We start from the raw sequence: 228,077 nt of genomic DNA, 5'->3' as shown, positions 1-228,077 counted from the left end.
TAGCGTTAATACTTAGCGCTTAGCCTCAAAAAAGGAACCTTCGGGTTCCTTTTTTATTTTCATTGCATTTTTTCTATCACCAAAAGGTTGTCATTTCCCATGAACTGCTTCAATAATATTTCTCCAGGTTAATCAATAACCATCATCAAAGATTTTCAATGTGTCGGTGCTTTTTTCAACCGCGCCCCATTGTTTTGTTGGCTGAGGAGTTGTCATGGGAAGTAAGTTGTACGTTGGTAATTTGCCTTATGGTGTGCGCGATCATGATTTGCAACAGGCATTTACGCAGTTTGGAACCGTAGTCAGCGCCAAAGTCATGATGGAGCGGGATACCGGGCGCTCCAAAGGCTTTGGCTTTGTGGAAATGGCGGCCGATAGCGAGGCCAGCGCAGCCATACAAGGCATGAATGGTCAGCCGCTGGGAGGAAGAAGCCTTGTGGTGAATGAAGCACGTCCTATGGAACCTCGCCCGCCACGCTCTGGCGGCTACGGTGGCAACTTCTCACAGCCCCACAACAATGGCTATGCAGGGCGTAACGAAGGCGGGTTTCGTAGCCCTTATGGAACCGGTCCGCGCAATCGCAACAATCCGGGCTTTGAGGCTGGTAATAACTCAGGCAACCGCTCTCGCAACGATTATTAATGGTGGAGCAAACAATAAAAAAGGCCCTCTCGGGCCTTTTTTATTAGTGATATCAGATTATTCCTACGTAAAACATGGAATTACTCCCACCTCATTTGTGCGCAGGATAAATAACTCCCTTAACACGCCCATTGAGTTGCACGATCTGTGACAGGTTGTCATATTTCATGCTATCCCCTTTAAACTGATTATTACCACGCGTTAAAACCACAGGCAGGTGGGATTCCATTCGCTCTTCATTGGTCCATGCATGCAAAAAATCACCGTTATAGCGCGATGTCTGCTGTGGTTTCCCTGGAAACTCGCGAACCACCTCTGCATTACCCACCAGTTGCACCTCCGAAGAATCAGAGTTGCTGATGCCCCTGTGCCCCGATGAAGTGGTAACCATGCCATTCGGTGCAATGCTACGTGTGCGCACTGCATCCACTTCCATGGTGTCTGTTTGGGGCATGTGACGTGCTTCTTCGCCGGTCATGACGCTTTGCAAGCGACCGGTGCGATCAAACTGATGCACCGCGAAGTTTTCCATCACATAGTCAGGCTCTTCGGATACCACTTTTTCCACATGGCTTTGCAGCGGTTTGGGTGCATTGCGTACCAGCCACCACGTCCCCATGGCCAACATTGCCATGAGTAACACCGGCAGATAGATGGACGCCTGCTCCCAGGCCCTCTGCAAAGATTTTTTCATTGTTGATAAGTCTCCAACATGCCCCGATAACGCCCGCTGGCCACCAAAAGCAAATCACATAACTGACGCACGGCGCCTTGTCCACCCGCCACCGTGGTCACGAAGTCTGCAATTGCGAGGTTTTCTGGATGGGCATTAATGGGGGCACACGCCAATGCACACCGCCGCATGACAGGAAGGTCCGGCCAGTCATCGCCCATCATGGCAGCCTGATTCCAATTCAGTCCCAGGCTGTTGAGAATCCGCTGCGCAGCAGGTACTTTGTCCTCCGTGCCATACACCACATGCTGAACGCCCAGTTGCGCCAAGCGCAGCCGAAGTGGTGCTGAATCACGCCCTGTCACTACAGCTGGCGCAATATCTGCTTTTTGCAACAGTTTGATGCCATGTCCATCCAGCGTGTTGAAGCGCTTGATGGTTTCGCCTTGCTCGGTGAAATGCAGGCCACCATCTGTCAGTACTCCGTCCACATCAAAAAAAACAACACGAATGCTTTGGGCCTTCAGCAGCAGCTCGGGTTCATAGTACATTGCAGGTGAGGTATACGGCTTGGGCATCAAATCACCTTGGCAACCATCAAGTCTCGGATGTGCACCATGCCGACCAAACGGGACTGCGCATCTACAACCAGTACAGAAGTGATTCCGTGCTGCTCCATCAACTGCGCAGCAGCCACTGCCAAAGCATCTTCAGATATGGTGCGCGGATTTTTGTGCATCAAGTCTGCCGCCTTTGCGTGGCGCAAATCCGTTCCGTCTTCAATACGGCGGCGCAAATCACCATCGGTAAAAATGCCAACCACATGGTTTTGCGCATCCACCACAGCACTGGCCCCCATGTTTTTGGCACTGATCTCTCGCATCAAGCGGTCAAAGCCGTCCTCAGCAAATACACGCGGCACATCATCTCCGGCGCGCATTACATCGCGCACGTGTGTTAGCAGCTTACGGCCTAGCGAACCACCGGGGTGCGACAAGGCAAAGTCCTCGGCTTTGAAGCCGCGCGCATCCAAGAGTGCGGTTGCCAATGCATCGCCCAATGCCAGTTGCACAGTGGTACTGGCCGTAGGTGCCAAGTTCAAAGGACAGGCTTCACGCTCGACACTGGTATCGAGTACCCAGTCCGAATGCTTGGCCAAACTGGACTTCAAACCGCCAGTCATACCTGCGATGCGCACGCCCTGACGCTTGAGTGCAGGCAGCAAGGAAGTCAGCTCATTGCTCTCGCCGCTGTTGGAGATTGCCAGTACCAAGTCATTGCTTGTCACCATTCCCAAATCACCATGACTGGCCTCTCCGGGGTGCACAAAAAAGGCAGGCGTTCCTGTCGATGCCAGCGTTGCTGCAATCTTGCGGCCAATGTGGCCACTTTTGCCCATGCCCATCACCACGATTCGACCAGGCGTGACCAGCATGGCTTGCGCCACTTGGACAAAGCGGTCGTCCAATCGCTGCGCCAAAGCTTGCAGGGATTGAATTTCAATAGCCAAGGTTTCGCGGGCCATGGCCAGCGCCTGCGAAGCATTCAAGACAGGTGCAGTGTGCGTGGGGATATTCATGTATCAATTTTATCGACGCATGCAAGACCTCTGCAGGCAGCGCGGACACCCACACAAAAATTGAAAGAAATGCGTGTTTGCAACGACAGGCCATGACGCAGCGCAGCCCGCCCCCTGAAAACAACAGGCACTGCTGCATTGCTCACCCATGCATGTGCGTAAAAACCCGGTACTCATTACACTTTTGCCCATTCACTTGCTCTGCGGCGCTTGTAACGCCGATACAGCGCTGGCACGCAGTGGCTTCTCCTACTGATTGCTCATGCTGCACCTGGCTGCACGCATACGCAGCGCCCCACCAACAATACCTCTCCATGTACACCACCAGCGTCAATGACTATCTTCGCCAGCACATCCGCACCGTTTCGGACTGGCCCGCACCAGGCGTGCAATTCCGTGACATCACACCTTTGCTGCAAGATCCCAAAGTCTTCCGCATTCTGATTGATGCTTTCGTGCATCGCTACATGGATCCCGACATGCGCCCCGATGTGGTTGCGGGCCTGGATGCTCGCGGCTTTATCCTGGGTGCAGTGATCGCCTATGAACTGAACGTGGGCTTTGTGCCTATCCGCAAAAAGGGTAAGCTGCCCTTCACCACCGTGGAAGAGACTTACGAACTGGAATACGGCAGTGCCACCGTGGAATTGCACACTGACGCCGTCAAACCTGGCGACAAGGTTCTTTTGATTGATGACCTGATCGCTACAGGCGGCACCATGATGGCCGGGAAAAAACTGCTGGAAAAACTGGGAGCCACCGTGATGGAAGGTGCCGCCATCGTAGATCTGCCCGAGCTGGGAGGATCCAAATTGCTGCAGGAAACCGGCAAGCTACCACTGTTTACCCTGGTGGACTTTGCTGGGCACTAAATCGGCAATTCCTCCACCCATGATGCTGCTAGTTGTCAGCATTTAACGCTTGCCAACATTGGACGGCACGCAACAGATACACACAGACACATCAGCAGGCACTCCGTCACGGCACACTGCATCTATTTACACTTTTTGCAGCACATCCCATGCCTGTCTTTGTCCGCAATCACCTCATGCCTGTCACTCCTGCGTGGCAGCCTTGGTTGAGAGGGCTGAACTGGGTGCTGGTGACATTGCTGGCGCTTGTGTGCGCAGCTTGGGGCGGCATGGCGCTCCGTGCTCAAGTGCCCCAGGAGCACAACATTGCTGATGCGCTGACCATGGTCTGGGGTTTTGCGTGGCTAATTGTTCTGGGCTATGCTGCGCTACAGCAACGCATGCTTGCAGTCTGGGTTGGAGGTCTGCTGCTGATGCTGCCGCTGCTGCTGTGGTGGAGTTCCATCAAGCCTCAAGCGGAACGCGATTGGGCAGACGATGTATCCCGCATGGTCGCCATTGAAACCGATCCTGACCACGCTGACGTGGTACATCTACACAACGTACGCAATTTCAACTGGCGCAGCGACACCGACTTCACACCCAACTGGGAAAATCGCAGCTACGACCTGTCGCAACTCGAAACCGTCGATGTTGCGCTGTCGTACTGGATGGGACCTGCAATTGCCCACACTTTGGTGTCCTTCGGTTTTCGCAACGGACAACATGTGGTGTTCTCCATCGAAATTCGCAAAGAAAGACACGAGCAATTCGATGCCCTGGCTGGCTTTTTCAAACAATATGAAATGGCTCTGGTAGCAGCGGATGAACGTGACATCCTGGCAGTGCGCACCAATGTCCGTGGTGAACAGGTACACATGTACCGCGTGCAGCTCCCCCAGGAAAGCATGCGTGCACTGTTCATGGCCTATGCGCACCAAGCCAGTCAGCTGGCTTTTGCGCCGCGTTTCTATCACACGCTCACCGCCAACTGCACAACGATTGTGTGGCAACTGGCGCGACACATAGGCAAAGAGCTCCCCATTGACTGGCGCTTGCTGGCCTCTGGCTACCTGCCAGAATATCTGCGTGACGCTGGCGGGCTGTACGACATGCAGCCGCTGGAGTTGCTGCGCACACGTGGCGATATCACCCGACGCGCGCAAGGCTGGCGCTCTCCGGAAGGCCTGGATGATGCTGAGGCCAGCGCAGATTTCTCGCGCCACATTCGCAGCGGGATGTAAAGGCTCACACGCTCGGGTTGCCATCCTACCTTTGCAATCAGCATACACACAGCCCAAGATACGCACAGGACGTGTGCACACTCGCTGGCGCCAACCTACACTCGCCGCCTATGACGCTGTTTTCGTTGCCCCGCTGGATTTTTTCTCTGTTGATTGCCGCCACGCTCACCGGGTGCGCAGGTGTGACTGTCCGCACCACCGATTCGGCCAGCTACCTTGCGGATCGCCGCAGCGATGTACTGACGTCTGGAGAACCCAGTGCCTTCACCCAAGAAGCATTGCGCGTACTGGATTTGGACCTCAAAGTCTGTCTGGCAGATGTACCAATGTGCCACTACACACTGGCCAATGCCACAGGGTTGTACAACGAACAACGCATGTCATCTTTGGCAGAGCTGTGGATTTTGCAAGCCCGCAGTATCCAAAAATCCCACTCTTTGCCTAGCACACGCACCGAAGCCGAAATTCAGGCCTGGATGGAAGCTGCACGCCACGCCTGGGCATACCTGTTCTTCACCGAGCGCAGCCCCGGTGAACGCGCTTTTGAGCAACGCCAGCTCCAAGTGCGTGACTATTACAACTTTGCCGTACAACAAGCCGTAACAGGTTTGTTCTCTTTGCGCAAAGATGCCCCTCTGGACAACCCACAGACCCTTGGGCAGTGGCAGCTGCACAATGATTTTTCACGCGTGTGGCTACCTGCGAACAAAGCTATTCCCTATGAACTCGTGCCTGCCAGTGCCTTGCGTTTTTCAGGCTTGCGCAACCAGTATCGACGCGATGGCTTCGGCGCAGAACTGGTCGCCGTGTTCCAAGGTGATGAAGACCAGGAAACAGCAGTGCCCCAGGTCGGCTCGTTAGAAGGGCCACCCGTTGCGCCTTACCAGGAATCACTCTTTCCCGCTGTAACCGTGGTGTTACGCTTCGGCGGCAACACCATGCAGGAAGTGCTGTCCACCAAAAATGTTGAACTGCAAGCACTGGATCCGTATCGCTTCCGCACCATCGAGCTGGGGCAGGCCAGCGTCCCCCTGGCAGGGAATTTTTCTTCCGGCTATGGCTTGTGGCTGGCACGCTCGGGTTTTTCTACGCAAGCACTGCGCACCCTTGTGGGTCTGAGCAACGGCATCATCAAACCCACCATCTACCTGATGCAGCCGTATGACCCTGATCGGCGCATCATCGTCATGTTGCACGGTCTTGCCAGCAGCCCCGAGGCATGGATCAACGTCGCCAACGAGGTGCTGGGTGATGAAAACCTGCGTCGCAATTATCAGGTCTGGCAGGTTTACTACCCCACCAACGCACCGCTGGGTCTGAACAACTTTGCGATTCGCCAAGCCTTGCAACGCACACTGCAGCATTTTGATCCTCAGGGCAGTGCACGCGCTTCCAAGGACATCACCTTGATTGGTCACAGCATGGGAGGTGTACTGGCACGTTTGATGGTCAGCAGCTCGGAAGGCAGGATGCTGGCCGCCATGGCAGAGGCCTACGACCTTCAAGGAGATGGGGACAGCAGCACCCTGAGCAGAAAGTTGGAGCGTCTACTCGAGTTTGAGCCCATTCCTCAGGTCAGCAGCGCCATTTTCATCGCAGCACCACATCGTGGCACCGACTTTGCCAACAATCGGATTGCACGCTGGGTCTCCAACCTGATCACCTTGCCGTTTTCCATGGTAGAGCAGTTTGGTGACCTCACCCGCACGCTAGCCCATGCTTCACCGCGTATTGGCAAATCCTCCTTGCTGCGCATTCCCAACAGCATCGACAACCTCAGCGATGACGATAACTATGTGCGTTTGGCTGCGCAGCTGCCCATCTCGCCGCAAGTTCGCTACCACTCCATCATCGGCAACAACACCCCCCGTGAACCGCTTCTGGATAGCAGCGATGGCATTGTCCCCTACCGCAGTGCACATCTGGAGGGCGCGGCCTCAGAATTGATCGTGCCTTTCAGCCATAGCGTGCAAGAACATCCGCGTGCCATCGTCGAAATCCGCCGCATTCTGCACAATCAGTTGCTGCCACAGAATCAAAAAAAATAAGCGCCTCGCGCTCTTTTTTAAGGGCTTATTTGCCGATACAGAAGCTTGAGAAGATCACACCCAGCAAATCATCCGACGTGAATTCTCCCGTGATGCTGTTGAGTGCCGTCTGCGCCAGACGCAATTCTTCGGCCAGGATGTCCAGCGCTGGCCCGGGCACATTCAGCTGATCATGCGCCTCATCCAGGTGCGCACCTACGGCCTGCAGCGCTTCCACGTGGCGTGCACGGGCAATGTACAAACCCTCTGCTGCAGACTGCCAGCCGGCCACTTGCAGCAAACGCTGGCGCACTGCATCCAACCCTTCGCCCGTGCGGGCGGACAGACTCAGACTCGCTTCGCCCCCCTTTCGACCCACCAAAGGTGCCAGCGGCTGCATATTGGCGTCCGCTGCCGCCAGGTCCGTCTTATTCCACAGGTCAATCACCGGAATGCTGGGTGCAATGCGCTCGGCCAGGGTTTGTGCAATTTCCAAATCTGCGGCCACATAGCCGGTCTCATTCATGCGCGAAAGATCGTGCAGAAACAACACGGCATCGGCGGCTGCAATTTCGTCCCAGGCACGCGCAATGCCAATGCGCTCCACCTCATCATCGCTGTCGCGCAACCCTGCCGTGTCGATCACGTGCAGTGGCACGCCATCAATCTGGATGGTTTGCTGCACCTTGTCGCGTGTGGTGCCGGCAATCGGTGTGACAATGGCCAGCTCCGCCCCCGCCAATGCATTGAGCAACGAGCTTTTACCTGCATTGGGCTGGCCCGCAATCACCACCTTGATGCCTTCGCGCAGCAGTGCACCTTGCTGGGTGCGCGCCAGCACTTGACCGAGTTGATCGCGCAAATTGTCGAGCTGGCCATAAGCATCGGCTTTTTGCAAAAAGTCGATCTCTTCCTCCGGGAAGTCCAGCGTCGCCTCCACCAGCATGCGCAGGTGCACCAGTGCTTCTCGCAATTCGCCGATTTCGCGCGAGAACTCCCCGGAGAGTGAGCGGCTGGCGCTGCGTGCCGCTGCTTCCGTGCTTGCATCAATCAGATCGGCAATCGCCTCGGCCTGGGCCAGGTCGATCTTGTCGTTCATGAAAGCACGCTGGGTAAACTCACCTGGCTCAGCCAGCCGCAAGCTAGGTAAAGCCGCACCTTCCTGCGCAGCTTCCAGACAACGGGCCAGCAGCAGTTGCAGCACTACGGGTCCTCCGTGGGCCTGAAGTTCCAGCACATCCTCACCGGTGTAGCTGTTCGGCCCAGGGAAATAAATAGCTAGCCCATGGTCAATCGGCGCACCTTTGCGGTCCTTGAAAGGCAGATACGTGGCTTCGCGCGGCTTGAGGTCCTTGCCCAGCAGGTCACGCACAAAGCCCGCAATGCTTTTGCCCGAGACACGGACAATGCCCACCGCTCCGCGTCCAGGGGCAGTGGCAATGGCAACGATGGGATCAGTTTGACGCGCGAGCATGGCTTCACATCCTTGGGTTGGTAGCTCGCCATGATAGCCATGAGCAAGCACACAAAAGCGTTTAAACAACAGGGCCAAGAAAACATCAAAGGCCGCTTGCGCGGCCTTTGATGGGTTCAAGCCAAGCTTTGGCTTACTTCTTCTTGTTGGCGTCTGCAGGCGCCGACTTGAAGTTAGGCAGATTGAACTGGGGTGGAACGCCCATGCGGGTGTTGATGACCCACTGCTGTGCAATCGACAAGATGTTGTTGGTCAGCCAGTACAACACCAGACCCGCAGGGAACATGAAGAACATGACGCTGAAGATCAAAGGCATGAACCACATCATCTTGGCTTGCATCGGATCTGGAGGCACAGGATTGAGCGCTGTCTGCAGCAGCGAAGACAGTGTCATCAACAGAGGCAAGATGAACAAGGGGTCCTTGGCCGACAAGTCGGTGATCCACAGAATCCATGGTGCGTGACGGATTTCCACCGACGACAGCAGCACCCAGTACAAGGCGATGAACACCGGAATCTGAATCATGATGGGGAAGCAACCGCCCATGGGGTTGACCTTCTCTTCACGATAGATACGCATCATCTCTTGCTGCATCTGCTGAGGGTTGTCCTTCAGGCGCGCGCGCATTTCCATGATTTTGGGGTTGATGGCCTTCATCTTGGCCATCGAGGCATAGGCCTTGGCATTCAACCAGTAAAACAGAATCTTCAGGAACAGCACCAGACCTACGATGGACCAGCCCCAGTTGCCCAAAATGCCGTGGATCTTGTCCAGCAACCAGTACAGCGGCTTGGCCAGAATGGTCAGCCAGCCATAGTCCTTTACCAGCTCCAGGCCCGGAGCCAGTGCCTCCAGTGTCTTTTCCAGTTGAGGGCCGGCGAACAGGCGTGATTCCAGTGCCTTGGTTTCGCCGGGTTGCAAGGTGCCCACAGGAGTGATCATGCCAGCTGCGTACAGGTTGTCGCCCACCTTGCGCGCAAAGTTGTCACGCTGCACGCCATCGCCCAGCAACCAGGCTGAAGCAAAGTAATGCTGCACCATGGCCACATAGCCAGAGGTGGCCGACTTTTCAAATTCAGCCTTGTCCTTGTCGATGTTCTTGAACTCGACCTTTTGATACTTGGCAGTGTCGGTGTAGATCGCTGGACCGGTGAATGTGGAGTAGAAAGCGTTGCCTCCATCCAATGCATTGCCATCACGCAGCAACTGCAGATACAGCTGAGGCGTCACGGCCGCTGCACCGGTATTCACCACTTCGTGCTTGACGCCGATGTCATAGGCACCACGCTTCAGGGTAAAGGTCTTGACCAGCTTCACGCCGTCTTGTTCAGGCGACTCAAAGCGCACTTGCAGTTCGTTGCTGCCATCTTTGAGTTCACGCTCGCCAGGCAAGATGTTCATTACCGTCTTGTGATTGGGGAAGTTGCCTCCAATCAAGCCGGTTTGTGCCATGTATACACGCTCAGCGCTTTCGTCAAACAGCACAAAAGGCTTGGACTTGTCAGCGTCTGAGCCATATTTCAGCAATTCGGCGTGCACCAAAGCACCACCCTGACCGTCAAAAGTCAGGCGCAGCACATCGGTGGTGACCACCACTTTTTCTCGGGCCACTGGCGCAGCTTCCGCCGCGCCAGGAACATCGCTGGCCGACGCTGTTGTCGCAGGCGTGGTCAGAGCGTCCGGCACATCGGCAGGCTTGTTTTCAGCAGGCGCTGTAGCCACCGTTTTCGGGGCCGATGGGAAGAACGTGGCTTGTTTGCCATTGTGGATTTGCCATTGGTCCCACAGCAAAACCATGGAAAAGCCAAATATCACCCACAAAATGGTGCGGCGAATGTCGTTCATGAAGACTTCTTTGGTGAGGAAGAGGAGGTCAAACCGGTAAACAGCTTGGGCGCTTTGTCAGGCACTGGATCATGCCCGCCATCACACCACGGGTGACAGCGTACCAGTCGCCGCAGTGTCAAATACGTGCCCGCCGCAGCACCGTGCTGTTCCAGGGCCTTCAAAGAGTAGGCCGAACACGTCGGTTCAAAACGGCAAGCCGAGCCCAACCAGGGGCTCAATGTCAGACGATAGCCACGCACCAGGGCCATGAGCAAGGCTTTCATCATGGGTTTATCCCGCGCCTTCTACAGCTGCCTCTGTAGGCGGCTGTGCCTGGGCAGCAGCCTCAGGCTTGGGACTCTTGCGCCGCGTAGCGTGGGCCAAGAGTTGTAACAGTTCTGCCCGCACAGCACGCTTGAGCGGCTCGGACGTGGCACTGATGAACTGTTTGCGGTCAAACCCAGCGCGCAAACGCACCACATATGCTGCAGGCGGCAAGGCTTGCAACTGGGCGTCAAACTCACTGGCCACGGCATAAATTTGCCGCTTGATGGTGTGGCGTGTCACCGAACGCTTGGCCCAGCGCTTGGGCACCAAAGGGCCCAGCCATACCTGAGGCACCTTACAACCAGGCACGACAAACAGGGCCTGCGGTGCTTGCTCTGCGAGCGTCGCACCGGGCCCTGTTGGCTCAGCGTCCTTGGCAACATCCGCAGCGCCCAGCACCAAACGATGCAGAGCAAAGTGCGGCGTCCGGGAAATGGTTCCCCCGGACATGGTCGCCTGAAATTGGGGGCGCGTTAGCAGCCGTTGCATCACAGCAAGCCCTGGCTAATGGCAGGGAATGGTGTCAGGCAGTCGGCCAAGCGAAGCCTTAGACGGCCAGACGCTTGCGACCCTTGGCGCGGCGAGCATTGATGACGGCGCGGCCGCCCTTGGTCTTCATGCGCACCAGGAAACCGTGGGTGCGAGCGCGCTTGGTCTTGGAGGGTTGGTATGTACGCTTCATGTTCGTTCCTTGAGAAGGTTCAGTTTTTACTGGCCCATGCACTCCTCATGAGTGCACGCTGCCCAAATTTCCCCGGCCAAGCATGCCTGCAAATGGCGCTTGCCTAAAGCAAGTAGCCGCAAATAAAAGCTTCGCGCGGGGCTTATCACCCTGAACACATTCAGGGAAACCCGAAATTATCTCAGTGTTAGCGCGCTCTTGCAATGACCCTCTAAACATGGTCCAAAATACACGTCCCACAAGACCGCGATGGAAAACAGTCACAGGTTTGTGGATAACTGTTTGAAAAGCTACAATCACAGCCCCGAAACCGTTCCTCCTATCCACAAAAAGCGCTCCCATTGAAATGACAGAGGAACCCACCAACGACGCAGGCCTGGGCCTATGGCTAGCTTGCGTTGAGCAGCTCAGTCAGGACCTGCCCGAACAACAGTTCAACACCTGGATCAAGCCTTTGACCGCCGTTGTGGCCGAGGACTTCTCCAAGGTGACGGTGTACGTGGCCAACCGCTTCAAGCTCGATTGGATACGTGCCCAGTACGCAGCCCGCATTTCGGGTCTGCTGGAAGATCTGTACGGTCAACCCGTCACACTGGAGTTAGCACTCGCTCAGCGCGAAAGCGTTGTGCGCACTTACGTTCGACCTTATCAGGCGGAACGTAGCACACCCGCTGAAGCACCTACCTTGCTGCCAGCGAGCGTAGCCTCGGAGGAGTCGTCTGCGCCCGCATTTCGCAATCGCTTGAACTCGGCGCTGACTTTCGAGACGCTGGTTGAAGGTACCGCCAACCGCATGGCGCGCTCTGCGGCCATGCACGTTGCAGGCTCGCCAGGGCACCTCTACAACCCGCTGTTTATCTATGGCGGCGTGGGTCTGGGTAAAACCCACCTGGTGCATGCCGTGGGCAACCAGTTGCTCAAAGACAAGCCAGACGCCAAAGTTCTCTACATCCATGCTGAACAGTTTGTTTCAGATGTGGTCAAAGCCTATCAGCGCCGAACTTTTGACGAGTTCAAGGAACGCTACCACTCACTCGATCTTTTGTTGATCGATGACGTTCAGTTCTTTGCCAACAAAGACCGCACACAGGAAGAGTTCTTTAACGCATTTGAAGCCTTGCTGGCCAAAAAGAGCCACATCGTGATGACATCGGACACCTACCCCAAGGGTCTGAGCAATATTCACGAGCGTCTGGTTTCGCGTTTTGACTCGGGCCTGACGGTGGCTATCGAACCTCCCGAGCTGGAGATGCGCGTGGCCATCTTGATCAACAAGGCCCGTGCCGAGAATGCTGAGATGCCTGAAGAAGTTGCCTTCTTTGTGGCCAAGAATGTGCGCTCCAACGTGCGTGAGCTGGAAGGTGCGCTGCGCAAGATTCTGGCGTACTCGCGCTTCAATCAAAAGGAAGTCTCCATCCAGCTGGCGCGAGAAGCGCTGCGTGATCTGCTGAGCATTCAAAACCGGCAGATCAGCGTGGAGAACATCCAGAAAACCGTGGCCGACTACTACAAGATCAAGGTTGCAGACATGTACAGCAAGAAACGCCCTGCGTCGATTGCCCGTCCGCGCCAGATCGCCATGTACCTGGCCAAGGAGCTGACTCAAAAGAGCTTGCCCGAGATTGGCGAACTTTTTGGTGGTCGCGATCACACCACGGTGTTGCACGCCGTGCGCAAAATTGCGGCGGAACGCCAACAACTGACCGAATTGAACCAGCAATTACATGTGCTGGAGCAAACGCTCAAAGGCTGATGGAATTTTCCCTCTTCCAGTCCGGGCCTACCGGGCAAAATGAGGGGGTTTGAGTGGTAAGAGGGGGCGCAATGGATGTGCCACCACTCAATCTGAAAGAGACCCGCATCCTGAAACTCAGAGGTTGACATGATCGTCCTGAAAGCCACACAAGACAAAGTTCTCGCGGTCCTGCAATCGGTGTCCGGCATCGTTGAGCGCCGCCACACCCTGCCCATTTTGGCGAACGTGCTGATCAAAAAGACCGGCAACGCCTTGCAATTCACCACCAGCGATCTGGAAATCCAGATCCGCACCACGGCCGAACTCGGCGGTGATACCGGTGATTTTTCCACCACCATCGGCGCACGCAAGCTGATTGACATCTTGAAGACCATGCCCGGCGACCAGACCGTGGCACTGGAGTCTCAGCAGTCCAAGATGATCCTCAAGGGTGGCAAAAGCCGCTTCACCATGCAAACCCTTCCAGCGGAAGACTTCCCTCTGGTGCAGGAGGCGGCCAATTTCGGCCCCGCATTCAGCGTGCCCCAGAAGGTGCTCAAGGATTTGATGGGTCAGGTCTCGTTTGCCATGGCCGTACAAGACATCCGCTACTACCTGAACGGTATCTTGTTCGTCGCTGAAGGCAACACACTGAGCCTGGTAGCCACTGACGGCCACCGTCTGGCATTTGCCAGCGCTGAACTGGACGTGGACGTGGGTGAAAAGCAAGAAGTGATTCTGCCGCGCAAGACCGTGCTGGAGCTGCAGCGCCTGCTCAGCGATGTGGGGGGTGAGAACTCGCCGCGCATCGAAATGCAGTTTGCCAACAACCAGGCCAGGTTCACCTTTGGTGGTATGGAGTTCGTGACCAAGCTGGTCGAGGGCAAGTTCCCTGACTACAACCGCGTCATTCCACGCAACCACCACAACTCCGTGACACTGGGTCGCGCACCGCTGCTGGCTTCGCTGCAGCGCACCGCCATCATGACCAGCGACAAGTTCAAGGGCGTGCGTCTGACGATCGAGCCCGGAACCCTGCGCGTGGCGTCGAACAACGCTGACCAGGAAGAAGCCGTGGACGAACTCGACATCGACTACGGTGGCGACAACATCGACATCGGCTTCAACGTGACCTATCTGCTGGATGTGCTGTCCAACATGTCGCAAGACATGGTCAAAGTGGACCTGGCCGACAGCAACAGCTCAGCACTGGTCACCATCCCCGGCAACGACAACTTCAAGTACGTTGTCATGCCCATGCGCATTTAAGTTAAAGCGTTCTGTGGAGCAGGCGTGTTAGCCTGTCCATTCATAAAAAGGGAGCAGCTGGCGCTTGCCAGCTATTCTTTTAAAAACGATTTATTGGTATTTCCTAGGCAATACAAGCGCAAAACGCTCCTGTAATTGCAGCAGTAAGGCAACTTCATGACCGACGAGAACAAGCCAGAAAACCAGACCGTAGCGCCAGCAGGCATTCCCGCAGACAGCGGCTATGGTGAAGGTGCCATCCAGATCCTGGAAGGCCTGGAGGCCGTGCGCAAGCGTCCCGGCATGTACATCGGCGACACGTCCGATGGCACCGGCTTGCACCACCTGGTGTTCGAAGTGGTGGACAACTCCATCGACGAGGCGCTGGCAGGCCACTGTGATGACATTCTGGTCACCATCCATTCCGATGGATCGCTGTCCGTCATCGACAACGGCCGCGGCATTCCCACCGGCGTGAAGATGGATGACAAGCACGAGCCCAAGCGCTCGGCTGCTGAAATTGCCCTGACAGAGCTGCACGCCGGCGGCAAGTTCAACCAGAACAGCTACAAGGTTTCGGGCGGTTTGCACGGCGTGGGTGTGTCCTGCGTGAATGCGCTGTCCATCTGGCTGAAGCTGACTGTGCGCCGCGATGGCAAGGTGCATGAGATCGACTTCTCGCGCGGCTTTGTGCAAAACCGCCTGATTGAAGTGGTGGATGGCGCTGAAACTTCGCCCATGCGCGTGATCGGAGATACCGACAAGCGCGGCACCAAGGTGCACTTTCTGCCGGACCAGGAAATCTTCAAGGAAAACTTCGAATTCCGCTACGAAATCCTGGCCAAGCGCCTGCGTGAGCTGTCCTTCCTGAACAATGGTGTGCGCATCCGCCTGAAAGACGAGCGCGACGGCAAGGAAGACGACTTCTCCGGTGCTGGCGGCGTAAAAGGCTTTGTGGGCTTTATCAACGCCAACAAAAAGGTGCTGCACCCAACTTCGTTCTACGCTACAGGCTCGCGTCCTGCGGACACTTATGGGGGTATTCCTGGCACTGAAATCGGTGTGGAAGTGGCCATGCAGTGGAACGATGGCTACAACGAGCAAGTGCTGTGCTTCACCAACAACATTCCGCAGCGTGACGGAGGCACCCACCTGACCGGCCTGCGCGCTGCCATGACACGCGTGATCGGCAAATACATCGCTGACCACGAACTGGCCAAAAAAGCCAAGGTGGAAGTCTCGGGCGACGACATGCGCGAAGGCCTGTGCGCCGTGCTGAGCGTGAAGGTGCCTGAGCCCAAGTTCTCCAGCCAGACCAAGGACAAACTGGTCAGCTCCGAAGTGCGTGCCCCGGTGGAAGACATCGTCGCCAAGACACTGACCGACTACCTGGAAGAAAACCCCAACGACGCCAAGATCCTGTGCGGAAAGATCATTGAAGCCGCACGCGCCCGCGAAGCTGCGCGCAAGGCCCGTGAAATGACACGCCGCAAGGGTGTGCTTGATGGCATGGGCCTGCCCGGAAAGCTGGCCGACTGCCAGGAAAAAGACCCTGCGCTGTGCGAAATCTACATTGTCGAGGGTGACTCCGCCGGAGGCTCTGCCAAGCAGGGCCGCGACCGCAAGTTCCAGGCCATTCTGCCGCTGCGCGGCAAGATCCTGAACGTGGAAAAAGCCCGCTACGAAAAGCTGCTGTCCAGCCAGGAAATCATCACCCTGATCACCGCACTGGGCACTGGCATCGGCAAGGTCAGTGCCGACTCCGGCAAGAGCAACTCGGACGACTACAACCCAGACAAGCTGCGCTACCACCGCATCATCATCATGACCGACGCGGACGTGGACGGTGCCCACATCCGTACGCTGCTGCTGACCTTCTTCTACCGCCAGATGCCTGAGCTGGTGGAACGCGGCCACATCTACATTGCCCAACCACCGCTTTACAAGGTGAAAAACGGCAAGGAAGAGCTGTATCTGAAGGACGGCCCTGCGCTGAACAAATATCTGCTCAAGATTGCCTTGAACAACGCGTCGGTCAACACTGGCGGCGCTGCAGCCCGCACCATCGACGGAGAGGAACTATCGAAGCTGGCGGACATGCATCTGGCCGCAGAAACCGTGATCGAGCGCCTGTCCAACTTCCTGGACCAGGAAGCCCTGCGCGCCATTGCCGATGGCGTGAAGATCAAGCTGGACACGCTGGAAGACGCTCAGGCCTGTGCCCCCGTTCTGGAAGCCAAGCTGCGCGAGCTGACCACCACCGGTGTGCCAGCAGCGGTGACCGCAGAAATCGACCCCCTCACCGAAAACCCCATCCTGCGCATCAGCCGCCACCACCACGGCAACATCAAGAGCTCCATCCTTACGCAAGACTTTGTGCGCAGCCAGGACTACGCAGCCCTGTCTGCTGAAGCAGACAGCTTTGCCGGCCTGCTGAACGAAGGAGCCAAGGTCACCCGTGGCGAAGGCGAAAAAGCCAAGACTGAAAAGGTTCAAGATTTCCGCCAGGCCATGCGCTGGCTGATCTCTGAAGCCGAGCGCACCACGGGCCGCCAGCGCTACAAGGGTCTGGGTGAAATGAACCCCGAGCAACTGTGGGAAACCACCATGGACCCCAATGTGCGCAGCCTGCTGCAAGTGCAAATTGGCGACGCCATCGAAGCCGACCGCGTGTTCACCATGCTGATGGGCGACGAAGTCGAACCCCGCCGCAACTTCATTGAAGACAACGCATTGCGTGCAGGCAACATCGACGTTTGATTGCTTGTAGGTGACCGAAATCCTGGGAACCATAAGTTCCAGCCCTTTCACCTAAAGCTTGCCTTCAGGGAATAAAAAAAGCCGCTTTAAGCGGCTTTTTTATTTGAGCCATGTGTTGGTCCACCTGGCGATACAACTTTACTTGCAGCCATCAGGCAACGCTCACCTTGCGCTCCACCAGCTCGTGGACCGGTTCCACCAGATCTTTCAAAGTCACAGAGGTGTCAGCCAGCTGAGATTGCGTGAGTCTTGCTCCGGCTTGGACCAGCGCCTTGCCTTGCACATAATCTTTCATCGCATTGACACAGTCGAGTGCAATGACTTTTCCGGCTTTGAGATAAACCACAGAGAAGCTGCGCTGGGCAGGGTCGCCTCGCAGTACGGCCTCATCGTGACCGGTAGACAGCCCCACTGTTTGCAGCTTGAGGTCGTACTGCTGCGACCAGAACCATGGAATTGCACGATAGGGCTCAGCGCTTCCGCTCAGCGTACGCGCGACGCTGGTAGCCATGTCGGAAGCGTTTTGCACTGACTCAATCCGAATTGGTGCGCCTTCGCACCACAAGCTGGCATGCAAAGCCACATCACCGATGGCATACACATCCGGCAAACTGCTGCGGCAATACGCATCCACGGCAATGCCATTACCCCCTTCCGCCCCAGCTTCCAGCAAAGGCTCCGCATTGGGCACGATGCCAATGCCTACGACCACAATGTCAGCGGGCAAAAGCTCACCCGATTGCAAACGCACGCCTTGAACACGCTGGTTCTCACCAACCTCAATGGCTGCAACTTGCGTATTCAACCGCACATCCACACCTTGGCGCTGATGCTCTGCTTCGTAAAACTTGGACAATGCTCCACCCGCCACGCGACCAAGCACACGTGGCCCTGCTTCAAGCAAGGTAACGTCTTTGCCAAGCTTACGCAGCACTGCTGCGGCTTCCAGACCGATATAGCCACCACCAATGACGACCGCAGCCGACACCTGCGGCAACGCCGCGATCAACCCATCCGCATCGGTGCGATGCCGAATGGTATAGACGCCTGGCGCCTGACCTCCTGGGCAATTGAGTGTTCTCGCACGCCCACCGGTGGCCCATATCAGATGCTGGTAACGGTAGCTACGCCCATCCGCTGCAAAGGCGGTGTGCGCCTTCGCATCGATATGGGTGATACGGCATCCCCTGATGATCTCGACATTACGCTCAACCCAAAAAGTGGCTTGGCGAATGAACAATCGGTCAAAGCTCTTATCGCCCAACAGGTAGTCTTTGGATAGCGGAGGACGCTCATAAGGCAGCACGCTTTCGTCGCCGACCAAGGCAATGCGGCCCTGGTATTGCGCCGCGCGCAGCGCAATAGCGGCTTGTGCACCCGCATGGCCAGAACCGACGATCAAAGTGTCTGTTTCTATGTCCATGGCTCAATCCTCGGGGGCGATGGTCAGCCGAAGGCCATCGAGCGTACCGGTAACGGGAATTTGACACGACAGGCGCGAGTTATCTTGCAAGTGTGTGCATGTGTCGAGCAGGTCTCGCTCATCGGCACTGAGAGCAGGTAATTGATCAACGAATGCAGAGTCGACATAGACGTGGCAGGTCGCGCACGAGCAGCAGCCACCGCATATGGCCTGAATTTCGTCAATGCCACTGTCACGCAGCGCTTCCATAACCGAGCGTCCCGGCTCGGCCTGCACAATAGTTTCGCGGCCTGCTCGCGTGATGACATGTATCTGAGGCATGGTGAGATTGCGTGGTCTAAGAGATTGCGATGAAGCCACTCTAGACACAGCGGCCGCATCTGGAAAATACATTTCAAAGATTCATGGCATTGTTTTTGCCTATGGGGTCATCACCATGACCTACCCACAATTGCGCTACACCTTGCGCCAACTGCGCTATTTCGTTGTCACCGCTGAAGTGCTTTCCTTCACTGCAGCTTCCAAGGTGCTGCATATCTCGCAGCCATCCATTTCCACCTCTTTGGCAGATCTCGAATCTTCTTTTGGCGTACAGCTTTTCGTGCGTCATCACGCCAGCGGTTTGTCGCTGACACAGGCCGGCCACGACTTGCTTGGCATGGCGCGTAATCTATTGAAAAACGCCGAAGATTTGCACACCACAGCGCGCGAATTGAATACTGGCCTGTGCGGCACAGTAGCCTTGGGATGCATGCTGTCCCTGGCGCCTGCGATGCTGCCCAAAATGATGGCGCAGTTCAATTTGGAGCTACCCAATGTTGATTTCAAAACACGTGAAGTTGGTCAGGAAGAACTGCTGCAAGGCCTGCGCGATGGCAGCTTGGATTTGGCACTGACCTATGACTTGGCGCTGATCGAAGACATTGAATTTACGCCGTTGTGCGAGCTGCAGCCCTACGCCATCTTGCCCAAGTTGCACAAGCTGGCGCGACAGCCTTCGGTATCGATGGAGAGCTTGCTCGACGAACCTTACATCCTGCTTGATCTGCCACACAGCCGTGAATATTTCGCTTCGCTGTTTGATGCTCTAGGCAAGCGCCCCACACCGACATTCCACTCCTCGCAACCCGAAGTAGTACGCGGCATGGTAGCCAATGGGCTGGGTTTCAGCATCTTGAACTTTCCATTGCGCTCCATGCAAACCGTGGATGGCGCAGAGTTTGCGATCCGTCCGTTCAGTGAACCAGCACGCCCCTTGCAGCTAGGCATCGCCCGCTTGGCCAGCGTGCAACCGCGCCAGGTTGTGCAGCGTTTTGCTGATTTTTGCGGCGCCGCCATTCCCAAGATGCTTTGACCATTGCCCATAGGCTAAAGCCATGCAATGCATCTTTAGAAAGTCTTTTGCAGATAAAGCCGCGCGTCCTAGAGTTCGAACCGACAGCACTACTAAGGAAGATTTTCAGCATGTCGATCGAAAAAACCGAAGTCGTTATCGTAGGCGCAGGGCAAGCTGGTATTGCCATGAGCGAGCACCTCCTCAAAGCCGGCATTGCCCACTTGGTGCTTGAAAAAGCCCGCATTGCCGAGCGCTGGCGCTCGTGCCGCTGGGACTCCTTGGTGGCCAATGGCCCCGCATGGCACGACCGTTTTCCTGGCCTGGAATTCGCTGGTGATGCCGATGCGTTTGTGCCCAAAGAGCAAGTTGCGGACTACTTTGCTGCTTACGTCGAGCAGTTGAATTCACCCGTGCGCTGCGACGTGGATGTACAGCGTGTCACACGCCTGGAAGGGCGGTCAGGCTTTTTGGTGGAAACTTCTGCTGGCAGCATAGAAGCGCAACATGTAGTGGCTGCCACCGGGGCTTTCCAAATTCCCGTGATCCCGAATATCGTTTCTGCCACTGCAGGCGTGATACAGCTGCATTCAGCGGATTACCGCAACCCTGATCAATTGCCTGAAGGTGGCGTATTGGTCGTTGGCGCAGGCTCTTCGGGCGTACAGATTGCCGATGAATTGGCGCGCGCTGGCCGCAAGGTGTACCTCTCCGTTGGCCCGCATGATCGTCCCCCACGCAGCTACCGGGGTCGTGATTTCGTGTGGTGGCTGGGCGTACTCAACAAGTGGGATGCAGAAGCAACGCCAGGCGTAGAGCACACCACGATTGCCGTCAGCGGTGCAGGTGGTGGGCACACCGTGGATTTCCGCCAGTTGGCTGCCAACGGCATTACTTTGGTGGGCCGCACCGAGTCTTGTACAGGTACTGAAATCCGCTTTTCTGATGACTTGCGCGCCAACATTGAACGCGGCGATGCCAACTACCTTTCGGTGCTGGATGAAGCCGATGCCTATGTGGAGCGCAGCGGCATCGATTTGCCGCTGGAGCCGCAAGCGCGCCAGTTCTTGCCCATGCCCGACTGCGTATTGCAGCCTGTGCAAACGCTCGACCTGCAACAAGCAGGTATCACCACCATTTTGTGGGCTACCGGCTACACCTCTGACTACCGCTGGTTACCAGGCAACGCTACTGATGACAAGGGCCGTCCACGCCACCAACGAGGCGTTTCCAGCGAACCAGGCATTTATTTCCTAGGCCTGCCTTGGCAAACGCGCCGTGGCTCCTCCTTCATCTGGGGGGTTTGGTATGACGCCAGATACATCGCCGATCACATCACCAAACAAAACGGCTACATGCGCTATGCACCCAGCGCTGCCCCTCTGGCCAAGGCCGCTTGAATCACGAATTTTTCCCTGGAGTAAGTCATGACCACCCATACCCGTATTCGCAAGTTCAACACACGCGACACCTACCCTGAACAGAAGCTGGACAACGACCTGTGCCAAGCCGTGGTGGCCAACAATATCGTGTTTTTGCGTGGCCAAATCGGCCAGGATTTGGACACACGAGAATCCGTTGGCATTGGTGACGTGGAAGCCCAAACCGAGAAAGCGATGGCCAACATCAAGATGCTGCTTGAAGAGTCCGGCAGCGAGTTGACTCACATCTGCAAGATCACCATTTATGTGGTCGATGTACGCTACCGCGAAACGGTCTACAACGTGGTCGGTCGCTGGCTCAAGGGCGTATTCCCCGTGTCCACCGGCATCGTAGTTTCGGCCTTGGCACGCCCTGAGTGGCTGGTCGAAATCGACGCCACTGCCGTGATTCCGGATCAACGCTAAGGCAGTTTCCATATGACCATTTCCCTTGCAGGCCGGTGCACACGCACCGGCGCGATGGGCGGCATCATCAGCAGCTCAAGTCCAGCAGTTGCCAGCCGCTGTTTATGGACCAGTGCGCAAGGCGTGGTGATGTCGCAAAACGTCACCGATCCAGTGCTCGGCATCTTAGGCTTGAAGCTGCTGGAGCAAGGATTTGGCGCTCGCGGCGTCATTACCCAGCTCACCAGCGCCCGTGCGCATATCGACTGGCGCCAGTTGGCTGTGCTGGACACCGCCGGCCATTCCGAAGTCTTCACCGGCAATCAAGGCTTAGGCATCACGGCCACAGCCCAAGGCAGCGACTGCGTGGCGGCTGGCAACATGCTGGCCAACGACCAGGTGCTGCAAGCTATGGTCCAAGGCTTTGAGCGCAATCCAGAGGCTTTCATTGCAGACCGGCTGTTGGCAGCACTGGAAGCGGGCTTGGCCGCTGGCGGCGAAGCGGGCCCGGTGCACTCGGCTGGTATGAAAGTGCATGCTCATGATCTGTGGCCCTGTGTCGATCTTCGCGTTGACTGGTCGGACGACAACGTCATGCAGGACATGTATGGCTTGTGGCACAAGTACCAGCCGCAGATGAAGGACTATGTGACGCGCGCCCACAATCCCAAGGAAGCGCCGTCTTACGGCGTACCCGGTGATCCCTGAACCCGAGGAGCTATTACCGATGGCCCACCCCATGCTTGGATCGACGCTCAACATTCTTGAGCGACTCATTGCCTTTGACACCCGCAGCAGCGAGTCGAACCTGGCCTTGATTGACTATGTACGTGATCTGCTCGACAGCCAAGGCATCGCCTGTACGCTGGTTCCTAACGTAGAGGGCACCAAAGCCAATCTCTACGCCACCATAGGCCCGCAGGACCGTCCTGGGCTGTGCCTTTCCGGCCATACCGATGTGGTGCCAGCCTCAGGCCAGCCGTGGACGACACCAGCCTTTCAAATGACACGTGCAGCCGACCGGGTCATCGGCCGCGGCACGGCTGACATGAAAGGCTTTATTGCCGCTGTGCTGGCGATGGTGCCGCGCTACAAAGCAACTGCACAGCACTGCCCGATTCACATTGCACTGAGCTATGACGAAGAAGTTGGCTGTCTGGGCGTGCGAGGCTTGTTGACGCACCTGAGCGCTTTGCCTGTGAAGCCCATGGCATGCATCATTGGTGAACCAACCAGCATGCAAGTAGCAGTGGCGCACAAAGGCAAACGTGCTTTTCGTTGCTGCGTCAAAGGCTTGGCAGGTCATTCTTCCCTGACCCATCTGGGCGTCAACGCCGTGGACTTTGCTGCGGAGCTCACCACTTACTTGCGGCGCACCAGCCATGATCTGCGTGAAAGAGGCACCCGTAACAGCACTTTCACTCCACCTTACACAACGATTCACACAGGACGTTTGAGCGGAGGAATTGCGTTGAATGTGATCCCGGATCAGGCAGAACTGGAGTTTGAAATTCGCAACCTGCCAGGTGATGACCCCGAAGCGGTATTCGACACGGTTCGTATCTATGCGGATCAGACTTTGGTGCCCGAAATGCGCCAAATACACGCAGGCAGCGGGATTCATTGGGAGCCTTTGATCGACTATCCAGCGCTGGCGGACGACTCTGCCGCAGCGTGGCTCAAAGAGCTGGCATGCGCCGCTGCTAACAACACCGCCACACGCACCGTGTCATTTGGCACGGAAGGGGGGTTATTCCAAGCGATGGGGGTGCCATCGGTCGTGTGCGGTCCCGGCAGCATTGAGCAGGCGCACAAAGCAGATGAGTACGTCACCTTTGGTCAGCTATCGCAGTGCTTGGATTTTATGGAGTCACTGGCAACACGCAACGCTGCTGGCAAGCTACTGCCTTAAGCAAGACCATAAAGGCATGTAAAGCCTGCATCTGGTACAGATGCAGGCTTTGTATTTGCGCTCTACGTCAATGCTTTGGCAATTTACAAGTGCAAAAAGACACCGGGTGCTAATGCGTCCGGTGTCTTTTAGATGCTCAATTTTTAGCGCAGATTCAATCGCAAACCTGCTTGGCCATATAAGCGTAAAAGTCGCGCAGCGTGCCTTCCAAGTTCTCTGCAGCCAAAGGGCCTGGCTCGTAGAACGAAGAGTGCATGCCGGTTTGCAATGTTTCCAGTTTGGCGCGGTCCTCGGCATTGAAAGCATCTGCAAAAGCCACGTATCTGGCAATACTCTCGGCATCTGGATTTTGCTCGTGGCCAGCAATCCCCCAACGAATCGCCACGCTGTCCACGGTTTTGGGACGCAGGCACAAATACACGGTTTGGTGGGGCATATAGGTCACCACCAAATTCGGGAACACGCTGAACAAAAAGCTAAAGCGTCGCTCTTCCTTGCTCAGATCTGGGTGATGCGGCGCACGCTGAGCAGACTCTGGCGTGTAATGCGCCCGGTAGGCGGAAAAGTGGCCATTGCCTTCGACGTATTCGCACAGCTCCGTCGGTGTCACCGGGCGCAATGTCCGCGGGTGGGTGGCGTTAAGGTGGTAGCCCTCCATGAAGTTCTCAGACAAGCACTTCCAGTTGGTCTGCCATATCTCTTCCGTGCTGTGATACAGCCCACGCTCTTCATGGTGGTAATTGCGAATATGCTGCTCCAGCGGTGCCAGTGTTTCATCCAGTGGCGACGCATTGCCATCCAGATTCACAAAGATGAAGTTCTGCCAAACCGTGGTGGCCATGTTGGGCAGAGCACAGCGTGCGGTATCCAGCAAAGGGCTGTTTTGCATCATGGGGGCACGCTTGAGCTTGCCATCCATCTCAAAGCTCCACGCGTGGTAGGCACAGACATGCAGCTTTGCATTGCCTTTGCCTGCTGCCACCAGGTTACCGCGGTGGCGACACACGTTGGACATCACGCGCACGTCGCCTTTGCCGTCTCTTTGCACAATCAAAGGCTCTCCGGCGACATCCGTGGTGTAGTAATCACCGACATTGGGAATTTCCCCGCTGTGCCCCACGCACACCCAGTTGCGTCGGAACACCTTGTTGCGCTCCAACTCTGCGAACTGCGTCGAGGTATAGAACGCACCAGGCATGGCATGGGTTGCGCGTGCGCCGGGTTGTGCCAGTTTCTGCAAAGTCGACAGCAGCTGTGGGTCTGCTGGAGGTAGCTCTTGGGAGTGAGAAGAAATCATGCTGGGGGTGTGCATAAATAGGACTGAGAAACCGGCTTAGCCATTTGTACGGCTGCGCAGCCAGTGAATGGCGCCAAACAGAGCAACGGCGAATACAGTCAGCAAGCTGGCAACGGCAAGGATCGATGGATCGATGGAGTCACGCATGCCGCTCCACATTTCACGTGGGATGGTGTTTTGCTCGGGACCACCAATGAACAAGATGACGATGACTTCATCGAACGAAGTGGCAAAAGCAAAGATCGCACCAGCAGCCACAGCAGGGGAAATCACTGGCAGCGTGACACGGCGAAACGCAGTCCATGGCGTAGCGCCCAAGCTGGTCGCTGCACGCACCAGGTTGCGGTCAAAAGACAGCAGCGATGCATTGACGGTAATCACCACAAAAGGCGTACCCAAAGCCGCATGCGACAGCACCACGCCCAAGTACGTGTCGTTCAATCCCAAGGGGGCAAACACAAGATAAAAGCCCACTGCCACAACCACTACCGGAATGATCATGGGCGAGATCAGCAGCGGCATGATCAGTGCACGGAATGGGAAGTTGGCACGTGATAGACCCAGCGCCGCCAACGTACCCAGCACCGTGGCAATGATGGTGGAGACAGTGCCGATGCCCAGGCTGTTGAGCAGTGCGCGCTGCCACTCTGGGCTGAGCAGCGCTTTCTCATACCACCGCAGAGAGAAACCGCTCATGGGGTAAGAAAAGTAGGCGCTGGAGTTAAAAGACAGCGGAATGATCACCAGCAACGGCGCGATCAGGAAAGCCAATACCAAAGCGGTTTGCCAGTTGGCCCAGCGAAGTGCGACCCTGGCAGACAGCGGACGGTTGTCAATGCGATGAAGAACGGACATTTGCTCCTCCCACTTAGCCCAGACGCAGACGGTCAATACCGACGAGTCGATTGAAGATCAGGTAGAACGCCAGCGTGAACACCATCAGATAGGCCGACAGAGCACCTCCGAGCCCCCAGTTGAGCAGTTCATTGGTTTGCTGCGCGATCAGCTGGCTGATCATTTCGTCACCCGCTCCGCCCAGCAGCGCTGGTGTGATGTAGTAGCCCATGGCGATGACAAACACCAAGAAGCAACCTGCGCCCACGCCCGGCAAGGTCTGCGGCATGTAAACCCGCACAAACGCCACCACAGGGTGTGCACCCAGTGACTGCGCAGCGCGCATATAGGTGGGTGGCACATTTTTCATGACCGAGTAGATGGCCAAAATCATGTAGGGCAGCAACACATGTGTCATGCCAATAAGTACACCCACGCGATTGAACATCAGTGGAATCGGCTCACTGACAATGCTCAGGCTCTGCATAAAGCTGTTCACTACGCCACTGGGCTGCAGCATCACGTACCACGCAGTGATGCGCACCAGCAGCGAAGTCCAAAACGGGATGATCACGAGCAGCATCAGCTTGCTGCTGCGTGCTGGCGGCAAAGTGGCCAAACGCCAAGCCACCGGGTAGGCCAGCAGCAGACACAGCAGCGTGACCACGGCGCTGATCCAAATCGTGCGGCCAAAAGAATCTAGGTACACCGCGTTGTCAGCATCACCAGCAACCACTGATCCTCTGGCATCAATCTTGGCGTCCACAGCCTCGAGCAAATAGTCTGCAGTCGGTGTCTGTGTGGCGCGTTGCAGCAAGCGCCAGGTTTCGTGTTCACCCCAGCGCTCGTCGATGTCGATCAACACAGCCTTCCAAGTTGCAGGAGCTTGCTCAGGTAGATTGCGTGCCGAGCGCATCAGCAAGCTGCGCATTTCAGGCTGGTAGAAGTTCATGCGCCGCGAGACAGTCCCCAAGCTGCCATCTTGGGCAGCGGCTGCCAGATCGGTCGCCAGCGCAGCAAATACTGCCTCCTCTGGCACACCCTCCCCATCCCAACGCTGCAGCACTTGTGTCAGCTGAGGCATCGACTCTGGCATCTCCGGGTTTTGCACGCTACGCGCCAGCAGCATCGCAATCGGCACGATGAACGTAGCCAACAAAAAGAGCAGCAGTGGTAAGGCAAGCAAGAAGGCCTCACGTGCTGCACGCTTTCTGGCACGTCGATAAAGCTCCGCAGGAGGGGTGGCGGACAGGGCTGATGCCTCAGGAGTGCTTGGGATGGAGAGTTCGGGAGTCATAGGCGATCGATCTGTCTTTGCTGTAACTCCGCTTAACGGGTCAGCCAGTTTTGGAACTGCTTGCCCAGCGAGTCACCCTTGTCGGCCCAAAAACCAGCGTCAATTTGCAAAGAATTTTTGAAGTTGGCAGGCGCTGTCGGAAGGTCGTTCAAGCGTTCGGCATCAATCAGATCAATGGCCTTTTTACGAGGTGGTGCATATGGGATGTAATTGGTCAGGTCGGCATAACGCTGCGGCTGCGAAGCAAAAGCAATGAACTCAGCAGCCACTTTGGCGTTCTTGGCCCCTTTGGGAACGCCCCACCATTCGAAGTCATACAACTGGGCATCCCAAACAACCTTAAATGGCTTGCCATCTTTTTTCACTGCATCCGAGATGCGACCGTTGTACGCTGCGACCATGGCCACTGCGCCATCAGCCAACAGCTGCGGCGCCTGAGCGCCCGAATCCCACCACACAATGCTGTTCTTGATGGTGTCGAGCTTCTTGAAAGCACGCTCCACACCAGCCTTGGTTGCCAGCGTTTTGTAAACGTCGTCCTGGGCCACACCGTCAGCCATCAACGCCCATTCCAACGTACCCTTGGCTAACTTGCGCATGCCACGCTTGCCTGGGAAGGTCTCGATGTCAAAGAAGTCTTGGATGCTGGTGGGCGAACCGCTGATCTTGGTGCTGTCGTAGGCATACACCGTAGACCACACCATGCTGGCCACAGCGCAGTCGCTGATGGTGCCGGGCAAGAAGTCCTGCGTGTCACCCAGCAGCTTTTTGTCAAAGCGCTCCAGCAAACCTTCTTCGCAAGCGCGCATGGCATCGCTGGCTTCCAGATCCACAATGTCCCAAGTCACGTTCCTGGCCTGCACCATGGCTTGCAACTTCGCCAGTCCGCCGCTGTAAGACTGGTAGGTGAATTCATGCTTGGTTTGCGCAGTAAAGGGCTCAAAGTACGCGGGTTTGACCGCGGCTTCATAAGCACCACCAAAGGTCACCACCGACAATGTGTCAGCGTGGACAGAAGCAGTCCATCCAGCACAGGCCGTAACCGCAAGAGCAAGGGCGCGCAGAGCAGGGGAGCGTAGTGACATAGCAAGTTTCCTCGGGTTATGGGTAAGGTTGGCAAAAGAACTCGGTACGAGCTGTGCAGTCAGTCAAACCGTGGGTTGGTGCAGGACCTTGCAGTCTTCTGGCCGCCAGTGGACAGTGACGGCATCACCAATGGTGGGATAGCTGGCATGCTGGTCGTTGGATAGCTTGGCAACGATCTGTTGCCCGCTGGGCAACGCCAGTTCCACGCGGTAGTGGTCGCCGCAGTAAATGAGCTTGCTGACTTTGGCGCCAAGAACATTGCTGTCAGTGCTGTGCAATGTGCCTAAATGCGTGCGCTCAGGGCGCAAGGCCAGTGTCGCCGCACCCGCAGCACGCAGGCCATCGCTGCGCCGCCCACGTACCCTGGTGCCATCGCTCAGTTGCATCACCGCCCAATCGTCAGACATCTCCACGAGGCGGCCCTGCAGACCATTGTTCTCACCGACAAAGTTGGCGACGAACGCGTTGCGCGGGTTTTCATACAGCTCGGACGGGGGAGCCAATTGCTGGATATAGCCTTCGGAGAAAACCGCGACCCTGTCTGACATGGTCAGCGCCTCACTCTGGTCGTGCGTGACGTAAACAATCGTCAAACCCAACTCGCGGTGCAGACGCATGATTTCGTACTGCATGGTCTCGCGCAGACGCTTGTCCAATGCGCCCAATGGTTCGTCCATCAATACGACTTTGGGCTCAAACACCAAGGCTCGCGCCAATGCAACGCGCTGCTGCTGACCACCAGACAGCTGAGTGGGACGTCGGTTGGCCAGGTGGCCCAGCTCCACCATGTCCAGCGCACGCTGCACCCTGGTTTTTTGTTCAGCCCTGGAGATTTTTCTCACCGACAGCGGAAACGCAATGTTGTCGGCAATGCTCAGGTGCGGGAACAGTGCATAGTTCTGAAACACCATCCCGATATCACGCTGGTGCGGCGGCTTGTCATCCAGGCGCTGACCATCGATCAGGATGTGACCCAAAGTCGGAGATTCAAAACCCGCCAACATCATCAATGTGGTCGTTTTGCCAGACCCGGAAGGACCCAGCAACGAAATGAATTCACCACGTGCTACCTCCAGGTTCAGTCCGCGCACCACGTACTGACTGCCGTCGTAGGTTTTGTCGATTTGCCGAAAGGCGATAAAGGGCGATGACATCTCAGACATGTGCCTCCCTTTCACGCAACCGTTGCCAAATGCCCGGCGAGGCGCTTGGCCAAATAACACGCAAAGTCGAAGTTTGGTCGCTCTAAACGATTGAGTTGTCCAGGTGCAGCAAGTGGTGCTTGCACTCCGCGGAACACCGACTCAACACCCAAGCGGTCCTCTGCATTGACTTCGTCCAGCAGCTTTTTCAGCTGACCGATGTACTCCTGTCCCTTCGGGTCAGATACGAACTCTGGGGCCAAACCGCCACCAAAGCGAATGTGCACTTTGTTCACGCCACGCGGCTGTAGCGACAGGTACCAGAAGTAGCCAGGCGTCAGTGTGATCAGGTGCGAAGGGTAGACCGCCAGCAGTGCCGTGGTCTTGCGCCAGTGCCCTTCCAATCGCTGGTTGTCAGGATGGGCATTTCCGATGGGCAGCGAGGCTTCTTTGGTAATCCAGTGGTAGTTAAAAGCTTCCAGACCGGGCGGGCACTCCATTTCTTCCAGCTTGGAATGCGGGCCAACCGTGGCGCGATGCAGCATCGGCAGGTGGTAACTCTCCATGAAGTTTTCCGCGAGGATCTTCCAGTTGGTGTCCCACACATGCTCTTCATAGAACGTCTCGACATAGTTCTCCATCTGGTATGGGGCAATCAGCTTTTCCAGCTCCGCCAAACGCTCAGCGACAGGTATGGCATCAGGGTCCAGGCTCACATAAATCCATCCTTGCCAGACTTCACAACGCACGGGCGGCAGCTTGTAAGACTCTTTGCAAAAGCCTGGCTGCTCGGCCATCATGGGTGCGCCGCGCAGATCGCCATCCAGCGTATAGGTCCACGCGTGGTAAGGGCAGACGATGGCACGTGTGTTGCCGCGGCCTTCCAGGAGAACCGCCATGCGGTGCATGCAAACATTGGACATGGCTCGCAAGCTGCCATCGCCATGGCGCACCACCGCCACCGGTTGTCCATTGATGTCTGCCGTCAGATAGTCACCTGTCTTAGCCAAGACGCTGGCACGTCCCACACATTGCCATTCCTGACCAAAGATGCTGTGCTGCTCCATCTCCAAAAAACCATTTGAGGTGTACACCTCGGGTGGCATGGCACGGGCTTGTTCAAACGGCATTTCACATGAAGCGCTCAGCTTTGCCAGTGCATGCAAACCGTCTTTTGGAATGTGTCCATCGGACTTAGGCATGAAACGAATTTCGTGGGTATCTTGCATGGCTTGTCGCTTGAGTACGTTGATTCGGGAGCAGTGCAAACAGTAAGAAAAAATGTGTTTGCATCAGGGCTGTTGACATCAATTTACGTAGCGCAAGCGCATCTGCAAAATACATTTAGAACATGCATGGCAGTGCTTTCAGCTATGCAGCCAATCGGGGCACAAAGTCCCGAAAGCGGGGCGCTTTAGAGCGAAAAATGTGCACTCATGGTGCAGAAAAAGCTGTTTTTTCCAGCCCAAGCACAGACAGCGCCTATGCAAGACCGTGACAGCAAATCAGGTTTAGATCTTGCATACCCCTGCCGCTCTTGCGTGGCACTTCAGCGAGCGCAAGCCAGACCATCGATGCGCGCTTTCAGATGGTCTTTTCTCCCCTCTCTCTTGTCTCCCAACATTTCGGAATCCGTTATGAAATCCCGTGCTGCCGTTGCCTTCAAGGCTGGTGAACCTCTGCAAATCGTTGAAATTGATGTAGCCCCACCTCAGAAAGGGGAAGTACTGATCAAGATCACTGATACCGGCGTGTGCCACACCGATGCGTTCACACTCTCTGGTGCTGATCCAGAAGGCCTGTTTCCTGTGGTGCTCGGTCATGAAGGCGCGGGGATCGTGGTTGAAGTCGGCGAAGGTGTGACCAGCGTGAAGCCTGGTGACCACGTCATCCCGCTATACACCGCCGAATGCGGTGAGTGCCTATTTTGCAAGAGCGGCAAGACCAATCTCTGCACAGCGGTACGCGCCACCCAAGGCAAAGGCGTGATGCCTGATGGCACCACGCGCTTTTCCTACAACGGCCAGTCCATCCACCACTACATGGGTTGCTCGACGTTTTCAGAGTACACCGTGGTGGCTGAAGTCTCTTTGGCCAAGGTACACCCCGACGCGAACCCGGAACAGGTCTGCTTGCTGGGTTGTGGCGTGACCACGGGCCTGGGCGCAGTGAAAAATACCGCCAAAGTGCAGGAAGGTGATACCGTGGCCGTGTTCGGTTTGGGTGGCATTGGTCTGGCCGTGATTCAAGGCGCCAAACTGGCCAAGGCTGGTCGCATCATTGCTGTTGATACCAACCCCTCCAAGTTCGACTTAGCCACCACATTTGGTGCCACCGATTGCGTCAATCCCAAAGACTATGACAAGCCAATCCAACAAGTCATTGTCGAGATGACTGGCTGGGGTGTGGACCACAGTTTTGAGTGCATTGGCAATGTCAGCGTCATGCGCGCAGCGTTGGAATGTGCGCACCGTGGATGGGGACAGAGTGTAGTCATTGGCGTAGCCGGTGCAGGCCAGGAAATCTCCACCCGCCCGTTCCAATTGGTCACTGGTCGCAAGTGGCTGGGCACAGCATTTGGAGGCGTCAAGGGGCGAAGCGAGTTGCCTGGCATGGTGGAAGATGCCATGAGCGGCAAGATCCAGCTCGAACCCTTTGTGACGCACACCATGCCCTTGGAAAAAATCAATGAAGCGTTCGATCTGATGCACGAAGGCAAGTCGATACGCTCAGTAATCAAGTTCGCACAGGCTTAAGGCTGCTGCATCCTTAAACAAGCGCACGCTTTGTATTACATGGCACTGACATGTCATGCATGCAGTGCCCTTGCTGGGGCTGCTGGATAGCAGCCCCACTTCACTTTTACACTGCACTTGCAACACGTCTGGCACACAAACTGCTTTAAACCAGCATCTTGTATACATCTAGGTATTCATCATGCTGATTGGCACATTCGACGACTGGAAGCGCGCGTACAACGAAGGGGGTTGCCCCGCTCAATTGCTGGAGGCTCAGCGCCAGGCTTTGCAGGCCGATGACGCTGCCTGGATCTGCATTGCGAGCGCACAACAGTTGCAGACCCAGATTACGGCCTTGCAAGCACTGGAAGTGGTCCATGGGCGAGCACAACTTCCCTTGTTTGGCATTCCTTTTGCCGTCAAGGACAACATTGATGTGCAGGGCTTTACCACCACAGCTGCCTGCCCTGCTTTTGCCTATGAGGCACAGGCCGATGCCACGGCCGTACAACGGCTGAAAAATGCAGGCGCCATCGTCTTGGGAAAGACCAATCTCGATCAGTTCGCAACCGGCCTGGTTGGTACACGCTCCCCTTATGGCGTGGTGCACAACACGATTGATGCCACATTGATTGCCGGAGGTTCCAGCTCTGGCTCTGCCTCTGTGGTGGCGCGTGGCCTGGTGCCATTTGCGCTGTCCACGGATACCGCTGGTTCTGGCCGCGTACCCGCAGCGTTCAACCAGATTGTGGGCCTCAAGCCCACACCCGGTGCAGTGCCAAGCACTGGTTTGGTGCCGGCCTGCCGCACACTGGATTGCATCGGCGTGCTGGCCTTGAATGTGGCAGACAGCGGCTTGGTGATGAGCCTCATGGAAGGACCAGACGACATCGACAGCTATGCACACGCTCGGCCTTTTGTGAGCAAGCCACAAGCGCTGTCCGCATTGCGTGTTGGAGTGCCACAGGGACGCCGCTTGTCTGCCGATTACGAAGCCGCATTCACTGACTTCGTGGCTTCTTTGCAGCCACAAACAGCTGCTGTGCAAACAATGGCCTTTGACACCTTGTTTGAAGTGGCCAACCTGCTGTATTACGGGCCCTGGGTGGCAGAGCGCGTGGTAGGTGCACGCAGTATTTACTCAACGCAGCCAGAAGCCTTGTTGCCCGTGATTCGCCAGGTGCTGGATGTGCACCAACGCTTTGATGCCGCCGACACGTTTGCCGCACAGTACCGCTTGCAGGATTTGAAGCTGCAGGCGGAGAAGATATGGAATGACGTCGACGTGCTGTGCGTACCCAGCGCACCGCGCCACCCTACGATTCTGGAAGTGCAGGCAGACCCGATTGCAGTCAATTCCGAGATGGGTACTTACACCAATTTTGTGAACCTTCTGGGCTGGTCTGCGATCGCCATTCCAGCCTCCCGGTTGCCCAATGGCTTGCCGTTTGGCGTCACCTTGATTGCCCCCGCTTGGCGTGAGCCGGATTTGCTGCACTGGGCACAGCAGCTAGAAGCCACAGCGGCCCTGTCCGCAGGCACTACCGGATTGCACAGTCATGCCAATGCCGCGCTGCCAAGATGGCAAGTTCCTACACAAGGTCCGACGCTGGAGGTGGCAGTCGTCGGAGCACATTTGCGCGGCATGCCACTGAATGACGAACTCCTCGCCTGTGGAGCACGATTCAAAGAGGCTACATACACCGCGGCCAATTACCGCCTGTATGCACTGCAAGGCACGGTGCCACCCAAACCAGGTTTGGCCAGGTCCAACGATGGTGCTGCGATTGTGGTGGAGGTGTGGGATATGCCTATTTCCAACTTTGGCCGCTTTGTGGCGGGCGTTCCAGGCCCACTGGGCATTGGCAGCGTGCAGCTGCAAGATGGGCGCGTGGTCAAGGGATTTATCTGTGAAGGACAGGCGCTGGAGCAAGCCACCGACATAACGAAGTTTGGTGGCTGGCGCGCGTATTGCGAAGCATGCTGATACGCCCCATGCTACGCACATAAACCGTGCACAGCATGTGATAACAAGCACCATAAGGAGACATTGGATGCCCCCCCTCAGTCTGGCCCACGTGGCCTACGAAAAGTTGCGCCAGGCATTGGACAATTTTCACTATGTGCCGGGAGACCGTTTCAGCGAAAACGAAGTAGGTGCCATGCTCGGCATGAGCCGAACACCCGTTCGCGAAGCCTTGGTTCGTCTGCAACGTGAGGGCTATATCTCCGTGATGCCGAAACTGGGCTGGGTGGTGAACCAGCTGGATTTCAACGTATTTGAACAGTTGTATGACGTACGTGCGGTGCTGGAATGCGCAGCCGTTGACCTGCTGGTGGAGGCAACAGACGTCGCTCAGCGCTTGTCGGCATTGACTACGTTGTGGTGTGTACCTGCTTTCGCGCGCCAGACTGACGCTGCACAAGTTTCACGCATGGACGAATGCTTCCACATGGACCTGGTAAGCGCCAGCGGCAACCAGGAGATGGCACGTATTCACAGAGATATCACCGATCGTATTCGTATCGTTCGGCGTCTGGAGTTCACACGCAACTATCGTATGGAAGCCACTTACGAGGAGCATGCCAATATCCTGCACATGCTGCTGCAGCGTGATGCGCTGCAAACCAAGCAACTGCTGCAAAAACACATTCGCATCAGCCGTGACGAGGTCAAAAACATCACCTTGCATACCCTGCAAAACGCACGCAAACACTCCTCCGATCTGCAGCACACATGAAGTGCGGAGCGAACAAAAAAGCACAGCCCATGCTGTGTTTTTTTGGCTTTTTTTGGAGACTACGCGTGCTGTCGCAATGCTTGCAGCAGCACTCCATCGGAGCGTGCCAAGGCATTCAAAATGCTGAAATGATCTGCACCTTCCACAGACAGCAACACATCGTTGATGCAGTGCATGCGGTGCTGTGCAAACGCCTGGCTCTGTGCCTGCAGCTGCATCAATTCCACACTACCAAATGCGGTGACAAAAGGCTTGTCACACACAGGCTGACGCAAGGGGCTGAGCGATGCAATGTCTGCGTCTGACAAATGCAGCGCCGCGTTCAAATACGTGTGGGCAATAGGTCCCAGATCGTAGATGCCGCTGATCCCCAGACCTGCCACCACACCGGGTGCCTGTAGACCCATGGCCGTCAGATGCCCTCCCGCTGACCAACCGCTCAACAGTACACGATCCGCAGCACCCTGCTTGTGTGCATGCGCGCGCACTGCAGCAATGCCTTGGTGCACCTCCTGCACGATCTCCGATAGCGTCGCATGCGGCGCGAGGGTATAGCCGATCAGCGCCACATTCAGGCCATGTTGCAAAGCGCCTTCTGCAACAAAACGGAACGTGTTCTTATGCCGCATCTGCCAATAGCCACCATGAATAAACAGCAATGTGGCAGCGCCTTTGGAGCCATGGAAAAAATCCAGTTTTTGTCGCTCCTTGTCTCCATATGGCACATCCAGATCGGCACTGCAGCGCTTTACCAGCGCTGCGCTGCGGGCTTCAAATTCGGCCAGCTGGAGAGCACTGTCAGATACCGCTCGCGTATTGTCGTACGCCGCATCCCGAGCGGCTTGCGACAGATGCAACAATGTGTCCAGCATCACGCGGCTCTTGCATGGTGGACCACATGGCTGCTGAGCATCTCTGTCAACTCCTGGCGTACCAGATTGAACTCCGGCGCAGTGATGCAGCGCGGGCGCTCCAGCGGTATTCGGTAGTCACGCTCGACACGGCCTGGGCCTGCCGTCATGACCACCACGCGATCAGCCAACAGCACCGCTTCCTCCACCGCATGCGTGACAAAAATCACAGTGAGTTTGGTCTTGGCCCAGATTTCCAGCAGCTCCTGCTGCAGCACTTCGCGCGTCAGCGCATCCAGCGCACCAAAGGGCTCATCCATCAGCAGCACTTCACACTCGTTGGCCAGCGCACGTGCTATCGAAACCCGCTGCTTCATACCGCCAGAGAGCTGATTCGGGAAATGGTCGGCGAACTTCGTCAAACCCACCATGTTCAGATAGTAGTCCGACACCTCCTTGAGCTTGGCGTCCGAGAAACCGCGCTGCTTGGGGCCAAAGGCGATGTTCTGACGCACCGTCAACCAGGGAAACAGTCCATAGTCCTGGAACACCATGCCACGTTCAGGCGCTGGTTCTGCAATCGGCGTGTAGTACATCTTGGCCACACCACTAGAGACTTTTTCAAAACCTCCCATGATGCGCAGCAAGGTGGATTTGCCACAGCCCGAGGCGCCTATCAGACAGATGAATTCGCCTTTATGAATTTGCAGATTCACGTCTTTGAGCGCATGAATCGGTCGCCCATTCAAGCTGAATACCTTGCTGACATTGGCGATGTCGAGAATGGGTGCGGGAGTGCGGTGTGCGAGGATCTCAGACATTGTGTTGCGGGCTCCACTTGAGCAGAAGGTTGTTGAGGACGACCAGGATGCGGTCGGTGACAAAGCCAGTAAAACCAATCACCACCATGCCGGAGATGACCACATCGGTACGCGAGAGCATGCGGCCATCCATGATGGCTGCGCCCAAGCCTTCAGGCACGCCGGTCATTTCGCCCACGACAATCAGAAACCATGCGATGCCATGGCCCAGGCGCAGGCCGTTGAAGATGGAGGGCATGGCCGCTGGCAGCACCACCTGACGGAACATGGAAGTTCCCTTGCAGCCCAGCATGGCTGCCGCTTCAAACAAGCGTGGCTCGACTGACTTCACCCCAAATGTGGTGTTGATGACGATGGGAAAAAACGCCCCCAGAAATACCAGGAAGATGGCGGCATTCGGGCCCACACCAAAAAAGATCATGGACAGTGGCAACCAGGCTGTAACCGGTACCGGGCGCAGCATTTGCAGCGTAGGGTCCACAAAACGGCGTATGGCAGCGTTTTTTCCGATGACCAGACCCAGAGGGATACCAACCAGTGCTGCCAGCGCAAAAGCCCCGTAAACACGCGACATGGACTGGATCCAGTGCACCCCCAGGGTTTCGCTGAAAGCATCGTCATAAATGCCGCCAAATGCAAAATCCCAGAGCATGACCCCCACTTCCCTGGGCGGTGGCACCAGCATGGTGCCGGAGACACGCACCGCCAGGTCCCACGCCAACAATAGCAGCAGAGGCAGTACGGCAGGCACCAGCCATGTCGTCATCCACACTCGGGCTGCACTGGGTTGCGGAGGCAGCACCAGCGTCGTCAGCGGCGGAGCAGCAGTCGCAGCACTGACAGCACTGCCTACGGGTGTTTCAAGGACAGGGGATGACATGACAAGGATTCCTAGTACTGGCAAGGGAAGATGCGGGCACGACGCTGCATGCCCTGTGTGGCGGCATTACGACTTGGGGTTCAGATCGGTCACGATGAACTTGCTGTAGTCGGGCAGCTTGCGGATCTGCTTGCGCTCCAGCATCAGAGAGCCGTAATACTTGCTGCGTGACACCCAGTCTTCGTCAATCTTCCAGGTCAGCTGCACGTTGTCGGCAGCCAGATTGGCCACATCTGCCGGAAAGCCCAGCTTGGCCCCCGCCAGCTCCACCAGTTCCTTGCGGTGTGCCATGGCGTATTCAGACGCCTTGCGATGGATGTCCAGGAACACCTTGGTCAGCTCGGCATTGTTTTTGACGGTGTCCGCATGTGCGGTCATCACCATGTTCACCGAGCCTGTGGGCGTGGAGTATGGGTACTCCAGTACCTTGCCTACATTGCGCAGCACCGTAATGGAAGGACCTGGCTCGGCGCCCACAAATGCGTCGATATCACCACGTTCCAGCGCACCAGCCATTTCACTGAAAGACACGCGCACCGACTTCACATCCTTGATGGTCATGCCTTCTGCCTTCAGCCGGTCGTTGAAAACCGCTTCCTGCGTTGACCCGGGCAGGATCCCCACGCGCTTGCCCTTGAGGTCCTTGAAGCTCGCAATACCACTGGTCTTGGCCACCACAATCGCCATCCCTCCGTTGCAAGTGGGTGCAACGATCACCACTGGCTCACCCGCAGCTGCTCCCAGCGTGGCTGCAGCTAGACCATAGGTACCGAAATCCACAGACTTCGTGACCACGGCGTTTTTGCCATCGGTCGGGGTCTCGAAAGGCACAACTTCGATCTTGTAGCCGGGAGGCGTGAACTTTTCATAGAAGTAGGGTGTGATGCCGTGGATCAGCTTGAGTGTGCCTACTTTGATCACCTTGTCCTGTGCATGCGCCAATGTCGGTGCAGCCATGGACAGTGCCAGCGCAGAAGAGATCATAGAAGCGAGCAATAGACGGCGAGACAGCATGGCGATTCCTTTGAGATGCAGGTCTTGGACAAATCGTGAGGCACTTGAATACAAGCCAGTACACAAGCACTTGAAACCTTTAATGCAAGTGCCATGCCAGCTTGGCTGCTGCCCGTACGGTGCTTCTTGCCCGACTTCTTTTCTGTGTGTCCCCATGGCTGCATGCACCATTTGCGCGCGTTATCCTGCCCTTTTGCACCAGCCTTGCGAGCCCTGTGCGCACCAGTTGCAACCATCACTCACAACACCATCGGATCGAACGCAGTAAGCTACGCCATATAGATAGCTGCCAACACACGTCAAGAAAGGATGTCATGCACCACACCATATCCACCGCTCTGATCGCCCTTGCAGCCTCCAGCTTGAGCCTGGGCGTCCAAGCCAAAAGCCCTGCTCAGTGGCAAGCCCTCACGAGCAATTTGCAAGTGAGCCTGGAACAGGCCATTGGCCATGCCACCCAGGCAGTGCCCGGCAAAGTGCTGGAAATCGAACTGGACGATGGTGATGGCGCTGGAGTGCGCTATGAAGCCCAGGTGCTCACCCCTGCAGGCGACAGCGTGGAAGTCTGGGTCGATGGCAGCAATGGTCAGGCGCGCCAGCATGAACACGACGGCAAGGCCAAGCGCAAAGACGTGCAACGTGCGCAGGAAGCCAAGATAGACATCACCCAGGCCATCAAGGCTGCGACTTCACACACTCCTGGCAAAGCCATCAAAGCCGAGCTGGACAACCACTGGGGCACGGTCAGCTATCAGGTGGATGTGCTGCAAGCGGATCACACCGTCATGGAAGTCAAGCTCAATGCAGCAGATGGCTCCGTCATCCGTGCCAAACGCGACTAAAACTTACCAGAAACTACATACACCATGCGCAAAGCCAAAGTTGCCGTCATTGCTCTTATCACCGCCCTGCTAGGCTTCGGTGGAGGTTATTTTTTCTATGCCAATACCGTGGCACGCTATGACGCCATGAGCAGTGTCTGCGTGGCTATGCAGGAGGCCGTCAGCAACCAACTGCTCAGCACCGAGCAGGTCCGTACCTTGGGGGTTCTCACTGGCAGCACCCTCAAGCGCCAATACAGCTCGGTCGCAGACAAGCTCAGCATCCCCAAGGAAGGCGCTGCCAAAGCTGCAGAAGGTTCTGTTTGCAGCCAGTTCCTGGCCGGTGTGCACCAATCCCCTTAAGTTCATCCCTTCGACTGCAAGCTCTGCAAGCACCTTAACGGCACAAGCCTGCGCATATTGCGCAGGCTTTTTTGTGCGCGCCGCACAGCCTACCAACGCTCGCTATAGTGCGCAAGCGCCGGGCTGCAATGCATGTTTTTTTGACATCCGCCTGACTTATCCGGCCGGCTGCGGCGTACCAGACAACTTCAACCAGCAACGCTCTGCTTCGTTGCTGCTCTCATTGCTTTTGACCATGAAACCCGCCATCCGCATCGTGGACGTTGACCGTCTCGAGACCTGGAGCAAATACAAACCCGGAATGTGTGACACATGTGGAGCCAACTGCTGCACCATGCCGCTGGAAGTTCAGCTTTCTGACCTGGTTCGGCTCGAAGTGGTGGACCAGTTTGAGGTGGACAACGTCGATCACAAGTTGATCGCCAAACGGCTGCTCAAGGCCAAGCTCATCGACCATTACAACACTAAACACAACATCTTCACCATGGCACGCCGAGCCAGTGGAGATTGCAACTTCCTGGATGCGCAGACGCGCCGCTGCACCGTGTATGAAAAGCGCCCGGAAACCTGTCGCTTACACCCCAAAAAGGGACCAAAACCTGGATGGTGCGCCTATGGTGACCAGCGCATACGCTAAGAACGTGTCCACGTTCTAACTTTTTGATTGAATTTGGAATGCCATGAACACCTTGCACATTGCCACTGCCTGCTTGCTCAATCCCCAGCACGAAATCTTGCTGGTTCGCAAAAAGGGCAGCCGTTTCTGGATGCTGCCAGGGGGCAAACTGGATGCAGGTGAAACCGCTTCGCAGGCCTTGCAGCGTGAACTCTCGGAAGAGCTCCAGTGGCAAGCGCCAGCAGCCATGTTCCACCATCTCGGTGACTTTGAAAACCAGGCAGCCAATGAAGCCAACACCCTTGTAAAGGCACAAGTTTTCATCGCCGCCCTTGCGACCCCCCCTTCGCTACACATTGCAGCGGAAATCGAAGCCATGCAGTGGTGGGATGTGCGTCGTGAGGGGGAACAGGAAAACTTGGCACCTTTGCTGCGTGAGCAAGTCATTCCTGCAGTCATCGCACACTTGCAACACTGCGCACAGCCTGCTTGAGCAGGCTGGCAGGTTGCCAGATACGCATAAAAAAAGCAGCCCTTGGGCTGCTTTTTTCAGAGTCGCGTATCACTCCTCGTCTGGCACTTCCACCATCGGTTCTTCCAGTTTGCGCGCCTGGATCTTGTCGATGATCTTTCCATCCATGTCCACGACCTCGAACTCCCAGGATTCCCAGACCACCTTATCGGTCTCGGTGGGCAACTTACCAGTCAGCAGCATCAGCATGCCGCTCAGGGTTTGATAACGCCCTTTTTCCTCTTCAGGAACCGTCTTCAGGCCCAGGCAGTCTTTGAGTTCCACGATCGGGATGTGACCATCCAGCAGCCAGCTGCCATCGTCACGCTGAACCGCCCAGGAATCACTGGGATCTTCAGTCATGAATTCACCCGTGATGGCTTCGGTCAGATCGCGTACCGTGACGATACCTTGTACTTCGCCATACTCGTCAATCACAAACGCCATGGGTGCACCCGACGCCTTGAAGTTCTCCAGCAATTCCATGCCGGTGATGGTTTCAGGAATGTAGATGGGCTTGTGAATCAACTCTTTGGAGTCCTGCAGATCGCGTTTTCCCTTCAAGGCATTGGCCAGCCACTGGCGCGAATTGATCACGCCCAGCAGATTTTCAAAGTTGCCATCAATCACTGGATAACGCGCGTGATTGTGAGACTCGACAATAGCCATGTTTTCTTCAAATGGCAGGCTCACGTCCAGACACACCACATCCGAGCGCGGCACCATCAACGAAGAGATTTGGCGATCGTCCAACCGGAAGAGATTGCGAATCATGGTGTGCTCGTTTTTCTCGATGGCACCCGATGTGGTGCCCTCTGCCAGCACGGCATGAATTTCATCTTCGGTCACGGAAGATTCTGTGGACTCTTTGACCCCCAGAAGCTTGAGAAGGGCCTGGGTCGAGGATGTAAGCAACAGCACAAAGGGCTTGGTCAACTTGGCAAGCAGGTTGATGGGCCGCGCCACCAGTCGTGCAATGGTTTCCGGGTTGGTCTGACCCAAGCGTTTGGGCACCAACTCACCAACGACGATCGAGAAGTAGGTAATGACAACCACCACGATGGCCGTCGCCAAAGGATCAGCAACGCTGGTGGACAACCCCATTTTCTCCAGCCAGTCCGAAAACGGACCTGCCAGTGCTGCTTCACCAAAGATACCGTTCAGCACACCAATGGAGGTGATGCCGATCTGGATGGTGGAGAGAAAACGTGTGGGGTCTTCGCCAAGCTTGAGCGCAGCTGCGGCGGCGGTATCGCCCTCATCGATCAACTTTTGTAACCGTGCCTTGCGCGCTGTGACCAGCGCAATTTCAGACATGGCAAACACGCCATTGAGGATGATGAGGGCGATAAGTATAGGAATTTCCATGATGGTTTTGAGCGTCCTTTCAAAATCGCTCTAGCTAACAATAACAGACTGGAGATTAATGGATAAATCCAAAATGCAGGCCAAACAGGATTGCAACCCCCAAAGCGACCCGGTAGATCACAAAGAAACCGAAGCCCCTGCTGGAGATAAGGCGCATGAACCAGACGATCACTGCATATCCCACCAGAAATGCCACAACGGTCGCAAGCAGGGTCATCCCCCACTGTTCGCCTGACATGGGCTCGCGCTTGAACAGCAACATGTAAAAGCCTGACAGCAATACTGCTGGAATGGCCAGCAGGAAAGAAAAGCGGGCTGCAGCTTCACGGGTCATCCCCAGCAGCAGGCCTGCAGTAATCGTGCCACCCGAGCGGGAGACGCCTGGGATCAGTGCCATGGCCTGCGCAAAGCCCAGCAAGATGCCGTCTTTCCACCCCAGATGACCGATTTGACGACTCTGAGTTCCCCGCTTTTCCGCCCAACCCAGCAGCAAGCCGAACACGATCAGCATGACGGCGGTGATCATCAGCGTGCGGAAGGTGGTCTCAATCCAGTCGCGCATGAGCAGTCCCAGCACACAGATCGGAATGGTCCCCAGGACAACCAACCAAGCCAGCTTGGCATCATGTGACAACGCCTCTCCAGACTTGCGAGTACCAATCACTGGCAAGCTGCTGAACCACGCCAGCAACATGCGCATCACATCCTTTCGGAAATAAATCAGCACCGCCAACTCTGTGCCCAGTTGGGTAATAGCAGTGAATGCGGCACCAGGATCTGCGCCACCAGGCAACAAGGGGCCAAGAATGCGCAAGTGTGCGCTCGAAGAAATGGGCAAGAACTCGGTCAATCCCTGGACCAAACCAAGAATGACCGCGTCTAGCCAACCAAAGGCTGCATGCATAGCGTGTGTGCGGTAACCGTCCAAAAAAGCAGTCGACCAGTGTAGCGCCCACCAAAAGCCTCTACCGCACAGCCTTGCGCAGGGCAGAAGCTTCCGTCAGTGAACCAGGCAACGAGGCGTGCAGAAGATATCGCATGCTCTTTCGTCTCTGTTTGCCTGTTTTTTCATCAATACGAGTCAAGACCTCATACCTAATCGTATTTTTTATTACACACATGAGATTTTAATGATTTTTTCCGTACTAAAAATAACTAACGGAGGAAGGTCTTTCACACATCCACCAGGAAAAAATGATGCGATCCAGAAACACCCATGCTTTGAATAATTTCTTTTATTACAAGATTCCACACTCTCTCTGAAACAAAAAGTTCTCTGAAAAAGCTTTTACGGTATGACCAAAAAGTTTCAGGCTGTAGAACAGTTGAGCACAGGCTGTGGATAAATTCACCAGTCATTCTGTGGACATCTAAGACACTGAATTTTTGCGATATCAAGAATTTATCCACAGAATTCACTATTCACTGCTGTGTGCATGAGTGCGATTTGATTGAAAAGATATTTTCATGGTTCTCACCGTACTTATTTCTAAATTTTCCACAGCCATTTCCTTGCCAACACATGCTCTAGGTCCCAGGTTTGCCACGATCACATACATACATTCATCCACAATCTATAATGAGTTCTCCACAAGGATGTACATTGCATGGGTGTCTGACAAGCACTTGGCATAGCCCTCTTTTTTGTTCATTTTTTAATCAGTTTCTCCAGCAGCAAGCATCAAAAAGATAAATTTACAGATGCTCTGTATGGGACAAGACTGTATTGAAAACAATTTTTCATCATCCACAGCTGCTTGCTGCAGGTCAACTTCACCACAATGAGTCAAAAAAAATGGGCCACGGAGGCTCTGGAATCCTTTGATGCGGTTGTTGCCTCCATTCCCGGATTCCGGATACGTGAGGGGCAGCGAAAAATGGCAGCCCAGATTGCCCAAACACTTGCCTGCGCACAGCTCGGCAAGGTTGATGAAGATGCGCCAGAACCAAAAAAGGCCATTGCAGTCATCCAGGCAGGAACTGGAGTGGGCAAATCGCTGGCCTACTCTGCCCCTGCCATTGCCATGGCATTGGCACGCGGCACACGTGTATTGATTTCCACAGCAACCGTGGCGCTGCAAGAGCAATTGGTGAACAAAGATTTGCCCGCCTTGGCCCAGCAATTGCCCACCCCGTTCAAATTCGCGCTGGCTAAAGGCCGTGGCCGATTTGTGTGCAAGCTCAAGCTGGAGCGGCTGGCCAGCTCGGGGGAGAACAGCGATGAAGCAGATGATTTATTCGCTGAAGAAGCGGCAGAACAACGTAAGAAGCGCCCTCAGGCAGAAACTGAAGCACGCATTCAGTTCTATGCATCCATGGCCGATGCCTTGGCCACGCATGAATGGAATGGCGACCGTGACAGCCTGCCCAATCCCCCGGAAGCTGAGGCCTGGGGGCCTGTAGCGGCAGAAGGCAGCTCGTGCACGGGCCGACACTGCCCAGTCTTCAATGACTGTACGTATTACGAGCGCCGCAAAGAGATGGTGGCTGCGCAAGTTATTGTTGCCAATCATGATTTGCTGCTTTCCAGTCTGGGGGCACGCTTGCTGCCGGACTTGAATGAAAGCCTGCTCGTACTCGATGAAGCCCACCATTTGCCTCAAACTGCGTTGTCGCAATTTGCATGCGAAATGGACATGAGCCGGCTGCAATGGATCGACAAACTGGCCAGCAGAGCCCTGCGTGTGGGGCAGCTCATGGAGGTTGATGAGATCGCCGACCTTGCTGGCTACAGCAGTGGCCTGCGCGAGCATTTGACAGAGCTTGCACGCCTTGTAATGGAGGTTTATGGAGATCAGCTCAAAGGTCAGAAAGACAGTTGGGGACCTGCGCGTGTTCGTATCCCCCGCGGAGATTTACCACTCCCCCTGCTTGAACCGCTGGCACAGGTGATGCACCATGCCAGTGGCTTTCTGGACGTGTTGCGCGCCATTGCCAAAGCACTCAAATCCGAAATCAAGGACAAGCCCGAAGAAGCACAGCGTCTGTCCCAGCTGTATGCACAAGTTGGCACGTTGGCTCCACGCCTTGAAGCTGTGCACGACACGGCCCAGCTGCTCAGCCAGCAGCCACAAACACGTGAAGACGGCTCCGAGAGCGTGCCCAATGCCAAATGGTTCACGCTCGAGGTCGATGGGGACTACATCGTGGTCAAGGGCCATGCAAGTCCTATCCTTCCTGGCGCCACGCTGCGCCACCATCTGTGGAGCCAGGTACGCGGTGGCGTGCTTACCAGCGCCACGCTCACCAGTTGTGGCAGCTTTGAATTCTTCTTGCGCGAGGCAGGCCTGCACGGTGATGCAGCAGTACAGACACTGGAAGTGGCCAGCCCCTTTGACTATGCAGCACAGGGCACATTGATTGCGCACCAGACACGCACAGATCCACGCGAAGCCGCTGCGTTCACACAAGAGATGGTGACCCAGCTGATGCACGACATCAGCCGTGTTCAGGCCGGCGCCTTGGTACTGTTTACTTCGCGCGATCAAATGCGACAGGCTGTTGATGCCCTCCCCACTGCCATGCGCAGCCAGGTATTGGTGCAAACCGCCATGCCGCGAGCCATGTTGTTGACCGAGCACCGTAACCGGGTGGAGCAAGGACTGCCGAGCATCATCTTTGGCATGCAATCCTTCGGTGAAGGACTGGACTTGCCCGGCGCCTTGTGTGAATCGCTGTTCATCACCAAGCTGCCCTTTGCACCACCCGACGACCCTGTGGGCGAATCTCGTGCCGAATGGCTTCGCACCAGCGGCCGCAACCCCTTTAATGAACTGGTGGTTCCCGCCACGGCCATACGCCTGGCGCAATGGGTTGGGCGTGCTATCCGTACCGAAGAAGATCAGGCCCATGTGTACTGCTATGACCGCCGGCTGGTCGCCACCAGCTACGGCGCGCAACTGCTCAAAGGCTTGCCGCCATTCACGCTGGAAAAGCGTTCTGCCTGAAGTGTTTCCATGGCAGTGTTCTGCATGCTATGAAATTTGTATTTCATAGCATCAGCTGCCGATTGGAATGAGAGAGTCAACACTTTTCATCCATCCAATCCTTAATGAACACCCTTTTGTCATGAGGGTGTTCAGGTGCCTTGAATATCGAGTTGCTCTCATCCTGGGAGCCTAAGTCGATGTTTCAATGCATGGTTTATTCCTTCCAGAAAACACCGAATTTTGTGTAATTTTCGTCAATGTAGTTAGCGCTAACACTTTCCTGCAGGCTGTTTTCAATCCTCCTATCATCACCTTCCCGACGACCTACCGCTGCTTTGGCTGACTGCTGTTTTTTGAACTTGCACCAGACTTAGTCAGCGGTAGGTCGTTTTTTCTTTTCCATGAAAAAACCATATTTCAACCATGGCAGATCTGATTGCTTGTCTGAAGGAGGTGGCGTGATGCGCATCCTTTCACTAATCCTTTTGGCTGTTTTGGGTATCCCGCTGACCTTGGGCGGCGGATATCTTTTGGCCCTGGGCGGAAGCCCTTTCTATGTCTTCAGCGGTGTCGTTGTACTGGCAGTTGCACTGGGCATCCTCAAGCGCCGGAGCTGGGCGACACCTCTGTATGCCCTATGGACGATGATTCTGCTGGTCTGGTCCTTGTGGGAGTCTGGATTGCACTGGTGGCCACTGGCAACCCGCCTGGGTCTGCCTGCCATCATCGGTTTTGTCCTGGCCATTCCTGCAGTCCGCCGTGGTGCCGCAGGTCAATTGCCTTTCACTTCTGGCAAGCCTGTGCTGGCTACGTCGATTCTGTCTGCAGTGGTAGCCTTCATCGGTATTCCTTTCCATTTGCATGAAACATCGGGCAGGCTTTCCATGGATGTGGTCAACGCCGACGCCAAAACCGGCGACAGCGCACAGGCTGATGGTGATTGGGAAGCCTATGCAGGCTCTCACCACGGCCAGCGTTTCTCCAAACTGGATCAGATCACCCCCGCCAATGTGAACCAGCTTGAAGTCGCCTGGCAAATTCAAACCGGCGACAAAAAAGGCCCTGGCGATGTGGGTGAAACCACCTCGCAAGCCACGCCCATCAAGATTGGCGACAGCCTGTACCTGTGTACACCGCACAGCATGGCGATTGCTCTCGATGCAGACACAGGTGCTGAAAAATGGCGCTTTGACCCTAAGGTTGGATTGGAGCCCAACCGCCAGCATCAGACTTGCCGTGGTGTGGCCTTCTTCCGCGGCGCAGCCCCCTCCCCCGTGTCTGCAGCGGCTCTGCAAGCCCCTGTTGCACCATTGGCAGAAGTTGGAGTAGCAGCAGCCAGGAATGCTGGCATGTGCCAGAACCGCATCTTCCTGCCTTCCTCCAACGCCAGGCTGTATGCGCTGGATGCAGCAACCGGTGCTCTGTGTGAAGACTTTGGTGACAAAGGTGCGATTGATCTGACGCACAACATGCCCAACAAGCAGCCTGGTTACCTGAACCCCACATCGCCTCCTGTCATCGTTGGCGAAACCTTGGTGATCGGCGCTTCGGTGAACGACAACTACGCAGTGGAATCGCCCTCGGGCGTGATCCGTGCATACAACGTGCACACCGGCAAGCTGCTCTGGAACTGGGACTCTGGCAATCCTGATGCAACAGAACCTTTTGATCCAGCCAACCCTGCGCAGGTTTACAAGGCTTCGTCGCCCAACAGCTGGACTGTGTTCTCTGCTGACGCAGAACTGGGTCTGGTCTATGTGCCGCTGGGTAATCGCGTACCTGACCAACTTGGGCAGTATCGCAATGAACATGAGGAAAAATACACCGCCGCTGTCGTGGCGCTGGATCTGAAAACAGGCAAGCTCAAGTGGCACCATCAGACTGTGCACCATGACCTGTGGGACATGGACCTGGCATCCCAGCCTGTGCTGCTGGATCTGGACCTGGAAAAAGGCCGCACACCAGCGCTTGTGCTGCCTACCAAGCAAGGTGACGTGTATGTGCTTGATCGCCGCGACGGCATGCCCATCCACGCAGTGACCGAGCGTGCGGCCCCCCAAGGCACCGACGTTCCGGGCGAGCACACCGTCCCCACACAGCCTGTGTCTGCACTGAGCTTCGAGCCACCCAAGCTGACTGAAGCGGACATGTGGGGTGCCAGCCTGATCGACCAGATGATGTGTCGCATCCAGTTCAAGCAATTGCGCTACGAAGGCCGCTACACCGCACCATCGCTGCAAGGCACCTTGGTCTACCCAGGCAACTTCGGTACCTTCAACTGGGGTTCTGTGGCCGTGGATCCGCAACGCCAAGTGATGTTTGGCATGCCCACTTACCTGGCATTCGTGTCCACATTGATTCCTCGTAGCGAACTCAAGGGTGACACCGTGATGAACCTGGGCGAGCAAGGAATCAACGCCAATGAAGGCGCAGGCTATGCCGTCAAGATGCACCCCTTCCTGTCGCCCCTGGGCGTGCCCTGCCAGACGCCACCATGGGGAACAGTGGCTGCTGCCGACCTGCGAACCGGCAAGATCGCGTACCAGTATCGCAATGGCACCATTCGCGACCTGTCGCCCATTCCGCTGCCCGTCAAGATCGGCGTCCCCGGCATTGGTGGTCCTTTGATGACGGCGTCTGGTGTTGCCTTCCTGGGCGCGGCAGTCGACGACAACTTCCGGGCCTATGACGTTGCCACTGGCGATGTGCTTTGGGACGTGCGTCTGCCCGCCGGTGGTCAGGCCACCCCCATGACGTATCTGAACAGCCAAGGTGAACAGACGGTGGTTTTGGTGGCAGGCGGTCACGGCTCCATCGGCACCAAGGCTGGCGACTACGTTATTGCCTACAAGCTCAGGAAGTAAGCCACATGCCAGCGCAGTAGCTTAAAACTGCTGCTCTTGGTGGGTAACCGGGCCTTTTCAACCTCTTTGCCGAGTGTTTGGAAAGGCCCTTTTTTTGACTGAATCTTGTCTGAAGTTTCCAGCCCTCAAGCGCTGTGATGTCCTGTGACCAGACAGGACAGATGTGTATAAAAAAATTGCGCTCCAGATTCCGTGATCGAAGTAATGGATTTCAGATAGCTGTATATTTATACAGTGGAACTGCAAAACAAACTTGCCATCTTGGCGGATGCCGCCAAATACGACGCCTCCTGTGCCTCCAGCGGCAGCGCCAAGCGCAATGCGGCAGCAGGAGGCATGGGCTCGACCACAGGCAACGGCATCTGTCACAGCTGGACACCGGATGGTCGCTGTGTGTCCTTGCTCAAAATCCTCCTGACCAACTTCTGCATCTACGACTGCAAATACTGTGTCAACCGCGTGAGCTCCAACATTCCACGCGCACGTTTTAGCGTGCAGGAGGTGGTGAATCTGACGCTGGACTTTTACAGGCGCAATTGCATTGAGGGGCTGTTCCTGTCCAGCGGCATCATTCGCAGCCCGGACTACACCATGGAGCAACTGGTTGGCGTCGCCCGCAGCCTGAGGCTGGAGCATGGATTCAAAGGCTATATCCACCTCAAAACCATACCGGATGCAGACCCGCTCATCCTGGCGGAAGCGGGGTTGTATGCCGATCGCCTGAGCATCAACATTGAACTGCCTACCGTACAAGGCCTGAGCCAGCTGGCTCCCGAAAAAGACAGCGCCACCATCCACCATGCGATGGGGCAGTTGCACGATCACATCAGCACCTCCAGGGCGGAACGTCAGGCTGCCGCCAAGACGCGCATCATTTCCATGCCGCGCACACGCAGCACGCAGGCCGCCAAGCCCAAAGCCTATGCACCCGGTGGTCAGAGTACACAGATGATTGTGGGAGCTGATGCAGCCGATGATGGTGACATCATCCTCACCAGCTCCAAGCTCTACACCGGTTATGGTCTGCGTCGTGTGTATTACTCGGCCTTCAGCCCTATTCCGGATGCCAGTGCGGCATTGCCACTGATCGCCCCACCACTGGTGCGTGAGCATCGCCTCTACCAGGCTGATTGGCTGATGCGTTTTTATGGCTTTGAGGCGCAGGAAATCGTGCCCGAAGGTCCGCAGGGCAAGCGCATGCTGTCCATGGAACACGACCCGAAACTTGCGTGGGCACTGGCACACCGTGATCGTTTTCCCGTCAATCTCAACACTGCCCCACGTGAAATGCTGCTACGCATTCCAGGCCTTGGCGTGCGCTCGGTCGACAAGTTGCTGGCTGCCCGTCGCTGGCGTTTGCTGCACCGGCATGACCTCAACCAGCTCAAAGTTCCGCTAAACAAAATCCTGCCGTTTGTTGAATGTGTGGGCTGGCAGCCAGGCCACAGCCTGGATGACCCCATGCTGGCCAGCAAACTGGTGCAACCCATGGCACCGCAAGCGGTGCAGGCCAGCCTGTTCTAGCGCCGCATGACCCGTCTGTCCCTGATCTTGCCCGGCGATGGCAGCGATTTTGAGCACTGGCGCAGTTTGGCCAAAGCCCTGTGGGCACAACAGCGCCCTCCCCATCTCGTGGAGTGGCTGACCGAAGACGCACAGCGCCGCAACCCCGATCTCTTTGCGCCCGAACCGCTGGTCACGCAGCCCCGCAACTTGCAGCCCACGCAAACAGACGTTCCCACATTGACGGTGCCTCGCTGGTTCATGGCTGCCGCCGAGCAATGCTTGCTCAACAATGCCCCCGAACGTTTTGCGCTGCTGTATCGCTTGCTATGGCGCATGCAGCATGAACCTGGTCTACGTCACGATGTGCTGGATCCTGACCGCGTGCAAGTGCAACAGTGGGTCAAGGCTGTGCGCCGTGAAGTGCACAAAATGCACGCCTTTGTGCGCTTTCGTCCCGTTGCCATGGACGATGCTCCAAGCGATGGAACCGGACCTTTGCATGTGGCCTGGTTTGAGCCTGAACACCATATTGTTCAAGCCGCAGCCCCGTTCTTTGTGCAACGCTTTGCCAATATGCGCTGGGCCATTCTGACGCCTCAATGCTGTCTGCGCTGGTGGCCCCTGGCAAGGGATGTGGATGTTCTGACAATACATGGTGTGCAAGCTGACCATGCCTTAAAGCCTCTCAGAGGCCGCACAGGCGTTTTAAGCTGGGGACCTGGTGCCCAGGTCAGTGAAGCACCTGCTGCGGACGCTGGAGAGGCTCTATGGCTGACCTACTACGCACATATCTTCAATCCAGCCCGTCTCAAAGTGGCGGCCATGTGCAAGGAAATGCCTCGGCGTTACTGGCACAACCTGCCCGAGGCGCAGCTCATTTCTCCGCTGATCCAGGCAGCACATGCACGCAGTGCAGCCATGTTGGCAGAAGCGCCCAGCACGCCTCGTCGCAGGCTACCAGGCCATCATTCATCGAATTGATAGCGTTAAGTGCTTATCTATCCGGGCTTTGTAAGAAAAAAGCTTGATTATTTCTTTCTCCTTTTTGAAATACAGCGTTTGCCTTTAAAAGCAGGTACTTAAAAGATCATTGAATTTTTTTGAACGAGTTTTCATTCGACGAATTCATGGGCAGGGCACTTATCCACAGTCGTTAATAACTTTCTGTGGATAGTCCTCAGGACACGGATAACTGTGTTCCATCATGCAAGGTGCATGAAAAGATGTTTTCAGAGTCACCTCTTCCAGTATCCCTTTTAGAAAGACATCCTCATCCAGATTGAGCGACGTATTTCAATATTTGACAAGCACTTGCTTGAACAGTCTTTGGGTTTGGAATTCTTGTCATCTTCTTCTTTGACTTCTTCTTTTTTATTTTGAATAAGGATAGTAGGTAGTAGTAAGTGATGCCTTGATCTGTGGATAACTTCATTTAGCTACCTGATTTCAAGTACTTGATGAATGATCAAGCATGTGGGTCATACCCTGTTTCTGATGTCACGCGTTCAGGGATAACTTCCAATTTTTTAAATCTCTGTGGATATCTCTATGTTTCAAAGAGATCTATCCACATCTCCATCACCACAGTGATGTAACTTTGTTTTATTGCTCTACTCATTGATAAGAAAAGATTTATTGCTATAAAAATTGATGTGAATAAGTTTTAAAGAGCAATTTACCAACACGATGAGCACCTATGTGAACATTTCGAAGAAGCAGCGGAACATAAAAATGCTTAAAAAACAGGCAGGAATGATTTTTATGGCGACATGGTGACGCGAATTTTTTCGCGTGGTTGTTATTCCTTATGTATTCCATTTTTAATTAGTAGTAATAGTAAGCCTCGGACTGTCTTGTGGATAAGGCGAAAAATGTTTTTCAATTCAATGAATTAGCGAGACGCAAAGTCTGTGCTCCAAGACAGGTATGGCTTGTCTCGCATTTGGGTACAAGCTGCAGAGATGGCCAGCTTCTGTGGATAAGTGTCTGGTTATCCTTTTTTTGGGAACAAGGTTATGCACATTGCTCAAGACAGGAGAATGAGCAGATTCTGAAGTGGCAGTCCATCAGTAACTGCGTTACAAAAATGAGAGAAAAAATCTTTTGTAACTGAGTTTCAGGAACAGTCTTGGGTTACATTGATCTGAGTCAATCCAATGCAAGTTTTTGATTTGTATTGGTTTTCTGCTTGTAACTCGCACAAGGCTATGCAGGCAGTGAAGCACACCGCTGGCGGGAGCTGCCATGGTCTGATTGATCTGGCCGGCATTCAGACAGACATGGCCTGTACCGATGAAGGATCAGATACACACAGTCAAGCAACGCGTGACAGGGGTTGTGCACAAAGAAAAGATCTTTTCATATGCCAATGCACAGACATAAAAAAAGCAGGCCGAAGCCTGCTTGTTGAAGCGGTGGTGCTGCGTTTTATGCGGCAGGTGAGGAGGGGGGCGCCATACGGAAACCTGCTGGTCCATAACCATTGCGATTACCACGCTTGTTATCAAAACGCTGTCCGTTGCCGGCTTTGTGCATACCGCGTCGCTCTGCATTCAGGGCATCAAATGCTTTTTGTTGGCTTGAACTGAGGCTATTGTAAAAACTGAGTGTTGCTTGCTCACGCTGCACGACTTTCGCCATACGCTCAGTGCGTAGCTTTTGTTTGAGATCCAGGCGTTCAGGTGTGGTCATGTTGCGCAGGTCTGGGCGCTCAGCATTGGCCAGGTTACGGGGTTCGGGCGTAATGGCCTTGACGTATTTGTCCCAGGCAGCTTCCTGGTTGGGTTGAATCTGCAAAATTGTTTTCAGCTGCTCGGTACGTGCTGCATGCAACTTGGCAAAGTCTGCAGGCGGCTGGCCACGAAAGCGAGGTTGCGCTTGCGCTGTTGCTGCCGTAGCAGCTGTGGCTTGAGGCTGTGCTGGTTGGGCATGGGCTTGGATGGCAAAAGTGCCAGCCAGTGCAGCAGCGGCGACAGCAGCGGTCAAAGTACGTTGGAAGATTGCCATAACAAGCTCCTTTCAAGCAGTGTTGTTGTTGGACCAGCGATTGCTGTGTCCATGGATGCAAGTTTGAAGGCACTATGTAAGGCGTTCGTGAGGCTTTGCTGCTGCTGTGTAAAGTAATACAAAGCTGAGCGTACGCACAGGCACCAATACTGCGCGCTTTTGCGTTAAAACGCTCTTGGAGCGTGAATTAGTCGCTCACTCACTTTTAGGGCTGATGCACGGTATGTGGTGTGTCAGCCTTGGTTTTTATTGGATGCATTGAGAAAAGGTGACTGCGTGTTTAAGAACATGATCGTGTACCGCATGGCGGAGCAATGGGAAGGCTCCCTGGAGCAAGTCGAAGAAGCACTGCAAAAAACGCCTTTCACGGCCTGTGGTGCCACGCAGGAACAATCGGCAGGCTGGGTGCCCCCACGCGGAGAAGAACATGGCCTGCTGGCTGAAAGCGTAGGAGGACAATGGGTTCTGCGCTATATGAGCGAATCCAAGATGCTTCCGGCCAGCGTGCTCAATCGCAAGGTGCAGGAAAAGGCCGATGCCATTGAGAAAGAGTTCGGGCGCAAACCTGGGAAAAAGGAAAAACGCGACCTCAAGGATGAAGCCAAGTTGGACTTGCTGCCCATGGCATTCACCAAGCAAAGCAGCATGTGGGTGTGGATAGATCCTCAGGCGAAATTCCTGGTACTGGATACGGGCGCTCAAGGCAAAGCCGATGAGGTGGTGACCTTGCTTGTGGAAAGTCTCAAAGGCTTTGGTGTGGCTCTGCTTGACACCCAGACCAGCGCACAGGCTGCCATGGCCCACTGGCTGCTCACACAGGAAGCTCCTGCGGGATTCAGCATTGACCGCGAGTGCGAGCTGAAGGCGGCCGATGAGTCCAAAGCTGTGGTGCGCTATGCCCGTCATCCATTGGATATTGACGAGGTCAAGCAGCATGTGGAGCACGGCAAGCTGCCCACCAAACTGGCCATGACCTGGGATGATCGTGTCAGCTTTGTGCTGACAGATAGTCTGCAGATCAAAAAGATTAGTTTCACCGATACGGTGCTTGATCAAGCCGGGGACGAAGGGGGGTTTGATACTGACGTGGCGATTGCCACAGGCGAGCTGTCCAGGTTGATTCCTGACTTGATTGAAGCCTTGGGCGGGGAAGGACGCACCGAAATTGGTCAGCCCGCATCATCTGAAACGCTGGCGGTGCGCGTGGCAGGCAAAGGGGCGGTAACTGGTCCCCAGAGCGCACCAGAAGACAGCAATCCGGAAGAAGCACCGTTTTAAGACGCTGCAACAGCAGAGGAAGCCATGACAGCCTGATCGCTTCATCTGCTGATTGCGCCTGGCGTTCCTAAGTACTGTGCTGGGCAATGCGGCTTGCTAATTCAGGCTTATGCTGCGGTGCTGCGTATGGACACTGCGCCCTCAACACGCCGATGTGCCTTATCGGCATACATGGCGTTATCTGCGAGTTGCAAGGCTTCATCCACGCTGGAGTTACCTGTAGCAAGGGCCACGCCTACGCTGGCGCCAGGGTAGTGCAGCACATTGCCATCGTCTAGCACCACATCGCAAGCAGAGGCTTCACGCAGACGAAGCTCCACTGCTTGCAAAGCCTGGGATACGTTTTCGTCAGGAGCAGGACCTGGTGTGACCACAACGAATTCATCGCCACCCATGCGTGCCACCATATCTCCGCTGCGCAGCGTTTGCTGAAGGCGTTGTGCCAATTGATAGAGCAGGCGGTCCCCAGCGGCATGTCCATAAATGTCATTGACTGACTTGAAACCATCCAGATCCACAAAAGCCACCAACACGCTGCCGTTGCTGCGTTGCGCACGAGCGAGCAGCCGCTGCAGCTCTTCCATCAAGGCTGCGCGGTTGGGCAGCTGCGTGAGCGAGTCAGTCAGTGCAAGTTGGGTGAGCTGTGCATTGCGTTCCTGAAGGGCTTGCATAAGCTGCTCGCGTTCCACGTGCTGAGCAATCAGTTTGGCGAACAGCTGCAGCACAACTTCTGTAGTGCTGGGTAGCTGGGCTTCATAAGCGCTGGCCGCGCACAGCGTACCGTAAATGCTTCCATCGGACATTCGTACGGGCGCACTGACATAGGTTCGGATTCCCAGCGCCCTGGCTGCTTGTGAATCGGCCCAGACTTCCTGCACATTGCTGGTACATGGTCGTCCTTGCTCCAGAGCGCGTTGGCATAGAGTGTCGTTCCAGGGGACCGTCAAGCCTTCAGGAATCTGCATCTGCCTTGTATTGCGGGCATACAGAACGTGCTGGAGATCTTGCTGAAAATCGATAGTAGTCAGATAGGTGGACTCCAGCTGTGTGACTTGCTCGAGCATTTCCAAAAGGGGCCTGACCAGCTCCTCTTGGCTTTTGGCTTGTGACAGGGATTGAGACAAGCGCTTCAGCAGTTTATCCATGGCGAATGGTCGTGGCATATGCATGCTGAATGCCTAGATTCAGACCTCGTGTTGAAAATGCAAGCATAGGTGTCCTGAAGCATCTGAAAACCAAGCTTGCACGGACAAGATCGAAATATTTTCAATCATTCAGTTGCTTTCTGAATGTTCGGTTTATGGCGTGCAAGTGGTGCTGAAAAGAGTTCTACAGACCATGTGGAATAGTGGAAGTGCCCTAGAATTGGTGAGTGCTTGCTATTTGTTTTGAGTTTTGACCACGAATTCTTTGTTACCTCTCTTGCCGGAGGTGACGGCTTCTGTTGAAGCAGCTTCTCCATGGGGAACTCCCTCCCAGCGTGTGGCCCAGCGCCGCAACAAACGGGACGCTCTATTGGCAACTGCTGCCAGCTTTTTCAAACAACAAGGTTTTGTTTCTGCTTCACTCGATCAGATGGCAGTGCAACTGGGCATCACCAAGCCTACGCTGTATTACTACGTGCCAAGCAAAGCAGATCTTGTGCATGCCTGCGCCATGCTTGGTTTTAGCCATGCGCAAAGTGCTTTGCAGCGCGTTGTAGCCGAGCATGCTGCAGGTGATTTGTCCAAAGCGCTGAATGCCTATGCCTGCGTGGTCGCAACCGACTTTGGCTGGTGCATGGTGCGTGTGGATGAATATGCTTTGCCAGCAGGCTTGAAAAAGGGCGTACAGGTGCAACGCAAGGCATTGGAACAAGTGCTGCAACCTTTGATGTCCGCTGACACGGCTGCAGCCATGATGATGCGTGCAGTAGAGGGTGTGGTACTGAGTTTGCCGAAAGCTCAGTGGCACAGATTGATTGCCTTGCTGACAGCATCTGGTGTAGCGCAGCCAAATCCCTTGGCAATACAACAACAGCGGTCTTCCGGGGCAGAGGTACCTTCACAAGCCAGGCACGTGCAAAATGACTTGCTTTCGCAGCAGATTCTGCCGGATATTGAGCAACCGCAACCGCAACCGCAACCGCAACCGCAACCGCAACCGCAACCGCAACCGCAACCGCAACCCAAGACGCTCAAGGAAGAGCCTCATATCCAACCGTCACTTACCGTGGATGCACCTGCGAGCCAACCGCTGCAAAAAACGGCCCAGGAAGGGCGCAAATTGCGTACCAAGGTGTTGAGAGCCGTAGAGCAAATCAGCTTGTTCTAGGTAGTCTGTGCAATGCGCAAACGTATGCCACGATACAGTCAGATTGCTTGCGCTGGCACATGCCAAGCTGGAAGATGAGAGAGTAGGGGGGGAGGGCAGCTCAACCAGATTGCCTCATGCTGTCTTGCCTTGATATTTTTGCTTGTCTGGAGGCTGTGCTGCAGGTACAGAAAAACCATGAATGCATAAAGAGCTGACAGCGATAAAGCTGTCAGCTTTTTTGGCAATTTACAGGGTGGTTTTAAACGCGTTCAAAGATCGCCGCAATACCTTGCCCACCCCCGATGCACATGGTCACCAGTGCATACCGCCCACCGGTACGGTGCAACTCATAAACTGCCTTGGTAGTGATGATGGCTCCTGTTGCTCCGACAGGATGACCTAAAGAGATGCCAGAGCCATTCGGGTTGACCTTGGCAGGATCCAGACCGAGTTCCTGGATAACAGCGCAGGCTTGGGCCGCAAAAGCTTCATTGGCCTCAATGACGTCCATGTCCTGAATTTTCAGGCCTGTACGTTCCAGTACCTTTTGCGTGGCGGGAACAGGCCCGATGCCCATATAGGCTGGATCCACACCAGCATGGGCATAACCTACCAGGCGCGCCAGTGGCTTTGCGCCAAGGGCTTGGACGCGATCGCCTGCCACCAGCGTCACAGCGGCAGCTCCATCGTTGATGCCGGATGCATTGCCAGCGGTGACACTGCCGCCGTCCTTCTTGAAAGCGGGCTTCATGCCCGCCAAAGCTTCAACCGTGGTGGTTCCACGCACATGCTCGTCAGTATCAAACACGATGGTGCCCTTGCGTGAGGCAATTTCTACGGGCACGATTTGATCTTTGAAGTAGCCTGCTGCAATGGCTGCTGCAGCGCGCTGCTGGCTGGTGACAGCCAGGGCATCCTGCATGTCGCGGCTGATCTTGTAGCGCTCGGCCACGTTCTCGGCAGTGATGCCCATGTGCATTTTTTGCCAGGGATCGTGCAGTATGCCGAGCATGTAGTCGATGCTCCTGGCATCACCCATGCGGGCACCCCAGCGCGAAGCAGTGTCGAAGTAGGGGCCTCGGCTCATGGATTCCGAACCGCCGCCAATAGCCACGTCACAGTCACCCAGGGCAATGGCCTGCGCTGCTGAGACAATGGCCTGCAGGCCAGAACCACACAGGCGGTTCACATTGAAGGCAGGGGTCTCAATGGGGCAGCCTGCATCAATAGCCGCGACGCGGGAGAGGTAGGCGTCCTTGGTATCGGTGGGAATGACATTACCCATGACCACATGACCTACTGCATCAGGCGCGATGCCAGATCGCTCAATAGCCGCCTTGACGGCTGTGGTGGCCAACTGGGTGTTCGGTACATCTTTGAGGCTGCCGCCAAAGGTACCAATGGCAGTGCGTGCCGCACTGACAACAAAAACTTCACGGGTGCTCATGCGTTGTCTCCTGTCATGTTGATGCAAAGCTATCAATAATTGTGCGGTCGCAGCAATCAACTGCCAAGCGTACTTGTGACAGTGGAGAAAACGCTAGGTTATGAGCAGGCCTCGCCAATCAGCGCTGCGCACCAAGGCGGGTGGCAGCGCATGGGCTTTAACTGACGGTATAGCCTTCTTCCTGAATGGCGTTGGCCAATGATTCACGGGGGCTCTGGCTTTGCACCACCACTTTTCCCGTAGTCCGATCAATCGTGGTTTGGGCCTGTGCATCAACTTCCGTAATGGCTTGTTGCACGGCACGTTCGCAATGGCCGCAGGTCATACCGCTTACTTGAAATACGTGTTCCATGGGGACTCCTCAAATCATTCGGTGGAATTGCAACTGTACCGCTTCATGAGAAATATGTTTCACGTGGAACGTTTTGGCCTGTATCAGCGATACAGCACTGCTTTTAAGCCTTTGAAAACAGCCATATGTGGGTGTTTTATTGGAAGTTATTGCTCGTGCATGTTTGGCAAACTTATCAAACGGTTAGCAGGTTGCACAGCGCACACTTGCTTGGTTCACACACTGCCTTGGCATTCCGCTGAGGATTCTCATATCGGTAAAGCGACAGAGAGGAATCCAGATCATGGATCTGTTTGGGTTGATGCGTATGTTCACCATCAAAGTACGCATGTTGGGAGCCATTGCGGTGGTGCTGATCTTGCTTGGCATTCTGGGTGGAGCAGGCATGTTTGGCATGTTCAGGGTGTATGAACTGAACCAAAACTTTCTGAAAGGGCCTTTCCAGCAGGCTGGCCTGATGGCTCAGGTGCAAAACAACATGGCGCTGGTACGTACGCTTGAAAAGGATATGGTCATTCAGTATGAACAACCTGATCAACTGGAGAAGACCTACGGCGAATGGCTGGCAAGTTTGCAGGCTGTACGCACAGCTGGCGAAGCCTTTGCACAAGCTGCGCCCGCGGAAGATGCACAGGTGTTGCAGCAACTGCTGCAGCATCTGGACCAGTACGAGCAATTGTTCACGCCAGTGGCACGGCAGTTGAAAGCAGGCGGGTACGACACTGCAACCGTGGCGCAGCGGGTAGGGCGAAGGGCCAGCGCGGAGTTTGACGCGGCCAAACAGCAATTGAAAGCTCTGGAGCAACTGCTCCAAGCCCAAGCGCAGGCCGCAGAAGATCGTGGTAGCCAGGTTGCTTCACAAACGCAGTGGATGTTCGTGTTGGCGCTCGTGATCACCACGCTTGTAGTGGCTCCCCTGACCTGGCTGAATATGCTGTCCATTTGTCGTCCGCTGACGGATGCTAAGCGTGTGGCAGACGCCATTGCCCAGGGGAATCTGAGTGAGCAGCAGTCCATCGTGGGCAAAGACGAAGTCTCTGCTTTGCAAAACGCGCTGAAGACCATGCAGAGCAACCTGAACGGCATGGTCGGTGATGTGCGTGATGCCAGCAGCAGCATTGCGCTGGCAAGCCAGGAAATTGCGATTGGTAACGGTGATCTGTCGGCTCGTACCGAGCAAACCGCGAGCAATTTGCAGCAGACGGTGGCTTCGCTGATGCAATTGACAGCCACCGTGCAGCAGACAGCTTCGTCCGCGCAGATGGCCAATCAGTTGGCTGCCTCTGCTTCGAACACGGCCTCACAAGGAGGGGCTGTGGTGGAACAAGCAGTGCAGAGCATGCATGAGATTTCCGCATCCAGTCGCAAGATTGGGGACATCATCGGTCTGATTGACTCCATTGCTTTTCAGACCAATATTCTGGCGTTGAATGCAGCGGTTGAAGCGGCCCGCGCCGGAGAACAGGGCCGAGGTTTTGCTGTCGTTGCTGGTGAAGTACGCTTGCTGGCGCGCCGCAGCGCCGAAGCCGCCAGTGACATCAAACGCTTGATTCAAAGCAGCGTGACTGCAGTGGACGGTGGTGTCAAACACGTAGAGACAGCCGGAAAAACCATGCAGGACGTGCTGGGTAGCATTCAGCGTGTGGGCGATATCATCGGAGAGATCACGGCGGCTGCGAATGAACAGTCTGGTGGTATCTCGCAGGTCAACCAGGCGGTCGGCGACATCGACCGTATGACCCAGCAAAATGCAGCTTTGGTGGAACAGTCTGCAGCAGCAGCAGAGTCACTGAAAGACCAGGCGACTCGTCTGGCGGAAGTGGTGCAGCAGTTCAAACTCGATCAGGCAAACCTGGCGAAAGGCGCAGTGCCTTTTGGTACTTCGAATGCCAGAGGTATTGCTGCCGAGGGAAATCCTGCTTTACGTGCTTCCTCACAGAATTTGTTGAGCGCTTGAAATCCAGCATCAATGAAATTTGAAGTTATCAATATTTGAAGTTATCAATATATGTGCATAAAAAAGGCTTCCATGAGGAAGCCTTTTTTGCATGAAGAGATGCGTGTCTTAATCTTTGATCAAACCTTCTGCACGCATGGCCCGTTGTACCGCAGGTCGGCTGGAAACTCGGGAGAGGTAGGCTTGCAGGCGGGGAAGATCCGATAGGTCCAGGCCCACATGCTTGCTCCAGCCGCTCACGGTGAACAAGTAGGCATCTGCAACGGTGAATTGCTCGCCCATCAGATAGGTGGTGTTGGTCAGCTGTTGTTCAACCCACTCGAAACGCCCGCGAAGTGCCTGCCGGACTCCGGGTTTGTATTCTTCGGGTGTGCCTGGCTTGAACAATGGACCGAAGCTCTTGTGTAGCTCGGTACCGATGAAGTTCAGCCACTCCTGCACCCGATAGCGCTCCATGCTGCCAGCGGCTGGAATCAGTTTTTTCTCAGGTACTTGATCGGCCATGTACTGCACGATGACCGGACCTTCACGCAGTGTCTGTCCATCATCCAGGACCAGGAAGGGGACATAACCGAGCGGGTTGATGCTGTAAAAGTCCGTGCCGTCTTGCAGCTTGTGGCTCTTGGTGCTTGCAAGAATGAACTCGCAGGTCAGTCCTGCTTCTTCGGCCACGATGTGGGGTGACAGCGAGCAAGCGCCTGGGCTGAAATAAAGCTTCATATCTCTCAACCTTTCCTTGGGGGATGTGAACATACAAGAGCACCATGCTACGCCGAAGTCTGGCTGCTGTTGCGGGTATACGGTTCAAGAGTCCGTACCTCAGACGCGGTGGCTGTAGCTGTCAAGACAAGTTGCGCAAAGGATGGGAAAATTCCAGGTTCGCCTGCGCTTGAAAACTGAGCCGCGCAGGCTGTGCAACAACTGCGCAGCGGGCGCGGTTGTACAGGGCGGATGAGCATACGCCGCCTGCGACGGAGTAAGAACAATGCTGTACCCCCAAGAATTTGATGTGATCGTCGTCGGCGGCGGTCACGCTGGCACCGAAGCGGCGCTGGCTGCAGCCCGCATGGGCTGCAAGACTTTGTTGTTGTCTCATAACATTGAGACGTTGGGCCAAATGTCGTGCAATCCATCGATTGGCGGCATTGGTAAAGGCCATCTCGTGAAAGAGGTGGATGCCATGGGCGGAGCCATGGCATTGGCCACTGATCTAGGTGGTATTCAGTTCCGTATTCTGAACAGCTCCAAAGGCCCTGCTGTGCGCGCCACACGTGCGCAGGCAGATCGGATCCTGTACAAGGCAGCCATTCGTGAGATGTTGGAAAACCAGCCCAATCTGTGGCTGTTTCAGCAGGCAGTGGACGATCTGATGGTGGAGGGCGACCGTGTCGTGGGAGCTGTCACCCAGGTGGGCATCAGGTTCAAATCCAAAACCGTGGTGCTGACGGCTGGGACGTTCCTGGACGGGAAGATTCATGTGGGGTTGGACAACTACGCTGCGGGTCGTGCTGGCGATCCTCCAGCCGTGACGCTATCTGCGCGACTGAAGGAACTGAAACTTCCTCAGGGGCGTTTGAAAACTGGTACACCACCGCGCATCGATGGGCGCTCCATCGACTTCAGTCAATGTACAGAGCAGCCCGGTGACGGTATGCCTGGTGGTGTTAATGAGGGCAATGTTCCGGTATTCAGCTTCCGTGGGAATGCAGACATGCACCCTCAGCAGATGCCATGCTGGATCACGCACACCAATGAACGCACGCACGAAATCATTCGTAGCGGCTTTGACCGTAGCCCCATGTTCACCGGCAAGATTGAAGGCGTAGGGCCGCGTTACTGTCCGAGTGTGGAAGACAAGATCAATCGTTTTGCTGACAAGGACAGCCACCAGATTTTCCTGGAGCCCGAAGGTCTGACTACCAACGAGTACTATCCCAACGGTATCTCTACTTCGTTGCCATTTGATATCCAGTACGAACTTGTTCGTTCCATGAAGGGACTGGAGAACGCGCATATTCTGCGTCCTGGCTATGCCATCGAGTATGACTACTTCGACCCACGGGCACTGAAGTCCTCCTTTGAAACCCGCCAGATTCAAGGACTGTTCTTTGCTGGACAGATCAATGGCACCACTGGCTACGAAGAGGCCGCTGCGCAAGGCATGTTTGCCGGCATCAACGCTGGCCTGCAGGTGCGTGACATGGAAGCGTGGACACCAAGACGTGACGAAGCCTACCTGGGTGTGTTGGTGGATGATCTGATCACCAAAGGTGTGACAGAACCCTATCGCATGTTTACCAGTCGAGCCGAGTTCCGTCTCCAGTTGCGTGAAGACAATGCCGACATGCGTCTCACCGAAATTGGACGCAAGCTGGGTGTGGTGGGTGATGAGCAGTGGGACATGTTCAATCGCAAACGCGATGCTGTTTCACGTGAAACAGAACGCTTGAAAGCAACATGGGTCAATCCTCGCAGCTTGCCTGCACATGAGGCCGAACGCGTTCTTGGTAAAAATATTGAACGTGAATACAACCTGTTTGACCTGCTGCGTCGCCCAGGAGTCGGGTATACCCAACTGATAGAAATGAACGGGGCCAAGTACCGTTCGGAGATCGTTTCACGTGAAACATTGGCTGAGCTGCACGATGATGTTGTGGAACAGGTTGAGATTGCTGCCAAGTATTCGGGTTATATCGACCGCCAAAAAGATGAGGTTGAGCGAGCTGCCCATTACGAAACATTGAAGATGCCTGCAGATATGGATTACATGCAGGTGACGGCCTTGTCCATTGAAGTGCGTCAGAAGCTGCAAAAGCACCGTCCTGAAACACTGGGTCAGGCTTCACGCATTTCGGGTGTGACACCTGCCGCAGTATCTCTGCTCATGATTCATTTGAAGAAGGGTGGATTCAAGGGCTTCGCTGCTACAGCCAAGGAGTCGGTGGAATGAGTGATTTGCGCCACCAACTCGAACAGGGCGCTGCCAAGCTGGGTTTGCAGCTGAATGCAGATCAGTTTGACAAGCTGATGGGCTTCTTGGAACTACTGCAAAAGTGGAACAAGGTCTACAACCTGACTTCCGTGCGCGATCCACAGGAAATGATGTCTTTGCACATGCTGGACAGCTTGGCGGCCGTGCCTGCGCTGAGACGCCACGTGGCATCACTGGGTAAAACAGCGGGCCAGAAAGTTTCTCAATTGGATGTGGGCTCTGGCGGTGGATTGCCTGGGGTGGTATTTGCTGTGTGCTGCCCGGAGGTGGATGTTCATTGCGTGGACACTGTAGGGAAGAAGGCCGCGTTCTTGCAGCAGGTGGCTGTTGCATTGAAGCTACCCAACCTCAAGGGCATTCATGCCAGAGTAGAGACACTCAAAGGTCCTTACGAAATTGTGAGTTGCCGTGCCTTTGCCTCTTTACTTGATTTCACAACCTGGTCACGTTCGGCGATTGCTGAAAATGGTGTCTGGTTTGCCATGAAGGGCAAACACCCTCAGGACGAGATAGATGCATTGGGAGGCAATGTGAAAGTGTTTCACGTGGAACCTTTGTCTGTGCCAGGATTGAGTGCTGAACGCTGCATCGTGTGGGCGAAACCCATCGCTGAAACAGTTTGAACAAACATCTTGTGCGCTCCTCGCATAAACTTAGGTTTTCGATGTGAGGGTGGATAAGCAAAATATCTGGCAGGTCCACTTGCCACATTGAAAGGCCAAAGCCAGTGTGCTTGGCCTTTTTCCTTTGTGTGACAGTAGCTTGTTGCGCAAAGCATGTTCCTATTCTGCGCAGTTTGCGCCTTTCACCAGCAATCTCTCATGGCCAAAATTTTCTGTATTGCCAACCAAAAGGGTGGCGTCGGTAAAACAACAACAGCAGTGAACTTGGCGGCAGGATTGGCCAAAGTGGGTCAGCGTGTGTTGTTGGTGGATCTGGATCCGCAAGGCAATGCCACGATGGGTTCTGGCGTTGATAAACGTGCACTGGAACTCAGTGTCTATGACGTTCTGCTGGAGTCTGCCTCCATCAAAGAAGCTGCGGTACTGTCTGAAAAGTGCGGCTACCACGTGCTGGGAGCAAACCGGGAGCTCAGCGGGGCCGAGATTGAGCTTGTTTCACTGGATCGCCGGAATGAGCGACTGAAAGCAGCTTTGGCCGCTGCAGATGGTGACTTCGATTTTGTGTTGATCGATTGTCCGCCCAGCTTGTCGATGTTGACACTCAATGGGTTGTGCTCGGCACATGGCGTGATTGTGCCCATGCAGTGCGAGTACTTTGCCCTGGAGGGCCTGACAGACTTGGTCAACACCATCAAGCAGGTGCATGCCAATATGAACAAAGAGCTGCAAATCATTGGTTTGCTGCGTGTGATGTTCGACCCTCGCACCACGCTGCAGCAACAAGTCAGTGAACAGCTCAAGGCGCACTTTGGCGACAAGGTGTTTGACACCGTGATCCCCCGCAATGTGCGCTTGGCTGAAGCTCCCAGCTATGGTGTGCCAGGGGTGGTATTCGACCCCTCTGCCAAGGGCAGCAAGGCGTTTGTTGATTTTGCCAAAGAGATGGTCAAGCGCATTCGCAAAATGTGAATGGCATTGATCTTTGACTTGTTGAACCCACGGGTTGCCAATGTGTGTCGCAACCTCAACCCAGAGTGACAGATGCTGTGAATACTCCGCGTGTACTGCTTTTGCCAGGCTGGCAAAACTCGGATGCTGAGCACTGGCAGAGCCAGTGGGAGCAGCGCTATGGCTATACGCGGGTGCAGCAGCATGACTGGCAGCGCCCATTGCGCGGGGACTGGTCCATACAGTTGCAGGAAGCGGTGCTGGACAGCGAACGCGAGGTGGTTCTGGTAGCTCACAGTCTGGGCTGCATCTTGACGGCGTGGTGGGCCGCACACTCGCCTTTGGCGAAGCGCAAGGTGAGGGCTGCATTGCTGGTTGCTCCTGCTGATGTGGAGCAGCCTGACTTGCGAGAAATATTGCCAGGCTGGTCTCCCATCATGCTCAAGTGCCTGCCGTTCCCCTGCATCTTGGTTGGCAGTCAAAATGATCCGTATTGCAGCCCAAAGCGTGCGCAGCACATGGCCCAGGCATGGGGTGCAGAGTTTGTGGATCTGGGCTCAGCAGGACATATCAATAGCGACAGTGGTCTGGGGCAGTGGGATGCAGGCCATGTCATGCTGCAAAAACTGATGAAAGAGGAAAGCCATGGTGACAAAGAAACCTAAGGGCCTGGGACGTGGCCTGGAGGCCTTGTTGGGCCCTAAAGTGGATGAGGCTCCAGCTGCTGCGGTTGCCGATGTTCCCAGCACATTGTCGGTTGACCAAATGGTGGCGGGGCAGTACCAGCCGCGCACGCGCATGGATGAAGGTGCTTTGTATGAGCTGGCAGAAAGCATCAAGGCCCAGGGCATCATGCAACCCATCCTGGTGCGCAAGCTGACCAAGGGCGAGCACAAGGGCAAGTACGAAATCATTGCTGGTGAGCGCCGCTATCGCGCTTCCAAACTGGCGGGTCTGGACACGGTGCCTGTGCTGGTACGTGATGTGCCTGACGAAGCTGCTGCCGCCATGGCGCTGATCGAAAACATTCAGCGTGAGGACCTCAACCCACTGGAAGAAGCCCAAGGTCTGGCGCGTCTGGTCAAGGAGTTCAACTACACCCATGAGCAGGCGGCGCAATCGGTGGGGCGTTCGCGCTCTGCTGCTTCCAATTTGCTGCGCTTGCTGAACCTCACGGAGCCTGTGCAAACCATGCTTATGGCCGGCGATGTGGACATGGGACACGCACGGGCTTTGCTGGCGCTGGACAAGGCCGAGCAGATCTCGGCCGCCAATCAGATCGCGGCCAAGAAACTGTCGGTACGTGAAGCCGAAAACCTGGTCAAAAAAATTGCGGAAAGCAGTGATGGCACGATTGCGGCCAAGACCAAGAAGGTCAGCAAATCACGCGATGTGCAGCGCGTGGAGGAGGAGTTGTCAGACGTGCTGATGGCGCAGGTGGAAGTGCGCGTTAAAAAACGTGTGAAACGTCATGGCAAGTTGCAGGATATGGGGGAGCTGGCGATTCAGTTTGGCTCGCTGGAAGAGCTCAACGGGTTGATTGAAAAGCTGCGTGGCTGAGGGCCATAGAAGGACCATAGGACAATAAAAAGGGCTTCCTTGGAAGCCCTTTTCCTTTTGTGGGGTGCCGAAGCGGCTTACTTGCCTACCTTCAGACGGCCTCCCTTGCCCAGGCCGCCCTTGACTTCTTGGGCCTTGTAGTTGCGCAAAGACACCACCATCTTGTTGTACGCATCCATGAAGGCTGCCACTGTGGCCTTGCCTTCCGGTGTGCGGGAGAAACCGCCAAGACCGGCTGCAGCACTGCCGCCCAGGCCCCCCAGAGCCGCACCGTAGTTGGTGGCTGTGGCATTGCCTTCCGAGATGGATAGCTGGACTCCCGAGCGGATGTCAAACATGGTCATGGTGACCACCGACTGCTTGCTTTGCAAGTTGCCAGCCAGAGCACCTGCTACACCGCCAAACAAGCCGCCCAGGCCGGCAGCCAGGCCGCCAACAGCTTCGTTGTTGATGATGATGGCAGGCTCCAGGTAGTAGTCCGCAGCAACACGTTGGCCTTTCTGCTGACGAGAACCTGCGCGGAACTCACCCGAATTGCGTTGCTTGTCAGTGATGGCGCTGATGCGGCTGTCGGTACGGTTGTTACCAATGGATGTGATCACAAAGCAGTTGGACTGCTGTACGGCCAAGCGAATCAGAGGCTCAATATTGGTCACTTGTGTTGCTTGACCAAAGCTGGCAAACCATTCTTTACCACGACCATCATCCACGGCAATCGTGCCCAGAGGGGCGTCGCAGCGCTCCAGTGAGTCGTTGGCATCAACACTGGTTGCTCCGCCTGCTGCCCCCGTGGCTGCTGTGCCCGAGTTGCCTGTGGAGACCAAGCCGCCGCCAGGTGTTACGCATGCGGTCAGCATCAGAGCAGACGCGGCGGAGATCAGAGTCAAAGTCTTCATGGACATGGATGAGGTTCACTTTCGTTGAAATATAAAACGGGAGCAGCAAATGCTGCCGTGATCAGTGCAAATACCAGCTGGAGCCTCTCCAGTGCCAGTAATAGGGAGCAGAGGTATACCAATATCCCCACGATTTACGGTCCGCTTCACGAACTTGGTACGCGGCATGTTCATCTTTTTTGGCCGCTTGTGCCTGAGGGAGCAGGCGTGCTGCTTCCTTGTGACCTTTGGCGGCTGCACGAGTCAGCCAGGCCTCGGCTTCTGCCGGGTCGGAGCCCATTTCTTCAAATCCCATCAGATATAGGCGGCCCAGGGCAAACTGGGCGTCGACCAAACCCTGGTCACCAGCTTTGCGCATCCACTCGATGCCTTGGTGGCTGTCGCGGTCAACACCATCGCCGCGCAGAAAGCGCAGGGCGAGGTCGTATGCAGCCTTGGGATTTTTCTCTCCCAGTTGCTCCAGCGCTTGCAGGCGGCGCTCTGCCTCAGGATCTGAAGCTGCCTCCTTGAAGGTGACAGTGTCACGGTGCTGGTCTACGCAGCTGTTGCCGGTACAAACACGCACAGTTTCTGAGCGTGATAGCTGATCAGCAGGAGTCTGTGCACAGCCTGCGATAACCAGTGCTGCAAATGAAATCCATCCCAAGTTCTTGAAATGCATAAATTTCTCCGCCCATTCTTTTGGATGGTGAGATTCTTGTTGTTTTTTTGGGTTTGCGCACACTTAGTTTCGTTTTGATACTTTTTGGAGAATTTTGCCTGTTCTTTGCAAAAAGACATAGCCAATCTACCCAGAGGCATGTTCGCTGTTCAGGCAACTTGGTGAGCGTTGCTTTGGTGCAATATGGCGACATGCGTGTTTTGAACTATTGGATGTGGCCGATTCCAGCCTTGTTGGTTTGGGGGGCTGCATGGGCTTGCTTCCTGATGGGCCAGATCTGGCTGCCCGGCTGGGGGGCGTTGGCATTGGCTTCACTGCTCAGCCTGATTGCGAGTTTGTGGGGGCAGACTTGGTGGCGGCGTGCCATGCTGGCGCTGGGTTTTCCGCTGTCGTGGATGGTGCTGGCTGCGGGCACATTCTCTGCCTGGTGGTGGCTGCTTCCTCTGTGCGTCTTGCTGCTGCTATATCCACTTAATGCATGGCGTGACGCTCCAGTTTTTCCTACTCCCGCAGGTGCCTTGGATGGCTTGTCAGACCACATACATTTACCGGAAGGCGCTTGCGTGCTGGATGCCGGTTGTGGTGCGGGTGATGGGTTGAAAGCCTTGCATGGTGCGTGGCCGCATGCCAAGGTATATGGCGTGGAATGGAGCTGGCCGTTGCGTTGGCTCAGTGCTGTACGTTGTCCATGGGCTACTGTGCGTCGCAGTGATTTGTGGCAGAGCGATTGGGATAGCTTTGATTTGGTATATCTTTTTCAGCGCCCAGAAAGCATGTCGCGCGCGGCGGTCAAATCGCTCGGAGAAATGCGTCCGGGCACATGGTTGGTGAGCTTGAGTTTCCCCGTTCCGGATGCAAGCCCAACCTATGTCGTACAGCTTGAGGATGGCCGCGAGGTGTATGCCTATCAAGCCCCTTTGGCTGCCGTGGACCATGACAGCGTGCACGCTGATGAAGTGGCGGGCATGCTGCCGCTGCGACCCCAGGGCATCGTGGTGCACGGGCAAAGCCTGTATCCCGCCAAGCCACGCCCTGGCGGGCGGCGCACCGGGCGTTAAGTGGTGGTGGACGCATTGTGTTGCTGCCCCAGAAATGTGGCCGCTGTCATTCCTACGGTGCGACGCACCAAGGCACTAAATGCACTGGGCGTATAGCCCAGTTCTGCGGCGATATACGCAATCGGTAGACGGCGTGCAGCCATGGTGACGGCTTTGGCCAGCACGACTTGTTGGCGCCATTGAGTGAAGGTGCAGCCCAGCTCCTGGCGGAACAGGCGCGCAACAGTACGCAGGCTGGCACCTGTGTCGAGTGCCCACTGCTCCAGTGTTTCGTGGCGTGTCGGGTCTTGCAGGACAGCCTCGCACAGATGCTTGAGGCGCTTGTCCTGCGGCAGCCTCACGCCCAGTTGAATGACTGGCGCATGTCGGATCTCATGGCTGACCAGGGCGCTCAGGTGGACTTCACGCTCTAGCTGTTCGGTGGACAGGGGAGGAGCATGATCGCTGCTCGCATCCATCTCCACCACCAAGGCACGCAGCAGCGCCGAGGCCTCCATCACGCGGCATTCCTGCCACGCGGCATCATCCATCCAGCGAGCTTGTGGCCCACCTCCATGGGCTTCGGGTAAAAAGTACACGGTGTACAGGCGGGCGGTTTCCACCATGGTGGTCGCGTGTGGAATGCCTGGAGGGACCCAGACCGCACGATGAGGCGGAATGATGTAGGTCGCGTCTGCCAAAGACAGTTTGACCACTCCACCTGTAGAGAGCACCAACTGTGCCCACACATGGGTGTGGGGCATGATCAATGTGTCCTTGTCCAGCTCGCGCATTTTGGAGCGCACCGGGCGCTGCGCATGGGGGCGGTACAGGTGTGGGTCGAGCAGAGGGATTTGTGCCAAGGTACGTGCATTGCGGTGCGGATTGGTGCCTGCAGCAGCAACAGGCAAGGCGTCAATCTTGTTCATGGCAGTGTTTGGCAGGTATGCGATAGTTTTTGACCGACTATCGCATACCTGCCGGTACGCTGCTGCCTAAGATGCGACACATGAATGCTTCCGTGATTGCTCCTGAGCGCCGCGATGCGCGCACCATTGGCTTGGTGGGTCTGGCCCACGGCTCTTCGCACTTTTTCCACCTGCTGCTGCCACCGCTGTTTCCGTGGCTGATTGCCGACTTCGGCTATAGCTATGCACAGCTGGGTGTGATGGTGTCGCTGTTCTTCATCGTCTCAGGTGTGGGGCAGATGTTGTCGGGCTTTATCGTGGACAAGGTTGGTGCGCAGCGGGTGATGTGGGCAGCCCTGGCCAGCTTTGTGGTGGCGGGATTGATTGCCAGCGCTGCCCAAAACTACAGCATGTTGCTGGCCGCATCCTTCTTTGCCGGATTGGGTAATGCGCCGTTTCACCCGGTGGATTTCACCATTTTGAACAAGCGTGTCACACCCAAAAATATTGGTCATGCGTTTTCTGTGCACGGCATCTCCGGCAACATCGGCTGGGCTTCTGCGCCCGTGTTCATGGCGGGTATCACCACGTGGAGCGGCTCATGGCGGCTGGCATGTTTATGCGGTGCCATATTTGCGGCCGTGGTGCTGCTGATCATGGTGCTCAATCGGCGCTGGCTGGATGATCGTGCGTTTGATGCGCAAGAGCAGGTGCAGGCAAAAAGCACCAGCTCCACGACGGCCAGCGGAGCGGGCACGTTTGACTATCTCAAGCTGCCTGCGGTGTGGCTGTGCTTTTCATTCTTTTTCTGGAGCACGGTCGGCTTGAGTGCAATCCAGAACTTCTCCAGTTCTGCCCTGCACCAGATTTATGAGTTGCCCCTGAGTACCACGGCGCTGGTGGTCACAGGCTTTATGTTGTGCGGTGCCGTGGGCATGATTGGCGGTGGTTTTCTTGCCGCCCGTGTGCAGCGTTTGGAGAAAACCATTGCCATCTTTTTGCTGTTGGCCGCAGCTTGTCTGGCATTGGTGGCGACAGGGTGGCTGCCGGGAATGGTGGCGCTGGTGGTGGCATCGATTGCGGGCTTTGGCCATGGTCTGGCAGGCCCTTCGCGTGACATGCTGATCAAGCGCGCAACACCTGCTGGAAACACAGGACGCGTGTACGGAACCGTGTATTCAGGTCTGGACACAGGTTTTGCTGTGGCTGCGCCGATGTTTGGCTGGATGATGGATCATCAAATGCCTAACGCAGTGTTTTTTGGTGCGGCGATTGCGCTGGCCATCAGCGTCCTGTCTGCAGGTGCTGTAGGGGTGAGCGTGCACAAAAAACGGGTTGCATCGCAAGTGACTGCATGAGCCTGACATCAAGAAAAAAGGGCGCGAAGGATGGCATGCTCAGAGCGTAAAAATCTTGCCCGGGTTGAGAATGTTCAGCGGGTCCAGTGCCTGCTTGATGGCACGCATCATGACAATCGCACCCTCTCCGCATTCCTCGCGCAAAAAATCCTGTTTGTGAATGCCGATGCCGTGCTCGCCAGTACAGGTGCCTTCCATGGAAATGGCCCGTCGCACCAACGCATGGTTCAAGGCTTCGGCACGGGCGCGTTCGTCGGCATTGTCCGGATCGATCAGATAGCCAAAGTGGAAGTTGCCGTCACCCACGTGGCCTACCAGAAAGTAAGGAATGCCGCTGGCGTTCACCTCATTGATCGATTCGAGCAGGCAGTCTGCCAGACGGCTGATGGGCACGCAGGTATCGGTGGTGATGGAGCGGCAGCCTGGGCGGCTTTGAATGCCTGCAAAGTAGGCGTTATGGCGTGCGGTAAACAGCCGGGTGCGTTCTTCGGGAGTGTCGGCCCACTCAAAGTCCTTGCCACCGAATTCGCCTGCAATGTCCTGCACAGTTTCGGCTTGCTCTTTGACTCCGTTGGGGCTGCCGTGGAACTCCATCAGCAGCATGGGTTCTTCGCGCAAAGTGAGATTGCTGTGCTTGTTGACCATGGCAACGGTGGCGGCATCCACCAGTTCCACACGGGCAATCGGCACTCCCATCTGGATGGTCTGAATCACGGTATGCACAGCATCGGCAATGCTGGGGAAAGAGCAGATGGCGGCACTCACGGCTTCAGGCAAGGGGTACAGGCGCAGTGTGATTTCGGTGAAGATGCCCAGTGTGCCTTCGCTGCCCACCATCAAACGTGTCAGGTCATAGCCCGCCGCGCTTTTTTTCGCACGGTTGCCGGTGCGAATGATCTCACCGCTGGCGGTGACCACTTCCAGCGCCAGCACGTTTTCGCGCATGGTGCCATAGCGCACGGCATTGGTACCGCTGGCTCGGGTGGCGGTCATGCCACCAATCGAGGCGTCCGCTCCGGGGTCGATGGGGAAGAACAACCCCTGGTCTTTGATGGCGTCGTTGAGTTGCTTGCGCAAAATGCCAGGCTGCACGGTGACGGTCATGTCTTCGGCATTGACGCGCAGCACCTGGTTCATTCGGCTCACATCCAGGCTGATGCCGCCTTGCACGGCCAGCAAATGGCCTTCCAGTGATGAGCCTGCTCCGTAGGGAATGACGGGTACCTGGAACTGTGCTGCCAGCTTGACGCAGTCGGCCACATCTTGGGTGCTCTGTGCGTAAACCACGGCAGCAGGTGGGTCTGCCTGGATGGAGCCCTCATCACGGCCATGCTGCTCACGCACAGCTTGTGCGGTGGAGCATTGGGCACCAAAACGAGTGTTGAGGGCTTGCAGAAATTCGGGGGCAATTGCGCGAACTTGCAACTGCGTGGAAGCGGTGGGGGCGTTCATGATCTACTCCAAGGGAGGTCAAAAGAATACCACCGAGCCGCAAGGCACAGCACCCGCAAAAGAGGGCTGCTGCGCTCGTCAAGTGGCTGCGCCGGATGCAGGCCATGGCGTCATCTATTTCGGTGCTTTGGCCCCTAGCAAGAACTCTTCCAGTGACAGCAGACCATTGCCGTCACGATCCCACTCGGAAAACTGCTCTGCCACTGCGGGCAGGTTTTGCGCTTCCTCTGGCGAGAGCTGACCATCCCGATTCAGATCGCTGCGCATAAAGGCTTCAGAAGGCGTGATGGGGGTGCTGACCGGTGCAGCGGGGACTGCTGGAGTCACGGTTCCAGTGCTGGTTTGTGGATTGTTATTTTGCGCCAAAACTGCCGTTGTGCCGCCCAGTGTCAGGCAGGTGAACAGCACCACGCTGCGCAAGTCAAAGGCATGGATGTTGTGGCGTTGATTTGGCATCTTTGTGCTCCTTGTGTGTTCGACAGAGTTGCATTGCAACGAAAGTGCGCGCTGATGTCCATGCTTTTTGCCTGCTGTTTCCTGTGCCAACATTCGCCAGCAACTTGTAACGCACAATGCCGTTTTGCACGCGTGTCTGCGTGCGCAACCAGGAGTTTTTATGGGCAATCGCCTCACACAAATCGCCACCCGTACCGGAGACGACGGAACCACGGGTCTGGGCGATAACACGCGCGTCTCCAAGAACAGTGCACGTCCACACGCCATGGGTGATGTGGATGAGCTGAACTCGCACATCGGCTTGCTGTTGTGCGAGGACTTGCCTTCCGATGTGCGTGAGGTGCTGGTGGATGTGCAGCATCAGTTGTTCAACCTGGGTGGTGAAATTTCGGTGCCTGGCTATGAAATGCTCAAAGACGATGCGCTGCTGCGTCTGGATGAAGCCCTGGCCCACTACAACGCGCAACTGCCGCGCCTGCTGGAGTTCATCTTGCCCGCTGGCACACGCGCGGCCTCGCAGGCACATATCTGCCGTACCGTGGCACGCCGTGCGGAACGCAATGTGGTGGCCCTGCAAGAGGTGGAATCCATGCGTGCTGCACCGCGTCAGTATCTGAACCGCCTGTCTGATCTGATGTTTGTGCTGGCCCGCGTGCTTAATCGCGTGGATGGCGGTGATGACGTCTATTGGAAGAGTGACCGCCTGGCCAAGCTGCAGGCCGAAGAATAAACAGCTTGTTGGCGCGTATGCATTGCGGCAATCTTCAGGCATGGCGCTGGCATTCGCAGCCCCTCGCGCAAGGTCTGCGTGAAAGGGTGGACATGTGGCTGCACACGATAAGGTTGGGGAATGCGTTTACGGCACATTGAAGTGTTTCATGCGGTGATGCAGACGGGCAGCGTCAGCGCCGCTGCGCGGCTGACCAATGTGACGCAGCCTGCGGTCAGTCGCACTTTGCAACATGCGGAGCTACAGCTGGGTTTTGCGCTGTTTGAGCGCGTGCGCGGGCGGCTGGTGCCGACCAACGAGGCAATGGCGCTGATGCCCCTGGTGGAGCGCTTGTACGAGCAGCTGGACGAAGTGCAGCGTCTGGCCAGCAACTTGCGCCAGGGGCAAGCCAGTGACCGGCTGCGCGTGTTGACGGTGTTCGCGCTCAGTCGCGAAGTACTGCCCCATGCGGTTGCGAGCTTTCGGCAAAGTTATCCGCAGATTCAGGTCCAGGTGCAAGCCTTGCACACTCCCCAGCTGGTATCTGCGCTGCTATTACAGGAGGCGGATATCGGCTTCGCCATCAGTGCAGTGGGTCAGCCAGGGATGGAGCATGAGAAGCTGGCCGATGTAGCCATGTATTGCGTGTTGCCCAAAGGCCTGCTGGCGCCTTCGCGCATCAATCCGCAGGGCATGACCCTGGAGGATCTGGCGGGTCTGCCCTTGGTGGGCCTGGATACCAAAGATCCTTTGGGAATGCGCATCAGCCAGGCGTGTCGCGAGTATGGTGTGGGCCTGTCTCCGGTCGTGACAGTGCAGACCTACCATGCAGCGCTGTCCATGGCCGAGCATGGACTCGGCGCAGCGATTGTGGATGGCTACACGGCGTCAGCGGCGGATTTGCGCAAGGTGCATGTGTTGCCATTGTTGCCGCGCATTGCAGTGGGAGTCTATGCCTTGCATCTGGCCCAGCGCCCGAGTTCAGTGCTGGCGCGGGCCATGACCCAGGAGATGCGCAAAGCACTGCGCACCATCTTGCGCACTTGAAGAATGCGGGCCTCAACCCTTGCCCATTTGCTGGAGCAAACGCTGCGCCGAGCCAAAGGCCAGAGTCAGTCCCAATGCACCATGGCCGGTTTGCAGCCACAGGTTGTCGGGGCCACCGCGCTGGCGGCCAGTGATTGGCAGTCCTGTGGGCGTGGCCGGGCGCATGCCCGTCCAGGGCTGTATGTCGGAGTTGGCTTGCAACTGCGGAAAGACCTCGCGCGTGGACTGTTGCAGGCTGGCAATGCGATCCATGTGCAGAGTGGTGTCGTTCCCTACGATTTCCACCATGCCGGCGACACGCAGCCGATTTCCAATGCGTGCAAACACGACCTTGCGTGTGGTGTCAGTGACGCTGACGCGGGGCGTCGCAGCTGTCTGCCCTGTGGCATCCAGCGTGATGCTGTAGCCCTTGAGGGGGTACACGGGTATGTGCACGCCAATGTGGCGTGCTTGGGCCGCACTTTCCCAACCGCTGGCCAGCACAAAGTGCTCGGCATGCACGCGGCCTTGGGAGGTCTTCAGCGACTGTATGCGTCCACCTTGCACATCAAAGGATTGCACACTGGTGGCAAAGCGCATCTCGGCGCCCCGAGCCTGCAAAAGTTCAGCCAGCTGCAGGCACAGGCTGCGGCAGTCGGCCACGCTTTCGCTGGCGGTGTAAACCGCTCCTGCCATGTGTGGGGCATAGCTGGCCAAGGCGGGTTCAATGCGCACCATTTCTGCAGCATCAACAATGCGTTGGGGGGCGCCACCCAGACGGGCCTGTAGCTCCATCTGCTGCACCGCGGCATCCAGCGCGGCCGGTGTTGGGTACAGCACCAGCTTGCCGGGCGTATCGTGGTCACATGCCAGTTTTTCCTTGGCTTGCATCTGCTCAAAAGCCACACGGCTTTCTGCTGCCAAAGTCAGCAGTGCACGGGTGCTGGACTGCGAGGTGCTGGCGTTGCAGGCTTGTAGAAATCGCATCCCCCACAGCCATTGGGCGGGATCTGCCCTCAACCGAAAGCGCAAAGGCGAGTCTTGGGCCAGGAGCAAAGACGGCAATGTTTTCCAGATGCCTGGATCTGCCAGCGGCTGTACATAGGCAAAACTCAGTTGCGCACCATTGCCGCCACTGGCCCCCAAAGCGGGCTCAGGGTGCCGCTCCACGATGGTGACTTGATGTCCTGCTTGCTGCAGCACATAGGCTGTTGCCAAACCGGTGATGCCGGCCCCCACTACACACACATGCATTTGCTGTTCTTCCTTGCGGGAACTGTACGGCGGGGCTCAGCAGTCAACGCATGGCATTTGCAGTGCAGGGTATGTGCAGATGTTATGGATGGCGGTTGGCAGTGATGAAAAAGACGTTGAAAAGCAACCTCCAGATCGGTGGAAACCCTTTGGAATCCATAAAGCAAAGACATGGGTGGTAGGCCAAACAGCATCGTTGCGAAGCTCCAATCGTTTCTACACTGGCTCTCACATAAACACTCCAATGTGAGGAGACAACCATGAAATACCGTCGTAGCTTGATTTGTGTTGGCATGGCGATGGCTTGCATGTCCAGTGCCTATGCAGATACCCTGGCCAAGGTGGCAGAGCGCAATCAGATCACCCTGGCTTATCGCGAGTCCTCCATCCCCTTCAGCTACCTGGACGGCGGCAAACCTACGGGCATGGCGGTGGAAATCAGCAATGCCATTGCAGAGGCTGTCAAAAGAGCTACGGGTAAACCGGATCTGAAAGTGCACTTGCAGGCGGTGACTTCACAGAATCGGATTCCTCTGCTGGTCAACGGAACGATCGATCTGGAGTGCGGTTCCACGACGAACAACACCACAAGAGCCAAGGATGTGGACTTCGCTATCAACCACTTCTATACAGGCACCCGACTGCTGGTGAAGAAGTCATCGGGCATTAAAAATTACAGCGACCTCAAGGGCAAGACGGTTGCGGTGACCAGTGGGACCACCAATTTGCAAGTGCTGCGCAAAGCCAACGCGGACAACCAATGGGGCTTTGATGTGGTGATGCCGAAGGACCATGCGGATGCTTTCCTCTTGGTCGAAAACGACCGTGCAGCGGCATTTGGCATGGATGACATCCTGCTTTATGGGTTGATCGCCAATGCCAAGAGCCCGGATGCCTATGAAGTGGTGGCGGATTCACTGCAGGTGGAGCCCTATGCGTGCATGCTGCGCAAGGATGATCCCCAATTCAAAGCCCTGGTCAATGGTGTGATTGGCGATTTGATGAAGTCCGGCAAGTTCGCCGAGCTGTATGACAAGTGGTTCATGAAACCCATTCCTCCTGCCAACACTGCATTGGGCCTTCCAATGAGCACTGCGCTCAAGCAGAACCTGACAGACTTGAGCGACAAGCCTGCATTCTGAGCAGTTTTGAGCGATGGGACCTGGGATGCACAGCGTTGGAATTCTGGGAGGCATGGGCCCCGCTGCTGGAGCAGATTTTGTGCGGCTGTTTGTACAGGCTTGCACCAGCTATCTGAGCAGTCATGGGCGGCAGGTACATGACCAGGCATTCCCAGAGCACTGGCTGGTACAAATGCCCATTCCAGACCGTACCCAAGCCCTGCTCAACGACCCGCAAGGGCCCACAGGCCCTATTGCGTACATGCAGCAGGGCTTGGGCCGCCTGGCGGCACTGGGGGTGCAAAGCGTGGCGCTGGCCTGCAATACGGCCCATGTCTGGCATGCGCAGCTGCAGCAGCAATTTCCACAGTTGCAACTGCTGCACATTGCTGATGAAACAGCACGTCATTTACAGCAAAAAGGAGCACAGCAAGCGATTGTGCTGGCCACGGAGGGAACGTATCGCTCCGGCCTATATGAGCAGGCCCTGCGTAACTGCGGCATAGAGCCGCTGGTGCCGGATGCCCAAGATGTCAAGCGGCTGATGCAGGGGATTTACCAGGGCGTGAAGTGCGCGGATATGGCCCTGGCGACACAGTGTTTCAACGAGGTGCTGCTTCACTTGCGTGCCCGCCATGGCGATGTGCCCGTCATCATGGGTTGTACTGAAATTCCTTTGGCGCTGCCCCAGGCCAGCAGTGCGCAAGGGGTCATGTTGATAGATCCCGCCTGGATCCTCGCACAAGCGCTTGCGCTCCAAGCATATGAAGGCAGGGGGCACACGCTTTGATAACTTGGGGCAAATAGACAAAAGCGCAGTGCGCAATCAGTCTTTGGGCGCAAGAATGGCCATGGTGATGCGTGAGACGCAAGTCAGCTTGCCGTTGTCGTCGACCATGTCGATCTGCCAGACCTGTGTGGTTTTTCCAATGTGCACCGGGCGAGCCGTGCCAGTCACCCAGCCGCTGCGTGCAGAGCGCAGGTGGTTGGCATTGATGTCCAGCCCCACAGCCAGATGTCCTTCGGGTGCGGCATGGTAGGCCCCGATAGAGCCCAGCGTTTCCGCCAGCACCACGCTGACTCCGCCATGCAAAAGGCCAAAAGGTTGCTTGGTGCGATGGTCCACGGGTACGCGCCCCACCAGATAATCAACGCCCACCTCTGTGATTTCGATGCCCAGATGCACCACGGCAGTGTTCACATTGCGTGCGTTGATGCCATCCAAAGTTGCGGGTTTCAGCCAGATCGACATGTACGTGTTCTCCAAAACAACAGGTGTGCATCATGCCGCGCCGAGGGCATGCCCGCTGTTGATTGCGTGACAGCGGAATAAGCCTCCGCCTGGCGATGGCGATTCATGAACGGACGGGGGCAACGCGACATACAGAGCGACAAAGCAGAGCGACTTGCTAGGGGCTTGTTGCTGGATACGCCATGGGGCGCTTGCGCAGCGCACAATATGCGGTTTGTCTGCGCCTGCCTGAGGAAGCTACCTTGTCCCCCGCCCAAACCATTTTGCAAGATGTCTTTGGCTACGAAGCCTTTCGTGGGCCGCAGCAAGCCATCGTGGAACATGTGGTGGCAGGAGGTGATGCCCTGGTACTCATGCCCACCGGTGGAGGCAAAAGCCTGTGCTACCAGATTCCGGCCATTGTGCGGCAGCAGCAAGGCCATGGTGTGGCGCTGGTGGTCTCACCGCTGATCGCCCTGATGCACGATCAGGTAGGGGCTTTGCATGAGGCCGGTGTCAAGGCCGCTTTCCTGAACTCTTCACTGGACTGGCAGCAGGCCCAGGATGTGGAATGGCAGATGCAATGCGGGCAGCTGACGCTGCTGTATGTGGCGCCGGAGCGGCTGGTCACTCCGCGCTTTCTCGGGCTGCTTGATGACTTGTATGCGCAGGGGCAGATTGGCCTTTTTGCGATTGATGAAGCGCACTGCGTGAGCCAGTGGGGGCATGACTTTCGTCCTGAATACCACGCGCTCAGCGTGCTGCATGAGCGTTATGCCGGCGTGCCACGCATTGCGCTCACGGCCACAGCCGATGGTCTGACACGTGCAGACATTGTGGAGCGCCTGCATCTCGAGCAGGCGCAGCAGTTTGTCAGCAGCTTTGACCGTCCCAACATCCGCTACACCATCGTCGAGAAAAAAGACGTCACCAGCCAGCTGGTACGGCTGATAAAGAACGACCATGACGGCGAGGCGGGTGTGGTGTACTGCCAGTCTCGTCGGCGTGTGGAAGAGTTGGCGCAAACGCTGCAAGACAATGGCATCCATGCTTTGCCTTATCACGCAGGTCTGCCCGGCGATTTGCGCCAGCAACACCAGAACCGATTTCTGCGAGAAGATGGCATTGTGATGGTGGCGACCATCGCATTTGGCATGGGAATCGACAAGCCAGATGTGCGTTTTGTCGCGCACGTGGACATGCCTAAAAACATTGAAGGCTACTACCAGGAAACCGGTCGCGCAGGGCGCGATGGCCTGCCTGCTCACGCATGGATGGCCTATGGCATCTCCGACGTGGTGAACCAGCGTCGCATGATTGACGAAGGCAATGCCGAAGAGGAATTCAAGGCGGTGTTGCGTGGCAAGCTTGATGCGCTGCTGACGCTGGCCGAAGCTACGGATTGCCGTCGTGTGCGGCTGCTGCAGTACTTCGGGGAGCACTCACAGCCTTGCGGCAACTGTGACAACTGCCTGCATCCTCCGGCCATCTGGGATGGCACTGATGCAGCGCGCAAGCTGCTGTCCACTATTTTTCGTGTGCACGAGATGAGCCAGCTCACCTTTGGGGCGGGCCACATCATGGATGTGCTACGCGGAAAAGTGACCGACAAGGTCAAGCAGTATTTGCACGACAAGATCTCCACTTTTGGCATTGGCAAAGAGTATTCCGAGCAACAGTTGCGTGGTGTGATGCGTCAGTTGCTGGCAACCGGGGCTTTGGGCCTGCACAAGGTAACCAGTGAGAACAGCGGTCATGTCTTTGACACGCTCACGCTGACCGCGCAATCACGTGCTGTGCTGCGCGGAGATGTGCCGGTGCTGCTGCGCGAATCGGTAGCTGCCAACCGGGCCCGGGCAAGCAAGCGCACCGGTCCCACGAGTGCGGCGGCCATCAACTTGGGTCCCGATGCGCAAGTGCGTTTTATCAATCTCAAGGCATGGCGTACGGAGGTGGCCAAGGCACATGATTTGCCCGCGTATGTCATCTTCAACGATGCCACCTTGGTGGGCATCGCCGAGCGCAACCCGAAAACACTGACGGATTTGCAGGGCATCAGCGGGATTGGTACGAAAAAACTGGAAGCGTATGGCGCAGAAGTGCTACGCGTGGTGGCACTGAGCAGCTAGGGCTGATCCGCTTGGTTTAGTTGCGTATTCGTCCTAGACTGGAGTCTCTGCAGGGAGGTGGCGCCATGCATATCTGGGATACGCACGAAATCCATAACCAGGTCGATGAGTTGCAGGACTATGCGCTTCTGGGGGATGACCCCGCCCTGCATGCAGCCTTGCTGCGCAACGGTGCCCAAACATGGTTGCCGCAGTTGCAGGCATATGGTCGGCAGCTGGGCCAAGGCATCACCTGGAAGCTAGCAGACCAAGCCAATGCACATGGCCCCGTACTCCAGCGTTTTGATGCGCGAGGGCGCTTGTGTGAGGATCTGATCTTTCATCCCGCCTGGCATGCATTGATGGCCCTATACCGCCAGCAAGGCTTGGTCAGCATGCCTTTTGACAGCGCACTGCCTGGCCGCTGGAGCGCCTGGGCAGCAGGTTTTTATCTGCACAGCCAAGTTGAGCAGGGAACGATGTGCCCGGCCACCATGACCACAGCCGCCATTCCGCTGTTGCGCAAAGAACCCGCTTTGTGGGCACAGCTGGAGGCAGGTTTGTTCAGTCGTCGTTACGACGAAAGAGACCTGCCAGCTGACCGTAAAGTCTCTTTGTGGATAGGCATGGGTATGACGGAAAAGCAGGGGGGCTCTGATGTGCGGGCCAACACCACCCGTGCGCGTCCAGCAGGCGACGGTGGACGCGGTGGTGAATACCTGTTGCGTGGTCACAAGTGGTTTTATTCAGCCCCGACCAGCGATGCACATCTGGTGGTGGCGCAGGTTGATCCTGATGGGGGGCCCGCATGCTTTTGGGTACCTCGCTGGCGGCCCGACGGCACACGCAACGCCATTCGTATCCAGCGTCTCAAAGACAAGCTGGGCAACCGTAGCAATGCCAGCAGCGAGGTGGAATTCCAGGATGCCTATGGCGTGCTGATGGGGGATGCGGGGCGAGGCATTCCAACCATCATCGAAATGGCCACCATGACACGCCTCAATTGCGTGCTGGGCAGCAGTGCGATCTTGCGCACAGCTACCGTGCAGGCACTGGCGTATGCGCGCAAGCGTAAGGCCTTTGGCAAAGTGCTGGTGGCGCACCCGCTGATGCGCAGTGTGTTGGTGGATCTGGCGCTGGAAAGCGAGGCTGCTTTGACACTTTCCATGCGGCTGGCGCAGGCTTTTGAGCTGGAGGAGCAGCCGTTGCACAGGGCCTGGAAACGCATACTCACGCCTGCTGCCAAGTTCTGGGTGTGCAAACGCACGGTTGCATTGACTGCCGAGGCCATGGAAGTCATGGGTGGCAATGGCTATGTGGAAACCAGCGTGATGGCGCGGCTGCTGCGCGAGGCTCCGGTGAACTCCATCTGGGAGGGATCAGGCAACATCATGTGTCTGGATGTGTTGCGGGCTATGGCGCGCGATCCCGAAACCGCATCGTTGCTGCTGCAAGACTTGGCGCAACAGGCGGGAGAAGATGCCGCGCTGAAAAGAACTTTGCAGCATCTTGTGCAGGCTTTGCAATTACCTGCCGCACAACAAGAGGCACAAGCCCGCCAATGGGTGCAGCAGCTGGTGTTGTTGGCACAGGCCTGTTTGCTGCGCAGCCATGCGCCACAGGCTGTGGCAGAGGCCTTTGTCCAGTCGCGATTAGGTCTTGGGGCTGCGGGATGGGTTGCGGGCGCCATTGATATCCACAACATGGATGTGGATGCGATCTTGCAAAGAGCGTTGCCTGTTTGAAATACATTTTTCGTCACAAGCGTTGTTGCTACATAGAAGCAGGCGTGAAGCATGGCTGCAGCCATGGTCTGACAACGCCTTTGCGGGCCGGTTTGAAAAGATTTTTGCAAAATTCTTGTCTGCAAAACCAGCGCATTCAGCGCAGAATGCGCAGACCATGCTGAGTTACTCCGATATCCAAGCCGCCTCCGTACGCCTGAATGACCAGGTGTTGCGTACCCCTTGTGTGGCATCCCAAACGCTCTCGCACATTGTGGGTGCGCAGGTATTTTTGAAGTTCGAAAACCTGCAGTTCACGGCATCGTTCAAAGAGCGCGGTGCTTGCAATCGTCTGCAACTGCTGTCTGCGCAAGAAAAAGCCCGTGGCGTTGTGGCCATGAGTGCGGGCAACCATGCCCAAGGCGTGGCCTACCACGCGCAGCGCATGGGCATCCGTGCGGTAATTGTCATGCCTCGCTTCACTCCGGGTGTGAAGGTGGAGCGCACGCGGGGGTTTGGTGCCGAAGTCGTGCTGCACGGCGATACGCTGGAAGCCGCTCGCCTTCATGCTTACCAGCTGGCTGAAGAGCAGCACCTGACTTTTGTACACCCTTTTGATGACGAAGGCGTGGCAGCAGGCCAGGGTACGCTGGCTATGGAAATGCTGGAGGATCAGCCAGATCTGGAGACCCTGGTGGTTGCAGTCGGAGGTGGAGGCCTGATTGCAGGCATCGCCACGGCAGCCAAGGCGATCAAGCCAGAGATTCAGGTCGTCGGCGTGCAGACAAAGCGCTTCCCGTCCATGCTCAATGCCGTACAAGGTACGGATTTGCCCATTGGCGCATCCACGATTGCTGAAGGCATTGCCGTAGCGACCGCGGGCGCCATCACGCGTGAAGTGGTGCGTGCCCATGTGGACGAACTGCTGCTGGTCGATGAGGGCGACATCGAGCAAGCGGTACTCATGCTGCTGGAGATTGAGAAAACCCTGGTCGAGGGTGCTGGCGCAGCAGGTCTGGCAGCGCTGATTCGGCACAAAGATAAATTCCAGGGCAAAAAGGTGGGGCTGGTGCTGTCCGGCGGCAATATTGATCCGCTGCTGCTGGCTGCCATCATTGAGCGCGGCATGGCGCGCTCTGGCCGTCTTGCGCGCATTCGCGTGAGCGCACGCGATGTACCGGGCGTGCTGGCCAAGATCACGGCCACAGTGGCCGAGGCCGGGGCCAATATTGAAGAGGTGCACCACCAGCGCGCCTTCACCATGCTGGCTGCGCAGAATGTGGAAATCGATCTGGTGCTGCAAACACGCAATACACAGCATATTGAGGATGTGCTGCAGGCTTTGCGAGCAGCGGGCATGGAGGCGGTGCGCGTCTGAAAACGTCTCTCAGAACGTGAGTACGTTCTCAGGGTTAGCCTGTGGTTGCGTTGGTGATAGGCTGCCTAGAATGACAGTTACCCGGCTGCAGTGTTGTATGCCGCAGCTTTCTTGGAACGTTTTGCTGTGAGGAGGTCCTGTTGATGAATCAATCCCACGATCCTGCTGTCCCGCAGCCACCTCAGGATGCTGTCGAAGCAGTGGTGCCCGTGATCCCAGTGGTTTTGCCTCTGGTTGGGGCGGCCATGATGTTTTTGCTGGCCTTTATTGCAGTCACCATGGCCTAAAGCGAGTGCAGATGAAATAATTTTTTTGTCTGCATGAAAAGTCAGAAACCAAAAAGCCAACTGCAACGCAGTTGGCTTTTTTTCGGCGCTGGTCAGCGCGCTTGGCGTTCAACCCAGGATTACAGGCGCATGTCACCAGTTTCGACGAAACGCTGGTGCCAGCTCAAGGCTTCGGTCAGGATATGCGGTGTGTGTTGCGCACCCTGGCTGCGGGCACGGTCAAAGTAATCGTGCAGCATGGGACGATAGTCAGGGTGGGCGCACTTGTCGATGATGACCTTGGCACGCTGCTTGGGCGAAAGGCCTCGCAAGTCAGCCAAGCCTTGTTCGGTAACGATGATTTGCGTGTCGTGCTCGGTGTGGTCCACGTGCGAACACATGGGGACGATACAGCTGATCTTGCCGTCCTTGGCCACAGAAGGTGTTACAAAGAACGACAGGTAGCCGTTGCGCGCAAAGTCACCGGAGCCACCGATACCGTTCATCATTCCGGTACCCATGACGTGGGTGGAGTTGATGTTGCCATAGATGTCGGCTTCGATCATCGAATTCATGGCGATGATGCCCAGGCGGCGTACCAGCTCGGGGTGATTGGAGATTTCCTGCGGGCGCAAAATGATGCGTTCACGGTAGAAATCGATGTTGTCCTCAAAGTCTTTGTAAGCAGCGCTGGACAGCGAAATCGAAGTGGCCGAAGCCTTGCTCATCTTGCCTGCACGCAGCAGGTCAAGCATGCCATCTTGCAGTACCTCGGTGAAGCCCAGCAGGTTTTCAAATGGACCATGCAGCAGGCCTGCCAGTACGGCATTGGCCACATTGCCCACACCTGACTGGATGGGCAGCATCTCCTTGGGCAAACGGCCCATCTTCATCTCATGCGCGAGGAAATCGATGATGGATGTGGCAATCGTGTTGGAGTTGGCGTCTGGCGCAGAGAACACGTTGTCCCGGTCACCCTTGTGCGTCTCCACAATCGCAATCACCTTGCCGGGATCAACCTTCAGGTATTGCTCGCCAATACGTTGATCGGCCGTGGTCATGTGGATGGGCATGCGGCGCGGCGGGATGGCGGTGCCGTAATAGATGTCATGCATACCTTCCATCTTGGCTGGAGGCTTGGTGTTGACTTCCAGAATCACCTTGTCGGCAATCTCCAGCCAGGTCTTATTGTTGCCCACGGCGGTGGAGGGAATCAGCAAGCCGTCGGGGGTGATGCCCAGGACTTCCACCACGGCAATGTGCATATGACCCAGAAAGCCAAACCATGCATGCTGTGCCACGTGGGACAGGTGCATGTCGATGAAGTCAATCTCTCCCGCGTTGATGGCTTTACGGGCTGTCGGGTCGGTATTGAAAGGCAGACGCTGACCCAGTGCCTGGGCTTCGGCCATGACGCCATCGCACTCGGCGGCAGTTGAGGCACCGGTCCACACATTGATTTTGTAAGGTTTGCCGGCAGCATGCTCGGCCTTGGCACGAGCGGCAATGGCCTGGGGCAGGGCCTTGGGGTAGCCAGCGCCGGTAAAGCCGCTCATGCCGACGTTGACGCCGTGCGGAATCAGGGCAGCAGCGGCGTCTGCCGACATGATGAGGTTGTTGAATTGTGGGTAGCGTACGCGCTCTGTCAGGCTCATCGAGGTTTCTCCAACTTAAAAACAAGCCGCCTGCATGGGCGGCTTTTATAGGGCTGAAGAGATGCGCAGGGGGGATGTTCTCGCCCCGGATATATATGGCGCGCTGGTGCGAGCCTGTTGTGGTTGCAGCAGCATCTCTGTGGGTCCCAATCTCCAGTGTCGATGGTATCAGTGTTAACCCTTGGCTACAGAATATCGCTTGCTGTAACCCGAGTCTCTAATCCATTGTCATTACTGATCTTTAAGCGGAGCATGTACTTACAGACGATGACCTAGGGTAAACACCTATATTTGCTGCGGCGCAGCAATCAGCAACAGGGCAGGCATAAGTGCAAGCATAAAAAAACCGACCCGCAATGGCGGGTCGGTTGCTCAAGCAGTACTGCGCTTGAATCAGTTGGGCTTGGCCCGGCTGAGCAGCGAGTACAGAATGATGGCGCCAAATGTGGCGCAGCCAATCCCGCCCAAAGCAAAATCACCAAACTTCAGGGTGAACTCACCGGTACCCAGAATGAGGGTGATGGCGGCCACGACCAGGTTCTTGGTGTCGGAGAAGTCCACCTTGTTGTCGACCCAGATCTTGGCTCCGGCAATCGCAATCAGGCCAAAAACCACGATGGACACACCGCCCATGACAGGCAATGGGATGGCCTGAATCAGGGCGCCAAATTTGGGAGAAAAGCCCAGCAACACTGCCAAAACAGCAGCAACCAGGAAGACTGCCGTGGAGTAGATGCGGGTGGCGGCCATCACGCCGATGTTCTCGGCATAAGTCGTGACGCCCGTGCCGCCAGCTGCGCCGGAAACCATCGTGGCCACGCCGTCGCCGATGAAGGCTCGTCCCATGTACTGGTCCAGGTTCTTGCCGGTCATGGCGGTCACGGCCTTGATGTGCCCCAGGTTCTCTGCAACCAGAATGATGACCACGGGCACGATCAGGAGCATGGCGTTGGCGTCAAACACCGGAGCGTGCAGCGAAGGCATGCCAAACCAGGCCGCATTGGCGACACCGCTCAGATCGACAGCCTTGCCCAGGCCCAGACCATTGGTCAGGAAGGCGTAGATGATGCTGGCCACAATCAAGCCGATCAAGATGAGCAGGCGCTGCAGCATGCCCTTGGTAAAAACGGCAACCAAGGCAACAGAGACAAATGTCACCGCCTGCATCCAGGCTTCAAAGTTGTTGGCAGCCATGTCCTTGACAGGGATGGCGGCCAGGTTCAAACCGATCACCGCCACCACGGCACCGGTGACGACCGGGGGCATGAATCGCTCAATCCAGCCGGTACCAATCGCCTGAACCAGGAAACCCACCAATGTGTAAACCAGGCCGCAGGCAATGATGCCGCCCAGTGCCAGGCCGATATTGGCGTTGGCGCCTTGACTGGCCACATAGCCAGTAGCCACGTTCACCACACCGATGAATGCAAAGGACGAGCCCAGATAGCTGGGCACTTTGCCGCCGGTGATCAGGAAGAAAATCAGCGTACCGATGCCGCTCATCAGCACCGCGAGGTTGGGGTCAAAGCCCATGAGGATGGGGGCCAGCACGGTAGAGCCAAACATGGCGATCACATGCTGAATGCCCATCAGGCCGGTCTGGCCCCAGGGCAGACGCTCGTCTGGCCCAATCACGCCGCCGTTTTGCAGCGCGGCGGAGGACTTTTCAGTCCAGGAAAACATTCCCATTTTTTATTGCTCCGTAAAAATTGCTGGCGCGATGTTAGAGGCTTTCACCGTATAGCGACACGGTGAAGTGACGGACACGCGCTGCCATGTCAGCTAAGTGGAAGCAGACAGCGTGCCAGCTCAGTTTTTGCTTGGCTTGATTTTTAGGAGCGGCAGGGCTTTTCACTGCCTGTTTCATCGGTCTTTTTAGTCCTTGAAACAAGCAGAATTTTTTGGGAGCGAATTACAGATTGCTCAGCGACTGTTGCGTGAAAAAAACGGCAGTCGTGGCAACTGGTTGCTCAAGAGGCTCCAGGCACTGCGGCCTGTGAGCTGGGCCACGATGGCGGCTTTGACCGGAGGCGCGCGGCGAGACACTTCAATAATGCCCTGTCGCACCAGACGTGGAATAGGGCGCGCATCAGTGAACAGTTTGACCACCGTGTTGGTGCCCTGAAAGATGGGCCAGGCATGGCGGTGGTGGCCTTGCGCATAAGGCGCCAGCACGCTGGCCTTGCCCCAGTCGTCCCCGGCTGCCCGGGCGGCGACGATGCACGCTGTCAGGCGTTCGACCCCAGACAGCCCCAGATTGAAACCGTGCGCCGTGACCGGGTGCATGCCCACGGCCGCATCGCCCAGCAACGCAAAGCGCTCTCCGCTGAAACGGTGTGCGTAAGTGGCCACCAAAGGGTAGATGTGGCGGTCGCCCACCAGTTGCATATCGCCCAGGCGGCTCTGGAAATGGTTTTGTACGTGGGCTGCAAAGTCCTGCGGCGACAGCTGCATCAGTTGCTGCGCATCGGCGGAGTCGGTCGTGACCACAGCGGAGCACAACAGCTCACCGGTTTCAGGGTCGGGCTGTACGGGCAGTATGGCGAGTGTTCGGTCATAGCCAAAGCACTCGTGGGCCTTGTCTTCGTGCGAGATGGTGTGGCTCAGGCGGCAGACGATCACGCTGCGGCCAAAGTCGGTCATCTGTGTGCCCACACCCAGCATGCGGCGCACGCTGGAGAAGCGGCTGTCGGCGGCAACCACCAAGGGCGCTGTCAGCGGAGGTGCATCAACGCGCACACCGTTGTCGTCCAGCGTGTAGTGGACTTCGGCTTGGCTGGCATTGGTGGTTGCCTGGGTCACACGTGCACCGGTGATGATGGTCACGCCCTCTGTGCTATGGGCCACTTCCCAGGCTGTGCGGCGCAGGGCGTGGTTGGGAACGATGCGGCCCAGGTAATCGCTGCCGCTGCCCTCGGCCACAATATCGAGCGTGGAGCGCTGTCCGACTGGGCCGTCATGCACGATGGCATCGCGGATGGAGCAAATCTCATGGTCATGCAGCCGGGCCCAGGTACCCAGGCGCTGCAAGGTCTGCACGCTGGGGTGGGTCAAGGCGATTTCTCTGCCATCTGGGGCGGGGGCGGCCAGTTGGGCCTCATCTTGCAGTTCCAGAACCGTGGCTTGCAAACCCGCGTGGGCCAAAGAGATGGCGAGCGACAGACCGGCAGGACCTGCGCCCACGATGAGGACATCGGTGTTCATGGACATGTGTGCAATCACTGTGAAAGTAGGCCTATTGTGGCCTGGACTATAGGGTGTCTTTGTCAGTGCTGAAGGCGCATTGTGCGTCGGTTTGGCTGATAAAGGGCTTGAACTGCATCAATGGCACGGTGCGGGTGCGACTTCTTTGCCCCCTGATGCCGCAGAGAAAGATCTTGTAGTTTGTCAATTCGGGACGCTGGCATGGCGTTGGGCGCAGGCCACCGCTAGGCTGTTTTTCATGACCCAAGTCACACAGCCCCATATTCGTCGCACACCCATTATTCGTCGTTACCAGCAATGGCTGGCTCAAGAACGCGGGCTTTCGTTTGATCGCTACGACGATTTGTGGCGCTGGTCGGTGACCGATTTGAATGCTTTTTGGCAAAGCATTTGGGACTATTTCGAAATGCAGTCACCTACGCCGCACAGTGCAGCACTGGGGCGTAATGTGATGCCCGGGGCCCAGTGGTTTCCAGGCGCCCAGGTGAATTACGCCCAGCAGGTGTTGCGGCATGTGGATGCGGCTCATGCTGCTGGCATGCCCGCCGTGATTGTGGAAAACGAACTGGGCGAGATGACGCAGCTCAGTTGGCCCGAACTGCGCCGCCAGGTTGCGGCCCTGGCCTTGCATTTGCAGCAGCAAGGCCTGCAACCCGGCGATCGCGTAGCGGCATATATGCCCAATATTGCGCAAACCATCGTGGCATTCCTGGCGGTGGCCAGCGTCGGCGGTGTGTGGAGCGTTTGTTCGCCCGACATGGGCACTGCTGCGGTGCTGGACCGCTTCAAGCAGATTGAGCCCAAGATTCTGATTGCCGCCGATGGTGTGCACTACGCCGGCAAACCCATGGACAAGGGGGCGGTTGCCAGTGCACTGCGTGCGCAGCTTCCCACGGTGCAGCACATGCTGGTGCTGCGCACGCCGTTTGCGCAGAAAGCGGTGGCAGACAGCGCAAGCTGGGATGATGTGGTGGCGCGCGACGATGCCGCAGTGGCTGCATTCAAGCCGATGTGGCTCCCCTTTGATCACCCTTTGTGGATTGTGTATTCCAGTGGCACTACAGGCCTGCCCAAACCCATCGTGCACGGTCATGGCGGCATTGTCATCGTGGCGCTGGCCATGAAGGCGCTGCACAACGATGTGGGCTGCAGCTATGACCCGCACAGCTGGGGCGAGCGATTCCACTGGTATAGCTCCACGGGTTGGGTGATGTGGAACTCTCAGGTTGCTGGCTTGCTGGGGGGCACCACCTGTGTGGTCTTTGATGGCAGCCCCGGTGGCAGCAAAGAACAGCCCGACTGGGGTGTGCTGTGGCGCTTTGCAGCGCGTCACCAGGTCAGCAGCTTTGGTGCGGGCGCTGCGTTTTATGCCAATTGCATGAAAGCGGGCGTGGATTTGGCACAGTGCGGTGATTTGACGCGCATTACCGGGCTGGGGAGCACCGGCTCGCCGCTTTCTCCCGATGTGCAAGCCTGGGGCACACAGCAGTTTGCCAAGCTGGGCACGCCAGATATCTGGTGGAACAATCTGTCGGGCGGTACGGACTTTTGCGGCGCTTTCATTGGCGGAAACCGTGAGTTGCCGCAGCAAGCAGGGGAAATGCAGTGTCGGATGCTGGGTGCTGCCGTGGAGGCTTGGAACGAGCAAGGTCAGCCTGTGATTGACGCGGTGGGGGAGCTGGTGTGCACCCAGCCTATTCCTTCCATGCCTTTGTATTTCTGGGGTGATGCCGGCAACCAGCGTTATCTGAGCAGCTATTTCGACATGTACCCCGCAGGCCATGGCCGCCGCCCCGGCGGTGGCGACGGCCCCGCCGAGATGGGGGGTGTGTGGAGGCATGGTGACTGGCTCAGAGTCAGTGCGCAAGGGCGTTGCACCATTTATGGTCGCAGCGACGCCACCATCAATCGTCACGGTTTGCGCATGGGTACCAGCGAGATTTACAGCGCCGTGGAGGCGCTGCCCGAGGTGCTGGACAGCATGGTGGTGGATTTGGAGTATCTGGGGCGCGAGAGCTTTATGCCGATGTTTGTAGTGCTGCGCGAAGGTGTGGCGCTGGATGCGGCCCTGGAGGCCAAGCTGGGCGCAGCCATCCGGCAAGCCTTGTCTCCTCGGTTCGTGCCCGATGAGATCGTGCAAGTGCCTGAAATTCCTCGCACCCTGACCGGAAAAAAGCAGGAGTTGCCCATTAAGAAGCTGTTGCTGGGGCAGCCATTGGAAAAGGTCGTCAACAAAGACACCATGGCAAATCCCTCCAGTCTGGACTGGTTTGTAGCTTATGCCCAGCGAAAGCAAGCCCTGAAGGCGCGGGTGGCCTGAACTTTGCATGGATACATGGTGTTGCGCACTGGAGTCTGTCCTGCATTGGTTGTGTGAGCTTGCAGAGTACACTTAGCGCGTTTTGAGTTCGCGTCCCTTTTTTCTATCGCACTCCACACCATGGCCGTTGACTCGCAGGGCACAGCCCGCTCCAGCTTTGATCTAAAAAGCGCTCAGCTTCCCGTAATGGCCGTTGCGTTGCGGGATACCAAGGTGTCCGTACTGGCCGATGATCTGGCACAGCGATTGGCGGATGACCCAGACTTCTTTGACAACGACCCCGTTCTGATTGATTTGCAGCACGTGCGCGAGAGCACGCAAGCGATTGATTTTCCCAAGCTCATCAAAGTGCTGAAAAAGCACCGCACAGTGCCTGTGGCAGTGTGCAATGGTTCTGCTGAACAAATGGGCGCTGCGCATGATGCGGGCTTGATGCCTGCGCCGGATGCCCACCCTGTTCGTACCAAGGAAGTTGTGCGAGAGGTGGAAGTGATTCGGGAAGTGCCGGTGGAAGTTGTGCGCGAGATTCCCGCTGCGGCACCCAACGCCATGATCATTGATAAGCCACTGCGCTCGGGCCAGCAGGTGTATGCCAAAGGCTGTGATCTGGTGGTGATGGCGGTTGTGAGCTATGGCGCTGAAGTGATTGCCGACGGCAATGTACATGTGTATGCACCATTGCGTGGCCGGGCAGTGGCTGGAGCGCGCGGGAATACGGAGGCGCGGATTTTCAGCACCTGCATGGAGCCTCAGCTGTTGTCGATTGCGGGCAACTACCGGGCTCTGGAAACGGACTTGCCCCAAGACATCGCAGGCAAGCCTGCCCAAGCGCGTTTAGAGGGTGAAAAATTGGTAATTGAGCCTTTGCGTTTAGCATGAGCACCAACGACATCCCTCTCATTGAACCTATTCTGTACAAGATTCTCTTCTAAGGAACTCTGCAAACATGGCCAAAATTGTCGTAGTGACCTCTGGTAAAGGTGGCGTTGGCAAGACCACCACAAGCGCAAGTTTTGCTTCTGGTTTGGCTCTGCGTGGCCACAAGACAGCAGTGATCGACTTTGACGTCGGTCTGCGTAACCTGGACCTGATCATGGGCTGCGAGCGCCGCGTGGTGTATGACCTCATCAACGTGATTCATGGCGAGGCCAATCTTAATCAGGCTCTGATCAAAGACAAGCAGTGCGACAACCTGTTCGTGCTGGCAGCTTCGCAAACGCGTGACAAGGAAGCGTTGACGCAAGAAGGCGTCAAAAAGGTCCTGGACGACCTGGCAGCGATGGATTTCGAGTACATCATCTGCGATTCGCCAGCCGGTATTGAAAGTGGCGCGCTGCTGGCCATGCACTACGCTGATGAAGCGCTTGTGACGACCAACCCTGAGGTTTCGTCGGTGCGTGACTCTGACCGCATCCTGGGCATGCTCGGCTCCAAGACGGACAAGGCCATGAATGGCAAGTCGGTCAAAGAGCACCTGCTGATCACACGTTACAACCCCAATCGGGTGGAAGATGGACAGATGTTGTCCCTTCAGGACATTGAAGACATTCTGCGCATTCCACTGATTGGCGTGATTCCAGAATCGGAAACGGTATTGCAAGCTTCCAACCAGGGTGTGCCTGCCATCCATATGGAGAACTCGGATGTTTCCGAGGCCTACAAGGATGTGATTGCCCGCTTTTTGGGTGAAGAAAAACCCATGCGCTTTATCGAAGCGACCAAGCCAGGTTTCTTCAAACGCATGTTTGGCGGGAGGTAAGACGTTATGTCCATCATTTCTATGCTGCTGGGCGAGAAGAAAAAGTCTGCTTCTGTCGCCAAAGAACGTTTGCAAATCATCCTCGCGCGTGAGCGCATCGGCGGCTCAGGCGGGCAGCCTGACTATCTGCCTGCCTTGCAGCGCGAGTTGATGGCGGTGATCTCCAAATACGTCTCGATCAACCCAGAAGACATCAAAGTACAGCTGGAGCGCCAGGAAAACCTGGAAGTCCTGGAAGTGAAGATCGAGCTGCCTGAAGCCACACGCTGAGTCACCCTTGCCCTTAAAGAAACCGCAGTGCCTTGTGAAAGGCCTGCGGTTTTTTTCTTGTCAGATTCTTGCTCGCTGATCTTGCGCGTTGCTGAGTCCGATGCACAGCCAGAAAATTATCCGCTGCCTGAAGACTGCGTATGTCCATCGTACTCATCGTATGTTCTGCAACTGGCAGCAAGCAGCTGCGCTGTCATCATGACTTGGATTGCAGACAACTCTTTCACATGGGCTTGTGCTTCAGCGTTTGTGATGGCGACACGAGCGGGGACAAGATAAGTTTTTTCCAGTTGACCCAGCTCGGCCTGCAGCGCAGGCCGGTCTTTTGCATCTTTGCTCATTAGAACCATGCCGCGGCAATATGTTTTGAAGGCTTTGCGATGCGCTTTCATCCACAGCAGGATTTTCTTGGAGACATCTGCGTGGTGCAGTTCATCTGACTCCGGTTGACGCTCGTAGATCAGCACGAAGGGCTGTTTCGCCAGCATTAGCGCAGTCATCTCTGCCAGCCATTGGTCGATTTGTGCGATGGAAGCCGCCCATTCCCTTGCCTGCGTTTCAGAGGACGCAGAGGAGTTTCGGGAACTGTCCGGTTTAACCGAACGCACAGCATCTTGCATCATGGTCAGCGCACCAACGATCAGCGTTTGTATGCCTTGGTCAAGTTCAGCTTCCATCTCGGCTTCTTCAGCTGCGCGGATTTTTTCGTCCTCGGGCTCTTGTCCTGCAACGGAATACACGGTGTCAGAGGCAGCCAGGGTGTGAAAGGCAACGGTAGCCAGCAACTCGCGCGCCTGCTCCTTTGAGATTCCGTAGGTTTGGGCGATATGGCGCTGATGCCCATCAATTTTGGCAAGCATGGACGGTGTCGCTGCCAGCCTGCGCAGCACATAGGGCGTCACCCCTGGGTAGCTCTTGACGAACTCCCGCACGGATAAGGAGAACACGCTCAGGTAAGTCCTCAACTCTTCTCCGTTGTTGCCCCCAGGCACAGGAATCTGCCAGCGGCTGAAGATTTCTTCGGCCACCAGACGCTTGAGTTCTTCGAGATTGGGTACGTGCTTGTAGAGCGCCATGTGGCTGACGCCCAGCGCAGCGGCAATGCCGGTGAAGGTGATGTTTGGCAGGCCAGCCTCAATGCCTGCGTCTGCAATTCGTTCACGGGTGATGGTTCGGGGGCGTCCTCGAGTGACGGACTGCTCAGGGCCTTTCATGGCTTCTTCTCCTTGGTAATGGCGGTGGGCTACGTCATGACTTTAACTTGCATCCCTATTTAGTTGCATGGTTGAAACTAATTAATTATTTAGTTTATAGTAATGAAACTAATTCTCAATTGCATCTTGTGGATTTGAGGAATAGACAGTCATCGCGTCACTTCAACCACGGATGTTTTTCAATGAACACTTCTGGATCAGCAATCGGCAAAGCAAACAAGCGCAGCCCTGTGAGCAAGGTGCTGGCCCCGATACGTAGCCAACTCACCATCGCTGCCGTGCTAGCTGCTGTGGGCTCCATGCTCACGCTGGTTCCGCTGGCTGGCATTGCTCATATCGCGAGGATTGCTCTGAGTGACATGGGCAGCGTGGCAATTGCACAAACGCAAGCTGATATCTGGTGGACGGTCGGTGGCAGCATGGCGGCGATGTTCGCTGGAATGGTGCTGGTATCGGCTGGCGAGTTGATCGCGCATCTGGCCGACAACCGCGTCACCTACCACCTGCGCATGCGTGTTGCGCAGCGTCTGGCCTGTGTTCCACTGGGCTGGTTCAGCAGCCGGGCGTCTGGAGAGCTTAAGCAGGCCATACAAGACGATGTCTCAACGCTGCACAGCCTGACGGCCCATTTCTATACAGCGGTGGGGCGTGCCGCGGGTGTCATTCTGATCTCGGTCGTCTATATGTTGGCGCTGGATTGGCGTATGGCGGTTGCCGCACTGCTGCCATTTCCTGGGTTTTTCCTGTTCATGCGCTACGCAATGAAGACGAGCGGGGAGAACATGCAGGAGTTTGTTGGCAGGCTCGGACGCATCAACAGCGCAACGGTGGAGTTCGTCAATGGAATGCCGGTGGTCAAAGCGTTTGGCAGCGCAGGCAAGGCGCATGGCGGCTACAGGGAAGCGGTAGATGCCTTTGCGGAGGCTTTCATCAGCTTCACACGGCCGTTGGTGAAAGCGATGGCGCATGCCCACGCCATGATTGCGCCGGTAACGGTGCTGGGTGTTGTACTGGTCTTTGGCGCTGTTTTCATAAGCCTGGGCTGGATCACGCCCTTGGAAGTGCTGCCTTTTGCGTTGGTGGCTCCTAGTATCTGCGCACCGCTTTTGTTGTTGCACACCTTGCTGCACGATCTTGGTGCTGCCACGGGTGCTGCGCAGCGTGTGCTCGCGCTATTGGATACGCCTGTGCTGCAGTCGCTGCCAGCTGCTCAGCAGCAAACGCCTGCAGGCCATGAGGTCCGCTTTGAGAATGTGAGCTACGTCTACGGCAAGGATCACAAGGCGCTTTCTGGTGTGAGCTTCACGCTGGAGCCGGGAACGATCACAGCCGTTGTTGGTCCTTCAGGGGCGGGAAAATCGACGCTGGCGCGACTGCTGCTACGGTTTTTCGATCCCTCGGAAGGTCGCATCACGCTCGGAGGCGTGGACCTGCGGCACATCGAGGCTTCAAAGCTCTATCAGCACATCGGCTTTGTGCTGCAGGACGTGCGCCTGATCCATGCCAGCGTGCGCGACAACATTGCGCTGGGCTGCCCTTCGGCCAGCCAGCAAGCAATAGAAGACGCGGCATGGATTGCCAACATCCATGAGCGCATCATGGCCCTGCCGCGTGGATATGACTCCATCGTTGGTGAGGATGCACAGCTTTCTGGTGGTGAGCGCCAGCGCGTGAGCATTGCCCGAGCGGTACTGCTCGACCCTCCAGTGCTGGTGCTCGACGAGGCCACGGCGGCAGCAGATGCCAGTAACGAAGTGGCGATTCAGAGCGCGCTGTCGCGCTTCGCGCAAGGGCGCACCCTGATGGTTATCGCACATCGGCTCGATACCGTGATGCATGCTGACCGAATCCTGGTGCTCGAAGACGGAGCCATCATCGAGCAAGGCACGCATGAGCAGTTGCTGGCGCAGAAGGGGCGCTATGCCAGGCTGTGGGCCAAAGGGCGTTACCAAACCTCCAGCGCTTCGGAGGAGCAACCATGCTGAAGACCTTGGTTCATTTGCTGGGGGACGATGCAGCCCTCTTGCGGCGCTACGCCTGGATGACGGTGATCTATGGCGCGCTTTGTGGGTTGACCGTTGCGGCGCTGGTGCCTGTTCTTACCCATTTGCTGGCAGGCGATGTACGGCAGGCAGCGTCATGGTTGAGCGCAGTTTTGGCGGGGCTTGTCATTTGCTGGGTTTTGCGGCGCTATGTGGAGCAGGCAGGTGTGCGTGTGGGCGTTGCCATCTTGCAAAAGGGGCGCCACCGCCTTGGCGATCATGTGGCGCAGCTGTCTGTGGGCTGGTTCACTGCGCACAACACTGCCAGACTTGCTCACGTTGTCACGCAGGGCATGATGTCTGTGGCCCAACTGCCGGCGCATGTGTTCACGCCGGTTATTGCTGGCGCGGTGACTTCCTTGGTTCTGGTTGCAGTCCTGTTCGCCCTGCATTGGTTGTTGGGGCTGATCGCTTTGCTGGCCTTGCCACTGCTGACAGGTGCTCTTGTATTGATGGCCCAGCTTTCACGGCGTACTGACGATGCATACCAGCAGCACTTCGCGCAAGCCAGCCAGCGCGTGGTGGAGTTCGCCCAGGCGCAGTCGGTGTTGCGCGCGTTCAATGGTGAGGGTGGAGGCATGCGCATGCTGGCGCATGCCGTTGAGCAGCAACGTCAATCGGGTTTGCGGTTGATCTGGCTGTCGGCAGGCTCGGCTGTGCTCAGCGCATGGGCCGTGCAGGCGGTGTTTGCAGCCTTGCTGGCTGCGGCAGCGTTGCTGTTGAACCGTCACTTGGGCGGTGGTCTGGAGGCAAGGGAAGTCACTGCACTCATCATTGCGCTCTTGCTGGTCAGCCGCTTTATCGACGCGCTGCTTGAAGTGGTTGGCTATGGCGAGGTTTTGCGCGGTGCAAGCGGTCAGCTTGGTGCGATCCGTGAAGTGTTGGCGGCAGAGCCGTTGTCGCAGACCAAAACACCGAAAGCGCCGAGTGATGGGGCGGTTGAGCTGTGCAATGTCCACTTTCGTTATGGCAGGGATGAGCCCGAGGTGTTGCGCGGTGTGAGCCTGCGTATCGAGCCAGGGAGCATGACTGCTTTGATCGGTGAGTCCGGTTCCGGCAAGACCACTTTGGCGCAGCTGATTGCGCGTTTTTTGGACGTGAACCACGGCAGTGTGCTGGTGGGGGGCGTGGATGTCAGGGAGATCAATGCTGCGCAACTGGCAGGGCAGATCAGTCAGATCTTCCAGGACAACTATCTGTTCACCGGCAGTATTGCTGAGAACATCCGCGTTGGCAGACCGGATGCCAGCGATGCTGATCTTATGGAGGTGGTGCGGCTGACGGGTGTCGCTGATATCGTCGAGCGTCTGCCGCAAGGGATGAATACGCCTGTCGGCGAGGGTGGCGCACGTTTGTCAGGTGGCGAGCGTCAGCGCATCGCGATTGCACGTGCGCTGATCAAGGGTGCCCCCATCTTGCTGGTGGACGAAGCAACGGCAGCCTTGGACCCGGAAAACCAGGCGGTCATCACCGAAACACTGGCGCGACTGCGGGGCAAATGCACGCTGGTGGTGATTGCGCATCAGCTTTCCACGGTGGCAATGGCCGATCACATCGTGGTGCTAGAGAACGGACAAATTGTCGAGCAGGGTACACCCGCGCAGCTGCGTGAGCGTCAGGGGCGCTATGCGCAATTCCTGACCCTGCATCAGGCTTCCAAAGGTTGGCGCATTGCGCACGCCGCATCCGGTGGAGCAGGTGTCTGATGCGTGTCGGGTTGCTGGGGCTGTTTCTCTTGCTGTGCTGCGCGTCGCTGCTGCTGGGGGCGCAGCACATGGCATGGTCAACAGTGTGGACGTTATCGGGAGATGCCTGGCTGACGCTGACCGCCAGCCGCTTGCCACGCCTGGCCGCACTGGTGCTGACAGGTGTGGGGCTGGCAGTTTGTGGCGTGATTCTTCAGCACATCGTTCGCAACAAGTTTGTTGAACCAGCCACCTCTGGTGGCCTGGATGCAGCCAAGCTTGGCATCCTCGTCGCGCTGACTGTGGCTCCGGCCTCCGGAGTGAGGGGGCGAATGCTCTTCGCCTTGGTTTTTTGCTTTGCCACCAGCCTGATTTTTGTGGCGATAGTGCGCCACATCAGGGCTAAGAACATGGTCCTCATCCCCGTGATCGGTTTGATGTACAGCGGTGTGCTCAGTGCGATTGCGGAGTTCTACGCTTATCGCAACAACAACCTGCAAAGCATGCAGGGCTGGTTGCTGGGAGACTTCTCCAAGATCGTTCAGGGCAATTACGAAATTGTCTATCTGATTTTGCCGATTGTTGCGCTGACTTACCTGTATGCGCATCGCTTCACCGTACTGGGTATGGGCGAGGGCATGGCGACAAGCCTGGGGTTGAACTACCCGGGCACGGTGGCATTGGGTCTGATGCTGGTGGCCGTTACGGTGTCTGCCACGGTGATCACTGTTGGAGCGATTCCCTTTGTTGGGCTAGTTGTTCCTAATCTGGTTGCGCTGCACTACGGCGACAACCTGGGGCGCACTTTGCCCGTGGTGGCGCTGGGCGGTGCGTCATTGTTGCTGGCCTGCGATATTTTTGGGCGTTTGATCATCTATCCGTTCGAGGTGCCGATCGGCTTGACCGCTGGCGGTATCGGTGGCGTGCTGTTCCTCGTGCTCATCTTTTGGAGGAGCAGATGAAGCATTGGGTATCCCGATACGCCTTATGGATGGCGGTCATCGCGTTGGCGCTGGCTTTCCTGTTCATCGGCTCAGGTTTCGATTTCAACTACGTCATTCCCAAGCGACTCGCACGGCTGGCGGCAATGCTCATTGGTGGAGTCTGTGTTGCATGGTCTTCGATCACCTTCCAGACGATTACCGGCAACCGAATACTGACGCCTGCGATCATGGGATACGAGGCGGTCTATCTTCTGCTGCAATCCCTGCTGATACTCGTCATGGGCACGCAGAGCCTGACAGCCTTGGGCGCGAATGGCAACTTCTTCGTGTCTATTGTGCTGATGCTCGGCTACTCCTGGGCGATCCATCGTTGCTTATTCCCGCAAGGTCACAACAACGTGTATCAGCTGCTGCTGGTGGGGCTGGTGCTGACGATGGTGATTGCTACCTTCACGCAGTTTGTCCAGCTCAAGGTCAGCCCTGGAGAGTTCTCCATACTGCTGGGCTTCAGTCAGGCTTCTTTCGGGAAAGCGCAACCGCATCAGCTGCTGGTCTCAGCCATTCTCGTTGCCGCTGTATGTGCCGCCAGCCTGAAGACCTTGACGAAGCTGGATGTGCTTTCTTTGGGCCGCGATCAGGCGGTTTCTTTGGGCGTGGATTATCAACGCGCCGTGCGCCTGTATCTAGCGCAGATATCGGTACTGGTTGCCGTCTCAACCAGCCTGCTCGGGCCGACGGCATTCATGGGCATCTTCGTCGCCAACACCAGCTATGCGCTCAGCCAAAGCTTTCGGCATCGGATCACCTTGCCCACGGGCTGCGCCATTGCCATCGGCATTTTCATTCTTGCCCAGCTTGCGGTTGAGCACGTCTTCAACTATCGAACCACCGTCGGAATCCTGGTCAACCTGGTGTGTGGTGCCTGGTTCCTGGCGCTGATGGTGCGTGCCCGGGGGGCTGCATGACCGCCGCCCACAAGCGTTCAAAAGCGAATGGCTGCAGAGCCGTTCTGTGCGAAGTGTCAGTGCGCTTTCTGGGGGCGCGATGGACTTTGCTGTTAGCCCCCAACGGCGCAGGCATGTGGGAACTTTAGGGGCGGTATTTCCTGATCACGCACAGCAAGCACAACAGCCTGTGCAACGACTTCAATCCAGAAAGAGGACAGAAATGACACTCAAGCACCAACATCGTTATGGGGCGTTGACCTTGCTGATTGCCGCGACGCTTGCCTTACAGGGCTGCGGCGAGAAATCGGCTGATACGCCACAGGCATTGACGCAGCCTGCTGCTGTCAGCAGCAGCGCGTTGCAAGCCTACGAATCCGTCACGGTGAAGCACAAATTGGGAACAACCGTGATCGAGAGACTGCCGCACCGTGTGGTGGCGCTTGACATGAACGAGGTCGATTTTCTTGACCAACTGGGTGTTCCGGTTGTGGGCATGCCCAAGGACTTCATTCCGCACTTCCTGAGCAAATACAAGGATTCGGCAGACGTGCAGGACACCGGCGCCATCGTTCAGCCCAATGTGGAGCGGGTGCATGCGGCCAAGCCGGATCTGATTTTGATGACTTCACTGCAGGCGCAGCATTACAAGGAACTTAGCGAGATCGCCCCGACCATTCACTTCGATGTGGACTACCGCGACAGTCAGAGCAAGCACATCGAGGTCATCAAGGAGCACCTGCTGACCTTGGGCCAGATATTCGGAAAGCTGGACCTCGCCCGCCAGAAAGCCGCAGAGCTGGACGCCAAGGTCAATGAGGCCAGAAGCATTACCCAGGATCGCCCCGACAAGGCACTGATCGTGTTGCACAACAACGGCGCTTTCAGCTCTTTCGGTGTGCAGTCACGCTACGGATTCGTTTTCAACGCGCTGGGTGTAAAGCCGGCCAGCCCGGCAGCAGAAACCGGTCTGCATGGTCAGCCGATTTCCAGCGAGTTCATCCAGCAAACCAATCCCGACGCGATTTATATCGTTGACCGCACTGCCGTGATGGAGCGTCGTCACGCGCTGGATGCTCAAACGCTGAGCAACCCCTTGCTGCGTCAGACCAATGCCTGGAAGAACGGGCGTGTGGTCTTTGCCGACGCTGAAGCCTGGTATGTCACGGCAGCAAGCCCGAGCTCCGTGAAGCTCGTGATCGACGACGTCATCCAAGGCTATCGAAACTGATTTTCTGCGTGGCAGGCAGTCAGTTCAATGCCGTCAATGCATTCGACTTATCCCTCTTGCTTTTCGCTTCCCCCCTTTTTTCACCTGTGACCTGTGGCGAGAGCCACCCAAATTTCAACTGAAAGGAGCATCGCATGGCCAAACCCCATTCGACTCAACCCACCGTGCGATTCTCACGGCAGCCAATGCCCTCAAACTTTGGCTTCATTCCTAACCGAATCACATTGGCAGTGCGCAGCGCCGTGCTGTCCGGGCTGGCATTTGCTGCTTTGACTGCTGCGGTGCAACCGGCACTGGCGCAGACGCATGACACAACAAATGCTGCTGGCGGGAAACCAGCATCTCCGTTGCCCGCAGGTGAGGAGGCGACACTTCCGTCGGTGGTGGTCAAGGAAGCAACGACCGCGCCCACATACTCCGGTGGACAAGTGAGCTCTGGCGCTCGCATGGGGCTTCTTGGTGAAAAAGACTTCATGGAAACGCCTTTTTCCACCATCACTTACACCGAAAAATACATGGAAGATCTGCAGGCTGGTGACATCCAGGAAGTGATCTCCAAGACTGATCCAACGGTATTCATGGGCGGCGTTCCCGGCGAGAGCCTGGAGACGTATTCAATCCGTGGGCTTGCATCCGCCGTAGCCGATGTGACTGTCAACGGTCTGGCTGGCATGGGGGGGTATCACCGAAATCTCCCAGAGATGTATGAGCGTGTTGACGTGCTCAAAGGCCCTTCAGCCTTGCTCAATGGAATGCCGCCAAAGGGGTCGGCTGGTGGTGCGGTGAACCTGGTTTCCAAGCGCGCGGGAAATGAACCTTTGACACGGCTCACCGCCAGCTACATGTCTGATTCGCATTTTGGTGGTCATTTAGACCTGGGTCGTCGCTTTGGTGAGAACAAGCAGTTTGGTATCCGCTTCAACGGCGCTTATCGGGATGGCGACACGGCCATCAACAAGCAGGACAAGAAAGTTACGCTGGCTTCCCTTGGCATGGATTGGCGGGGTGATGGCGTGCGGGTGTCCGCAGATTTGTTCCAGACCAAGGATCGCGTGTATGGAATGACGCGAGGCCTGACACTCGTGCCCGGTCTTGCTGTTCCCAAGCCGCCAAAGCCAGATGCTTCTTCGTGGAATCCCCCTTGGGCCTACTACGACAGCATGGACAAAGGTGCCATGGTGCGCGGCGAAGTCGATCTGACTGATCAGCTGATGGCCTATGTCGCCGCGGGCACCAGCAAGTCAGAAATCGACACCATCATGGGTGTGGGCCAAGTGTTCAATGAAGCGGGAGACTTCCGGACCAACTTCAGCGGCGTGTCAGACAGGATGGAGCGCAAATCAGCGGAAGTCGGCCTGCAGGGCAAGGCACGCACGGGAGCGGTTGGTCATCAGTACGCCATCAACGCCACGTACTACGATGAGGAATATGTTCTCCGAGGGTTCAGAAACGTTCTGCCCAAGCCCTGGGTGTCCAATATCTACAACCCGGTCTGGGGCCCTGCAGCGCCACGTCCTGGCAATATTCCTGCACTCACCCGTACCGATACACGCTTGAGCAGTATTGGCGTCGCGGACACGCTGTCTTTTGCCAAGGACCGGATTCAGCTGACCCTGGGTGTGCGTCACCAGGAAGTGATCAACGACAGCTTTAACAGCATGACAGGCGCACGCATGGGCCATCGCTACAAGCAAAGCGCCACGACCCCAGCCGTCGCGCTTGTGCTCAAGGCGACGGACCAGATATCCATATACGGCAACTACATCGAGGGCTTGAGCCAGGGGGCCATGGCCCCCAATACGGTGGCCAATGCCGGTGAGGTTTTTGCGCCTTACAAGACCCGGCAAAAGGAAGTGGGCGTCAAGTTCGACCTTGGTGATTTCGCCCATACCCTCAGCGTGTATGAAATCAAGCGTCCAAGCAGCTACACCAACCCAATCACCAACGTATTCTCGTTTGGTGGAGAGCAGCGCAACAGGGGGGTGGAATGGGGATTCTTTGGCTCGCCTGTGCAGGGCGTGCGACTGATGGGCGGAATTGCCTACTCAGATGCCGAGGTGGTGAAAGCCGCTGCAGCTGCCGATGAAGGTAAGCAGGCGACGGGCTTGCCAAAATGGCAGGCCAAGCTGGGTGCTGAATGGGATGTACCCGCAGCACAAGGTTTGACCCTGACGGCCAATGCAAGCTCGGCATCCAAGCAATACCTCAGCTCTGACAATTCCTTGTCGATACCAGGGCGTACCGTGTTCGATGTTGGTGCGCGCTATGTCACCAAGCTCACAGGCTATCCGCTGACGTTGCGAGCCTCCGTCACCAACGTAGGTAACAAGGCATATTGGGCCAAGCCCCACTTCACAAGCCTGGGGCTGGGGGCGCCCCGTACCTTCTTGCTCTCCGCAGCGATGGATTTCTGACGGGGTTCATGACATTCCAGTGAAGCTGCAAGTCTGAGACCCGTTCGTGCTTGCAGCGGAAGACTCACGTAGCGAAGAAGTTGCATATCTGGCAGCCCCTGCTGTCGTATGCAACGGAGGAGTTGGACCAAGCGCTGGGCGTGATGCGCGTGCCCGCGGTCCTCCTTATGGCTTTCATGACCACCGTTGCCGATAAAAAACCGCAGTGCCTTGTGTAAGGGCTGCGGTTTCTTTATAGGTGCGCGAAATTTGCTTTAGCGCATCTGCCCTCCATGATAGAGCAGCGGGCCTGCATGCGCGGCGTGGCGGCAAGCCAGCACTTCTCCCACCATGATGAGGTGATCGCCCTCGGCATACTGGCTGCGCGCACGGCATTCAAAGGTCGCCAAAGTGTCTTCCAGTAGCGGCACGCCGTGTGTGTTGGCCTGCCAATGAACATTGGCAAAGCGGTCGATGCCGCGCTGTGCGAATTGGTAAGCCAAATCTCGGTGGTGGCTGGCCAGCACATGGATCGCGTAGTAAGGCGCCTGCTCGAAAGCAGGATAGCAGCCGGAAGTGCGCGCAATGCTCCACAGCACCAGAGCAGGCTCCAGGGAAACAGAGTTGAAGGAACTCACGGTCATGCCCACGGGGCGGCCTTGTACATCTACGGTGGTGACCACCGTCACCCCCGTAGCAAACTGCCCCAGGGCATTGCGGAAGTCTCGTTCGGTAAAAGCTGGCGGGCACACCGGTGCCGCAAGGGTGGAGGTATTCACAACAGGCAAGTCTAAGTGGAACTGAAATTATGCAAAGCGGTGTGCAGCAATGTGTGGGTGGGGCTAATACTGCAGCGAATGCTAGCTGCTACAGGCGCTTGGGACGGGGGCGCAACTGCTCGTATTCAACCGGGCCTGTCGCCTCGGATACAGAAGGCGAGCATGGTTTGTATAGTTTGAGAGCAGCACGCTTGGGTTTGTTCGCTGTTCTCAAAGCAAGGGCTTCTGAATTCCGAGCGCTCAGGCCGGAAAAGTGAACACACAAAAAGCTTGCGGTCTGAACGCGTGCTGTGTATTTTGATAGTTGTCAAAGGATCATGGTGAAATAGACCACTTTGAAATGCGTAATTGGAAAAAGACACCAATTTAATAGTTTTTATTTGAGAATAGACGTTGATTGCAGTGCTGTGAAACCACAGCCTTTCCTCCAACCATTCCAAAGGATGTTGATCGTGAAGAAGAGTTTGATGACGCTGGCCTTGTTGACCACTGGTGCTTTCTCCATTCCGGCTCTGGCAGCGGATTGTGCTATCACCATTGAGGGCAATGACCAGATGCAGTACAACATCAAGAGTGTTGAAGTGCCCAAGGCATGCAGCAAGTTCACCATGAACTTGAAGCACGTTGGCAAGATGCCCAAATCCGCGATGGGCCACAACATTGTGCTGACGACAACTGCTGATTCGAACGCCACGGCTGCTGATGGCATGAAGGCTGGCGCGGCCGCCGACTACGTGAAGCCAGGCGACACACGTGTGATTGCACACTCCAAGATGGTGGGTGGTGGCGAGAGCACTTCGGTGGATATCGATGTCTCTAAGCTCAAGGCAGGAACGGACTACACCTATTTCTGCTCTTTCCCCGGCCACTCCTTCATCATGCGAGGTGCACTCAAGCTAGGCAGCTAACTGCTTGCTTGCAGCATTGATGCCAAGCCTTGTGTGCCTTTGACACACAAGGCTTTTTTTATTGTGGTCAGCTTCCGCCACAATATTTGGATTTCTTACATCAACGATCGCCCCCATGCTCCAATATCAGACCGTTCCCGTGACAGCCTTTCAGCAAAATTGTTCTTTGGTGTGGTGCGACCAAACCATGGATGCGGCGGTCATTGATCCTGGCGGAGACCTTGAAACCATTGAATGGGAGGTGGAGCGTCTGGGTCTGAACCTCAAAGCCATCTGGCTTACGCATGCCCACATTGATCACGCAGGGGGGGTGGCGGAGCTGGCAAGCAAGCTGCCGCTGGAAATCATCGGTCCCAATGAAGGCGATCGCTTCTGGATTGAAGGCTTGCCGCAGCAAGGTGCCATGTTCGGTTTTCCCGAGGCGCAGTCTTTTGAGCCCACGCGCTGGTTGCAAGATGGTGACACGGTGCGCATCGGGCAGGAAGTATTGAATGTGCGCCATACACCTGGGCATACACCGGGTCATGTGGTGTTTCATGCACCGCAAATTGAGCGCTGTTTTGTGGGTGATGTGCTGTTTGCGGGAAGCATTGGCCGCACTGATTTTCCCCAAGGCAATCACCAGCAGCTGATCGACTCCATCGTGCAACGCCTGTGGCCCATGGGCGATGACACCGTGTTCATTCCTGGTCACGGCCCTGAAAGCAGCTTTGGGCGCGAGCGCAAGGCGAACCCCTATGTGGGCAACACCTGAGGTTTGAAAAAGGCTTTTCAGCCCCATGCAAGCCGCTATTGATTTTGCCAAAGCTGGGCAGAAAAGGGTGGTTTGGTTGAAAAGTGTTCTGCTGGCTTACCGTGAACGCCGTGCCGCTTCGTAGAGGCCTTGCACCAAAGGCACATTGCGCTGTAGTTCCCGGATGCGATCAGGCCCGCTGGGGTGGGTGGACAAAAAGGACAAGCCATTCGCATTGCTGCCAGTGGCGTTCCCCATTTTTTCCCACAGCATCACGGCAGCCTGAGGCTTGTAGCCCGCTCGTGCAGCAATTTCCAGGCCGACCAAGTCCGCATCGCTTTCATCGTTGCGGCTAAAGCGCAGGCTGAGCAACTGGCCACCCAGGCGCGCAGCATAGTTGCCAACATCACCTAGTCCCAGGAGTTGCGCACCGAGCGATATGCCAATACTGGTAGCGGAGTTCTTGGCCAGCTGCTCACGCGAGTGCTCACGCAGCGCATGGGCCATTTCGTGCCCCATGACCATGGCGATCTCATCATCACTGAGCTTCAATTTCTGGATGATGCCGGTGAAAAAGGCAATCTTGCCTCCGGGCATGCAAAAAGCATTCACATCGTCGCTGCGAATCAAGGCCACCGCCCATTTCCAGTCACTGGCGCGTTCGTTCCATGCTGGTGTGTAAGGGATCAGGGATTTGGCGATGCGGTGCAAGCGCTGCGTCTGGGCGTCGTTGTTGGCCACCAAAGCCCCTTGTGAGTGCGCTTGCTGGATCAGCTCGGTGTATTGCTGGGATGCTGCTTGCTCCAGCTCTTCAGCGGGAATCAGATGGCGCAGGCGTGAAGCCTCGCCTACCTGAACCTGGGCCCATGCAGGCAAGGCCGTTGCGGTCGCTGCCAGGCCGCCTAGCTGCAAGAAAGCGCGGCGTGCTTGCCACAGGCTGTGGGCGGCACCGGCGGTGTGGGAGCTACCGCACCAGCAGGCGATGTTGAGCGAATCGTCGGTGTGTGCGGTCTGGGGTTGATTGGGGCGCATGGTGGTCTGACTCCATCTTCAATGCGTCCGAGTGTAGAAGCTGCTCGTGACCTAGTGTTGTCGGTTTTGTCGCATTTCGCTGTGCACCACCAGCCATAGACCCAGAAGCACCAAGCCCAAACCTGCGAAGGCCAGCCACCCAGGGCGTTCACCCACGATCAGTATCGACAGCACAAAAGCTGTAATCGGTTCAAATTTGCTCAGCGCCACACTGGTGGCGGCGGAAATGCTGCGCAGGCCCGCAGAAAACAACAGATAGGCCACTCCGGTGGCGACCACGCCAAGGTAGATCACCACGGCCCAGCCTTGCGGGCTGGTATGGGGTGTTCCACCCAGCAGGGCGGCAATGGGCAAGGCCATCAGAGCGGCGCTGAAAAAAACCCAGGCATTCACGCGTGTGACTCCCGATTGCAGAACCAGAGGCTGGCTGATGACCGCGTAGGCACCGTAAGCAAAACCCGCCAGCAGACACAGCAGCAGTCCGGTCATGGATCCATCCATGTCAGACCCTTTCCCCACTGTCATGATGAAGCCGCCAGCCACACCTATGGAGGTCCCCAGCCACCACAAGGCACTGGGCCATCGGCGTTGAAGCACAGCTTGCAGCAAGCCTGCCCAGACGGGGCTGGAACCAATGGCCACAGCTGTTCCAAGTCCCACGCCGGTGTGTTGCAAACCAGCGAAAAAAGCCATGTTGTAGGTCACCATGCTCAGTGCGCAAAGGAGCACGCGCGACCAGTTCAGTGGTGCTGTATGTTTGGGTGTGCTTTGGCGCAGCAAGCGACCAAGCAGCACGAAAAATGTGCCAGCCATGACCAGTCGCAGCGCACCAACCCAGAATGCGGACATGCCTTCGGGGGCAAAACTGTGGGCGGTTCCTGTGGTGCCCCACAGGACTGCGGCCAAAAGTACAAGCACAACGCCGTGCGTGGAAGATGAGGAGTGCGGCATGTCAGAAATGCTGACAGCTTTGGCCGCAGCAAATGTCGAGAAACACGCATTGTGTGGGGCAGAAGGCCAAGGCCTAGCCTTTAACGTGACTGGCGCAATTGGCGTGCACCCGTGTCGCGGTCGCGCCGCAAGGCATAGGCCAGCGCGCTGGCGGTGGCATAGCCACAGGCGGTTGCGCAGGCGCTGAGGCTGCGTCCCCGGGCCAGTTGGCGCTCTGCTTCGTCCAGGCGCAGCTGGCGCAGCCACTGTTGCGGGGTATGGCCAGTCAGTTCCAGCCAGCGCGCGTGGAAGCGCTGTGGGCTCAGGTGCGACAGCGCGGCCATGCGTGCTGTAGGCCAGTCCGTATGCAGCGTGCTGCGGACCTGTTGTTCAATGACTTGCACATTCACGCTGCGGCGTGCCAGCCATGTCGGCGATTGAAGCAGCAGGTGCAAGCGTGCTTCAGGAGCAAGCAGATGCGGGGCGCAGCGTGCGCTTGCAGGGACTTGAAAGCGACGCAGCTTTTCCAAATCACGCTGATGGGGGCCAAGCACATCCAGCACCAGCATTTGAGCCCCCGGTGGGGCGAGATAGCCATGGCGGCTACCTGCAGGAATCAGCAGTCCGCACGCCGTATCGACGAAGCTGCTGTGCCCGTCCACTTCCAGTTCCATGCGCCCTGACAATGCATACAGCACCTGGGCGTGTCCATCATGTACATGCGCAGCGTGCTCGCCGCTGTAATGGCGAACACTGCAATCAACAGTAACAGAAGGGCGGGGGCTTTGCATGATGGACTGTGATGGTAGCTGCGCTGGTGATAATGGGGCAACGCTTTTTGCACAGCACCATGTCTGAAGAATCCTCCGCCACAACCTCTGCCGTTTCCGTGCCCCGCCGATCTTGGGGCGCCACTTTGAAGGTCTATCTGGAGCCCGCCAGCCTGCGTATGCTGGCCCTGGGGTTTTCCGCTGGGCTGCCACCGCTGCTGCTGCTGGGCACTTTGGGATTTTGGTTACGCGAAGCGGGTATTGAGCGCAGCACCATTGGCTACCTCAGCTGGGTGGGGCTGGCCTATGCGTTCAAATGGATGTGGGCCCCTTTGGTGGATCGTATGCCCTTGCCTTGGCTGACGCGTGCACTGGGGCGTCGGCGCAGCTGGTTGCTGCTGGCGCAGCTGTCCATCATTGCGGGTCTGCTGGGCATGGCATGGAACGACCCGGCTGTTGCAATACATCCCGTGGTCTGGTGTGCGGTGGCGGTGGCATTCGGCTCGGCTACTCAGGACATTGCACTGGACGCCTATCGCATCGAGTCGGCTGACCAGGACCGGCAAGCGGCATTGGCAGCCACCTATCAGACTGGATACCGCCTGGCCATGATCTGGGCCGGGGCAGGCGTTTTGTGGATTGCTGCCCGTGCACAAGGTTCCGCCGTGGGTTATGTGCATGGTGCCTGGCAAGTGGCGTACTGTGTGATGGCGGCGAGCATGCTGGTGGGGGTGGTGACAGTACTGTGCTCGCGCGAGCCACAGCAAACACCGTTGCCAGCCGTCAAAGGTGTCGTGCATTGGCTGTACAGTGTCTTGGTGGCTCCTTTTGCCGAATTTTTAACCCGGTATCGCTGGCAGGCTGTGCTGGTGTTGGCCTTGATTGCGGTCTACCGCATCAGCGATGTGGTGATGGGTATCATGGCCAATCCGTTTTATGTCGACATGGGGTTCAGCAAGGACGAAGTGGCTGCCGTCAGCAAGGCTTTCGGCATCGTGATGACTTTGCTCGGAGCGTTCATTGGAGGCGTGATGTCCATGCGCTGGGGTGTGATGCGCGTGCTGATGCTGGGAGCCATCTTGTCTGCGGCCAGCAATCTGTTGTTTGCATGGCTGTCCACACGTGGCCATGATCTGGTGGGCTTGACCATGGTGGTCAGCGCCGACAATCTGGCCGGAGGGATTGCTTCGGCTGCGTTCATTGCCTACCTGTCCAGCCTGACGAATGTGAAGTACTCAGCCACGCAGTACGCCTTGTTCAGCTCGATGATGGTGCTGGCCCCCAAGTGGCTGGCAGGTTTTTCGGGCCAGTTTGTCGATGCCTATGGCTATGTTCCTTTTTTTGTGGGTACTGCATGCCTGGGCGTGCCGGTATTGATTTTGGTGGCAGTGGCTTCGAGGGTCAAAATGGTTGCCAAAGGGGAATGACTCAGCCGCCGCTGCGATTGATTGCGCTATTTCAAATTCGACGCTGGTTTACACCGGCTTTACGTTGCAGACAAACAGCCTCTCTACACTGACACCATGAGCACACATACCTTGTTGATGATTGAAGACGATGTGCGCCTGGCCGGCATGGTCAGCGACTATCTGGGGCAAAACAGCCTGTCTGTGGTGCACTGCGCCGATGCCAGCAGCGGGCTGGCACATCTGCAAGACAGCGGCAATCTGCCGGACTTGCTGATTCTGGACCTGATGCTGCCGGACATGGACGGGCTGGAGGTGTGCCGCCGCCTGCGCGCCATGCAAGGGCCTGCAGGCAAGGTGCCAGTGCTCATGCTGACGGCCAAGGGAGACCCCATGGATCGCGTCATTGGACTGGAGATTGGTGCGGACGACTATCTGCCCAAACCGTTTGAGCCACGCGAATTGCTGGCGCGTATTCGCGCCATCTTGCGCCGCCGTGGTGATGACGGGGCAGCGATTGCTGTGCCTGCCGCAGCCAATGTGATGCGTTTTGGAAGCCTGGAGATTGACCGCGATGCCCGCACCGTCAGCGTGGCGGGCCAGGTTGCGGAGCTGACGAGTTACCAGTTTGACTTGCTGGTGGCGCTGGCTGAACGTGCTGGCCGCGTGTTGACGCGTGACCAGATCATGGAAGCGGTTCGCGGGCGTGAGCTGGAAGCATTTGACCGCTCCATTGATGTGCACATGGGCCGTATACGTGCAGCGATTGAGGTGGACGCCAAGTCGCCCAAGCGCATTCTTACGGTGCGTGGTGTGGGCTATGTGTTTGCCAAGCAGCAGGACTGATTGCGCATGTTCAAAGCTTTCTCTCAGCGTCTGTATCTGCGTATCTGGTTGGCGGTAGTGGGGGGCGTGGCCGTGCTGACGCTGGTGGTAGGCTGGGCCTGGCAGCAGGCCGAAGAGCACAATGCACGCAACAATGCATCTCCCACCTCCATGGCGCGTGAAATGACCGTGACAGATGCCAATGGTCAAGTCTTGGTGCAAGGGCCGTTTGAGCGTATCCGACGTGGCGAAAACGACGTTCCACGTTTTGAAATCAAGAGCGAGGATGGCAGTGCTTACTATCTTGAAATGAGTTCTCGCATGGGCGGCGGCTCTGGTGGGCGGCATGCGTCAGCCCCTCCTGGACATGGCTGGGCATTTTGGATTCGCTCGCCGTTCAGCTTTTTGTGGCTGTTGGGCCTGGTGGGGGTGGCGGTGGCAATCGGTGTGTTCCCCATCATCCGTCGCTTGCTCAAGCGCCTGGAAAACCTGCAACGAGGCGTCCAGCGCTTTGGTGAAGGGGATTTGACGGTGCGTGTGCCTACCGAAGGCAAGGATGAGGTGGCGGATCTGGCCCGTCAGTTCAACGCGGCAGCAAGCCGCATTGAAGATCTGGTGCAATCGCACAAATCGTTGCTGGCCAATGCCTCGCACGAACTGCGTTCACCGCTGGCGCGCATTCGCATGGGCCTGGAGCTGATGGGTGGTGATGCTTCCGTGTCCAAAGCCAAAACCGAGATTCAGCGCAACATCAATGAGTTGGACCAACTGGTGGACGAAATTTTGTTGGCCAGTCGTCTGGAGTCCCCCGATGTGGATGTAGGTTGCAATGAAGTGGTCGATCTGATCGGTTTGGCGGCAGAAGAGTGTGCTCGTGTTGACGCGGAGTTGATACTGGATGACGTTGGGGCCATGGATGTGAATGCCGTGCCCAAACTCTTGCGTCGCGCTGTGCGCAATCTGCTGGAGAATGCCCGGCGCTACAGCCAGGGTGAGGTTACGTTGACCCTTAGCCGCGAGGACACAACGGCGGTGGTGCGCGTGGAGGACCACGGCCCTGGGGTTCCACTGGAGCAACGCGAGCGAATCTTCGAAAAGTTTTACCGCCTGCCCGGTGCCAGTGAGCGCTCCGGGGGCGTGGGGCTGGGACTGGCATTGGTGCGCAGCATTGCCCAGCATCACTGGGGCAGCGTGGTCTGTAAAGACCGCGTGGATGGGCAGCCCGGTGCGTGTTTTGAGTTGCGTTTGCCGCAGGTGCTGCACGGCTGGGGGTAAGACGCAGGATGGGGCACGTGTATGTCAGATGCGTGCACTAGGCCAAAGGCAGACAAAAAAAGCCGCAAGGAACTCCTTGCGGCTTTTTTTATAAGGGTGCGGAGATTAGCGAATCAGCAGCACGGGAACAGAGCAATTGGCCAGCACTTGGGTGGAGACCGAACCCATCACCAGCTTGCCCAGTGAGCCGTGACCGTGGGTACCCATGATGATCAGGTCGTACTTGCCTTCTTCGGCAATCTTGGCGATGGTTTCGCCCGCTGGACCAACCTCAGAGCGTGCATTGACCGTGATACCACTTTGCGCCATGAACTTGCTGACAGGGTCAAGGACCTTGGCAGATTCATCTGCGTAGTACTCGTTCACGATATCTTTGCTCAGCGCAGCACGTGCGCGGGGAGGCAGAGCTGGCTGAACTGTGAGAGCTGTGTATTCGTGGCGACCAGCGGTGATCAATTCATCATGCGCGGACAAATACGCCAGCATTTTTTTTGTGAAGGGGCTACCGTCGACAGCGAGCAGGATTTTCATGGGACATATCTCCAATTGGATAACGTTAAGCGTAATCACTGGAGCGCATGTTGTCTTGACTTAAGTCATGTTTTTGAGGGCTTGATCCAGTGGGTGCATGGAAATCATACGGTGATGCATGCCGCAGGCTGAAAGTAAAGCTGTTCATTTTTACGGGCATAGCCTAGCGGATTGGCGACCACCCGGCAGCGCCAATTGCCGCCATCTGCATGCTTGCCTTGCACCTGATAATCGCTGGGAGCATGCAAGTGCCCATGTAGCCACAGATCTGCGTGTGCCAGCAAGTCATCAAGCGCATTGCAAAAGCCTGCCGTTCCGGGAGCGAGTCCATAGCGGGGATCACTGCTTTGGAGGCTTGGAGCGAAGTGAGTGATTACCACTGTTTTTCCCGCGAAAGGTTGCTGCAGTGCATCGCGCAGCCAGGCTTGGCAAGTCAGGGCCTGTTCACGCATGGGCTCAGCCAGGAAAGGACGGCCATGGCGTGTGCCACCAGTTTTTTGCAAATAGAAGTTCGCTGCGCGAAAAGATTTTTCGCGCAGTTTGAGCAAGCGACCCATATCACCCGCCTGCACTTGCTCATCCAGCAAGGCGATGGCATCAAAATCAGTCCACAAAGTGGTTCCGGCAAAGCGCACCTGATCGATCACCACGCTTTCGCGCTCCAGCCAGATGATGCCCAGCGTGTCACATACGCGGCGTAGCCGCACATGGGCCTCGTCCCAGTCCTGCATGTCATATTCATGGTTGCCCGGTACAAAAAGGACCGGGCAGGGCCAGCCTGCAAACTGGGGCAAGGGCGAGAAACGCTCCAACCCAAACAACTCACCCTCAAGCAGACTGCCTGCCTGATAAGAGCCTATGTCTCCGGCCAGAACCAGTACATCGGCGTCAGTGGCAGGGGTGGCCTGATAGTGAGGGTGGACTTCCAGGTGAAGGTCGGAGAGCAGTTGGAGTTTCATGGTGCGGGTGGGTGAGCACAAAACGAATTCTCTTGCATGCACGTGTTTGGTGCGTGATTTTTAGAATCGCTCCCCTTTAAGATTTTGCTTGCTTATCGAATGCAAGTCTTTCGATGATAAGAACCCTTGGGAATACGAGAGTCAGTAGCAGATTATTGTTGCTTGGTTTGTGCGTGAGCTATGCCCTGGCGGTCAGGTTGCCGCTGACATGGGGTTGGGAAAACGGGCCTTTGGAGATTTTCCAGACACTCACATTGCTGGCTGGCCTGCTGGTGGCTTTGCTGGCTGCGCAGGCACATCGCCCGAAAACGGCCTCGTTTTGGTGGATCGCGGCCTTGTTCTGGCTGGTCATGTTGGGACGTGAGCTGGCCTGGGGCGCGGTGTTTCTGGAGCCGCTGGGGATGGATGCTGAGCGTGGCCCGCGCTATAGCTCCAGCGTTTTAATGTGGAAACCTGCGGTTGCATGGATGTGCTGTGCCATGTTGTTGCTCTGCGTGTTTTGGGTGATGCGTTATCGCCTGTTCCACCAGGTGTTGCTGCGCTGCCAGCGTGAAAACGCCCTGCCTTGGGGAGGCTTGTTGGTGTTTGTTCTGGCTATGGTGCTATCGGCTGCTGCTGAGGGCCATGTTGGCAAGATGTGGTGGTCGCAACTGCAGGGTGTGCGTTTGACCATGGAGGAGGTGGCTGAATGCTGGGCATATCTGGCAGTGTGGTGGGCGCAGTGGCTGCTGGTGCAACATATGCGCCAGTGGCGCAGCGGCAACTATTTGCAAACACTGCACTTTGCCCGTAACTCACTGCATGAACGCCTTGAGCGTCGCTCTGTTTAAAGCGTGGAGCAACCATTCGTAAGCGGCCCTGTTGGGGCCACGCTTGTGCCAGAGTGCATCCACATGCACGGCTTGCACGTCCAGCGGGAGCGGGTGTACCTGCAATTGCTGCTGTATGCCTGTGATGGGTACGAAATGCTTGGGTAACACGGTGACCAGATCCGACTGGCTCACCACCCGTGCTGCGGTGGTGTATTGGTTGACGGTCAGCACAATGTGGCGCTCTCGCCCCAGTGCAGCCAAAGCCTCATCGATAAAGCCATAGGCGCGCCCCGAAAAGCTCACCAGCAGGTGGCGCGCTGCGCAGTAGTGCTCCAGCGTCAGTGGCATCAGCGCCAGCGGGTGGTTTTTGCGCATCACGGCCACGTACTCTCCGTCGTACAGGCGGCGGTGCTCATGCGGAACCAAGGTGCCAGACTGGGCGCGTGCGGTCAGGTCGGCCAGCACGGCGGGAAAATGGCCAACGGCCATGTCTGCAGCTTCGGCATCCAAAAGCCCACGTGGATCGCGTGTGGTCAGTGGCACGATGCGGATAGAAAGTTTGGGTGCTTCACGTTCCAGAATTGGCACCAGATTGGGCACCAGAGTGCCTGCGGTTGCATCAGCCATCGCCAGTACCAAGGTGAGGTTGGCGGTAGCGGGGTCAAACACTTCCGGAGCCAGACTTTGTTGCAAATTGCCCAGTGCTTCACGTACCACGGGCCATAAGGTCAATGCCCGTGGAGTGGGCTGCACGCCGTAGCCTTGGCGTACCAGCAGTTCATCACCCAGAGCATCGCGCAAGCGTCGCATGGCATTGCTGACAGCAGGTTGTGTGAGTGCCAACTTATCTGCAGCGCGCGTCAAACTGCCTTCTGCCATGACAGTGTCAAACACGCGCAGCAAATTGAGGTCCAGCAGGCGAAAGTCCAGAGGCGTCATGGACTGGCATTTGAACATCACTGCCGTGAATGATCCAGATTCAAAATATAAATTTGAAAGGTTTTAGGGATAACCCTAGTATTACAGCCAAGACCAGCTATCTGCCACAAGCGCCCGGCTGGTTTTTTGCAAAGGCCTTATCCATGACCACTACGACTGCTGTTTATCCCGTTCGCACTGCTCCCAAAGCTTTGCTGCCTTGGCTTTTCTCCATCGCTGCCCAGCAGTGGAAGGCCTGGAAGGTGGCACGCCGTGCGGTACGTGCAGACGAGCTGACCTGGGATATGGCTTTGCAGGATGCTCGCCTGATGGCCGACCTCTCGCGTGCCATGTCGGAGACGGCAGCCAAGCGCTAAGGCCAGGGCATTTGGGCACGGTCATGCCTACCTGTGAGCTTCTTTGATCATCAAGCCGCTGTCCATACAGCGGCTTTTTGTTTGCAGATGTTCAATAAAAAAGGGGCTTGCACAGCAAGCCCCTTTTGCATGATGCGGGGGTGGGCGTGGTTAACCATGCGGCCCGCTTGCCAGTCAGGCGGCCAGACGCTCTTGCAGCTTGTCCTTGGTGTCCAGCAATTCTTGGGGCATGCCCAGAGCCAACTGCTCGAAGTGGGCGGTGTGCAGTTTCATTTCTTGCGCCCAGGCTGCCTTGTCTATGCCGGTGACCGTGGCAAATTGCTCAGCAGTGAAGTTCAACCCTGTCCAGTTGATTTCACCGTACTGAGGCGCCACACCGAATGCGGTGTTCTGGCCTTGCACCTGGCCTTCGATGCGGTCAATCATCCACTTGAGCACACGCATGTTTTCACCGTAACCGGGCCAGACAAACTTGCCGTCAGCATCCTTGCGGAACCAGTTGGTGGTGAAAATCTTGGGCAGCTTGGCACCCGAAGCTTCCACCTTGGCACCCAGATCCAGCCAGTGCTGGAAGTAGTCGCTCATGTTGTAGCCGGCAAAAGGCAGCATGGCGAACGGGTCGCGGCGCACCACGCCCTGCGCACCAAAAGCGGCGGCAGTGGTTTCAGAGCCCATGGTGGCGGCCATGTACACACCTTCGGTCCAGTCGCGAGCCTCGGTCACCAAAGGTACGGTGGTAGAGCGGCGGCCACCAAAGATGAAGGCGTCAATCTTCACGCCAGCCGGGTCGTCCCAGGCTTCGTCCAGTGCGGGGTTGTTGGTAGCAGCAACGGTGAAGCGGGCATTGGGGTGTGCGGCCTTGGCGCCGGTTTCCTTGGCGATGGCGGGAGTCCAGTCCTTGCCTTGCCAGTCGATGAGGTGCTCGGGCACAAAACCTGTGTCCTTTTCCATGCCTTCCCACCACACGTCGCCATCGTCGGTCAGTGCCACGTTGGTGAAGATGACGTCCTTGTTCAGGCTCTTCATGCAGTTGGGGTTGGTGAGCATATTGGTGCCGGGTGCAACGCCAAAGTAGCCTGCTTCGGGGTTGATGGCGCGCAGGCTGCCATCGGCCTGGGGCTTGATCCAGGCAATGTCGTCACCAATCGTTGTGACCTTCCAGCCCTCAAAGCCTGCAGGTGGCACCAGCATGGAGAAGTTGGTCTTGCCGCAAGCGGAAGGGAAGGCGGCGGCCACGTGGTATTTCTTGCCCTCGGGGTTGGTCACGCCCAGGATCAGCATGTGTTCGGCCAGCCAGCCCTGGCTGCGGCCCATGGTGGAGGCAATGCGCAGCGCAAAGCACTTCTTGCCCAGCAATGCGTTGCCGCCGTAGCCCGAACCGTACGACCAGATTTCGCGCGTTTCGGGGTAGTGCACGATGTACTTGGTGGTGGGATTGCACGGCCAGCTGGTGCTGTCTTTTTCGCCTTCTTTCAAGGGCGCTCCCACGGTGTGCACGCAGGGCACGAACTCGCCATCGGTGCCGATGACGTCGTACACGGCCTTGCCCATGCGGGTCATGATCTTCATGTTCACGGCCACATACGCGCTGTCGGACAGCTCGATGCCGATGTGCGCAATGGGAGAGCCCAGCGGGCCCATCGAGAAAGGCACCACATACATGGTGCGACCAGCCATGCAACCATCAAACAAAGGCTGCAGCTTGGCGCGCATCTCTGCAGGCGCTTTCCAGTTGTTCGTGGGGCCCGCGTCTTCTTGCTTTTCGCAGCAGATGAAGGTGCGATCTTCCACGCGTGCCACGTCCGAAGGGTCGGAGCAGGCCAGGTAGCTGTTGGCGCGCTTGGCCGGGTTGAGCCTTTTGAACGTGCCGGCGTCCACCAACTGTTGGCACAGTGCGTCGTACTCTTCTTGCGAGCCATCACACCAATGCACTGTGGCGGGCTTGCACAAGGCCACCATTTCGCTGACCCAGGCGATGAGCTTGGGGTTTTTTACATAGTCAGGGGCTTGCACTTGCAGAGTTTTAGGTGCGGCTGCATTCATCGATGTCTCCGGGATGGTTAAAAGCGGTGACGTCAGCTCTGCAAGCAAAGCTGGCATAACCGTTTTTGGTGCTTATGACCTTTTTGCTGCCTGTTTTTTTTTTGCAGCAGGCGGTCATTCTATGGAGCTGTCATAAAAAAGCCATCAGTTTGAATTCTAAAACTATGTGTTTGAAGCATTGATATATGCAAAAAGTATTGGCTAATTGCTCAAAACAGGTATGTGGCAACTCACATCATCCTGGGTGCACACAAGCCGCACAATTGCGTGCAGAGAAAGGTTTGCTGATGTCTCAACAAGAATTCTTAGATGCGTTGCTATGCACACTAGGCGCGGATACTGTGCTGGTGGGGGAGTCCGTCCAAGCGCGCTACCACACTGACTGGAGCGGGACACCTCCTGTGGCCCCGCTGGCGCTGGTGCGCCCTCGTAGTACTGAACAAGTCAGCGCTGCGCTGCAGCTTTGTCATGCGCACCGCGTGGCCGTAGTGCCGCAAGGCGGTTTGACTGGTCTGGCTGGAGGAGCGGTCCCTGTGGCTGGCTGCGTGGCGATTTCCATGGAGCGTATGCATGCCGTGGAGGAGGTCAACACACGTTCGGGCGTGATGACGGTGCAAGCCGGGGCTACGCTGCAGGCTGTGCAGGAGGCCGCTGCTGATGCCGGTTGGGTGTTTGGCGTTGATCTTGGGGCACGCGGCAGTTGTCAGATTGGCGGCAATGTAGCTACCAATGCCGGAGGTAACGGCGTGCTGCAGCACGGCATGATGCGCGAGCAGGTGCTGGGTCTGGAGGTGGTCCTGGCAGATGGAACCGTGTTGCCCATGCTGCGGCCCATGATCAAGAACAACACAGGCTACGACCTGAAGCAATTCTTTATCGGAGCAGAAGGAACGCTGGGCATTATCACCCGCGTCATGCTGCGCTTGCGCCCACAGCCGCAGGCCAAGGCCACAGCCTTGGTGGCCATGCCCAGCTTTGACCAGTCGCTGGCCGTGCTGCAGCACATGCAGCAGCGCTTTGGCAATAGTGTGGCCGCGTTCGAGCTCATGTGGGACAGCTTTGTGCAAACCTCGGTGCGCTGGCAGAAACTGCAAGCGCCCTTTGCGCAAAGCCATCCTTTCCTGGCGCTGATAGATGTGGATGGCAAAGACGAAGCCAGCTTGCGCGAAGCTGTAGAGGAGGCCCTTGGCGAAGCCATGGAAGCTGGCAATGTGCTGGATGCCGTCATTGCCCAATCTCAGACACAGGCCAAAACCTTGTGGAAGCTGCGCGAAGCACCCGCGGAGATGAACACGAATATGCATCCGCCGATCAACTTCGACGTGAGTCTGCCGCAGTCAGAGATTGGCCGTTTCGCACAGGCCATTCAGGCCGCCTTTGACGTGCGCTGGCCCGGGCACCATTCCATCTTCTTTGGCCATGTGGGCGATGGAAACCTGCATGTCTCCACGGATGGAAAAACGGTTGGTGGTGCATGTGACGCAGTGGAAGCTGAGTTGTACCGCGTGGTGGGCCAGTTCCAGGGTTCCGTGTCTGCGGAGCATGGCATTGGGCTGCACAAAAAACCTTTTTTGGCATTGAGCCGCACGCCACAGGAGCTGGCAGCCATGCGAGCGATCAAAGCGGCGCTCGATCCCCTGGGACTGATGAATCCTGGCAAGGTTTTCTGACGCAGTAAAAAGGAGGGCGCACGCTTGGTGAGTGAAGCCTGCACCTCACTGCGGCGCTATGGCGTGCATTTTGCTTTAGGCGTTGACGTTTTTCAGGTGTTGATAATCCATGAACCAAGCCGTGTCTCCTTTTGTTTTCCATCCAGGCAATGTGCCATTGCTTGTTTCCATGCCGCATGCAGGCACTCATGTGCCCGAAGAGATTGCCGCTGAGCTGACGGAGGAAGCACGGCAAGTGCCTGATACCGACTGGCATATGCCCTTGCTGTATGACTTTGCCCAGGCCATGGGGGCATCGGTTTTGGTTGCGACGCATTCGCGCTACGTGGTGGACTTGAACCGTCCACCCAACGGAGAGAGCCTGTACCCGGGCCAGAGCGTGACGGGTTTGTGCCCTGTGGATACCTTTGATGACACGCCGCTCTACGCTGATGCCCGCCCGGCAGTGGAGCCCGAAGAAATAGCGCGCCGCCGCGAAGCCTATTGGCAGCCCTACCATGTGCAGTTGCATGCCGAGCTGGAGCGCTTGCTGGCGTTGCACGGCAAGGTGGTGTTGTGGGATGCGCACTCGATTCGCTCTGTCCTGCCCCGCTTCTTTGCGGGCAAGCTCACGGATCTGAACCTGGGCTCCGCCGACGGCAAGAGTTGCGACCACCGGTTGGCGCAACAACTGCTCGATATTGCGCAGGAAGCGCCTGGTCACACCGCAGTACTCAATGGGCGCTTCAAAGGCGGCTATATCACGCGCCATTACGGCGATCCGGCTCGCAACATCCATGCCGTGCAACTGGAAATGACGCAGTGCAGCTATATGCAGGAGGTGCTGCCCTTTGATTTCCTGCCTGAGCGTGCATCGCGCATTCAACCCACGCTGCAGCGCATGCTGCAGGCAGCACTTGCATTTGCTCAGCAACGAAACCCAACGTAGCCCAAAATCTTACGATAGAAGCATGTGCGGGAGGCGTCATGACTTTTTCGCTGTTTCCAGCCGAACCACAGCCAGCCGAAAGCATCGCTGATGGGGCGGTGCTGCTGCGTAGCTGGGCGGCAGTCAACGATGGCGAATGGGTGGCGGCTGTACAGGAGGTGCTGGCACAGCAGCCGTTTCAGGCCGCGTACACTGCCAGCGGCCTGCCCATGTCGGTACGCACCAGCAATTGCGGGGAATGGGGCTGGGCTGCCAGCCGCAGCGGCTATGGCTACACACGCAGCGATCCGGCAACGGGCAAGCCGTGGCCGGCCATGCCCGCTTTTTTGCGGCATCAAGCCCGGCTGCTGGCCTTGCAGGCCGGTTATGCAGATTTCGAACCGGATGTCTGCCTGATCAACTGCTACGAAGTGGGCGCCAAGATGGGCCTGCACCATGATGCAGACGAAAAGGACAAGTCAGCGCCCATTGTCTCGGTGTCCTTGGGACTGCCCTGCACTTTTGTTTGGGGCGGACTGAAGCGCGCCGACCCCGTGCGCAGCTTCCGGCTTGAACATGGCGATGTGCTGGTCTGGGGAGGGGCATCGCACATGGTGTTCCATGGTGTACGTCCGTTGCAGGACGGGCGCCACCCGGTGCTGGGAGCGCAGCGCTGGAATCTCACCTTTCGCATGGCGCAAAGTCGTTACAGCGCTTAAACCGCCGACGACGCGGTGCATATCGACTTGCTGCTGCCCGGGGCTTGTACAGCTTCCTACAATTGAGGGCTATGAGCCTGCCACACTACACCCGCGCCCAAGCGCTGCCCGCCCTGCTGCAACAACGCATTGCCATCCTGGATGGCGCCATGGGCACCATGATCCAACGCTTCAAGCTGGGCGAGGCCCAGTACCGCGGCGAAGGCTATGCCGGCACGGATGCTGCGGGCGATCGCTTTGCTGATTTTCCGCACGATGTGAAGGGCAACAATGAGTTGCTGTCCATCACTCGCCCCGATGTGATTCGAGACATCCACGAAAAATATCTGGCTGCTGGTGCCGACCTGATCGAAACCAACACCTTTGGTGCGACCACCGTGGCGCAAGAGGACTACCACATGGCCGATCTGGCGCGGGAGATGAACCTCAAGAGCGCACAGCTGGCCCGTGCCGCGTGCGACAAATACAGTGTCAATGGCCGCAAGTGTTATGTGGCCGGAGCCTTGGGCCCAACGCCCAAGACTGCATCCATCAGCCCCGATGTGAATGATCCAGGCGCACGCAATGTGGACTTCGAAACCCTGCGCCAAGCCTATTTTGAGCAGACGGTGGCGCTGATTGAAGGTGGCGCGGACGTAATCCTGGTGGAAACCATTTTCGACACGCTCAACGCCAAGGCGGCATTGTTTGCTGTGGAAGAGGCGTTTGATGCGACTGGCGAGGTGTTGCCCATCATGATCAGCGGCACAGTGACCGATGCCTCTGGCCGAATCTTGTCGGGGCAGACCGTGACTGCCTTTTGGCACAGCGTGCGCCACAGCAACCCATTGTCGGTGGGGCTGAACTGTGCTCTGGGGGCCACCCTGATGCGCCCCTACATTCAGGAGCTGGCCAAGGCCGCGCCCGACACTTTCATCAGCTGTTACCCGAACGCAGGGCTGCCCAACCCCATGAGCGATACCGGTTTTGATGAAACGCCTGATGTGACCAGCCGTCTGGTGCATGAGTTTGCGGCGGAAGGCCTGGTAAATATTGTGGGGGGCTGCTGCGGAACCACACCCGACCATATTGGTGCCATCGCCAAGGCGGTTTCCGGCGATAAGGGGCGCAAGCTGTTCTACCCCGCAGAGGCATGATGCACCGCTGAACTCAGAAGCTGTGCTCTGCCGCGCTACGACGCAGGCAAGACAAGTAACTTGCAGCGCCTGACAAGTCAATTGTCAGGCGCTTTGTTTATGGCAGGAACACCAAAAAAAGCCCTGCAAAGCAGGGCTAAAGGTGCCTTCTGCAAGGAGTTCTCATCCCTGTTGCCTCTTGTTCGCAAACACCACCGCTGATACGTCGTTGCTTGGCCTCGTCTCAGCCGCAAACCTTCGGCTCGCGGGTGGTGTTTGCGATGCTCAATACAGGTTCATGCGGCATCCTTTCGCGCAGAGCAGGCGATGCCTTTGACCACCTGCCAGGCCATGGCCAGAGCGCCGACGATGAAGACCACATCACCAAAGGTGCGTATCCAGCGCAGGTTTTCCAGCAAGGGTTGCTGCATGAAAGCTTCGCTGCGTGCCCACCACAGGCCTTCGCTGGCGCTGGCGTGAAATTGCAAGATACCGATGGGCAGCAAGCTGGTCACAATCATCAGCACCAGGCCGATGTTGAGGCACCAGAAAGCGGTTTTCATCAAGCTCTCGCTGAACATCATCTCCGGGCGCACATAGCGCAGCACCATCAGGCTGAAGCCCAGGGCCAGGAAGCCATACACTCCGAACAAGGCAGCGTGAGCGTGCAGCGGTGTGGTGTTCAGGCCTTGCACGTAGTACAGCGAGATGGGCGGGTTGATCATGAAACCAAACACCCCGGCACCCAGCATGTTCCAGAAGGCCACGGCCACAAAGCACATCAGCGGCCATTTCACGCGCTGCATCCAGGGGGCGCGATTTTGCAGACGCCAGTTCTCCCAGGCCTCATGACCGAGCACGATCAGCGGCACAACTTCCAGCGCGCTGAACGCGGCACCCACGGCCATGACCGGAGTGGTGGTCCCAGCAAAATACAGGTGGTGGAAAGTGCCGGGAATGCCGCCAAGCAGGAACAGCGATGCCGATGCCAGACTGGCGGTGGTGGCCATGCGGCGCGAGACCAGTCCCATGCTGGAGAAGACAAAGGCCAGGCCGGTTGTGGCAAACACTTCAAAGAAGCCTTCCACCCACAGGTGCACCACCCACCAGCGCCAGTACTCCATCACGGTCAGGCTGGTGCGCTCGCCATAGAAAAGGCCTGCACCGTAGAACAGACCAATAGCGCCGCATGAGCAGGTCAGCAGGGCCAGCAGGTTTTTGTCTTTGCCGTTGCGCGCCAGCAAGGCCGGCAGCACGCCGCGCAGCATAAGCACCAGCCACAGCAGCATGCCCACCCATTTGAGGATCTGCCACAGGCGGCCCAGGTCGATAAATTCGTAGCCTTGGTGCCCGAGCCAGAAGTTCCACTCCGGCGGCATGAGCTGTGCGATAGCCAGGTAGTTGCCGACAAAAGAGCCCACGCACACAAAGACCAACGCCCAGAACAGCACGTCCACACCGAGTCTCTGGAATTTCGGGTCTTTACCGCCGTTGATGATGGGGGCCAGGAACAGGCCTAGGGCCAGGAACCCTGTCGCAATCCAGAACAGTGCGCTTTGGATGTGCCAGGTGCGGGTCAGTGAATAGGGGAACCATTGCGAGACATCGATGCCGTAGAACTCCTGGCCTTCAACGGTGTAGTGGGCGGTAAAACCGCCCAGCATCACCTGGAAAACGAACAGGCCCACCACCAGCAACAAGTATTTGCCCAGAGCACGCTGCGAAGGAGTGAGCGCAAAGCGCGTGAGCGGGTCTTGAGCAGGCGTTGGCGCGCTGTCGTCTTCTTGCTGACGCAGGAAAGACCAGCCCCACACCAGAAAGCCCACGCCAGCCAGCAAAATCACGACACTGGCAATGGACCAGATCACGTTTTCAGCACTGGGAACATTGCTGATCAAAGGCTCATGCGGCCAGTTGTTGGTATAGGTGACCTTGCTGTCTGGGCGCTCGGTGGCGGCCGCCCAGGCGGTCCAGAAAAAGAACTTGCTCATCTGCGCGCGCCGCTCGGCGCTGGGCAGTGTGTTCTCCTTCATGGCAAAGCTCTCGCGGCTGCCGCGTAAAGCGGGCGCATCGGAAAAGAGCTGGTCGTAGTAGTTTGCGGTCTGCTCGATGGCTTGGGCACGGCGCGCGCTGATGGTCAAGGTGTTGCTGTCATCGACCCGGTTGTGGCGGTACTCCGCTTCCAATTGGGCGCGCAATGCGGCCTGGGCTGCAACGTCGAGGTTGGCATACGGTTTTTGATGCTGCGCCTGTGCTGCCAGGTCGAGCCACGCTGTCAATTCACGGTGCAACCAGTCGGCGGTCCAGTCAGGCGCCTGATAAGCCCCATGGCCCCAGATGGAACCCAGCTGCATGCCGCCGACGGACTGCCAGGCGGTTTGCCCATCCAGTATGTCTGTTTCGGCAAAGAGTTGCTGGCCTTGCTCGGTGACCACGCGCTCAGGGATGGGAGGCGCGGCGCGGTAGATGTCAGCGCCCAGATAGCCGAGCAGCGAGAACATCACAATGCACAGGCCAATCAGCGTGAACCAGTGTTTTTTATATGGACCCATGGTGAGGACTCCCTCGCGATAGTCACAGCACCTGCGCGGGCGCAAAGCGCTCGAACAGAATGTTGTTTTCAGTGTGGATGTGGTGCATCAGGTCGTCGCGGAAACTGCGCAAACCGGTGTAGAGCGCCCGCCAGGTGGTGCATGCGTCACGCGGTGGCGTGATGTCGTTGGTCAGCTCGGCCAAACGGCGCAACGCGTCGCCGTGGTCATCGTGCTCGGAACGCATGGCCGAGATCGGCATGTCCGCCATTGCGCCATCTCCGCGCGTGATCATGGGAAACAGCACGATCTCTTCTTTGCGCATATGGCTTTCCAGCTCTTGCGCCATGGCATCCAGGTGATCGGCCAGCCCATGGGGGCAGTCCTCACGATCTCCGTGCACCTGCTCCACGCGACGTGCCAAGCGTATGAGCTCGGGCAATTGCTCGCGGTGGACTGCGTGGTAACGCTCTAGCAGGTGCGCCACCAGTTGCTCATCGCTGGCATCACTCCAGTCTTTCTCGGGCTCGGCAGCCGCACGCTCTTCCAGTGCTTGCAGTCCGGAGACCAAGGCTTGGAGATTGATGTTCGTGCCTTCGGTGGCAGTGCGCAGGCTGCGGTTGCCAGCACAGCAAAAATCAAGCTGATAGGCACTGAACAAGGCGGTTGCTCCAGGAATACGACGGGCGAGCTGACCCAACGATTGCTCCATGTAAGACATGGTGAATCTCCTTATGTGTGTGGTGATGAAGGCAGCCTCCGTGCCGAGGCTGCATGTGTTGCGTGGCAGGCTTGTCAGCAACGGCTGGCAAGCGTTGGCAATGAGGGCTTAGAGCGCGCCGGTCTTGTAGATGCCAGGGATGGGCTCGCCGGTGACTTCCAGAACGCCCACAGCCCCTTTGCCGGTGCGCGAGAGTGCGTGGTCCACCAGCAGGTAGCTGCCAGGGTGATCGACCTTGAGCTCGACAATGGCGGCGCCGCCCGGAGCGACCAGGGTGGTTTGCACGCTGTGCTTGATGGTGTTGAGCGCTGCCTCGCTATAGACTTTGTCGAACACTTCTCCAATGACGTGGAAGGAGGAGACCTTGTTGGGGCCTCCAACGCCGAAGTAGATGCGCACGGTTTCTCCCACTTTGGCCTGCATCTTGTGGGTCTTGCTCAGCGCGCCGACGGCACCGTTGAAAACGTAATAGCTGGGCAACTCATCGGACATTTTCTGCAAGTCCACCTCTTGGTGTACCTTGGCGCCAATGGGGCGCTGCGTGTACATATCGCCTTGCATCACGTAGAACTCGCGGTCTACCTTGGGCAGCCCTTCTTCAGGCTCCACCAAAATCATGCCGTACATGCCAGCGGCAATGTGCTGTGGCACCAGTGGCGTGGCGCAGTGGTACACAAACAAGCCGGCATGCATGGCTTTGAAGGTGATGGTTTTTTCTTGTCCCGGCGCTACCTGGGTGTGTTGGCCGCCACCATGACCACCAGTCACTGCGTGCAGGTCGATTGAGTGAATGGCCTTGCTGTCTTTGGCGTTGGCCAGGGTGAGCTCCACCGTGTCGCCCACGCGGGCGCGTAGCATGGGTCCAGGCACCTGGCGGTTGAAAGTCCAGTAGGTGAAGCTGGTGTCGTCATCGAGCTTGCCCGAGAGCTCGACCGTTTCAAGTCTGATCTTTTGCACCTGAGGGCTTGCATGTGCCACGGCTGCAGGAACCTTGTTCGGGTCGGCGGCAATGCTCAGCGCAGATGCATCTGCGCTTTTGAGTGGCACGTTCATGGGCGTGTACAAGGCCAGCGCAGCGTCGCTGGAGGTGGTGTGCTCTGCATCTGCGGTCTGCCCGGAGCCCGAGACCTTGAACGTGCCAAACATGCCAACCTGCCGGTGCCCGGGAATGGAGCAGTAATACTCAAAGTCTCCCGCCTTGCTGGCTTTGAAGCGGACCGTTTTCTTGGCTTCACCGCTGAATTTTCCGGAGGAAACATTGAATGCATCAATGATGAAGTCGTGTTCTGCGCCTTCACCGCTTTGCAGCTCAATCTCCACCATATCTCCCACGGTGACATTCAATGTGGGGTTGGCCACACCTTTGTCGTCCACGTAGACCATCTTGCCGTCGACGACATTGGTGTGCAGTACGAAATGTTTGATTGCCTGGTGTGCTTGGGCCACGGTGCTGGTTTGGGCGGGCGCTGCATGCACCGCTGGAACAAAGGCTGTAAAGGCCAGTGCGCAAAGAGCCAGAGAGAGGACGTTCCGTGGAGGCTGTTTCATGGTCAAGGTCTTCCTTGGTTGATGAGTGATGGTTTGTCACAACCGTACATACGCACAGATCAGGCCAGAAAAAAACAAAATAGAGACAAGCATTTACTTAAATCAAGGTCATAAATACCCGACCTGGATAGGGTAGAAAACACCTTGTTAGGGTTGTTTTCACCATGAATCCTTTGCATGCTTTGCTGCTGACCGACCTGACCATGGAACTGCCAATGGCAGTGCGTTTGCAGCGCCTGGTCGAACTTTTGCGTTTGCACTTCGCATGTGGTGCGGTGGCGCTGCTGTGTCTTGATTCGGAGACGCGAAGCCTGCGCCCGGTCGCGGTGGATGGGCTCTCCAGCGACGCGCTGGGGCGTCGTTTCCCCGTGGCCGACCATCCGCGCCTGGCAACCTTGCTGCAACGAACGGGGGAAGTGGTGCGCTTTGCCCATGACAGCGACTTGCCCGATCCTTATGACGGACTGCTCATTGAACAGGCTGGCATGCCGCTGGATGTGCATGACTGCATGGGTGTCATGCTGGAGGTGGAGGGGCAGTGCTGGGGAGTGTTGACCTTGGATGCGTTGAAGGTGGGCACTTTTGAAGGCAAGGCCGTGCGGGAGCTAGAGCAACTGGTTTTGCTGATTGAGGCGTCTATTCGTGTTTCGCGGCTGGAGTCTGCATTGCGCAGCGCGCGCCAGTCATCAGTTGCCATGGTGGAAGAGGTAGTGGCGCGCCCCAAAGGTGAAATCATCGGCGAGAGCAAGCCTTTGCGCAGCTTGCTCAAAGAGCTGCAGGTGGTTGCTGATACAGAGCTACCTGTTTTGCTACTGGGTGAAACCGGTGTCGGCAAGGAGCTGTTCGCACGGCGCTTGCACCAGATGTCGCGCCGCAGCATGAAGCCACTGGTGCATGTGAACTGCGCGGCATTGCCAGAGGCCCTGGCAGAGAGCGAATTGTTCGGCCATGTCCGTGGCGCATTTTCTGGCGCGATCACGGAGCGTCCCGGCCGTTTTGAAGCGGCGGACGGAGGTACGTTGTTTCTGGATGAAGTGGGCGAGCTGCCGCTTTCTATTCAGGCCAAACTGTTGCGGGCCTTGCAAAACGGAGAAATCCAGCGACTGGGGGCAGACAGACCACGCAAAGTGGATGTGCGCATCATTGCGGCAACCAATCGCAATCTGAAGCAACGCGTGCAGGACGGGAGTTTTCGCGCTGACCTGTACCACCGCCTGTCGGTGTACCCCGTGCAGATCCCGCCGCTGCGTGAGCGTGGCAACGATGTGCTGTTGCTGGCGGGCTTTTTCCTGGAATTGAACCGTGCGCGGCTGGGCTTGCGCAGTCTGCGCCTGTCTCCAGCGGCTGAAGACGCGTTGCGCAGATATTCATGGCCCGGGAACGTGCGGGAGTTGGAGCATGTACTCAGCCGCGCAGCATTGAAGGCGCTGAGCAATGGCGTGCAACGCAGTGAGATCGTGTCTTTGGAGGCTGCCTGGCTGGGACTGGATGTAAGTCTTGTACCGCAGGATGACGCTGTGAGCCTGATGCCTGCCGCCGCACTCAATCAGCCCTTGCGTGCCGTGGTGGATGCCGCTCAGTGCGCGGCGATTCGTCAGGCACTCAAGACCCATCGCGGGCAGTGGGCAAAGGCTGCTCGCACATTGCAGGTAGATCCCAGCAATCTGCATAAGCTGGCAAAGCGCCTGGGTCTGAAACAGGGCGCGTGAGCATAAATAAAAAAGCCCTGCGGCATCAGCAGCAGGGCTTTGAGGTCAGGTCGCCGTCAGTGCTTGAGGCGCTCAGAACTGCCAGCGCAACTGTCCCAGCCCGTGAAAGCGCACCGTCACCAAGTCGCCAGCATTGACCGTGGGGCAGCCTGTCCAGGTGCCTGTGGTCACCACGGTGCCTGCGGTTACCGTGCCGTAATGCGTGGTTACGTGCTGCAGCCATGCTGTCAACAACCAGGTAGGGTCTTGCAGGCTGTGTGTGCCGGTAAAGCTTTGCGCGGTGTGGTCATTGATTTGCAGCGTGCAGACTTGCTGACTCCAGTCGTGGTGGCGCAGCGGTGCAAAGTCTTGCCAGGGGGCCAGAGCCAGGCCGCCGTGGCATTGACCGTCAGCCAGCAGTGTCAGTGCGGGGGCCTGGGTGCCTTCACGCCAGCGGCTGTCCACAAACTCGATGGCAACGGTAAAGGCATCCACCAGCGCCAGTGCGGAGGCGGGTGTCAACGCTGCCGCCTGCTGCGCAGTGACGTCATGCCCAATGCGCAGCACGATTTCTCCTTCCACGCCACGCAAATTGAATACCTGCGCAGGAGGGGGCGCGACATCCACATCGGTCAACACACCAGGCTCGGGAAGTGGGGCATGAATCAGTGTTGCATCGCGCCTCGGGCCGCCAGACTTCCAGTAGCGCGGCACCGTGCCGGCAGGCCACCATTTGCGGGCAATTGCCAGGGCGTTTTGCACGGCGCGGGCATCAGCCTCGCTGGTCAGCATATAGGCTACATCCGCGCCGCGTGCCGAGGGTTCTCCCAACTTGTGGCACCACCACAGCGCATCTGCGATGGAGTAGGCGTCCTGCGGCAGATCGGGAGCAATCTGCGGCCAGTCGGGCAGGATGTCTTCGGGATCATCCTTGGCGAGCAGACTCAGGCCCAGCGGAGGCTGGTTGGCAAAAGGCGAGGGCCCGCTCTGCGGGGAGCACTGGCCAGAGGGGCAATCTTGTTCGGGTTTGGTCGACATGGACGCAATCATGGCAAAACCACATGACTTTGCGCAAAGCAGGGAATTGCTGAGCCCATCGGTGGGCCCTGCATCAGGGGCCGCGCAGTGTTATTGGAAAAGACAGCGTGGTTACGGGTTGAAAATATTCTGTTTTTCTGATGGATATTTTGGTGACTTTGATGTTAGATGAGTGCGAAATAGGGTTGGTTTGTTGTTAGTTGTGTTTATATGCGTAAAATGCATAGATTCTCAAGCAAGCGGCCTTGGACAGTTGAACATTGGCTGCGTACGCTGCTGCCCAGTAGCTCAAACACCGCCTGTGCTGTGATTGGGCTGCGTCACATTTTTGAGGTTTTTATGCCTGCACATGATTCTTCGGCGCATCTGATGACACACGCTTTACCTTCCTATCTCAATCCGGACGACGTGGGCCCCTGGGGTACTTACCTGCAACAGGTGGATCGCGTTACACCTTACCTGGGCTCATTGGCGCGCTGGGTAGAGACGCTCAAGCGTCCCAAGCGCATCCTGGTGGTGGACGTTCCTATTGAGATGGACGATGGCTCCATTGCCCACTTCGAGGGCTACCGCGTGCAGCACAACCTGAGCCGCGGCCCGGGCAAGGGCGGTGTGCGTTTCCACCAGGATGTGACGCTGTCGGAAGTCATGGCCCTGTCGGCATGGATGTCGATCAAGAACGCGGCAGTCAACGTGCCGTATGGCGGCGCCAAAGGCGGGATTCGTGTGGATCCCCGCAAGCTCTCCAAAGGTGAACTGGAGCGTTTGACGCGCCGCTACACCAGTGAGATTGGCTTGCTCATCGGCCCGACCAAAGACATTCCAGCGCCTGATGTGAACACCAATGGTCAGATCATGTCATGGATGATGGATACCTATTCCATGAATACCGGCTCTACCGCCACCGGCGTGGTTACCGGCAAACCCATTGATCTGGGCGGCTCCTTGGGCCGCGTGGAGGCCACGGGGCGGGGCGTGTTCACTGTCGGCATCGAGGCCGCCAAACTGATCGGCCTGCCCGTGGAAGGTGCGCGCGTTGCCGTGCAGGGTTTCGGTAACGTGGGGGGCACGGCAGGTAAATTGTTTGCTGACGCTGGCGCCAAGGTGGTGGCGGTGCAGGACCATACCGGCAGCATCCAGAACGCCAACGGGCTTGATGTGCCAGCCTTGCAAGAGCATGTGCGCACGCAAGGGGGCGTGGCCGGTTTTGCGGGCGCTGAGAGCATTGAAAACGATGCATTCTGGGCCGTGGATTGCGATATCCTGATTCCCGCGGCGCTGGAAGGGCAGATCAACAAGGACAATGCCCAGCGCATCAAGGCCAAGATGGTGATTGAAGGCGCCAACGGGCCCACGACACCGGAGGCTGACGACATCCTGCATGACAAGGGTGTGCTGGTGCTGCCCGATGTGATCGCCAATGCAGGCGGTGTCACCGTAAGCTATTTTGAGTGGGTGCAGGACTTCTCCAGCTTCTTCTGGAGCGAGGACGAAATCAACGCCCGTCTGGTGCGCATCATGCAGGACGCGTTTGCGGGCGTCTGGCAGGTGGCACAAGAGAACAAGGTGAGTCTGCGCACGGCGACGTTCATCGTGGCCTGCAAGCGCATCCTGCATGCCCGTGAAATGCGAGGCCTGTACCCTTAAGCCAAGGCGTGTTTTCAAAAAGCGGCCTTTGGCCGCTTTTTTTATCCGCGCTGCTGTGCCCAGGCGTGGCGCTGTAGCGTGCGTTGTGCCATCTTGAGGATCGGGGCATCCACCATTTTGCCTGCTACCACGCAGACGCCTCCCTGAGCTTGTTCCATCGCCTGAACAACGGCGCGCGCGTGTTCTACAACTGATTCACTGGGCGTAAAAACAGCGTTGACCCCAGCGATTTGTGCTGGGTGTATACATAGTTTGCCGCCAAATCCCATGTGCAGTGCGCGGCTGGTATCTCTGTGAATGCGTGCGGCATCTTTGGTGTCAACAGTGACGCCATCGATGGGTTGGGCCAGACCTGCGCGGCGTGATGCCATGACGAAAGCCATGCGCGTTGGCAGCAATTCATGTTCGTCCTCGCTGCATTGCATGCCCGCGTCCACTTGAAAGTCCAGGTGACCAAATGCCAGGCGCTGCACTTGTGGCGCTGTGGCCAGCGCATCGAGTGCATCGAGGCCAGCTACAGTCTCCACAAGGGCTACCAAGGCACAACCCTTGCCTGCGTCATGTGCTACCTGCGCCAGGGTGGAAGATGCCTCGGATTTGGGGGCGACGGCTCCGGCGATGCCGTGCCCCACCAGCCGACCCAAAGCCTGCACATCGGCTGCAAACCATTGCGTGTCTGCGGCGTTGATGCGAACCAGCAAACGGGCACGCTGTGCATGATCCAGGGTGGTGACAGCCGCCTCCAGCGCGTTCCGGGCGGCATCCTTGTCGGCCGGGGCCACGGCATCCTCCCAGTCGGCAATCACCATATCGGCGTGGCTGGCGAGGGCTTTGTACAAGCGTTCTGGCTGTGAAGCTGGAACAAACAAAAACGAACTGGCGTTGCGAAGCAGATCAGACATGGCGAAAGCGTTTCATGGGCAAGCGCTGGCTTGTGGTTGGTGCTCGGGAGACGCGAGCTGATGCTCGCCGGAAACAGGGCTGTGCAGACTTGCCTGCTCAGCCCCGGGGGCCACATTTATTCCGCGCTCACGCCTGTCTCCTTGATCACCTTGGCCCAGCGAGCCACTTCGGCCTCAAGGTGCTTGCGCAGACCTTCGGGGGTGGCCTTTTCAGGGGACACGAGGTCAGAGCTCAGATCGGCAATACGCGCTTTGACATTGGCATCTTTCAACGCCACATTCAGCGCCTTGTTGATGGTGTTGATCACTTCCTTGGGCGTACCCTTGGGTGCGTACATTCCGTGCCAAACCTTCACGTCGAAGCCTTTGAGGCCTTGTTCGTTGAGGGTGGGAATATCGGGCAGCGATGCCAGACGTTCTGGCGTGGTCACACCAAACACCTTGGCGCGCTTGCCGTCCTTGATGACCGGAACGGTTTGCGTGGTCTGATCACACAGCAAATCCACCTGTCCGCCCATCAGGTCGTTCATGGCAGGGCCGGCACCCTTGTACGGAACCGTGGTGAGGTTGACGCCCAACTGGTGCATGAGCAGCATGCCGCACAGCTGAGAAACAGCACCAATTCCGGCATTTGCCAAAGAAACCTTTTCCTGGTTTTTCTTGACATAGTCCTGCAGTTCCTGGAAGTTGTTGGCAGGGAAATCCTTGCGCGACAGCAGTGTCATCGGCACATCCAGCACCTGTCCGATGGGTTCGAAGTCCTTGATCGGGTCATAGGGCAGTTTTTTGTACAGCGCCGGGGCTGTAGCCATGCCCATGTGGTGGATCAGAATGGTGTAGCCATCGTTCTTGGCTTTGGCCACACGTGCAGGGGCGATCGTGCCGCCAGCACCTACGGTGTTCTCGACCAGCACGGATTGACCCAGCTCCTGCCCCATGGGGACGGCCAGCAAACGCGCCACCACGTCGGTTGGGCCACCGGCCGAGTAAGGCACCACCAGAGTGATTGGTTTGTCAGGCCAGGTGCTGGCCATGGCGTTGCTCACTCCCAATGTCATCAAGGTGCAAGCTGCGACCAAAGTACGACGTGAAAATTGCAGGGAAGATGTCATCTCTAAGTCTCCTTAACGGTTGAAATTGGGGCGCTCAAGCACCCTCTGTGAGAATTGCTCCCATACCAACCGATAGCCCTCCGGCTATGCAGTTGGCGTTCTTCTCAGGCCAATAAATGGCCTACACGCTCCCACTGTGCGATTTGCCACAGTTGTTCTATCGAAGCTTGTGCCTGATTTGCAGTGACGGCTCCCCCGTAAGCTGCCAGTCGCAAGGCCTTGTCCGTAATTTCTGCACGCGACAAGGTGTTGCCCGGGTCTCCCTTGGGCTCGTCCACGCGCCCTTGCAGCGTGCGTCCGTCCACGGTCTGCACGGTGACCTTGCCAATCCAGCGCTGGGGATAGGCAGCATCCACTTCAGCGTCCAGCACCATCTGCACTTTCTCGCGCACAGCCACAGTCTCCGGCGCTTGAAAGTGCGCGTCAAACTCGGTCAAACCCGCAAAGCCAAAGCGTGCGGCCAGTGCCAGCACCGTTCCCATGGAAAACTTGCTCTGGTGCACCGTGCTGGGGCTCACAACGGGGCCCAGCACATCGATGGCACCCTGGTGCACATGGCAGGCGATATGCGCAATGTCTGCCACTTGCAGCTTGTTTTGCTGCATGACCTGCAGCAGTGCGTCTGCCGCAGGATGCGTGTGGCGGCAGGACGCGTGCCACTTGAAGCTGGTCTCTGTCGTGGCCCAGCGTGTGCCCAGACCATCGGTGAGTTTGGTCGGATTGGCATCCTGGCTCATGCCTGCAGCCAGGCCTTGCGGGCCGGTGAAGATGTCTTGCGCGCCGGTAAAGCCTTCCTGGGCTAGGTACGCAGCCATCAGGCCTGCGCTGGCGGCATGCGCGGTGTGCAGTTGCTTGCTGTCGGCAGCGGTGCGCAAAAATTCCCACAGACCTGCCGATTGCGTGCCCGCAGAACCCAGCGCATGCTGCATTTGCAAGGGCGTCAGACCCAGCAAATTGCCCACAGCAGTGGCGGCAGCCAGCGTGCCCGCCGTGCCGGTGGTGTGGAAGATCTTGTAGTGGCTGCGGCCGAGGAACTCGCCCACGCGAATGCCCACCTCATAGCCTGCCACGCAGGCAGCCATGAGTTGCGCACCACTGGCACCGATGCTTTGCGCCACCGCGACCGCAGGTGGGAACACTACAGCGGCCGGGTGAAATACCGAGCCGTTGTGCACATCGTCCTGCTCGGCCACGTGTGAGGCAGCCGCATTGGTCATGGCTGCCATCATGGGCGAGGTGGTGGCGCCTTGGGCAATCACTTCGCTGGCACCAGAGGACGGTCCTTGCGACAGCGCAAAGCGGCAGATGCTTTGCACCGGGCGTGCACTTTGGCCTGCCAGCACGGAGCCAAACCAGTCGACCCACAGGTCTTCGGTTTTGCGTTGTACCGCTTCGGGCACATCGGCCCAGCGCAACTGGGCTGCAAAGGTGGCCAGTGGGTGGATGTGTACTTCTTTTTCTGCTTTCATTGCTGTCTCTGATGCAGACGGCATCTACACCGTCTGCTGCGTGGTTCATGTGCTGGTAGCAGGCGATTGCAGTGCCTGGATTTGTGCTTCGCTCCAGCCGAGGCTGGCCAGAATGCTGGCGTTGTGCTGCCCTACCGAAGGCACTGCCTCCATGCGGTAGTCAAAGGCACTGTTGACACCTGGCGGCAGCAATGCCGGTACTTCGCCTTTGGGCGTTTCTACCGTGCGCCAACGTTGACGCGCTTGCAATTGCGGGTGTGCCCACAGGTCTGCCATCTCGTTGACACGTGCGTTGGCAATGCCTGCCTCTTCCAGGCGCTGCACCACTTGTGAGGCCGTCAGTGCAGCGAAAGTTTGCGTAATCAGTGCCTGCAATGCCTCACGGTTGGCATTGCGCCGGGCGTTGCTGTCAAAACGCGCATCGGTAGCCACATCGGGTTGTTGCAGCACGGCGTCGCAAAAGATCTTCCATTCGCGCTCGTTTTGCAGCCCCAGCATCACCGTCTTGCCATCCCCAGCCCGGAAGGGACCATAAGGGTAGATGCTGGCGTGTGAAGCCCCGGTGCGCGGTGGTGGAGGTGCGCCGTCAAAGGCATAGTAGAGGGGATATCCCATCCACTCGCTCATGGCTTCCAGCATGGATACATCAATGTGGCTGCCTTGGCCGGTTTTGGCACGCAGCAGCAGTGCCGACATGATGTTGGTGTAGGCGTACATGCCCGCAGCAATATCGGCCACGGAGATGCCTGATTTGCTGGGCGTGTCAGGTGTTCCCGTTACCGACAAAAAACCAGCTTCGCTCTGGATCAGCAAGTCGTAGGCTTTTTTGTCGCGATAAGGGCCATCCGCACCATAACCGCTGATGTCGCAAACAATCAGCTTGGGGTTGCTGTCCTTGAGTGCCTCATACGACAAGCCCATGCGGGCTGCGGCACCCGGAGCAAGGTTTTGCACCAGCACGTCAGCGGTTTTAAGCAGCTCCAGCAATGCGGCTTTGGCCTGAGGCTGCTTGACGTCCAGCGCAAGGCTTTCCTTGCTGCGGTTGATCCAGGTGAAGTGCGAGGATTGGCCGTTCACCCGCTGGTCATAGCCGCGCGCAAAGTCGCCGCTTCCGGGACGCTCCACCTTGATCACGCGTGCACCCAGATCGGCCAGCTGGCGTGTGCAAAACGGAGCGGCCACAGCATGTTCCAGCGAGACAACGGTAATGCCGTCCAGTGGACGGGGGCGTTCAGATACTGCCATGTCGGATTCCCCCGGTTTTAGAACGAACGAGGCAGACCCAGCAGGTGCTCGGCCACGTAGGAGAAGATCAGGTTGGTGGAGATGGGCGCCACCTGGTACAGACGCGTTTCGCGGAATTTGCGCTCCACGTCGTACTCGCAGGCAAAGCCGAAACCACCGTGAAACTGCAGGCAGGCATTGGCCGCTTCCCAGCTGGCCTTGGCCGCCAGGTACTTGGCCATATTGGCTTGCGCGCCCATGTGCTCGTGCTTGTCATACAGCTCACAGGCCTTCCAGCGCATCAGATTGGCGGCTTCCAGCTCGATAAAGGTCTCGGCAATCGGGAACTGCACGCCCTGGTTCTGCCCGATGGGGCGGCCAAACACGTTGCGATCCTTCACATACTTGGTCACGCGGTCCATGAACCAGTAGCCATCACCAATGCATTCGGCGGCAATCAGTGTGCGCTCTGCGTTCAGACCATCAAGGATGTACTTGAAGCCCTTGCCTTCCTGGCCGATCAGGTTCTCGGCAGGAATCTCCAGGTCTTCAAAGAACAGCTCGTTGGTCTCGTGGTTGACCATGTTCGGGATGGGGCGCACGGTCATGCCCTTTTTCTCGGCCTCGCGCAGGTCCACCATGAAGATCGACATGCCTTCGCTCTTCTTGGTCACTTCGGCCAGTGGCGTGGTGCGCGCCAGCAAGATCATGAAGTCCGAGTGCTGGATGCGGCTGATCCACACTTTCTGGCCGTTGATGACGTATTTGTCACCTTTCTTGACGGCGCTGGTCTTGATCTTGGTGGTGTCTGTGCCCGTGGTGGGCTCGGTCACGCCCATGGATTGCAGACGCCACTCGCCCGATGCAATCTTGGGCAGGTATTTTTGCTTTTGCTCGGCAGAGCCATGGCGCAGCAGCGTGCCCATGTTGTACATCTGGCCGTGACAAGCTCCGGAGTTGCCACCGCAGCGATTGATCTCTTCCATGATGACCGAGGCTTCGGTCAGTCCCAGGCCTGAGCCTCCGTACTCTTGCGGAATCAGCGCAGCCATCCAGCCCGCTTCGGTCAATGCGTTGACGAATTGCTCGGGATAGGCGCGCGCTTCATCCACTTTGCGGAAGTACTCATCCGGGAAAGCGGCGCACAGGTCGCGAATGGCATCGCGGATTTCGTGGTGGTTGTTGGATTGGGTCAGCTCAATCATGGGTGTCTCGGAATTTTTTTGGAAGGCGGCGGACGTTGCAGGACCTTGGGCTTAGGCCAATGTGGCCGTGGCCTGCATGGTCAGCCAGCCTTCATGGTCCTGCGCCCAAAGCTCAATGGTCTTGCCATCGGCTGAAGGTTTGCCGTGCACGCTGAAGCTGTGCAGATCAAAGGTGGGGCGTACCGCTTTGAAAAAGAAGCTTTGCAATTGCGCGTTAGGTAGGCTGCGACGCAGCAAGTCCACCAGCAGCGTGGCAATCAAGGGGCCATGCACGATCAGTCCGGGGTAGCCTTCCACCTCCGTGACGTATTTGCGGTCGTAATGAATGCGATGGCCGTTGAAGGTCAGTGCTGAGTAGCGAAACAGCAATACGTCATCAGGAGTGATCACGCGTGACCATTGCTGCTGGCCTGCCAGCGCAGGTGTTTGTGGCGCAGGTGCAGCTTCCCCGGGTTGGGCTGCCGCACGGTAAACGATGTCGTGCTCTTCGGTCAGACAGAGGCCGTCGGCATTGCCAAATCGGTGCTCCACCTGCACAAACAGCAACTCTCCAGAGCGCCCCGCTTTGTGCTTGACAGACTGGATGGTGGAGACCCGTTCCACATCCTGGCCGACTTGCAACGGGTTGTTCGCTTCCCAGCGCAAGCGTCCGCCGGCCCACATGCGACGTGGCAAAGGAACGGGTGGAAGAAAGCCTCCGCGCTGAGGATGACCATCTTCACCAATTTCACTTTGCCGAGCATGTGGCAGGAAATACAGCCAGTGCCACAGCGGTGGCACCGTGCTGCCAGAAACGGGGGGAACATCGTCGCGGTCCAGCGTGGCCGACAAGGCACGCAGCGGCGCCGCAGTGATCAGATCGGCCGTGGTCTCGCTGCGGCCTTGCCAGGTTTGCAGGTGTGCCAGCTGGGTGGCGTCGATTTGTGGGGAGAGTTTGTCGCTCATGGCCAAAGTCTTGCTTTGCTAAGAAAAGTCAGTCATTGCTGACGTGCATTTGCAATGCATCTTGGTGCTGCGAAAGACTTTCTACAATCACAGCTTTTGCAAGCGAGCCTTCGGTTTTTCAAAAGGCTATTCGAAATCCGTATAAACCCGAGCTGTCTATGAAACTCGAACTGAAGGACTTTTTGCTCTTTGTCCAAGTGGAGAAATCAGGAAGCCTGACAAAGGCCGCTGAGCAGTGTTTTCTATCTTTGGCAGCCACGAGCGCACGCATCAAGGCCATGGAAGAAGAGGCAGGTATGCCTTTGCTGATTCGAGAGGCTCGGGGCGTGCGGCTGACGCCCCCGGGCGAGGCCTTTCTTTTCCATGCGCGAGCCATGCTGCAGCAGGCGCAGCAGTTGGAAGCCGATTTGCAAGAATACGGAGCGGGCTTGCGCGGGCACGTGCGTGTGTTTGCGAACACCACGGCAGTGACAGATTTTTTGCCAGATATTTTGGCAGCCTATTTGATGGGGCACCCCCATATCAATGTGGACTTGCAAGAGCGTCCGAATGCGGAGATCGCCGCGGATATTCGCGAAGGGCGTGCCGACCTTGGCATCATTGCTGGTGAGGTGGACACACATGGACTGACCAGTGTGCACTTCAGCACAGACAGGCTGGTGCTGGTGACTCCTGATTTGCCACGCTGGCACGGCGTGCGATCGCTGGGCTTTGCCGATGTCTTGCACGAGCACTTCGTTGGCATGCATCGCAGCAGTACCTTGCAAACCTTTTTAGGCAATATCAGCCAGCAATTGGGGCACAAACTCAAGCTGCGCATTCAGTTGGCAAGCTTCGAGGCCATGTGCAGGATGGTTGCCGCAGGGGTTGGGGTCGCTGTGGTGCCTGAAAGCGCTGCGCGGCGCAGCAGCACCCAGGGACAGCTAAGGCAGATTATGTTGGCCGACAGTTGGGCCATCCGACCCCGTTACATGCTGGTGCGTGAGGGTAGCAATGTGGCCAGTCATGTTCAGGAGCTGATGCAGTCGGTGATGCGCTATCACCAGCTGTGAATGCTGTTGCCTTAGATGCGTGAAGAGCGCTGGGCGCGATCTACGGACCACAGGTAATTCATCTCTGCGCAAAACGGTTGTGCACAGATAGCCCGTCCCTGGTACTGGCAGCCTGCACGGTTGCAGAAACTGCTTTGCTCGTTGGCGTTTTTCGGATGTTTCTTGCTTGCTTCATCCGCTTGTGCCTGCGCCATGAGCAGCCATGGATCGGTGCCCCTGTTTTGCAGCACAGTCTGCAGGTCAGTGGGCAGCAAATGTGCGGGCATGTAGACGGAGGCTGCCTGAGCAGTTTGTAGGGCCTGTACAAGTGGCTGAAATTCCAGTTGCAAGATGGCGCTGGTGCGCATGGCCTGCATGGCCGCCGCAGTGACAGGCGAGCCGGGCAACACTTGGGGCTGCATCACCAGACCCATGCTGCCACTGGCTAATTGCCGCACGCTCCCTGCAAACGTCAGTGGCACCAACTCAGTCGTAGTGAGTGTGCCGCTGGACAGGACAGGGCCCAAGGTCGGAGCAGGTGGTGCGCCGGCTCCTGGTGTGGACCCAGCATGGGAGCTAGATGGCAATGCAGCCCTCAGCGCTGCCTGCGCTTGCGCCCAGGCAACTGGCACACGCAATGTCAAAGTAAAAGCCCGTTCTCCATCACTGCCTTGCACGACACCGTGTTGTACCAGCCAGGTTTGCAGTGCTGGCAGCGGTGGCGAGCTGCGTGAAGCATTTGCTGCAGTGTTCGTATGGGGAGGCATCGAAGACTGGGCCTGAGCAGCGTGTTCGCTTGCCTGCTGCAGCACAGCCTGGGTCAGCACGGTCGGCCAGGCTTGCGCGCTGACTAATTGTTGCGGCAAGGCCTGGCTTGCTGTGGCCTGCTGCAGCAGTTGGCTAAGCAAAGCTTGCAACTGCGGGGCCATGCCTTGTGTGGGCCAGTTGCTGGGTAAGGTGGTGCTGCCAGATTGAATCTGGTTGACCATGCTGGCGATCAATTGATTGAATGCTTCCAGCTTCACGGCCTGCTGTGCTTGCGGTGAAAGGTTGACGGTACTGGCAAGGGCGGTGGCCACAATGCGGGCAATCTCCGCGCTACTGCCTGCTTGTTGGATAGGCGCTGGTGCAGCCACTGGCGTGCTGGAGATCGCACCTTGTGCGGCAGCCACATTGGAAAAGCTGGATGCTGAGCTGGAGCCCGCATTCAAGCTGACGGGAGCTGGGGGCGTGGTGCCATTGGAAGGAGAGGGTGGAATAGCTTGCGTCACAGACCCACTGTAGAGCAAAAAACGCATCAACTCCACATACATGCCGCCATGCTGAGTGTGAGCACGACGGTATCTGGCTGTGCAATCAGGTGCGCGATTGCAGCTGCTGCACAAAGCGCGAGGCAGCCAGCCCAAGGGGGCGCTCCTTGGACCAGACCCAGTCCACAAAAAGTTTCGAACCATTGCTGATATTGCTGAATGGAATGCGCAGCAACTCACCGCTTTGAATGTGCGGTTCAACCAGACTCTGGGGCAACCAGCCCCAGCACAGCCCCGCTGCAATCAAGGCGCGTGCAGCTCCGTGGCTATCAGCGCGCCAAATATGGTGGGAGAAGACAAAACGGGTGTCGGTAATCGTCAGATTGCGGCTGGCGACCAGAACCTGGCGTGATGCAGCCAGCTGGTTCATATCGATGGTTGGCGTGGAGCCTGCTGGCCACTGGAGACACAGTGGGTGACGGGGCGACATCACGGCCACCAATGTTTCATAGCCTTGTTCACGGAAATCTTCCCGCGCATCAATGTTGGGCCGCTCGAACACCAGCGCAAGTTGTGCCCGCCCTGCGTGAAGCAGCTCCAGTGCGTCGTCCTGCGGTGCCGCGAGCACCTCGACCACCAGCGACGGATATTGTTCCACCACAGGGCGCAAATCCTCAGCCCAGTCACTGGTCAGCAACTCTGGAGCAATAGCCAGCGTGAGCCGTTTCTCCAGCCCTGCGTGTAAAGCCTGCGCCTGCTGGTTGAGCTGCTGCAATTGTTGAGACAGCAAGCGTGCCTGGGGCTCCAGCGCTTTGGCAGCCGATGTGGGAGTGGGTTCCCGCCCGGTACGATCAAAAAGGCGCAGGCCCAGTTCGGCTTCAAGGTTGCCTATTGCCATGCTGACGGCCGAAGGTGCTCGACCAAGGCGGCGCGCAGCCGCCGAGAAGGAGCCGGTATCGAGCACAGCCAGAAAGAGGGGAACTTGTTCCAGTGGGAATGGCATGGCGTGAACCTATCAGAAAATCTGAAAGAACTTAGATTTTGTGTTCAATTTTTATTGCATATCATGCCTACTATGTTTGCAACCCTGTACGCGATGGCATACGTGCACTTCTGCGCCTTCTTTATGCAGCAGCCCAGCCTTTGTGCACATAACAGTCTGGCGTGTGTTGGCCGAAACCGGGCACACCAGTCGTGCGCTGCTGTGAAGCCGGGCCTGCCACCGGCGTGCATCAATACATGCAGATCTGCCGCTTGGGCCTGATCTGTTGAGCAGGGCATAACAGCTTGTGCGGCACTGTCTGAGGGCGGTGAAAGCGTTGCCCGATTTCTGTCATTGTTCACACCTACACTTTTCTCATGTCTGAAACCATTTCTGCCACATCGGTCGCGGCCACAGTGCAGCCTACGGGCTTGCAAGGGCCCTGGCGCCGTGTGGTGTTTGTCGGCCTTTATGAATTCATTGCCATCCTTGTGTCCAGCGTGCTGTTTATGGCGACGGGCCAGGGGGCGGGCTCTTCCGGCGTCATGGCTGTGGCTGCCTCCACCATCGCCATTTGCTGGAATCTGACCTTCAACTGGATGTTTGAGAGGTGGGAGCTGCGCCAAACCAAAAAGGGCCGCTCCGTGTGGCGCCGCATTGCGCATGCGATCGGCTTTGAGGGCGGCATTGCCGCCATGCTGATTCCGCTCATGGCCTGGTGGTTCAACATATCGTTGTGGCAGGCAACGGTGATGGAAGCCGGATTGCTGGTCTTTTTCATGATCTACACCTTTGTATTTAACTGGTGCTTTGACCGCATTTTTGGCTTGCCGGCTTCGGCACAGCTGCTTGTGAAGCAGTAGGAGGCTTCAACAGAACTCAGCAAGCAGCTTTTACGAGCTGGAGTCTGAGTAGGTTTCTGAACCACGATGGGCTTGATGCTCGTCGTGGTTTTTTTGCATCTGCCGTTGGATTCTCCTGTTGTTCGCGGGAAATGATTGTTAACGGAGTTTTTTGGGGATCAATGCGTTTTACATGTGCAACTTACATGTGATGCCTGCTACGGTGGGCGACATGGAAAACAAAACATCAGCCCACTACCAGCGCTTGCACAGGCAAAGACTGCGTGAACAAGGGCTGGTGAAGAAGGAAGTCTGGATTCTTCCCGAGCACGGCCCGCTGCTGCAGCGGCTGGAAAAGCAGATGCGCCTCCATCAGGCGCTCCCGGTTTCATTGCTGATCGACCATAAGGAGGGCTCTATGGAGAACGAAACTCATGCGTACTCGAGTATTCACAGCTTGGCCGCAGATCTGCAGCAAAGCTTGCTCGCACGCGAGGGCAAGCTGAATGTGGAGGTGCTTGAAGGCGCAGATGCCAGCGTGCTTGTGACTTTGCCGGAGTTCGGTGATTTGCCCGTGCACCTGGCGCTATCTGGCGAGCAGCTCGTGATCGAGGTTTTCTTGTGGCCTGCCGACCAGGTCAAGGATCGTGCGGGGATGAATGAGCAGATTTTGCGGCTGCAAAAACTATTCCCCTTCACAAACATGGCGCTCGAACCTCTGGCGCAAGGGGGCGAAGGCTATGTGATGTTCTCGGCCCTGAGGACATCCAGCAACTGTGATGACATCGTCTGCGGAATTCTGACGCTGTCCGATAGCGTAATCCAGGCTACCGAAGCGCTGGAAAGCTACCTGTCGCTGGCGCAGGCGTGAGCTGCACCCCGACCATTGCCCTACAACCCTCAGCTCCAGGAGAACATCATGGCACTATGGAACAAGCTGGTAACAGCATTGCGCGGAGCGGCCCACGAAGCCGGGGAAGCTGTCACTGACAGCCAGGCGTTGCGCATCCTTGATCAGGAAATTCGCGACGCGGACAGTGACTTGAGCAGGTCCCGGGAAGCATTGGCCGAAATCATGGCCAAGCAAAAGCTCGCTGCTGACAAGCTGCAGACCACCCAGTCCAGGCTCATCGAATACGAGGACTATGCGGTCAAGGCGCTCGATACAGGCGATGAGGCACTGGCTTTGGAAGTCGCAGGCAAGGTGGCATTGCTGGAAGCGCAGCGCGATGAAGAGCAAACGCAACTCGAGGCCTTTACCCAGAGCGTGGAGCAGTTGCGGGCCGCGATCCAGACAGCACAGTCGAACATTCGCAGGCTCAAGCAGCAGGCAGACACCGTCAAAGCGACTGAAAGCGTGCAGCGTGCGCAGGCAACGGTGGCGGGGCGGTACACAGGCACGCAGTCAAGGGTGCAGACGGCATTGGATTCACTGGAGCGCATCAAGCAGAAGCAGGCAGAGCATGGAGCGCGACTGCAAAGTGCTGCTGAACTGGCAAAAGAGGGGGCAGAAGATGCGCTGGACGCCAAACTTCGAGCTGCAGGAATTGCCTCGCAGGCCAGCGATGCAAAGACCGTGCTGGAGCGTTTGAAGGCGCAGCGCGCAGGTTCTGGCAAGGCTGCCTGATCTGGACCTGCATGCTGCTACCACATGACATGCACCGTTAAAGCAACAAGAGCAAGAGGACGCGGCGCCTGCCGCTGAAGGCAGGCCTGGCGACACAGCAACGTACGGGAGGAAAACCACATGGGCGCTTTCTTGGAGTACGCATTCGGCTTCCCGACATTCTTGTTCGGGGCGCTGCTGCTTTTCATGCTGCTGTATTGGATGGTGGCCATGCTGGGATTGCTGGACATTGATGCGCTGGACCACTGGGTGCTTTTTGATGGCAGCGACAGTGCTAACGGCGTTGAAAGTTCGGCCAGTGCGTTGGCCGGGCTGCTGCTGAAGGTTGGATTGGGCGGTATTCCTTTGACCGTCATCATCACAGTGTTGTTGCTGCTTTCGTGGTTGGCCTCTTATGTGATGTCTCATCTGGTGCCCATGCAGCAAGGGGGTGGTTGGCTCAGTTTCATGACCGGCTCCTTGGTGGCCTGTGCAGCTGTTGTTCTCGGATTTCTGGGCACCGTTGCTGTGTTGCGACCTTTGCGCAGCGTGCTGACCAAGTTGGCACCGGGTGAAGTACAGAAGGTTCTGCTGGGGCGGACAGGGCTGGTGCGTAGCGCGGTGGTGAATGCACAGCAGGGCTATGGCAGCGTGGATGACGGAGGCGGCGGCCTGAATCTGCAGATGCGCTCGCCAGAGCGCGAGCTGGTGCGCGGCACGGAGATTGTGTTGATAGAGCACCTTCAGGAACAGAACGCTTGGCGCGTGGTCAGCAAGGCCGAATTCGATGGCAGTGAGCGCGCGGGGCAGGACAGGAACGGTTTTTAGTTTTCAGATATCCAGCAGACAGGGAGCAATGCATGACAGGCAATATGGAGTGGTACATCGTGGCGGCCGTGGTCCTTGGCACCGTCTTCATTCTCATACTCGGGCTGTTTGCGCTGATAAAGGCTTTCTACATCAAGGTGCCCCAGGGTACGGCCTTGATCATCAATGACACTACTTCTCAGCCCAAGGTGAAATTCACAGGGGGACTGGTGCTGCCGGTGATTCACAAGAAGGAGTTCATGCGTATCTCTCTGATCACACTGGAGATTGATCGCCGTGGCAAGGAGGGACTGATCTGCCGGGACAATATGCGCGCCGATATCACCGTGGCGTTTTACCTGCGTGTCAATGAGACAGTGGGAGATGTGCTCAAGGTGGCTAAGTCAATTGGCGTGGACCGTGCTTCTGACAAGGTGGCCGTGAACGAGTTGTTTAACGCCAAGTTTTCCGAGGCGCTCAAGACCGTCGGCAAGCAGATTGATTTCGTGAAGCTGTTCGAGAACCGCCAGGAGTTCCGAGATCAGATCATTCATGTGATTGGCAACGACCTGAATGGTTACGTACTTGAAGATGTGGCCATCGATTACCTGGAACAGACGCCCAAATCATCGTTGGATCCGAACAATATCCTGGACTCCGAGGGCATCCGGAAAATCACCGAACTGACGGCCAAGCAGAACATTGTGACCAACGAACTGGAGCGCAATGCCGAACTGGCGGTGACCAAGAAAAACGTTGAAACCAAGGAAGCCATGCTGGCGTTGGCGCGCCAGCAGGCTGATGCGGAAGCCCGCCAGAAACGCGAGATCGCGACCATCCAGGCGCGCGAGCAGGCCGAGACGCAGAAGGTGCAGGAAGAGGAACGCCTGAAAGCCGAGCAGGCCCGTATACAGACGCAGGAGCAGCTCGACATCCGTGAAGAGAACAAGGCCCGCGAAGTGGCGGTGGCGCAGCAGAATCGCGAGCGCGCAGTGGTGATTGAAGTGGAAAAAGTCACGCGTGCCAAGGAGCTGGAGATTGTTGCGCGGCAACGCGAGGTGGAGCTGCAGCGCATCGAGAAGGAGAAGGCGATTGAAGTCGAGAAGGCCAACATCGCCAACGTGATCCGCGAGCGCGTGGCGGTGGAGAAGACGGTGGCGCAGGAAGAAGAGCGCATCAAGGAAGTGCGCGTGGTGTCCGAGGCCGAGCGCATGAAACAGGTCACCGTGCTGACCGCTGAGGCCGCTGCCCAAGAGGATCTGGTGCGTCAGGTGAAGAAGGCGGAGGCCGACGAGACAGCCTCGCGCCACAAGGCCGTGGAAGTGACCACGCTGGCACAGGCTGAACTGGAAGCTGCTGGCAAGACTGCCGAGGCCAAGAAGAAGCTGGCCGAAGCCATTGAAGTGGAGCGTGCAGCGCCCGGTCTGGCCGATGCCAAGGTGCGCGAGGTGACGGCGGCTGCCATCGAGAAGGAAGGCCTGGCACAGGCAAAGGTGGTGGCCGAGCGCCTGATCGCCGAGGCCAAGGGGCAGCAGGAAAAGGGCATGGCCGAGGCGCGCGTGATCGAGGCGACGGCGGATGCCAACGAGAAACAGGGTCTGGCCGAGGCGAGGGTGCTTGAAGAGCGCCTGATGGCACAGGCACGCGGCGAGGCGCAGGTAGGCAACACCAAGGCGCTGGTGACACGCGAGGTGGGTCAGTCCGAGGCCGACGTGCTGCGCGACAAACTGTTCGCTGAAGCCAAGGGCCTGACGGAGAAATTCGCTGCACTGGGCGGCCTGTCCGATCAGGCACGTTCGCACGAAGAGTTCCGCATGCAGCTCGAGAAGAACTTCGAGCAGGCGCTGGCGGCCATCGACGCGAACAAGAGTGTTGCGAAGGAGCAGGCTGAGGTGCTGTCGTCTGCGCTCAGCAAGGCCAATATCGACATCGTGGGTGGCGAGGGCGCATTCTTCGACAACTTCGCCAAGGCGCTGTCGGTGGGGAAGGCGATTGAAGGCGTGTCGGGCAAGAGCCCGATCGTGCAGGAGCTGCTCAATAAATTTCTGAATAGCAAGGGTGGTGTGCCCTCGCTGCTGGGCGGCGGTGCGGGCGACGATCAGAAGAGTTTGCCGCCATCGGCTTGAGGCCATGCGTCTTGCCCCTTCTCTTGCTTGCGGGAGAGGGGCTGAGTCTTCCTATTCACGTTGAAGTCTGTGAGCGCTATGTCTCAAGCTGAACAGCCCACCTCCGTTGTAGACCAGGCCGTTGCGAGCGGTGGATCGTATGAAGTGCTGGCCAAGCGTCTGGCAACGCAAGGCCAGACGCTGGAAACCCTGGTGCGTCAGCTCAACGAGGAACGCCTCGAAGAGTTTGGCCGAAGCCAGATGGAAGTCATCGGCCGCATGCGCGTGCGCACCGAAAACAACTGCGTGGGGCGCGACATCACCCAGGTGGGAGACCTGCTGCTCTTCGGCTACAACGTCTTCATGGGACTCAAGCAGGCCACGCGCGTGGAAGATGTGTTCGCGCTGTATCGCCTGGAGGAGAACGAGCACGGCTACGAGGTCGTGCCGGTCGAATTGAAGGACAGTTTCCTTGGCATCCAGAGCTTTGTGCAGGATTTTCAGGAGCTGTACGCCTACTACAAGAACACGCGGCTGATGCAGCTGGTGGTGCGCGACAGCAAGCTGCTGGCGAGCTTTCAGATCGGGGAGCGCATTACCGACGTGCGCGTGTTTCGCTGGTCGATCTCGCCGGATGGCAAGAAAGTCAAGTACATCGACAACCGCGGTGAACGCGACATCGACCCCCCGGCGCCGTTTGACTTTGAGTGGCAGCGCTGCGGGCGCGATCAGATCGTGCAGGGCCGCTTTCCGCACATGAACATCCTCGACAAGGTGTTCGTGGAGACGCTTGGCGGCACGCTCACCCTCAAGGTCGAGAACAATACCAACGACGGGCTTGGTATCTACAGCGAGCCTGTGCAGGAAGCCAATCAATCGCTGGATGATGCGGTGTTCGAGTACGCGCAGCTCGGCAGCATGATTTTGCTGAAGATTCTGCCGTATCGCGAAGAGCAGTGGCGCTATCTCATCTACAACACACTGTCGCGTCAGGTGTTGCGCATGGATGCGATTGCGGGCGCATGCATCCAGCTGCCTGATGACCATGGCATCATTTTTCCCGGTGGCTATGTGCTGCAGAGCGGCGAGCACCGCTCGTTCGAGCAGAACATGCAGGGCATGCGTTATCGCCGCAGCATCCGCTCGCCCAACGGCGAGGATGTGCTCTACATCTTCTATGAGCCGGGCAGCGGGCGCATGGCGCTGTTCAAGTACAACCTGATCGAGCGCGCACTGCAGCCGCCTATTGTCTGCCACGGTTATGCGCGGCTGGAAGACGGGCGCATCGTGATTTTTGCCGCCGATGGCGACGAGGCCACGCGCGTGCATCCCATGCAGATCTGGCGCACGCCATTTGCGTCGGAAGACTTTGCCGCGCGCCAGCCGCAGAAGGACAGCTTTCTGGGCCACATCGGCAATGCGGAACTGGTCAGCGGCATCTCCGATGTGTACAGCGTGCGCAAGGAAATCGCTGCGCCCGAGGTGTCGTTGGCGCGTTATGAACGGCTGATCGACACCACGCGCTTGCTGTTCGAGCGCCACCAGTGGATCAACACGCCGCAGCTTGCCGCGATGAACGAGGTGCTGCATGGCATAGTCGCCACGGGCGATGCGGTGATCGACGAGTACGAGAAGGTCGAGAGCATCCGCCAGGCTTCGTCGCGCGCGATGAATGATGTGTCCTCGCAGCATGGCAATCTGCTCAAGCGCTTGCGCACCAGCGACTGGACGACGGTGGACGAGCACGTGAGTGCGCTGGAAGAACTGGCGAAGTTGCGCGGGCACTTGATGTCCACGCGCGAGTTGCGCTATGTGGATACAGAGGCCATCGACACGATGGCTGCAGCGGTGGGCGAGGTGCAGGGTGAGGTGTCGCAGCGCACGGCCGCCTTCATTGCCACCGATGCGGCGCTGCAGCCCTATGTGGATGAGTTGCACAAGCTCGATCAGCAGGCACAGGCGGCGGCCACCGTGGTGCAACTGCGTGAGCCGCTGGCGGAGATGACGCGCATCTCGGCGGCGCTGGACATGCTGTCCGAGCTGATGACCGGCCTCAAGATCGACGACGCCACACAGCGCACGCAGGTGGTGGACCGCATCTCGGCCATCTACTCGCGCCTGAACCAGGTGCGAGCACGCGCCGAGCAGCGCCGCAGCAGCCTGGGCAGCTCGGAGCAGGTGGCGCAGTTTGCGTCACAACTGGCGCTGTTCTCGCAAAGCATTGTCAATGCGCTGGGTCTGGCGCAGACGACCGAGAAGTGCGATGAACAGCTTGCGCGATTGCTGGTGCAGCTCGAAGAAATCGAGGGCCAGTTTGGCGAACACGAGCAGTTTCTGAACGACATCGTTGCCAAGCGCGAGGAGCTGCTGGAGACGTTTGAATCGCGGCGACAGTCGCTGCAGGACGAGCGCCAGCGCCGCGCGCAGGGGGTGCATGATGCGGCGCTGCGCATCATCCAGGGCCTGCCCAAGCGCACCGACAAGCTGGCGTCCAGCGAGGCGCTGCATGCATTCTTTGCGGGCGATACGCTGATCGCCAAACTCAAGGAGCTGGGCGCGCGGCTGCGCAACGAGCTGTTCGATGCGGTGAAGGCCGACGATATCGACACACGTGTGAAGTCGCTGCGCGATCAGGCGTTCCGTTCGCTGCAGGATCGCTCCGATCTCTATGAAGGTGGCGGCAACGTCATCAAGCTGGGGCGGCACCGCTTCAGCGTGGGCAACCAGGATCTGGAGCTGACGCTGCTGCCACGCAATGGCGAGCTGTTTCTGCATCTGGTGGGCACGGAGTATTTCGAAGCGGTCGACAACGCAGAGCTGGCGAATCTGCAGGCTTATTGGGACGTGTCTACGTTGGCCGAATCCGCCGAGCTGTATCGCGGCGAGTATCTGGCGCTGAACGTGGTGCTGGCGGCGCGCAATCGCACCGATGGCTGGAATGAGCAACGCCTGGCGCAATTGCTTCTCGATGGCACGGCATTGACCCTGGCGGTGCGCGAGTTTGCAGCGCCGCGTTATCGCGAAGGCTACGAGCGCGGCATTCACGACCATGATGCTGCCCTGATTCTGCAGGCTCTGCTGCCACTGCGTGATGCGGCAGGCGTGCTGCGTTTCGGACCCGACGCGCGGGCCTTGGCGGTGCTGTTCTGGCGCGAGCATGAGCACATTCAGCAGCCGCAGCTGGCCGCTGATATTGCCCAGTGGCCGCGCCGCGCGCAGCATGCGCAATGCATGCAGCAGTTGTTTGCGAGTGAGGCGGAAATGCATGCGCTTCAGGCGGACATCGGCGGCGTGTTGCGTGTGTTTGTCAAAGACCGTGGCCTGCTTGATGATTTCACGGCCTTGTCGGCGCATGGCGACATTGACGGATTGATCCGCTCAGCGGCGAATTATCTGCAGGCGGAGCTGGCCGTAAAGGCGGTACGTTTTCACTTCTCAAGCTACAGCCAGAGTGCGGTGGCGGCACTGCAAACGGCGTTGAACAGCGATCTGCAGAACCCGCAGCGCTGGGATGAAATGCTGGACTACTGGCGGGGCGAAGACCGTGAACATCGCAACCAGATCGCGCCGCTGGCCGAGCGCTGGCGCAGTGCGTTGCATTGGGTGCAGACGGCGTGTCGGGCGCTGAAGTCTGCCGATGGTGATGCATGGTGGGCCTATGCAGGCGAGGCTGCCTCGTGGTTGACCTGTGCGAGCCACCTGCCGAGTGTGGTGAGCAATGTGGATCTGCGCAGCGAGGTGCAGGGTTTGCTGGGTCAGCATGCGCGCATCGGCAACGGGCGCATGGTGCTGCAGATCGATGACCTGGGCATGCGCGCGGTTCATCACTTTCGCCACTTCGTACCGCAGTTTGAACGCTATCAGCAACTGCGTCAGCAGGTGCTCAAGGACTACCGCGAGCGCATCCGCGTGGAGGAATTCAAGGCGCGCCCGCTCACCTCGTTTGTGCGCAACAAGCTCATCAACAAGAGTTATCTGCCGGTGATCGGCGACAACCTGGCCAAGCAGATCGGTGCTGTGGGAGAGACCAAGCGTACCGACCAGATGGGCTTGCTCATGATGATCTCGCCACCGGGCTACGGCAAGACCACGCTGATGGAATATGTGGCGAGCCGACTGGGCCTGATCTTCATGAAGATCAACGGACCGGCGCTGGGGCATTCTGTGCGCTCGCTCGATCCGGCGCAGGCACCCGATGCAACAGCAGCCAAGGAACTGGAAAAGCTCAATCTGGCGTTGGAGATGGCCAACAACGTGATGCTGTACATCGACGACATACAGCACACGCATCCCGAGTTTCTGCAGAAGTTCATCTCGCTGTCGGACGGCACGCGCCGTATCGAGGGCGTGTGGCGCGGCAAGACCAAGACGCACGATCTGCGCGGCAAGCGGTTTTGCATCGTCATGTCGGGCAACCCGTACACCGAGTCGGGTGAGGTCTTCAAGATCCCCGACATGCTGGCCAACCGTGCGGACATCTACAACCTGGGCGACGTGCTGGGTGGCATGGAAGAAGTGTTCAAGCTCAGCTATATCGAGAACAGCATGACCTCCAACGCGGTGCTGGCGCCCATGGCTACGCGCAGTCTGGACGATCTCTATCTGTTGATCGAAAAGGCGCAGGGAAAGGAAATTTCCAGCAATGCACTGAGCTATGAGTATTCGTCGGCAGAGCTGCGCGAGATTGATGCGACGCTCAAGCGCATGCTCAAGGTACGTGAGACTGTGTTTCGCGTGAATCAGCAGTACATTCACAGCGCTGCGCAGGACGACCAATATCGCGAAGAACCGCCGTTCAAGTTGCAGGGCAGCTATCGCAACATGAGCAAGCTCGCGGAGAAGATCACACCGGTGATGAACGACGCCGAGATGCAGCAGATGCTGGACGACCACTACCAGGGCGAGGCGCAGATGCTGACCACGGGCGCAGAGGAAAACCTGCTCAAGCTGCGCGAATTACGCGGCACCTTGAATGCGGAAGATGCTGCGCGCTGGAACGACATCAAGGCCGAGTTTCTGCGCCAGAAGTCCATGGGCGGGGCCAACGCTGATGCAGGTACGCGCGTGGCGTCGCAACTGGTGGACTTGGTTGCTGTCACGCGCGAGGTGGCGCATGGCATGTCAGACGCCCGACAGCAGCAATCGCAGCAGCGCGATGCGGAGTTGACACAGCGTGAGGGCTGGCAGGCTTTGCTGGAACAACTGCAGCAGGCGCACAGCGCGACGCAGCAGTCTCTGCAGGGCGTTTGGCAGGTGCTTGCACAGAATCAGCACGCTGATACTGATGAGGGCGCAGAGAATACCCAGGTCCACCGCATGGCAGCATTGCTGGAGCAGCTGGCGTCCCGATCGCTGCAGCCGGTGGTCGAGCACCTGGAGCACAGCCGCAGACAACAGTTGGGCCTGCACCGGGTGCTCATGCAGGTGGCCACCCGCATGCAGGAGCAGATCGACAGTCAGCGTGCACAACTACAGCGTGACAGCTTGCAGCCGACGCTGCGCTCCGAAGAGATACACAGGGCCTTTGACCGCATGCAGGACAGTGCGTCTTGAACGCTGGATTGATTGGAATATTGTGTGGAGCGGCCAGCCTGTTTCGACGCAATTGCGAATGAAAATTCAAGCACGATGACTGGTAGCAGCATCTCTTGGCTTGAGGATTTTTTCTATGGGGATGTCCGGCTAAGTGCAAAATCTCGAAATGCACTCTGTCTGGAAAAAGCGTTGTAAATACCTGTTAGCTTTGCTAGCTCTGTTGATTGGCTTGTGGCTGGTCTTTTTCTATCTTCCAGCACTTGTTTACTATGTGCTGCAGCAGCAAAAAGCACCGGTTTCAGATGCTTTGGGTTTGAGGGATTACAAAGTCACTGTGGAAGCCAAAGCAGTGCAGGGAATTCGTCAGAACTTGTCGGGCTTGACGTTTCACCCGGAATCCAAAACGCTCTTTGGCATTGCCAATGCTCCGTCGAGGGTGGTCGAGATGACTACCGATGGCGAGGTGCTGCGCATCATCCGGGTGCGTGGAGGCAAAGATACGGAAGGTATCACTCATCTTCATCACGATCAATTCATGATCGTGGATGAGAAGACCAATGCGCTTTGGCAGGTTGAAATTGCGAAAGACACCAAAGTCATTCATCTTGACGAAGCCCCCCATGCCCAGTTGTCCTTGAATCCCCTTTACAAGAACCTGGGGGTGGAGGCTCTAGCCTGGAATGCGCGAGACAAGACTTTGTGGGTCGGGCAGGAAAAATGGCCGATGCGTGTGATGGAAATTGCCAGCGAGCTGCCGATGGAAAGCGGACAGCCCGGGAACGGAAAAATCAAGCTTCATGCGCAGCGAGAGTGGATTGCCCAAGGTGCCATGGGGTGGCTGCTCAGCGATCTGGCATCCATCACCACTCTGGATAACAGCTCCAACCTGCTGTTTTTGGGCCAGGAGTCTGGCGTGGTCGTGGAGTACACGCGTGATGGTGATGCGGTGGGCATTCTGCCTTTGTGGGGCGGACTGCATGGCCTGCAAGATGGCATCGAGCAAGCGGAAGGTATAGCCGTGGACCCGCAGGGCAATATTTATTTGGTTGCAGAGCCCAATTTGTTTTACCGCTTCGAGAAGCGTCGCCCAGCGCCTTGATTGGCGTAGATTGCTACGCCCCATATAGCTCTCCTCGTACGTGATAACGCCTGCGCGGTGCATCACAGGGAGATTGCGCCTTAGAATCACGCGTTTGTCTCCCCAAGGAGCGCTGCAGCAGCGCGTGTGTCGCTACCGTGTTGTCAGGCTTGGGGCCTCGGCGTGTCAGCACGCTGATCCGTTTGCAACGGCGCTCACCTGTTTTCCGTTTTGGTTTTGATTTTTACACAGGTGAGTGCGATGACTGCTGCTGCCCCCTCCTTGATTCCTCCCATGCGTCTGTCGGGTCTGGAGCCCGTTTTTATTGGCGAAGACACTTTGTTCGTCAATGTGGGGGAGCGCACCAATGTCACGGGTTCCAAGGCGTTTGCGCGCCTGATTTTGAACGAGCAGTACGAAGAAGCACTGGCCGTGGCGCGCCAGCAGGTGGAAAACGGTGCGCAGATCATCGACGTGAACATGGACGAAGCCATGCTGGACAGCAAGGCCGCCATGGTGCGCTTTCTGAACCTGATCGCTTCCGAGCCCGACATCGCCAAAGTGCCGGTGATGGTGGATTCTTCCAAGTGGGAAGTGATTGAAGCGGGTCTGCGTTGCCTGCAAGGCAAAGGCATCGTGAACTCGATCTCCATGAAGGAAGGTGTCGAAGAGTTCAAGAAGCACGCCAAGCTGGTCAAGCGCTATGGCGCGGCGGCGGTGGTGATGGCCTTTGACGAAAAAGGTCAGGCCGATACTTTTGAGCGCAAGATCGAGATTTGCGAGCGTGCCTATCGCATCCTGGTGGACGAAGTCGGTTTTGCGCCGGAAGACATCATTTTCGACCCGAACATCTTTGCGGTGGCTACTGGCATTGAGGAGCACAACAACTACGGCGTGGACTTCATCGAAGCCACGCGCTGGATCAAGCAGAACCTGCCCGGTGCCAAGGTGTCGGGGGGCGTGTCCAATGTCTCATTCTCCTTCCGTGGCAACGACCCCGTGCGGGAGGCGATTCACACCGTGTTCCTCTATCACGCGATTGCAGCGGGTATGGACATGGGCATCGTCAACGCCGGCATGATTGGCGTGTACGACGAGCTGGATCCCGAGCTGCGCGAGCGCGTGGAAGACGTGGTGCTCAACCGTCGCCCCGACGCTGCCGAGCGCCTGCTGGAAATTGCCGATCAGGCCAAGGGCGCTGCCAAGGATGACAGCAAGAAGCTGGAATGGCGCGGCACACCCGAGAATCCCAAAACCGTGGGTGAGCGCCTGACCCACGCCTTGGTGCACGGTATTACCGACTTCATCACCGAGGACACGGAGGAGGCCTATCAGGAGATTCTGGCCAAGGGTGGCCGCCCGCTGCATGTGATTGAAGGCCCGCTCATGGATGGCATGAACGTTGTGGGCGATCTGTTCGGTGCTGGCAAGATGTTCCTGCCCCAAGTGGTCAAGTCTGCCCGTGTGATGAAGCAGGCGGTGGCGCATCTGGTGCCTTACATTGAAGAAGAGAAGCGCCAGCAAGAGGCCGCAGGGCTGGATGTTTCGAGCAAGGGAAAGATTGTTATCGCCACCGTGAAGGGTGATGTGCACGACATTGGCAAGAACATTGTCACCGTGGTCTTGCAGTGCAACAACTTTGAAGTCATCAACATGGGGGTGATGGTGCCCTGCCACGAAATCCTGGCGCGCGCCAAGGCAGAAGGGGCGGACATCATCGGCTTGTCGGGGTTGATTACACCCAGCCTGGAAGAGATGCAGTACGTTGCAGGTGAAATGCACAAGGACGACTACTTCCGCATCAAAAAGATTCCTTTGCTGATTGGCGGCGCCACCTGCTCGCGCGTGCATACGGCGGTGAAGATTGCGCCCAAGTACGAAGGGCCTGTGGTGTATGTGCCTGATGCATCCCGCTCTGTGAGCGTGGCGCAAAGCCTGCTTGGAGACAACAAGGATAATTATCTGGCGGAGGTGACCGCCGACTACGACAAGGTGCGTACCCAGCATGCCAACAAGAAAAAGACGCCACTCTGGACCCTGGAGCAAGCGCGTGCGAATGCTGCGGTGGTGAATCATGCGCCAGTGACTCCGCGTGTGCTCGGACGTCGTGTGTTCAAGAACTTTGATCTGGCGGAGCTGGCCGAATACATCGACTGGGGCCCGTTTTTCCAGACCTGGGATCTGGCTGGTCCTTACCCCGCCATTCTGGACGATGAAATCGTCGGTGAGCAGGCGCGCAAGGTGCTGGCCGATGCCAAGCTCATGCTCAAGAAGATCATTGATGGGCGCTGGCTGCAAGCCAATGGAGTGATGGGCCTGTTCCCGGCCAATCGCGTCGGTGATGACATCGTGTTCTACACCGACGAATCGCGTACCGAAGTGCTGACCACCTGGTATGGAATGCGCCAGCAGACGGAAAAGCAGGCCGTGGATGGTGTGATGCGCCCCAGCCGTTGTCTGAGCGACTTTGTGGCCAGCAAGGACAGCGGAGTTGCCGACTACGCTGGACTCTTTGCTGTGACGGCTGGTATTGGTGCTGCCAAGAAAGACAAGGAGTTTGAAGCTGCGCTGGACGACTACAGCGGTATCATGTTCAAGGCCCTGGCCGACCGCTTGGCCGAAGCCTTTGCCGAATGTCTGCACCAGCGTGTGCGCAAGGATTTGTGGGGCTATGCCGCCGATGAGAACTTCAGCAATGAAGAGCTCATCAAGGAAGCCTACAAGGGCATCCGTCCTGCACCAGGCTATCCAGCCTGCCCGGATCACACGGCCAAGATTGAGCTGTTCAAGGTGCTGAACGCTGAAGAAATCGGCATGACGTTGACCGAGAGCCTGGCTATGAATCCTGCATCCAGCGTGAGCGGTTTCTACATTGGCAACCCGGAGGCGATGTACTTCAATGTGGGCCAGATTGGCGAAGATCAACTGGTGGATATGGCCGAGCGCCGTGGTATGGATGTGGAGGCGCTGCGTCGTTTCCTGGCGCCGAATCTAGGTTGATGACACCATCGAAAAAGGCCGCTTCAGCGGCCTTTTTTTATGCGTCAAGATTCAGTTGGCGAGTTCATGGGGGCGGATGTCGATATTGCCGTATGCGTCGTGTCTGCCGGTGGTGCTGACCACGTGTGCGCCTTTTTGATCTTCCACGATGTAGTACACGGGGTTTTGGGGGTCTTTGCGTACTTTGAGGTGCACTTCATGCATCTGTGTGCCGCTGATGATGACGCCGCTGGCTTCGGGTTGCTCGGGAGGGAAGATCAGACAGGTGTGTCCAGAGAGCTGACCTTGTGAGCACTGCGAGGTGCCATAGAGTTTCGCGGGTTTTCCTTGGTACTCGATGTCCAGGCCTGGCGGGAACATCAAGGTTTCGTTCAGCGGAGACTTTTCAAAACAACCGGTCAAAGCAAAGGTGGCAGCCAGCGCCACCATCTGTAGGAATTGCATGGGCTTCTTTTCTGGGCAAACGCGGCGAGCCGCCGCAAGGGGATGGCAGCTCGGTCGCACAAGCGTGCAAGTCACGCCAACCCAGAAAGTGTAGCAATTGTTAACAATTGAAATCGCTTGCCAGCCGTTGATTTCGCACTGTCAGCGCTGCAGTTATTGCGCCGGAAGGCTGGTTTTGCGCAAGCGGTACATATTGTGGGGGCTGAGGCTGGCTCCCGTGCTGCTCTCGCGCATTTCGATCCAGTCCTCGGCCACAAAGAATCTGTAGGCAATCGGTGCGTGTGCCGTGCGACGCAAGGAGATCATGCTGCCGCCCGCAGGGTCAAAGCTGAAGGGGCCGGTATAGCTAGGCTCTACAGCCTTGTCCAGATTTCCCCCCACGCGCCGTTCACGGACAACTGCTGTCCTGTCCGCGCGCAGCTGCACGCTGATGGCAATGCCAGCGCAGTCGTGGCACGGTAGCAAGGCCTGGTAGGTACCGGGCCAGTCGAGCGCGGTTTCAGCGCTGTCACCCACAGGCTTGGGCGAAGTGAGGTCGGCGATCTGCGGTGGTGGCACGTTTTCGGTCACAGCCTGGCTGGCGCAGCCTGCCAGCCAAAGGCTTGCAGTGAAGAGCAGAGTCTTCCAGCCCGGATAACGAGGGGAGAGGATATGTGGCTGCATAAATTTAGAGCGCATGAGTGTGTATCCATCCATGAAAATGGATGCTAAAGACTGTGTGTAGTGTGCCAATCGCTCGGTGCACTGAAAACATGTAGTCCATCTCGCACACTCGATGGATAGGAGATCTTGACTATGTTCCAAGCCACGCGCGGCTACGCTGCATCATCTGCCACCAGCCCGCTGGGACTGTTTCACTTTGTGCGCCGTGCACCGCGTGCCAACGATGTGGTGATTGACATTCTCTACAGCGGTGTCTGCCACTCTGATTTGCACACCGCGCGCAATGACTGGGGAGGGACAATTTATCCGACCGTCCCCGGACACGAGATTGTGGGTCGCGTGGTGGCATTGGGCAGCGCAGTGACTCGATTCAAAGTGGGTGATGCGGTTGGGGTGGGCTGCATGGTGGACAGCTGCCTGGATTGCGGCGCTTGTGCCAAAGGCTGGGAGCAATATTGCGAGCGCGGCATGACGGGCACCTACAACAGCACTGACCGCGTGGACGGTTCGGTCACCCAAGGGGGGTATTCGGAGCGCATTGTGGTGCGCGAGGAATTTGTCCTCAAGCTGCCTGATGCCATGGACTTGAAAGGTGTGGCGCCACTGTTATGTGCGGGTATCACAACCTGGTCTCCGTTGCGCTACTGGAGGGTGGGCAAAGGCAGCAAGGTGGCCGTGGTGGGGCTGGGAGGACTGGGGCATATGGCTCTCAAACTGGCCAAAGCCATGGGTGCAGAGGTGACCTTGTTCAGCCGTTCATCTGGCAAGGAAAGCGATGCGAAACGCCTGGGGGCAGATCGAGTGATCATCAGCATCGACAAGGCGCAGATGAAGTCGGTGCGTGGCCAGTTTGATCTGATTGTGGACACCGTGCCCTACGAACATGATGTGAACCCCTATACCGCCACGCTGGCTACGGGCGGTACTTTGGTGCTGGTGGGCTTTTTGGGCATGCAGACATCACCTGTGAATACAACGGCGCTGGTGCTGGGGCGCAAGTCGATTGCCGGCTCGGTGATCGGGGGGATTGCTGAAACCCAGGAAATGCTGGATTTTTGTGGCCAGCATGGCATCACCGCCGATGTTGAAGTGATTGCCATGCAAGACATCAATCAAGCGTATGAACGCATGCTCAAAAGCGATGTGAAATATCGCTTTGTGATTGATATGCAAAGCCTCAAGCAAGCCGATTGAAAAGTCTTTTGCAGCTGCTGCTGCCTATCTGACCTCCTTGGAAAGGCAGCCAGATAGGCTTGAGAGTGGTTTGAGGGAGGGCTGAAAAGGTTTTTTCAAGGGTTCAGTGACTGGATGGCGTGACTTGTTGCGCAATCACTTCCAGCACAGGCAGCGGCCAGTCCATGGCCCAGCCCGCGGCAGCCACCGCCAGCCATTCAGGCAAAGCCCACTCTCCCATTTGCGCGGGCAGGGGGAGGTGAGTCTCTTGCGTGCCGTGAGCGCACACCACGCGCCCATCACGCACAAAGACGACCCGGCCATTGACGCGGCGGTGCGACTGCAACAGGGGATGCTGTTCATCGGTATCAAGCCAGACGATTTGGCCCAGGCAGGTCAGGGCCAGGCTTTCCAGCTGTGCGCAACCAGTGCCCAGAACTGCCACGCCGCCGGGTCGAACGGTGCGCAATTGGGCCGCAAGTACGCGTTGCTGTGCGCCGTTGTCGAGCGTGGAGCCTTCCGGGCAAATGATGGCAAGGTCGCAATAGGCATAGGCCCAGCCGTCTCTCTCGGAAGTGGCCATGTCCTGTGCGATGACCGCAGCACTGACGGCACGGTGCATCAGCACCCGCTGGCCTGCACTGGGGGACTGACTTACTGGTTGTAACATGCGTGTGCCCTGCAAGTACATGTCATCCCCACAAGCGACGCCCGTGTAGTGGCCTTGCGACTGCTGCCAGGCTGCCAGTGTTTGCGCAATGCGCAGCCCTGACGTGTTGCTGGCAAGCACGCCCGCCAAAGGAATGCGACCGTCATCAGGGTGGGGAAACAAATGGGTGCAGATGGCTTCACCAACGGCACGGGGCTTGCCATGTACCGGGTACAGGTGCATGAGCAGACTGGGTCCAGCGTTGACTTCAACAATCGCACCACCCTGCTCAAGCAATGGGCGGCGAATGTCTTGCAGCACCATGTCGATGCCAGCGATGTCCAGGCCGATGGTGCGTGCGGCCATGGTGGCATGGCGAGCAATATCGGGATGAACCTCATCGGTGCAATCGACAGTGAGATTCCCTGTACGCAGCAGGGTGACTTGCTGGCCATCGGCAGGAATGGCGTGTGCGTCCAGCTGTTGGCGCTGCAGCTCGCCCTGCACCTTCGCATTGGTCGAGAGGTCGATGCGCTCCAGCGTGTTGTCGATCAGGCAACGGTCATGCTGGTTGATCTGAGCCTCGATCAACTGTGTCACGGTGGAGCAGCCATCGCCTATCACGTCAAGGGATTCACCACGGGTGGCTGCGACCACAGTGTCGCCCACGACCAGTACCCGGTGTTCGTAGCCACGAATGCAGCGCTCCACCAGTACTTGGGTACCTTCACGTTTGGCCAGCAGCCAGGCAGTTTCGACCGATGCCTGATCCATCAAATCCAGTGTCACGCCGCGCGCGCGGTTTCCATCCAGGGGCTTGACCACCACAGGCAATCCCAGACTTTGGGCCAGATGCCATGCCTGGGCAGGAGAGCTTGCGCAATCGCCCTGTGGTGTTGGAATGCCGGCGTTGGCGAGCAAGCGTTTGGTCAATGCCTTGTTGGAGGCAATGTCTTGTGCAATGGCTCCTGTCATGTCGCTCTCAGCGGTCCAGATGCGCTGTTGTGCCGCTCCCATGCCCAGCTGCACCAGATTGCCCTTGGGAAACAGACGATAGGCGGGCAGGTGACGCTGAATGGCTGCTTGTGCAATACATGCAGTGCTGGGACCCAGGCACTCCTCATCTATCACATGGCGAATGCGCCCCAAGGCTCCGGTCCACTGCTGCGCGCGTGCAATCGGAGGCAGTGCAAGCAGTTCTAGGGCCTGTTGAAGTACGCTACGGCCCAAAGCTGCTTCGCTGGCTTCCAGTACAACTGTGCCGCGTCCGTTGATACCGGGCAAGCATTCGCAAAAACGGTCTGGCAAGGCAACCGCTTTAAGCAGGGCATGTAGCAGCTCTTGGAGCTGCGGCCAGTGGTGTTCGTCCATGTCGAGCAGCTGTGCTTCCAGCACGGGGCGTTGGCTCCACAGGTTGTTGCCGGCCCAGTGGCGGGTGCGCAAGACATGGGCTTGCTGGCAGTTCAGTGCCTTTTCGGCGTAAACAGATTCCGATGTGCTGAGGGCGCGCATACGCGAGCCTCCTTGGGTTCAAAGCTAGTGGGTACACCAAAGTGACCTGCAGCAGGGCGCAAGCGGCCACAACGTAATGCATCACCAAGTGGCGATGAATCAGGGGGTGTAGTTGAAAGAGTGTTTTTTTGGGGTGCGTTCGCGAGAAAAATCGCTGACCCGCAGGTTTAGGTGCGCAGCCGAAGCAGCGGCCCATCCACGCAGTGCAGCATGTGAATGTGTGTCATGTGTGACTTTCCAAACCGAGCCCACGTGCGCGGACTGCTGGTTTGTTGTGTTGGGCCTGTAAAAAATCGAAGCGATGCTGCCTGGAGGTGTCTTTCAATAAGGAAAAGCACCTCCACCAAGCTGGCTGTCATCGCTCCATGGACAACCAGCGGTCGCCAGAATAGCAGGCTGTATACAACTGCGAAAGAGGGGGGCTGCAGAAAACTGAGAGATCAACCCGGGATTTCAGACAAGCGTCAGTCACGACTTGGCAGCAGTGTTTGCATGCATATGTCTGTGAGCCGTGAATAACACAATTGCCGCCACCGTACACTCGGGCAAGCCTTGGCAATCTGCTTCCAAGCGCATGAATGAGTGCACTGCATGATGACTACACCTGATACCCGCAGCTGGCTGAAAACGCTGGTCGCTTTTGATACCACCAGCCGCAACTCCAACCTGAACCTGATTGAGCATGTGCGTGATGCGCTGCGCGCTCAGAATGTGCAGGTACAGCTGTTCAAGTCTCCGGATGGCAGCAAGTCCAATTTGTTCGCCACGCTGCCCGCCCGGGACGGAAGTACCCAGGGTGGAATTGTCTTGTCAGGCCATACCGATGTGGTGCCCGTCGATGGGCAGAAATGGGATACCGAGCCGTTTGCGCTGACAGAGATCGACGGCAGCCTGTATGGCCGGGGCACCTGTGACATGAAGGGCTTCATTGCCGCTGGTCTGGCGCTGGTGCCCGAATTTTTGGCCATGCCGCGTGCCAAGCCGCTGCATTTTGCGCTGTCATATGATGAAGAGGTAGGCTGCGTGGGGGCACCCATCATGCTGGAACAGTTGAAGCTGCAAGGGCAGCGCTTTGATGGCTGCATCGTCGGAGAGCCCACCAGCATGCAGCCTGTGGTGGCGCACAAGGGCATCAATGTGTGGCGCTGCAAGGTGCATGGCAAGGCCGTGCATTCTTCGCTCACGCCACGCGGCAGCAATGCCATTGAATACGCTGCGCGTCTGATTTGCCGTATCCGCGATGTGGCTGACAGCTTCAAGGCCCAGGGACCGTATGACACGCTTTTTGATGTGCCTTACACCACCGTGACCACCAACCAGATCAGCGGTGGTATTGCGGTCAACACGCTGCCTGAGCTGTGCGAGTTTGCGTATGAGTTTCGTAACCTTCCCGGGATGGCCCCCGATGGCATTCAGGCGCAGGTAGAAGCGTATGTGCACAACGAGCTGCTGCCCCGCATGCGCCAGGAGTTTGCAGATGCACGCATTGAGTTTGAATCGATCGCAAATGCACCTGCGTTTGACAGTGCGGAGACCGAAGCCATCAGTCAGTTGGTCCAGGCTTTGACCGGTGATCACGAAAAACGCAAGGTGGCGTACGCCACAGAGGCGGGTCTGTTTCAGCAAGCGGGCATCCCGACCGTGGTCTGTGGGCCGGGTGCGATTGCCAATGCGCACAAGGCGAATGAATACGTGGAAGTTGCCCAGCTGCAGCGTTGTGAAACTTTCCTGCGCAAGCTGGCGCAGTCGTTGTAAAAATGCTGTGGTTTGCAATCGTTGTGCAGATCTTGCTGGTCTGCGTGATGGTGTGGATGTTCTGGCCGCTGATGCTGTCAGCCAGTGTTGGCGTAACGTGTGCGGCACTGTTGTGGAAGGCATTGCAGCGTAAGCTGGTTGATGGTTCGGCAGGCCGCATGGTCGCTCGCATGTCAGTCATGCTGCTGGGCTGGAGTGTTGCTGTGGGCGTGCTGCTCTGGATCCCGACCTCGGCCTATGACCCGACGCTGCTTGGCATGGTGGGGGCGGCAACCGCAGGCGTGCTGGCTTTTGTCGGCGTGTGGTTACTGGGGCAAATATTCACCAGTGCACGGCAATGGTTGCGGAAACAATCAGCAAATGACCGCCTGCCTGCCGAAGGCTGGTGGATTGCTGGTGGTGTTGGCAGCATTGCCGCTTTCTTTGCGGTGCTGCTGCTGTCACCGAATATGGCGGGCTGGATGGCTTGGCGCGAACAATTGCTGGGTTACCCCACTGTGCAACTGCGTATCCCTTTGGCCGCTGCGCACTCTCCTGCGCAGAGCTTGCAGCAGCGCAAGGTGCTGGAGGAATGGATACAGCCTTTAATGGTACAAGGCAACCGCTCCATTGACCGCTACTCGCGGGGCAAACATGGCACCAACCACTATCACGCGGTGGTGCCATCGCGTTATCGCTGGCAGGGCGATGTCCTTGAGGTTGTCTTGGGCGGTCATATGCGCAGGGACAAGCTGGATATGTATGTGCAGCGCTGGCAGGGGCAGCAGCAAGGTCAGGATCACGAAAAGGAGCTGATGGCAATGCTCGGTTGGTGGCCCATGGCGCAGGCCGAGTGCAAGCAGCAGTTGCAAAGCGATAGCCTTCATGCGGTGCTGGGCCTGACCCGTGCGCAGCTCAATACCATGCGCAGCTGCACGCAAGAACGTATGGCGGTATGGGCCGAAAGTGCCGTATTGCTGGCAGGCAAAGTGGGCACCATCGACATGCAGGTCCTGCCTCGTTTCAGTCCCTGGCGTTGGGGGGAGGCATGGAAGACGGTGGACCTGCTGGAGAAGGCAGGAAAAGCTGATGCTCCGTAGTGTCAGGCGTCCGTTTCAAGCTGTGGTGCCTGCGGAGCGGGACAGCGGCCTGGGATAGACCTCGCGCACGCAATCCAGCCAGGCTTGCGCCGCGCGTGAGAGATGGCCTGGACGCCACATGAGCATCACGTCCCATCCCATCTCGGGGCCTATCAGGGGGCGGCTGGCCACGCGTTGGGGATCGTACTTGGCAATCACGTGTTCAAACATCACTGCCACGCCAATGTCTGCTGCAACCAGGTCGCCGATGAAATCCCAATAGCGACTTTGCAACCTGACCTGCGGCGTAAAGCCCACCTCTGCGCATCGTTCCAGTACGGCTTCATGCAAAGCGAAGTCATTGGTGTAAAGCAAGAAGGGTAGCGCGGCCAAGTCGCGCCACTGCACGGGTGCATGCTCGTTGGTGACACGGCTTTTGGCCATGACAACACGGGTTTTTTGGTGGGTGATGGTGTAGGTTTGCAACTGCGCATCAGGGGCGTTGAACAGGCCCAGCGCCATGTCGAGCTTGCCCTCGTGCACCAGCTGGCGCTGGGCACGTGCGCCAGATTCCTGAACGTGCAGTGTGACCCCCGGGTAGCGTTGCTGAAACAGCGCAATGACGGGGGCCATATAGTGGCCTGCGGTTGGCATGATGCCCACGCTGAGTTCACCACGCGCAATACCATCCACCTCTGCCACTTCCTGGCGTAGCAGCTTGGCTTGTGCCAGTAGCTGCAAGCCGCGCTCATATACCACCTGGCCAGCATCAGTGAGCTGCACACCACGCCCTTCACGCAGCAGCAAGGGGCCGCCCAGCTCGTCTTCCAGTTGCTTGACCATCTTGCTGATGGTGGGTTGGGTCACGTGTACGGTTTCCGCGGCCCGTGTAAAGCTGTTCGCACGGACGACTTCGACGAAATAGCGCAGTGCTCGCAGGTCCATGGAATTCCTTTTACGAATGGCTCTAATGTGAATTATTCATTTTATGAATCAAAGGGTAAACCCTAGACTTCAAGTCCTATGGCATCCCAGGTTCCTTCTGTCTCATTGCTCACCGTTCTCCGCAGTTGGCACAGCTTTCAGCACTGCTTCAAAGTGGTGTTGCAGGTTGGCATGCTCAGCGCGATCTGGGTGAGCATGGATGTGGCTCGCCAGCATTTTGGCTGGGGGATGCCCGCAGGCTTGCTGGGCTTTGCACTATTGGCCTCAGGCCTGTTCACTGGGGTGGTGAAAGCCAAATGGTTGCAGGGCGGCACCAACTGGCTGCTGGCCGAAATGCTGCTGTTCTTTGTACCCGCGGTGCTCGTGGTGACTGAGTATCCTGAACTGATTGCCCATCAAGGCTTGCGCATTCTGGCGGTGATTGTCAGCAGCACTGTATGTGTGATGGTGGCAACTGCTTGGGCGGTAGACCGTGTTTACCGGCTGGAACTGTGGCTGGCGCGTCGTCGTTCTTCCCGAACAAGGGGCTAGCATGCTGTCCAATGAAGCCATCGGAGCGCTGTCATTGCTGGTCACAGTTGCTTGCTACGCGGTCAACAAACGCTTGTACCGCAAGTACCCCTCGCCGTGGTTGATGCCTATTTTGGCTACACCGGTGGTTCTGATCGCATTGGTGCTTCTCAGTCATGTGACTTATCCGCAGTACATTGCACAAACACGCTGGCTGGCCTGGTTACTGGGCCCCACCACAGTGGCTTTTGCACTGCCGTTATATGAGCATCGAGGCATGTTGAAAAAACATTGCTTGTCGATTGCCACAGGCGTTTTGGTGGCAAGTACCGTCTCAATCACCACCACAGTTTGGTTTGCCGGAGCCTTTGGCTTGAATGAAGAGCTGCAAAAAGGTTTGGCGGTACGTTCCATCACCACGCCGTTTGCCATTGAGGCTGAGCGAGTGCTGGGTGGCCCCACCGATCTGGCGGCCTTGTTTGTGGTGATGACAGGTATCACCGGCATGCTCGTGGGTGAGGTGCTGTTGCGTGTGTTGCCGCATGTGCGCAGCAAGATGGCAACCGGAGCTATTTTGGGTGGGGCGGCACACGGCACGGGTGTGGCCAAGGCGCGTCAGTTTGGCGATGTTCAGGCCGTTGTGGCCTCGCTGGTGATGATGATTGCCGGTGCAGTGAATGTGCTGGCAGCGCCGTGGGTGCGCATGGTGTTTTTCTAAAAAAGACGACGAACGGTCATGGCTTGGTAAACAAGCAACAGCAACAACAAGAGATAAAAAACGGCCTTGGTAAACACCAAGGCCGTTTTTGATGGTTTATGCAGCGCGCAAAGCGGGTGGATGGTTCTGCATGCTGCCTGTTTTCAGGTAGCGGCGGTGCCAGTCATAGGCCTCATCCAGCAGGTGAGGAGTGTGCTTGCCTGGTGCATCGCGCAGGGCGCGTTCCAGGTAATCGGTCATTGCATCCTTGAAGTCGGGGTGCACGCATTTCTCGATGATCAGCCGTGCCCGTTGCACAGGCGCCAGGCCGCGAAGGTCCGCCAGACCTTGCTCCGTCACGATGATTTGCACATCGTGTTCGGTGTGATCCACGTGCGACACCATCGGAACGATGCAACTGATCTTTCCTCCTTTGGCGACCGACGGTGTCATGAAGATCGACAGATAGGCGTTGCGTGCGAAGTCGCCACTACCGCCAATGCCATTCATGATGGAGGAACCCATGACATGGGTGCTGTTGACGTTGCCGTACATATCGGCCTCGATCAGCGCGTTCATGGAAATCAGCCCCATGCGGCGAATCAGCTCAGGGTGGTTGGAGATTTCCTGCGGGCGCAAGATGATGCGCTGGCGATAGAAGTCGATATTGGCCAGGAAGCGTTCCATGGCTTCGGGGCTGAGTGCCAGCGAAGTGGTGGAAGCGGTGTCGAGCTTGCCGGACTCGAGCATGTCCAGCATGCCGTCCTGAAGCACTTCGGTATAGGCGTTCAGGTGGTCAAACGGGCCGTTGTTCAGGCCTGCCAGCACGGCATTGGCAATATTGCCCACACCCGATTGCAGCGGCAGCAGCTCCGGCGGCAGGCGGCCAACTTTTACTTCGTGCTGCAAGAATTCGATGATGTTGGCTGCAATGCGCTGAGAGTCTGTGTCGGCTGGGCTGAATGCGGGCAGTTTGTCGCGCTGTGCAGTTGGCACCACCGCAATCACTTTGCTCAGATCGCAATGCAGGTACGGATCGCCGATGCGGTCAAACGGGTGTTCCATGGGAATGGGCTTGCGTTTGGGCGGCACGGCTGCTCCGTAGTAGATGTCGTGCATGCCTTCCAGCTCGGCCGGCTGGGCGCTGTTGACTTCCAGAATGATCTTGTCAGCCTGCTCCAGCCATGTCTTGTTGTTGCCCACGGAGGTGGATGGGATCAAGCGCCCATCAGGCAGGATACCCGCCACTTCGATGACCGCGACATCCAGATGGCCCAGAAAGCCGAACCATACGTACTGCGCCACATGCGAGAGGTGGATGTCCACGTATTGCATGCGTCCGTTGTTGATCTCGGCGCGCACGGTCGGGTCAGACTGGTAGGGCAAGCGGCGTTCAATGCCTCGCACTTTGGCCAGCGCACCGTCCAGTTCGGCCGATGTGGATGCACCTGTCCAAAGACTGATGCGGAACTGCTCGCCCTCCGCGTTTTTCGCTTCAATGCGCTTGGCTAGCGCCTGCGGGACAGCTTTGGGAGCTCCTGCCGGTGTGAAGCCGCTCATCCCGAGCGTCATGCCCGATTGAATGAGGCTCGCAGCTTGGTCTGCCGTCATGATGCGCTCGCGCAGCGCAGTACACAAAACACGGTCTGCAGGCGAGGCCGCTGTAAAACTTGTTTGCATAATCTTGTCCCCCTGTGAAACTGTCTTTCAAACAGCGTTCTTTTGTCTTTTTCCGGGTTCAACCCTAGGTGCCAACCCTCAGTTGAACACAGCGAATGGAGCAAGGCCAGCGTTCTTGATCAGGGAAAATGCCGATACCGAATCTTGAAAAAATCTGAATAAAGCGGCTTTAACCTGTGGATTTTTCGAGTTTTTTCCATGCCACTTGTGCACAAGCAGAGGATCGGTCTGCGCTGACACCTCTTTGCGACGACAGCAAGCAAAATTGTCTCCATGGCTTTTGCACTCTCTCATACCAAAGAACACTTGGCCGCTTTGCTACGGCCCATTCAGCCTGTTGTGGATGCCGTCAAACTATGGATGAACGCTGACGGCCTTCGCATGAGTGCGGCAATGACTTTTTACGGCTTGCTCAGCCTGTCACCATTGGTGCTTCTGATTGTGGGCTTGCTCGGCTGGTGGATGGACCGCAGCGTGGTGGAGAGCACATTGCTGGCGCAAGTGCAGGATGTGATGGGTGAGCGTGGTGCCAGCGTGGTGCAAGGCGCACTGGCCAGTGCCCAGGCTCCTGCGGAGGGACGCCTTGCATCCATCGTGGCATTTGTGTTGCTGCTTTCAGGGGCAACCGGCGTGTTTGTCGAGTTGCAAAATGCGCTCGACAAACTGTGGCAGTTCGGTCGTGATGAGCCGCCACCAGCGCAAAAAGCTTGGTGGAAGCTGGCGACCTTGCGCTTGCGTGGCCTGGCCTATGTGTTGATCGTCGGTTTTCTAATGCTGGTGACCATGGTGTTATCCACGGCGATCAAGATGTTCACGCAGCTGGCTGGCAGCTTGCTGAATATGGCGCCACCCAGCGTGGTGGTCAGTGTGATCAATGAGAGCGTGTCATTCATGGTCATCACCGTCCTGTTTGTGGGTTTGATGCGCATCGGTACGGGCAGCAAGCCGCGCTTGCGCCATCTGGTGTGCGGTGCGCTGGTGTCATCGGTGCTGTTTCTGCTTAGCAAGCAGGCCTTGGCCTGGTACCTATCAACGGCAGCCGTGGTGTCCGCCTATGGGGCGGCGGGCTCACTGGTTGTGGTGCTGATGTGGATTTATGTCACCTCTGCCATCTTGCTGCTCGGGGCCAGCTTCGCCAAAGCGCTGGATATGGGGAGCGCCCAAACTCCGGCAGCAGCCGCTGAGGAGGTCAAAGGGAAGGCGGCTGTGCCCCGCAGTGTTGGCGGTCAGGCCAGTCAGCAGTGGCCTGAAATTTAGAGCTTGCACATGGGGCAAACGCCGGAGTACGGCATTCAGGCTCGGTTCAAGGTGGCGTCAATTTCCGCAAGCAGTTTGAGGGCCGCAGCATGGGTGCCGTTGGGCAAACGGTTTGTCCATTCGTGCTCTGCCAGAGGGTGCACGCTGCAGTTGCTGGGCAAGGTGGCTTCGGCATCCAGGAGCGCATGCAGACGCGGCATGAATACCCATTGCAGCCATTCTTCGATCTGCAGGGTATCGTACATAAAAGGCATGACTGAAGCCATGGCCTCCTCGGAAGGGGGCAGTGTGCTCCATAGCGAAGCCGCACGCAATTCGGCTTCCAGTTGTTGCAGCTGTTGACGCAGGATGGTGGAGGTATCGCTCATAGCAGCAGATTTTGCGCTTTCCGATATTCCCTGGCAGGGCTGCGTTGTTATGCCGTGCAGGTATTGGCGCAATAGCGCTGGCCTGCCTGGCAAGGCAACCGAGTAGCTTGGCTAGCCGACACAGCTTCACTATCAGGAGTAGATAGACCTAAGGTTTTCCCTTGGCGGCGGTCAACTGCGTTACTCCCGGCGAGCCTAAATGCTCGGGGTTTGCCCGAAAAGTTCTGCACAGCGGAATTTCCTGCTGGTTATTTCCTTGTCCAGCCCCTAGTCTGGACTGGCTGCAGCTTGCGAAGGCTGTGTCAAAACAGACAAGGAGACGGGGATGCATGACAACACCAGTACGTGCCGCACCGCTGTGCGACACGACCCAGCTTGCAGGAGGGTGTGATGGACGCTTTGCTGCAACAAGTGCTCAACGGGCTGACTCTGGGCGGAATTTATGGTCTGGTGGCGCTGGGCCTGACTTTGGTTTACGGCATCTTGCACGTGCCCAATTTTGCGCACGGTGCGTTTTACATGATCGGTGCGTTTGTGGCTTTTCATGCCATGAATGCGTGGGGCATGGGTTACTGGCTGGCCATGCTCACGGCAGCAGCTGTGGTCGCGCTGATGGCAGTGATCAGTGAACGGCTGGTGTTCAACCCGCTGCGCAATGCCACAGGGATTCACCCCATGATTGCGGCCATCGGTGTGCTCCTGTTTCTGGAGGCTGCGGCGCAAGCAATCTGGGGGGCGGATTTCCAGCGCATGCAAACCCCCTACACCAGCATCATTGATCTGGGCGGCGTGACAGCGCCCGCACAGCGCTTGCTGATCATTGGCGCAGCCTTTGCACTGATGGTTGCGCTGCACCTGTTCCTCACGCGCACCGTGATGGGCTCGACCATCATTGCCATGGCGCAAAACCGCGATGGCGCATCGATTGTGGGCATTGATGCCAACCGGGTGGCCATGCTGACCTTTGCCATCTCTGGCGTGCTGGCTGCTGTGGCCGCCACGCTGTATGCCCCCATCAACTTGGTCTATCCGGCCATGGGGCATCTGGTGATTACCAAAGCCTTTGTGATCATTATCCTGGGCGGTATGGGCAGTATTCCGGGAGCGATTGTGGGCGGGCTGATCATCGGTTTTGCCGAGAGCTTTGGCGCCTACTACGTCTCTACCGATTACAAGGACATCATCGCTTTTGTGCTGCTGGTAGTGATTCTGTCGATGCGTCCTGAGGGCTTGTTTGCGAAGAGGGGGCGCTGAGATGAAAGGCTTTATCGATAGCAAGCTGGCCTGGGGTCTGCTTTTGGCGGCCAGCCTGGTGTTCCCCTGGATCACGGGCAACGATTACCACCTCACGGTGATGAGCACGGCCTATATTTTTGCCATTGCCACGCTGGGCCTGAATCTCATCACCGGCTACACCGGCCAGCTCAATCTGGCGCACGCAGGCTTTATGGCGGTGGGCGCGTACACCGTAGGCATTTTGACGGTGGACCACGGCTGGAGCTTCTGGACTGCCTTCCCCATGGCTGGCGTTGTGAGTGCCTTTCTGGGCTACTTTGTGGGCATTGTTTCATTGCGCCTCAAGGGCCACTTTTTCTCGATCTTCACGCTGTGCGTGGGCTACATCATGTTTTTGCTGATCGAGAAGTGGGAGGGGCTGACGCACGGCACGGTGGGCATCATGGGCATTCCCGCTCCAGAAGCGATTGGATCGGTGTCCTTCGAGTCGCCTCTGGCGCTGTATTACCTGATGCTGTTTTTCTTGGTGATTGCGGTGTGGGCCATGCGCCGCATCGTCAAGTCCTTGCTGGGGCGCACCTTCATCGCCATCCGCAACAGCGATGAGCTGGCGGAGGCACTGGGCATCAACCTGATGCGCAACAAGACGCTGGCGTTCATGCTCAGCGTCTTCTACGCCGGCATGGCTGGTGGTTTGTATGCGGGTTTTGTGCGTTTTATCGGACCTGATATTGCGGGCACTCACCACACGTTCGACATGATGATTTTCATGATCGTGGGTGGCCTGGGGACGGTGCTGGGGCCGTTGCTGGGGGCGATTGGCATGCCGTGGCTGACGCAGTCGCTGCAGTTCCTGCAGGAGTACCGTTTCATCGTGTTCGGTCCCATTCTGGTGGCTCTGGTGATCTTCTTGCCGCACGGCATTGTGGGGAGTTTTTTGGCGTGGCGTGCACGCCGCGCAGCCAAGGAGGGCAAGCCGCATGCTCAAGATTGAAAAGCTCACCAAAAAGTTTGGTGGACTGGCTGCCGTCAATGACGTCAGCACCGTGATTGAGGAGGGCAAGATCAACGCCATCATCGGCCCCAACGGTGCAGGCAAGACCACCTTCTTCAATCTGATCAGCTCCATGCACAAACCCACCAGCGGAACAATCACGTTCAATGGCCAGGACGTGACATCGCTGCGCCCCGATCAGGTGGCCAAACTGGGTATTGCGCGCACGTTTCAATTGACCGCCTTGTTTGACAAGGCATCGGTGCTGGACAACCTGATCGTTGGGCACCGCCTGCGCACGCACTCCGGTTTGTGGGATGTGCTGCGCGGCTCCAGCCGCCTGCGCGAAGAAGAGCGGGTGTGCCGGGAAAAAGCGCGCGATGCACTGGACTTTGTCGGCCTGTCGCACATTGCGCACCGTCTGGCCGGTGACATCACGCAGGAAGAGCGCAAGCGTGTGGCGTTTGCGCTGGCGCTTGCCACCGACCCCAAGCTGCTGCTGCTCGATGAACCTGCGGGCGGCGTGAACCCGGAAGAGACAGAAGGTCTCGCACAGCTGATCCGCAAGTTTGTGCAGCACGGCATGACGGTGGCGCTGATCGAGCACAAGATGGGAATGATCATGAGCCTGGCCGACAGGATTCTGGTGCTGAGTTACGGCGAAAAAATTGCAGAAGGTACACCCGAAGAGATTCGCCGCAACCCGGCGGTGATCGACGCGTATCTGGGGAGCGAGCATGCTGAAGTTTGACAAGGTATCGCTGAAGTACGGCAGCTTTCTGGCGCTCGATCAGGTCAGCCTGCATGCGGATAAAGGTGAACTGGTGGTGCTGCTGGGTGCGAATGGTGCGGGCAAAAGCTCGTTGTTTCTGACAGCCAGTGGCATCCACAAGGCAGCCGGTGGATCCATTACCTGGGAAGGCAGGGAGCTGGTGGGCAGCAAGCCTTCTTCCATCGTGCAGTCGGGCGTGGTGCAGTGCCCGGAAGGGCGCAAACTGTTTCCGCAGATGAGCGTGCAGAAAAACCTGGAGCTTGGTGCCTATGTGCACCGCAACGATACCGGGCCGAGCAAGCAGATCCTCGAAGAGGTGTATGCGCTGTTTCCGATTCTGCGCGATAAGAAGGATGACCCCGCAGGTTCGCTCTCCGGCGGTCAGCAGCAGATGGTGGCAATTGGCCGGGCCATGATGGGACGCCCCAAAGTACTGCTGCTCGATGAGCCTTCGCTGGGCTTGGCGCCCTTGGTGATCAAGCAGATGTTTGAAGTGATTCAGCGAATCAACCAAAGTGGCACCACGGTGCTGCTGGCTGAGCAAAACGCTTTTGCGGCGCTGAAGATTGCCCACCGTGCCTATGTGCTGGAAAGCGGCCATATCGTGCGTGAAGGCAAGCCGCAGGAGCTGCTCGCGGATGACTCGATTCGCAAGGCTTATATAGGGGCGTGATGCCTCCGCACATGATTTTCACTGCGCGCTCACGCGTAGTTTTTTCGGTACTGCAGCGCTAGACAAACACCATATACAAGGAGACAACCATGCGTGCATTTTCTCGACTCAATCGCCGCCAGCTGACAGGGCTGGCACTGGCTTGCGCAGCCACCTGGGCAGTGCCGGTGATGGCGCAGGACGTGGTCAAAATTGGCTACTCGGGGCCGCTGTCAGGCGGTGCCGCGCAGTATGGAAAGAATGCGCTTGACGGCATGCTGCTGGCTGCTGATGAGCTCAATGCAGCCAACCTGGAAATCGGTGGCAAAAAGGTGAAGTTTGAAATCGTCCCGCTGGACGATAAATACAACCCCGCGGAGACTGCCATCAATGCGCAGCGCCTGGTGCAACAGCACAAAACCCCCGCTGTTCTGGTGCCGCACTCTGGCGGTATTTTTGCACTGCAAACCACCAATGAGCGCAACAACTTCATTGTGCTGGCCTATAGCTCTGTGCCGCAGATCACCAACCGTGGCAACAAGCTGACTTTGCGTATTCCGCCGGAGTTCACCACCTATATCGAACCCTTCTCCAAGTACCTGATGGAGCGATACGGCAAGAAAGTCGCCATGGTGGGCGCTGACCATGACTATGGCAAGGCATGGGCTGCCGCATTCAAGCCAGGATGGGAAAAGCTGGGCGGTACGGTGGTGGCCGAAAACCCCATGAGCTACAACCGCGCCACCGATTTCTACAGCGGTGTCAGCAAGGCCTTGGCGGCCAAGCCTGATGTGCTGTTTGTAGGCGGTGCTTCGGAGCCAACCGCACTGGTCATCAAGCAGGCGCGCGAACTGGGGTTCAAAGGTGGCTTTTTGGTCATGGACCAGGCCAAGCTTGATGAAATGGCTCGCGTGGTGGGTGGCATGGGCCCGCTAGAAGGTGCGATTGGCGTGCTTCCTGTGTCGGCAGACCCATCGCCGGTGAACAAGTCCTTCATTGATCGCTTTGGCAAGAAGTTTGCCGGTCGCGTGCCTGGCTCGGAAGCATTGTGGAACTACACGGCCGTGCATGCCACCGTCAAGGCGATGCAGTTGGCAGGCTCGGTCACCGATGCCAAGGCGATTCATGCCAAGCTCGATGAGGGCTACAAAGGATTGTCGGCAGAGGTGAATCCCGGTGGTGTTCTGGGGGTGGATGCTGCTGGCGGCACGCTGACGACGGAGCGCGGCGGTGCGGTCAAGGATGGCCAGATCATCGTGGTGAAAACCAGCAAGTAATTAGTGTGCCTACTGATCGGTAAGTGTGTAAAAGCGCAGCTTTGCCAGGCTGCGCTTTTTATCTACGACAGGGTAGATAAACATCATGCAGATGTTTGAAATGACAGTGGTTTGATACTTTGAGCATCTGAGGAAGAAGGTCTTCAGCGCTCGCAGCATCTTCAGCGAGTCGCTCAAATCAGGCTGGCACCACCATCCAGAACCAGGGCTTGGCCCGTCATGTGGCGTGATGCATCAGAGGCCAGATACACCGCAGCGCCTTTCAAGTCTTCTTCGCCACCAATGCGGCGCAGTGGGGCACGGGCGATGAGCTGGTCTCCAAGCTTGTCGATCAGACCGCTGGCTAGCTTGCTGGGGAAGAATCCCGGGCAGATGGAGTTGACGCGAATGCCGTAGTGTCCCCATTCAGAGGCCAAGGTGCGTGCCAGATGTACCGCAGCGGCTTTGGAGGTGTTGTAGGCCACGGTATTCATGCCGGGTGGCGTGCCCTTGAGCGCGGCAACAGAGGCGGTGATGATGACGTTGCCTGCACCTTTGGGAATCATCACGCGGCGAGCCACTTCACGGGTCAGGAAGAAGGGCGCAGAAACATTCAGGTTCATCACCTTGTGCCAGGCTTCATCCGGATACTCCTCGGCCTTGGCCCCCCAGGTTGCTCCGGCGTTGTTGACCAGAATGTCGATGGTGCCCAGTTGCGCAAGAACGTCATCGACCAGCCCAGGAATGGCATCGAACTTCTGCAGATCATTGGTGAAGGTGTGCACCTTGATGCCCAGCTTTTCCAGGTGAGCTTTGGCCTCGGCCAGTTCATCGGATTTGCGCGCAGTGATGGCTAGCCTGGCTCCCATTTCCCCCAGGGCTTCGGCCATTTGCAGGCCCAGGCCTCGGGAGCCTCCGGTGATCAAGGCCGTTTTTCCCGAAAGATCGAACAGTTGTTTGACACTCATGCTTTTTGTCTCCTGGATGGTGGTGGAAAAGCCGATCCGCGTGGCGGAATGCTCAAGTGACCATGCTAGGTTTGAACGGCAAAGATGGCTGTCGTCTTGGCTACTGCAAAGGCTCGGGATTACGCTTGGTAGATCGCTTGCTGAAGGCGGCGCACCATGCGTTCCAGCTCCGGCTTGGCCCGCTGCATCAACATGTCGGCAGAGATGAGTCGTGCAGGGCCGCCACAGCTGATGGCCATCAGCGGCAAGCCTCGGCCGGGTGAGAAGGCCAGCGCAATCGCGTTGACATGGGGCAGCCAGTCCCCAAAGGATGTGGTCAGCCAGGGGTGCGCACGGTCATGGTGCTGAGGCCACTGCGTTTGCTGTTGCACGGCATCAGCCCACTGGTCTGGGGCATGGGCCTGTAGATAGTCCAGCGCCTGTTGGCGTTCCGGCAGTGGGCATGCGGCTAGCCAGGCGCGGCCAATAGCGGTGGTGCCCAGGGGCAGGCGAGTGCCTATGTCCAGATCCGAGTCCATGGGCTGCGGGCTGGGACAATGCTCCACATAGACCATGTTGTGCCTGTCTCTTGTGGCCAGAGCCACTTCACACTGCGTCAGTTCGGCCAGCCTGTGCATCAGTGGACGGGCCAGCTTGCGAACATCCATGCCGGACAGCATGGCACTGCCCAGTGCCAGGGTGGCAGTGCCCAGCCGGTATTTACCTTCTTCGGGGACATGGATGAGGTAGCCCAGCGTGGTCAGCGTATAGGTCAGGCGCGAAACTGTGGATTTGGGGAGCTTGCAGCGTTTGGCAATGTCCTGATTGCCCAAAAGCTTTTCCCCTGAGCGAAAGCATGAGAGCACATCCAGACCGCGTGCAAGGGCGATGACGTAGTTGCGATCCAGCGGTTGAGGGGTTGGGGCAGAGACAAAGGTTGCAGGCATGCTGCAGATTATGGAAATGCCGCAGTTGTCGCGCTACAGGGCTTTCGCTGACAAAAAAGCCCGCCGGTGCAGTGCGCGGGCGGGCTTGGCAGGCCGGTTGCTGATGGGATTACTTTTCGACGAAAGCGCGCTCGATCACAAAGTCACCAGGGGTGGTGGTATTGCCTTCCTTGAAGCCACGGTGCTCCATCATTTCCTTGAGCTGGGCCAGCATGGCGGGGCTGCCGCACAGCATGACGCGATCGGTCTCAGGATTGAGCGCGGGCAGGCCCAGACATTGCGGGAAGATGTTGTTGTTGATCAGGTCGGTGATGCGGCCTTGGTTGCGGAAAGGCTCGCGTGTCACGGTAGGGTAGTAGTGCAGCTTGTCCTTGACGATCTCGCCCAGGAATTCGTGCTCGGGCAGGTCTTTTTCAAACATGTCCTTGTACGCCAGTTCCTTGACTTCGCGCACGCCGTGCACGACCACCACGTTGTCGAATTTTTCGTAGGTTTCGGGATCACGGGCGATGGCCAGCCATGGCGCCAAGCCCGTACCCGTGCCGATCATGTACAGATTCTTGCCAGGCAGCAGATAGTCGATCAGCAGCGTGCCTGTGGGCTTCTTGCCCACGATGATGGTGTCGCCCACCTGGATGTGCTGCAGACGCGAGGTCAGAGGGCCGTCTTCCACCTTGATGGACAGGAATTCCAGGTGCTCTTCGTAGTTGGGGCTGGCGATGGAATAGGCACGCAACAGGTTTTTGCCATCCACCTTCAGGCCAATCATGGTGAAGTGGCCGTTGGAGAAACGCAGCGAAGTGTCACGTGTGGTCGTGAAAGAGAACAGACGGTCCGTCCAGTGATGCACGGACAGGACGCGTTCTTCGAGAAAAGCACTCATGATGGAACTAAAGTCAGAGGATGCAAAAACGGGCACGGCATGCCCGGGCTTCGATAGCCGGGTGGCGAACCCTGTATGACTGCGTGATATGCGCCAGGGGTATAGCGGGCCGACTTTTTATATATCAATCTACTATTGTCCGAGAAATGCAAGCGCAAGGGGGCAGTTGCGGTCTTTCATTTGAGATGGATTAGTAATAAGCACCTGCCTGGAGTGATAAATGCCGCAAAGCTTGACAGTGATTAATGCTCGGAATTAGCATAATGACAAGGTGTACGGCGTATTGGCGCCGGCGCATTTTTTTAAAACTAAATATACTCAATTTGAGTATTAATTAGCATGGTGCCACCGCACCGTGGAGGACGACATATGCAACTGCGCTGGACACTGCCCGTCTGGGCCCTGGCGATACTTCCTGCCTGGGCGGCCCAAGATGTGCTGAAGATTGGAGAGATCAACAGCTACAAAGCCATGCCAGCTTTTCTGGAGCCCTACAAAAAGGGTATGGACTTGGCGGTGGAGCAAATCAACGCACAAGGCGGTTTGCTGGGCAAGAAAGTGGAGCTGGTGACGCGCGATGACAACGGCAATCCTGGTGATGCCATTCGCGCTGCGGAGGAGCTGTATGCACGCGAGAAGATCGATGTGCTCACCGGCTCTTTCCTGTCGCACGTAGGCATGGCGCTGACCGATTATGCGGGCCAGAAAAAGCGTTTCTTCCTGGCTTCGGAGACGCTGACCGACAAGGTGGTCTGGGAAAACGGCAACCGCTATACCTATCGCCTGCGTGGCTCGACCTACATGCAGACTGCCATGCTGGTGCAGGAAGCCAAGAAGCTGAACAAAAAGCGCTGGGCCATTGTTTATCCCAACTATGAATACGGCCAGTCGGCAGTGGCCACCTTCAAAAAGCTGATGAAGGAAGCGCAGCCCGACATCGAGTTTGTGGCCGAGCAAGCACCCGCTCTGGGCAAGATCGATGCAGGTTCGGTGGTGCAGGCCTTGGGCGATGCAAAGCCCGACGCGATTTTCAATGTCCTCTTCTCGGTGGATCTGGGCAAGTTTGTGCGCGAAGGCAATACGCGCGGCCTGTTCAAGGGGCGCGAAGTGGTGGGCTTGCTCTCCGGCGAACCGGAATATCTGGATGCCTTGCGTCAGGAAGCGCCAGAGGGCTGGATTGTCACGGGTTACCCCTGGTACAGCATCAAAACGCCTGAGCATGAAGCATTCTTGAAGGCTTACCAAGGCAAGTTCAAAGACTACCCGCGCCTGGGCACCATTGTGGGTTACAACGCCATCCAGTCGCTGGCCGCAGGCATCACCAAGGCAGGCAGCACGGAGACCGAAGCGCTCATCAAGGCCTTCAAAGGTCTGGATGTGAACACGCCCTGGGGCGCCATCACCTACCGTCCCCAGGACAACCAGTCCACCATGGGCGCTTTTGTAGGCAAGACCACGTATAGCAAGGACATGAAGCGCGGCATCATGACCGACTTCTACTATGCCAATGGCAAGGACTACCAGCCTTCGGACGAGGAAGTGAAAAAGCTGCGCCCTGCCAGCGCGCAATAATTCGCGCATTACCTACAGCCACCTGCATGTGCAACGCGCACATTGGGTGGCTTTTGCATATCTGATTGTTTTGCCGTGGAGGAGCACATCGTATGAGTGCATCCGGCCTGTTGGCCCAATTGCTCAACGGACTGGCCAGCGCATCGTCACTGTTTCTGGTGTCTGTGGGTCTGTCGCTGATCTTCGGGGTCACGCGCACCATCAATTTTGCGCATGGCTCTTTCTTCATGCTCGGTGCATATATCGCATTTGCCAGCGTGGAAGCACTGGAATCTGTTATCGGTTTCTGGCCTGCCTTGTTGCTGGCTCCGCTGGTGTGCGGCTTGATCGGCGCAGTGACCGAGATGGGCCTGCTGAGGCGCATCTACAAAGCGCCTGAGCTGTTCCAGTTACTGGCCACGTTTGCGCTGGTACTGGTGATCAAAGATGCAGTTCTGTGGCTGTGGGGACCGGAAGAGTTGTTTGGTCCGCGTGCAGCGGGTCTGGATGGGTCCATCGAGATACTGGGCCGCCAGTTTCCAACTTATGACTTGTTGTTGATTGCTGTTGGTCCCCTGGTGCTCCTGGGTCTGCATCTGCTGCTGACCAGAACCCGCTTTGGCACTCTGGTGCGAGCTGCCACGCAAGACCGCGAGATGGTGGGAGCATTGGGGGTCAACCAGGCGTGGCTGTTTACCGCAGTTTTCGCTTTGGGAACGCTGCTCGCGGGCTTGGCTGGAGCGCTGCAATTGCCGCGTGAACCGGCCAGCCTGGAGATGGACATGACCACCATTGGCGCAGCCTTTGTGGTCGTGGTTGTGGGAGGGATGGGCAGCATTCCCGGTGCCTTCGTGGCGGCACTGCTGATTGCGGAAATCAAGGCAGTGTGCATCTGGCTGGGCGTGCAGGACATAGCAGGTGTGGAGGTGTCATTTTCCAAGCTCACACTGGTGGTGGAGTTCCTGGTGATGGCTGTGGTGCTGATCTGGCGGCCCTGGGGACTCATGGGCCAGCCTCAAGCCGCGACACGCCACACAGGGGTGCCCGAGCAGCCGCTGCGTTCGGCGGGGCGGGGCAGCACCATCGCCTGGAGTGTGCTGATTGCCGCCTTGCTGCTCATGCCGCTGTTGGTGGGCAAAGGCAGCTATGCCACGGTGCTGGTTACGGACATGTTGATTGCAGCACTGTTTGCTGCAAGCCTGCACTTCATCCTCGGCCCCGGTGGCATGCACTCTTTTGGTCATGCCGCCTATTTTGGTTTGGGCGCCTATGGCGCCGCACTGGCGGTACGAGCGCTGGATCTGCCCATGGAGGCAGCGCTGCTGTTTGGTCCCTTGGTGGCTGCGGCCGGTGCATTGCTCTACGGCTGGTTCTGCGTGCGCCTGTCAGGCGTGTATTTGACGATGCTGACGCTGGCTTTTGCACAAATCACATGGGCGATCGTGTTCCAGTGGGATGGGCTCACTGGGGGCAGCAATGGCTTGACTGGCGTATGGCCCAGTGATTGGGCAGCATCTACAGAGCATTTTTACTGGCTGGCGCTGGCTTTGTGCGTACTGGGTGTGTATCTCTTGCGCCGCATATTGTTCTCCCCACTGGGTTACGCATTGCGCGCAGCGCGAGATTCCACTCTGCGTGCCGACGCCATTGGGCTGAATGTGCGCCGCATTCAGTGGGTGGCATTTGTCATTGCAGGTGCTTTTGCAGGAGTGGCCGGAGCGTTGTTTGTGTTTTCCAAAGGCAGCGTGGCACCAGACAGCCTGGGCGTGACCAAGAGTGTGGATGCGCTGGTCATGGTGCTGCTGGGCGGCATCCAGAGCCTGGCAGGCCCCATCGCTGGTTCTGCAACTTTTACATGGCTGCATGACACCGTGGCGCGCAATACGGATTACTGGCGCGCCATGATGGGCGGCACCATGCTGCTGCTGGTGATGTTGTTTCCCCAAGGGATCGCGGGGCTGGGGCAAATGCTGCACGGGCTGCGGGGCCCGTCTCAGAAAGTGCAGGTGGGCGCATGAATACGCTGCTCCAGGTTCAGGGTATTTCAAAAACCTTTGGCGGTGTTCAGGCCGTGCGGGATGTGTCGTTTTCCGTGCGAGCCGGAGAGCTGTTGGCGCTGATTGGCCCCAATGGCGCGGGAAAGAGCACCACCTTCAACATGGTAGGGGGACAGCTCAGGCCGGACCGTGGTCATGTGTTGCTGTCAGACGAAAACATAGCGGGTTTGGCTCCGCGTGACATTTGGCGCAAGGGTGTTGGGCGCACTTTCCAGATTGCGCAGACCTTTGCTTCGCTCACGGTGGTGGAGAACGTGCAGATGGCCTTGCTCTCGCACGACCAGCACATTTTTTCATGGTGGCCACGGGCGGCTGCGCACCGCCGCGACCATGCGCTGGCTTTGCTCGAGCAAGTGGGCATGGCCGCCCAGGCAGACCGTGCCTGTAGCGCGTTGGCCTATGGTGATGTCAAGCGTGTGGAGCTGGCGATTGCCCTGGCGCACGATCCCAAGTTGCTGCTCATGGACGAGCCCACGGCTGGCATGGCTCCTGGCGAGCGTGTGGCGCTGATGCAGCTGACGCGTGAGCTGGCCAGGGCCCGGCAGGTGGGCGTGCTGTTTACCGAACACAGCATGGATGTGGTGTTCGGTCAGGCCGACCGCGTGGCGGTGCTGGTGCGGGGTCAGTTGCTGGCTGAAGGTACGCCGCAGCAGGTGCGTGATGACGCTCGGGTGCAGCAAGCCTATCTGGGCACGGGCCTGGTGTTGGAGAAACAGGTATGAGCGGCACTGATACATTGCTGCAGGTGGAGCAGTTGAATGCTTGGTATGGCGCTGCGCACATCCTGCACGGCGTTTCTTTGAACGTGGGGCGTGGTGAAGTGGTGGCGTTGATGGGGCGCAATGGTGCAGGCAAATCCACCACCCTCAAATCCATCGCTGGGCTGGTGCAGCGGCGCGAAGGAAAAGTTTTTTTCATGGGCGCTGACATGCGCCGCAAAGCTTCGCACCAGATCGCACGTGCAGGCTTGGGCTATGTACCGGAAGACCGACGCATCTTCACTGCGCTGACGGTGCTGGAAAACCTCGAGGTGGGGCGGCAGAAGGCGCGCTCCTGGCCTGGTGGAGAAGCGCTGCCGCACTGGACGCCTGAAAAGCTTTTTGCACTGTTCCCCAATCTGGGGGAAATGCCAGATCGCCCGGGAGGACAGATGAGTGGAGGTGAGCAGCAAATGCTGACCGTGGCGCGTACCCTGATGGGGCAGCCCTACGTGGTGCTGCTTGATGAACCCAGCGAGGGTGTGGCCCCCTTGATCGTGGAGCAAATGGCGAAAACGATTTTGCAGCTCAAGGCCCAGGGCATTGGTATTTTGCTCAGCGAGCAAAACCTGCCATTCGCGCAAGTGGTGGCAGACCGTGCTTATGTGCTGGAAAAAGGCCAGATTGTGCACAGCAGCAGCATGGCTGAACTGGCAGGCGATGAAAAGGTGCGTCAGCAGTATCTTGGGGTGTGAAGCCGTTTAAGGCGCTGCCAGCGCGCGCAGGTGCGGTGAAGCCGCCAGCGCACTGGGCAGAAGATAGCTGCCGCTGAGCAAGGGGAGCGACACCTGCGTGAAGTGCACTTGCAGATCGAGCCCGGCGTGCTGCCACGCGTCCCACACCAAGGTCGTGCAATAGGTGCCCAGCGTGCGGTCAAGCATATGAAAGCGGCGCCCCTTTTGGCCCAGGGCCCAGTTCACCACTTGCTGTCGTTGGGTGGCGCTGACTCCGTGCACCTGCATCACCTGGAAGCCACTGGCACGCTGTGCATCCAGGTAGAACGCCAGATCGTCGAGCACCACGGCATCTGGTGTGCCTCTGCGCTCGGAAGGCGTAGCATGCACAACCTGCCAATTTTCTGGCGTTCCAATGAGCAGTCCAACATGGCTGTAGAGCCCTTGATCCACAGCCATTACCGCATGGCTGACCCCTTCAGTGCCCGCCCGGAAAATCAGGTCGCCAGCCATGGCCTGGGCTGGCAGCTGCGGGGTTTGGGCAGCACACCAGCCGCTGAAAAAAAAGGCCACCCCAATCGTGGCCTTGTACAGCAGGCCGGTGGTCAAAGGATGATCTTCCAGTTGCCATCTTCTTGGCGCAGCTTGAAGTTTTCTTCCTTCGTCTTGCCATTTTTGTACGTCAATTTCACATGTACACGGGCTGTTTGGCCATCTTCTGCAATCTTTTCTTCGAGCAACTCGATGCTGCCCATGCCGCCGTTGGCTTCTGTGACGGAATTGCTTTGCGCCACCATCATTTCCACCTTGGGTTTGACCATGCGCATTTCGTCGGCCGAGACTTGAGCCAAAGCCATGTATTGCAGGGCTTTGTCGGTATTGCCTGCTTGCACGGCAGCATAAAAATCTTTGACCACACCAAATGGTGAGGCGCTGCCCAGGCAGGCGCTCAGACCCATGGCCAAACCCATGGCCAGGCAGGTGCGGCGTGAAATAGACATACTGATTTCCTCTCGAAGTGCGCGCTGCGGCGACGTTAGACGTGTTGTTGGGCGTGCAGGCTAAGGGAGGGCGGCATGGATGGCAAGCCAGACTGTGGCGTGTTTGCCTATTCGAAACATGTGCTTGCAATGCTGGGGCGCTGGCGCAAGGGTTGCAACCATGCATGCAATTGCGGATAGCGTGCGACGGGGCACAGCGCAGGCAGGCGAAACAGCAGGTATTCAATGGCCACAGCCGCCATGATCTGTGCCAGGGTGATGCGGGTGCCAAGCGGCTGGGGCGGAGTGTCTTCCAGTGTCTGCAAGGCACGTGCGATGGCGGCCAGGCGTCGCTGTCCCAGCACACTGTTGTCGGCCGTCTCACCCTCGTATTTGCGTGCAATCACCACCTGAAATGTAGCTTCCATCAGGCCATAGGCCACGCTTGTATGTGCCAGTACCGCTGCCATTTGCTCAGGGGGAACCAGCCGTGCGCCGCTACCGATGTGGTCCAGGTACTGCGCAATCAGCAAGGATTCAGCGATTGCCGAGCCCTCTTCGGTGACCAGCACGGGAATACGTGCCTGGGGATGCTGGGCCAGAAGCGCAGGGTCGTTGCTCCACGGATCAGTCCAGACCAGGTTTACGCGGTCGACCAAGCCTTTTTCCAGCGTGATCACTCGAACCACGCGGGCAAAGGGGGAAGTGGCATTCAAAAAAAGTTGCATGGTGAAGGGGCTCGAAGATGCTGCTTTGCGTGCTTAGTGCAGGGGGGCAGCAAGTGGCTTGGATTTGGAGAAAAAGACAAACAGGGTGCCCAGCGCCAAAGCGCTGCAACCCCAGATGAACAGACTGCGATAGCTGCCCGTGCTGGCATAGATGGAGGCCATGAGGTAGCCCGCAGTGGCTTGCAGCAAGGCAAAGCCTGCGGTGGCATAGCCCCACATGCGTTTGTGCTGTGCGGGGCCGATCAGTTGCATCAGATAACCCGAAGTAATGGCCGCCATGCCCGGCGACAGCGCACCCACGATAAAGCCCGAGACAGCATGGCTGGCAAAGCCCACGGTGAACAGCGGCAGCGCAATCGCTACCGCTTTGAGCGCGTAAGCACCAGTGGTGGTTCGCCACCAGCCCCAGCGTGTGGCACACAGGGCGGCGCACAGCGGCCCCGCCACGGCGCCCAGACCAAAAAAGGCCCATTGGGTGGAAGCATAGGCGGGGCCGTGATTGAGCTCACGTGCCAGATAGTCCACCCAGAACACGGTATGCGGCACAAAGCCAAAGCCGTCGGTGATGTAGGCGGCAAACACCAGCACGACAGGCAAGTTCCAAAGGGCAGCGGGCAGGGAAGCCGTGGCCGAAGCGGTGCCGGGTGCCACGGAAACCGGCACCGCAGCGGGCAAGCGGTGTGCACTGTGCCATCCCCACACCAACGCCAGCATGCATACTGCCGTCAGTCCCCACCAGATGGCGCCCAGGCTTTGCCGGGCCAGCGATGGCACCAAGGTGGCAGACAGCAGGGCACCCACGCCAATTCCAGAGAACATCAGCGGCCCCAGCGCCGCCCTGCGCTCCAGTGGTGTGGTGGCCATGGCCACAGAGGGGCCCAGCACCATCAAGGCGGCACCGGCCACGCCCGACAGCAAGCGCCAGAAAAAGAACACGGGCATGGGCTGGGCAAAGCTGCAGCCAGCAAAGCTCAGCGCTACCGCCAGCCAGCACAGCACCAGCACGCGCACAGCGCCCAGACGCTCGGCCAAAGGCGCTGCGGCCAAAGCGCCAATCAAATAACCCAGCAGATTGGCTGCGCCCAGATAGGCGACCTGCTCACCGCTGAACCAGCCCGCGAGCACCATCTGGGGCATCAGCGCGGTGTAGGCAAAGCGGGCCAGTCCCACGCCGCTGAGCGTAGCCAGGAAGCCGGTGAGGAAAAGCGGTAGTTCAGAGCGTCGGATCACATCGCACCTTGAAGTCGTGGTAGCAGGTTAGGGGATTGCTGCAATCATGTCCAATGATTCAAAATGAATCCTGTGATCTGTATTTGTGATAAAGCGCCATGCAACTCAAATCTCTACGCATGTTTGATGCCGTGTGCAGCACAGGCAGCTTCGGTGCTGCCGCGCAGCGACTGCATACCGTGCAGTCCAATGTAACGGCACACATCAAAAAACTCGAAGACGAGTTGCAGGTGCAACTGATGGAGCGCAGCAGCACACCGGTGCGTCTGACGCCTGCGGGGCATACCTTGTTGCCGCATGCTCAGCGCTTGCTGCAAACCCACGACGAGACCTGCGCACTCTTTGCAGGTAAGCGGCCGCCGGCAGGCAGCTTGCGCATCGGTGCCATGGAGAGCACAGCGGCTCTGCGCTTGCCGCCAGTGTTGGCCCAGTTGTACAAAGACCACCCGCACATTGATCTGCAGTTGCGTACAGGGCCTTCGGGCTGGCTGGTGGATGAGTTGCAGCGCGGGGCGCTGGACTGCGCGCTGGTTGCGGGGCAGCCACCGCACCCTCGCTGGTGGGCGCGAGCGGTGTTTCAGGAAGAACTGGTATTGGTCAGCCCCAGGCCTTTGGAGGCTCTGCCCACGCCGCAGGTTTTGCTGGGCACACCGTTTCTGGCGTTTCGGCAAAGCTGCAGTTATCGCCAGCGCATTGAGCTGTTGCTGGCCAGCCAGGGCATTACGGGCGCTCGGATCATGGAGATGGGCTCGCTGGACGCCATTCTGGGCTGCGTGGCGGCCGGCATGGGGTTCGCACTGATGCCGCTGGCTCTGATGCGCATACAGCAAGCGCGTTTTGGCGTTCATACCCTGGTATTGCCAGAACCTCTGCGCAGCCAGATTGCTCTGGTCGATACCTGGCTGGTGGCGCCTGAGAAGGCAGGGTGGTCGCCCCAGTTGCATGCGTTGGCGGGCAAGCTGGGAGTGGCGGCTCAGAGATCGTAAACACGTTCTTAGAGCCGCGAATACTGCACCTGATACGTGGCTGCATCGTTTTGTCGTATTTGCGGGCTGCCTGCGGCTTCGTGTCACATCTTGGCCGTAAACCTTCGGTTTTCTGGGAGGTGTATGAGTCCCCAAGCTGCGAGATGAGGCGCGGTTGCTTCCTCCTGACGTGGCAGCGCGCGTTGACCGGCAAGCGTGATGCGATTACAGCTGCAGATGTCAACGCTGCGTCGATCAAGTGCTTGATCAATGAAACTTGTGCACTAGCGCGGCTCAGTTCACTAGCTTGTAAAGATAACGTAAAGAAATGTGAACAAGCTGTAAATAAAAAAGCAATAGAATTGAGAATGATTCCTATTGCTCTTTAATTTCTGGGTTAACTTAGATGCCAAGCTCACCGCACGCACCCCTACAGCTCAACACTCTTGTCCTCGCATTGCTGGCAAGCAGCGTTATCACCACAGTACATGCACAGGCGCAGCCAGTCGCAGAGGCGGACTCCGCAGCACTCAATGCGACGCCGCAGTTGCCTCAGGTCCATGTGCGCGACAAATACGAGCGTGAAGACCTGTCCGGGCTGGCCCCAGGTCGCAAGGCTGCCAAGGGCGCGCGGCTGGGTATCCTGGGTGCCACGTCCATCAAGGACGCTCCGGTACACGTCAATGCCTACACCCGAGAGCTGGCCGAGGACTGGTCTGCTTTGTCGCTGCAGGATGTGCTGGAAAATGACGCTGCCGTTGTCTTCACCACCAACAAGGGACACCTGCTACAGAACTTCAATTTGCGCGGTCTGGATGTGACGGCCATGGACATCGCCACCAATGGTCTGTACGGCATTGCACCAGCCAATTCGGTACCCATCGAGATGTTCGAGCGCGTGGAAGTGATGCGTGGCCCCAATGTATTGCTGTCGGGCATGCCTCCGTTGGCCAGCGTGGCAGGCTCTGTCAACATGGTTACCAAACGCGCTCTGGCTCAGCCAGTGGCCGATCTGACGGCCACTTATGTGTCCGACTCCTACTTGCAGATGCATGCTGACGTGGGCAAGCGCTTTGGTCCCGAGCAACGCTTGGGCCTGCGCTTTAACGGCGTCTATGGCTCGGGAGACATGGGCGCTGATGCTGAAAACCAGAAGCGCCGCGTTGCAGCTCTGGGCCTGGACTATCTGGGCGACCGCGCACGTTTTTCGCTAGACGTCTACAACAGCATTACCAAGATCGACAATGGCAGCCCCGGCATGTTCAGCTTTACAGGAAACCGTGCTGTCAAGGGCGTTGGCCGCCTGCTGGCACCACCCAGCGGCGACGTGAACATGTTCCGTGGCACCCACGGTGAATACGACAACAGCGGCCTGCTGGCCCGCGCGGAGTTTGACTTTACGAGCGAGCTGCAAGGTTACTTCGCAGTCGGAGGCTCGGAAGCCGAAGGCAAGGGCCTGCTGTTTGGTACCCGAGCCATCGTGACTCAGGCCGATGGAACCACCCGGGGTGCCATTTACAACGTGCATACGCAGTCGAAACGGCGCACGGCAGAGGCCGGCATGATCGGCAAGTTCGCCACTGGAGACGTGCAGCACCGCTTGCAGCTGTCGTTCAACATCCTCAAGCACAAGGAAGGCACATACAACACGGCGTGCAACTACTGCTACACGACCAATATGTACAGCCCCACCACGCCGACCTTCCCTAATGCGCCGCAGTGGAAGGGATATACCACCGAGAATGAATTCCGCTCACTGGCTCTGGCTGACGTTATGAGCTTTGCTGAGGACAAGGTGCTGCTCACCGTGGGTGCCCGTCACCAGACGGTGAAAACACCGCGGACCAATGGGGCGGCCTCCAGCTACAGTGAGAGCCGCCTCTCCCCGATGGTTGGCTTGGTCGTGCGCCCGTGGGGGGACAACGTCTCTTTGTTTGCCAACTATACCGAAGGGTTGGAGCCGGGGCGTACCGTTGCCGTCGGCTATGCAAACAGTGGCGAAACACTGAAACCGATGCAAACCAAGCAGGCGGAGCTGGGCGTGAAGATCGAGGCCGGAGATACCACTCACACGTTGAGCACGTTCCGCATCGAAAAACCTTCGGTCATCACCAACAGCAGCAACTTCCAGGTTTTGGATGGCGAACAGCGCTTGACTGGTCTGGAGTGGAGCGCATTTGGCCGGTTGTCTCCAACATGGACGCTTCTGGGTGGTGTGGAATACATCAAGTCGCGTCAGGTCAACACTGGATTGGAGAACTTCGGAGTGCCCAAGTTGCGTGCCCGTGTTGGACTTGATTGGGCGACCCCCCTGCAAGGGCTGACAGTGGGTGGCCGCATATTGCACACCGGCAAGCAGTGGGTGGATTCGGGCAACAAGCTGCGTGCCCCTTCCTGGAACCGCCTGGACCTGATGGCCAAGTACGAGACCAAGTTGGGCGTCACCCCTGTGCGTCTCAATGCCAGCGTGGAAAACGTGACCGACAAGAAGTACTGGATCGGGATGTTCACCGATGGTTTTGCCATGCCTGGTGCGCCTCGCACCTTCCGTGTGTCAGCCACGGTGTCTTTCTAAAGAGCGCCATAGCTCAATCGGGCGGTGCATGCAGCTCCATTGCATGGATCGCCCGGCCATCATGGATTTGATCCATCGGAGCGCTCTGCACCGTATTGCGTAGCGCTCCGTTACCCTGACTTTGTTTGTGCCTTGTTCACCATGCCTTTCTCCATCTTCCTGGGCCTGGCCCTCACTACTGCGGCCTGTATGTGCATCTATGCCGCATCGCCGCACCAAAAAATGTTCGCCTCTCCTTGGCCTGCCCTTGTCGCGCGAGGGGGTAGCGGAGCGCTCTTGCTTGCAGGGTGGCTGGGGTTCAGTAGTGGATTGCACCGCCTGACTGCCAGCTTGGTCACTCTGACTGCGGTGATGCTGGTGCTGGCCGTCCTTCCCTATGTTGGAGTGTGGGTTCATGGCCGACGTTCACATTGACCCTGAGGGCGGCCCTTCCTTGCGCGCCACCGTAAAACTCAAGCCGATACAACCAGCCTGGTTGACCAAAACTTTGGCAGGGACAGTGCTGGGGCTGAGCTTGTCGCTGATTGTCAGCGGCATCCTGGCGGCACTGCTGCACGGCATGCCGTTGCCCGTCAGCAGTCAGCTCGTCATGTGGCTGGTACCTCCGGTCTGGCTGTTGGTGCAGTCCCTGGTGTACCTGTTTGAGACAGGTTTGCGTGCCTGGTTGTGGTTGGGTGGCATCAATGTCCTGGCCCTGAGTGTTTGGTGCTGGTTGAAAGCAGGGAGCCTGACATGAGAGCAGACTACATCCGCATCTACAAATCCGTGCATACCTGGACGGGCATCCTTAGCGGCATGGCCTTGTTCATTGCGTTCTATGCTGGGGCTCTGACGGTGTTCAAGGAGCCCATTCGCCATTGGGTGACACCGCCGGCCGCCATGGTGCAAGTGGTGCCCATGGACGCAGTCCAGCCCTTGATTGCACGCGCCATGGCCAGCACTCCGGCCGCTGCACGTGGCGCGGTGGTGCACCTGGAGGGCGACAGCGCCGTGCCGCGAGTGGAATGGCAGGTGCGCGACCCCAAGGCCGGTGACCACGACGAAAGCGCAGTGCGCCACTACCGCGCCGAGCTGGCCAGCGATGGCACGCTGCAGGTGAATGAGCAGCCACCAGCCAGACTGGTGGAGTTGATTGACACACTCCACCGCGTCGTGGGCTTGCCGTTCGACTCCGATGCCAACCGCTGGTTCATGGGCGTGATCTCTGCGCTGTATTTCGTGGCGCTGGTGTCGGGGGTGATCGTGTTATTGCCATCGCTGGTCAAAGATTTTTTTGCAATGCGCGTGGGCCGCAATCTCAAGCGTATGTGGCTGGATGCGCACAACGTTGTAGGCATCGTCAGCCTGCCGTTTCACCTTGTCATGGCTTTGAGCGCTGTCGTGTTTGCTTTTCATGACCAGATTTTCGAAGTACAAGACCAGTTCCTCTATGAAGGTCGCTGGTCGCAAACCGCTGCCCGGCCCCCAGGTGGCAAGTCCTCTGCGGTGGTGAATGACCCTGCCCGAATGCTGCCACCTTCGCGGCTCGTACAGCTGGCCCGCGACGCCTCTCCCGGTTTTGTTCCCAATCGCCTGCAATATGCCCAGGTCACTGGTCCCAAGCCCACGGTGCGCGTATGGGGTCACCATCCCGAAGGCATCTCACCACGCGCTGTCGGCGGCTTTGCCATGTTGGATCCCTACACCGGGGAGTTGTTGTCCAAAGATTATTTGTCTGGCGGGCAAACCACCCCCAATTTGATCATCAGCAGCTTCTTTGCGTTGCACATGGCGTCGTTTGGTGGCTGGGTGGTGGGATGGATGTATTTCTTGCTTGGACTGGCCGGTGCCTGGCTGTTTTACAGTGGCAATCTGCTGTGGGTGGAAACACGGCGCAAGGCTCAGCGCAAGGGTGCGGCGCTGCCGACGCAGCGGCGTGATACGTACCTGATGGCGGCAGCCAGCGTCGGCGTGTGCCTGGGCTGCGTATCGGGCATCTCGCTGACCATGGCTGCAGCCAAATGGCTGCCTGGCCGGGTTGATGACCTGGCGGCTTGGCATATGGGCATCTACTACGTCGCATTCTTTGCTTGCATCGGTTGGGCATTCGCACGCGGTGGGGCCAGAGCTTCGGTGCATTTGCTGTGGACTGCCGCCGTCTGCACAGCAGTGATTCCGCTGTCATCGTTGCTAGGCTGGGCTATGCCTGATACCGGTGCATGGATGAGCGCATCATGGCTAGGGGTTGATGCCACCGCCATCACGGGCACGTTGGCATTGGTTTGGATGGCTCGGGCCACGGCCCGCCGGGTGCGCAGTGGTCCGGCTGACAGCGTGTGGTCGGCCAAAACATCGCAGGCGGGTGCAACGGATGGAACAAGCAAAGCCCCGACTTAATCAGTTCAGGCAACTATTGCATTGGAGTGCATAAAACCATTCCAAGCTTGATAGCCACCATACAAGCTTGTGGCCGCACTGTTTTGCCTCATGCCCCCATGATGCCTGCGAAACGCGGGCATCTTGCCTTTGAGACAGTCATTGCGAACGGGAGAGCCAAGCTTGTCAGTCAGCAGGGGAGGATGACTCACCAGCATGGAGGCGGTGCTGGCCGTGCTTAAGCCGCGGTGTGCAGCAGTGCACGCCGGTATTGCATGGCCTCGGCAATGTGTGCGTTGCCAATCGTGGAGCTGGCGGCCAGGTCGGCGATGGTGCGTGCCACGCGCAACGCACGGTGAGTGGCACGGCTACTCCAGCCCAGCCGGTCTGCGGCTTTGCGCAACAGCTGCGCGGCACCGTCTTCCAGGTGCAGATGCTGAGCCAGGGCATCGCCTTGCAGCATCTGGTTGCTGCATCCTTGGCGCGACAGTGCACGTTGGCGCGCCAGTGTGACGCGGTCTCGAATGACTGAAGTGGGTTCATCCTGGTGCTTGCTCAGCAGATCGTGCGCAGGAATGTGCGTCACTTCCACATGGAGATCAATGCGATCGAGCAAGGGGCCGCTGAGCTTGCTTTGGTAGCGAGCCACCTGATCGGGGGTGCAGCGACAGGTGCGCTGGGTGCTGCCCCAAAAGCCGCAAGGGCAGGGGTTCATGGCCGCGATCAGTTGAAAGCGTGCTGGAAACTCCGTGCTATGCGATGCACGGGCAATGGTGATGCGACCGGTCTCCAGGGGCTCTCGAAGCGCCTCCAGAGCGCTGCGCGAGAATTCAGGAAACTCGTCAAGAAACAGTGTGCCGTGGTGGGCGTAGGAAATCTCACCGGGTTTTGGGGGTGAGCCACCGCCGACCAAGGCCACGGCGCTGGCCGTGTGATGCGGATTGGCCGTGCGGCGCAGGCCCCACTCCTCGGGTTTGAAGCGACCGCAGACACTGGCAATTGCAGCACTTTCCACAGCTTCCTGTGTGCTCATCGGTGGCAGCAAGCCCGCAAAGCGCTGGGCCAGCATGGATTTTCCAGAGCCAGGAGGGCCAACCATCAACACGCCATGCTGCCCCGCTGCAGCTATTTCCAGGGCGCGTTTGGCAGGAGCCTGCCCTTTGACGTCGAGCATGTCCGGCCCTGCCGCGGGGGGCGCGACGGCAGGCGCTTGCAAGTGCTGCCAACCAGAGGACGGGAGTGCATCACTTTGCGCCTGCGCAGGCAGGAACTGGGCCACCACATCCAGCAGGTGCGTGGCGCCATAAACCTCGGCTTGAGGCGCGCAGGCCGCTTCTGCGGCGCTGTCCATGGGCAGCACCAGGCGGGCGAGTTCGCCCTGCAGGTGCAATGCCAAGCTGGTGGCCAGGGCACCACGTACCGCACGCAGATCACCAGAGAGCGAAAGTTCGCCCGCAAATTCCCAGCCTTGCAGGCGTGCAGCGTCAATTTGCTTGCTGGCTGCCAGGATGCCTAACGCAATCGGTAAGTCGAATCTGCCGGAATCCTTGGGCAGGTCTGCGGGAGCAAGGTTGACGGTGATGCGCTTGTTGCTGGGAAATTCCAGACCGCTGTTGGCAATGGCGCAGCGCACCCTCTCGCGGGCTTCTTTGACTTCTACCTCCGCCAACCCCACCAGAGAGAAACTGGGCAGGCCGTTGGCCAAGTGCACCTCAACGGTGACAGACAGTGCTTGCAGTCCCAAAAGTGCACGACTTTGCACGCAAGCCAGGCTCATACAGTTTTTCTCCCTAAAAAGGTGCGTAAAAAAGCAGCAAATCCGGCTTTGGTTTGCACCAATTTGGTGCTGTTGCATTGTTTTGTTTTGAAACAATGGTGAGGTGGGATGTTCTGCGCTTCAAGGCCGCTGGTTGGCACGCTCCATGCTTAAAGGGCTTGTCACAACAGTTTTTACAACTTCCAGCTTTCCGGAGGACCGTCTCATGAAAATGGTGTCAGCCATCATCAAGCCCTTCAAGCTCGACGAGGTGCGTGAAGCCCTCTCGCAGCTTGGCGTACAGGGCATCACAGTGACTGAAGTAAAGGGCTTCGGTCGTCAAAAAGGACATACAGAGCTGTATAGAGGGGCGGAGTATGTCGTGGACTTCCTGCCCAAGGTGAAGCTGGAAGCCGCCGTGGATGATGCCGTGCTGGAGCAGGTCATCGAGGCCATTGAAGGCGCTGCGCGTACCGGAAAGATCGGGGACGGCAAGATTTTTGTTTACGACTTGGAGCAGGTCGTGCGCATCCGCACCGGTGAAACCGGCAAGGAAGCCCTGTAACGCAACCCATTACGCAAGAGACTGACATGAAAAAATCGCTTCCTGCAATCTCACTGGGGCTGGGCCTGATGGCCGCTGCGACCGGTGCTTTCGCTCAAGAGGCTGCGCCTGCTGTAGCTGCGGTGGCTGAAGCCGCTGTGGAGGCGGCGCCAGCACTTGATTCTGGTGATACAGCCTGGATGCTGACCTCCACCATGCTGGTGATCCTGATGATCATTCCTGGCCTGGCTCTGTTCTATGGCGGTTTGGTGCGCTCCAAGAACATGCTGTCCGTGCTGGCGCAGGTGTTCACCATCTTCTCGCTGATTACCGTGCTGTGGGCCATCTACGGTTTTTCGCTGACTTTCGGCGGTGAAGGCAAGTTCTATGGCAACTTCAGCAAACTGTTCCTGGCTGGTATCACGCCGGACACTATTTCCTCGGCGCTGAGCACCATCCCCGAGTATGTGTTCGCGGCCTTCCAGTCCACCTTTGCGGCCATCACTGTTGCGCTGATCGTGGGTGCTTTTGCCGAGCGCATCAAGTTCTCTGCCGTGATGATCTTCTCCGTGCTGTGGTTCACCTTCAGCTACATCCCCATGGCGCATATGGTCTGGGGCGGTGGCCTGCTGGCTGAAGATGGCGCGCTGGACTTTGCAGGCGGCACTGTGGTGCACATCAACGCCGCTGTGGCAGGCCTGGTGGGCGCCTACATGGTGGGCAAGCGCATTGGATTCGGCAAGGAAGCGCTGCCTCCGCACAGCCTGACCTTGACCATGGTGGGTGCGTCGCTACTGTGGGTGGGCTGGTTTGGCTTCAACGCAGGCTCTGCAGGTGCAGCCAACGGTACCGCGGGCCTGGCTTTCATCAACACCATTTTGGCAACGGGCGCTGCAGCGGTGGCCTGGATCGTGGCAGAAAGCATGCACAAGGGGAAGGCTTCCATGCTGGGTGCTGCCTCCGGCGCGGTGGCCGGTCTGGTGACTATCACTCCTGCTGCGGGTTTTGTGGGCCCCATGGGCTCCATCGTGATGGGTCTGATTGCTGGCCCTCTGTGCCTGTGGGGTGTGTCTGGCCTGAAGCGTATGCTGAAGGTGGACGATGTGTGCGATGTGTTCGGTGTGCACGGTGTGGGCGGTATCCTGGGGGCCATCTTGACGGGCGTCTTCTGCGCAGCGGGTCTGGGTGGCGTGGAGCCAGAAGGCTTCAACATGGCACACCAAGTGTGGGTACAGTTCAAGAGCGTGATCGTCACCATCGTGTGGTGTGGCGTGGTCTCCTTCATCTGCTTCAAGATCGCAGATATCCTGGTGGGTCTGCGTGTGGCTGAAGATGCTGAGCGCGAAGGTCTGGACATCACCTCGCACGGTGAGTCTGCCTACAACCGCTAAGCAGAGCGATCAGGCGGCTTGCGTTGCCTGAGTGGTTTGTCTCAACCGCCCCACGGGGCGGTTTTTTTATGCGCACAGCGGCACACTTCACGGGAAGCATTCAAAAAATTCACGCAGCTGTGACAGGCAAAAAAGCTGTAGCGCGGCTACGATTGCGCTTTATGGATACTGCCCTTCATCAGACGCACGAGCGTGTACGCGCTGCCCTTGCTGACCCAACTCCACTACGCATTCGAGGTGGGGGCAGCAAAGACTTTCATGCCTTGCAGTTGCAAGGCGAGGTTCTGGACACCCGCAGCCTGAGCGGGATTGTGAGCTATGAGCCCAGTGAGCTCGTGGTGACGGTGCGCGCAGGGACCCTGCTGGTGGAGCTGGAAGCCGCACTGGCGGCCCAGGGGCAGTGCCTGGCTTTTGAGCCTCCACACTTTGCAGGCGCTGAGGGCGATGTCGCTACAGTGGGTGGCATGGTGGCCGCCGGCTGGAGCGGGCCAGCACGTGCCAGCGTTGGTGCTGTGCGCGATTTTGTGCTGGGGATTGAAATGATCAACGGTAAAGCGGAACTGCTGCGTTTTGGTGGCACGGTGATGAAAAACGTGGCAGGTTACGACGTTTCGCGCCTGATGGCGGGCAGCTGGGGCACGCTGGGCCTGATCACCGAAGTCAGTCTCAAGGTGCTGCCAGTGGCCCCGGCAGAAGCGACATTACGGTTTAGCGCAGTGAGCCAGGACCAGGCCTTGCAGCAATTGAATCAATGGGGCGCGCAGCCTTTGCCGCTGAATGCCAGTTGCTGGGTGGAAGACGCTGGTGCGGGCACCTTGTATGTGCGTTTGCGTGGTGCGGTGGCTGCCGTGGAAGCTGCGTGCCAAACCATGGGTGGAGAGCGCATGGACAGCATGCTTGCCGCAGCAGACTGGCGAGCATGTGGTGAGCAGACCCTGCCCTGGTTTGCTGGGCGCTCGGCAGAGCATTGCCTGTGGCGTTTGTCGGTGCCACAAACCACACCGGCGCTGACGTTGCCTGCCGGTGTGCAGGCGCCTCTGGTGGAGTGGCACGGCGGTGTGCGTTGGGTGCAGGCTCCGAGAGCCATGGAGCACCAGCTGAAGGCCCTGGCCCAGCAAGTGGGCGGCAGCGCGGTATTGTGGCGCGCTGAGCGCGCAGATCAGATAAGCGGCGCTCCCCTTTTTGATATGCAGTTGCCAGCCATGCTGCGCATCCAAAACCAGCTCAAGCAGGCTTTTGATCCGGCAGGTATTTGGAATCCTGGCCGGACAACGGCTTAAAGCGGCATGCGCAGACTGCGCCATCTCACGGATTCCCACCGCACAGGTTCTACCAATCGTGCGTTGGGGTATCTGATGGCTTTCAATGCCGGGGCCATCAATGCGGGTGGTTTTTTGGTGCTGCAGCTCTATACCTCGCACATGACGGGCTTTATGTCCATGCTCGCCGACAGCCTGGTGTTGGGGCAGACCGCGCAGGTGCTGGCCGCGCTGGGCGCCTTGCTGGCCTTTATGGCAGGCGCTGCGGTCTCGGCAATTTTGGTGAATTGGGCGCGCCACATGCATTTGCGCAGCACCTATGCCTTGCCGCTGTTGCTGGTGGCGCTGTTGGTGCTGATATTCGGGCTGGTGGGTGCGGTGACCACGCGCTGGACCACTTTTTTTGCGGTGCCGCTGACAGTGCTTCTCCTGTCTTTCACCATGGGCGTACAAAACGCCACGCTGACCAAGATGTCGCAGGCAACAATCCGCACTACTCATATGACTGGGGTAGTGACCGATCTGGGTATTGAGCTGGGCAAGATGCTGTACTGGAACCATGCAGGCATCCATGCCGAGCAGCGCGTACAGAGCAACTGGTCGCGGGTACGGCTGTTTGCGGGCCTGTTGGCTATGTTCTTGTTGGGCGGTGTCGCAGGCGCTTCGGGCTTTCAACGCTGGGGCTTTGTCTGCGTCATACCACTGGCCTTGCTGTTGATGGCTGTGTCCTTGCCGCCGCTATGGGCGGACATGCGGCATTGGCAGAAATTCTGGAACCCCTCGGATTCAGATTACTAAAAAAGAGACAAACCCCATGCAAACTAATTTGGCACCCGAGTATCAGGGCACGCTCGCAGGGCAGGAAGCGGAAGCCATCTTGCGCAAATGTGTGCACTGTGGATTTTGCACGGCCACATGTCCCACTTACCAGACATTAGGCGATGAGCTGGATGGTCCGCGGGGGCGCATTTATCTGATCAAGCAGGTGCTGGAAGGGCATGCCCCCACACGTGCGACGCAGGAACACCTGGATCGCTGCCTGACCTGTCGCAATTGTGAGAGCACATGCCCCAGCGGCGTGCAATATGGTCATCTGGTGGATATTGGCCGCAAGGTGGTGGACGAGAAGGTGCAGCGACCCCTGGGCGAGCGCGTGCAGCGCTGGGCGCTCAAAGAAGGGCTGAGTTCACCGCTTTTTTCCCCAGCCATGAAACTGGGGCAATCCGTGCGCAGCCTGCTGCCAGAAAGCATTCGTGCCAAGGTGCCAGCCAGGAGCGAGCATGGCGTCTGGCCCACACGCCAGCATGCCCGCAAAGTGCTGCTGCATCTGGGATGCGTGCAACCGGCCATGTTGCCCAACATCAATTACGCCACGGCGCGAGTGCTGGATGCGGTGGGCATACAAAGCGTGGTTGTGAAAAGCAGCCAGTGCTGTGGTGCGGTGAAGTACCATCTCAACGACCATGATGGCGGCAAAGCCCAGATGCGTGCCAATATCGATGCATGGTGGCCTGCGGTCGAGGCCGGTGAAGTCGAGGCGATTGTCAGCAATGCCTCCGGTTGCGGCGCCATGCTCAAAGATTGGGGGCATATCCTGCGCCATGAGCCCGCGTATGCAGACAAGGCAGCACGTATCAGCGCCTTGACCCAGGACGTGAGCGAGCTGCTGCCTGCCATGTTGCCCGAGCTGGCTGACAAGCTCCAAGGCAAGGTGCAAGTGACGCAGCAACCCATGGCCTATCACCCACCTTGCACCTTGCAGCATGCGCAAAAGCTCAAAGGTGTGGTTGAGGCCAATCTGCAACGGCTGGGCTTCCAATTGCGTACCTCGCGCACTGAATCGCATTTGTGCTGTGGCTCGGCGGGCACGTATTCGGTGTTGCAGCCTGTATTGTCGAAAACCTTGCGTGATCGCAAGCTGAAAGCACTGGATGAGGCCGAACCACAGGCCACCACCATTCTTTCTGCCAATATTGGCTGTATTGCACACTTGCAAAGCGGCTCCAGCGTTCCCGTGCGCCATTGGGTGGAAGTGCTGGATGAGGCATTGCAGGGATAAGCCCGATGCAGGCATAGGGGGCTTGCTGCACACAGTGCGCACATTGCTGGCATCATCGCGGCTTTGATTTTTCTTGTACTGGCCTCAAGCCCATGACTGAACCTGTGTCCACCCCTGTTGAAAACGCGGCACCTGCCGCAGCTGAATCTGTGCGTACGGAGCGTCGCCCCAGCCACCGTGGCGGGCGTGGTCGCGCTGAACAATCGGGCAAGCCTGCAGCACGTCCTGCGCGCGAAGTGCACCCAGTGCTTGCGCAGCTGGCACAGTTGCACCCGGTGCTGTTTGGTGAAACGGTGCTGCCGCTCAAGCGCGGTATTTTTCAAGACCTGCTGGCTGCCCATGGCGATGCGCTGGACAAGGCAGGTCTGAAGGTTGCGTTGTCCATTCACACACGCTCGACGCGCTATCTGAACGCAGTCGCCTCCGGTGCTGCCCGCCATGATCTGCAGGGTAACGTTGTTGAAGCGATGGCCCCTGAACACGTGTTCCACGCTTTGGTGGAGGTGTTCAAGCGTAAGAAACCGCGTGATGGCGAAGACCTGCAAGCCAAGCTGCGCCGCCGCATGGCGATTGCTTTCATGGCCTCGGGCATGCGCCGCGAAGCCTATCTGGAAGTGGTGCAGGTGCGCGATGAAGCGACACAGGCGCTGCTGGATGCGGCACTGACCGAAGTGGCCGAGCAGGATGCAAAGGCCGAGGCAGTGGAACGTGCCTATGTGGCCAGTGGATCTGGCGATGTGCGTGCATTTGCAGACATGTACGGCATGAATGCCCATACGGTGATGCGTCAGCTACACCGCGCCAAACAGCTCCAAGCCAATCAAACAGCCTAAGCGCTGGCAGCATTCAAAAAAGGGCCTCCAGGCCCTTTTTCATGCGCAGGGTGCCGATGCTTGCAGCGCTTTTTCAATGTCGTGCACCAACTCACTGGGTGTGACCTTGGGAGCGTAGCGCCGCAGCACCTGCCCTTCACGGCCCACCAAAAACTTGGTGAAGTTCCATTTGATCATCTGGGTGCCCAGCAGGCCTGGAGCTTGAGCCTTGAGCCAGACAAACAGCGGATGTGCCTGTGCGCCGTTGACATCGACCTTGGCCATCATGGGGAACTGCACCCCATAGTTGCGCTGGCAAAAATCAGCAATCTGCGCATTGCTGCCTTTGTCTTGATGGCCGAACTGATTGCAGGGGAATCCGAGGACCACCAGCCCTTGATCTGCATACTGCTGGTGTAGTTGTTGCAAGCCTTGGAGTTGTGGCGTGAAGCCGCACTCGCTTGCAGTGTTGACCACCAGCACCACTTTGCCACGGTAGGTCTCGAGTGCTTGTGTGTACCCATCAATGTGGGTCGCAGAAAAATCGTACAAGCTGCGCATGGTGGATTTCCAGCCGAAAAAGAGAATCACTATCTTGCCAGCATTGCGCGTGCAACACAGTCACCATCATGGCTGTATCCGAATGGCTTGCCTATCTGCGTTAAATATTTAGCATCTTGTGTGAGAGCAACAAGGAAGGCGGTAGACAATGAACCGAGGTCTTTTGTCACTTTTAGAGAATGCCACCACCACACTGGTGCTGGCCGTATTGGTGCTGGGTGCAGGCATTGGATATGGTGCATACATGCGTCATCAGGCACCAGAGCCTGCAGCCGTTACGACACCATTGTCAGATACAGCGGCTGCTACGCCGAAGCAGTGACTTTTGCACGTTTGCCAAAATTCGGGCTACAAAAGGTCGGATCTTTTCTCTTAGCCCCGAAATGGCCTAGCGTTTGTTGCCTTGAAGCACCGCCAGCAAGGCGCCGCCAACGATCAGTACGCCACCCAGCAGCATGCGTGGCGTGAGTTCTGTAGCGCCCAGCAACCAGGCAGACCCGCTGGCAAACAGTACCTCGGAGAGCATGATCAGTGATGTGGTACTGGTCGGTACACGAGCTGCGCCGTATTGCAGCGCCCAGGAACCAATTGCCACAAGGACTGCCATGCCCAGCAGGCAGGCGATCCAGATGGCATCAGGCGCAGGAATGCGGGGAAAGTAGTCCATGACTTGTCCAAGGCTGGCGGTGAGCAGACCCACGGTCACGCAACCCATGAACATGGCCAGCACGCGCGCCATGCTGGGGGCGTGGAAGCTGCGGCGCAATATGACATTGGTGCAGGCAAAACAGAAGCCCCCAAACAAAGCCAGGTACTCGGGCAATCCGATACCAGCGGTCAGGCGCTCCAGGGTGCTGCCTTGGGGCCAGATCACCAAGGCCATTCCGCTGAAGGCCAGGACCAAACGCAGCAGCCCAGCGCCTGTGGGCCGTTCACCCAGAAATCGCCAGGCCAGCAGTACAGTCCAGGCGGGCATGAGATAGAACAGCAAGATGACGCGCACCACATCACCGGTGGATGCGGCCATGTTGAAGGACACATTCGTCAGTCCTGACGATAACGCCAGCAGCCACAGTACGCGGTTCTGGAAGAAAGCTTGCAGGGTGCCGCGTGACCACAGCACGGTCAGTACTGTGAGCAAACCGTAAATCATGCTGGTAGCCCAGGGCGCGACCAGTCCGTGGGCATACATGGTCTGAAAGGGCCACCACGCCAGTCCCCAGACCATGGCGTTGAAAAGAAGGCATAGATAGGGCAGCGAAGCAGGCATGTCAAAAAAAGCTCCGGCGCAGGGGAGACTGCGCCGGATGCTGGGGGTAGAGGGGAGATCAGTGATGGTCTTTACGTGCAATATTGAGCAGGCGCCGCACTTCGCCGCCATGGTTGCGGCAGTTGTACAGATACCAGCGTCGGATCATCCACATGGTGAATGCCACGATCAGGCCGAAACCAGTAATGGCGCCATAGGCAGACAGCCCCCACATGGTGGACAGGCTGTACAGCGCACCCAGCCCCAGGATACAGGCTTGCTCATTGAAATTCTGTACCGCAATGGAGCGCCCAGCGCCCATGAGGTTGTGACCACGATGCTGCAGCAAGGCATTCATGGGAACCACCAGATAACCGCCCAAACCGCCCAGGACAATCAGGAACGGCACAGCCACCCAGAGGTGGTTGATAAAGTTCATGCAGATCACCAGCAAGCCCATGGCAATGCCCATGGGTATGACACGTGTAGCGTGCTGCAGGCTCATGCGCACGGAAGCCAGTACGGCGCCAGCAGCGGTGCCAATGGCTACCACGCCCACCAGTGCAGACGCATGGGTGGTGCCATAGCCCAGCGCTACTGCGGCCCAGGCCAGTACGATGTAGCGCAGATTGCCGGATACACCCCAGAACAAGGTGGTGGTGGACAGCGAAATTTGTCCCAGCTTGTCGCTCCACAACCGACGGTTGCAATCCCAGAAGTCGGGGAGCAGGGCCAGCGTGTTGGCAGCAAGCCCTTTGGAGTGGTCCTGACGCAGAGGCACCAGCGCCGCGTTGGTGCGTGGAATGCGCAGATTGAAGACAGCGGCAATTGCATACACAAATACCAGTACGCCAATGGCCGATTCAGCGGCAGTCTCGACGCCAGGTATGCCCAGCGCCAGGAGGTGCGATGAAATCACAGGGCCAACCAGCTGGCCGCCAAGCAGCACACCCAAGATGATGGAGGTGATGGTCAGCCCCTCGATCCAGCCGTTGGCCTTCACAAGCTGGGAGGCAGGTAGCAGCTCTGTCAGGATGCCGTATTTCGCCGGAGAGTAGGCGGCTGCGCCCAGGCCCACGACCGCATAAGCGAGCAAGGGGTGGTGGCCAAACAGCATGAGCAAGCAGCCCACCACCTTGATGGCATTGCTGATGAACATCACGCGCCCTTTTGGAAGGGCATCGGCAAAAGCACCTACAAATGGTGCCAGCACGACGTAGAACAGCGCGAACATAGGGACCAGGGCGGCACTTTGCCACTCTGGGGCTCCGCCGGTGCGCAACAGCTCAACAGCTGCTACGAACAGGGCGTTATCGGCCAGCGAGCTAAAAAACTGCGCTGACATGATGGTATAGAAACCGCGCTTCATGAAATGCTGGCGTGCCCCTGCCCACAGGGGCAAGCGCACGGAAAGGTTGTCCCGGTGGCAAACGACTGGCGGTTATATCACGCAGGGCTTAGCCACAAGTGCCAGAATGGACGATGTTTGTTCTCGCCTAATTTTGCATTGTCATGCCGCGCCCCATTCTTGCCACCATTCATCCTCAAGCAATTCGTCATAACCTAGAGCGTGTGCGCAAGGCGGCACCTGATGCCAAGCTGATGAGCATGGTGAAGGCCAATGCCTATGGCCACGGGCTGGAGCATGCCTTTGAAGGCTTGCGTGCCACCGATGGTTTTGCGGTGCTGGAAATTTCCGAGGCGCAACGTCTGAGGGCCATGGACTGGCGTGGCCCCATCTTGTTGATTGAGGGGGTGTTTGAGGCGCGCGATCTGGAAATGTGTTCGCGCCTTGGACTGTGGCATACCGTGCACTGTGATGCGCAGATTGACTGGTTGGCTGCCCACAAGACGCAGTTGCCGCATCGGGTATTCCTGAAAATGAACAGCGGCATGAACCGGCTGGGCTTCACGCCAGAGCGCTACCGCGCTGCTTATGCGCGTTTGAACGCTTTGCCGCAGGTGGATGAAATCTCTTTCATCACCCACTTCAGCGACGCGGATGGGCCGCGCGGGACGCAGCACCAGCAAGTGGTATTTGAAAGAGCCACGGCAGACTTGCAGGGTGAGCGTACGCTATGCAACAGCGCTGCTTCCTTGTTACAAGGCTCAGACGAAGCGTTGCGTGGTGACTGGGTGCGGCCAGGTATCGTGCTGTTTGGTAGTTCGCCGGACTTTCCAACACACACCATCCAGGATTGGGGTCTGCAACCAGCCATGACGCTCAGTGCGCAAATCATTGGCACCCAGCGCATACAGGCCGGTGATACCGTGGGATATGGCTCTACATTTACAGCTACGGATCCAATGCATGTGGGCGTGGTGTCATGTGGTTATGCAGATGGTTATCCACGCTTGTGCGGTTCTGGCACACCGGTTCTGGTGGATGGTGTGCGTACACAGTTGCTGGGTCGTGTGAGCATGGACATGCTGTGCGTGGACCTGACGCCCGTGCCCGGTGCAGGATTCGGCAGCGAAGTGGTTTTGTGGGGCAAGTCACCCAAGACAGGGGTTGTGCTGCCAATCGATGAAGTCGCTGCAGCAGCAGGCACCGTTGGCTATGAGTTGATGTGCGCGGTGGCTCAGCGAGTGCCAGTCGTCAATGATGAGGCAGTGCCTAAAAAGTAAGCATTCTTCAAGAGAGGGGTGCGAGCGGTGTATTGCTCCGAGCATCAGAAAGCGTAGAAGAACCTCGACTGTTATTGCATCAGCAGCTCCTCTTTTAGTGAAATCCCCGTGGCATTGGCTGGCTGCAATGCCAGCGCCGATATAGTCGCAGCATGGCCAAAGACAAAACAATCTACACCTGCAATGCCTGTGGCGGCACCACGCCGCGCTGGTTGGGAAAATGCCCAAGCTGCGGCGCATGGAACAGCCTGATTGAAAGCGTGCCCGAGGCTGCGTCAGGCGGTAAAAACCGCTTGAGTGCACCCCAGGGATACGCGGGCTTGGCCAATGCGCAGCCGGTGACTCCCTTGTCTGCCATCGAAGCGCAAGACGTGGCACGCACGCCCAGCGGGATTGAGGAGCTTGACCGCGTGCTGGGCGGTGGGGTGGTGGAAGGCGGTGTGGTGCTGATCGGCGGAGACCCAGGTATCGGCAAATCCACGCTGCTGCTGCAAGCCATGGATGCCTTGCACCGTGCGGGCTTGCCCACCTTGTATGTGACCGGCGAAGAAAGCGGATCGCAAGTGGCGCTGCGCTCGCGCCGCCTGGGCATTGATGGCAGCCAGGTGAATTTGCTGGCCGAAATTCAGTTGGAAAAAATTCTGGCCACGGTAGAGGCCACGCAGCCCGCGGTGGTGGTGATTGACTCCATCCAGACGATGTATTCGGACCAACTCACCAGCGCGCCCGGATCGGTCGCTCAAGTGCGTGAATGTGCGGCCCATTTGACGCGCATGGCTAAAAGCACCGGTGTGACGGTGATTCTGGTGGGGCATGTGACCAAGGAAGGGGCGCTGGCTGGCCCCAGAGTGCTGGAGCACATGGTGGACACGGTGCTGTACTTCGAAGGGGATACCCACAGCCCGCATCGGTTGATTCGCGCCATCAAGAACCGCTTTGGTGCGGTCAACGAAATTGGCGTGTTCGCCATGACGGAGAAAGGCCTCAAAGGGGTGAGCAACCCCAGCGCCATTTTCTTGAGCCAGCACAGCGAGCCAGTGCCAGGCAGCTGCGTGATGGTGACGCTGGAAGGAACACGTCCATTGCTGGTCGAGATTCAGGCCTTGGTTGACAGCTCTGGACCTTCTCCACGGCGCTTGTCGGTCGGTTTGGACAAAGACCGCCTGGCGATGCTGCTGGCCGTGCTCAACCGCCATGCTGGTGTGGCCTGTGCGGACCAGGATGTCTTTGTCAATGCGGTAGGCGGAGTGCGCATCAACGAGCCTGCTGCGGACCTGGCAGTGATGCTGTCCATCACCTCCAGTCTGCGGGGGAAGCCATTGCCCAAAGGCTTTTTTGCTTTTGGTGAAGTGGGGTTGGCTGGAGAGGTGCGCCCTGCGCCGCGCGGTCAGGACAGACTCAAGGAAGCTGCCAAGCTGGGCTTCACCGTGGCGGTGGTACCCAAGGCCAACATCCCGAAAAAGGCCATTGCTGGGCTCAAGATCCATGCAGTGGAGCGCGTGGATCAAGCCATGCAGATCGTGCGCGGACTGGATTAACCCTCTGGTATACGCACTGCCCGCAGGGGCATCTGCATCACTCCATAAGACAATCAGCCTATGAATATGCGCAATATTGTTGTTCCTCTGGGGCTGGCGATCCTGCTGTACGTCGCCTACGATTCGTTGGGCTGGAAGGGCGTGGCGGCTGTCGCGGGTGGTATCTTGATGTGGCTGCTGCTGCATTTCACCCGCTTGATGACGGTGATGCGTCGCGCTGCGCAGCGGCCCATGGGCTATGTGGGCAGCGCAGTCATGCTCAATGCCAAGCTCAAGCCCAAAGTGAATCTGATGCATGTGGTGGCCTTGACCCGGTCGCTGGGCATTCGCCAGTCAGAGGAGGGGCAGGATCCAGAGATTTATCGTTGGACCGACGGCACAAACTCGCATGTGACCTGTGAGTTTGTGAATGGGCGTTTGGTGAAATGGACGCTGCAGCGTCCTCCAAAACCAGAGGCCGTGGCTGCGGACAGCGACGCAGGCGCTGCATAAGCCTAAAATCAGAGGCTAACGTGGTCTGTGGCCGCATTTGCTGCGGACGACGGATTGAATGTTTGTGCAGCCTGCATGTACAGGCTGCTTCCACCTGTGAGAGAGACACCCACCATGAGCACTTCTGCCGTCGTCGAACTGGCTGCCAAAGACCTGAACCAGCAAGGCGGTGTTTACTGCCCCAGCCCCAAGGCCGATATGAAACTGTGGAACAGCCACCCCAAGGTCTACATCGATGTGGCCCACCATGGCGAGGGCAAGTGCCCATACTGTGGCACCACGTACAAGCTCAAGGCTGGCGAAGCAGTGTCCGTTGGACACTAAGACGGGCAGGCTCCGCTCATTGACCGGGGCGCGAGTGCGCATGCAAGTGGCGCCAGTTGCCCCAGCTTAGAGCCAGCTTCATGCACAGTTTTTTCCAGCGGGTTCCCAGGCTTTTGCGAGAGGATCTTCCAGCAATGCTGGTGTCTTGGCTGGTCTCATCCAGTTCAACGATGGCGGGATAGACGCCATAAATGCGCATCCCGTTTTCCCACCAGAATCGCAAGTCGATGTCGATCGGCCGACCAAAAGGAACGCGTGTTTGCAACATTTTTTCCGCGCCTGCACGGCTGATAACATACGCAGCCGTGAAACTGGGGACACGGCGGTAGCGAATCAGATCATGGCCCTGCGCCAATGGCTTGGCGCTGAGAACTTTCTCTTTGCCCGGGCGGCCCATGAGCTTGATCATGTCCCAGTTGTCGGGCAGCCGTGCAATGGTGTCGATCACGGTGCTGAAATCGGTGTGCAGTGTCACGTCATCTTCCAACACGATCATCCCCGGCGCATCACTGTCCAGCAAAGCTCGCCATGCGCAGATGTGGCTGGCATAGCAGCCCTTTTCCCCATTCACCAAAGCCTGGTAGTACTGCTGCCGGTTTTTTTCCTCGGAGTAGTACTGTGCTTGTTCGGAATCGGCCAAGGTTTTCCACCAGACCGCATCTAGACGTACTCCGTCGACATGGGCTTTTTGCAGCTGTGCTTCCATGCGGTCATGGCGTACCGTATCTTTCGCAAGATTGATATAGCGAAGCGGGTATGGATTGCTCATTGGGAAGTCGAAGATTGGAAAATTTGTAATCTATAAAAGATATATGGTTGATTTTAGCAAAAAAATATTTGAAGACTATGGTCAATTTAAAAGCCAATCAAAGGCAGATGTCTTTGCCGCTTTTTTCTTGATTATTGGTTTTCTGGGTTTCCCTGTTGCGCTGGGTGTAGGTAATGTAGGAATACTGCTCGCAGTTATTTTGGCATTGGTAGGTGGCACTATTTTCAGGTTTAGGGGAATGCTTTCCAAAGAGCCCTTGGTCTGGATATTTCTTTTCCTGTTTATATTGGCAGTTTTGAGTATTTCTTACAGTGCGGCTGACTGGGATACTGGGGTTTGGAGAACTTTTAATAAATATTCCAAGTTTTTATTTGTTATTCCAATCTTGGCTTTGCTCAGCTATAGATTTGTACGGCATGCATGTCTTGCAGCATTTTCATTGTCCATGTTTTTTCTTTTGCTCTGCACGTACCTCAATGTCTGGTTTGAGATACCATGGTCAGCAACAAGCAATCAAGGCTGGTTCAAGGATCATACAGTTGTGGGTGACTATATAACCCAAAATATCATGATGTCCTTCTTTGCTGTCCTGTGCCTGCATTTTGGTATTCATGCAAAAGATAAGTCCAGGAAGATTTTTGGTATTTTGATTTTTCTTGCAGCTTGCGTGGCCGTTACAACACTGTCTCCCGGACGGACCGGATATTTGATGCTGATTGGCGGCTTGATGGCGTATTTGTTTTTCTTGCTGCCCAAATATTGGGGGGCACTGGGGGCCTTGGCGGTTGGTGGCATCACGGCAGTGGCTGTTTTGAATTCCGATGTGGCCATGCAGAGAATCGATCTTGCGGTGCAGGAAACAAAGCTGATTTTTGAGCAGAAAGCCCAAGGGGAGATTCCTGATGTTACGAGTACGGGCGGTCGTTGGCAGATGTGGGCAACCACTTGGGAATTGATTCAGGAGCGCCCGTTGCTGGGCTGGGGGCTGGGAAGTTACGGCATCAAGTTCTGTGACAAAATGCCTGAAGAGGCATGGTGCGAGCTGGGTGATCGCCACCCGCACAACCAGTATCTGTCTTTCTGGGTAGAGCTGGGTATTTTGGGGCTGCTTGGTTTTCTGGTGTTGATGGGTGTTTTGTTCTGGGCCGCATGGGGTGACAGACAAATGAGGCCTTTGATGGCTGGTTTCATCGCTGTACTGGCCATTAACAGTGTTTTTAATGTATCGCTCTGGAGCTCCAGAGAGTATCATTTCTTTATCTTGATGATGTGCTTGCTGTACGCAATATGTCGTTTCGATAAGTTGAAAGTTGAGCCATGATTTTTGTTAAAGACTTGGAAATGATTGGGCGGGGTGCATCTAAAAACGTCTATCAATTCCCGGGGGATGAGAGCAAGCTTATCAAACTGATGAATCCAGAGAATGTCAGCGATGATGGAGGCTTCGCAAAACACGGACTTCTCAAGAGGAAAATGTTCCAGGGAATTTATCGGCAATTCCGCCGGGAAGTTCTGCAGTACATGCAGCTTTGTAAAAGTTCCTATAAGAAAAACATTTTTGTCTTTCCCATGGAGACGCCGTATGGTTTTGTTCACACCGACCAAGGGCTGGGTCTGGTGGTGGAAAAGATCATAGCCCCTTCAGGGCGCGGAGAAACTGTCAGTGATTTGTGTAAATCTGGCAGCTTTACACAAAAGCATGCCAAAGCATTGCAGCAGTTTTTTAATGACTGCTGTGAGATGCATATTGTTTTTGGAGAAGTGAACCCCGCTGGAATCATGTATACGGAAAGCCGACGAGGCGTTCCGGAATTTGTGCTGGTGGATGGCATGGGTGAGAAGCTATTCATTCCCTTGCGCGCGATGAGTCAGCGCATCAATGCCCGTTATGTACGCAAGGTGGAAGCGCGGACCAAGCAGAAGCTGGGGATTCACTATTGAAAAAGGGCTGCATCGCAGCCCTTTTTTTATTCGAAGTTCTTTACCCAGCTCCGGATTTCGTGGGTTGCCAGTACTTCTGCGGAGTGTGCGGAGCAAGGGCTGGCTAGAAAGTTCTCCAGTCCCTCGGCAGTGACCTGCGATGTGATCCACACGCTCTGCGGTGTGTAGGTGGCAGCATTCTTTGCATGCTGGCGGTTGGTGATCAGTTTTTTGCCCAGGAAAGCAGCTTCCAGTGCTCGGATGGTGGGCCCGGTTTGATTGGCTTGGACAACTTCCACCAGGCATTTGGAGCGACGTGCCAAGGCAATGTTCTCGGCATAGGACAGATGTTGGCGTGTCAAATGCTTTTCTTGCTCGGCCGTATAGCTGTAGCGTTTGCTGGGCGTGATGTGGAACAGGCAGTTCAAGCCCAGGCGCTCTGCGGTTTGCTTGATCTGGATGAGCTGCTGCAAGCGGCCCTTGTCTGAGCCGATGAAATAAAGGTCGATATCTTCCACCGTAGGGTGCGAAGATGCATTCAAGTCACGGTAGGGCTGCGGGATGAACTGCAACTGGTGTTGCTTGGCATCTTCGGGGTCGAAGGTGTAGAGATGCTCGAAGTTTTTGCGCAGAAGGCGAATATTGCGCAAGGCTTTCTGGCTCGGTGCATCATGGTTTTGCACCGGGTTCCAGAGGAAGAGGCTGAGCTTTTTGCAGCGTGGTATGTGCTGCTTGAGAATCAGCAGATCGCGGTGGTAGTCGATGTCAAAAATCAATACGCTGTCTTCGGGCTGGATGCGTTGCAACTGCTGCTTGGTGATTGTGGGCAGATAGCAGCCAGAGCCCATGATGCCAAATTTGGCCTCGACATAACGCAGCGTTTTTTGCCATGGCGTGCGCTTGTCTTTGGGGAACTCGATGATGTTCACTGGGTCTTCTGGGCGCAGGCCTTGCAGGATGAAGCCTGCCAGCGTGTTGCGTGTGTCGGTAATGATGTGGAGCATCGAAAGTCCTGTTTACAGCTTCATCTCATAGCCCACCGTCATTGGCGCGTGGTCAGAGAATTTTTCGCCCTTGTAGATGGCTTCAGCGCGTGCCAAGGCAGCCATGGCCGGTGTGGCCAGGTGATAGTCCAGACGCCACCCTACATTGTTGGCATAGGCCTGGCCGCGATTGCTCCACCAGGTGTAGCATTCATCGGTGGTGTCTGGCTGCAGGCAGCGGTACACATCCTTGATACCTCCGCTCGCATTTTCTGCCAGCAACATGTCCATCCATGCCCGCTCTTCGGGTGTGAAGCCACTGTTTTTTTGATTGCCACGCCAGTTTTTCAAATCTTCTTTGCGGTGGGCAATGTTGATATCGCCGCACAAGATAAATTCGCGCTCACCTTTCATCTGCATCAAGTGGGCGTGCATTTTTGCCAGAAAGCGGAACTTTGCGGCCTGGCGCTCATCGCCCGACGAGCCGCTGGGGAAATAGCTGCTGATGATGGACAGCTTGCGCGAAGGTGTATCAAAGCGTGCTTCCACATACCGGCCTTCAGCATCGAATTCTTCCGGGTCAAAGCCCACGATCACATCGCTGGGTTCGTGGCGACTGTAGATGCCCACACCTGAGTAGCCCTTCTTTTGCGCAAAATGGAACACGCCGCGCATGCCGGCAAGCGAATCGAATTTGCCTTCAATATCCGCAGCTTGGGCCTTGACCTCTTGCACGCAAATACAATCCGGGCCGGTTGCCGCGATCCAGTCCTCCACACCTTTGGACGCGGCAGAGCGGATGCCGTTGAGGTTGAGGCTGGTCAATTTAAAAAGGGAAGAATCCATGGCTATCAGTGGCGCGCAACAGGAACAAAACAATCGTCTGGCGCAAGATTTTGTGCAGTTTGCCGTAGACGCAGGGGTGCTGCGCTTTGGCGAATTCAAGACCAAGGCGGGGCGTATGAGCCCTTATTTCTTCAACGCTGGCTTGTTCGATGACGGTGCCAAGATGGCCCGCTTGGCCGAATTCTATGCAAAAGCAATTGTTGCCAGCGGTATGGAGTTTGATATGGTCTTTGGCCCCGCTTACAAGGGCATCCCCCTGGCAGCCACTGTGGCGGTGGAATTGGCACGTATGGGCAAGAATGTGCCATTCGCGTACAACCGTAAAGAGGCCAAGGATCATGGTGAAGGTGGTACTTTGGTAGGGGCGCCCCTTCAGGGGCGCGTGCTCATCATTGACGACGTGATGAGCGCTGGTACGGCTGCGCGTGAGTCCATTGCCTTGATCCAGGCTGCGGGGGCTACGCCACACGCGGTGGCGATTGCGCTGGACCGTCAGGAGAAAGCCACCGAGAATGGGCAAGACGTAGATCACAGCGCTGTGCAATATGTGCGCAATCAGCTGGGCTTGCAGGTCAGTGCGATTGCGACGCTGTCTGATTTGCTTGCGTATTTGGGATCAAGGGGGGGCGAGGGCGAAATGGCTCAACACCACGAACGTGTGCTGTCTTATCGCCAACGCTATGGAGTGAACGACTAAATCAATTATTCAGTATGCGGTTGGCAGCACATTTAGGACTTTGTGTTTTTTGCAGCATGGCATTCACCGCAACGGTGATGGCTCAACCGACTTCCAGACTGAATATTTACAGCTGTATCGATGCTTCCGGGCACCGTATTACGGCGGATCGACCTATTCCCCAGTGTGCGGATCGAGAGCAGCGTGTGCTCAGCCCTTCTGGGGCTGAGCGAAAGCGTCTTGGCCCCGCGCTGACCGAGTTGGAGATGGCACAACGTCTGGAGCAACGGCGCCAGGAACAGCTGGTGGTGCAGCGTGCGCAGGAGCAACGCCGCCGTGATGCTGCTTTGCTGGCACGCTATCCGAAACGCGCATTGCACGATGCGGCACGCAGCAATGCTTTAATGCAGGTGGAGGAGTTGCAGGGCTTGGCGCGAGAGCGTTTAGAGGCGCTGGAGAAAGAAAAGCGGCAACTGGATGAAGAATTGCTTTTCTACCAGCAAGACATTGCCAAAGCCCCAGCACGCCTGCGTGCTTCCCAGGAAGAAATTCAAAAATCGCTGCTCGCCCAGCGTGCGCTATTGGATGCTCAAACCGAGGAGGTGCGGCGCATTCATCGGCGTTTTGATAGCGACTTGCAGCGCTTGTTGCCACTGTGGGAATCACAGGCACAGACTGCTGACAATGAGGCATCAAAGTCTTTTTGAAAAGTGATGGCGTAAAAAAAACACGCTGAAAGCGTGTTTTTTGCCAAGGTTCAAGCAGTTCAAAGAGCCTGCCAGACAGTATCTCCACCTGCGCTGGATGGTTTAGGGGCGATGCCCAGCAAAGCCGCATGGCGATGCAGCAGGGCTTCAAAGCGCTGTACATCCTGTTCTGTTACCTTGCTTTCGTCCTGATGGTAGTCAGAGGCTAACTGCGAGGTGGTGAAGCTCATGGCGCCAAACTTCTGTACAGCATTGCGCAGTTTGTCCAAATTGATGGGGGCGGGTGTCGTCATGGCATCTCTCCACAAAAAAGACGGATTCAAAGCGTTTCACACCAATGTGGCATGGCTTGGACTGCCGCACAAGAGGTGTTGTGCCGCGAAGCACGCTGTTTACAGCGGATATTGGGCTTTGCCTTGCTCTTGCACAGTGATCCAGTGCGTGCGTGTGAATTCCTCCAATATCCAGTGGCCGTTAAAGCGCCCCAAGCCCGAGTTCTTCTCCCCGCCAAACGGGGCATTGGGCTGGTCACCTACGGACATATTGTTCACATGGGTCATGCCCGCCTCAATGCCGCGCGCAAAGCGTACGCCGCGCTCCAGGTCCCTGGTATAGACGCAGCTGGACAAGCCAAACTCGGTGGCATTGGCGAGTTCGAGGGCGTGTGCTTCACCGCGTGCACAAATGATGGGCAGTACAGGGCCGAAAGTCTCATCTTTGGCGATGCTCCATGCAGGATCAACATCGGCCAGCACATGCGGTGGCAGAACATTGCTCTGAGCTTCACCGCCTACAACCAGTCGGGCTCCGTCTTGCAGTGCGCGTGCAATCTTGGCTTGCACATCGGCCAACTGTTTGTCGTTGATGATGGGCCCAATGACGTTTTCGATCAGATCAGGGTCACCAAATTTGAGGGTTTTGACGCGCCGCTCCACAGCAGCCACAAACTGCTCGTACACCCTGGCATCTACAATTGCCCGGTTGGTGCTCATACAAATCTGGCCCTGGTGCAGAAAGCGGCCCGCCACCGCGCCTGCTGCTGCATCTTCGATGTCAGCATCGTCCAGCACCACAATCGGCGCATTGCCTCCTAGCTCCAGTGCCACACGCTTCAGGTAATGCCCGCCTGTGGCTTTGGCACCGATCCCTTTGCCAACGGGCGTGGAGCCAGTGAAGGAGATAAGGCGTGGAATAGGATGCTCTACAAATGCATCACCAATTTCGCTACCCGCGCCAACCACAACATTGATGGTGCCTGCGGGCGCACCCGCCTCTTCAAAAATGGCGGCCAGCAAGGTGCCGCCGCTGACAGGTGTATCACTGGCTGGTTTCAGAACCACGGTATTGCCGGTTGCCAGTGCTGGCGCAACAGAACGCATGCTGAGGTGAAAAGGGAAGTTCCAAGGGCTGATCACGCCTATCACGCCCAAAGGTTCACGATAGACGCGGCTGGACTGACCTGGAAAGAGCGGCGCCAGAATGTCACCATGCATGCGAGAGGGATAGCTGGCCGCTTCCAGCACCATGCCCTTTGCGCTTATCAGCTCGATATGGGCTTTCAGGCGTGTACTGCCTGACTCCCGAATGATCCACCCAATAATTTCTTCGGCGCGTGTGTCCAGCACTTGCGCCACGCGCAGCAGCAGGCTTGAGCGTTCTTGGTGGGCACATTGCGCCCAGGCTTTTTGAGCGCGGTGTGCAGCCTCGTACGCTGCATGCAACTGCGCTGGTGTGGCTTGCTGTATTTGGACCAGCATCTCCCCGTTAAAGGGATTGGTGTCTGTGTTGAGGAGGGCAGACTGGCCTTCAACCCACTGACCGTTGAGATACAGCCGATTGAGTTGCGAATAAGTGGCACAGATAGTGGTCATAAGGCACATCCTTGGCAAAACAGAAAGCAGCGCAAGTGCGAACTTGCGGGTGAAGACCGTTGATACGGCATGTTGCATCGTGCCTCAAGCTGAAGAGTCTGGGACGGCTTTATGTAAAAGCGCCATTGAGGACTGTCGCAGTTTCTTTCGTTTTGCCAAAGCCTGTTGCTTGATTTATTGCGATTTATGTGTGTGGCTTCGTATGTTTTGTGTAGGAAAGCGGGGTTTGATTGTCAAGATTTGTACGTTTTGAGCAGTTGAGGTATTTGTCTTGCATTTTTTTTTGCATCTTGGCGCTACCTTCTTGTAACTAAAGATTTGAAATACAAGTTCTTGTATGTTTGGATTCGTCCGGTTAGCTACATGGGTTCGCTCGAAATCACGCACCTCCTAGTTGGAATTCCTTTGTTCATTGCGCTTGCCGCAGTGAGTTTGACGCTGCTGTGGAGCCAGCGGCGGGGACACCTGTACCTGCTGTGGCAGGCTGCGGCAATGGGGTTGCTTGGCTGGGGCGGCTCCATGGACGCAATGCCCGGGTTGCCATGGGGGCCAGGTGCGGTGGGCGTTTGGGCGTTCTGGTGCTCTGCCTGGGCTGTGGCACAGGCTATGTCCATGCGCTTTGGTCAATCCGCGAAAGCCCATGTGGCGATACTGCTCTCCGTGCTCATGTTGCTCGCATCTTGGCTTAGCGCAGAGGCTCATTGGAGTGCGCAAACACGTTTCGTTCTTGGTGCATTGGCCATTGGTTTTGTGCTGACTTACGTGCTGCCCGAGGTGTGGCGCGCTGCAGGTCGACACCGTGCAGACCAGCTGTTACGCGGTGTTTATAGTTTTTCTGCCGCTTTTGTTTTGCTCATGCCATGGGTTTTGACGCAATCCATGCTGGTGCTGAGCATGCAGTTGATGGGTGTGCTGGTCAGCTGCATGATGATGATATGCGTATTGCGTGATGGAGCTTCCAAACCTCGCACCGCGCAATACCGAGATGCATCTACTTTGCTGCTCAACCGTGCGGGCCTGGATGCTGCTTTTTCCAGTGTGCAGGAAAAGCGAGAGTCCACGGTTTTCATCTTGTGTGAACTCAAGCACATTGCGCGGCTGCAAAGAAGTATTAATGGCACGCACAAGTCTGTAGCCCAGGAATTTGCGATGGTGCTGAAAGGTTCGGTGCGTGACGGTGATCTTGTAGCACGTGTTGCTGCTGAAGAATTTGTGATGGTTTTACGGGGAATGGATATAGCGCAAGCGCAAGCCTTGCTGGTGCGTATTCAAGCAGCCTTGCTGGGGTCCTCTGCGTTGGCCTCTTGCAGTGCAAGCTTTGGTGTGGCTCAGGTGTATGAAACAGACACGCTGGATATGGTGCTGCACCGTGCAGATGTGGCCCTGTATCAGACAAAAGAAGAAAGCACACACATTGGAGAGCTGTCAGGAGCGTGCTAAGACTCGCTAACACAACGCTTGATACGTCCTTGCTTCGCCTTGTCGAACGCTCGTACAGCCTGCAGTTTCTCGCCCCGTCTCAAATCGGAAATCTTCGCTTTGCTGGGTTATGTCAGCGACTCTAAATGGCGCATATGGCCTCGCGCATAGTCGGCAGTGCTTGCAGCAAGCGTCTTCACATTGCTTACCGCCGCTCACAATGCACAGCTTGAGCTGCCTCTAAACTTTCGCTGTATGTGAAAGGAACAACGATGAAAAATATATTGGCGTTGATTGCGGCGACGACTTTGCTGACAGCTTGTGTGCTGCCGCCTCATGGGCATGGCCACCATCATGGTGATCGCGGACATAGTGCCTATGGACACAAGGGGCCGGGGGCCAGTGGTCATGGACACAAGGGACATCACGGCCGCCATGGTGGTCCAGGTCGCCAAGGACATCGCCGCTGAATGCATGCTGCGCCTGCCACCCTCTGTCTGGTAACAGACAGAGGGCTTTTTTCTGTATGAAGGGCACAGACGTTGTTCTGTGATGCGCAAACTGCAGATCTAAAGCCAAAAAATGCAGGCACAAGCACAGTGCGGTGAGGCTAGCTTGTATGTTGTTTGTATCTGGCGGCCATTGCTGAGTACCACCTTGTGGTGGCATCCAAGCGCACTGGGCTGGCTTTCTCATTTTTTGAGCAATAAAACAAGAAAATTATTCAGTTGTACTGACAAGCATCTGGGATTCTTGGTACACACGCATGCTGCATATGCGTAAGCACCTACTATTGCCAGCCATGAAAACCATAAAACCAGTGAGAGAGTTCACGCTGCGCGGGGTATTGCTGGGTGCATTGATCACCTTGGCGTTCACGGCAGCTAACGTCTATTTGGGGCTGAAAGTCGGCCTGACCTTTGCTTCAGCCATCCCTGCTGCCGTCATTTCCATGGCGCTGCTGTATCGTTTCAAAGACTCCAACATCCTGGAAAACAACTTGGTGCAGACACAAGCTTCGGCAGCGGGCACGCTGTCATCCGTGATCTTTGTGCTGCCCGGACTGCTCATGTTGGGCCTGTGGACGGGGTTTCCTTTCTGGCAGACCGCACTGATCTGTGCTGCAGGTGGAACGCTCGGTGTGCTCTACACCGTGCCATTGCGTCGTGTGATGGTTGTGCAGTCGCCCCATCTACCTTACCCCGAAGGTGTGGCCGCGGCGGAGGTGTTGCGTGTCGGTGAGGCGCAGCGCCATCGTGTTGAAGGGGCTGCTCCAAGCAATGGTTTGCGCGAGTTGGGTTGGGGCGCAGGATTGGCTGCATTGTTTGGTCTGTTCAGCAGTGGATTCCGCGTGCTGGGTGATGCAGTCAATGTCTGGGTGCCTGCGGGATCAGTGGTGTTTCGCTTTGCGGCAGGTTTTTCGCCCGCTTTGCTTGCAGCGGGCTATCTGATGGGCGCTGCCGCTGGGGCCGCCGTGTTGTTGGGGCTGGTGCTGTGCTGGGTGATTGCAGTGCCATGGTTGATGGCCGTCTCCACACCCGCGGATGGCATGGCGCTCACAGATATGGCTAACCAGCTGTGGGCCAGCAAGGCTCGCTTTCTGGGGGCTGGTGTGATTGGTATTTCGGCGCTGTGGACGGTGTGCACCTTGCTCAAGCCGATTATTCAAGCCATCCGCAAGCAGCCAGCTCATGCCTCGACCATCTCTGCCGAGGTTGACGAAACCGATCGTGATATGCCACGCAGCTGGATGCTGCTGATCGGCGCGGCGGCGCTGGCCGTGCTGTTTGGCGTGGTCGACTACTTCATCGGTCAGCACATGCCAGAGTTGTCAGCGGCTGCGCGTTATGGGTTGAGTGCGTTGTGTGTGCTGTTTGCTGCCGTGTTCGGCTTTCTGGTAGCAGCGGCTTGCGGTTATATGGCTGGATTGGTGGGGTCATCGGCCAGCCCCATTTCGGGCATCGGCATCATTGCCACGATTTTGATGGGCCTGTCATTGCTGGCATTGCATGCGATGGTGCCTTCATTTGCGGATAGCGTTTCCGGCCAGCTTGGTGTTGCGCTGGTGTTGTTCATGGTTTCTGCCGTGCTGGCCATGGCGGCGATCTCGAATGACAACCTGCAAGACCTGAAAACCGGCTACCTTGTGGGGGCCACACCGTGGCGCCAGCAGTTGGTGCTGATCATTGGTTGCCTGGTGGGGGCAGCCGTCATTCCTCCTGTGCTGGAGCTGCTCTACAACGCTTATGGCTTTGCAGGTGCTCTGCCGCGTGAAGGCATGGACCCTGCACAGGCTCTGGCTGCCCCTCAGGCCACCTTGATGACCCAGATCGCCAACGGCATCTTTACCGGCAATCTTGACTGGACCATGCTGGGCCTGGGTGTGGCGTTGGGTGTGGTGGCGATCATTGCAGATGTGTTTCTGCGCAAATTCGGGAAAGGTGCTTTGCCGCCTCTGGCTGTAGGTTTGGGCATTTACTTGCCTCCCACGATTGGCATGACGCTCACTTTGGGGGCGGTACTGGGCTGGCTGATCCAGCGCGCCATCCGCAGCTATGGTGAACGTAATGGCAAAGACTGGGTAGTTGCTGCAGAAGAGCGTGGTTTGCTGCTGGCCTCCGGGCTCATCGTTGGCGAAAGCCTGATGGGCTTGCTGATTGCCGCCGTCATTGGTTTCAGTGGCAGCGATGCGCCGCTGGCTCTGGTTGGAAGTGGTTTTGCTCCTGCCATGTGGCTGGGGCTGGTGTGCTTTGCAGCCCTGTTTGCATTCTTCTACCGTCGCGTACTGCGAAAATAAGTACCTGCTTTGGCAGGTAGGATGCCTGCTAGCCTATTTGAGGAGCATCTTGCAGCGTTAGCTGCAAGATGCTCCTTTTTCATGGACGGTTTGTTACTGCCTTTTCCGGGCTGCTGGGTTGCGCATGTACTTCAAAGTACAACAAGTCAAACCATTGGCGATGCAGTTGCAAACTGCAGCGTGAATGACCGAACTGGTGAAAACCATTTTTCAGCAACACGCGGATCGATGCCGGATTTTCCGGGCGCGCAGTGGCCTCCAGGCGTTGCAAGCCGTGAATCTGAAAAGCCTTTTGCATGATCTGGCGCACAGCTTCAGAAGCCAGCCCCTGGCCACTATGGGTAGGAGCAATACGGTATCCAAGGGTTGCACTATAGAAATGGTCGCGGCGCACCTGAGTCAGGTTGATACGGCCCACCAACTCTCCGCCCATCCAGATCAAATAATGAAAAGCGTGGCCAGCAGCTTGCTCAAGCAGAGCGGTTTGCAGCGCTTGGTCAAAGCCTTCTGGTGTATAGAAACTACCAGGTCGCGCATTGATCCAATTTTCAAAGTAGGCGCGATGCTGGTTTTCAAAAGTCCACAGTTGGGTTGCGTCCCGTTCGCGTAGCAGCGTGAGTTCCATGGCAGCTTTCAATCTGGATGATGTACGTGATTGTGGCGCTGGCAGTTTCGATTGAACAGGCTCGTCAAGTGACCAGTGTGTAGGCGAGCAACGCTAAGGAAAAGAAAGAAGGCCGAAGCGCCGCAAGCGGTCATCGGCCGTGGTGCCTGGATGACCCGAGCATTGCTGCGTCGGGCGACCATGAGCGGTTTACGAGGACTTGCCTTGCTCGCTGATGCGGCGCAGATGGCGTTCCATGCGAATGGTCATCACCACGAACACCACCATCACCAAGAAGCTCATGATCAGGCTCCACAATGTCAACTCCAGAGAGTTGAAGAATCTGTCCCAGAGGCTTTCGGAGTCATCTTGCTCGCTCACGGCACGCGAGAAGCTGATGGAGTAGTTGGTCAGCACCATGTCTACCAGGCGAGAAATGGTTTGGTCATGCAACTTCGGAGCCAGTTTGGCATCACTGAGCACCAACTCAATGGCTTTGGGAGCGCCCAACACAAATGTTTCATAGGCCTTGGCGTCATATTCAGACTGCACTTGTGAGGCGCGCTCGTGCAGCACCTTGGCAACGTCCACCGGCTCGGTCCAATATGCTTCATCGCTGCTGCAGCAGGCGGCAGCTTCTGCAGCGGCCACAGCGGCTTCTGCAGCGGCCACAGCGGCTTCAGTGCCGGCCTCAACGGCAGCTTCTTCACTGTCGCTTATGCCCAGCAGGCGCTCCAGGCGTTCTTCCTCAGCCTTTGCCTTGGCTTCTTGCTCTTTGACATACGCCTCAATCTGTTCCTTGCTGGGAATGCTGTCGCCTACCAGCAGGGGATTCAGGTCGGCCAGTCCTTTGGACTCATTATTTTTCTCAATTTCAGCGTGGTGCTCAGGCTTGAGTGCCACAAAGCTGCGCACCAGGGCGTCGGCTTGCTTGAAGGCGGGACGCAATTGAGGGTTGGTGAGGCTGTCTTGCAGTGCCATATCAGGCGTGCTCATGCCCATGTCCCGGCCCGTCTCTTCAACCACGTACTTCATGTCAGGCTTCAGGTCTGCCCAGGAGACAGAGCTGGAAGTTCCATCCTCCTTTTTACCAATGGTCTTGTCCCAGAGGTAGGAGCCCATTGCCACCAGTACCAATACTGAAAAAGCCAGCAATACGATGCGAACCAGTTGAACAAAGACGTCTTCGATTTTGCGTAACAACGGCATGTGTCTCCTTGCGTGAACCGTTTAACAGGCCCGAATCTTGGACTAAGGTCCGGGCAACGCGCAGGATTCTAGGAAGCCAATGTGACTGTCGTACTTATTTACATCTGCAGATGATTTGATACGTTTGCCATGCAAGAGGTGTACAGACTGCTGTTGGCAGGAAGTGCACGCAAACGCATCCATTCAACGGCAACGCCGCTTAGAAAATGTTTTCAGTGCGAGGGCATTTGCAGCAACCAGCTCGCGGTGTGTAGGCCAATCACCGGATCTGCTGGGCCACAAACTGCACCACTGGCTGCACATAGCTTTCCTGGGCCTGTACCAGTTGCAACTCGCGTTGCCCTGAAGTGTGGGTGCGCTGCAGCAGTTCGAACATGCTGGCGGTGGCGCGCTCCAGCGCCAGCCGGGCAGAGCCGCCGGCACCGAAGTGCTGACTGTAGTGGGCGGTAAACAGCGCCGCTGTCACGTCGCCCGAGCCATTCGCCTTGAAGGGCAGATGAGGTGTGGCTACCAGCCATGCGCCAGTGGCGTCGGCAGCCAGCATTTCAATGGTGCCTGGTGTCGCATCCGGGCGGTGCACGCTGGTCACCAGCACGGCACGTGGGCCCATGTGCATCACGGCATCCACTGCTGCCAGTGTTTCGTGCAGGGTGTTGACCGTCATACCTGCCAGATAGCCCAGCTCGAACTGGTTGGGGGTCACCAGGTCGGCCGCAGGCACCACACGCTCGCGCAGCAGCACCGGAATGGCCGGATTCACGAAACAACCAGACTTGGCGTTGCCCATGACTGGATCGCAGGTGTAAGTGGCCTGAGGGTTCAGCGCTTTCACACGGGCCACGGTGGACAGGATGGCATCGGCAATGTCTGCCCCACCCTGGTATCCGCTGAGCACTACATCCACCTGTGCCAGTGCGCCGCGCTGCTCCATGGCATCAATGATGGCAGCCACCTCACCGGCAGGAATGGGCGATCCGCCCCACTGGCCGTATCCCGTGTGGTTGGAGTAATTGACGGTGTACACAGGCCAGACCTCATGTCCCAGTCGTTGCAGCGGGAACACCGCCGCAGAGTTACCGACGTGGCCGTAAGAGACGTGGGACTGGATGGAGAGAATGTTCATAGCTGCAGGCCATTGCGTGATGGCGATCAAACGCGAAGTCAGCGATGGTAGCGCTGTGCCACAGGCTGCGCATTGCTGTGCGCAAAAGCGAACACGCTTGCTGTGACAAAAAAGGGGCGCCTCACCACATGTATTTGCAGTCACCATTGCTGCAATGCGGCGCCAGCATCTGGCGTGGTGCTTGTATGAAGTTTTCTCGCGTCAACACTCGCGCATGTGGCAAGCGACGAGGTTGCGCAAGAGCCGCATGGAAGCGCGTGCAAAAAACTGATTTTTTTGCAGTCAACTCGATGCGGGGTGCAACTGCGGGAAAAACTGCGCATAACCCGCCACAAACTTTTTATGCTTGGCTGCGCCCAGATCCAGCTCTTGCAGCAGCTCGTACTTCTCGATCAACTGCTTGAACTCGAAAAACGGGTCTCGTGCATCGTGTGTTGCGGCGTACATGGCTACCGCCTCAAATGCATCCTGATTGATGATGGCTTTGAGGATGTTCGCGTAGAACATGCGGTCACTGTGCGAGTCTTCCGGGTATTTCTGGTCGATGAACTTCAGCATCTCGAACAAGATGGAGATGAAGTGATCAATCTCGCTGTGGTCGGCCATCAGCACGCCGCGTGCGGCAACCAGAGAGTCCTCGCTGCGCGCCTGAGCCATCAGACGTTGCAAGATGCTGCCCGCAGGCAGATCGCCTTCGGCAGACAATGGCTCGTTGATGGTCTCGAATGTGCTGTTGTGCAGCTTGAGCAGGGAGAAAAACGTGTTCTCGAAAGCGTCCAGCCGCTGCGAACGAATCTGCTCGGTAAACAGGCGCACGTTGGCCTCGGCGGCCAGAGTGGACTTTTTCAATTCATCCATGGTGGCATTCAGTTCACGCCGCTGCAGGCGCAAGGTGAACAGCAAGGCCAGAAACGAGAAAAAGCTCAGGATCGGGTTGAGCACACCGCCCAAAAAGTCACCTGAAAGACCCAGCGCTTCGGCACGGCTCATGCCTTCGCCGTTGTTGGCAGCGCTCAGCCAGGTGCTGTAGTTGGCTTCAAAGTTCAAATAGGCCTTGCCGTAGAACCAGACGGTACACACCAGCAAAAAGACGGCGATCAGCTCCAGCAGATGAATCTCTTCCCACGCTTTTTTGAACATATTCGGGGATTTCTATGCTTGTGGTGGACAGTGTAGATGTTCGGGGAGGTGGGTGGTTAGAGGCTTACTTTAACTAGGTACATGGATCTTTGCTTTGATGTGCTTAAGGTTGGCCACGATGGTGAAAGTCATGATCACAAGCATGGACCATGAACTCCACTTGCCCACGTGCACGGCCGACCAGGCACCGAGCTGGTTGGGGTAGCTCCAGACCCCGGCGAAAGTGGAGATGTTCTCGGCCAGCCAGATAAAGAAGCCGATAAGCACAAAGGCCAGCAGCAGCGGCATCTGGCGATCACGGTCCAGAGGACGGAAGACTACGCTAGTGCGTGCGTAAAGGCCGAGGGCGCAGGCAGCCAGGTACCAGCGGTAATCACCGATGAAATGGTGAGCGAAAAAGTTGGCGTAGATCAGCATTGCAATCAGCGCCGCCATCCAGTGTGGTGGATGGTGACGGATGCGCAGGTCAAACAAACGCCAGGCCTGAATGATGTAGCTGCCCACTGCCGCGTACATGAAGCCTGAAAACAGCGGGACGCCCCACAGCTGCAAAGCCCACCAGGTGGAACAGGGAGATGGCCTTGAGTTCATCCCAGGTCTCCAGCTTGGCTGCCACCATGGCGATCTGGATGGTCAGGGCCGCCAGCAGCAGTACGTCGTAGCGCGGTAGTCCCAGCACACCAGTGCGCGGTACGACAAAAACGGCCAGGAAGAACAGGCCCACGAACAGGCAGCTGCGCGCCTCCTTGATGCCGAACCACAGAAACTCTAGCCCTGCCCGTTGTAGACCGCGCGGTTGCCAGTGACAGGGTGGGTACATGAGGAAATGGTCCAGCGCGTTGAAAGATGCCAGTGTGCTGGCGCTGACAGGTGGGCGGTCGGCAGAGGCGGCGGACATGCGAGAGGGAGGCTGTGGATGGCGTTGGGATGAGGAAGTATGCCTTGCGCCTTGTGGCAGGGCTGGTGCGGTGAAGGGATGCAATTAGGTTTGTTGCCTGCTGGAGTGGGGGACTGGTAGCTTGGGCTTTTGATTTATTGGCACTGTCCGGAAATTATTGGCAAGGGACGGTAGTCGACCGGTGGCAATCCGATTTCTTTTGCTTTTTCACAAGAAACCGTGCAAAGAAAAGACGCCGCTTGCGACGGGCTGTCAGGTTGAACTCCCTTGGTTTCTGTGTCGCTGCGGTCAAACAGGTAGCTGAAAGTGCGAAGGAAAGCAGACGGCGTGCGTGCCATGGCCCGTGCACGTGTTGGGGCGCGAAGGCACACTACACAGGATGGCGGATGTGGAGTGTTCGCCGGGTAATTGAAGGTTTCTAATGAAATGGGCTGGTAGCGCTTGCGCAGCAAATGCTAGGCGCTCTCTTTTAGAAAACTTTTGGCATGCCGGAGGCTTGCGCTCAGGGTGCTGCCGCCGCGGCAGGTACATGCAGATCGCGGCCGAGGATGCCGTCTATCAGAGAGGGCAGGCTGAAGCTTGACGACAGCACGTCGCTGACCTTGTGCGGTTGTGTCTGGCCGGCATCCAGCTGCGCGGGCGTGCCCAGGTCGAAGACAAAGCTGTAGTGCGGCTCCTGACCCATGCGTAGGTCCGTCAGCAGCACGCGGCCGTCGCGAAGTTCCATGCGGATGGGGCCCTGGGTGAAGCGCTGCATGGCCTGTACCGCAGGTATATTGCCCCAGCGCTGCAGGTGCTCGCTACCGCGTTCTGTGGCGGTCAGGGAGAGGTACCGGCTCTGGTTCAACAGGCTGTAAAAGCCCTCGTAGCTGTGCGTGGGCGTGATCGCCAGCACCCGCCACAGCACGGTGTTGAATGGCGTGGCATAAACGAACAACTGGTCGTCTGGCACGTGCTGTACTCCCTGTGCGGCAAGTGCCAGCCGGGCCACGTTGCGCACCTGGTGCTGTGCGCCCACGCTCCACAGCAAATACATGCAACTGAAGGTCAACGCCAACGCATTTGGTGCCTGCCACGCATGCCCCTTGCGCGCACGCAGTCCTGACCACACCAGCCCCACGATCAGCGGCAGTGTGTACAGCGGATCAATGATGAACATGCTGCCCACCGCATAAGCATCGTCGGTGAACGGCTGCATGAACTGCGTGCCATAGCTGGTCATGGCATCAATGCCCACATGCGTGATCAAGGTCAGCAACCATGCCAGCGTCCACCACCGTGTATGGCTGGACTCTCCGGATGGGGCTTTGCGTTGCAGCCACCAGTTTGTCAGCCAGCCGAACAGCGGTGAGAGCAGTGCCAGAAACAGCAGCGAATGCGACTCCGCCCGGTGGCGCACCATGTTGAGCAAATCGTCGCCATGGTCGATCACCACATCAAGATCTGGCAACGTGCCTGCCGCGGCACCAATCAGTGCAGCTTTGGCAAAGGAAGTACGCCTGCCCATGACAGCGACCGTCACGCAGGCACCCAGCACAGCTTGTGTCAGAGAATCCATGCGCAGGAGTGTGCAGCATGGGCACGCTGCAAGGTTTTTCTGATGCATTGTGGAGACAAAGTTGTGCACCTCAGCACTGCTGCCGCATTTGCAAAGGACCTGCACACAGCCTTTGGCACGAAAGGCTCTTCTCCTCCTTGACGCCAAACATCATGCGTCGCCCGCTGGAACAAACAGCAAAGGGGCTCAAGATTGCCTCGAGCCCCTCGGATGACAGCCTGCTGCCGAAGCTTTAAACCTTGGTGGTTTTATCTTTCCAGATCAGGTACAGCATCCATATCCAAGCGCCCACATATGCCGTCAAATCGCGGTTGCGGATGGGGCGGTACTCGGCATAGAACAAGCCTGTGGAGCCAATGAACAGCACTGCGGTCAGTGCCACGCACACCATCACAGCAAACTTCTTGTTGCCGCCAGTGGTTTTTTGCTCCGGGGGCGATGCACCCTGTGCTTGGTAGGCATAACGGTGATCCCACAACCACAGCGGTTGCAGCTTGGGCTTGACGGCAGCGTAAATCCAGCCGGAATACGCCAGCAGCAAAAAGCCATTCATCACCAACTCATGCGGCCCCGTAAACAACTGGCGCGGCGTGGCCACAATGAAGGTATTGAGCCAGAACACATTGACCGTGGTGGGCATCTCCAAAATCAAACCCAGCAGTGGAAAGCGGTTGGTCAAAATCATGACGCCCGCCACAATTTCTAGGTATTTAACGAACTGGTAAATATAAATATCCGCATTCGCCTGCACCCACTGGCCGCCTACCCCAGGAATCTCTGGCACAAAACCCGTCAATGCATAACGCACTCCAGAATACAGTAAATAAATACCGTAATAAACACGCACCCAATGAACTATGTACAACCATTTCGTTTGCATCACTGCAGCATCCTCAGAATGTTTTTCGTATCATAGGTAGGCGGCACACAGTTTGTTTCTTAGCGTTTTTACGAGTTTCAAAGCTTTTTTTCAATCGAAAAATGAAAAGCTGTTATTTGATATGTAGAATATAAAAAATCAATTCTTCGGTATGTGGTTTTATAATTTTCGTATAAGTTCTGTATTGTTATGAGTTTTTTTGTTTGAATTTTTACTGCACTTGGTCGCTACATTGAGTTGGTCTGAATTTGATAATTAAAAATGGAAGAGAGGCAGAGACTCTGCTGTCTGGTTTTTTGAAATAAGGAATTGGGCTTTTGGGGGGGATGGCAGGTTGGCTATTTGTCCAATTTTTTCTGACGCTTCGCAGCAGTCGTTAGAAAGTTAATAGAAATATTTTTCTAGTCCAGCATAAGGGCTGATACCAACAAAATTTTCCTTCTTAAGCAGAAGGCAAAAAGTATGCTGACTTATGCGCGATTGCGAGAGCTGCTCACACAACATCAACCGTGATTCCATGTAATGGCGCACTTATGATCAATCACACATGACAGCAAGATCCTGCCGATACGGCAAGCTGGTGAAGGCAGCGCTTGGCGGCGCTGGCCCCCTTGGCCTCCGGTGGCTCTGCAGCTTCTTCATTGTGACCCGAGGCCTTTTGGACATAGCAGTTAAACAGGGCAATGCGCTTGGAGTCGCCTGGTGTGAATTTCGTTAAAGAAGTAGCCGGCAAAAAATTTGATGAAGAGGTTGCGCTCTCTTTCGGATTCGATGGGGGGAGCATTCGCGAAGAGTGCAGAAATTTTCATAGCAAATCTCAGTGCACAGAGGCGCAGACTGCAAACCAGCATCACGCGCAAAGGGTAAGAACAACAAAGCCGCAGGGAAATGCTGCCTGCGGCTTTGAGAATTATCTGGCGCTACAGGCACGTCTTGCGCGACGCGCCTGTAGCAGTGTCAGGCCAGCTTGGCCTTGAGCAACTCGTTCACCTGGCCAGGGTTTGCCTTGCCCTTGGAGGCTTTCATCACCTGTCCGACCAGTGCATTGAACGCCTTGTCCTTGCCAGCGCGGTATTGCTCCACATTGCCGGGGTTGGCGGCGATCACCTCGTCAATGATCTTCTCCAGCGCACCGGTGTCGTTCATCTGCTTGAGGCCCTTGGCTTCAATCACGGCGTCAACGTCGCTGCCTTCACCGCTCCACAGGACTTCGAACACTTGCTTGGCCGCGTTGTTGGAGATGGTTCCATCGGCAATGCGGCGGATCATGGCAGCCAATTGGTCGCTGCTCACCTTGACCGCATCCATACCAATTTCTTCGGTGTTCAGGCGGCGCGAAATTTCACCCATCACCCAGTTGGAGGCCAGCTTGGGCTGTTCGCAGCCCTTGGCGGTGCGCTCGAAGTAGGCGGCCATTTCTTGCGACTGCGTCAGTGTGGTGGCGTCGTACTCGGGCAGTGCGTATTGCTCGACAAAGCGGGCAGCCATGTGACGGGGCAGTTCGGGCATATCGGCCTTCACGGCCTGTACCCAGCTGTCGGCCACTACCAGCGGTGGCAGGTCGGGATCGGGGAAGTAGCGGTAATCGGCAGCATCTTCCTTGGTGCGCATGGCGCGGGTTTCACCCGTGTCGGGGTTGAACAGCACCGTGGCTTGCTGGATATCGTAGCCGTCTTCAATTTGCTCGATCTGCCAGCGAATTTCGTAGTCGATGGCAATCTGCATGTTGCGAAACGAGTTCAGGTTTTTGATCTCGCGGCGGGTGCCCAGGGGCGCGCCGGGTTTGCGCACCGACACGTTGGCATCGCAGCGAAACGAGCCTTCCTGCATATTGCCGTCGCAAATGCCGATCCAGGTGACGATCTTGTGCAGTTCCTTGGCGTAGGCCACGGCCTCTTCGGTACTGCGGATGTCGGGCTCGGTCACGATTTCCAGCAGCGGCGTGCCTGCGCGGTTCAGGTCAATGCCCGACTCGGTGGGGAATTGGTCGTGCACGGACTTGCCTGCATCTTCTTCCAGATGAGCACGCACCAGACGCACGGTGTGTTGTTTGTCACCCACGTAGAAGCTCACCTCACCGCCTTGCACCACGGGAATCTCGAATTGCGAGATTTGGTAGCCCTTGGGCAAGTCAGGGTAGAAGTAGTTCTTGCGCGCAAAAATGCTGCGCGGCGCAATGTGCGAGCCCAGCGCTAGGCCAAGCTTGATGGCGCATTCCACCGCTTTTTTGTTCATCACCGGCAGCGTGCCGGGCAGGGCCAGGTCCACGGCGCAAGCCTGGGTGTTGGGCTCGGCACCAAAAGCGGTGCTGGCACGGCTGAAGATTTTCGAGTTGGTCGCCAGTTGGGCGTGGGTTTCAAAGCCGATGACGACTTCGTAGCCCTGAATCAGTTTCGCAGTCATGTGCTGTGTGTGTCCTTGCTGCAATCAATACGTGGTGCCAGTGCAAAGGCTCCCGAGAGTGCTGCCGTGGCAGATCTGCGGCTTTGCGGCTGCATGCACTGGCAGGGGTGCTTTAGATGCCTGCGGGGCGTTGCAGGTGGAAGTCCGTGGCTTGCTGGAAGCGGTGCGCAGCGTTGAGCAACTTGCCTTCGGCAAAGTAGTTGCCAATCAGCTGCAGGCCCACGGGCATGCCACCATCACCAAAGCCTGCGGGCAGGCTCAAACCGGGCAACCCAGCCAGCGATGCGGGCAGGGTGAACACGTCGGCCAAGTAATTCGACACAGGGTCTGCCTTGCCTCCAATGGCCCAAGCCGTGGTGGGCGCTGCGGCACCGGCGATCACGTCGCATTCCTTGAACGCGGTCTGGAAGTCGTCGGCAATCATGCGGCGGATCTTTTGCGCTTGCAGGTAGTAGGCGTCGTAATAG

General features: G+C 57.3%; 199 protein-coding genes, 1 pseudogene and 1 riboswitch (1 of these 201 cut by a window edge). Of the genes and pseudogenes, 111 read left to right on the top strand and 89 right to left on the bottom strand.

The annotated features are described in order from the left end of the window. The first annotated feature begins 214 nt into the window (after positions 1–214). On the top strand, positions 215–643 hold the full coding sequence (locus QEP11_RS08835) for an RNA recognition motif domain-containing protein (protein WP_284336267.1): 429 nt from the start codon (positions 215–217) through the stop codon (positions 641–643). A gap of 91 nt (positions 644–734) precedes the next feature. Here QEP11_RS08835 and lptC read toward each other — a convergent pair whose 3' ends face one another. The 3 genes from lptC to QEP11_RS08820 are packed head-to-tail and all read right to left on the bottom strand — an operon-like array spanning position 735 to position 2,895. Beyond that, complete coding sequence (lptC, locus tag QEP11_RS08830) at positions 735–1,337, bottom strand: LPS export ABC transporter periplasmic protein LptC (RefSeq protein ID WP_284336266.1); 603 nt, start codon at positions 1,335–1,337, stop codon at positions 735–737. After that, positions 1,334–1,894, bottom strand: coding sequence for a KdsC family phosphatase (locus QEP11_RS08825; RefSeq protein ID WP_284336265.1), 561 nt, complete (start codon positions 1,892–1,894; stop codon positions 1,334–1,336). Before QEP11_RS08825 ends, lptC begins: the two co-directional genes overlap by 4 nt. After that, positions 1,894–2,895, bottom strand: a complete 1,002-nt coding sequence (locus QEP11_RS08820) for a KpsF/GutQ family sugar-phosphate isomerase (protein ID WP_284336264.1) — start codon at positions 2,893–2,895, stop codon at positions 1,894–1,896. The genes QEP11_RS08825 and QEP11_RS08820 overlap by 1 nt, the downstream gene beginning before the upstream one ends. Before the next feature lie 314 nt (positions 2,896–3,209). Here QEP11_RS08820 and QEP11_RS08815 point away from each other — a divergent pair, with 314 nt between their 5' ends. The 3 genes from QEP11_RS08815 (at position 3,210) to QEP11_RS08805 (ending at position 7,038) form a co-directional block, all read left to right on the top strand. Next, positions 3,210–3,767, top strand: a complete 558-nt coding sequence (locus QEP11_RS08815; RefSeq protein ID WP_284336263.1) for an adenine phosphoribosyltransferase — start codon at positions 3,210–3,212, stop codon at positions 3,765–3,767. A gap of 149 nt (positions 3,768–3,916) precedes the next feature. Further along, positions 3,917–4,990 carry an Lnb N-terminal periplasmic domain-containing protein gene (locus tag QEP11_RS08810; protein WP_284336262.1) on the top strand — a complete coding sequence of 358 codons (1,074 nt, stop codon included), beginning with the start codon at positions 3,917–3,919 and terminating at the stop codon, positions 4,988–4,990. A gap of 110 nt (positions 4,991–5,100) precedes the next feature. Next, positions 5,101–7,038 carry an esterase/lipase family protein gene (locus tag QEP11_RS08805; RefSeq protein ID WP_284336261.1) on the top strand — a complete coding sequence of 646 codons (1,938 nt, stop codon included), beginning with the start codon at positions 5,101–5,103 and terminating at the stop codon, positions 7,036–7,038. A gap of 25 nt (positions 7,039–7,063) precedes the next feature. Here QEP11_RS08805 and mnmE read toward each other — a convergent pair whose 3' ends face one another. The 5 genes from mnmE to rpmH form a co-directional block, all read right to left on the bottom strand. After that, positions 7,064–8,491, bottom strand: a complete 1,428-nt coding sequence (gene mnmE, locus QEP11_RS08800; RefSeq protein ID WP_284336260.1) for a tRNA uridine-5-carboxymethylaminomethyl(34) synthesis GTPase MnmE — start codon at positions 8,489–8,491, stop codon at positions 7,064–7,066. 133 nt (positions 8,492–8,624) lie between these two features. After that, positions 8,625–10,337 carry a membrane protein insertase YidC gene (gene yidC / locus QEP11_RS08795; protein WP_284336259.1) on the bottom strand — a complete coding sequence of 571 codons (1,713 nt, stop codon included), beginning with the start codon at positions 10,335–10,337 and terminating at the stop codon, positions 8,625–8,627. After that, on the bottom strand, positions 10,334–10,606 hold the full coding sequence (gene yidD, locus QEP11_RS08790; RefSeq protein ID WP_284336258.1) for a membrane protein insertion efficiency factor YidD: 273 nt from the start codon (positions 10,604–10,606) through the stop codon (positions 10,334–10,336). Before yidD ends, yidC begins: the two co-directional genes overlap by 4 nt. 4 nt (positions 10,607–10,610) lie before the next feature. Then, a complete protein-coding gene (locus QEP11_RS08785; RefSeq protein WP_284336257.1) occupies positions 10,611–11,135 on the bottom strand; it encodes a ribonuclease P protein component in 525 nt (174 codons plus the stop codon). Between the two features lie 58 nt (positions 11,136–11,193). After that, positions 11,194–11,328, bottom strand: a complete 135-nt coding sequence (gene rpmH, locus QEP11_RS08780) for a 50S ribosomal protein L34 (protein WP_042412105.1) — start codon at positions 11,326–11,328, stop codon at positions 11,194–11,196. 346 nt (positions 11,329–11,674) lie between these two features. Between rpmH and dnaA the strand changes: the two genes are divergently transcribed. The 3 genes from dnaA (at position 11,675) to gyrB (ending at position 17,071) form a co-directional block, all read left to right on the top strand. Continuing rightward, entirely contained in the window at positions 11,675–13,081 is a 1,407-nt protein-coding gene (gene dnaA / locus QEP11_RS08775) for a chromosomal replication initiator protein DnaA (RefSeq protein ID WP_284336256.1), read from the top strand. Between the two features lie 129 nt (positions 13,082–13,210). After that, entirely contained in the window at positions 13,211–14,332 is a 1,122-nt protein-coding gene (dnaN, locus tag QEP11_RS08770; RefSeq protein WP_284336255.1) for a DNA polymerase III subunit beta, read from the top strand. Positions 14,333–14,488: 156 nt separating this feature from the next. Continuing rightward, positions 14,489–17,071, top strand: a complete 2,583-nt coding sequence (gyrB, locus tag QEP11_RS08765; RefSeq protein ID WP_284336254.1) for a DNA topoisomerase (ATP-hydrolyzing) subunit B — start codon at positions 14,489–14,491, stop codon at positions 17,069–17,071. 151 nt (positions 17,072–17,222) lie between these two features. Here gyrB and QEP11_RS08760 read toward each other — a convergent pair whose 3' ends face one another. Both QEP11_RS08760 and QEP11_RS08755 read right to left on the bottom strand, forming a co-directional pair. Further along, the gene (locus tag QEP11_RS08760; RefSeq protein ID WP_284336253.1) at positions 17,223–18,494 is read right to left on the bottom strand and encodes an NAD(P)/FAD-dependent oxidoreductase; all 1,272 of its coding nucleotides are present in this window, start codon (positions 18,492–18,494) and stop codon (positions 17,223–17,225) included. Between the two features lie 3 nt (positions 18,495–18,497). Continuing rightward, positions 18,498–18,815 carry a 2Fe-2S iron-sulfur cluster-binding protein gene (locus tag QEP11_RS08755; RefSeq protein WP_284336252.1) on the bottom strand — a complete coding sequence of 106 codons (318 nt, stop codon included), beginning with the start codon at positions 18,813–18,815 and terminating at the stop codon, positions 18,498–18,500. 115 nt (positions 18,816–18,930) lie between these two features. Here QEP11_RS08755 and QEP11_RS08750 point away from each other — a divergent pair, with 115 nt between their 5' ends. From QEP11_RS08750 to argE (QEP11_RS08730), 5 genes are all read left to right on the top strand, one after another. Next, positions 18,931–19,848 carry a LysR family transcriptional regulator gene (locus QEP11_RS08750; protein ID WP_284336251.1) on the top strand — a complete coding sequence of 306 codons (918 nt, stop codon included), beginning with the start codon at positions 18,931–18,933 and terminating at the stop codon, positions 19,846–19,848. Between the two features lie 110 nt (positions 19,849–19,958). Further along, the gene (locus tag QEP11_RS08745) at positions 19,959–21,227 is read left to right on the top strand and encodes a flavin-containing monooxygenase (RefSeq protein WP_284336250.1); all 1,269 of its coding nucleotides are present in this window, start codon (positions 19,959–19,961) and stop codon (positions 21,225–21,227) included. A gap of 27 nt (positions 21,228–21,254) precedes the next feature. Then, positions 21,255–21,674 (top strand): RidA family protein, encoded by a 420-nt coding sequence (locus QEP11_RS08740; protein WP_284336249.1) that lies wholly within the window; start codon positions 21,255–21,257, stop codon positions 21,672–21,674. 12 nt (positions 21,675–21,686) lie between these two features. Beyond that, the gene (locus QEP11_RS08735; RefSeq protein ID WP_284336248.1) at positions 21,687–22,361 is read left to right on the top strand and encodes a DUF1028 domain-containing protein; all 675 of its coding nucleotides are present in this window, start codon (positions 21,687–21,689) and stop codon (positions 22,359–22,361) included. 19 nt (positions 22,362–22,380) lie between these two features. Then, entirely contained in the window at positions 22,381–23,565 is a 1,185-nt protein-coding gene (argE, locus tag QEP11_RS08730) for an acetylornithine deacetylase (protein WP_284336247.1), read from the top strand. Positions 23,566–23,719: 154 nt separating this feature from the next. Here argE (QEP11_RS08730) and QEP11_RS08725 read toward each other — a convergent pair whose 3' ends face one another. From QEP11_RS08725 to QEP11_RS08700, 6 genes are all read right to left on the bottom strand, one after another. Beyond that, positions 23,720–24,862 (bottom strand): aromatic ring-hydroxylating oxygenase subunit alpha, encoded by a 1,143-nt coding sequence (locus tag QEP11_RS08725; protein WP_284336246.1) that lies wholly within the window; start codon positions 24,860–24,862, stop codon positions 23,720–23,722. Positions 24,863–24,898: 36 nt separating this feature from the next. After that, positions 24,899–25,717 (bottom strand): ABC transporter permease, encoded by an 819-nt coding sequence (locus tag QEP11_RS08720; RefSeq protein ID WP_284336245.1) that lies wholly within the window; start codon positions 25,715–25,717, stop codon positions 24,899–24,901. A 13-nt stretch (positions 25,718–25,730) separates the two neighbouring features. Further along, positions 25,731–26,993: an ABC transporter permease gene (locus QEP11_RS08715; protein ID WP_284336244.1), complete on the bottom strand. Its 1,263-nt coding sequence runs from the start codon at positions 26,991–26,993 to the stop codon at positions 25,731–25,733. A 32-nt stretch (positions 26,994–27,025) separates the two neighbouring features. Next, positions 27,026–28,078 carry an ABC transporter substrate-binding protein gene (locus QEP11_RS08710; RefSeq protein ID WP_284336243.1) on the bottom strand — a complete coding sequence of 351 codons (1,053 nt, stop codon included), beginning with the start codon at positions 28,076–28,078 and terminating at the stop codon, positions 27,026–27,028. A 63-nt stretch (positions 28,079–28,141) separates the two neighbouring features. Further along, entirely contained in the window at positions 28,142–29,233 is a 1,092-nt protein-coding gene (locus QEP11_RS08705) for an ABC transporter ATP-binding protein (RefSeq protein ID WP_284336392.1), read from the bottom strand. Positions 29,234–29,253: 20 nt separating this feature from the next. Further along, the gene (locus QEP11_RS08700) at positions 29,254–30,351 is read right to left on the bottom strand and encodes an aromatic ring-hydroxylating oxygenase subunit alpha (RefSeq protein WP_284336391.1); all 1,098 of its coding nucleotides are present in this window, start codon (positions 30,349–30,351) and stop codon (positions 29,254–29,256) included. Between the two features lie 507 nt (positions 30,352–30,858). Here QEP11_RS08700 and QEP11_RS08695 point away from each other — a divergent pair. The 3 genes from QEP11_RS08695 to QEP11_RS08685 all read left to right on the top strand — a co-directional run bounded on the left by QEP11_RS08695 (position 30,859) and on the right by QEP11_RS08685 (position 34,700). Further along, positions 30,859–31,977: an S-(hydroxymethyl)glutathione dehydrogenase/class III alcohol dehydrogenase gene (locus QEP11_RS08695; RefSeq protein WP_284336242.1), complete on the top strand. Its 1,119-nt coding sequence runs from the start codon at positions 30,859–30,861 to the stop codon at positions 31,975–31,977. Between the two features lie 181 nt (positions 31,978–32,158). Then, complete coding sequence (atzF, locus tag QEP11_RS08690) at positions 32,159–33,946, top strand: allophanate hydrolase (protein WP_284336241.1); 1,788 nt, start codon at positions 32,159–32,161, stop codon at positions 33,944–33,946. 67 nt (positions 33,947–34,013) lie between these two features. After that, complete coding sequence (locus QEP11_RS08685; protein ID WP_284336240.1) at positions 34,014–34,700, top strand: GntR family transcriptional regulator; 687 nt, start codon at positions 34,014–34,016, stop codon at positions 34,698–34,700. Between the two features lie 59 nt (positions 34,701–34,759). On the opposite strand, the gene QEP11_RS08680 is transcribed toward QEP11_RS08685, so the two are convergent. The 4 genes from QEP11_RS08680 to QEP11_RS08665 form a co-directional block, all read right to left on the bottom strand. Then, positions 34,760–35,572 carry an alpha/beta hydrolase gene (locus QEP11_RS08680; protein WP_284336239.1) on the bottom strand — a complete coding sequence of 271 codons (813 nt, stop codon included), beginning with the start codon at positions 35,570–35,572 and terminating at the stop codon, positions 34,760–34,762. Next, the gene (locus tag QEP11_RS08675) at positions 35,572–36,372 is read right to left on the bottom strand and encodes an ABC transporter ATP-binding protein (protein ID WP_284336238.1); all 801 of its coding nucleotides are present in this window, start codon (positions 36,370–36,372) and stop codon (positions 35,572–35,574) included. Before QEP11_RS08675 ends, QEP11_RS08680 begins: the two co-directional genes overlap by 1 nt. Next, the gene (locus tag QEP11_RS08670) at positions 36,365–37,252 is read right to left on the bottom strand and encodes an ABC transporter permease (protein ID WP_284336237.1); all 888 of its coding nucleotides are present in this window, start codon (positions 37,250–37,252) and stop codon (positions 36,365–36,367) included. The genes QEP11_RS08675 and QEP11_RS08670 overlap by 8 nt, the downstream gene beginning before the upstream one ends. 66 nt (positions 37,253–37,318) lie before the next feature. Next, complete coding sequence (locus tag QEP11_RS08665; RefSeq protein WP_284336236.1) at positions 37,319–38,266, bottom strand: ABC transporter substrate-binding protein; 948 nt, start codon at positions 38,264–38,266, stop codon at positions 37,319–37,321. Positions 38,267–38,580: 314 nt separating this feature from the next. Between QEP11_RS08665 and QEP11_RS08660 the strand changes: the two genes are divergently transcribed. The 4 genes from QEP11_RS08660 (at position 38,581) to QEP11_RS08645 (ending at position 40,559) form a co-directional block, all read left to right on the top strand. Beyond that, positions 38,581–39,108, top strand: a complete 528-nt coding sequence (locus tag QEP11_RS08660) for a PepSY domain-containing protein (RefSeq protein ID WP_284336235.1) — start codon at positions 38,581–38,583, stop codon at positions 39,106–39,108. Positions 39,109–39,132: 24 nt separating this feature from the next. Further along, positions 39,133–39,450: a hypothetical protein gene (locus QEP11_RS08655; RefSeq protein WP_284336234.1), complete on the top strand. Its 318-nt coding sequence runs from the start codon at positions 39,133–39,135 to the stop codon at positions 39,448–39,450. Between the two features lie 235 nt (positions 39,451–39,685). Continuing rightward, positions 39,686–40,087 (top strand): YkgJ family cysteine cluster protein, encoded by a 402-nt coding sequence (locus QEP11_RS08650; protein ID WP_284336390.1) that lies wholly within the window; start codon positions 39,686–39,688, stop codon positions 40,085–40,087. 43 nt (positions 40,088–40,130) lie between these two features. Continuing rightward, on the top strand, positions 40,131–40,559 hold the full coding sequence (locus QEP11_RS08645) for an NUDIX hydrolase (protein WP_284336233.1): 429 nt from the start codon (positions 40,131–40,133) through the stop codon (positions 40,557–40,559). 69 nt (positions 40,560–40,628) lie between these two features. Here the strand turns inward: QEP11_RS08645 and QEP11_RS08640 are convergent, their stop codons facing one another. Together QEP11_RS08640 and QEP11_RS08635 are read right to left on the bottom strand one after the other, a co-directional pair. Then, positions 40,629–41,945, bottom strand: coding sequence for a hemolysin family protein (locus QEP11_RS08640; protein ID WP_284336232.1), 1,317 nt, complete (start codon positions 41,943–41,945; stop codon positions 40,629–40,631). 55 nt (positions 41,946–42,000) lie between these two features. Next, positions 42,001–42,849: an undecaprenyl-diphosphate phosphatase gene (locus QEP11_RS08635; protein ID WP_284336231.1), complete on the bottom strand. Its 849-nt coding sequence runs from the start codon at positions 42,847–42,849 to the stop codon at positions 42,001–42,003. 877 nt (positions 42,850–43,726) lie between these two features. Between QEP11_RS08635 and dinG the strand changes: the two genes are divergently transcribed. The 4 genes from dinG to QEP11_RS08615 all read left to right on the top strand — a co-directional run bounded on the left by dinG (position 43,727) and on the right by QEP11_RS08615 (position 51,225). Further along, a complete protein-coding gene (gene dinG / locus QEP11_RS08630; RefSeq protein ID WP_284336230.1) occupies positions 43,727–45,892 on the top strand; it encodes an ATP-dependent DNA helicase DinG in 2,166 nt (721 codons plus the stop codon). A gap of 443 nt (positions 45,893–46,335) precedes the next feature. Further along, positions 46,336–48,738 (top strand): membrane-bound PQQ-dependent dehydrogenase, glucose/quinate/shikimate family, encoded by a 2,403-nt coding sequence (locus QEP11_RS08625; RefSeq protein WP_284336229.1) that lies wholly within the window; start codon positions 46,336–46,338, stop codon positions 48,736–48,738. Between the two features lie 234 nt (positions 48,739–48,972). Continuing rightward, a complete protein-coding gene (locus QEP11_RS08620) occupies positions 48,973–50,262 on the top strand; it encodes a putative DNA modification/repair radical SAM protein (RefSeq protein WP_284336228.1) in 1,290 nt (429 codons plus the stop codon). A gap of 6 nt (positions 50,263–50,268) precedes the next feature. Further along, the gene (locus QEP11_RS08615; RefSeq protein WP_284336227.1) at positions 50,269–51,225 is read left to right on the top strand and encodes a TIGR03915 family putative DNA repair protein; all 957 of its coding nucleotides are present in this window, start codon (positions 50,269–50,271) and stop codon (positions 51,223–51,225) included. A 1,446-nt stretch (positions 51,226–52,671) separates the two neighbouring features. Here QEP11_RS08615 and QEP11_RS08610 read toward each other — a convergent pair. After that, a complete protein-coding gene (locus QEP11_RS08610) occupies positions 52,672–53,250 on the bottom strand; it encodes a Spy/CpxP family protein refolding chaperone (protein ID WP_284336226.1) in 579 nt (192 codons plus the stop codon). A gap of 276 nt (positions 53,251–53,526) precedes the next feature. On the opposite strand from QEP11_RS08610, the gene QEP11_RS08605 reads away from it, so the two are divergent. Next, positions 53,527–54,528 (top strand): recombination-associated protein RdgC, encoded by a 1,002-nt coding sequence (locus tag QEP11_RS08605; protein WP_284336225.1) that lies wholly within the window; start codon positions 53,527–53,529, stop codon positions 54,526–54,528. Between the two features lie 107 nt (positions 54,529–54,635). Here QEP11_RS08605 and QEP11_RS08600 read toward each other — a convergent pair whose 3' ends face one another. Beyond that, a complete protein-coding gene (locus QEP11_RS08600; RefSeq protein ID WP_284336224.1) occupies positions 54,636–55,673 on the bottom strand; it encodes a sensor domain-containing diguanylate cyclase in 1,038 nt (345 codons plus the stop codon). A gap of 286 nt (positions 55,674–55,959) precedes the next feature. Between QEP11_RS08600 and QEP11_RS08595 the strand changes: the two genes are divergently transcribed. Beyond that, entirely contained in the window at positions 55,960–56,841 is an 882-nt protein-coding gene (locus QEP11_RS08595) for a TetR/AcrR family transcriptional regulator (RefSeq protein WP_284336223.1), read from the top strand. Between the two features lie 241 nt (positions 56,842–57,082). On the opposite strand, the gene QEP11_RS08590 is transcribed toward QEP11_RS08595, so the two are convergent. Together QEP11_RS08590 and QEP11_RS08585 are read right to left on the bottom strand one after the other, a co-directional pair. Next, positions 57,083–58,270, bottom strand: coding sequence for an acetyl-CoA C-acyltransferase family protein (locus QEP11_RS08590; protein WP_284336222.1), 1,188 nt, complete (start codon positions 58,268–58,270; stop codon positions 57,083–57,085). A gap of 157 nt (positions 58,271–58,427) precedes the next feature. Then, positions 58,428–58,622 carry a heavy-metal-associated domain-containing protein gene (locus QEP11_RS08585; RefSeq protein WP_284336221.1) on the bottom strand — a complete coding sequence of 65 codons (195 nt, stop codon included), beginning with the start codon at positions 58,620–58,622 and terminating at the stop codon, positions 58,428–58,430. A gap of 283 nt (positions 58,623–58,905) precedes the next feature. Here QEP11_RS08585 and QEP11_RS08580 point away from each other — a divergent pair, with 283 nt between their 5' ends. Beyond that, entirely contained in the window at positions 58,906–60,579 is a 1,674-nt protein-coding gene (locus QEP11_RS08580; RefSeq protein WP_284336220.1) for a methyl-accepting chemotaxis protein, read from the top strand. Between the two features lie 108 nt (positions 60,580–60,687). Here QEP11_RS08580 and gstA read toward each other — a convergent pair whose 3' ends face one another. Then, the gene (gstA, locus tag QEP11_RS08575; protein ID WP_284336219.1) at positions 60,688–61,299 is read right to left on the bottom strand and encodes a glutathione transferase GstA; all 612 of its coding nucleotides are present in this window, start codon (positions 61,297–61,299) and stop codon (positions 60,688–60,690) included. Between the two features lie 265 nt (positions 61,300–61,564). Here gstA and mnmG point away from each other — a divergent pair, with 265 nt between their 5' ends. The 5 genes from mnmG (at position 61,565) to QEP11_RS08550 (ending at position 66,702) form a co-directional block, all read left to right on the top strand. Continuing rightward, the gene (gene mnmG / locus QEP11_RS08570; protein WP_284336218.1) at positions 61,565–63,529 is read left to right on the top strand and encodes a tRNA uridine-5-carboxymethylaminomethyl(34) synthesis enzyme MnmG; all 1,965 of its coding nucleotides are present in this window, start codon (positions 61,565–61,567) and stop codon (positions 63,527–63,529) included. Next, positions 63,526–64,194: a 16S rRNA (guanine(527)-N(7))-methyltransferase RsmG gene (gene rsmG / locus QEP11_RS08565; RefSeq protein ID WP_284336217.1), complete on the top strand. Its 669-nt coding sequence runs from the start codon at positions 63,526–63,528 to the stop codon at positions 64,192–64,194. The genes mnmG and rsmG overlap by 4 nt, the downstream gene beginning before the upstream one ends. A 198-nt stretch (positions 64,195–64,392) precedes the next feature. Then, the gene (locus QEP11_RS08560) at positions 64,393–65,163 is read left to right on the top strand and encodes a ParA family protein (RefSeq protein ID WP_284336216.1); all 771 of its coding nucleotides are present in this window, start codon (positions 64,393–64,395) and stop codon (positions 65,161–65,163) included. A gap of 77 nt (positions 65,164–65,240) precedes the next feature. Next, complete coding sequence (locus tag QEP11_RS08555) at positions 65,241–65,807, top strand: RBBP9/YdeN family alpha/beta hydrolase (protein ID WP_284336215.1); 567 nt, start codon at positions 65,241–65,243, stop codon at positions 65,805–65,807. Continuing rightward, on the top strand, positions 65,788–66,702 hold the full coding sequence (locus QEP11_RS08550; RefSeq protein ID WP_284336214.1) for a ParB/RepB/Spo0J family partition protein: 915 nt from the start codon (positions 65,788–65,790) through the stop codon (positions 66,700–66,702). The genes QEP11_RS08555 and QEP11_RS08550 overlap by 20 nt, the downstream gene beginning before the upstream one ends. Before the next feature lie 77 nt (positions 66,703–66,779). Here the strand turns inward: QEP11_RS08550 and QEP11_RS08545 are convergent, their stop codons facing one another. Next, positions 66,780–67,604: a hypothetical protein gene (locus QEP11_RS08545; RefSeq protein WP_284336213.1), complete on the bottom strand. Its 825-nt coding sequence runs from the start codon at positions 67,602–67,604 to the stop codon at positions 66,780–66,782. A 55-nt stretch (positions 67,605–67,659) separates the two neighbouring features. After that, positions 67,660–68,259, bottom strand: coding sequence for a tetratricopeptide repeat protein (locus QEP11_RS08540; RefSeq protein ID WP_284336212.1), 600 nt, complete (start codon positions 68,257–68,259; stop codon positions 67,660–67,662). Between the two features lie 161 nt (positions 68,260–68,420). Between QEP11_RS08540 and QEP11_RS08535 the strand changes: the two genes are divergently transcribed. Continuing rightward, positions 68,421–69,317: a class I SAM-dependent methyltransferase gene (locus QEP11_RS08535; RefSeq protein WP_349816762.1), complete on the top strand. Its 897-nt coding sequence runs from the start codon at positions 68,421–68,423 to the stop codon at positions 69,315–69,317. Here QEP11_RS08535 and QEP11_RS08530 read toward each other — a convergent pair. Further along, positions 69,314–70,225, bottom strand: coding sequence for an AraC family transcriptional regulator (locus QEP11_RS08530; protein WP_284336211.1), 912 nt, complete (start codon positions 70,223–70,225; stop codon positions 69,314–69,316). The two genes, QEP11_RS08535 and QEP11_RS08530, sit on opposite strands and share 4 nt — an antisense overlap. Positions 70,226–70,296: 71 nt before the next feature. Between QEP11_RS08530 and QEP11_RS08525 the strand changes: the two genes are divergently transcribed. Continuing rightward, a complete protein-coding gene (locus tag QEP11_RS08525; RefSeq protein WP_284336210.1) occupies positions 70,297–71,562 on the top strand; it encodes an MFS transporter in 1,266 nt (421 codons plus the stop codon). A gap of 39 nt (positions 71,563–71,601) precedes the next feature. Here QEP11_RS08525 and QEP11_RS08520 read toward each other — a convergent pair whose 3' ends face one another. Together QEP11_RS08520 and QEP11_RS08515 are read right to left on the bottom strand one after the other, a co-directional pair. Then, entirely contained in the window at positions 71,602–73,014 is a 1,413-nt protein-coding gene (locus QEP11_RS08520; protein WP_284336209.1) for an FAD-binding oxidoreductase, read from the bottom strand. Between the two features lie 114 nt (positions 73,015–73,128). After that, a complete protein-coding gene (locus QEP11_RS08515; protein WP_284336208.1) occupies positions 73,129–73,470 on the bottom strand; it encodes an EF-hand domain-containing protein in 342 nt (113 codons plus the stop codon). A 160-nt stretch (positions 73,471–73,630) separates the two neighbouring features. On the opposite strand from QEP11_RS08515, the gene QEP11_RS08510 reads away from it, so the two are divergent. Beyond that, positions 73,631–74,200 carry a cob(I)yrinic acid a,c-diamide adenosyltransferase gene (locus QEP11_RS08510; protein ID WP_284336207.1) on the top strand — a complete coding sequence of 190 codons (570 nt, stop codon included), beginning with the start codon at positions 73,631–73,633 and terminating at the stop codon, positions 74,198–74,200. A gap of 120 nt (positions 74,201–74,320) precedes the next feature. After that, positions 74,321–75,226 (top strand): LysR substrate-binding domain-containing protein, encoded by a 906-nt coding sequence (locus QEP11_RS08505; RefSeq protein ID WP_284336206.1) that lies wholly within the window; start codon positions 74,321–74,323, stop codon positions 75,224–75,226. Between the two features lie 12 nt (positions 75,227–75,238). Here the strand turns inward: QEP11_RS08505 and QEP11_RS08500 are convergent, their stop codons facing one another. Then, a complete protein-coding gene (locus QEP11_RS08500; RefSeq protein WP_413788699.1) occupies positions 75,239–76,459 on the bottom strand; it encodes a D-amino acid dehydrogenase in 1,221 nt (406 codons plus the stop codon). Between the two features lie 260 nt (positions 76,460–76,719). Between QEP11_RS08500 and QEP11_RS08495 the strand changes: the two genes are divergently transcribed. Then, positions 76,720–77,601, top strand: a complete 882-nt coding sequence (locus tag QEP11_RS08495; RefSeq protein ID WP_284336205.1) for an amino acid ABC transporter substrate-binding protein — start codon at positions 76,720–76,722, stop codon at positions 77,599–77,601. Positions 77,602–77,626: 25 nt separating this feature from the next. After that, positions 77,627–78,370 (top strand): aspartate/glutamate racemase family protein, encoded by a 744-nt coding sequence (locus QEP11_RS08490; RefSeq protein WP_284336204.1) that lies wholly within the window; start codon positions 77,627–77,629, stop codon positions 78,368–78,370. Between the two features lie 36 nt (positions 78,371–78,406). Here the strand turns inward: QEP11_RS08490 and QEP11_RS08485 are convergent, their stop codons facing one another. Then, positions 78,407–78,832 (bottom strand): hotdog fold thioesterase, encoded by a 426-nt coding sequence (locus tag QEP11_RS08485; protein WP_284336203.1) that lies wholly within the window; start codon positions 78,830–78,832, stop codon positions 78,407–78,409. A gap of 242 nt (positions 78,833–79,074) precedes the next feature. Between QEP11_RS08485 and recQ the strand changes: the two genes are divergently transcribed. The 4 genes from recQ to QEP11_RS08465 all read left to right on the top strand — a co-directional run bounded on the left by recQ (position 79,075) and on the right by QEP11_RS08465 (position 84,308). After that, on the top strand, positions 79,075–80,940 hold the full coding sequence (gene recQ / locus QEP11_RS08480; protein WP_284336202.1) for a DNA helicase RecQ: 1,866 nt from the start codon (positions 79,075–79,077) through the stop codon (positions 80,938–80,940). A 65-nt stretch (positions 80,941–81,005) separates the two neighbouring features. Then, positions 81,006–82,664, top strand: a complete 1,659-nt coding sequence (locus tag QEP11_RS08475) for an acyl-CoA dehydrogenase family protein (RefSeq protein ID WP_284336201.1) — start codon at positions 81,006–81,008, stop codon at positions 82,662–82,664. Continuing rightward, the gene (locus QEP11_RS08470) at positions 82,627–84,021 is read left to right on the top strand and encodes a threonine ammonia-lyase (RefSeq protein ID WP_349816761.1); all 1,395 of its coding nucleotides are present in this window, start codon (positions 82,627–82,629) and stop codon (positions 84,019–84,021) included. The genes QEP11_RS08475 and QEP11_RS08470 overlap by 38 nt, the downstream gene beginning before the upstream one ends. 143 nt (positions 84,022–84,164) lie before the next feature. Beyond that, positions 84,165–84,308: a hypothetical protein gene (locus QEP11_RS08465; RefSeq protein ID WP_284336199.1), complete on the top strand. Its 144-nt coding sequence runs from the start codon at positions 84,165–84,167 to the stop codon at positions 84,306–84,308. A 119-nt stretch (positions 84,309–84,427) separates the two neighbouring features. On the opposite strand, the gene QEP11_RS08460 is transcribed toward QEP11_RS08465, so the two are convergent. From QEP11_RS08460 to ubiM, 3 genes are all read right to left on the bottom strand, one after another. Next, positions 84,428–85,942, bottom strand: a complete 1,515-nt coding sequence (locus tag QEP11_RS08460) for an acetyl-CoA hydrolase/transferase family protein (protein WP_284336198.1) — start codon at positions 85,940–85,942, stop codon at positions 84,428–84,430. Between the two features lie 393 nt (positions 85,943–86,335). Then, complete coding sequence (locus tag QEP11_RS08455; protein ID WP_284336197.1) at positions 86,336–87,631, bottom strand: solute carrier family 23 protein; 1,296 nt, start codon at positions 87,629–87,631, stop codon at positions 86,336–86,338. Positions 87,632–87,865: 234 nt separating this feature from the next. Beyond that, positions 87,866–89,152 (bottom strand): 5-demethoxyubiquinol-8 5-hydroxylase UbiM, encoded by a 1,287-nt coding sequence (gene ubiM, locus QEP11_RS08450; RefSeq protein ID WP_284336196.1) that lies wholly within the window; start codon positions 89,150–89,152, stop codon positions 87,866–87,868. 232 nt (positions 89,153–89,384) lie between these two features. Here ubiM and QEP11_RS08445 point away from each other — a divergent pair, with 232 nt between their 5' ends. The 4 genes from QEP11_RS08445 (at position 89,385) to minE (ending at position 93,495) form a co-directional block, all read left to right on the top strand. Then, entirely contained in the window at positions 89,385–91,466 is a 2,082-nt protein-coding gene (locus QEP11_RS08445) for an acetoacetate--CoA ligase (protein ID WP_284336195.1), read from the top strand. Between the two features lie 120 nt (positions 91,467–91,586). Then, a complete protein-coding gene (gene minC, locus QEP11_RS08440; RefSeq protein ID WP_284336194.1) occupies positions 91,587–92,345 on the top strand; it encodes a septum site-determining protein MinC in 759 nt (252 codons plus the stop codon). 67 nt (positions 92,346–92,412) lie between these two features. Further along, positions 92,413–93,225, top strand: a complete 813-nt coding sequence (minD, locus tag QEP11_RS08435; protein ID WP_284336193.1) for a septum site-determining protein MinD — start codon at positions 92,413–92,415, stop codon at positions 93,223–93,225. 6 nt (positions 93,226–93,231) lie between these two features. Continuing rightward, entirely contained in the window at positions 93,232–93,495 is a 264-nt protein-coding gene (minE, locus tag QEP11_RS08430) for a cell division topological specificity factor MinE (protein ID WP_284336192.1), read from the top strand. A gap of 116 nt (positions 93,496–93,611) precedes the next feature. Here minE and QEP11_RS08425 read toward each other — a convergent pair whose 3' ends face one another. Then, positions 93,612–94,709 (bottom strand): TetR/AcrR family transcriptional regulator, encoded by a 1,098-nt coding sequence (locus QEP11_RS08425; protein ID WP_284336191.1) that lies wholly within the window; start codon positions 94,707–94,709, stop codon positions 93,612–93,614. 182 nt (positions 94,710–94,891) lie between these two features. Here QEP11_RS08425 and QEP11_RS08420 point away from each other — a divergent pair, with 182 nt between their 5' ends. The 6 genes from QEP11_RS08420 (at position 94,892) to QEP11_RS08395 (ending at position 103,969) form a co-directional block, all read left to right on the top strand. After that, complete coding sequence (locus QEP11_RS08420) at positions 94,892–96,694, top strand: ABC transporter ATP-binding protein (protein WP_284336190.1); 1,803 nt, start codon at positions 94,892–94,894, stop codon at positions 96,692–96,694. Continuing rightward, on the top strand, positions 96,688–98,457 hold the full coding sequence (locus QEP11_RS08415; protein WP_284336189.1) for an ABC transporter ATP-binding protein: 1,770 nt from the start codon (positions 96,688–96,690) through the stop codon (positions 98,455–98,457). The genes QEP11_RS08420 and QEP11_RS08415 overlap by 7 nt, the downstream gene beginning before the upstream one ends. Then, positions 98,457–99,398 carry an ABC transporter permease gene (locus QEP11_RS08410; protein WP_284336188.1) on the top strand — a complete coding sequence of 314 codons (942 nt, stop codon included), beginning with the start codon at positions 98,457–98,459 and terminating at the stop codon, positions 99,396–99,398. Before QEP11_RS08415 ends, QEP11_RS08410 begins: the two co-directional genes overlap by 1 nt. After that, a complete protein-coding gene (locus QEP11_RS08405; protein ID WP_284336187.1) occupies positions 99,395–100,345 on the top strand; it encodes an iron chelate uptake ABC transporter family permease subunit in 951 nt (316 codons plus the stop codon). The genes QEP11_RS08410 and QEP11_RS08405 overlap by 4 nt, the downstream gene beginning before the upstream one ends. Positions 100,346–100,547: 202 nt before the next feature. Beyond that, complete coding sequence (locus QEP11_RS08400) at positions 100,548–101,555, top strand: siderophore ABC transporter substrate-binding protein (RefSeq protein ID WP_284336186.1); 1,008 nt, start codon at positions 100,548–100,550, stop codon at positions 101,553–101,555. A 134-nt stretch (positions 101,556–101,689) separates the two neighbouring features. Continuing rightward, the gene (locus tag QEP11_RS08395; RefSeq protein ID WP_284336185.1) at positions 101,690–103,969 is read left to right on the top strand and encodes a TonB-dependent receptor; all 2,280 of its coding nucleotides are present in this window, start codon (positions 101,690–101,692) and stop codon (positions 103,967–103,969) included. Between the two features lie 254 nt (positions 103,970–104,223). Here the strand turns inward: QEP11_RS08395 and QEP11_RS08390 are convergent, their stop codons facing one another. Next, positions 104,224–104,727, bottom strand: coding sequence for a flavin reductase family protein (locus QEP11_RS08390; RefSeq protein ID WP_284336184.1), 504 nt, complete (start codon positions 104,725–104,727; stop codon positions 104,224–104,226). Positions 104,728–105,170: 443 nt separating this feature from the next. Here QEP11_RS08390 and azu point away from each other — a divergent pair, with 443 nt between their 5' ends. Beyond that, positions 105,171–105,635 (top strand): azurin, encoded by a 465-nt coding sequence (azu, locus tag QEP11_RS08385; RefSeq protein WP_284336183.1) that lies wholly within the window; start codon positions 105,171–105,173, stop codon positions 105,633–105,635. Positions 105,636–105,750: 115 nt separating this feature from the next. Next, on the top strand, positions 105,751–106,389 hold the full coding sequence (locus QEP11_RS08380) for an MBL fold metallo-hydrolase (protein ID WP_284336182.1): 639 nt from the start codon (positions 105,751–105,753) through the stop codon (positions 106,387–106,389). 96 nt (positions 106,390–106,485) lie between these two features. On the opposite strand, the gene QEP11_RS08375 is transcribed toward QEP11_RS08380, so the two are convergent. The 3 genes from QEP11_RS08375 to QEP11_RS08365 form a co-directional block, all read right to left on the bottom strand. Then, positions 106,486–107,400, bottom strand: a complete 915-nt coding sequence (locus QEP11_RS08375) for a M48 family metallopeptidase (protein ID WP_284336181.1) — start codon at positions 107,398–107,400, stop codon at positions 106,486–106,488. A 51-nt stretch (positions 107,401–107,451) separates the two neighbouring features. Further along, positions 107,452–108,351 (bottom strand): DMT family transporter, encoded by a 900-nt coding sequence (locus QEP11_RS08370; protein WP_284336180.1) that lies wholly within the window; start codon positions 108,349–108,351, stop codon positions 107,452–107,454. Between the two features lie 80 nt (positions 108,352–108,431). Beyond that, on the bottom strand, positions 108,432–109,121 hold the full coding sequence (locus QEP11_RS08365; protein ID WP_284336179.1) for a helix-turn-helix domain-containing protein: 690 nt from the start codon (positions 109,119–109,121) through the stop codon (positions 108,432–108,434). Positions 109,122–109,180: 59 nt separating this feature from the next. Here QEP11_RS08365 and QEP11_RS08360 point away from each other — a divergent pair, with 59 nt between their 5' ends. The 3 genes from QEP11_RS08360 to QEP11_RS08350 all read left to right on the top strand — a co-directional run bounded on the left by QEP11_RS08360 (position 109,181) and on the right by QEP11_RS08350 (position 112,606). Further along, the gene (locus QEP11_RS08360) at positions 109,181–110,527 is read left to right on the top strand and encodes an AmpG family muropeptide MFS transporter (RefSeq protein WP_284336178.1); all 1,347 of its coding nucleotides are present in this window, start codon (positions 109,181–109,183) and stop codon (positions 110,525–110,527) included. Positions 110,528–110,623: 96 nt separating this feature from the next. After that, positions 110,624–111,352 (top strand): response regulator transcription factor, encoded by a 729-nt coding sequence (locus QEP11_RS08355; RefSeq protein WP_284336177.1) that lies wholly within the window; start codon positions 110,624–110,626, stop codon positions 111,350–111,352. Further along, entirely contained in the window at positions 111,353–112,606 is a 1,254-nt protein-coding gene (locus tag QEP11_RS08350) for an ATP-binding protein (RefSeq protein WP_284336176.1), read from the top strand. A gap of 105 nt (positions 112,607–112,711) precedes the next feature. Here QEP11_RS08350 and QEP11_RS08345 read toward each other — a convergent pair whose 3' ends face one another. Together QEP11_RS08345 and QEP11_RS08340 are read right to left on the bottom strand one after the other, a co-directional pair. Further along, positions 112,712–113,137, bottom strand: coding sequence for a universal stress protein (locus tag QEP11_RS08345; protein WP_284336175.1), 426 nt, complete (start codon positions 113,135–113,137; stop codon positions 112,712–112,714). A 104-nt stretch (positions 113,138–113,241) separates the two neighbouring features. Further along, a complete protein-coding gene (locus QEP11_RS08340) occupies positions 113,242–114,096 on the bottom strand; it encodes a metallophosphoesterase (RefSeq protein WP_284336174.1) in 855 nt (284 codons plus the stop codon). Between the two features lie 173 nt (positions 114,097–114,269). Between QEP11_RS08340 and QEP11_RS08335 the strand changes: the two genes are divergently transcribed. Beyond that, positions 114,270–114,926, top strand: a complete 657-nt coding sequence (locus tag QEP11_RS08335) for a hypothetical protein (RefSeq protein WP_284336173.1) — start codon at positions 114,270–114,272, stop codon at positions 114,924–114,926. Here QEP11_RS08335 and QEP11_RS08330 read toward each other — a convergent pair. Then, positions 114,891–115,847: a LysR family transcriptional regulator gene (locus QEP11_RS08330; protein ID WP_284336388.1), complete on the bottom strand. Its 957-nt coding sequence runs from the start codon at positions 115,845–115,847 to the stop codon at positions 114,891–114,893. The genes QEP11_RS08335 and QEP11_RS08330 overlap by 36 nt on opposite strands. A 143-nt stretch (positions 115,848–115,990) precedes the next feature. Here QEP11_RS08330 and QEP11_RS08325 point away from each other — a divergent pair, with 143 nt between their 5' ends. Beyond that, a complete protein-coding gene (locus QEP11_RS08325; protein WP_284336408.1) occupies positions 115,991–116,203 on the top strand; it encodes a hypothetical protein in 213 nt (70 codons plus the stop codon). Between the two features lie 174 nt (positions 116,204–116,377). On the opposite strand, the gene QEP11_RS08320 is transcribed toward QEP11_RS08325, so the two are convergent. Continuing rightward, a complete protein-coding gene (locus QEP11_RS08320) occupies positions 116,378–118,246 on the bottom strand; it encodes a phosphoenolpyruvate carboxykinase (GTP) (RefSeq protein WP_284336172.1) in 1,869 nt (622 codons plus the stop codon). Between the two features lie 287 nt (positions 118,247–118,533). On the opposite strand from QEP11_RS08320, the gene QEP11_RS08315 reads away from it, so the two are divergent. The 4 genes from QEP11_RS08315 (at position 118,534) to QEP11_RS08300 (ending at position 122,678) form a co-directional block, all read left to right on the top strand. Next, positions 118,534–119,916 (top strand): FAD-binding oxidoreductase, encoded by a 1,383-nt coding sequence (locus tag QEP11_RS08315; RefSeq protein WP_284336171.1) that lies wholly within the window; start codon positions 118,534–118,536, stop codon positions 119,914–119,916. A 109-nt stretch (positions 119,917–120,025) separates the two neighbouring features. Next, positions 120,026–120,844, top strand: a complete 819-nt coding sequence (hutG, locus tag QEP11_RS08310) for an N-formylglutamate deformylase (protein WP_284336170.1) — start codon at positions 120,026–120,028, stop codon at positions 120,842–120,844. A gap of 38 nt (positions 120,845–120,882) precedes the next feature. Beyond that, the gene (alkB, locus tag QEP11_RS08305) at positions 120,883–121,542 is read left to right on the top strand and encodes a DNA oxidative demethylase AlkB (RefSeq protein ID WP_284336169.1); all 660 of its coding nucleotides are present in this window, start codon (positions 120,883–120,885) and stop codon (positions 121,540–121,542) included. Positions 121,543–121,613: 71 nt separating this feature from the next. Then, positions 121,614–122,678, top strand: a complete 1,065-nt coding sequence (locus QEP11_RS08300) for a homocysteine S-methyltransferase family protein (protein WP_284336168.1) — start codon at positions 121,614–121,616, stop codon at positions 122,676–122,678. Positions 122,679–122,953: 275 nt separating this feature from the next. Here the strand turns inward: QEP11_RS08300 and QEP11_RS08295 are convergent, their stop codons facing one another. The 3 genes from QEP11_RS08295 to nirK all read right to left on the bottom strand — a co-directional run bounded on the left by QEP11_RS08295 (position 122,954) and on the right by nirK (position 127,457). Beyond that, positions 122,954–125,209: a nitric-oxide reductase large subunit gene (locus tag QEP11_RS08295; protein WP_284336167.1), complete on the bottom strand. Its 2,256-nt coding sequence runs from the start codon at positions 125,207–125,209 to the stop codon at positions 122,954–122,956. 22 nt (positions 125,210–125,231) lie between these two features. After that, complete coding sequence (gene ytfE, locus QEP11_RS08290; protein ID WP_284336166.1) at positions 125,232–125,909, bottom strand: iron-sulfur cluster repair protein YtfE; 678 nt, start codon at positions 125,907–125,909, stop codon at positions 125,232–125,234. A 108-nt stretch (positions 125,910–126,017) separates the two neighbouring features. Further along, entirely contained in the window at positions 126,018–127,457 is a 1,440-nt protein-coding gene (nirK, locus tag QEP11_RS08285) for a copper-containing nitrite reductase (RefSeq protein ID WP_284336165.1), read from the bottom strand. 164 nt (positions 127,458–127,621) lie between these two features. Here nirK and norR point away from each other — a divergent pair, with 164 nt between their 5' ends. Beyond that, positions 127,622–129,166, top strand: coding sequence for a nitric oxide reductase transcriptional regulator NorR (norR, locus tag QEP11_RS08280; RefSeq protein ID WP_284336164.1), 1,545 nt, complete (start codon positions 127,622–127,624; stop codon positions 129,164–129,166). Between the two features lie 72 nt (positions 129,167–129,238). Here the strand turns inward: norR and QEP11_RS08275 are convergent, their stop codons facing one another. Then, positions 129,239–130,183 (bottom strand): fumarylacetoacetate hydrolase family protein, encoded by a 945-nt coding sequence (locus tag QEP11_RS08275; protein WP_284336163.1) that lies wholly within the window; start codon positions 130,181–130,183, stop codon positions 129,239–129,241. Between the two features lie 339 nt (positions 130,184–130,522). Between QEP11_RS08275 and QEP11_RS08270 the strand changes: the two genes are divergently transcribed. Next, positions 130,523–131,830, top strand: a complete 1,308-nt coding sequence (locus tag QEP11_RS08270; protein ID WP_284336162.1) for a Glu/Leu/Phe/Val family dehydrogenase — start codon at positions 130,523–130,525, stop codon at positions 131,828–131,830. A gap of 41 nt (positions 131,831–131,871) precedes the next feature. On the opposite strand, the gene QEP11_RS08265 is transcribed toward QEP11_RS08270, so the two are convergent. From QEP11_RS08265 to QEP11_RS08240, 6 genes are all read right to left on the bottom strand, one after another. Continuing rightward, the gene (locus tag QEP11_RS08265) at positions 131,872–132,732 is read right to left on the bottom strand and encodes an HpcH/HpaI aldolase/citrate lyase family protein (protein WP_284336161.1); all 861 of its coding nucleotides are present in this window, start codon (positions 132,730–132,732) and stop codon (positions 131,872–131,874) included. A 116-nt stretch (positions 132,733–132,848) separates the two neighbouring features. Then, positions 132,849–133,844 (bottom strand): tripartite tricarboxylate transporter substrate binding protein BugD, encoded by a 996-nt coding sequence (locus QEP11_RS08260; protein WP_413788698.1) that lies wholly within the window; start codon positions 133,842–133,844, stop codon positions 132,849–132,851. Between the two features lie 104 nt (positions 133,845–133,948). Further along, positions 133,949–135,313 (bottom strand): MmgE/PrpD family protein, encoded by a 1,365-nt coding sequence (locus QEP11_RS08255; RefSeq protein WP_284336160.1) that lies wholly within the window; start codon positions 135,311–135,313, stop codon positions 133,949–133,951. A 45-nt stretch (positions 135,314–135,358) separates the two neighbouring features. Then, positions 135,359–136,558, bottom strand: coding sequence for a CaiB/BaiF CoA transferase family protein (locus QEP11_RS08250; RefSeq protein ID WP_284336159.1), 1,200 nt, complete (start codon positions 136,556–136,558; stop codon positions 135,359–135,361). Between the two features lie 17 nt (positions 136,559–136,575). Then, complete coding sequence (locus QEP11_RS08245) at positions 136,576–137,742, bottom strand: acyl-CoA dehydrogenase family protein (RefSeq protein ID WP_284336158.1); 1,167 nt, start codon at positions 137,740–137,742, stop codon at positions 136,576–136,578. Between the two features lie 51 nt (positions 137,743–137,793). After that, positions 137,794–138,687 (bottom strand): HTD2 family dehydratase, encoded by an 894-nt coding sequence (locus tag QEP11_RS08240; RefSeq protein WP_284336157.1) that lies wholly within the window; start codon positions 138,685–138,687, stop codon positions 137,794–137,796. A 158-nt stretch (positions 138,688–138,845) separates the two neighbouring features. Here QEP11_RS08240 and QEP11_RS08235 point away from each other — a divergent pair, with 158 nt between their 5' ends. After that, entirely contained in the window at positions 138,846–139,739 is an 894-nt protein-coding gene (locus QEP11_RS08235) for a LysR substrate-binding domain-containing protein (protein WP_284336156.1), read from the top strand. 11 nt (positions 139,740–139,750) lie between these two features. Here the strand turns inward: QEP11_RS08235 and QEP11_RS08230 are convergent, their stop codons facing one another. Continuing rightward, a complete protein-coding gene (locus QEP11_RS08230) occupies positions 139,751–141,031 on the bottom strand; it encodes a hypothetical protein (protein WP_284336155.1) in 1,281 nt (426 codons plus the stop codon). 43 nt (positions 141,032–141,074) lie between these two features. Then, entirely contained in the window at positions 141,075–141,971 is an 897-nt protein-coding gene (locus QEP11_RS08225; RefSeq protein WP_284336154.1) for a LysR family transcriptional regulator, read from the bottom strand. 356 nt (positions 141,972–142,327) lie between these two features. Between QEP11_RS08225 and QEP11_RS08220 the strand changes: the two genes are divergently transcribed. From QEP11_RS08220 to metH, 8 genes are all read left to right on the top strand, one after another. Beyond that, positions 142,328–142,813: a PACE efflux transporter gene (locus QEP11_RS08220; protein WP_284336153.1), complete on the top strand. Its 486-nt coding sequence runs from the start codon at positions 142,328–142,330 to the stop codon at positions 142,811–142,813. Positions 142,814–142,985: 172 nt separating this feature from the next. Further along, positions 142,986–143,663 carry a YjfI family protein gene (locus tag QEP11_RS08215; RefSeq protein WP_284336152.1) on the top strand — a complete coding sequence of 226 codons (678 nt, stop codon included), beginning with the start codon at positions 142,986–142,988 and terminating at the stop codon, positions 143,661–143,663. 48 nt (positions 143,664–143,711) lie between these two features. Then, entirely contained in the window at positions 143,712–144,419 is a 708-nt protein-coding gene (locus QEP11_RS08210) for a PspA/IM30 family protein (RefSeq protein WP_284336151.1), read from the top strand. A gap of 120 nt (positions 144,420–144,539) precedes the next feature. After that, positions 144,540–145,226 carry a ubiquinone biosynthesis protein UbiH gene (locus tag QEP11_RS08205; RefSeq protein WP_284336150.1) on the top strand — a complete coding sequence of 229 codons (687 nt, stop codon included), beginning with the start codon at positions 144,540–144,542 and terminating at the stop codon, positions 145,224–145,226. Between the two features lie 32 nt (positions 145,227–145,258). Next, positions 145,259–147,331 carry a flotillin family protein gene (locus QEP11_RS08200; protein WP_284336149.1) on the top strand — a complete coding sequence of 691 codons (2,073 nt, stop codon included), beginning with the start codon at positions 145,259–145,261 and terminating at the stop codon, positions 147,329–147,331. 78 nt (positions 147,332–147,409) lie between these two features. Further along, positions 147,410–152,863: a DNA repair ATPase gene (locus QEP11_RS08195; protein WP_284336148.1), complete on the top strand. Its 5,454-nt coding sequence runs from the start codon at positions 147,410–147,412 to the stop codon at positions 152,861–152,863. A 190-nt stretch (positions 152,864–153,053) separates the two neighbouring features. Further along, positions 153,054–153,944 carry an SdiA-regulated domain-containing protein gene (locus tag QEP11_RS08190; protein ID WP_284336147.1) on the top strand — a complete coding sequence of 297 codons (891 nt, stop codon included), beginning with the start codon at positions 153,054–153,056 and terminating at the stop codon, positions 153,942–153,944. Between the two features lie 98 nt (positions 153,945–154,042). Further along, positions 154,043–154,147: riboswitch (S-adenosyl-L-homocysteine riboswitch) on the top strand. Positions 154,148–154,184: 37 nt separating this feature from the next. Further along, positions 154,185–156,923: a methionine synthase gene (gene metH, locus QEP11_RS08185; RefSeq protein WP_284336146.1), complete on the top strand. Its 2,739-nt coding sequence runs from the start codon at positions 154,185–154,187 to the stop codon at positions 156,921–156,923. A gap of 51 nt (positions 156,924–156,974) precedes the next feature. Here metH and QEP11_RS08180 read toward each other — a convergent pair whose 3' ends face one another. Both QEP11_RS08180 and QEP11_RS08175 read right to left on the bottom strand, forming a co-directional pair. Continuing rightward, positions 156,975–157,367, bottom strand: a complete 393-nt coding sequence (locus QEP11_RS08180) for a hypothetical protein (RefSeq protein WP_284336145.1) — start codon at positions 157,365–157,367, stop codon at positions 156,975–156,977. Between the two features lie 153 nt (positions 157,368–157,520). After that, positions 157,521–158,045, bottom strand: a complete 525-nt coding sequence (locus QEP11_RS08175; RefSeq protein WP_284336144.1) for a copper resistance protein NlpE N-terminal domain-containing protein — start codon at positions 158,043–158,045, stop codon at positions 157,521–157,523. Between the two features lie 117 nt (positions 158,046–158,162). On the opposite strand from QEP11_RS08175, the gene QEP11_RS08170 reads away from it, so the two are divergent. Then, a complete protein-coding gene (locus QEP11_RS08170; RefSeq protein ID WP_284336143.1) occupies positions 158,163–159,224 on the top strand; it encodes an NAD(P)-dependent alcohol dehydrogenase in 1,062 nt (353 codons plus the stop codon). Between the two features lie 103 nt (positions 159,225–159,327). Here QEP11_RS08170 and QEP11_RS08165 read toward each other — a convergent pair whose 3' ends face one another. Next, a complete protein-coding gene (locus QEP11_RS08165) occupies positions 159,328–161,364 on the bottom strand; it encodes an acetate--CoA ligase family protein (protein WP_284336142.1) in 2,037 nt (678 codons plus the stop codon). 591 nt (positions 161,365–161,955) lie between these two features. Between QEP11_RS08165 and argE (QEP11_RS08160) the strand changes: the two genes are divergently transcribed. Together argE (QEP11_RS08160) and QEP11_RS08155 are read left to right on the top strand one after the other, a co-directional pair. Next, positions 161,956–163,119 carry an acetylornithine deacetylase gene (gene argE / locus QEP11_RS08160; RefSeq protein ID WP_284336141.1) on the top strand — a complete coding sequence of 388 codons (1,164 nt, stop codon included), beginning with the start codon at positions 161,956–161,958 and terminating at the stop codon, positions 163,117–163,119. Between the two features lie 2 nt (positions 163,120–163,121). Continuing rightward, entirely contained in the window at positions 163,122–164,198 is a 1,077-nt protein-coding gene (locus tag QEP11_RS08155; protein WP_284336140.1) for a hypothetical protein, read from the top strand. A 15-nt stretch (positions 164,199–164,213) separates the two neighbouring features. Here QEP11_RS08155 and QEP11_RS08150 read toward each other — a convergent pair whose 3' ends face one another. Then, complete coding sequence (locus QEP11_RS08150; protein WP_284336139.1) at positions 164,214–165,122, bottom strand: LysR family transcriptional regulator; 909 nt, start codon at positions 165,120–165,122, stop codon at positions 164,214–164,216. Positions 165,123–165,293: 171 nt separating this feature from the next. Between QEP11_RS08150 and QEP11_RS08145 the strand changes: the two genes are divergently transcribed. Next, the gene (locus QEP11_RS08145; protein ID WP_284336138.1) at positions 165,294–165,653 is read left to right on the top strand and encodes a CidA/LrgA family protein; all 360 of its coding nucleotides are present in this window, start codon (positions 165,294–165,296) and stop codon (positions 165,651–165,653) included. 1 nt (position 165,654) lies between these two features. Then, the gene (locus QEP11_RS08140) at positions 165,655–166,350 is read left to right on the top strand and encodes an LrgB family protein (RefSeq protein WP_284336137.1); all 696 of its coding nucleotides are present in this window, start codon (positions 165,655–165,657) and stop codon (positions 166,348–166,350) included. Positions 166,351–166,446: 96 nt separating this feature from the next. On the opposite strand, the gene QEP11_RS08135 is transcribed toward QEP11_RS08140, so the two are convergent. After that, a complete protein-coding gene (locus QEP11_RS08135) occupies positions 166,447–168,009 on the bottom strand; it encodes an acetyl-CoA hydrolase/transferase family protein (protein ID WP_284336136.1) in 1,563 nt (520 codons plus the stop codon). Between the two features lie 273 nt (positions 168,010–168,282). Between QEP11_RS08135 and QEP11_RS08130 the strand changes: the two genes are divergently transcribed. Next, positions 168,283–169,266 carry a YihY/virulence factor BrkB family protein gene (locus QEP11_RS08130; RefSeq protein ID WP_284336135.1) on the top strand — a complete coding sequence of 328 codons (984 nt, stop codon included), beginning with the start codon at positions 168,283–168,285 and terminating at the stop codon, positions 169,264–169,266. A 35-nt stretch (positions 169,267–169,301) separates the two neighbouring features. On the opposite strand, the gene QEP11_RS08125 is transcribed toward QEP11_RS08130, so the two are convergent. Further along, positions 169,302–169,634 carry a YqcC family protein gene (locus QEP11_RS08125; protein WP_284336134.1) on the bottom strand — a complete coding sequence of 111 codons (333 nt, stop codon included), beginning with the start codon at positions 169,632–169,634 and terminating at the stop codon, positions 169,302–169,304. A 390-nt stretch (positions 169,635–170,024) separates the two neighbouring features. Between QEP11_RS08125 and QEP11_RS08120 the strand changes: the two genes are divergently transcribed. The 5 genes from QEP11_RS08120 to QEP11_RS08100 all read left to right on the top strand — a co-directional run bounded on the left by QEP11_RS08120 (position 170,025) and on the right by QEP11_RS08100 (position 174,565). Further along, on the top strand, positions 170,025–170,888 hold the full coding sequence (locus QEP11_RS08120; protein WP_284336133.1) for a branched-chain amino acid ABC transporter permease: 864 nt from the start codon (positions 170,025–170,027) through the stop codon (positions 170,886–170,888). Position 170,889: 1 nt separating this feature from the next. Next, a complete protein-coding gene (locus QEP11_RS08115) occupies positions 170,890–171,864 on the top strand; it encodes a branched-chain amino acid ABC transporter permease (protein ID WP_284336132.1) in 975 nt (324 codons plus the stop codon). Next, positions 171,851–172,615, top strand: coding sequence for an ABC transporter ATP-binding protein (locus QEP11_RS08110; RefSeq protein WP_284336131.1), 765 nt, complete (start codon positions 171,851–171,853; stop codon positions 172,613–172,615). The genes QEP11_RS08115 and QEP11_RS08110 overlap by 14 nt, the downstream gene beginning before the upstream one ends. Further along, positions 172,602–173,309 carry an ABC transporter ATP-binding protein gene (locus tag QEP11_RS08105; RefSeq protein ID WP_284336130.1) on the top strand — a complete coding sequence of 236 codons (708 nt, stop codon included), beginning with the start codon at positions 172,602–172,604 and terminating at the stop codon, positions 173,307–173,309. The genes QEP11_RS08110 and QEP11_RS08105 overlap by 14 nt, the downstream gene beginning before the upstream one ends. 89 nt (positions 173,310–173,398) lie before the next feature. Then, complete coding sequence (locus QEP11_RS08100; protein ID WP_284336129.1) at positions 173,399–174,565, top strand: ABC transporter substrate-binding protein; 1,167 nt, start codon at positions 173,399–173,401, stop codon at positions 174,563–174,565. A 173-nt stretch (positions 174,566–174,738) separates the two neighbouring features. On the opposite strand, the gene QEP11_RS08095 is transcribed toward QEP11_RS08100, so the two are convergent. From QEP11_RS08095 to QEP11_RS08085, 3 genes are all read right to left on the bottom strand, one after another. Then, positions 174,739–175,512, bottom strand: coding sequence for an SDR family oxidoreductase (locus QEP11_RS08095; RefSeq protein WP_284336128.1), 774 nt, complete (start codon positions 175,510–175,512; stop codon positions 174,739–174,741). Positions 175,513–175,631: 119 nt separating this feature from the next. Further along, the gene (locus QEP11_RS08090; protein WP_284336127.1) at positions 175,632–176,438 is read right to left on the bottom strand and encodes an IclR family transcriptional regulator; all 807 of its coding nucleotides are present in this window, start codon (positions 176,436–176,438) and stop codon (positions 175,632–175,634) included. Between the two features lie 109 nt (positions 176,439–176,547). After that, positions 176,548–177,321, bottom strand: a complete 774-nt coding sequence (locus QEP11_RS08085; protein ID WP_284336126.1) for a ferredoxin--NADP reductase — start codon at positions 177,319–177,321, stop codon at positions 176,548–176,550. A gap of 369 nt (positions 177,322–177,690) precedes the next feature. Here QEP11_RS08085 and QEP11_RS08080 point away from each other — a divergent pair, with 369 nt between their 5' ends. From QEP11_RS08080 to QEP11_RS08065, 4 genes are all read left to right on the top strand, one after another. Next, a complete protein-coding gene (locus QEP11_RS08080; protein ID WP_284336125.1) occupies positions 177,691–178,893 on the top strand; it encodes an ABC transporter substrate-binding protein in 1,203 nt (400 codons plus the stop codon). Between the two features lie 92 nt (positions 178,894–178,985). After that, entirely contained in the window at positions 178,986–180,890 is a 1,905-nt protein-coding gene (locus tag QEP11_RS08075; protein WP_284336124.1) for an ABC transporter permease, read from the top strand. Next, on the top strand, positions 180,887–181,651 hold the full coding sequence (locus QEP11_RS08070) for an ABC transporter ATP-binding protein (protein WP_284336123.1): 765 nt from the start codon (positions 180,887–180,889) through the stop codon (positions 181,649–181,651). Before QEP11_RS08075 ends, QEP11_RS08070 begins: the two co-directional genes overlap by 4 nt. Beyond that, complete coding sequence (locus QEP11_RS08065) at positions 181,648–182,382, top strand: ABC transporter ATP-binding protein (RefSeq protein ID WP_284336122.1); 735 nt, start codon at positions 181,648–181,650, stop codon at positions 182,380–182,382. Before QEP11_RS08070 ends, QEP11_RS08065 begins: the two co-directional genes overlap by 4 nt. Positions 182,383–182,388: 6 nt before the next feature. On the opposite strand, the gene QEP11_RS08060 is transcribed toward QEP11_RS08065, so the two are convergent. The 4 genes from QEP11_RS08060 to QEP11_RS08045 all read right to left on the bottom strand — a co-directional run bounded on the left by QEP11_RS08060 (position 182,389) and on the right by QEP11_RS08045 (position 185,299). Next, positions 182,389–182,970, bottom strand: coding sequence for a YiiX/YebB-like N1pC/P60 family cysteine hydrolase (locus QEP11_RS08060; protein ID WP_284336121.1), 582 nt, complete (start codon positions 182,968–182,970; stop codon positions 182,389–182,391). Continuing rightward, positions 182,967–183,362 (bottom strand): DUF4878 domain-containing protein, encoded by a 396-nt coding sequence (locus QEP11_RS08055; RefSeq protein ID WP_284336120.1) that lies wholly within the window; start codon positions 183,360–183,362, stop codon positions 182,967–182,969. Before QEP11_RS08055 ends, QEP11_RS08060 begins: the two co-directional genes overlap by 4 nt. A 107-nt stretch (positions 183,363–183,469) precedes the next feature. Then, a complete protein-coding gene (locus QEP11_RS08050; RefSeq protein WP_284336119.1) occupies positions 183,470–184,069 on the bottom strand; it encodes a glutathione S-transferase family protein in 600 nt (199 codons plus the stop codon). Between the two features lie 33 nt (positions 184,070–184,102). Then, a complete protein-coding gene (locus QEP11_RS08045; RefSeq protein WP_284336118.1) occupies positions 184,103–185,299 on the bottom strand; it encodes a YbfB/YjiJ family MFS transporter in 1,197 nt (398 codons plus the stop codon). Between the two features lie 98 nt (positions 185,300–185,397). On the opposite strand from QEP11_RS08045, the gene QEP11_RS08040 reads away from it, so the two are divergent. The 5 genes from QEP11_RS08040 (at position 185,398) to QEP11_RS08020 (ending at position 191,215) form a co-directional block, all read left to right on the top strand. Further along, positions 185,398–186,285, top strand: a complete 888-nt coding sequence (locus QEP11_RS08040) for a LysR family transcriptional regulator (RefSeq protein ID WP_284336117.1) — start codon at positions 185,398–185,400, stop codon at positions 186,283–186,285. 385 nt (positions 186,286–186,670) lie between these two features. Next, positions 186,671–188,839 carry a TonB-dependent receptor gene (locus tag QEP11_RS08035; RefSeq protein WP_284336116.1) on the top strand — a complete coding sequence of 723 codons (2,169 nt, stop codon included), beginning with the start codon at positions 186,671–186,673 and terminating at the stop codon, positions 188,837–188,839. A gap of 141 nt (positions 188,840–188,980) precedes the next feature. After that, positions 188,981–189,253, top strand: coding sequence for a hypothetical protein (locus tag QEP11_RS08030; protein WP_284336115.1), 273 nt, complete (start codon positions 188,981–188,983; stop codon positions 189,251–189,253). Continuing rightward, positions 189,234–189,575 (top strand): hypothetical protein, encoded by a 342-nt coding sequence (locus QEP11_RS08025; RefSeq protein ID WP_284336114.1) that lies wholly within the window; start codon positions 189,234–189,236, stop codon positions 189,573–189,575. Before QEP11_RS08030 ends, QEP11_RS08025 begins: the two co-directional genes overlap by 20 nt. Continuing rightward, complete coding sequence (locus QEP11_RS08020; protein WP_284336113.1) at positions 189,572–191,215, top strand: PepSY-associated TM helix domain-containing protein; 1,644 nt, start codon at positions 189,572–189,574, stop codon at positions 191,213–191,215. The genes QEP11_RS08025 and QEP11_RS08020 overlap by 4 nt, the downstream gene beginning before the upstream one ends. 217 nt (positions 191,216–191,432) lie before the next feature. Here the strand turns inward: QEP11_RS08020 and QEP11_RS08015 are convergent, their stop codons facing one another. After that, positions 191,433–192,971: a YifB family Mg chelatase-like AAA ATPase gene (locus QEP11_RS08015; protein ID WP_284336112.1), complete on the bottom strand. Its 1,539-nt coding sequence runs from the start codon at positions 192,969–192,971 to the stop codon at positions 191,433–191,435. A gap of 205 nt (positions 192,972–193,176) precedes the next feature. Here QEP11_RS08015 and QEP11_RS08010 point away from each other — a divergent pair, with 205 nt between their 5' ends. The 6 genes from QEP11_RS08010 (at position 193,177) to QEP11_RS07985 (ending at position 199,036) form a co-directional block, all read left to right on the top strand. Beyond that, a complete protein-coding gene (locus QEP11_RS08010) occupies positions 193,177–193,515 on the top strand; it encodes a P-II family nitrogen regulator (RefSeq protein ID WP_042411906.1) in 339 nt (112 codons plus the stop codon). A gap of 26 nt (positions 193,516–193,541) precedes the next feature. Then, positions 193,542–194,885 (top strand): ammonium transporter, encoded by a 1,344-nt coding sequence (locus QEP11_RS08005; protein WP_284336111.1) that lies wholly within the window; start codon positions 193,542–193,544, stop codon positions 194,883–194,885. 161 nt (positions 194,886–195,046) lie between these two features. Then, on the top strand, positions 195,047–196,165 hold the full coding sequence (gene glcE / locus QEP11_RS08000; protein ID WP_413788697.1) for a glycolate oxidase subunit GlcE: 1,119 nt from the start codon (positions 195,047–195,049) through the stop codon (positions 196,163–196,165). A gap of 6 nt (positions 196,166–196,171) precedes the next feature. Then, positions 196,172–196,942: a YoaK family protein gene (locus tag QEP11_RS07995; protein WP_284336110.1), complete on the top strand. Its 771-nt coding sequence runs from the start codon at positions 196,172–196,174 to the stop codon at positions 196,940–196,942. A 16-nt stretch (positions 196,943–196,958) separates the two neighbouring features. Continuing rightward, on the top strand, positions 196,959–198,203 hold the full coding sequence (glcF, locus tag QEP11_RS07990) for a glycolate oxidase subunit GlcF (protein ID WP_284336109.1): 1,245 nt from the start codon (positions 196,959–196,961) through the stop codon (positions 198,201–198,203). 92 nt (positions 198,204–198,295) lie between these two features. Beyond that, complete coding sequence (locus QEP11_RS07985) at positions 198,296–199,036, top strand: ProQ/FINO family protein (protein WP_284336108.1); 741 nt, start codon at positions 198,296–198,298, stop codon at positions 199,034–199,036. 39 nt (positions 199,037–199,075) lie between these two features. Here the strand turns inward: QEP11_RS07985 and QEP11_RS07980 are convergent, their stop codons facing one another. Further along, the gene (locus QEP11_RS07980) at positions 199,076–199,576 is read right to left on the bottom strand and encodes a glutathione peroxidase (RefSeq protein ID WP_284336107.1); all 501 of its coding nucleotides are present in this window, start codon (positions 199,574–199,576) and stop codon (positions 199,076–199,078) included. Positions 199,577–199,724: 148 nt separating this feature from the next. Between QEP11_RS07980 and QEP11_RS07975 the strand changes: the two genes are divergently transcribed. Beyond that, entirely contained in the window at positions 199,725–199,898 is a 174-nt protein-coding gene (locus QEP11_RS07975; RefSeq protein WP_284336106.1) for a hypothetical protein, read from the top strand. A 66-nt stretch (positions 199,899–199,964) separates the two neighbouring features. Here the strand turns inward: QEP11_RS07975 and QEP11_RS07970 are convergent, their stop codons facing one another. Beyond that, on the bottom strand, positions 199,965–200,846 hold the full coding sequence (locus QEP11_RS07970; protein WP_284336105.1) for a DMT family transporter: 882 nt from the start codon (positions 200,844–200,846) through the stop codon (positions 199,965–199,967). A gap of 58 nt (positions 200,847–200,904) precedes the next feature. Next, a complete protein-coding gene (gene lplT / locus QEP11_RS07965; protein ID WP_284336385.1) occupies positions 200,905–202,194 on the bottom strand; it encodes a lysophospholipid transporter LplT in 1,290 nt (429 codons plus the stop codon). Positions 202,195–202,337: 143 nt separating this feature from the next. Between lplT and alr the strand changes: the two genes are divergently transcribed. The 4 genes from alr (at position 202,338) to QEP11_RS07945 (ending at position 205,807) form a co-directional block, all read left to right on the top strand. After that, the gene (alr, locus tag QEP11_RS07960; protein ID WP_284336104.1) at positions 202,338–203,453 is read left to right on the top strand and encodes an alanine racemase; all 1,116 of its coding nucleotides are present in this window, start codon (positions 202,338–202,340) and stop codon (positions 203,451–203,453) included. 152 nt (positions 203,454–203,605) lie between these two features. Further along, a complete protein-coding gene (gene radA, locus QEP11_RS07955; protein ID WP_284336103.1) occupies positions 203,606–204,991 on the top strand; it encodes a DNA repair protein RadA in 1,386 nt (461 codons plus the stop codon). A gap of 60 nt (positions 204,992–205,051) precedes the next feature. Further along, the gene (locus tag QEP11_RS07950) at positions 205,052–205,483 is read left to right on the top strand and encodes a glycerate kinase (protein ID WP_284336102.1); all 432 of its coding nucleotides are present in this window, start codon (positions 205,052–205,054) and stop codon (positions 205,481–205,483) included. Positions 205,484–205,597: 114 nt separating this feature from the next. After that, positions 205,598–205,807, top strand: coding sequence for a zinc-finger domain-containing protein (locus QEP11_RS07945; protein ID WP_284336101.1), 210 nt, complete (start codon positions 205,598–205,600; stop codon positions 205,805–205,807). 16 nt (positions 205,808–205,823) lie between these two features. On the opposite strand, the gene QEP11_RS07940 is transcribed toward QEP11_RS07945, so the two are convergent. Beyond that, entirely contained in the window at positions 205,824–206,576 is a 753-nt protein-coding gene (locus QEP11_RS07940) for a glycosyltransferase family 25 protein (RefSeq protein WP_284336100.1), read from the bottom strand. Positions 206,577–206,619: 43 nt separating this feature from the next. On the opposite strand from QEP11_RS07940, the gene QEP11_RS07935 reads away from it, so the two are divergent. Together QEP11_RS07935 and QEP11_RS07930 are read left to right on the top strand one after the other, a co-directional pair. Then, the gene (locus QEP11_RS07935) at positions 206,620–207,897 is read left to right on the top strand and encodes an O-antigen ligase family protein (RefSeq protein WP_284336099.1); all 1,278 of its coding nucleotides are present in this window, start codon (positions 206,620–206,622) and stop codon (positions 207,895–207,897) included. After that, positions 207,894–208,517 (top strand): YrbL family protein, encoded by a 624-nt coding sequence (locus tag QEP11_RS07930; protein ID WP_284336098.1) that lies wholly within the window; start codon positions 207,894–207,896, stop codon positions 208,515–208,517. Before QEP11_RS07935 ends, QEP11_RS07930 begins: the two co-directional genes overlap by 4 nt. A 26-nt stretch (positions 208,518–208,543) precedes the next feature. Here QEP11_RS07930 and QEP11_RS07925 read toward each other — a convergent pair whose 3' ends face one another. Next, a complete protein-coding gene (locus QEP11_RS07925; protein ID WP_284336097.1) occupies positions 208,544–209,500 on the bottom strand; it encodes a hypothetical protein in 957 nt (318 codons plus the stop codon). Positions 209,501–209,512: 12 nt separating this feature from the next. After that, entirely contained in the window at positions 209,513–210,325 is an 813-nt protein-coding gene (locus tag QEP11_RS07920) for an exodeoxyribonuclease III (RefSeq protein WP_284336096.1), read from the bottom strand. Here QEP11_RS07920 and pyrE point away from each other — a divergent pair. Both pyrE and QEP11_RS07910 read left to right on the top strand, forming a co-directional pair. Beyond that, positions 210,324–211,022 (top strand): orotate phosphoribosyltransferase, encoded by a 699-nt coding sequence (pyrE, locus tag QEP11_RS07915; RefSeq protein ID WP_284336095.1) that lies wholly within the window; start codon positions 210,324–210,326, stop codon positions 211,020–211,022. The genes QEP11_RS07920 and pyrE overlap by 2 nt on opposite strands. 56 nt (positions 211,023–211,078) lie before the next feature. Then, positions 211,079–211,708 (top strand): DUF4124 domain-containing protein, encoded by a 630-nt coding sequence (locus QEP11_RS07910; protein ID WP_284336094.1) that lies wholly within the window; start codon positions 211,079–211,081, stop codon positions 211,706–211,708. Between the two features lie 59 nt (positions 211,709–211,767). Here the strand turns inward: QEP11_RS07910 and QEP11_RS07905 are convergent, their stop codons facing one another. Together QEP11_RS07905 and QEP11_RS07900 are read right to left on the bottom strand one after the other, a co-directional pair. Further along, the gene (locus QEP11_RS07905; protein WP_284336093.1) at positions 211,768–212,001 is read right to left on the bottom strand and encodes a hypothetical protein; all 234 of its coding nucleotides are present in this window, start codon (positions 211,999–212,001) and stop codon (positions 211,768–211,770) included. Positions 212,002–212,100: 99 nt separating this feature from the next. Then, on the bottom strand, positions 212,101–213,579 hold the full coding sequence (locus tag QEP11_RS07900) for an aldehyde dehydrogenase family protein (protein WP_284336092.1): 1,479 nt from the start codon (positions 213,577–213,579) through the stop codon (positions 212,101–212,103). Between the two features lie 363 nt (positions 213,580–213,942). Between QEP11_RS07900 and QEP11_RS07895 the strand changes: the two genes are divergently transcribed. The 3 genes from QEP11_RS07895 to QEP11_RS07885 all read left to right on the top strand — a co-directional run bounded on the left by QEP11_RS07895 (position 213,943) and on the right by QEP11_RS07885 (position 217,795). Beyond that, on the top strand, positions 213,943–215,019 hold the full coding sequence (locus QEP11_RS07895) for a GGDEF domain-containing protein (protein WP_284336091.1): 1,077 nt from the start codon (positions 213,943–213,945) through the stop codon (positions 215,017–215,019). Between the two features lie 315 nt (positions 215,020–215,334). Continuing rightward, the gene (locus QEP11_RS07890; protein WP_284336090.1) at positions 215,335–215,502 is read left to right on the top strand and encodes a hypothetical protein; all 168 of its coding nucleotides are present in this window, start codon (positions 215,335–215,337) and stop codon (positions 215,500–215,502) included. A 298-nt stretch (positions 215,503–215,800) separates the two neighbouring features. Continuing rightward, positions 215,801–217,795, top strand: coding sequence for an OPT family oligopeptide transporter (locus tag QEP11_RS07885; protein ID WP_284336089.1), 1,995 nt, complete (start codon positions 215,801–215,803; stop codon positions 217,793–217,795). A gap of 79 nt (positions 217,796–217,874) precedes the next feature. On the opposite strand, the gene QEP11_RS07880 is transcribed toward QEP11_RS07885, so the two are convergent. The 9 genes and pseudogenes from QEP11_RS07880 to gatA form a co-directional block, all read right to left on the bottom strand. Further along, positions 217,875–218,420, bottom strand: coding sequence for a GNAT family N-acetyltransferase (locus QEP11_RS07880; RefSeq protein WP_284336088.1), 546 nt, complete (start codon positions 218,418–218,420; stop codon positions 217,875–217,877). A 189-nt stretch (positions 218,421–218,609) separates the two neighbouring features. After that, on the bottom strand, positions 218,610–219,608 hold the full coding sequence (locus tag QEP11_RS07875) for a hypothetical protein (RefSeq protein WP_284336087.1): 999 nt from the start codon (positions 219,606–219,608) through the stop codon (positions 218,610–218,612). Between the two features lie 259 nt (positions 219,609–219,867). Next, the gene (gene pdxY / locus QEP11_RS07870; protein ID WP_284336086.1) at positions 219,868–220,731 is read right to left on the bottom strand and encodes a pyridoxal kinase PdxY; all 864 of its coding nucleotides are present in this window, start codon (positions 220,729–220,731) and stop codon (positions 219,868–219,870) included. Positions 220,732–221,013: 282 nt separating this feature from the next. Then, positions 221,014–221,871, bottom strand: coding sequence for a putative phage abortive infection protein (locus tag QEP11_RS07865; RefSeq protein ID WP_284336085.1), 858 nt, complete (start codon positions 221,869–221,871; stop codon positions 221,014–221,016). Between the two features lie 69 nt (positions 221,872–221,940). Next, positions 221,941–222,691: pseudogene (locus QEP11_RS07860) on the bottom strand (DUF817 domain-containing protein). 580 nt (positions 222,692–223,271) lie between these two features. Continuing rightward, complete coding sequence (locus QEP11_RS07855) at positions 223,272–224,327, bottom strand: metal-dependent hydrolase (protein WP_284336084.1); 1,056 nt, start codon at positions 224,325–224,327, stop codon at positions 223,272–223,274. A 232-nt stretch (positions 224,328–224,559) separates the two neighbouring features. Beyond that, positions 224,560–225,207 (bottom strand): hypothetical protein, encoded by a 648-nt coding sequence (locus QEP11_RS07850; RefSeq protein ID WP_284336083.1) that lies wholly within the window; start codon positions 225,205–225,207, stop codon positions 224,560–224,562. A 957-nt stretch (positions 225,208–226,164) separates the two neighbouring features. Further along, positions 226,165–227,610 carry an Asp-tRNA(Asn)/Glu-tRNA(Gln) amidotransferase subunit GatB gene (gene gatB, locus QEP11_RS07845; RefSeq protein WP_284336082.1) on the bottom strand — a complete coding sequence of 482 codons (1,446 nt, stop codon included), beginning with the start codon at positions 227,608–227,610 and terminating at the stop codon, positions 226,165–226,167. A 112-nt stretch (positions 227,611–227,722) separates the two neighbouring features. Then, positions 227,723–228,077, bottom strand: the end of a protein-coding gene (gatA, locus tag QEP11_RS07840) for an Asp-tRNA(Asn)/Glu-tRNA(Gln) amidotransferase subunit GatA (protein WP_284336081.1). The gene runs 1,136 nt beyond the window's last position; 355 of the gene's 1,491 nt are visible here — the last part of the coding sequence; its start codon lies beyond the right edge, outside the window; the stop codon is at positions 227,723–227,725.

The organism is Comamonas halotolerans (assembly GCF_030162935.1).
Classification (GTDB): Bacteria; Pseudomonadota; Gammaproteobacteria; order Burkholderiales; family Burkholderiaceae_C; genus Comamonas; species Comamonas halotolerans.
This window is presented reverse-complemented; position numbering and strand designations above follow the sequence as displayed.

Excerpts from the sequence above, each read along its gene's own strand:
- QEP11_RS08835 (WP_284336267.1), top strand. The coding sequence starts at position 215 with ATGGGAAGTAAGTTGTACGTTGGTAATTTGCCTTATGGTGTGCGCGAT.
- lptC (WP_284336266.1), bottom strand. The coding sequence starts at position 1,337 with ATGAAAAAATCTTTGCAGAGGGCCTGGGAGCAGGCGTCCATCTATCTG.
- QEP11_RS08825 (WP_284336265.1), bottom strand. The coding sequence starts at position 1,894 with ATGCCCAAGCCGTATACCTCACCTGCAATGTACTATGAACCCGAGCTG.
- QEP11_RS08820 (WP_284336264.1), bottom strand. The coding sequence starts at position 2,895 with ATGAATATCCCCACGCACACTGCACCTGTCTTGAATGCTTCGCAGGCG.
- QEP11_RS08815 (WP_284336263.1), top strand. The coding sequence starts at position 3,210 with ATGTACACCACCAGCGTCAATGACTATCTTCGCCAGCACATCCGCACC.
- QEP11_RS08810 (WP_284336262.1), top strand. The coding sequence starts at position 3,917 with ATGCCTGTCTTTGTCCGCAATCACCTCATGCCTGTCACTCCTGCGTGG.
- QEP11_RS08805 (WP_284336261.1), top strand. The coding sequence starts at position 5,101 with ATGACGCTGTTTTCGTTGCCCCGCTGGATTTTTTCTCTGTTGATTGCC.
- mnmE (WP_284336260.1), bottom strand. The coding sequence starts at position 8,491 with ATGCTCGCGCGTCAAACTGATCCCATCGTTGCCATTGCCACTGCCCCT.
- yidC (WP_284336259.1), bottom strand. The coding sequence starts at position 10,337 with ATGAACGACATTCGCCGCACCATTTTGTGGGTGATATTTGGCTTTTCC.
- yidD (WP_284336258.1), bottom strand. The coding sequence starts at position 10,606 with ATGATGAAAGCCTTGCTCATGGCCCTGGTGCGTGGCTATCGTCTGACA.
- QEP11_RS08785 (WP_284336257.1), bottom strand. The coding sequence starts at position 11,135 with ATGCAACGGCTGCTAACGCGCCCCCAATTTCAGGCGACCATGTCCGGG.
- rpmH (WP_042412105.1), bottom strand. The coding sequence starts at position 11,328 with ATGAAGCGTACATACCAACCCTCCAAGACCAAGCGCGCTCGCACCCAC.
- dnaA (WP_284336256.1), top strand. The coding sequence starts at position 11,675 with ATGACAGAGGAACCCACCAACGACGCAGGCCTGGGCCTATGGCTAGCT.
- dnaN (WP_284336255.1), top strand. The coding sequence starts at position 13,211 with ATGATCGTCCTGAAAGCCACACAAGACAAAGTTCTCGCGGTCCTGCAA.
- gyrB (WP_284336254.1), top strand. The coding sequence starts at position 14,489 with ATGACCGACGAGAACAAGCCAGAAAACCAGACCGTAGCGCCAGCAGGC.
- QEP11_RS08760 (WP_284336253.1), bottom strand. The coding sequence starts at position 18,494 with ATGGACATAGAAACAGACACTTTGATCGTCGGTTCTGGCCATGCGGGT.
- QEP11_RS08755 (WP_284336252.1), bottom strand. The coding sequence starts at position 18,815 with ATGCCTCAGATACATGTCATCACGCGAGCAGGCCGCGAAACTATTGTG.
- QEP11_RS08750 (WP_284336251.1), top strand. The coding sequence starts at position 18,931 with ATGACCTACCCACAATTGCGCTACACCTTGCGCCAACTGCGCTATTTC.
- QEP11_RS08745 (WP_284336250.1), top strand. The coding sequence starts at position 19,959 with ATGTCGATCGAAAAAACCGAAGTCGTTATCGTAGGCGCAGGGCAAGCT.
- QEP11_RS08740 (WP_284336249.1), top strand. The coding sequence starts at position 21,255 with ATGACCACCCATACCCGTATTCGCAAGTTCAACACACGCGACACCTAC.
- QEP11_RS08735 (WP_284336248.1), top strand. The coding sequence starts at position 21,687 with ATGACCATTTCCCTTGCAGGCCGGTGCACACGCACCGGCGCGATGGGC.
- argE (WP_284336247.1), top strand. The coding sequence starts at position 22,381 with ATGGCCCACCCCATGCTTGGATCGACGCTCAACATTCTTGAGCGACTC.
- QEP11_RS08725 (WP_284336246.1), bottom strand. The coding sequence starts at position 24,862 with ATGATTTCTTCTCACTCCCAAGAGCTACCTCCAGCAGACCCACAGCTG.
- QEP11_RS08720 (WP_284336245.1), bottom strand. The coding sequence starts at position 25,717 with ATGTCCGTTCTTCATCGCATTGACAACCGTCCGCTGTCTGCCAGGGTC.
- QEP11_RS08715 (WP_284336244.1), bottom strand. The coding sequence starts at position 26,993 with ATGACTCCCGAACTCTCCATCCCAAGCACTCCTGAGGCATCAGCCCTG.
- QEP11_RS08710 (WP_284336243.1), bottom strand. The coding sequence starts at position 28,078 with ATGTCACTACGCTCCCCTGCTCTGCGCGCCCTTGCTCTTGCGGTTACG.
- QEP11_RS08705 (WP_284336392.1), bottom strand. The coding sequence starts at position 29,233 with ATGTCATCGCCCTTTATCGCCTTTCGGCAAATCGACAAAACCTACGAC.
- QEP11_RS08700 (WP_284336391.1), bottom strand. The coding sequence starts at position 30,351 with ATGCCGTTTGAACAAGCCCGTGCCATGCCACCCGAGGTGTACACCTCA.
- QEP11_RS08695 (WP_284336242.1), top strand. The coding sequence starts at position 30,859 with ATGAAATCCCGTGCTGCCGTTGCCTTCAAGGCTGGTGAACCTCTGCAA.
- atzF (WP_284336241.1), top strand. The coding sequence starts at position 32,159 with ATGCTGATTGGCACATTCGACGACTGGAAGCGCGCGTACAACGAAGGG.
- QEP11_RS08685 (WP_284336240.1), top strand. The coding sequence starts at position 34,014 with ATGCCCCCCCTCAGTCTGGCCCACGTGGCCTACGAAAAGTTGCGCCAG.
- QEP11_RS08680 (WP_284336239.1), bottom strand. The coding sequence starts at position 35,572 with ATGCTGGACACATTGTTGCATCTGTCGCAAGCCGCTCGGGATGCGGCG.
- QEP11_RS08675 (WP_284336238.1), bottom strand. The coding sequence starts at position 36,372 with ATGTCTGAGATCCTCGCACACCGCACTCCCGCACCCATTCTCGACATC.
- QEP11_RS08670 (WP_284336237.1), bottom strand. The coding sequence starts at position 37,252 with ATGTCATCCCCTGTCCTTGAAACACCCGTAGGCAGTGCTGTCAGTGCT.
- QEP11_RS08665 (WP_284336236.1), bottom strand. The coding sequence starts at position 38,266 with ATGCTGTCTCGCCGTCTATTGCTCGCTTCTATGATCTCTTCTGCGCTG.
- QEP11_RS08660 (WP_284336235.1), top strand. The coding sequence starts at position 38,581 with ATGCACCACACCATATCCACCGCTCTGATCGCCCTTGCAGCCTCCAGC.
- QEP11_RS08655 (WP_284336234.1), top strand. The coding sequence starts at position 39,133 with ATGCGCAAAGCCAAAGTTGCCGTCATTGCTCTTATCACCGCCCTGCTA.
- QEP11_RS08650 (WP_284336390.1), top strand. The coding sequence starts at position 39,686 with ATGAAACCCGCCATCCGCATCGTGGACGTTGACCGTCTCGAGACCTGG.
- QEP11_RS08645 (WP_284336233.1), top strand. The coding sequence starts at position 40,131 with ATGAACACCTTGCACATTGCCACTGCCTGCTTGCTCAATCCCCAGCAC.
- QEP11_RS08640 (WP_284336232.1), bottom strand. The coding sequence starts at position 41,945 with ATGGAAATTCCTATACTTATCGCCCTCATCATCCTCAATGGCGTGTTT.
- QEP11_RS08635 (WP_284336231.1), bottom strand. The coding sequence starts at position 42,849 with ATGCATGCAGCCTTTGGTTGGCTAGACGCGGTCATTCTTGGTTTGGTC.
- dinG (WP_284336230.1), top strand. The coding sequence starts at position 43,727 with ATGAGTCAAAAAAAATGGGCCACGGAGGCTCTGGAATCCTTTGATGCG.
- QEP11_RS08625 (WP_284336229.1), top strand. The coding sequence starts at position 46,336 with ATGCGCATCCTTTCACTAATCCTTTTGGCTGTTTTGGGTATCCCGCTG.
- QEP11_RS08615 (WP_284336227.1), top strand. The coding sequence starts at position 50,269 with ATGACCCGTCTGTCCCTGATCTTGCCCGGCGATGGCAGCGATTTTGAG.
- QEP11_RS08610 (WP_284336226.1), bottom strand. The coding sequence starts at position 53,250 with ATGGCAATCTTCCAACGTACTTTGACCGCTGCTGTCGCCGCTGCTGCA.
- QEP11_RS08600 (WP_284336224.1), bottom strand. The coding sequence starts at position 55,673 with ATGGATAAACTGCTGAAGCGCTTGTCTCAATCCCTGTCACAAGCCAAA.
- QEP11_RS08590 (WP_284336222.1), bottom strand. The coding sequence starts at position 58,270 with ATGAGCACCCGTGAAGTTTTTGTTGTCAGTGCGGCACGCACTGCCATT.
- QEP11_RS08585 (WP_284336221.1), bottom strand. The coding sequence starts at position 58,622 with ATGGAACACGTATTTCAAGTAAGCGGTATGACCTGCGGCCATTGCGAA.
- QEP11_RS08580 (WP_284336220.1), top strand. The coding sequence starts at position 58,906 with ATGGATCTGTTTGGGTTGATGCGTATGTTCACCATCAAAGTACGCATG.
- gstA (WP_284336219.1), bottom strand. The coding sequence starts at position 61,299 with ATGAAGCTTTATTTCAGCCCAGGCGCTTGCTCGCTGTCACCCCACATC.
- mnmG (WP_284336218.1), top strand. The coding sequence starts at position 61,565 with ATGCTGTACCCCCAAGAATTTGATGTGATCGTCGTCGGCGGCGGTCAC.
- rsmG (WP_284336217.1), top strand. The coding sequence starts at position 63,526 with ATGAGTGATTTGCGCCACCAACTCGAACAGGGCGCTGCCAAGCTGGGT.
- QEP11_RS08560 (WP_284336216.1), top strand. The coding sequence starts at position 64,393 with ATGGCCAAAATTTTCTGTATTGCCAACCAAAAGGGTGGCGTCGGTAAA.
- QEP11_RS08550 (WP_284336214.1), top strand. The coding sequence starts at position 65,788 with ATGGTGACAAAGAAACCTAAGGGCCTGGGACGTGGCCTGGAGGCCTTG.
- QEP11_RS08545 (WP_284336213.1), bottom strand. The coding sequence starts at position 67,604 with ATGTCCATGAAGACTTTGACTCTGATCTCCGCCGCGTCTGCTCTGATG.
- QEP11_RS08540 (WP_284336212.1), bottom strand. The coding sequence starts at position 68,259 with ATGCATTTCAAGAACTTGGGATGGATTTCATTTGCAGCACTGGTTATC.
- QEP11_RS08530 (WP_284336211.1), bottom strand. The coding sequence starts at position 70,225 with ATGAACAAGATTGACGCCTTGCCTGTTGCTGCTGCAGGCACCAATCCG.
- QEP11_RS08525 (WP_284336210.1), top strand. The coding sequence starts at position 70,297 with ATGCGACACATGAATGCTTCCGTGATTGCTCCTGAGCGCCGCGATGCG.
- QEP11_RS08520 (WP_284336209.1), bottom strand. The coding sequence starts at position 73,014 with ATGAACGCCCCCACCGCTTCCACGCAGTTGCAAGTTCGCGCAATTGCC.
- QEP11_RS08515 (WP_284336208.1), bottom strand. The coding sequence starts at position 73,470 with ATGCCAAATCAACGCCACAACATCCATGCCTTTGACTTGCGCAGCGTG.
- QEP11_RS08510 (WP_284336207.1), top strand. The coding sequence starts at position 73,631 with ATGGGCAATCGCCTCACACAAATCGCCACCCGTACCGGAGACGACGGA.
- QEP11_RS08505 (WP_284336206.1), top strand. The coding sequence starts at position 74,321 with ATGCGTTTACGGCACATTGAAGTGTTTCATGCGGTGATGCAGACGGGC.
- QEP11_RS08500 (WP_413788699.1), bottom strand. The coding sequence starts at position 76,459 with ATGCATGTGTGTGTAGTGGGGGCCGGCATCACCGGTTTGGCAACAGCC.
- QEP11_RS08495 (WP_284336205.1), top strand. The coding sequence starts at position 76,720 with ATGAAATACCGTCGTAGCTTGATTTGTGTTGGCATGGCGATGGCTTGC.
- QEP11_RS08490 (WP_284336204.1), top strand. The coding sequence starts at position 77,627 with ATGCACAGCGTTGGAATTCTGGGAGGCATGGGCCCCGCTGCTGGAGCA.
- QEP11_RS08485 (WP_284336203.1), bottom strand. The coding sequence starts at position 78,832 with ATGTCGATCTGGCTGAAACCCGCAACTTTGGATGGCATCAACGCACGC.
- QEP11_RS08475 (WP_284336201.1), top strand. The coding sequence starts at position 81,006 with ATGCATATCTGGGATACGCACGAAATCCATAACCAGGTCGATGAGTTG.
- QEP11_RS08470 (WP_349816761.1), top strand. The coding sequence starts at position 82,627 with ATGTGGATGCGATCTTGCAAAGAGCGTTGCCTGTTTGAAATACATTTT.
- QEP11_RS08465 (WP_284336199.1), top strand. The coding sequence starts at position 84,165 with ATGAATCAATCCCACGATCCTGCTGTCCCGCAGCCACCTCAGGATGCT.
- QEP11_RS08460 (WP_284336198.1), bottom strand. The coding sequence starts at position 85,942 with ATGAGCCTGACAGAGCGCGTACGCTACCCACAATTCAACAACCTCATC.
- QEP11_RS08455 (WP_284336197.1), bottom strand. The coding sequence starts at position 87,631 with ATGGGAATGTTTTCCTGGACTGAAAAGTCCTCCGCCGCGCTGCAAAAC.
- ubiM (WP_284336196.1), bottom strand. The coding sequence starts at position 89,152 with ATGTCCATGAACACCGATGTCCTCATCGTGGGCGCAGGTCCTGCCGGT.
- QEP11_RS08445 (WP_284336195.1), top strand. The coding sequence starts at position 89,385 with ATGACCCAAGTCACACAGCCCCATATTCGTCGCACACCCATTATTCGT.
- minC (WP_284336194.1), top strand. The coding sequence starts at position 91,587 with ATGGCCGTTGACTCGCAGGGCACAGCCCGCTCCAGCTTTGATCTAAAA.
- minD (WP_284336193.1), top strand. The coding sequence starts at position 92,413 with ATGGCCAAAATTGTCGTAGTGACCTCTGGTAAAGGTGGCGTTGGCAAG.
- minE (WP_284336192.1), top strand. The coding sequence starts at position 93,232 with ATGTCCATCATTTCTATGCTGCTGGGCGAGAAGAAAAAGTCTGCTTCT.
- QEP11_RS08425 (WP_284336191.1), bottom strand. The coding sequence starts at position 94,709 with ATGAAAGGCCCTGAGCAGTCCGTCACTCGAGGACGCCCCCGAACCATC.
- QEP11_RS08420 (WP_284336190.1), top strand. The coding sequence starts at position 94,892 with ATGAACACTTCTGGATCAGCAATCGGCAAAGCAAACAAGCGCAGCCCT.
- QEP11_RS08415 (WP_284336189.1), top strand. The coding sequence starts at position 96,688 with ATGCTGAAGACCTTGGTTCATTTGCTGGGGGACGATGCAGCCCTCTTG.
- QEP11_RS08410 (WP_284336188.1), top strand. The coding sequence starts at position 98,457 with ATGCGTGTCGGGTTGCTGGGGCTGTTTCTCTTGCTGTGCTGCGCGTCG.
- QEP11_RS08405 (WP_284336187.1), top strand. The coding sequence starts at position 99,395 with ATGAAGCATTGGGTATCCCGATACGCCTTATGGATGGCGGTCATCGCG.
- QEP11_RS08400 (WP_284336186.1), top strand. The coding sequence starts at position 100,548 with ATGACACTCAAGCACCAACATCGTTATGGGGCGTTGACCTTGCTGATT.
- QEP11_RS08395 (WP_284336185.1), top strand. The coding sequence starts at position 101,690 with ATGGCCAAACCCCATTCGACTCAACCCACCGTGCGATTCTCACGGCAG.
- azu (WP_284336183.1), top strand. The coding sequence starts at position 105,171 with ATGTTGATCGTGAAGAAGAGTTTGATGACGCTGGCCTTGTTGACCACT.
- QEP11_RS08380 (WP_284336182.1), top strand. The coding sequence starts at position 105,751 with ATGCTCCAATATCAGACCGTTCCCGTGACAGCCTTTCAGCAAAATTGT.
- QEP11_RS08375 (WP_284336181.1), bottom strand. The coding sequence starts at position 107,400 with ATGCGCCCCAATCAACCCCAGACCGCACACACCGACGATTCGCTCAAC.
- QEP11_RS08370 (WP_284336180.1), bottom strand. The coding sequence starts at position 108,351 with ATGCCGCACTCCTCATCTTCCACGCACGGCGTTGTGCTTGTACTTTTG.
- QEP11_RS08365 (WP_284336179.1), bottom strand. The coding sequence starts at position 109,121 with ATGCAAAGCCCCCGCCCTTCTGTTACTGTTGATTGCAGTGTTCGCCAT.
- QEP11_RS08360 (WP_284336178.1), top strand. The coding sequence starts at position 109,181 with ATGTCTGAAGAATCCTCCGCCACAACCTCTGCCGTTTCCGTGCCCCGC.
- QEP11_RS08355 (WP_284336177.1), top strand. The coding sequence starts at position 110,624 with ATGAGCACACATACCTTGTTGATGATTGAAGACGATGTGCGCCTGGCC.
- QEP11_RS08345 (WP_284336175.1), bottom strand. The coding sequence starts at position 113,137 with ATGAAAATCCTGCTCGCTGTCGACGGTAGCCCCTTCACAAAAAAAATG.
- QEP11_RS08340 (WP_284336174.1), bottom strand. The coding sequence starts at position 114,096 with ATGAAACTCCAACTGCTCTCCGACCTTCACCTGGAAGTCCACCCTCAC.
- QEP11_RS08330 (WP_284336388.1), bottom strand. The coding sequence starts at position 115,847 with ATGACGCCTCTGGACTTTCGCCTGCTGGACCTCAATTTGCTGCGCGTG.
- QEP11_RS08325 (WP_284336408.1), top strand. The coding sequence starts at position 115,991 with ATGACCACTACGACTGCTGTTTATCCCGTTCGCACTGCTCCCAAAGCT.
- QEP11_RS08320 (WP_284336172.1), bottom strand. The coding sequence starts at position 118,246 with ATGAATGCAGCCGCACCTAAAACTCTGCAAGTGCAAGCCCCTGACTAT.
- QEP11_RS08315 (WP_284336171.1), top strand. The coding sequence starts at position 118,534 with ATGTCTCAACAAGAATTCTTAGATGCGTTGCTATGCACACTAGGCGCG.
- hutG (WP_284336170.1), top strand. The coding sequence starts at position 120,026 with ATGAACCAAGCCGTGTCTCCTTTTGTTTTCCATCCAGGCAATGTGCCA.
- alkB (WP_284336169.1), top strand. The coding sequence starts at position 120,883 with ATGACTTTTTCGCTGTTTCCAGCCGAACCACAGCCAGCCGAAAGCATC.
- QEP11_RS08300 (WP_284336168.1), top strand. The coding sequence starts at position 121,614 with ATGAGCCTGCCACACTACACCCGCGCCCAAGCGCTGCCCGCCCTGCTG.
- QEP11_RS08295 (WP_284336167.1), bottom strand. The coding sequence starts at position 125,209 with ATGGGTCCATATAAAAAACACTGGTTCACGCTGATTGGCCTGTGCATT.
- ytfE (WP_284336166.1), bottom strand. The coding sequence starts at position 125,909 with ATGTCTTACATGGAGCAATCGTTGGGTCAGCTCGCCCGTCGTATTCCT.
- nirK (WP_284336165.1), bottom strand. The coding sequence starts at position 127,457 with ATGAAACAGCCTCCACGGAACGTCCTCTCTCTGGCTCTTTGCGCACTG.
- norR (WP_284336164.1), top strand. The coding sequence starts at position 127,622 with ATGAATCCTTTGCATGCTTTGCTGCTGACCGACCTGACCATGGAACTG.
- QEP11_RS08275 (WP_284336163.1), bottom strand. The coding sequence starts at position 130,183 with ATGTCGACCAAACCCGAACAAGATTGCCCCTCTGGCCAGTGCTCCCCG.
- QEP11_RS08270 (WP_284336162.1), top strand. The coding sequence starts at position 130,523 with ATGCCTGCACATGATTCTTCGGCGCATCTGATGACACACGCTTTACCT.
- QEP11_RS08265 (WP_284336161.1), bottom strand. The coding sequence starts at position 132,732 with ATGTCTGATCTGCTTCGCAACGCCAGTTCGTTTTTGTTTGTTCCAGCT.
- QEP11_RS08260 (WP_413788698.1), bottom strand. The coding sequence starts at position 133,844 with ATGACATCTTCCCTGCAATTTTCACGTCGTACTTTGGTCGCAGCTTGC.
- QEP11_RS08255 (WP_284336160.1), bottom strand. The coding sequence starts at position 135,313 with ATGAAAGCAGAAAAAGAAGTACACATCCACCCACTGGCCACCTTTGCA.
- QEP11_RS08250 (WP_284336159.1), bottom strand. The coding sequence starts at position 136,558 with ATGGCAGTATCTGAACGCCCCCGTCCACTGGACGGCATTACCGTTGTC.
- QEP11_RS08245 (WP_284336158.1), bottom strand. The coding sequence starts at position 137,742 with ATGATTGAGCTGACCCAATCCAACAACCACCACGAAATCCGCGATGCC.
- QEP11_RS08240 (WP_284336157.1), bottom strand. The coding sequence starts at position 138,687 with ATGAGCGACAAACTCTCCCCACAAATCGACGCCACCCAGCTGGCACAC.
- QEP11_RS08235 (WP_284336156.1), top strand. The coding sequence starts at position 138,846 with ATGAAACTCGAACTGAAGGACTTTTTGCTCTTTGTCCAAGTGGAGAAA.
- QEP11_RS08230 (WP_284336155.1), bottom strand. The coding sequence starts at position 141,031 with ATGTATGTGGAGTTGATGCGTTTTTTGCTCTACAGTGGGTCTGTGACG.
- QEP11_RS08225 (WP_284336154.1), bottom strand. The coding sequence starts at position 141,971 with ATGCCATTCCCACTGGAACAAGTTCCCCTCTTTCTGGCTGTGCTCGAT.
- QEP11_RS08220 (WP_284336153.1), top strand. The coding sequence starts at position 142,328 with ATGTCTGAAACCATTTCTGCCACATCGGTCGCGGCCACAGTGCAGCCT.
- QEP11_RS08215 (WP_284336152.1), top strand. The coding sequence starts at position 142,986 with ATGTGCAACTTACATGTGATGCCTGCTACGGTGGGCGACATGGAAAAC.
- QEP11_RS08210 (WP_284336151.1), top strand. The coding sequence starts at position 143,712 with ATGGCACTATGGAACAAGCTGGTAACAGCATTGCGCGGAGCGGCCCAC.
- QEP11_RS08205 (WP_284336150.1), top strand. The coding sequence starts at position 144,540 with ATGGGCGCTTTCTTGGAGTACGCATTCGGCTTCCCGACATTCTTGTTC.
- QEP11_RS08200 (WP_284336149.1), top strand. The coding sequence starts at position 145,259 with ATGACAGGCAATATGGAGTGGTACATCGTGGCGGCCGTGGTCCTTGGC.
- QEP11_RS08195 (WP_284336148.1), top strand. The coding sequence starts at position 147,410 with ATGTCTCAAGCTGAACAGCCCACCTCCGTTGTAGACCAGGCCGTTGCG.
- metH (WP_284336146.1), top strand. The coding sequence starts at position 154,185 with ATGACTGCTGCTGCCCCCTCCTTGATTCCTCCCATGCGTCTGTCGGGT.
- QEP11_RS08180 (WP_284336145.1), bottom strand. The coding sequence starts at position 157,367 with ATGCAATTCCTACAGATGGTGGCGCTGGCTGCCACCTTTGCTTTGACC.
- QEP11_RS08175 (WP_284336144.1), bottom strand. The coding sequence starts at position 158,045 with ATGCGCTCTAAATTTATGCAGCCACATATCCTCTCCCCTCGTTATCCG.
- QEP11_RS08170 (WP_284336143.1), top strand. The coding sequence starts at position 158,163 with ATGTTCCAAGCCACGCGCGGCTACGCTGCATCATCTGCCACCAGCCCG.
- QEP11_RS08165 (WP_284336142.1), bottom strand. The coding sequence starts at position 161,364 with ATGCGCGCCCTCAGCACATCGGAATCTGTTTACGCCGAAAAGGCACTG.
- argE (WP_284336141.1), top strand. The coding sequence starts at position 161,956 with ATGATGACTACACCTGATACCCGCAGCTGGCTGAAAACGCTGGTCGCT.
- QEP11_RS08155 (WP_284336140.1), top strand. The coding sequence starts at position 163,122 with ATGCTGTGGTTTGCAATCGTTGTGCAGATCTTGCTGGTCTGCGTGATG.
- QEP11_RS08150 (WP_284336139.1), bottom strand. The coding sequence starts at position 165,122 with ATGGACCTGCGAGCACTGCGCTATTTCGTCGAAGTCGTCCGTGCGAAC.
- QEP11_RS08145 (WP_284336138.1), top strand. The coding sequence starts at position 165,294 with ATGCTCAGCGCGATCTGGGTGAGCATGGATGTGGCTCGCCAGCATTTT.
- QEP11_RS08140 (WP_284336137.1), top strand. The coding sequence starts at position 165,655 with ATGCTGTCCAATGAAGCCATCGGAGCGCTGTCATTGCTGGTCACAGTT.
- QEP11_RS08135 (WP_284336136.1), bottom strand. The coding sequence starts at position 168,009 with ATGCAAACAAGTTTTACAGCGGCCTCGCCTGCAGACCGTGTTTTGTGT.
- QEP11_RS08130 (WP_284336135.1), top strand. The coding sequence starts at position 168,283 with ATGGCTTTTGCACTCTCTCATACCAAAGAACACTTGGCCGCTTTGCTA.
- QEP11_RS08125 (WP_284336134.1), bottom strand. The coding sequence starts at position 169,634 with ATGAGCGATACCTCCACCATCCTGCGTCAACAGCTGCAACAACTGGAA.
- QEP11_RS08120 (WP_284336133.1), top strand. The coding sequence starts at position 170,025 with ATGGACGCTTTGCTGCAACAAGTGCTCAACGGGCTGACTCTGGGCGGA.
- QEP11_RS08115 (WP_284336132.1), top strand. The coding sequence starts at position 170,890 with ATGAAAGGCTTTATCGATAGCAAGCTGGCCTGGGGTCTGCTTTTGGCG.
- QEP11_RS08110 (WP_284336131.1), top strand. The coding sequence starts at position 171,851 with ATGCTCAAGATTGAAAAGCTCACCAAAAAGTTTGGTGGACTGGCTGCC.
- QEP11_RS08105 (WP_284336130.1), top strand. The coding sequence starts at position 172,602 with ATGCTGAAGTTTGACAAGGTATCGCTGAAGTACGGCAGCTTTCTGGCG.
- QEP11_RS08100 (WP_284336129.1), top strand. The coding sequence starts at position 173,399 with ATGCGTGCATTTTCTCGACTCAATCGCCGCCAGCTGACAGGGCTGGCA.
- QEP11_RS08095 (WP_284336128.1), bottom strand. The coding sequence starts at position 175,512 with ATGAGTGTCAAACAACTGTTCGATCTTTCGGGAAAAACGGCCTTGATC.
- QEP11_RS08090 (WP_284336127.1), bottom strand. The coding sequence starts at position 176,438 with ATGCCTGCAACCTTTGTCTCTGCCCCAACCCCTCAACCGCTGGATCGC.
- QEP11_RS08085 (WP_284336126.1), bottom strand. The coding sequence starts at position 177,321 with ATGAGTGCTTTTCTCGAAGAACGCGTCCTGTCCGTGCATCACTGGACG.
- QEP11_RS08080 (WP_284336125.1), top strand. The coding sequence starts at position 177,691 with ATGCAACTGCGCTGGACACTGCCCGTCTGGGCCCTGGCGATACTTCCT.
- QEP11_RS08075 (WP_284336124.1), top strand. The coding sequence starts at position 178,986 with ATGAGTGCATCCGGCCTGTTGGCCCAATTGCTCAACGGACTGGCCAGC.
- QEP11_RS08070 (WP_284336123.1), top strand. The coding sequence starts at position 180,887 with ATGAATACGCTGCTCCAGGTTCAGGGTATTTCAAAAACCTTTGGCGGT.
- QEP11_RS08065 (WP_284336122.1), top strand. The coding sequence starts at position 181,648 with ATGAGCGGCACTGATACATTGCTGCAGGTGGAGCAGTTGAATGCTTGG.
- QEP11_RS08055 (WP_284336120.1), bottom strand. The coding sequence starts at position 183,362 with ATGTCTATTTCACGCCGCACCTGCCTGGCCATGGGTTTGGCCATGGGT.
- QEP11_RS08050 (WP_284336119.1), bottom strand. The coding sequence starts at position 184,069 with ATGCAACTTTTTTTGAATGCCACTTCCCCCTTTGCCCGCGTGGTTCGA.
- QEP11_RS08040 (WP_284336117.1), top strand. The coding sequence starts at position 185,398 with ATGCAACTCAAATCTCTACGCATGTTTGATGCCGTGTGCAGCACAGGC.
- QEP11_RS08035 (WP_284336116.1), top strand. The coding sequence starts at position 186,671 with ATGCCAAGCTCACCGCACGCACCCCTACAGCTCAACACTCTTGTCCTC.
- QEP11_RS08030 (WP_284336115.1), top strand. The coding sequence starts at position 188,981 with ATGCCTTTCTCCATCTTCCTGGGCCTGGCCCTCACTACTGCGGCCTGT.
- QEP11_RS08025 (WP_284336114.1), top strand. The coding sequence starts at position 189,234 with ATGGCCGACGTTCACATTGACCCTGAGGGCGGCCCTTCCTTGCGCGCC.
- QEP11_RS08020 (WP_284336113.1), top strand. The coding sequence starts at position 189,572 with ATGAGAGCAGACTACATCCGCATCTACAAATCCGTGCATACCTGGACG.
- QEP11_RS08015 (WP_284336112.1), bottom strand. The coding sequence starts at position 192,971 with ATGAGCCTGGCTTGCGTGCAAAGTCGTGCACTTTTGGGACTGCAAGCA.
- QEP11_RS08010 (WP_042411906.1), top strand. The coding sequence starts at position 193,177 with ATGAAAATGGTGTCAGCCATCATCAAGCCCTTCAAGCTCGACGAGGTG.
- QEP11_RS08005 (WP_284336111.1), top strand. The coding sequence starts at position 193,542 with ATGAAAAAATCGCTTCCTGCAATCTCACTGGGGCTGGGCCTGATGGCC.
- glcE (WP_413788697.1), top strand. The coding sequence starts at position 195,047 with ATGGATACTGCCCTTCATCAGACGCACGAGCGTGTACGCGCTGCCCTT.
- QEP11_RS07995 (WP_284336110.1), top strand. The coding sequence starts at position 196,172 with ATGCGCAGACTGCGCCATCTCACGGATTCCCACCGCACAGGTTCTACC.
- glcF (WP_284336109.1), top strand. The coding sequence starts at position 196,959 with ATGCAAACTAATTTGGCACCCGAGTATCAGGGCACGCTCGCAGGGCAG.
- QEP11_RS07985 (WP_284336108.1), top strand. The coding sequence starts at position 198,296 with ATGACTGAACCTGTGTCCACCCCTGTTGAAAACGCGGCACCTGCCGCA.
- QEP11_RS07980 (WP_284336107.1), bottom strand. The coding sequence starts at position 199,576 with ATGCGCAGCTTGTACGATTTTTCTGCGACCCACATTGATGGGTACACA.
- QEP11_RS07975 (WP_284336106.1), top strand. The coding sequence starts at position 199,725 with ATGAACCGAGGTCTTTTGTCACTTTTAGAGAATGCCACCACCACACTG.
- QEP11_RS07970 (WP_284336105.1), bottom strand. The coding sequence starts at position 200,846 with ATGCCTGCTTCGCTGCCCTATCTATGCCTTCTTTTCAACGCCATGGTC.
- lplT (WP_284336385.1), bottom strand. The coding sequence starts at position 202,194 with ATGAAGCGCGGTTTCTATACCATCATGTCAGCGCAGTTTTTTAGCTCG.
- alr (WP_284336104.1), top strand. The coding sequence starts at position 202,338 with ATGCCGCGCCCCATTCTTGCCACCATTCATCCTCAAGCAATTCGTCAT.
- radA (WP_284336103.1), top strand. The coding sequence starts at position 203,606 with ATGGCCAAAGACAAAACAATCTACACCTGCAATGCCTGTGGCGGCACC.
- QEP11_RS07950 (WP_284336102.1), top strand. The coding sequence starts at position 205,052 with ATGAATATGCGCAATATTGTTGTTCCTCTGGGGCTGGCGATCCTGCTG.
- QEP11_RS07945 (WP_284336101.1), top strand. The coding sequence starts at position 205,598 with ATGAGCACTTCTGCCGTCGTCGAACTGGCTGCCAAAGACCTGAACCAG.
- QEP11_RS07940 (WP_284336100.1), bottom strand. The coding sequence starts at position 206,576 with ATGAGCAATCCATACCCGCTTCGCTATATCAATCTTGCGAAAGATACG.
- QEP11_RS07935 (WP_284336099.1), top strand. The coding sequence starts at position 206,620 with ATGGTTGATTTTAGCAAAAAAATATTTGAAGACTATGGTCAATTTAAA.
- QEP11_RS07930 (WP_284336098.1), top strand. The coding sequence starts at position 207,894 with ATGATTTTTGTTAAAGACTTGGAAATGATTGGGCGGGGTGCATCTAAA.
- QEP11_RS07925 (WP_284336097.1), bottom strand. The coding sequence starts at position 209,500 with ATGCTCCACATCATTACCGACACACGCAACACGCTGGCAGGCTTCATC.
- pyrE (WP_284336095.1), top strand. The coding sequence starts at position 210,324 with ATGGCTATCAGTGGCGCGCAACAGGAACAAAACAATCGTCTGGCGCAA.
- QEP11_RS07920 (WP_284336096.1), bottom strand. The coding sequence starts at position 210,325 with ATGGATTCTTCCCTTTTTAAATTGACCAGCCTCAACCTCAACGGCATC.
- QEP11_RS07910 (WP_284336094.1), top strand. The coding sequence starts at position 211,079 with ATGGCATTCACCGCAACGGTGATGGCTCAACCGACTTCCAGACTGAAT.
- QEP11_RS07905 (WP_284336093.1), bottom strand. The coding sequence starts at position 212,001 with ATGACGACACCCGCCCCCATCAATTTGGACAAACTGCGCAATGCTGTA.
- QEP11_RS07900 (WP_284336092.1), bottom strand. The coding sequence starts at position 213,579 with ATGACCACTATCTGTGCCACTTATTCGCAACTCAATCGGCTGTATCTC.
- QEP11_RS07895 (WP_284336091.1), top strand. The coding sequence starts at position 213,943 with ATGGGTTCGCTCGAAATCACGCACCTCCTAGTTGGAATTCCTTTGTTC.
- QEP11_RS07890 (WP_284336090.1), top strand. The coding sequence starts at position 215,335 with ATGGGCATGGCCACCATCATGGTGATCGCGGACATAGTGCCTATGGAC.
- QEP11_RS07885 (WP_284336089.1), top strand. The coding sequence starts at position 215,801 with ATGAAAACCATAAAACCAGTGAGAGAGTTCACGCTGCGCGGGGTATTG.
- QEP11_RS07880 (WP_284336088.1), bottom strand. The coding sequence starts at position 218,420 with ATGGAACTCACGCTGCTACGCGAACGGGACGCAACCCAACTGTGGACT.
- QEP11_RS07875 (WP_284336087.1), bottom strand. The coding sequence starts at position 219,608 with ATGCCGTTGTTACGCAAAATCGAAGACGTCTTTGTTCAACTGGTTCGC.
- pdxY (WP_284336086.1), bottom strand. The coding sequence starts at position 220,731 with ATGAACATTCTCTCCATCCAGTCCCACGTCTCTTACGGCCACGTCGGT.
- QEP11_RS07865 (WP_284336085.1), bottom strand. The coding sequence starts at position 221,871 with ATGTTCAAAAAAGCGTGGGAAGAGATTCATCTGCTGGAGCTGATCGCC.
- QEP11_RS07855 (WP_284336084.1), bottom strand. The coding sequence starts at position 224,327 with ATGGATTCTCTGACACAAGCTGTGCTGGGTGCCTGCGTGACGGTCGCT.
- QEP11_RS07850 (WP_284336083.1), bottom strand. The coding sequence starts at position 225,207 with ATGCAAACGAAATGGTTGTACATAGTTCATTGGGTGCGTGTTTATTAC.
- gatB (WP_284336082.1), bottom strand. The coding sequence starts at position 227,610 with ATGACTGCGAAACTGATTCAGGGCTACGAAGTCGTCATCGGCTTTGAA.